The organism is Solibacillus sp. FSL W7-1436, from assembly GCF_038007305.1.
GTDB lineage: Bacteria > Bacillota > Bacilli > Bacillales_A > Planococcaceae > Solibacillus.
Genome location: NZ_JBBOWV010000001.1, coordinates 2,813,600 through 3,044,285, shown reverse-complemented (window position 1 = coordinate 3,044,285; position 230,686 = coordinate 2,813,600). Strand labels below are relative to the sequence as shown.

The following is a 230,686-nucleotide window of genomic DNA, read 5'->3' as shown; positions in this document are numbered from 1 at the left end:
ATCCATATTTCGTGTGTAAGGCAATCCATACAATTTTTGATCCTGTGTTAAATGTCGATTGTAATTGATGACAGAAGGCGCAATTTTGTCTCCTTCCGCCCAATTTTCAAAATAAGAATCGAGTGGTACCAATGCTTCTCGGTATGTATATTCCGGTAACCAGCTCGTATAAATACTTCCTACATCCGGCAATGACTGCATCGCGAGTGCCGAATTGAATTTCGCTTTCGCAATATTCTTCACAAAGCCTTTGTATTCAATATGAATATGTGGATATTCCTCTTCAAAAGCGGCAATCATTTCTTCCCAAATAGCATTTCGCAACGGACCGGCATCATCAAACCAAAAAGTTAATGTCACCTCTTTTGGCGTGGCATCCACTTTTTTTGTTTCCTCACTCGAACAACCCGACAGCAATAACAGTAAACAAACGGGGAAGACATAAAACAAATAGGTTTTTCTTAAGCTGCTCAATGTGATTCCCCCTTAACGCCAGCTAGCTTATAACATTCGTCATTTGGACGAGTAATTCATCCTTTGCCGTTTCTTTGGAACGACAATGTTCCATTATGATATTTTTACTGTTCATTATTTCAAATGCCGGCCCATCCTGTTGTTGGACCGTCACATGCTCAAACAACACATCTTCTGCATGGGAACAGAAAAAACCACGTTGTTTCATCGGTTCCAGATCCATCATCATTGCCGGCAGATCCGGTTCTGCACCTGACTTCATCGCAACACGGATATGGCTGAATGTAATATCCTCAACCGGCATTTCAGGTAAACCGTATATGAAACCCGCAGCTGCCGTTACGTTTGTGGCAGTTATATTTGAAAAATGAATATGCCTGAACCTCGGTGTCAGCGCTGTCACAGGCTGTGTACTTTTATCCGAAACATAAGGATCCAAACCTCGTGGACCGTGATAATAGTATAAGTTTAGTATAAACGGACAAATGACATTATTCATCACAATATTGCTTACACGGATATTTTCAATCGTACCGCCCCGCCCGCGCCGTGATTTAAAGCGAATGCCCCGATCTGTTCCTTCAAAAATACAGTTCGATACGACAACATTGCGGATGTCACCGCTCATCTCGCTGCCAAAGACAACCCCGCCATGACCGTGCAGCATCGTACAGTTCGTAATCGTAATATTTTCACAGGGAATTGCGCATTCCGCATCCTCTGTACCCGCCTTTATCGCAATACAGTCATCCCCGACATCTATCGAACAATCGGAAATTTTCACATTGCGGCATGATTCAGGATTAATGCCGTCCGTATTCGGGGAATTTGCCGGATTAATAATCGTTACTGCCGAAATCGTCACATTATCACAATCATTCGGATGGACGGTCCAGCTCGGAGAATCAATCATTTTCACCTGCTCGATATGCACACGCTCACAATGGTCAAAGCTCACTAAATTAGGGCGTGGATAGGCTAGAGAATCATCCTTAAACAACTTCCACCAGTAGGCACCCTGTCCATTTAATGTGCCAAAACCGGTAATTGAGATATTTTCCGCATGACAGGCATAAATACAGGACATATAAACATCACGGCTCGCCCCTTCCCAACGTGAAGAAATGACTGGATAATCCGCCCGATCATTTGAAAACAAAAGCTCGGAACCCGCATCCAAATACAGATGCATATTACTTTTCAATTCAATCGCACCGGTAACAAACACTCCGGCCGGCACATAAATCGTTCCGCCCCCGTTTTGTGAACAAGCCTCTATCGCACGCTTAACCGCCGATGTATTATTGGCCCAGCCATCACCAACCGCTCCAAACTGTTCAATATTATAAACCGCCGTACTGTGCTGCTGCATCGTATCCCATCCTTTGTATTCAAATCTTATTGTAATTAGCATATTAAATCTAACGAATTGAAGTCTAGCTGTAGATAGGAAATGCTAAAAAAAGTACAGGGAAGATAGTAAAATATTATAGGTTTTTGAATGCTTCGGTAGGACCAATTAATAATTTTGATTTTTGGAAGAATTAAATATAACTTTTATACCATCATATAATCATTCGGCAATTATATTAGTGCACAATAATATAACAGGAGGTAATAAAATGAAAAAATTCACTGTATTAATGTTTAGTTTACTTTTCATATTGAGCGCATGCGGAGATTCTAAACAGACAATTTCTCAATCGGCAGATAAAGAAAGTAAAACTGATAAAACTGAAGAAAGTGCAAATACTGAAGAAAAGGAAAACGCTAAATTAGAAATTGAAGACTCCGGATCTACTGTATGGAGCGACTCGATTGACTCGATTTGGATCAATACGGCGGCCATTTATAAAAACACAGGCGATGTGCCGGTTGATATCGGGGAAACACAAATGAACTACAAAGGAAAAGACGGAAGTATTTTAGGGACTTCAACTATGATTTATGCTGTTCCAGCAATTGTTCAGCCCGGAGAATCGGCATTTATCGTAGAAGGCACAACATTAAATGAAGAAACATCACTAGACAATTATTCTGAAACAACATTTAATTTTAATTTTGAAGCAACGGAAGAAGATTCAAACGTATTGGAAGTCAGTACAGTAAAAGGGATTTCAAGTGACTACGGATATAGTGTTACAGGTATTGTGAAAAACCCGACTGATGTTGAACAGGAAGATGTACGTCTCGCGGCCATTTTATATGATGCAAACGGTAAAATTTTAGGCGGATTATCAGGCAGTGTTGATGTTGGATTAGCTGCTGGCGGTGAAGCGGGTTTTGAACTTAGCTACCCACCGTTGCCAGATAATATCGGTTCAAAGGTAAATAAAATCGAAGTAAAAAGCTACGGCTTCACTTGGTAAACGAAGGGGTATATAGAATGAAAAAATCACTGTTTATTATAAGTACCGCGCTCTTATTTTTAACGGCTTGTGGCGCAGAAGAAGATAAGAAGCAATCGGATAATCAAAAGGAACAAAGTATCGAGGTAGACAAAGGCTTGCTTGATGTTGAATTAACATTGCCTGCAGACTTTTTTGAAGATCAAACACCAGAAGAAATCGAGGCAGCTGCTAAAGAAAAAGGTGTTAAAGAAGTTAAGGTGAATGAAGATGGTACTGTTTATTATAAAATGAGTAAATCTGCGCATAAAAAAATGATGAAGGAAATGGAACAAGGTGTCATTAGTACGGTTGATGATCTGGTCAACGGCGAGGACTATGAGTCGTTTAAAGAAATTTCGTATAACAAGGACTTTACGGAATTTGATGTGACAGTGAATGCGGATACTTTTGAGAATAGTTTCGATTCATTTGGATTATTCGGATTAGCCTATGTTTCCATGATTTACAGTGCCTTTGACGGCAAATCCGGTGATGATCTTAAAACAACCGTCAATATCATCGACGAAAAGACGGGAGAAAAAACGGATACAATTGTATTCCCTGATGATATTGAAGACGATACTGAAAATAGTGATGCAGCGACTGAAGAATAAGGTTTCGTTTTAATAAAATGTAGCTCAGTAAACGATTTATAATTAAATCTTACTGAGCCATTTTTATCACCAAGCTTAGAAACCAAGTTATTATTTCAAGATAGAATTCTCACTAAATTCTTAGCAAATTTTACTCAGATTTTCTCCTTATCTCCACGGTCAAATAATTTCTATCCAACGGCCGGTTTTAGTTCCTTCTGGAACGAACCACTAAAGTCCCCTCCACATGAATCTGCAAAAGTCCCCTCAAAAAGATCTTATATCTTTTAAATAATTTAAAAATATATATATTGTTGCGTTAACACGCAACGAGGTGGATTTTACCTTAATGGCTTTTAATAATCTTTTTCTTGCGAAAAATTATTTCCAATTACTTTGTCCCTTTTTTTATCTTTGGATGACATATATAGGGCAAGACAGTATTCAAGAATTGGAGGCTAAAGCATGGAATTATTAGTGGACGGTAGACAGTTATTTTTATCACAGGATTTGGCGATACGCATCGGAATTGAGGAAGCGCTATTCATTCAGCAGCTGTATTATCGATTAGAAACCCAAGGTGTGGAGAAAGAAGGACACATCTGGTATCGCCAAACTTATCAGGGTTGGGCTAAGCAATGCCCACAATGGAATATTAGAAAAATAAAAAGACTCGTAATGAAATTGGAACGCTATCAAATTATTATTTCTTCCAATAAATTTAACAGTTTCAAGACAGACCGTTCAAAATGGTACCGAATTGATTATAGAAAAATTGATCAGATCGTTCAGTCAGAAGTTTTTACACAGGAGGAGCTGTTCCCTGAAGAAGAAAACTTATCTGAGAAGAATGCGAAATCGTATACAGACCACAGTAATGAGATTATAACCATTATTCATTACTTAAATGAAAAAGCCAAGAAGAACTTTAACGACCGATCACATTATTCCGACCAGGGAATTTCGAAAGCTATTTAAACGATGCACTTACAAGACAGCCGGAAAATGACCTCAATTTCGAACCAGTCGTACTCGATTTTGATGAAGGTGAATGCTATTGGAAAAAGCAATAAACGTCATAATCTATTACAGGAGATAATGACGTTTATTATAATTTTATTAAGATCACTTTCGTAAAAGCGAAAGGTTATAACATTCACTCATACATATATTAATACCCTGTTTTATTTAACGATTTATTCTCTTCTCTTGATGCATGACTGGAACTATCACTTTTTTTATAAAAATGAATCCCTTCCCGCTCTTCAATCTCGACCATACCTTGATCAACCAGGTAGTCAAACTGGCCTAATGTTTCCGATAGTGTCAGCCCTAATTGCTGCTGGTAAATGCGTTCGAATAATTGAGTGGTCATTTCAAAGTTCGTTTGCGGTGTTTCAAGCAAACCGTATACTTTTAATGCACGTTGTCTTTGCTTTTCCAACCGTTCGTCAATGAGCGCTTCAATATCTGTCAGTTCTCCGCCATGACCTGTGTACACTTTTGAGATTTCCAGATTTTTAAGACGTTTAAGTGATTCATTATATTGCAGCAATGATTTAGGTCGTTCCATCGATAAATCAAGCGGTGGCTCGACTAGCGGATTCGATGATGTGCGTTCCAGCAGTAGATCGCCGCCGATGCATTCACGGGTGTTCTCTTCTACAAAAATCAGATGGCTTTGCGCATGTCCGAGTGTTTCATACACTTTCATACCCGGGTGACCCGGCACTTCATCACCCTCTTTTAAATAGCCAGTCAACGGAATCGTACCGAATAGTTCGATTTCCCCTTTAACATGTAAAATCCGGTTCACATATTTTTCCGGTACACCTTGTTCGATAAAGAGCTTTTTGAAAAATCGCTCATAATACTGCAGAAAATCCGGCTCTTTCTTCATCCAGTAATCAACATATGGATGCCCTAAAATTTCCGCCGAGGGAAATGCATCGATCCAACCGGCATGGTCCGGATGATGATGTGTCAGCACGACTTGTTCCACGTCTTTCATATCATAACCTGCAGCGCGCAATCCCCATTTGATCGCTTCATACGCTTCTTCTGTTTTCGGTCCAGCATCAAATAAAGTCAGTGCATCTCCCTTTACTAAAAAAGCATTTACATCCCCCACTGCATATGGTGTAGGTATAACAATTTTATGTACTTCCATAGTTTAATCCCCTTTGAATAGCTCGTAATGAATGACTATTCATTTATTTTAACTCTTTTTCCTTCATTCGTCACGCCAAAGGTTGACAGTTTTTCAATACAGCACTATAATTTTGGATAATTCAAAATTTACAGGCAATGAAAAAGCCAAGTAGATTATTTCAAGGTTTTAGAGAGTGCCGTCTTTGCTGAAATCGGCATAACCCGCTGAAATAATTGAACCTCCTTTTGAGCCGTTATGACAACATAACCGTACCCTTTGCGATAAAAAGGCTGAAGCTGCACACTTTATGTGTGAATAAAGGTGGTACCGCGGAAATCAAAGCATTTTCGTCCTTACTAATAGTAGGGATGGAAATGCTTTTTTACGTTCCATTTAGGAAACGGATATAAAAATCGGAGGGAAACAATATGCAAAAAATTATTTTTATCGGCGCAGGATCAATGGCAGAAGCGCTTATTCACGGTTGGATCAAAAAGAATGTTATCAAACCACATGCCCTGTTCATATCCAATCGGTCCAATAAAGAAAGACTTAAAGATTTGGTCGAAAGCTATAATGTCAACCTGTTGGAAGACCATACTCAATTGCAGGAAGCCGATCTCGTCATTTTGGCCATGAAACCGAAAGATGCCCGCGCTGCAATGGAAATTATCGCACCACATCTAGGGGCCAATACGGCTATTATATCGGTGCTCGCTGGTGTGACGATTGATACAATTGAACAATATCTCGGCAGCCGTTCGATCGCTCGTGTGATGCCAAACACTTCCGCAACGATCGGCATGTCTGCATCCGGCATTGCGTTCAATCCGCATGTTACAGACGCGCAGCGTGCACTTTATATTCAAATGCTTGAAGCGATCGGCATCGTCATTGAAGTCGAAGAAGAAAAGCTGCATGCCGTTACTGCGCTTGCCGGTAGCGGTCCTGCCTATTTATACTATTTGGTTGAAGCATTTGAACAGGCCGGTGCTGAGTTTGGGCTATCAAAGGAAGTTGTGCGAGAACTGATGGTACAGACAATCGCCGGTTCTGCGGAAATGCTGAAATCCGGAAACGTGGAGCCTTCAATATTGCGCAGAAAAGTGACGAGTCCAGGTGGAACAACAGAAGCCGGAATTAAGGCTCTTGAATCGATGTCCTTTAACGAAGCGATTGTGAGCTGTGTCCGAAGTGCAGAAAACCGCTCAAGAGAACTTGCACGCGGGGAATAAACATACTCATTGAACTTATTAGTAGGAAATAACTTTAGATACTACAGGGCTCCTGATGAACTTAATTTTCAGCAGCCCAACCTCCAAAAAAGCTTGTGTCTCAAAAAGAATCAAGCTTTTTCTCTTTGTAATCATTTACTTTTCCTGGGAAATACCATGATTACCCCACCTTGAAACTTCGATATTATAAAGATACCCAAGGTTCACATCTTAACCGCTAAAGTAAAATCACAATGTATCCTAAATTATTCTTTATCTTTCTTCTCTTTATCTTTTTCTTTCCTCTCTTTATCTTTCTCTTTTCTCTCTTTGTCTTTGTCTTTATCTTTCTCTTTTCTCTCTTTATCCTTCTCTTTTCTCTCTTTATCTTTCTCTTTTCTCTCTTTATCTTTCTCTTTTCTCTCTTTATCCTTCTCCTTTTTCTCTTTATTCTTCACTTTCATCTCTTTCATTTCTTGCTTCTTCTGCTCTTTCTCTTTCTTTTCCTGTTCTTTTAGCTGTTTGGCCAGTAGAGGAAGGGCAAATTCTTTTTGGTTAAACTCTGTAATCGATTCAGTCAAAATTTCGTTGAAAACCTTTGTGGCAGTCATTCCGCCAGTTCCTGATAAATAATGATTTTCATCTGTCTGATCATAGCCCATCCACACTGCCCCGACTATTTCCGGGGTATATCCAACGAACCAGTGATCCTTTGCACCACCGGAATTCACAAAAGGAAGCTCTGATGTGCCTGTTTTGCCGGCTACTTCCCATCCTTCGACTCGAGCATTTTTTGCCGAGCCTTCTTCGACAACACCTTTAAGCATATACGTTATTCCTTGAGCGACTAGGGGCTTCGTAACGTTCGTCTCATTATGCTCCCACTTAGCAACGATCTTACCATCTGCATCTTCAATTTTTTGTATGGCATGTGCTTCTACCATGACACCATCATTGGGAAATGTGGAAAACGCCTGAGCCATTTGTAAAGGAGATACCCCTTCATTCAAACCACCAAGTGCTAAACTTAAATTATGATCCTCTTCTTTTAGTTTAATGCCAAAACGTTCAACAGCATTTATACCGTATTTCAATCCCATTTCATTTAATAACGATACCGGTGGGATGTTGTATGAATTCACCAATGCTTCATACATTGTCACTTCTCCATGGAAACGTTTGTCGTAGTTCATTGGCTGATACCCGTCAATATTAATAGGAGAATCTTGTAACGTATCATAGATTTCGTATCCTTGCTCCAGAGCAGGAGTATATGCCGCCAATGGTTTCAGAGTTGATGCTGGTTGACGTTTTAATTGAGTAGCTCGATTAAACCCTCTAAAAGTATGATCTCCCCTTCCTCCAACAAGTGCACTGATTCCCCCGGTTGAAGGATCAATAAAGATTGCTCCACTTTGGATTAACTGATCAGATTGCTCTTCAGGAAACATTGCATTATCCTTATATACCTGTTCGACTGCATTTTGTATTGCAGGATTCAGTTCTGTATAAATATGAAAGCCGCCCGATAGAACTTCATTTTCTGTAAGCCCGTATTGTTTGATTGCTTCGTCAATAATATGGTCGACATAATAAGGATATTTCCCCTTGTATTCATCAATCCTTCTGCCCTCTACTACGATCGGTTGTGCTTTTGCTTTTTTTACTTCGCTTTGAGTAATGTACCCTTCCTTTTCCATTAATGATAGAACAAGGTCTCTCCGTTGAACTGATTTATCCATATCTTTTATAGGTGATAAAATCGAAGGCGCTTTAATCAAACCTGCAAGCATAGCCGACTCACCTAATGTTAATTTGCTGACGTCTTTGCCGAAATATGTTTGGGAAGCACGCTGCACGCCCCATGCTCCCTCACCAAAATAAATCTGATTAAGGTAGCGTTCCATAATTTCATCTTTATCGTATGTTCGTTCAATTTTTTTCGTCAAAACCAGTTCTTTTAACTTCCTCGTATAGGTACGTTCTTGTGTCAGAAAGACATTTTTAGCCAACTGCTGTGTAATCGTACTTCCTCCCGCTACAATTTCTCCGCTCATCGTGTTTTGAGTCATTGCACGTATAATTCCTATCACATTTATCCCGCTATGCTTGTAAAACTTCTGGTCTTCCGTTGCAATTACAGCATGAATAAGATGTTCCGGTATCTGTTCTATTTTGACGCCATCTATTTTGGAACCCGTCACTTTACTGGCTATCTCACCATGTTGATCAAAAATAATAGTTGGCTGCGGCGTAGGCTCTTCCAGTTTACTGACATCACTTTTCCAAATAAAAATATTGAATATGAGGAAAAAGCATAATAAAAATATGGAAGCTCCTACTATGACTTTCATGATTATTTTTTTATCTTTAACCTTACGCCATATCCGCCCAGTTAATTTTTGCTGCTGTCTTCTTTCCACTCTTTTCACGTTTTGTTCCACCTTTTGTCTTACGATTCAGTTTCTGCATAAAGGTTATTGTTAGTTAGGAAATATGCATAGTCAATAGGTTTTTGGCAAACCGCTACTTTATTCTCTACTAAAACCCATGCATTCATATCATATCTCCTATATAATGGGGCTCCACAATAATAAAAGGGCGCTAATTCTTATTTAAGAATCACGCCCCTTTATTAAAATGCTTATAAAAATAAGCAACCATCAAGTTCCTAAATCAACCTTTTTTCGTTTTGGGGCAATTCTACCGATTATATACCCCATAATGATTCCCATTAAAAACATGAACAGCCTTTCCCCTGAAAAGTCATCCGTAAAATATGTAGATAGGTATTTTTTAACTTCTGATGATAAAGGTTCACTTACAGAAGAACATGTTGCTGATTTATATCAGGTTCTCCATGCAGTACGTTTTATAGCTAAGGATATCAATGACCTTACTGGATATGATATGCAAGCTTTATATAAAGCGATGAACGATGAAGAACATGAAATCGTTCAACGCATTAAGTATCGTCTCTCTATAGAATATTAATGAAAAACGCTCAGATTTCTGAGCGTTTTACTTTATCTATATAATAAGTTTGGAAATTAAATATTATTAATTAAAAGTTTTCAAGAAATCCTTAATTACCGGATTATATGGTGGACTGATTACGGGTAAATTTGTTAAATCGAAAAATCGTATATCAGTTGCTTCTGATTCATCGAATTTAATCGAACAAAGCTATCAATAGTGTTAAATATAACAAAATTCCCCTCCTTGTTATGCGAATAAACTTTTAGTGTTTATTCCAGAATCACTCCGTATACTACCATAAAAAACCAATTCATTGAATACTGCTTTTCACTTGAAGTATGCTCTATATGCATTGATGAACGCTTCAGGTGAAGTTTTCACGATATACGTATAGACCCCTTGAAGCGTATGTAAATACAGAATCCCCCCTTGATTGGCAATTTTCCGGTAAGAAAAATCCATCACAATCTTAATCGGAAATTCTCGATTCTGCGTAATCACTTTGTCATTGTATAAGTAAATGATTCGGTCATGCTCTATTTCAAACTGTTCAGTACCTGTAACAGTTCTTTCTACTTTAAAATAAGGATGCTGCGCGATCAAATTCATGTAAACCTCCTGATATAAAGACTTAGGAGTATATTAACACAATCTGATTATTTATTTGGTGAAACGGAAACACGCTCTTAATCAGCCCTATTTTTACGATGTAACTCTGAAAGATCCTTAAAATAATATAATGAATAGTCATCACTAATATCGACTTCGTAAAAGTAAACGTTTTCCGTAACGGTATCTTTCACTTTTATTTCAAACAACCCCATTCCTCTTTGGTAATTATTTTCCACTAAAATGATATTTTCCCGATCAATCCCATAGTTCGTTTCCATATAGTCTTGCACATAATTGAATACAACCGCGCTTCGAGATTTACTATTAAAATAATTGAAAGCAACAAAAACCACTACTATACAAAATAATAGGTTAAAGAGAATTATTTTTTTCAAATGCCTTCCCTCCAAAGTCTAGAAATACAATTTATAAAATATAAGTGAAAAGAAAAAATAGTAAAGCCATGATTGGAAGGATAATAATTGTGATTAAGGCTTTCTTTTTAGTATTTTGAATGGCACGTTCAGTTATTTCAGGTTCTTCTTTGTATATTCCTCTTCGTCCCCATAACAAGCTTTCTTTAGGGTTTACATAAGTCCAAATGGTCACCCCGTAAAGTAAAGCCCATGACAATATAATAAGTACCACTTTTCATCACCGTCCCAACTTGTATAATTAATAACTAATATACGATTGAAATTATCATTAGTTTCAAAATTTTTACAATACCTCAGGAATAATCTCTCTAATTCATCAAAAAAACACTCAGTTAAAAAATAACTGAGTGCTTCAGCATGTGATTAATTTATTTTTCCCCTTAAGTGAATCGGAATCTTTACAATAATCCATTCTTTATCCGCTTCACAATACTGAACGTCGTATAAAGCGAGATCGGACCTAATACTGCGGCAATGATCAGCCACATCGTTAAGCCATCTGTCGCCTTCAGCATTTCCAAGTTTGTTCGTATGTACACAACGACCCCAAATAACAGAATATAGCTCATGACATTTGGAAAAATAACTAGCAATCGTAATACTTTCGGTGAAATTGTCGGTTGCTGCATCATTCATCCCCCTTTTCTCCATTATAGCGGAATATTTCTGCAATTGAACAAAATTCTCTTAAAAAATGAAGAGGCATATAGTAAACATTCCCCCCGTTTACTATACATCTCGGTTTAATTCATCTATTCAATTTCCAGCAATTCGTTTTTCCGCAACTCATACTGGCTGAAATCATTCGCTAAATAGCTGTTTTCGAAGATCGCTTTCGCTTCTTCCAAAAACGGAATGAGATCATGCTTCAAAAACCGGGCGCTTATATGATTCAACAGCAAATGTCTCGCCTGGGCCTCTTTCGCGATTTTGGCCGCTTCTGTATTCGTCGCATGTCCATACTTGCCCGCCAGCTCAATTGTGGAATGGTCAAAGGTTGCTTCATGTACAACAACATCCGCATTTTGTGCTAAACGGATACTGTTTTCGCAATACTTTGTATCGCCTAAAATTGCAACAGTGAACCCTTGCTGTGGCGGTGACGTCACATCACTGCTTTCTACAACAGTGCCATCTTCCAGCTGTACTGAATGACCTGCTTTTAATTGACCTAATAACGGACCTTTTGGTACACCTAACGTCAAAGCCTTATCGATCAGCAGCTCGCCCTGCATCGGCTTTTGTTCAATCCGGTAACCGAAACACGGGATCACATGCTGCAACGGCAGTGCACGTACCGTAAACTGCTCATCTTCAAACACGATGCCATCTTTTACTTCGACAAATTCTATCGGATATGTTAAATGGGTTTTTGATATTTGCAATGTTTGTTCAATCCATTGCTGTAACCCGGCCGGCCCGAAAATTGTGAGCCTGTCCTCCCCGCCTAAAAAAGACCGGGAGCTTAAAAAGCCGGGCAGTCCGAAAATATGGTCGCCATGTAAATGCGTAATAAAAATTTTATTAATTTTGCGCGGTTTAACCGTTGTATGCAAAATTTGATGCTGGGTCGCTTCCCCACAGTCAAACAGCCAAATCGAGCCGCATTCTTCCAGCAATTTGAATGCGATCGAACTCGTATTGCGCTCTTTTGAAGGCATCCCTGCACCGGTACCTAAAAATTGGATCTGCATGTCATTTCCTCCTAACACGAGATTAGTTTGCCTCATGTAGAAGCTATTTACTATCGTTGTCTTTATTATAGTTCGCAAACAAGTTTATGCAAAGCAAAAATGGCCCGTGCTTCTTCCTTTGAAATCATTTTATCCGGATAACAAATTTCGAAATCGTCCTCATGTAATGTCACATTTTCCACAAAGCCCGTATCCGTCACCGTAACGAATAGTCCAACACCTTGCACTAATAATCCATACTCTGGCTCAATGCGTCTAAACTCGACTAAATAGCATCCTCATCACGTTCCACTGACTGTAACTGCAAACGATCTTGCCCAAACCTTTTTTTAGTACGTTCAGCTATTTCAATCACTTGCTCCTTCGTCACATTATCAAGTTCGCCTTGCCCATTAAACGTCCCTGAACAAAACTGTCCGTCGTGATGATACACCTCTGCTAGCAGTTGTCCTTGTGCATCATAATAATACAGCATATCTTCCTCTGCTCGCTTTGAGGCAATTTCCCCTGTAATAAATGGTTCTATGTATTGATGCATACTTAATCCTCCTTGCTTTTCATTCACATATCGCCTCTTCTACTAACTTTCGTACATGGTTTTCTTGCTGTAAGTCTACTCGATTTGTCACAATAGTAAAACCGTACGCATCATGTTCAGATAAAAGTATTAGTTCACTTTCTTGTAGCTCTATATAAGGGAAACCGTCCCTATACGTGATTGAATCAGTTTGCCGAATTGCCCAAAATAGATTATCGAAAGCGTAACGGAACCACTCACTAAATGCTTCATTAAATCATTTTCATTACGTATTTCTACTGTAAACGCAGGCACTTCTGCTTGAAAGCATTTACGTCCGATTTGCGTGGGTACGGTTCTTCCCGAAGGCTTATACATAATTGGTATATTCGTATCGGCTAAAAACTCATCAATGGCATCGTAATAGCTTTCAAAATATAAATAAAATGGATACGTAAACTGCTGCTTCGCAAAGTGGCACAGTCGTATAATCGTTTCCTCCACATAATCGTGCGCCTCACCCGACACAGCATAAGCGACTAGCCAATTGTGCACTTCCCCCCAATGAGGCGCTCTGTTTCAACGAGCGTTGTTGCAATAAGTTTCATCATTAATCTTCCCAAAAAAATATGGCATCCCACACTAAATATTGCCCTCGTGATCGTGACAATGTGCGGATTTTTTCATCAAATGGTAACGGCTTGTCCACGTCTTGTAATTGTAAAATCGTAAAATGGTATTTCATCAGCAAACGTGTTAAATCATTCGCTAATTGCCTGTACTTGTCGTCAATAAGTAGCTCCGGGAAATCAACCATCGTGCCGCCAACGCCATGATCCTCGCCTTTGTCATTAAAGCGTCGCCATTGCCACGCATCATTGACAATGGCAACGACAGGCGCAAGTCGGCTAATGAGCACGAATAAGCCACGTCGGTCCTCCTCGTGTTCGCCGTTTTCCTCTGTCACTGTGACAAAATCATCGGTGTAGCACATGAGAAGGATATACGACGCATAGCCGCTGCCAAAATGATTCGCCTCCATCGTGTAGCGGATTTTGGCACGCGTCATATCATCAAGTAGTGGCTTTATGAAATCTACTAGCACATCATCATCCTGCTCTGAATATGGATATTGCGCACTAATCGTTTCACGCCGAATCACCTTTTTTAGTTGGTCATCTGTAAACATCTTTACACCCCCGCTAATCGCTCCCTTAACAAACATGCTTTCTAAACGTGCTTGCCAGATTTTTCAATGGCAAACACGAGTCCACACCACGTACCATATGCGTCCGTTACGCTGTTTTCATAATATACTTCAAGATCCACCGATAGCTCAAATGTCGCATCAAAATACTCGTTATCTGCTTGCCAATTTACATTTTGAATGGCCATTTCGACTTCTCTAGCATCAGTTAACGGTATTTCGACTTTTTCCTCATTAAAAAAATTGAAACTTGACCCACCTTCAAAATAACGGAATCCTCATCTTTATTTCCAGCAAATGCTCCACCTGCTTTCCTATTCGTCACGTTTATAAATACGTACCAGCTCATCAAAAATCGTACCAGCGTAAAAATGTGTGCGTTCCAATTGAAGCTGCTCACACACCGTATATAAAAACCAAAGCCACTGGTCGTCGTTTTCTTTCATCGCCTGCTTGCCACCTGCCTCGATAAACGGCACGACGATGTGCTTGTGTAACGTTTTAAAATATTCAACCGCCTCACGTGCCCCGGGCCAATTCATATCTTGAAACAGCTCGACCATTTTCGGGAAAGCTGCGATATTGTACGGATAACCAATTGCCTCCACAACCTTCATGCAATTTTGCCAATGTGGCTTATTCGCTAATTCAAAAAGCTTACCTAAATCGTTTAATGGGGCATGGTCGATTAAATAGTCGATTGCCTCTTGCTGCGTTTCTTTCGGTAAATGCCAATGCAGCTCGTGTATGTATGTATTTAGCGTTCGATCATTCATTTCAGCAGCTCCTCCTATTTAGAATATCCAAACTATTAACAGCTTCCCTTACTTAAACAGGCTTAATTGCTCACCAGGTCCTGCAACGATTAATATTTGATCATCCTCTGCTTTGGCTTTTAGCTGCCAGCTTTCAAATGGACCGTTATCTCCAATTACTTTTAACTTCAAACCTGAACCAAATGTTAACAATAAATTATTCGGCTCAACTAACTGAACTGACGAAATTTTCCGACGAGCTAAAGTTATTAAATAGACGATCTTCTCACTCGTCTCAGGTGTTACATAGGTCGTCTCCTCATTTTGAACTAGCTCAAACGCGCCTTCAACCGTTAGCCTCACCTCTTCATAAAAACTGTTATCGCACGACAGCTCATATGCAGGTCCCCAAAAATGCAAGCTATCAATCGTTTGATGCAAGCAACAGACTTCAAGTAGCTGTTGTATATATTTTTGCTCCGTCATCTATTACCCCTCCATTTCTTTAAAAGAATATTATATACTAAAAATGGTAATATGTAGGTATTTAAATACAAACCTATCCTATATCAAGCTCTTTACAGTTTTATTAATGGGAAGTTATATGTTAATTATATACATTTTCTTGGGTGTAGTAACTTACTTTGTTATTAAAAAGAAACTTTCAAAAGGAACCAAAACTTGGAAATGGATGCTTAATGCAACAAACATTTCAAAAATCGTTCCCAAACATGAACTGCAGTTCATGTTTGGGAACACATTCAATAGGCACGAACGTTGTTAAATCAACGTTTTGTGCCCTTTTATATAAACATTTGTTATGAGGAATTTTACTTACTCAACAATATTTGCCGATTATTGAAATAAAAGACGAAACCCTGTTGGATTCCGTCTTGAACAGTCATAATATGACATTATATTCTGTTGTTACAATCTTCAATTAAAACGTACGCTCATACCAAGCCTTCGCTTTTTGTACTTCATTCATCGTCAGCTGGTGACCGTTCGATTCCCATTCCAATGTCACGTTCGCTCCTGCATCCGTTAAGTAACGCTCCAGATCAATCGCTTCTTGCTGAGGGCAAATCGGGTCATTCACTCCTGCTGCGATAAATACTTGTGTGCCGTCTTGTTTCGCAACAGTTGCTTCGTGATTCGGAACCATTGGATGATGAAGAACCGCACCTTTTAATGCATTTTCATATTCAAATAACAGATTTGCTGCGATATTGGCACCGTTTGAATAACCGATCGCAATAATGTTTCGACGGTCAAAACCGTATTCACTTGCTTTCTCGCCGATAAATTCATACAGTTCTTTCGTACGGAAAGCCAAATCTTCCATATCAAATACGCCTTCAGCTAAACGTCGGAAAAACCGTGGCATCCCGTGTTCTAAAATATTACCGCGTACACTTAAAACCGATGCTTCCGGATCAATGATTTCTGACAGTGCAAGCAGGCTGTTCTCATCTCCGCCTGTACCGTGCAACAGTAAAAATACCGGCTTGTCTTCTTTACCTTTATTAAAAATATAGTTCATCGGACATTCTCCATTCTCGTTTTGATAGTCGTATTATTCGTATTCTTTTTCGATAGTTTTTGTTGAGCGTACTGTATCAATCGGACGCACAACACTTTCAATATAGTCGCGTTTGCTCTCAAGGAATGGCGGCAATGAAAGGATTTCCCCTACTGTTTCATATGGCTCATCACCCATGAATCCTGGACCATCTGTTGCCCATTCAAATAAAATCCCCGGCGCTACACGTGCATAAAGCGATTCAAAGAAGAAACGGTCTACATAGCCTGACGTACCGAACCCGAAGCTTTCAAGACGCCCGATCCATTCACGCAACACGGCTGTATCTTCTACACGGAATGCTGCATGGTGAACTGTACCGAAACCTTGACGGCCTGGCTGTAATACCGTATTGTGCTCGACAATAACAGATGCCCCGTTTCCGCCTTCTCCTACTTCAAATAAGTGCAGTGAATCTTCTTCGCCTGTTTGACGCATCACTAAGACTTTTTCAAGAACTTCCTTGAAATAATCAAAGTTCGAAACGCGCACATGAATCGGACCTAATCCTGTAATCGCAAACTCTAATGGAATCGGACCTTTTTGCCAAGGTGTACCTGAAGCGATCCCTTCATTGTTTTCATCTGAAATGAGCATATATTGCTGATCATCGAAATCGACGAACGATAATGTTTGCTTACCGAATAATGGTTTAATGCCTTCATGCTGTACTTTCAGACGGTCAAAACGTTTCACCCAATATTCCAGTGCTGCATCATTTGGTACACGGAAAGCTGTTTTGTAAATTTCGTCCGTACCGTGACGACCTTTCGGAATTCCCGGGAAATCAAAGAATGTCATATCTGTTCCTGCAGATCCTTTATCATCCGCAAAAAACAGGTGGTATGTTTGAATATCATCCTGGTTAACTGTTTTTTTCACTAGTCGCATTCCTAATACATATGTGAAAAATTCATAGTTTTTTTCTGCACTGCTCGTAATAGCTGTTACGTGGTGGATTCCTTTAATATGGTTCATCTGTATTGCCTCCATTTTCTCGATATCGAGATATTAGTTTAAGAAAAATGCACCGAGCCCGATGCTTGTAGTCACTTTAGTGTTTGTCCGCATGGTGTCCCACACGCTTTAAATAGTCTGTTAAGTTTTGCAGTTCTTCATCCGATAACACATCAAAAATCGATGCAATCTTTTCTTCATGCGATGGGAAAATCGATTCAATCATCTGTTTTCCTTCATCCGTTAACGAAACAAACGTAACACGACGATCTGTCGGACAGGCAACACGTGCAACGAGATTTTTTTTCTCCAGTTTATCGACGACATACGTAATACTGCTGCTTGCGATTAATACTTTTTTACCGATGATTTGAATAGGCTGATCTCCTTTATGATAAAGCAATTCCATCACGGCAAATTCCGTTAAATTCAGATCATGCTGCTGGATATCTTTTTTCGTCGCTTCTTGAACGGAAGTTTGAGCCCGATGCAAAACAGTAAATGCTTTTAATTGTTTGTCATATTTACTCATAAAGTACCCTCCTCCCTGTTATCACGAATTCATTTATCTTTAATTCGAGATAAATATACCATGTATAAAATGCAGTGTCAAACAAAAAACGTTCCAATCCAGTTCTACACTGAATTGAAACGTTTCTTCTATTCACATATTAAAACTTGGCGTTCGAATTTCCCTTTTTTCAATACGGCTCTATCAATAATTGTTAAACCGGCTTCATGAATTTTATCGTCCATCGACTCGATTGTCACAATGATAACCCGTTTTGCGATCCGACGGGCATTTGTAATGATGCTTTGCTGCAGCTCACCTGTGATATGCGTAAATAAATTGTACGGCATATCAATAATTGCCACATCATAGCCTTCACTTGCCTCTTCAATTGGACCGATCTCCACATTCGGTTCATAGCCGAAGTGACGAAGATTAATCCGGGAACCCCACACAACACGTTTATTTATGTCGCGCCCTTCAATTGCAATGCCCATACTCATTGCTTCCACAAGCACCGTACCAATACCGCAGCAAGGGTCGATCACCTTCAAGCCGTCCGGAAACGGTACCGCGATATTGACAATCGCACGGGCATCCCGTGTACTCAGTGCCGTAGAGTACATTTCAGGCTTTTGCATATGCTTCAGCCACACCGCTTCTCCGTATGTAAGCTCGCCTAAATAGTAGCGCTCCTCGTAAATAACTAGACCCAATACTACGTCCGGATTTACAAGTTCCGGTTCGGCATTGATAGCCGAGCTGAGGCGCATCATATAGTCGTTCCGGATCGCTCGGTTAAGTTTCGGCGTAATCGCATCAGCACTATTATTTAAACAGTGAATTTTGAACGTCTTTTGTCCAAGCTCCAGCTGTGCCGCCATTTCTAGCAGTTGCTCTATTGAATTCGCTTCATGGAAAACAGCTAACCTTGAACGCATATAAGGACTACGGCTCGGCTCTATTTTTTCTTGGCTAATTAGAACATTTCCTTCCACGTGAAAGTTAAAAAATGTGCGCATTTCCAAACGTGAAAGTTCATATTCATCTCTTTGCCAAGTAAAACTATATAAGTATTTTTGCGTCATCTATTTCTCGACTGTCGATAATAATTGCGCAACTAATTGGTAAATCATTTCACATACTTCTGTAATCGTCATCTTCTCATGGAAGCCTTCAATGCAGTCAACCGCAATGTTCAGTTCCCAAAGCCCTTCTTGACCGGAGAACGCTGCACTGCTGCTTCCTAATGCAGATTTCACGTTGTCTTTCAAATATTGACGAATTACTTCACCATGTTTCTTCTGCAGTTTCAAGCCGAATAATGCCGTATACAGATTAAATGCATCATCAAATTCAAGCGCTACCGCATCGATGCGAATATCGTTGAATTGTGCACATTCCACGTAAATAAATTCACCTTGGTTGTCCTTTAAATAGTGGATCGGTGTAGATGCAAATTCGTTACTTTCCGCTGTAATTGTATCTTCAGTTTCTTTACTGCAACGTTCTAATACTTCTAAATGTAATTGTACCATGATTATAATTCCTTTCGATTCCATATTCGCCCATTAAAAAATCACCTAGTCCAGTATACATGACTATTGTTTAAAGCGCATTAGAAAGAAATTTCTTTCAAGACTGTAAACCTTGTATTTATGAATGATTCATTTTTTCTTTATGCTGAACTTTCACGAATGCCGCACCCGATTTCATAAATGAATAAAGAACTACGATACAGAAACTAAACAATAATGTTCCTGTAAATACAAAGCCTGATGTTCCTACCAGATCAAGTGCACCTAATAGTGAAGACCCTGCGACTACTCCAATGGAGAAAAACGCATAAAAATAGCCGTATGCTTTCCCGCGAGTCTGTTCAGTCGTTGCTTCAATTAATATGGCATTAATAGAAGGGAATAAAAATGCAAACCCGATGCCATACAGTGCAAGTATTGCATACAGCCATGACATTTCCGTTGTCAGACCGATGCCGATTTGAGCAAGTCCGAGTAATAGCACTCCGACAAACAATGTCACTTGCGGATTCAAATAATCGAAAATCTTGTTCGTCGGTAATATAAAGATCAGGACAGCAACAATTCCGAATACACTTAGTAATGTACCGGATACTCGCGAGCCATACCCTAAATCCTGTACGTAAATCGGTAATAAATACGCGAGAACACCTTGTGAAAACATAAGGAAAAATGCGCCGCCATATGCTTTTAAAATACCGCTGTTCCAATTGAACTTTTCGGTTGCCTGCAGTTTTCTCCGTTTTGGTAACGGTGATTTGCGTAAAAACACGAACAGGCCGACCAATAAGACAATGCCATATAGTGCAACGATTGCTAGCACATTCGGCACTGAAATTTTGCTTGCTAGAATACCGCTTGAAGCAGGACCTACAATCGCCGCAATGCCGACAAACGAACCTGTAACCGCGCTTCCGCTTCCCTGTTCGTTCGATGCACGCATATTCGCAAGCAATGTAAAGGCTGCTGGGGTAATAAACCCGCTACTGAACCCGTGTATGCAGCGGACGATTAAAAGAGCCGTCGCATTATCGACAAGCTGGTAGCATAATAGCGAAATCGCAGACGTCAACAAACCGAATACTAATATACGGAATGCCCCAATTTTATCGGTGAAAATACCGGAGAAGATATTGCCGAATGTATTCATAAATGAATAAAGACCAACGACAATCCCCGCGATAAATGTTGTCGCGCCGACCGATAATGCATATGTACTCATAATCGGCAGCTGGACGAACAGATCGAAAAACGAGAAGAAAATGATGGCATAGACGAGCCAATGTTTCGGAAATGGCTTTGTATGTAATAATGGCTGCATTTTCTTCAGTTGATAGTCGAATAGAAAATTGCCAAATGGAATAAATGCGACCAGCACACTTAGCAATGACCAGCCGATATGCCATTGAATGCGCAGTTGCACGATGACGATTGTGAGAAAATAAACCATAAAAATACCGCCGTGTACGCTGCCGTTTACCGTCACAAATTGCGGTAAATCTGCGAAATACTTAAGCGGCATGGAAATAAGTAATAGCGTAATGAGCGAAATCCCATCGAGTAAGCCCATTATTCGTAAAAACCGGATCGGATGTATACGCATAGTGTCCTCCTGAAGCATAATATCAACCCTATTATAGCATGGGTCTTTAGCAGTTACCTAACTAAATGAAAATTATTCTCATAACACTATGTACGAGTTTGGGAGAATTTAAACATTGCTTTATGGAATATATAAAGAGAAGGGAAATCTGCTTTAAGCAATTGATTTCCGTTGCGGGGACGCTTTTCAGGGTGCACGAGGCCAACACGAAGTTGGTCACAAAAGCGTTGCCACAGGATGTGGGGTTCTTAGCTTTTGTTCCATATCTCTCCCACGTGCTTGTCCCCCAGGAGTCGCCCCTCCACTCCAATCAATTATAATATTCTTCTTCCATTAACTTTGTCCAAAAAGTTCATTTTGTATGATCTTCCAGAAAGTCCTTGCTGAAGCTTGTTTTTGAAGCGTAGCTTTTTGATTTCACCCGGACACCGCGTTTAATGGCTCCTTTTCCGAACTTCTTCTCAATCGTATCGACCAGTTCCAAAATCGGCTCGTCTTTTATATGCTGTTCAAAATTAAACAGACTGAGCTGCTGGGTCAGTTCAGACTGATCGACAACATTGGAAACGGTAATACCAACCAGTCGGACAGGCGTTTCATCCCAGTTTTCAGTAAACAGCTTCCACGCGATTTCAAATATTTCATCTGCTTGATTGACAGCGTTCCGCAATGTCTTACTGCGCGAAGCATTTTGCCAGTCAAAATTGCGTATTTGAATCGTCACCGTTGTCCCCGCCAAATATTTTACTTTCAGACGTTCGGATACACTTCTGCTCAGCTTTTCGAACGTTTCTTTCAAAATATAATATTCGGTTTCATCCCTTGGAAGTGTCGTCGAATTCCCGACGCTTTTCGTATCAAATATAGCGTTCGGGTCAACCGGCCGCGAATCAATGCCGTTTGCACGTTTGATAAGTCGAGCCCCATTTTTCCCTAAATTCCGTATTAACAGCCGTTCATCCGCTTGCGCCAAATCACCGATTGTAAAAATATTGAACGTATTTAACTTCTTCGCTGTTTTCTCCCCTACCCCATGCATTGTCACGACTTCCTGGGGCCATAAAAGCTCCGGCAGTTCGCGAATTCTCAAGATCGTAATTCCGAGCGGTTTTTTCATGTCAGAAGCTGTTTTGGCGAGGAACTTATTAGGGGCAATACCAATCGAGCACGGCAAATCAAGTTCATGTAAAATACGCTGCTGAATTTCCTCTGCTAGCTGGAGCGGATGCTGTGATTTCGAGCGTTCCGTTACATCCAGATACCCTTCATCGATCGAGACAGGTTCCACTAGATCCGTATAGCTTCGTAATATGGAGAAGATTGCCGCACTAGCTGCCCGGTATTTTGGGAAATCTGGAGGCAGTAACAGCAGTTCGGGACATTTTCGCTTTGCTTCCCCGACATTCATCGTCGTATAAATCCCTTTTGCACGTGCTTCATAAGAGCTAGTTACGATAATGCCGCGCCGCTCTTTAGCATTCCCTGCAACAGCTATCGGTTTCCCTTTCAAACTCGGATCATGCGCCTGTTCGACAGATGCATAGAAACTGTTCATATCTAAATGAAAAATAATTCTTGCCGCCATTTTCCCCACCTCCTTTACCGAACAGATTGTTATGAATACTATTTTACTACATTATTCATATAATGGGGTAAACGCTGAATTCATAAAATAAATGGAATTTTTTCGTTAACCAAAATAAAAATTCCCCATTACCTAAATCTTTACGGATTAAGGAATGAGGAATTTCATCAACTATATTTTTTTGCTATATTGAATAATTTTAAAAATTTTTACTCAGTCACATCACGCTTCATAAAGTAAACGAACGTAATCGCCAGGAAGATAATCGCATATACGATATTGACAATTAGCGAGAACGTAAATGTTAATCCTTCAATCATCGGCATATTTCCAGGTGCATAAAACGATAAATCATTTGCAAACCAGACGTATTTCGCAAAATCATATTGAGCGATAAACATTGTCGCTGTCGAACCCATCAATAAGATGAACAGCGATAAACTTACCGCCAACGTACTTGAGCCGAAAATCGTACCGATCATGAACGCAAATATAATCGTCATAATTGTAGAACCGAGTGAATAAAGCGTTGTTTTAACAAACGTATTTTCCACCGTTTCCTGTACAACCTGCCCATCAACAACCGATAACGCAATTGCGCTGTCCGTACCGAATAATGCCATACCGACAATCAATGCGACAACGATTCCAGCGGCAAATAGTACAACTCCATAAAGTATAGACGCAACAAGTTTCGAAAGTAGAATTTTCCATCTTGCAACAGGACGAGTCAGCAGCATTTTAATCGTACCCGTACCAAATTCAGATGAAACGATACCTGCCGCAATTACGACAGTGAAGATGCTTGTTACCATGATTGTCAATGTTAACGATAAGTCCATATGTTCCGTAAATGTCATTGCATTTGATGGGGGTAAATCATTGGCGATACGGTATTCAATCATCGCAACTTCATCATTGAAATACTGCTCATCTTCCGGCATCAATTCTCCTGAGGCAAGCATTTCTTTCGGATGTGCCAATAATTCTTCATTTGCTGCCAAGCGCGCTTCTTCTGTACTTGAATCCACATCATAATATTTGTTCATCCCTGCAACAAATACGATTAATACAATTAATAGTCCGCACATGATCCATGCATTTTTTTGCGACCACATTTTGATCCATTCATTTTTAACGAATTGCATCGATTGCACCTCCACCTGTCATCTCGATAAATTGATCTTCAAGACGTTTTTGAATCGGCTGGATCGTATAAAGATCAATGCCCGATTCAACGAGTTTACGAATAAGTGCAGGCACTTCTTCTTTTGTCAGATTGATTACATAGCCGCCATTCTCTTTTGTTAACGGCTCTTCAAACATCGCCTGAAGCTGATCCGGTTGACCGACTTCAATGTAATATTGTGATGCCGCGACATGCTGCAGTTCACGAATATCAATCAGCTCACCATTTTGAATAATCGCGATCCGGTCTACCATTAACTCGATTTCGGATAAAAGGTGACTCGATACAACGATTGCGACATTGTCCTCTGCCGCTATTTTGCGTAGATACATACGGAATTCACGGATACCCGCCGGATCCAGACCATTTGTCGGCTCATCCAAAATCAGAAACTTCGGACGGTGCAGCATCGCCTGTGCCAGTCCGAGGCGTTGTCGCATCCCTAACGAATACGTTTTCACTTTTTCATGTATACGATTTTGCAGTCCGACTTGTGCTACAACTTCATCAATACGCTGTTTTGTTACGCCTTTATGCATACGGGCAAAGTGCTGCAGGTTTTTATACCCTGACATATATTTATACATTTCCGGGTTTTCAACAATAACACCGATATTACTGATCGCTTCTTCATAATTTGTCGACAGTTGTTTTCCATCGATGATTACTTCTCCTTTTGAAGGATACATTAACCCCGTCATCATACGGATCGTTGTAGTTTTCCCCGCCCCGTTTGGACCCAAGAAGCCTGTGATTTGACCCGGATAAAAGTCCAGATTCAAGTCTTTAATAATGTGTTTGCCTTTAATCGTTTTGTTCAAATTTTTAATTTCCACAATTGGCTGTGACAATTGCCCACACCTGCTTTCTGCTAATTCTTCTATTACAAGCATTTACTTACGTATATGGACGCAATATGTTATAGCTTGAATGACTTCACTATGTAATAGATTCTAATTACTATACTGGATGAGTATGGAAAAAGTTTCATTAAATTATAATTCGGGCGAATCGAGTAGGAGGCTAGCCATTAATTGGCTAGCCGACCTCTCACACCACCGTACGTACGGTTCCGTATACGGCGGTTCAATCTTTTGAGTATCTTCGCTCGTAAAGTTGGGACAGGTCTTTCAGTCCCCACTTTACGAGCCTTTTATTTGGAATGGCTTGGTGTAAGACCTCACTTCGTGATATTCGCCAGTACCCTTTTCTTGAATGCGCTGTTTTCATCGCTTCATCATGTCGAATTCCGTATTGGCGTAATTTCGCGTATTTTGTTCGAGGTAACTTCCACCGTTTCCATATTAATTGACGTAAGCGATGGTTTAACCATCCTTGAATTTCTTTGATGAACGTTTTCATATTGGAAACTCCGTAGTAGTTAATCCAACCAACCGTTGTTTGATTGATTCTTTTCACAATCTCACTAAATGTCCCTGTTCGTTTACGACTCGTCAGTGTTCTTAGCTTATCTTTTAGCCGTTCCTTGGCGGACTTGATTGGTCGGTATCCAACTTTCCCCACAGATTTTGTAGATGAAATCCTAAGAATGTAGCTGCTGTTGCGCCACATACTTTACTTTTCTTCTCATTGATTGTGAGACCCAGTTCATCTTCGATAAATTTCTTCACACTTGTCATGACCCGTTCACCTGCTCTTGGCGACTTCACATAAATCACGAAATCATCCGCATAGCGAATGAATCGATGTCCTCGTTTTTCTAATTCTCTATCTAGCTTGTTTAAGTACACATTTGCTAGAATAGGAGAGAGTGGACCACCTTGAGGTGTACCTTCTGTCGTTTCAATGAGGATATCCTTGTCCAATATGCCTGAGCGTAAGAATTTCCATATTAGCTTAAGTACTATTTTATCTGTTATGAATTCTTCCAAATAAGCTCGTAGTCGCTGGTGATGAATCGTATCGAAGTAACTTTTCAAGTCACAGTCCACCACTGTTCGATAACCTTCCTCGTAATATTTCTTAGCGAGGGCAATTGCCTGGTGTTGGTTTCGACCTTTTCGAAAGCCAAAACTTTTGTCTGAAAAGTGTGGATCAATAATTGGATGGATTACTTGTAAAATGGCTTGTTGCACAACTCGGTCTAATACACATGGTATACCTAGATATCGTTTGGAGCCATCCGCTTTTGGGATAGCTACCCGCTTCACTGGTTGTGGCTGATAGGAACCATCTTTTAATTTCCTTTTCAATGGTTCTTCATATTTTATTAAATGCGCTTTCAGTCCATCAACTGTGATACCATCGATTCCAGGTGCTCCACCATTCCCTTTTACTTTCTTGTATGCGTTCCATAGGTTTCTATGAGACGTTACTCTGTCAATTAAATTGATACTTTCTTGTTTCTTCATTTCCATGTTTACATCCCTACACACTCTTATGTACTCTTTCGCTTCCAGCTTATCCCTCTATAAGTAGCCATCTGTTCGGTCTATACCTTGATGTTTTCTGTGTTTTGGCGGGATGTCTCCACCTCCTTGTTTCTTTCAAGATTAAAAGATTGTTCGGCCCTTCATCTTCGGTCGAAGACTACTATGGCTTCTGCTGACTTCTCTTGATTCATCTATTTATCACTAAACAAATTGTTAATTGAATAACCCTCAAGAGACCTCCCCGGGTAAGCACAACCGCCTTCCTCTCATGTAACTGCCAGATTTACTGTATGGGATTTGGGCAGTATTGGACTTCGCTTTGTTTAGCAAGCTCATCCGTCCCAAGTCAGCCTTTTATCTGATTTCTGTTCGTCAGTTCGAGAGTTTGCGTCCGACTTCCTTCAGATTCCACGTCACCATGGACACCCTTGTCTTTCGCTAACAGTTCCTACTGCCAAGCCTGTAGTGGACTTTCACCACCAAGCTGTTGTGCATGCCGGGCACACTAAAAAAACCTCATCAGGTACTCTGATGAGGCGAAACCAGTTATTAATATTCTCCAACCCATTCGTCTTTTAAAAGACCATAGACCGCATGATCCACATAGTGGTCGTACAGCCATTCCGCCTGACGGATTGTTCCTTCGTGCATAAAACCAAGGCGCTCCGCAATATGACGACTTTTCGTATTGTTCACAGCAGCATGAATTTCGACTTTCCCCAGCTTATATTCGTTGAAGGCGATATCAATGATGCCTTTCACAGCGCGTGTCATGATGCCTTCTCCTTGATATTCTTCATCTAAAAAATAGCCGATCTCGCATTTTTTCAGAGACCAGTTAATCGTGTTAATCGATACTTTCCCGACAAATTGCCCTTTATAAAAAATCGCTGTATCCAGACCTTCACGCTTCGCAAATTTCCCTAAATTCATCGCGGCAAAATCGCGTGTATCCTCAACAGTTTTTGTATTGTCAACCCAACCAAGCCATTCACGTAAATAATCGCGTGAACGGTCAATGAAAGCAAAGATTTCTTCTGCATCATTTTGTGTAATTAATTTTAATTGTATTTCATTATCCACTTCATAAAAGAACATTACTATCTCTCCAATCTAAGCTTCCATTTATAACGATAAACCTTTTTTTATTTTCTTATCATATAGAGCTATTCTGAAATATGCAATTAAAATATGTAAACCTTTAATAATTTGTGTAAGTTTACCAGTTTCGTAACGGTAATTATGCATTTTTAAAAGAAAATTCGCAATATTCCCTGTTAGCATTTTGGTAAACTAACTATGAGGTGTTTATATGGAAAACAATGAACTAGCTTGGGGAAAGCTCTTAAAATATTATCGTCAAAAAAAGAAGCAAAAACAGGATGACGTTGCTTTTGGTATCTGTACTTCTTCGTATTTAAGCCGGATTGAAAATGGAATCGTTGTCGCAGAACATTCAATGTATAAGCAACTGTTTGAAAACTTGGGCATCGACTTCAATATGCTCGAACAACAACTGAAAAGCCAAACCACTTTTTTGGAACAGCTTTACGAAAAATTATTGTCGAATACCGATTTTACTGCAGATGAAATCGAACAATTAACCGCTATGCAAAACGATGAGCAGCCATTTGAACAGCAGCTGATGGCAAAGCTTGTATATGCTCGCTTCCTTTATTCGTTAAAAGAAGATGAGCAGGCGAGAACCATACTGAATGAAATCGAACCTTTTGTCAGCTGGAAAAAGGACCGGATCACTCAACTATTTGTAGCGATTACCGCTTTCGGTCATCTTTCTTTCCAGGAATTTGAGCAGTTATCCATTAAAGAAGAGAACAATCAATTGGCGCAGTTTCTATCAAATGCCCACCCATTTGAACTGGCCAACTACCATTATCATATCGCTTTTGCGAATCATCGAAGCTACAAGTTACAAAAAGCGCTTGAACATATTGAACTGGCGCAGCAGTTTTTCACCCACCAGTATAAACCGCTGTTTCAGTTGAAGCTTTACTCCATGAAGGGTGTGATTTTCAATGATTCACACAGGTACCAGGAAGCGCTAAAGGAGTTTGAGGCAGGGCTTAATTTGCTTGCGAATGTCCATTCAATCCAAACTCCGATGCAATGGAGTTCACTGCATAACAATATCGCGTATTGTTACGAATGCCAGGAAAACTTTACAGAAGCGTCCAAACATTATGAAACGGCAAATAACTACGATGAAGACCTGCATTCAGCAATCAACTGGATGCGCACATGTTTTGCAAAGAAGGATTTCAAACAGTTGGATGTACTGTTGAAGCGCTATGAGGAATATCAATTTACTGTACCCCATCATATTTATCAGCGCAGACTACTGGAGTATGCGGTTGAAAATGAACTTACGATCCGCGGATTGAAATTGCTGGAAGATGAAGCTTTTCCACATTTCAGCGAACAGCAGTATTATTCACTGATTCTGTTCTATGCTCCATTATGGGCACAGTTTTATGAACAGCTTCATGCCTATAAACAGGCGAGCCACTGCTTCAGGCAGGCACTATTTGCAAGTGAAAAAATAAGGCAGCGAATGAGCAGCTAGGGGATGATGATTTGGAGTTAAAAAAAGAGTATTTTTATTTGTGGTTCGGATTTGGCGCTTCCAAACTGGGCAGTTGGATTTATTTGATCGCGCTCAATCTTTTGGTCTGGCATCTGTCCGAGTCACCGGCAGCTGTTGCGGGCATCTATATTATCGGTCCGATCGCCCGTATTTTGTGCAGTTTTTTTGCAGGCTCCATCGTAGATAGAACGAATAAAAGGATTATTTTGATTGTTTGTGATGCTTTCCGCGCCGGGATCGTCTGTTTGATGCCGCTGCTTACGGAAATTTGGCTCATTTACTGTTTGATCTTTTTGGCCAATATCGCGGTCTGTTTTGCAAATCCGAGCAGCACATTTATGATAACAAAAATCGTACTGCCAAATGATCGTCTGCGTTTTAATGCGATCAACAGCATGCTCGGTTCAGGGAGCTTTATGATTGGCCCGGCTTTGAGCGGTGCCATTATCGCCATGAGCAGTACCGCTACGGCGATGTGGGTGAATGGGTTTATGCTGTTGTTCAGCGCATTTATGATGTATTTACTGCCAAATCAGGAGATCAAGTCGTCCACCCAATCAACTGTACTCACACTGGCTGTTATCCGAAATGATTTTAGGACTGTGTGGAAGTTTATCTCGCAACGGAAATCGCTGCTGAAATTTTTCGTTTTGTATTCAACAGCACTGATGATTTGCTTTTCACTCGATTCACAGGAAATGTCATTTTTAAAAGACTTTCATGAAGTGACAGATTCGGTATACGGCATCATTGTAGGGATTACAGGAATCGGGGCCATTGTCGGCGGCTATTTGGCTGCCCGCTTCGTAAAGAAGCTGTCACTCGTTACATACATCGGCCTCGGCTTTACATGTACATTACTTTCCTACTTTATATTTTACTTTTCGTCTAATCTAATGATAGCGGTCGCTGCGTTTATATTGCTCGGACTGTTTATGGCTTTCAGCAATGCGGGCTACGCGACATTTTACCAGCAGACTGTCCCGACTGAATTGATGGGGCGGTTCGGCAGTTCACTTGGACTGATCGAAAGTGTGATGCAGATTTCTTTAACATTAATCATCGGATTTTTGGCGGAAATCTACACGATTCAGCTCACAACAAGCATCTTCGCTTTAATCGGAGTTGTCATCGCATGTATCGTCTATTTCCATCTGTTAAACAACAAAACTTTATTTACAAAGGAGGAGCTCACTTGATTACGTACGAAGCCATTTGCTACTGGCTGTAAAAAAACGTTCTTATTATTCGGCAAGATTGCACCGGGTTGAACTTTTGTGCAGCGGGGAGGGGCCGCCGGATTTTCTAATATATCCACAGAAGTTCTAATATAATTTTATTTGTTCTAATATATTGCCGATCTTCTAATATAAGTGCGGTTTGTTCTAATATGTTTACCGGATGTTCGAATAAAGTATGTACTTCTTCTAATATCCTGCCTCGATTTTCTAATAACCCGCTCAAATGTTCTAATAAAATCCAGACACGGCCCCTTCTCATCTATTTTACTGGCAATAAAGATTCTCCAGCACCTCAAATTTACGGATTTTCTAATATCTACCCCAGTTCTTCTAATATCACTTAAATTTCTTCTAATAAACCAATCTATTGTTCTAATAAAATCCCCGCACACTTCCTTCCAGCCCTTTTCACCCGGAATAGAAGCTCTCCCCCGCCTCAAATTCAAGGTTTTACTAATATCACGCCCGTGCTCCCCGGAATGGAAATCAATTTTATTTAATGAAAAAAGCATTTTCCTAAGAAAATGCTTTTTTGGTGAATATGCCGTCTATATTTATTTTTTCCGTACTTTATATAGAACAAACAGCACTATAAACCATAACGGTGTTAACAGCAGTGAAGTTCTCGTAGACTCGGAAATTGCCATCACAACTAGTAAAAACAAGAAGAATGCCAAAATTACATAGTTGATGAATGGTGTTAAAGGTGCTTTGAAAATTGAAGTTTTATGTAAATCCGGATGACGCTTTTTATAAATAATATGCGAAATCAGAATAATGCTCCAAACCCAAATAAAACAAATCGCACTAATTGTTGTCACGATACTGAATGCATCGTCCGGCATGAAATAACTCAGCAATGCACCAATCGATACTACGACAGCAGAAAATAACAGACCATTTTGCGGCACCGCATTTTTATTTAATTTACCGTAAGCTTTCGGGCCCTGTTTATTATTACTTAAACTGAACAGCATGCGGCTTGTTGAGAACATTCCGCTATTTCCTGCAGAAGCAGCTGATGTCAGCACAACGAAGTTAATTAAACCTGCTGCAATCGGAATCCCTACCAATGCGAATACCTGAACAAATGGTGAGCTTGCTGCGCTTAATGTATCCCAAGGGTTGATTGTTAAAATGACGAATAATGCTCCTACATAAAACAGCAGTATACGAACCGGAATTTTATTGATGGCAGATGGGATATTTTTTTGCGGGTTTGCCGTTTCAGCAGCAGCTACCCCTACTAATTCAACTCCGACGAATGCAAAGACAACCATTTGGAAAGCCATTAAAAAGCCAAATGCACCGTTCGGGAATAATCCCCCATGCTCCCATAAATTCGATACAGCAACCTTGCCTGTATCTGTTTCAAAACCGATGATCAGCAACACGATACCAATTGCGATCAGCGCAACAATTGTGATGATTTTAATTAACGCAAACCAGAATTCCAGCTCTCCGAACAGTTTGACCGTCAGTAAATTCAAAATAAGTAAAACTACTAAACATGCGATAGCCGGTACCCATTGCGGGATATCGAACCAGTACTGTGTGTACATACCGACAGCGATAATATCTGCCATTGCCGTCATAATCCAACAGAACCAGTATGTCCAGCCGGTAATATAGCCTGCCCAATCCCCCAAGTATTCAGTGGCGAACTCGGTAAATGATGCATAGCCGCCTTTTGATAAAAGCAATTCGCCAAGTGCACGCATGACGAAAAATAGTGCGGTTCCAACGATTAAGTATGCAAAGATAATAGAAGGTCCTGCAAGTGAGATCGCTTTACCTGACCCTAAAAACAACCCCGTTCCGATTGTTCCTCCAATCGCTATTAACTGAACGTGCCGATTTTTCAGGTCGCGCTTTAATTCTTGTTGTTCCAAAACGATTCCTCCAAAGGATAAGTATTTTGTCTGTTTACACAGCGCAAAATAATAAGTACATCATCGCGGTCCATCAAGTAAATTTTTCTGGAATAAAAACAGGGACTGATAATATGCCAGTCCCTGTGTGTAAGAATAATCGATTTCACCTCTGTAAAATCGCGTCATGATTTTAAAAAATCTGTGACATCTATCGAGTACCTTTCAAACAATGGATTTCTACATCCATTACTAAAGTAAAGTGACTCTCATTACTCTTCTGTCCTTTTGCCTGAGATTGTGAACCCTTCGGCGACGCGGATTTTCGCGCTCTCTCCAGAAACTGCTCCCGCCAGTAGTTTTATCCACGACGATCAACGCTTGATATGTATGCAATTAGTTGCCTATAGGTCCCTGGCATCTTCCAGTTCCCTATAGTTCGCGTTCAATACTATTATTGTACGATAATTCATACTACCAATTTTTTGCCCGTCTTACAATGGACAACCGGAGCCGTTTATGATGAAAAAAAGCAATTTAATCTTATTCCCAACATAATGTTTTCTTCTTGCAGAAAATTCATGACCAAAAAAATATTACACCGAAAATTCGATATTTTCAGTGTAATATTCATATAGAGGAATTGGTAGCCCCTCGTATTACTGTATTCATTAACTGCAGTTTTTCCTGAACTGTTGAATCTTCTTCATATATTGTTCGATTGATATCGATCAGCTTACCCTTTGTTGTACCGGTTTTTTTCATTTTGACAACGTACGTATTGTCCAGAGCAATTTCTGTGCACTCGATGTCTTCCTCGCTGCGAAGATCTTCCGGATAGTTTAACGCAATGACTAAAGTATCCCCGTCTTTTTCGATTTTTTCAATTTCTCTTCCACAGCCGTCCGAATACCCTGTAACAAACAGTACTTCCTCTGTTTCAAAATCGACAGGTGGAACCGATTCAAAACCAAAAATATCGGCCCAAGTCGTATACAGCTTTTCATCCTGCACGATTGATATACTCGTACCAACCTCAGGAGGTATCGAATCTAAATGAAACAGTAATTCATAGTCCACTTTATTTTCGTCATTTTCCTCTTTTACCGGTTCAGTTGAATCGGAGGATGTTTCATTTTCTTTCGTACTACATGCCGCAAGAAGCAAGATCATACCCAAGACCAACATGTAACTTAACCATTTCTTCATTGTCATTCACCCCATTTCTTTCCTAATTAGTCGTTTAAAAAATCAAAAAGTTACGAAATTCCCTCATTATATTTGTTAATATTGGTTAATTTAAACTTACATGAGAACGTTGAATAAACTAATAATTCAGCAAGTAAGCTTTTATCATAATATGGCGTATAATGTAGTTGTTTATGCAACTATTACACCATTCTCTTGGAGGGTTTGTACAAATGAGTACACGTATTGAAAAAGACTTTTTAGGCACTTTAGAAATTCCAAAGGACGTTTATTATGGCGTTCAAACAACTCGTGCATTAGAAAATTTCCCGATTACTAAAATGACAATGCACCCTGAATTAATTCGTGCATTTGCTATCGTGAAGAAAAGTTCGGCACTTGCAAATGCTGCTATCGGCAAATTGGATCCAGTAATTGCTAATGCAATTGCCCAGGCATCAGATGATATTATTTCAGGACGATTACACGACCAGTTCGTTGTAGATCCAATTCAGGGCGGAGCAGGCACTTCAATGAATATGAATGCCAATGAAGTAATTGCAAACCGTGCACTGGAAATTTTAGGGGAAGAAAAAGGTACTTATTCAATCATTAGTCCTAACAGCCATGTCAATATGGCGCAATCAACAAATGATGCATTCCCGTCTGCAATCCACATCGCTACAGTTTCTACGTTAAATAATTTAATTTTGGCGATGGAAATGATGCGCGATAGCTTTATCAGAAAATCAGTAGAATTCGATTCAATCGTTAAAATGGGTCGTACGCATTTACAGGATGCCGTACCTGTTCGTTTAGGCCAGGAATTCGGTGCATACGCTGCCGTTGTTTCCCGTGATATTGCCCGAATCAAAAAAGCGCAGCAAACAATGCTGCAAATCAATATCGGAGCAACTGCAATCGGGACAGGCCTGAATGCGGACCCTGAATATATGAAATTGGCAGTAGATAACATCGCGACTTACAGTGGATTCCCGTTCATAAAAGTAGACAATTTAATCGATGGTACACAAAACACCGATACGTATGCTGAAGTGTCATCAATGCTGAAAATCGCCATGATGAATATGTCGAAAATCTGTAATGACTTACGTTTAATGGCATCAGGTCCAAAAGCAGGATTTGCAGAAATTCGCTTACCGGAACGTCAACCAGGTTCTTCAATTATGCCGGGTAAAGTAAACCCGGTTATGCCGGAAGTCATCAACCAAATTGCTTTCCAAGTAATCGGTAACGATGTAACAATTTCACTCGCTTCAGAAGCAGGACAATTTGAGCTGAATGTAATGGAACCAGTTCTAGTATTTAATCTGCTTCAGTCGATTGAAATTATGACAAATGGCTTTACAGTATTTACAAAATACTGTCTGGATCATATTGAAGCAAATGAAGCGCGTCTGCATGATTTTGTAGAGCGTTCAATCGGTGTTATTACAGCACTTGCGCCACACCTAGGCTATGAACGTTCAAGCCAAATTGCACGTGAAGCACTGCATAGCGGTAAATCCGTACGCGAACTTTGCTTAATGTACAACTATTTCACGCTTGAGCAGCTGGATATTATTTTAAATCCATTCGAATTAACGCAACCAGGTATTGCTGGCGAACGTGCATTTGAAAAACAACAATAAAATTTAAAACGAAAGCTCCGCCGAGATATTCCCGGCGGAGCTTTTTCATTATATATAGAGCACTTCTTTTGCGAGTGAAATCGCTCGCTTGCTGACTTCCAGCTTGTCGCCGTCCGCATTCAGCTTCACGACATCATTCGGTTCATCAAAAATGGATTTCAGCTGTGCTTTCGGTTTGACCCCAACCATTATCGGTCCTCTTTCGGCCTCATTAGTCTGCAGCTTTTCCTGCTCTCGTGCGACACTTTGACCTTCACCGATTTTCGGGAAGGCTGTAGTTTGCTGCTGTAAATTTCGGGGACGTGTCTGGTTGTTTAAACTGGAACTCCCTGTACCAACAGAACGAATCATAAAAATCCCCTTTCATCTATCTTTTCTTACTTTTTCGTATATCAATATCCGCGTATATTTCCGTTTCCTGAAGCGCCTGATTAGCAAGCTGATCCGCTTCACCGTTTAGTTTGCGGTCAATATATTGATACTCCGGTCGAATCCCGAGTTTCTGGAGTTTTGCATCGATTTTATCCGCCCAAGTTGTTAGAACACTATCGGTTACTGCCCATTCGCCGTTCATTTCATTAATGACGACTTGGGAATCGCCGTAAATCTTTATTTTCTGGTGATGAACACCCATTTCCTCCAGCTGTTCGACCGCAAGATTTAATGCCGCATATTCCGCTTCATTGTTTGATGTTAAATACTCCGCCAGCCGGTTCGTCCGCAAGCGATAGTTTTTTCCGTTCTGTTTATAATAGACGACTATCCCTAAACCGGCCAGCTTTTCTTCTCTATTAAAACCGCCATCAAAATAGACTTCTACTTCGGTAGGTTCTGTTTCGAGAGATTTCAAATATTTTTTCAGCTCTTTTAATGTCCAGGTACTGTCATGTTCATCCGTCATCACAATATTTTTTGTACGTCCTGTATTTTCCATATCCAGTACGAGTGTATAGGCATGTGCTGCAGGAATTGCCTCACTTCGCCATGTGATTTCCTGCTTTGCCTTTGTCATGTATTGCCATTCAATCGTCAATTCCAATCGGCTCTCCCCTTCCATTTGTCGTCTGCTGCAAATTTTCTTTATAAAACCAGTTAATACACAGTGTACTAACCATTATGCCAACTATAAACGGTGGTGATACAAAAAATAAAAAATCCGCGCTGCCGACCGGTGCTTTCATAAAGTATCCGAATACGATTGGCTGCAGAATGCAAAAAACAAAGCTTGTTAAGTAAAGTGCCCGTTTGCTGTAATTTTTACGCATAATGTACAACACATAATACCATGGAATCACGACAAAAAAATAAATCGGCAAAACATAAATAATAAGGGCAGCAGCAGTTCCAAGTGTGATCATTTGATTCAAAGTAGGCAATGAAAGCGCGATAAAGACAATGACCGCCATGACATAAGGTAAAAAACCCGTTAAAATGATTTGCCAACTTTTCATCACATACCCCCTATTTTTCATTATTATACCAAACACCAATTGCCTATACAAAATTTGCTTTTACGGGTATAGTACAGGGGGTGATAAAATGAAGATAAAATTTTATGAAAATAATGAAAAACGCGTACTGGGCATAACTTTGAAAGATCCATCATTTGCCGAGGACAATAATATGGCACTCCATGTTTGCAAAAACAAAGCTGATATTATCGAAAACCGCGAACAGCTGGCCACACTGCTGCAAACAGATCTATCTAAGTTTGTATGCGCGAATCAGACACATAGCGCAAACTTCTTCCGTGTGGAAAAATCCGAAATCGGCAAAGGAGCTACCGACAACGCAACTGCTGTTTCTGACACCGATGCACTGTATACGTACGAACCGAATGTCGTGATTTCCAGCTTTACCGCAGACTGTGTACCTGTCTTATTTTACAATGAAAAAACAAATGTCATCGGCGCTGTTCATTCCGGATGGCAAGGGACGATTAAAGAAATTACATTGAAGCTGCTGCAGCATTTACAACAAGAGGAAAATTGTAATTTGAGTGATTTGAAAGTAATGATCGGGCCTGCAATCAGCCAGGAAAAATTCGAAGTGGATGCCGATGTTCAGGTAAAATTCAAAGCACTCGGCTATGCGGATGAATTTATGTATTGGAATGAAGAAACAGGCAAATTCCATATCAACAACCAGCTAACCGTGAAAAAACAGTGCATGCTAGCAGGAGTGCCTGAAGAAAATATTACGATTGACTATATGTGCACATATATTGACAAGGATGGATTCTCCCACCGCCAGGACCGCTCAACAGGCAGACATTTGAGCTTTATTATGCGGAAGGAATAGATTCTTTAGTGTAGAATATGCGATAACGGAACACCTGTAATTTAGCAGGCATTCCGTTTTTTGTTTTAAAGAGGTTAAAACATCAAAGCAGGAAAGGTTATGGTGCAACCAATTCAACCTTAATTCTATCTGGATCTTCAAAAAATACCGCGTAATAATCTTCCCCTCCTGCATAGGGATGTTTATCCGTATAAAGGATTTTGACACCTTTCCTTTCCAACATTTTTGTCATATCATCTACTTCTTGACGGGAGCTTGCATGGAAGGCCAAATGGTTTAGACCAACCCGACTTCTATGGTAAGGGACATCCATAAACCGTTCTTCTGCTTGCACAAAAACGATATAGGTCTCTCCCATTTTCCAACTCTGTCCGCTTTCCCACGATTGAAAAGATTCATATCCCAATTCTTCTAAAAACCAACCCCAAAAATTGATGGAACTTTTTAAATCTGAAACATACAGTTCAATATGATGAATAAGCCCTTTTGACAAAATACAACTTCCTTTCTTTAACCAATTAATCCGTAATCGATGAATGGGAATCATTCATCTTATCCTTTTTTAAGCTCTAACTGATATGTAATTTTAAACTACTGTTATGTTTCGTCAACCATTTTAATAGCTAGAATTCCCTTTTACCTTAAACCACTTACATATGATTTCATTTAATACATTGTATTACGATGTACATTGGATTAATATGTATATAAAGGAGGTGATTGTAAATAGTGGAAAAGGAAATGATGAAAGGAAGTATCGATATTTTACTGCTATCCCTACTGGCAGAACAGGATCGATACGGCTATGAAATGACAAAGCAGCTTCGTGTATTGAGCGATGAAGCCTACTCAATGAATGAAGGTACGTTATATCCGGCGTTAAAGCGTTTAGAACAGCAGCGTTTTGTGACGAGTTATTGGCAAGACGAAACTTCCGGGAAACGCCGGAAATACTATGCAATTACAGATGTAGGTCGTGAACAATTAAAGCAAAAATTATCGAGTTGGGAGCAGTTGACCCGTTTAATAAAACGAACGGCAGGTGGATTGTATGGAAGTCGTTAAACAATATGTTGAAAAAATTGCAGGAAATTTGCCAATCAATGATGATGAACGTGCATTGATGAAAGAAGAAATTGAACATCATATTTTGGAGCATATCGATGAATTACGAATGGTTGGTTATTCCGAACAGCAAGCCATTCAACATGCTTTGCAGTCGTTTGGTGAAGCGCATCACATTGAAAAAGAAATGAAAAACGTATTGTTTCCGCATTATAAATGGATACGCTTTTGTGCAGCGATCGTATTTACAATTTCTACACTATGTATTAGCGCCAACTTTATTTCAAAATGGCTGGAGCCCCGTAATGCTTCACCTATTTCCATCGGTGTGATAGTCATGCTGCTTTTCATTTGCACATTCGTATTCGGTGCATGGGAATTATTATATAACGAAGCTAAAAAGGCTTATAAAACAAAATGGCTTAATGTGACAACCATTTTTATCGTACCGACGTTATTGTATGAATTAATCGTATATTTTCAATTCCAGCCGGATACTTTAGAAGATTGGTTACTTCACGACGAACTGTTGATTCCATTATATGTAATCTTTTACGTTGTAGGGCGTCAATTATATACGTATAGTATAGATGAAAAAAATTAGGGGTTGAAAACATTGGGAGTCGCATTATTAGTTATCATTGTTGTCGTAGCGATTGGCCGGGCATTATCGAAAGGTCAATCATTAAGAAGAAAGCGGATTGTATGGGGGATCTTAATCATGATTGGATTAAACCCGTTCGTTTCCTGGCTAGTTGGAATTTGTTTCGCTATTTTTGCCCGAGAAGGCTTTGCGGGAATGGGTGTAATGGTCATACTATTTATTTCAATGTTTTTCATTGGTGCTATTATTTTGATAAGTGGCCTGTTAACTAAGGTTGAAATCAAACAAGCGTCTCCAAAATAGGAGACGCCTAGTAAATGCCTTATTAAAGGTTATCAATTTTTTCTACATCCGCTGCAGTCAGTTCGAAATCGAAAAGGTCCAGATTCGCTGCCTGATTTTCACGGTTGTGTGATTTCGGAATAACGACCACGCCGCGCCCTATTTGGTATTTCAATAACACTTGAGCACCGGATTTCCCATATGCCTTACCGATTTCATCCAGTACTTTATCTTGATGTTCTTCCGTTTTCATCGGTCCCCACGCTACGGGTGTAATGCCCTCTTCCTTCAAAACATCCAGGAGTTCTTTATTTTTTTCTGTTAAATTAATTTGTATTTGATTAACGGCTGGCTTCACTTTCGCGAATTCATTCAATTCATCCAAATGATTTTTCTTGAAGTTTGAAACGCCGATTGCTTTCAGTTTGCCCGCCTCATAATATTCTTCAAAAACTTCCCAAGTGTTTTTAAGCTGCTCTTTGTCTTCGATCGGAGCATGAATCAGAAGCAGGTCCAGATAGTCTGTTTTGAAGTTTTTTAGACTATTATCAATGGCTGCACGCGTCGATTCCTTTGAGGAAACATATTCTTCCCTCGCAGGAACTTTTGTCGTAATGAACAGCTCTTCCCGAGGCACTGAGCTTTCTGCTAAAATCCCCCCGACAAGCGCTTCGTTTCGATAACTGATCGCTGCATCTATTGAACGGTATCCCAGTTCAAGTGCTGATTCAAGTTCAGGAATTTCATTTTTTAATTCACCATTATAGTCTTTATTTACTTTACCGTACGTATTAGTACCGGTACCAACAATCGGCATTTTTACTTCATTATTAAGTGTAATATATTCCATAGTTTAGGCACTCCCCTTGTATCTATCATTATTTTCCTGCTCACTCTATCATAACGAAAAATGGAATTTTCAGAAAGTAATAGGTAAAGGTCTTCGCAAAATAATAGATTTTGATACATCAAACAAATTTGTAACATCGGAAGAAAATAAAAATACCACTTCCCCGTAAGGAAATGGTATTTATCAATATATGGCTAATTCCCTTTAAAAAGATCCGTACTGTGCGGTACATGTTTTTTTGCTGTCGGATCAATATACAGCCGCGCTGCACTGATGGCAACCGGCGCTTCACCGAATCCCGTTGCAATCAACTTCACTTTTCCATCGTATGTTGTGACGTCCCCAACCGCATAGATTCCTTCGATATTGGTTTCCATTTTTGGGTTGACGATAATGGAATTTCTCTCGATTTCCAAACCCCACTCTTTAATCGGTCCTAAAGAGGATTTAAATCCATAATTTACGATGATATCGTCGACTTCAAGTGTTTCCTTTTCGCCTTCTGCATTTCGGATGATAATCTGTCTAATACCATTTTCATCGCCAACCAATTCATCAGGCATATAAGGCGTTTTTATTTCAACACCGGAATTGAACAGATTTTCAACGCTGTGTTCATGCGCCCGGAACTGATCTCGTCTATGCACAAGTGTAACTTTCTTAGCAATCGGTTCAAGCATAAGCGACCAGTCAATAGCAGAATCCCCGCCACCGAAAATGACAACATTTTTCCCTTTGAATTCACTTATATTGTGGATGAAGTAATGAAGGTTTTTGCCTTCGTAATAATCGGCTCCTTCAACTTCCAGCTGTCTTGGCTGGAATGCACCAAGACCTGCTGTAATGATGATGGTTTTTGTATAATGTATTTCTTTATCGGTTGTCAGCTTAAATGTTCCGTCCTCCAACTTTTCAATGGCTTCAACACTTTGACCAGTTACGATCGACTGCTCAAAGGCTGACATTTGTTCTTTCAGATTATTGACAAGTTCCTGTGCACGGATTTTTGGAAATCCTGCGATATCATAAATATATTTTTCCGGATAAAGTGCTGCAAGCTGCCCGCCTAATTGCGGCAGACTTTCAATCAATTTCACTTCAAGCTGGCGCATGCCTCCATAGAATGCCGTAAACATCCCTGCAGGACCTCCACCGATAATCGTGACATCATATACCTTTGAATCTTCATTCATATTATTGGCCCCAATCATTATAAGAAATTAGAGTGCTAGTATGTTCAAACGCATTTAACACTTCATTGTACGTTTCCACAACAAACTTTTTTAAAACAAATGCTGTATTTCTATGTTGGAATATTCTTATCGAATTTAAACTTCAATATTGATTGTCAGCTTCCTTCAATCCCATCCGCATTCTTTATCCAGGATACCGGATATTTTACAATTTCACACGCTGCAGCCTTAAAGCATTCAATACAACCGAAACGGAACTGAATGCCATCGCTGCACCTGCTACCCATGGAGCAAGGAAACCGAGCGCGGCAATCGGAATACCGATGACATTATAGGCAAATGCCCAAAACAGGTTTTGTTTAATATTCGTCATCGTTTTACGGCTCATTAAAATCGCATCGGCAATACTGTTCAGATCCCCGCGAATTAATGTAATGTCCGCCGCTTCCATCGCTACATCCGTACCCGTACCGATCGCCATCCCGATATCAGCTACCGCAAGTGCCGGTGCGTCGTTGATCCCGTCCCCGACCATTGCAACATTCCGACCTTGCTGTTTCAATTTTTCGATTTGCTGTGCCTTTTGTTCCGGCAGCACTTCTGCAATTACTTCATCAATACCCACTTCAGCAGCAATCGCTTTTGCAGTACGCTCATTATCTCCTGTAAGCATAATGACGTTCAGGCCAAGCGCATGCAGACGTTTTACCGCTTCGGCAGATGTTTCTTTTACCGTATCTGCAACCGCAATAATTGCTGCAAATTGTTTGTTAATCGCAACAAGCATCGCCGTCTTCCCATGCTGTTCCAATGAAATCAGCTGCTGTTCAACCGCTTCATCGATACTGATTTGTTGATCTTGCATCAGTTTTCTCGTACCAACGGCAACTTCTGTATTATCCGCTTGTGCTTCAATGCCGAGCCCGGGAAGTGCCTGGAATCCAGAAACAGCCGAAAGCGTAATCCCGCGCTCTAACACTCCTTCAACAATCGCTTCTGCCAATGGATGTTCGGATTGTTTTTCTGCTGATGCAACAATGCGAAGTACATCATTTTCGGCAAAATCATTGAACAGCACAACTTCTGTCAGCACCGGTTTCCCATTTGTTACAGTCCCTGTTTTATCAACTACAATCGTATCGACAAAACCTGTCTGTTCAAGATGTTCTCCGCCTTTAAACAATATGCCGAGCTGTGCGGCACGTCCTGAGCCCGCCATAATCGAGGTCGGCGTTGCCAAGCCGAGCGCACATGGACATGCGATAACAAGAACGGCAATCGTCGCTTCAAATGCCTGGACAAATTCTCCGCCGATCAGCCACCATAAAATAAATGTTAGAGCGGCAATCCCTACAACAATCGGTACAAAAATATTGGAAATCTTATCGGCAAGACGCTGAATCGGTGCTTTGGAACCTTGAGCGGACTCGACAATTTTAATGATTTGGGATAATGCTGTTTCACTCCCAACTTTTAATGCCTTCATTTCCAGTGCACCATTTTTATTCAATGTAGCACCATAAACAAAATCTCCGATGTTTTTTTCCACCGGTAAACTTTCACCTGTCAGCATCGATTCGTCCACTGCTGAAGTTCCCGAAACGACTTCCCCATCAACAGGAATTTTTTCACCCGGCTTCACGCGGACAATATCATGGATGCGTACTTCTTCAAGCGGTACAGACTGTTCGACGCCATTACGGATCACCAGTGCTGTTTTCGCCTGCATCCCCATCAACTGCTTGATTGCCTGTGATGATTTGCCTTTTGCACGCGCTTCAAACAGTTTTCCTAATAAAATCAATGTAATCAACACCGCGCTCGTTTCAAAATACAGGTGCGGCATATGACCGTTCGGATGTGCGAGCATTTGGTAAATACTATAGAAATAGGCCGCACTTGTTCCCATCACAACGAGCACATCCATATTTGCAGCACCACTGCGCAATGATTTATATGCTCCCACGTAGAATTGCCAGCCAATAATAAATTGAACAGGTGTTGCTAATGCCAGCTGTACCCAAGGATTCATAATGATGTCAGGCACATATAAAAAGCTCGTAAATGAAAAATGGGCAACCATCGTCCATAACAGCGGCAATGATAAAATCGCCGCCGAGATAAATTTAACCGTTTGCCGCTGAATTGCTTTCTCCCGATGATCAACCGGATTGCCTTCAACAACTGGCTGTGCGCCATAACCGATCTTTTCAATACGCGTAATAATATCGGACACTGAAACTTGTGACGGGTTGAATTCTATTGTCGCCTTTTCCAATGCCAGGTTCACATTTGCCGAAGCAATCCCGTCCATTTTCCCGAGCACTTTTTCGATTCTTGCCGAACATGCCGCACATGTCATTCCGTCGATTGTGAAATCCGCTTTTTCTTTGACGACATCATAGCCGAGCGCCTGAATCTTCTGCTCAATATCCTGTGCTTTAATAACCGTTTCATCATATTGAATTGCTGCTTTTTCAACTGCCAGGTTGACGTTCGCCGATTCGACTCCATCCATACGGTTCAACCCTTTTTCAATCCTTGCCGAACAAGCAGCACACGTCATACCTGTTACTTGCAATGTCAGTTCTTTCGTCATATTTTCACCTCTTTATACCTTTAGGGGGTATAAAATTTTGTAAAAAGAGAGGTTCTCTATACTAGAGAACCTGAATCATTTGTAAATTTTCATTATTAAACAACGTCATAACCTTGCTCATCAATCGTTTCTTTGATCTGCTCAACAGTAACGGCATCTTCGTTGTACGCAACCGATACCTTTTTCTCGGCAAGGTCCACTTTTACTTCCTGTACACCAGCTAATGCGCCAACACTAGTTTCTACAGATTTTACACAATGGCCGCAAGACATACCATTAACATTTAACGTTACATTTACCATACTTGAACACTCCTTATTTTTTCATCATTTTTTGAATCGTTACGACAAGTTCGTCCAGTACTTCTGTATCGCCTTCATTCAGACGATCCACGACACAGCCCTTTAAATGACCTTCAAGCAAAATTTTTGCGACACTGTTTAATGCCGATTGTGTTGCCGATAATTGTGTAATAATATCATCACAATAAACGTCTTTATCGATCATGCCTTTAATGCCGCGGATTTGCCCTTCGATTCGATTCAATCTCGTTGTTAAATCTTTTTTTATCGGTTCAGGATGATGACTTTTACGACAGCTTTCATCATGTGTTTCCAATAGACTATCGTTTTCATGAATCATTCAATCAATCCCCCTTACATATTTTCACATTACCATACCTGTAAGGGGTATGTAAAGCATTTAGAAAAAACGTTGAAGTTCTCAAAAGAACCCAACGTTTTATTTTTCGTACACACCATAATGAAACTTGGACGTTAACCTGACATCACGCTGAAACTGGTATTTTTCAAACCAGTCCGATTTAAAATGTGCCTTTAACACGACGCGCTTTTTCGCTACCCGTTTTGCTTCAGCCACCCATTCATCCGTCAATGTCAGGTGCTTCCCGGCATAGCGCAGTGCTTCAAAATTCGTTGATTCTTCAATGACTTCTTCGAACATCGGATCCATGTAGACGACATCAAAACTTTCATCTTCCTGCTTCTTTAAATATTCCACTGCTGTTGAATGAATCACTTCAATATTCCGCATGCACGCAGTTAATGGAAGTTCGGTCGTATCATAGTTTCGCATCCCTGTTTTTACAATAAATGCGACGTTATGATCAGCCTCTACACCAATCACTTTACCTTTTTCACCAACAACATAAGCTGCCAATAAACTGTCCGCACCAATCCCGAGTGTGCAATCCAAAAATTTATCCCCTTTTTCCAGTGCACAGGCAGTCAGCAACGGCTCGTCTTCACCTCGAGCGACACGTTTTAAACGGAATGCGGCAGAATTGGGATGAAAAAAGAAAGGCGCCTCGGCACCTTTCGCATAGTATTCATAACGATTTTTCCCCGCGACAATGACATTGGCATCGTACACTTCTGAAAGCTTACGTACCGAACGTTTTTGGCGCGGAACAATTGTTGCCTGCAGCTCCTTACTTGCAAATTCAGCTAACTGAAGCGATTGCTCGTCCGGTCTGCCAGCCGTTGTGACAATCGTTACTCGGCACATACTTGTTTTAACACATCGGATAAATGATCACGGATTTGTTCCATTGGATGTCCTTCGATCTGATCACGTGGTATGAAATAAGCTAATTGACCATCTTTTAAAATTGCCATTGATGGTGAGCTTGGCGGTACTTCATCAAAGTATCCGCGCATCGCTGCAGTCGCTTCCGGATCTTGACCTGCAAATACCGTTACAAGCTGATCAGGTTTCACATCTGCCACTGCTTCGCGAGCAGCCGGACGTGCCAGACCTGCCGCACAACCACAAACTGAATTGATGACAACTAAAGCTGTCCCTTTTGTTTCAGCCATAAATTCGTGTACGCTATCTGCCGTAGTTAATTGTGTAAAACCTGCACTCTCAAGTTCCGTACGCATTGGCTGAGTTACTTGACGCATATATTCATCATAAGCATTTGTCATTTTTCATAACCTCTTTCTGTTTATATGTATTCACATCGCTCATTATATCAATGATGGTACCAGTTGTACAAAAATTGGATTTCAAAGGTTTCTATAAACCCACTCCTGTCTGACAAAATGCATACCTTTCAAATATAGTCAAACATAACGTTCCCTATTTATGTATATAAATTTTATATTTTACAAATTATTGAATTATGCTTTTTTAGCATGTTTCGACATATTTCTTGTCCGAAATAAGATAGGATGAAACAGTTGTCATTTTATATTAACAAAAGTTTTAAACCTACCAACTACTACTGAAGGGAAATTTTTCTATGAAATTTTTACTGTTTAAAAAGTTACTGAAACTAAGAATTGAGACAAAAAGAAAACTGATGTACAAAAAAGCACATGCTTTAGGATTCACTCATCCGGAAGTCGTGAATTGCAGTCAGGAACTGGATGAATTACTTAATAAGTATTCGGATATTGCCGCTTAATTAAAATGAACGATTACATATTGTTTCGCTTCTAATTGAATTTGAGTAAATACCGATTTATTAAATGCACATAGTTCATGAATTACGGATGAACTATGTGTTTTTTTGTGTAATCCCTATCTAACACTACAATTTTCCCTTATTTATTTTTCTTAGCTGCTGATTTTTTATACTCTATGAAGTCTTATCTATGTATTTGGATATCTCTTGGTTACTGGAGTATAGGAGGATTATTGTTAATCGGCTTAGACGGATTGCGCTTGCTTCAGATAATGCTTTATGGTTAGACATCTGTCAAAAAAATAACCCTCCACAATCAAAAGTGGAGGGTTTTATTTATTTTGTTTTAACATATTCCGAAATTTCCCTTCTAATTAAATACATACGTTTTAATTTTTTTAATCTAGGATTACTCTTCACAATATTTTCAAAAAAGTTAGTTGCCCCCATTCTTTTTAAAGCTTGCATCATTTATTCACCTCCCCTTACTGTAATATAACACAAATAGTCAGAAAATTCCACAAAATTATTAAATTAATGATAATAATTTTTTCTATTCGATAATATTATATATATTCTAAGCTTCTAATCCTTTTGCATTTTTGCTTACAGGATGTACAGCCAAAATATTATCTACAATAAAATTTCGTTTTGCATGACGGGTAAAACAATACGCCTGCACATGGTCTCCGGAAATTTTAATTAGTTTGATTCGACGCTTTGTTATTGACTGACTTTTGGCGATGTACACAATATCCAAAATTTGATTGAGTTGCATCGCTTTTCTTAATTGTTCCCTCATTATTCCACTCCCTCTCCTTCATTATAGAACAAGTGTTCTGTATTTTCAATTATCAAAATTACCCATTTCTCGCGCCTTTTTAAGGTCGATCTATGGATTACACAATGAATTTTAAAGATTTATTTGCTCCAAATTAGGCGAACCTTTCAAAGCAGTCAATGTAATATCATAATGCGTTCTATTATGCTAAAATAATAAAATTCGAACATACGAAGGCAGGTACATTGATGAATATTTACCCTTATGAAACGAAATATGCTGTGCAAATTGCGGCATTGCTCAACAATTTTTTACCATTTGAACCAGAAACCGCTGATACAGTCGATCAGGCTGGCGGCATCCGTTTTGTAGCCGTTAATGAGCTTGATGAAGTTGTCGGTTATATTGCAGGTTATGAAATATTGGATTTCAACAAGGAGTTCCCTTACTTTCACGAAGAGCTGCAGTCATTAAAGGAACTGGTCGCAACAGGCATCAGTTATTATACAAGTCATTTTGTCGTCCATCCAAAAGAGCGGAAAAAAGGAATTGGAACTATGCTTGTACGTGCTTATCTTGAAGCCGCACAGCCGATTGCAAAAACGATCGTTACGGTTGGCTGGGTACAGTCCGATACAAACCGCTGGGCTGCAGAGCGACAATTTGCATCACAGGGCTTTGAACCATTTATTTACATGCCGCGCTATTTCGAGCCCTATCAAGTCGATTGCCCAAGCTGCAAAGGTCTTTGTTATTGCGATGCACATATTTTTGTGAAATAAGCATAAGCGTTGTCTCAAAATATTGTACCAATAGAAAAAGCAGAACCGTCGTTTTAACAACGTTCCTGCTTTTTTTCGTGTATTCCCAACTTTTATTTTAAGGAGCTTATTTTATTTATTCTTCAATTAAGTTAAAAGATCCTTTATCTTGGCAGAATTCTCGTTAGCATAAGTACAATACTTCACATTCTTTCATCACGCGGGAGGAATGACACGATTAACTAGCAGTATAAAGAAAAGCAATCCTATGCCAAAGAAAACAAGGGAAGCGAAAAACGCAGGTCCTCTTTTAAAAACAAAGTTCTCTCTTTCTTGAATAATTCCTGTTATGCCTGCATTTCTCGCTGTAAAGAAGTCCGAAAAAGGTCCTCCTCCACTTGTTAATAAAAAAAGCAACCCGCTAAATACTGCACCTAAAATTCCCATTATCTCAATAAATCGAACCGAGAACGTAATTGCAACAATAAAGGTAATTACTGACTCGATACATAAGGTTAGGAAAAATAGCAAACTATTCTTTTTGTTCATAATTCTTCAACTTCCCTTGTTAATATTTTCAATTATGAAGTAAATTCGATTTACATAAATATTCCTAATTAATATAATTTTACCATAACAATCAAAAATTAGCGCGTTTGTGTTTAATGGTTTGTTTTGGATACGTTATTCGTTCTTGTTTAAATTAAGAATTCTTATAGCTTGTTATGTTAAATTGGAATATTTCAGTTTCAAAATTATATTTTTTAATAACATCAGTTGCAAACTGTTTTACTTCTTTTTTGGTATTTTCATCAAACTTATCGTGTGGTAATACTAATGTTATTACAACGTTTTTGTCTGAAAATACGTCCCCGTGTACGGCAACATCATAACCTAATTCATTTAAACTTAGCATGATGTCACCCATTAAATCATTATAACTTAGCCTTTGTGAAACATGATTTCCTTCTTTTTCTGAACTATAAAAACTTGTTATGTTATATTGAAATAATTCTGAATCAAAATCATTTTGTTTAATAACGTCAGTTGCTAATTGTTGTAAATCTTCTTTCATCTTTTTATCAATTTTCTTACTTCCTAATTTCACAATTACTTCAATGTTTCCGTTAGGTAAAACAGCATGGTCTAAAACAAACCCATAATTTTCGCCATGTAAGTTACTTCTTATCTGCCACATCAAACTCGTTAATTCAAGCCTTTCTTCTTCGGATAAATAAGAACCACTTTCTTTTTCTTTACCAGAAACCTGTATATATAAAAATAAGGACACTACTACCAATAATATTGAGACAAAACTGATTACACTAATTTTCCCTTTTTTTATAACAACACCCCCCTTTTTAAGGTATGCCATTGTTTTTTTAAAAGAATTAAAAGTTCTTACCTAAACTACCTTGCGACGTTTGGTAACCAAATTAAAGTAAAAAGCAGCCAAGACTGTAGGTAAGTCTTAGCTGCCGATCATTGGGGAACGAAAATACTAACGCACTAAAGCACCCGTAATTGTAGAAAAAAATTAAAAGAACATATTTCCGCATCAATAGAGCAAAATAATTTTGAGGTGCTTCTATGTTAACTTCCAAAAGAATTATTTTATTTATTATTTGTGTAGTGATTTTTAATATAAGTATTGCTCCACTTTATTATGCAGAAGAACCAGATGAAACTAAACGATTAGAGAAAAAAATTGAAGAACTTAAAATACAATTAAAAGAAGTGGAAAATCGGCTTCAGAAACTTGAACCTTCCAAACCCGAAATTATTTCTGACCCTCCTTGGAAAGAGCAACCTTTCCCATCAAATATGGTCCAAATTTCAGAAGTGATTAAAAATGGAACTAAAATTTCATTTGATGTAATAGTAAATAAACCAGAATATAAAAGACCTGCTTATGAGGAACACTGGTATAGCACGACCGGAAGATGGAGTTATATTCCTAGTAGAATTCATTATGCCCTACACCGATTATTTACTAATTATGATATTGGACTCTCTGGTTGGTATGATTTCGAACACAACATGGGATTATCTATTCCAATGTTTCAAAATGAAAATGATCTGGATCTATATATCGTCGCATTTCAGACCGAAATTACAGATGTTTATACACTAGGAAATCAGGTCGTTGTTGTCGGTCACCCAAAAAGAACTGGTGTTCAGGCAATTACAATTAAAACAAGGGCAATAAATCCATCTAATAAAGAAGAACCTTTGTTAGTTCAATTAACAACTCAATCAGGCGATGAAATTGATTATTCATTAATTTCTTATATGCCTCCTGATTTTTGGTCAAAGAAAAAAGAAATATTAAATGAGCGTAAGCCTTAAAAAAGACAAAAGACACTTCAAGTCTTTTGTCTTTTTAACGTTAGTCAGAAATACAGCTAGATTTAGGGTCATTTATAGAGATACCCCCCAAACTGAATCGGCAATGACAATTAATATACATAAAAATGAAAATAGTATGTAAGCAACACTGATACTAATTAAAAAAGTATGTTTTTTCACAGATTGTTCTGGATGATGGATTATAATTTTTAGCAAATTGATAATATTGACACAAAGCACGATTGAGAAAAGTGGAATACCTATTAAAGATAAAGGAACTAATGTTTCCATTAAACGCTAACCTCCCCCCTTTATTTGTGGGATATATTTTATTATACGTTAAGTTCCAAACAACCCAAACTCGGATGTTAAGTTTGATTAAATCCGAACACGAATAGAGAGACACCATCATTGTGTCTCTCAAAATATGGAATGCTCTTTTATTTATACGTTAACCGGACCTTTGTTAATGTTCGTTAATGACTCATTCACTGCAAAAATTTTGCTGTTGATTGCAGTTATCCCGAAGCCATTTAGACGCTTTGAATGCATTTCCAAGTAAGCTTCTGCAGTTTCCTTTGTTTCAAATAAGTAAATACCGCCCGCTTCGCCTGCTTCCGCATCCTCTGTCCAAATTTTCCAAAGCACGCCTTCTTCTTCGTTAATACTCTCTGCCAACCCTTTAAAACCGGCAGCCATTTCTTCGCCGAATGGACCATCCATTTTAAAATCCACCTGTAAAATATATGCCATTAAATGAGCCTCCTTTTCTATACACTTTAGTCATACTTCTTTATTATTCTGCAAAATCCTTCTTTCAATCGTTTTCAGTTACTTCACAATGCATCGCGTCTTTTGCTTCATGCCAGGCCACACTGTAGCCCTTCCCTTTTGCACAAAATATGCTGGAAGATGTATATTCCGGGTCGGCGTTTTTATTGTAGCCAATTTGTTCTATGATTTCATTGCTGTTATGACAGAGATCATAGCCATCAAATTGCAGTGATAATGCCCCTTTTCCGTTTGTGTAAGCGGCAAATTGAGTGGAATAATCCATAAAGGTTGCTACAGGAGCACGTCCGTGTAATGTCACGGTATCTTCTGTTAAAATCGGTGCTTCAAATGTCCCGCTTGCCTGTTGAATATCCGACATCATCCGGCCAATATGGTCGTTTGACGCTTTCATCTTAAATCGATAATAAGGCTCCAACAGTACATTTTCTACTTGTTCAAGCCCTTGTCGCAATGCTCTAAACGATGCTTCACGGAAATCTCCGCCTTCTGTGTGCTTAATATGTGCACGTCCAGTTAGTAGCGTAAAATGAATATCCGTTATCGGAAAACCTGTAAGTAATCCGTGATGATCCCGCTCAAATAGATGCTTTTCTATTAATCGCTGATGCCCGATGGATAAGTCATCGGCATGACACTGGTTCGAGAATGTGTTGCCTGCTCCGCGCGTGTTTGGTTCCATTTTCAGATGCACTTCTGCATAATGCTTTAACGGTTCAAAATGGCCATAGCCGACTGTAGGCGCAGCAATCGTTTCTTTATATAGAATTTGCGGCTTGCCGAAGTGCACGTCAATTTCAAAGCGGTCCTTCACCAGTTCGGTTAATACTTCAAGCTGAATCGTCCCCATAACATGAACCGAGATTTCCTGGAATTTCTCATTCCATACGACACGTAAACTTGGCTCCTCCGCTTCAATTTCACGAAAAATCCGGTGAAGTTCTTTAATATGTAGCGAACCTTCATACATCACTTTCGCCTGCAATGCCGGAATCATTTCAAATTGTGCAGGATTTGCTTCGGTAACTCCAATCATATCTCCAATAATCGGCGTCGCCAGTCCCTTCACCGCAAAAATATCGCCCGCCTGCACTTGTTGAACCGTCGTAAAACTGCTGCCATTGTATAGCCGGATTTCCGTTACTTTTTCTGTCGTATCACCGAATGTAAATTCATCGCGCACTTTCAAAACACCCGATAATGCTTTCATAAATGTGAGACGCTGCTGATTGTCATGGCGAATTTTATAGACCTTACCTTCAAATGGACCGTTCACATCGAATGTTGTTTCTGTCAGTTGCACAATCGTTTCGAAAAAATCCAGTACCCCCTCATCTTTTAAAGCAGATCCCGACATACAAATAAATGCCTGTTCCTTCTGAATCATCTGCTTCAGCTTTGCCGTACCATCGTTCTCCGTTAATTCGTCTGCGAAGTATTTTTCCATCAGCTGCTCGTCATGATCCGCTAGCCACTCTTTTACGAAAGTATCAATGCCATTATTGAACAACAAGGCATTTGGGGTTAAGTCTTTTTTAATGGCAGCCATTACCGCATCAACATCTGCTCCTTCACGGTCTACTTTATTTATGAAGATAAATGTCGGAACATGGTGCTCCCTCAGCAGATGCCAAACCGTTTCCGTATGCCCTTCGATTCCATCAACCGCACTGACAATGACGATGGCCGCATCCATTATATGAACCGCACGCTCCATTTCCGGTGCGAAATCGATATGTCCCGGTGTATCGATCAGTGTATACACATGCCCGTTGTAGTCAATACGGCCCTGCTCCGCGAAAATCGTAATCCCGCGCTGCCGTTCAATGGCATGATTATCTAAATAAGCATCTTGGTGATCCACCCGCCCGCGCTTTTTAATCGCATTTGTATGATAAAGCAATTGTTCACAAAATGTCGTTTTGCCAGAATCGACATGAGCGACTATCCCGATTGTTGTATGCAATAGTATTCCTCTTTCCTTTTCATAAATTTTGAATTACTATCCGGTCATTCTTGTGAAAGAAAATAATTTCTCATTTCCTCTGGCAGTTCTTCTATATTAATAATTTCCAATTTTGTAGTACCAGGAGTTGTTTGAATCAAGAAACTTTTCTCATCAAACTCCAGTATTGTAAACTGCTGCACCATATTCGGACTAAATTCTTTCTTTATGTATTCAACAATCTCGGCATCGAAATTTTCTTCATCCAAAAACAGCGATTCCGGTTTTTCAGTATTCCTTAAAGTTTGCATCAGTTCCATTGAATTGGAGGGGTTTGTTAACAGCCATTCAAATAATGGGATTGATACAAGGATTAATACGGCAATGACTGCAACTACTTTTTTCATATAATAACCTCCAGTATAGATAAAGCTCGCAAGTACTTACATTTTAACAGAAGATGGATGATTATGATTCACTCATAGAAAAAAGCCATTCTCCCCTCACTGCCAGTAAAGGAGAATGGCTTGTCTATCGTTTATTTATTAAAAATGGAAATCATCTTCGCAAATAACCAGCTCTTTCGGATCATACGGTTCAATATGGACAAGTGTTGTCGCATATGGATTCAACCGCTTCACTTCATTTTCAATCTGCTCTGTGATGGCATGTGAGTCCCGTACATTCAGATGAGGATTGACACTGACCGTAATATCGACAAGGATTAGGCTGCCGTGCTGTCTGCCGCGTACATCGGTAACATCACGGACACGCGGAATTTTCGAAACACGCTCTTCAATCGAACTGATCAATTCCGTATCAAATCCGTCCGTTAAGGAGAATACCGCTTCTTTAAAGATTTCGATTGCTGTTTTAATAATGATTAAACCGATAATGAAGGCCGTTATCGTATCGACGATCGGGAAACCTAATATTGCTGCGGTAATACCGATAGCTGTCCCAATACTGACATAGGCATCAGAGCGGTTATCATAGGCCGCTGCTTTCACAGCAGAACTGTTAATTTTATTTGAGAGGTTCAAATTATATTTATATACGGCAAACATAACGGCTGCACTGAACACGGCTACAATTATCGTTAAAATGGAAGGATCCTGATCGATCGGATTGGCGATTTTTTCACCTGCCGATATAAGTACTTCGATCCCGACATAAATCATAATAAATGATGCAACAAGTGATGCGATCGTTTCTGCACGAAAATGTCCGTATCGATGGTCATCATCAGGCGGGCGCTGGGAAATTCTGAGTCCGATCAACACGGCTACTGAAGCAATAATATCCGTTGTATTGTTTAATCCGTCAGCCTTTAATGCTTCCGAATCCCCTAAGTACCCTGCTGCTAACTTAAGCGCGCTTAAAAATATGTACGCAATAATCGATAAATATGCACCTTTTTCGCCCGCTCGTAAATTTGTATATTGCTCCAAAATGTTTCCTCCCTGAAAAACTTCTTTAAACACGAAAGAGGTCACCCCGCACAAAATCGAACGGGATAACCTCTTTTACATATCGTTAATAGTAGTATACCAAATAATCAGGGGAAAACATACATTCAAGAAAAATATTATATAATTATAATTTTATACTCCTTCTAAATGGCACCAGTCAGTTATTATAATGTTCGGTTTTGTCCGATGTAACAGCATACATGTGAATGATTTGGCCCTCTTCCGACAAAACGATGCCATTCAATTGACCTGTAAAATAACAACCGCCGTCTATTCCAATATATTTTTGGTCTTTACTAATCCAAATATCATTGCAATCATGGATATGTTGTAATGGTGTATGACCAAAAACATTAATATAGGGTGTTTTATTTTCATTTTTATAATGTTGGCGGATCCATATGAAATTTTCATCCTGCGTTTCATCGACTGTCGCAAAAGTCGAATCAAATCCTGCATGCGTCAATAAAAGATTTCCTGCAATTTCATATAATTTGCCGTTATTTAAAAAATCCAATTCCTCCGCAAATTCCTCTTTTACGACTTTCGCTTGTTCAATCGGCTCAAGTTCACTTACTTCAGCGGGTAAATACTTTAAAAATGAGGCCATTGTTTCCCGGCCGCCATATTTGTAATAGAAGGCATACTTTTGCCCAGGGTTTTCGAGAAAATCCAACAGCATCGCTTCATGGTTCCCTTTACAAAATATAACCTGTTCCCCGTATTGTTTCTTTAAGTCCATTACTTTTTGCACAACCTCAAATGACTGAGGACCCCGGTCAATCAAATCCCCGAGTAAAACAAGGCTATCTTTTTGATTCCAATACTTTAATAACTTTTCAAAAGCTTTATACTGGCCATGGATATCACTAATAATAAAGTAATTTTTCATATTGCACCTGCTTTTCTACAACCTATTTTACGCTGCTTATTGCCAAATTCGATTTACAACTGCTTGTTCATTGCTAAACGCTATTTCAAAGACATCCGGATTCGACAATTGTCTCCATTCGTCGAATCCAAAATCCGGTCGATAATGGTTGAGTAGTAATGACATGATATTGCCGTGTGTAACGATTGCCGCTGACATATGAGAACACTGTTTTAATTCTTCTACTAATTCAGTAATGCGTTGTGCCGCTTCGTTACTTGATTCCCCGCCCGTAAATTTTAAATCCCGATCTACATAAGTTTGTTTCAATTTCCCCAGCCAATCCGGAAGATTTTCGCCACTTAATAACCGCTCACTTAACCGATGATCAATTTTGAATGGAATATTGTTTTTCCGGACAAATGGTTCTATTGTATGTAATGCTCTTGTAAACGGGCTTGATATCACAAGTTCAATCGGATACTGTTTCAAAAAGTTTGCCAGCTGCTCACTTTTCTCATTGCCAGCTGCTGTTAACTTGGCCTTCGGATCTTGTCCTTCTGCTTCAGCATGTCGTATAATATATAATTTCATTCTGTAAAAGCTCCTTGTTCTTTTGTGCTAATTTTTTATGATCCTAAGCAGCTGCTTCATTGCTTTCTTTGCTTCCGGAATCGGAAATACCGGAAAAACATGATTCATTCTTGGGTATTCGAAGTAGTGGACTGTTACACCTTGTTCTTTTGCTCTGTCAAGCTGCATGTTTGCATCGACAAGCAGCAGTTCACCCGTCCCGACAAAAACAGTAAGTTGACCGATGTCTTTCAGTTCTCCATGTACAGGACTTATTTTAGGGTCGGTTAACTCCAATCCGTCTGCCCATAACCTGCCAAGCTCCTGTGCCCCTGCCACTCCCAGCATCGGGTCCAGTTTTTCAAGTTCTTTGTAGCGCGGATCTTCACCCCGTACATCGAGCCATGCGGAATGCAGAACAATATGCTGCGGCTGCTTTTTGGAACATCGCTTTACATCCTGCGCCAAAGCCAATGCCAGTCCGCCGCCTGCTGAATCCCCCATGAAAATAAACGGTGCATCATATTTTAAGACGAGATGATCATATAAATCATGAATGGCATTAAAGCACGCTTTATGTGTATGTTTGGGCAGCTTCGGATAAATCGGCACGATGATCGTGAAATTTGTCTCCTGTGCAAGCTTCACTAAATAGCGCCAATGAAAAATCAGTGGATCATTAATATAGGCGCCGCCGTGGAAATAGTAGATGACCTTTTCCGGTGTCTGCTGTTCATTGATCGTATAATAGGACATACCATTCAGTTCGTCTTTTTGGATTTGGTGCTGCTCTTGGAATTTAGCATCCAGTTCATATGGTCTCTCGTTATGTTTCATTGCAATAAAATCATCGAGCAGCCGTAAATCCATAAATTTCTTCTTCGTTCCGCGCAGTACTAAAAATTTCTCAAACATCACACTTTGCACGCTTCGCATACAATACCTCCCTTTATCTCACATACAATTTTTACAATTTTCCATTTTTATCAATTCGACTAAAGTTGATTGATCCCCTTCTAAATGAAAAATAGCACTTCTTATTCATATGCTGATGGAATCACTGTTAGAAAAGCGCAGCAGGTTATTTTCACCTATTACTATTTCAAAAAAACAAAAATGTCATAATTCTGAAACTTTTTTCCAACCTATTCGTAAATTAGGTAACAGATTTAGAGGGGGAATAATCATGCTTACCGGATTTTACAGTGCTCTTATCATTTTCACTTTGTTATTTATCATTGCTGCTTTCTTTTTTATCCGGCAGTTCGTTAATAAGCAAGTATCTCCCTCTAATTTGAATACAATTATGCTTGGCGTGCTAACATTGTTTATGCTGATTGTTTCAGGTATTTACAGCTATGATTTTTTTCATCTGCAAACAGGTGATCAAAGAACTGCTGGAGGGATTTGCGAAATTACCTTTGTAAACGGACATGGTAGAAGTATTGATACGACCGAAGTTATGATTGAAGATAAAGTTTACAATATCAAGTCCAGTACGTACAAAGACTTCCCTGATGGGCGTTATCATTGTGAATTAACATATTTACCGATTTCAAAAATTGTTACTGATATTGAAATTCTAACTAAAGGAGAGAAAGGAGACTAATATGGTTGATTTTGATTTTTTAATTGATTATACATTCATATTAATTGTAGTTTTAATTACGACACTCGTTTTATCTATGTATTACAGGAAAAAACCCAAAGTGGATAAAGGGTTTAAGTTTGCCTACCATGGCCTATCATACCGCCGTAAATTTTTACGCACGATTTATTCCATACCGTTATGTATTTTTCCGTTAGCAATCATTTATTATTTTGAGGGGTTTACCGCTAACTTTATATTTGTTACGCTGCTGCTCGTGATTGTATTTGTATTTCAAACATCATACAACTATGTAAAGTGGAAAAAAGAAGATTAAAAAGCCTGAGTTCATCCAGAACCAGGCTTTTTCCATTATTTCACTCCGCTCGAACCAAATCCCTTATCACCGCGCTCCGTATCCGATAGCTCGTCCGTTTCTTCAATGAACACTTGCGGGACATATTGAACGACTAACTGAGCAATACGCATCCCCTTTTCAATCGTAAACGGTTCTTTCCCGTGATTGATTAAAATAACCCCAATTTCACCGCGGTAGCCTGCATCGATCGTACCTGGACTATTTAACACCGTAATCCCGTGTTTCAAAGCTAATCCGCTACGTGGACGTACTTGTGCTTCTGTTCCTTCCGGCAATTCGATTTGAAGTCCGGTTTTAATTAACCCGTATTCCCCAGGCAGTAAAACTTGTTCTTCAACTGCGCTCAAATCCATCCCTGCATCCCCTTCACGTGCCTGTTTCGGTATTCCTGCGTCAGGGTGGGTTTTCTTAATTTTTAATTGTATCGGCATATTCAACCAACTTTCTTTTTGTATTATCTAATTACATGCAGTTATAACAAAACCATATTTTTTCTTTATTTTCAATAGGGAGTTTTCTAGGATATTGGTTGGATTTATGGAATCTCTCATTAGGCCCTTTACTTTTATGTTATTAACGCTTATACTCAATTCAACTATATATTGTGTTTTTTTAGCAAGGTACTACTAAATGTAGTTTAAAAGGGAAGTTTGGTGAGAAACCAACGCTGTCCCCGCAACTGTAAATGCTGACTGAAGGCGAATAGACCACTGTGCTACTAGCATGGGAAGGTACGTCTGACGGATGAAGCAAAGCCAGGAGACCTGCCTTGTTAAAACTACGTACATTTCTTCGGGGAATAGGAAATGGAGGCGCGCTCTCTTTCCGTTTCCATTTCAAGCTATCCTGTTTTCCGGGATAGCTTTTTTGTTTTTCCCCCGCAATATATGTACGGCACAATCATTAGTAATACTTATATAGCGAGGGATTCTATGATGAAACTTTATACGAAAACAATTTGCCCAAAATGCCTCTGGGTAAAATCCGAACTTGATGCAGCCAACTTGGAAGTAGAGGTCATTAATATTGACCAGGACGAAACAGCAAAACAAAAAATAATCGATGCAGGTTTTCTTTCTGTACCGTTATTTGAAATAAACGGTGAATTTATTGCGGAGCCGACTTCTATTATCGATCGCATTTCTGAAATGACAGCGTGATCATTTATGCTTCACGAACTGGCAATGTACGATACATCATGCAAAAACTCGGCTTACCCGCTAAGGATCTGACCGAAGTGGTGAAAATCGATGAACCGTATCTTTTATTTACGTATACGGATGGATTAGGCTCTGTCCCCCCTATCGTCGACCAGTTCATGACTGCGAACTTTGAATTATGCAAAGGAATCATCGTAAGCGGAAACCGTAATTTCGGTCATGATTTTTTCGGCCGTGCTGGCGACCTTTTAGCTGCAAAATACGGAATTCCGTTAATTGAAAAAGTGGAAATGCGAGGAACTCCGGCTAATTACGAAGCGATTACAGATTACTATTACTCCATTTGGAAAGAGGCATCGATATGAAACAGTATTTAAAATTAAATAACGATATATTAAACCGTTACCGTGCTACCGGTGAACTGGATTTGGCGAAAGACAAAGAAGCAACACGCCGCTATTTTCTGGAAGACGTCAATGTCCGTTTGCGCTACTTTATAGATATAGAGGAAAAAGTACGTTATTTAGTTGATGAAGGCTATTACGAAAAAGAGTTTTTAGACTTGTACTCGATGAACTTTATTAAACGTATGTACAAAAAAGCCTATTCCTACAAGTTCCGGTTCCCTTCCTTCATGAGTGCTTCGAAGTTTTATGAAAGCTATGCGATGAAAAGCCGTGACGGAAAAGAGATTCTGGAAAAGTACGAGGATCGGATCGTCATCATCGCCCTTTATTTAGCACAAGGTGATGAGACGTTGGCGGAAAAAGCCATTGAAGCGGTTATGACTGCCTACCAGCCGGCAACCCCAACTGCTTTAAACAGCGGGAAAAGTGCGCGCGGTGAGCTTGTCTCATGCTTTAAACTGACGATGGATGACACGATGAATTCGATCGCCGAGAACATCGGTTACTGTCTGGAGCTTTCCCGCTTAGGAGGCGGTGTCGGAGTAAACTTGACCGATCTTCGGCCATTAGGTGATCCGATTAAAGGGATCTTAAATCGTGCGAGCGGGGTTATGCCCGTTGCGAAACTGCTGGAGAATTCGTTCTCGTATTCGAATCAATTGGGTTAATAATTGGCCCAATTAAAACGCGGTCAATTGCGGGAACATCTGAGTATATCAAGGTAGGATTCTACAGAGTAATCTAGTAGCGAACCCTAAAAATCCAAGATTGCAGAAAATCCGCAGCCAAGCAACCCAGTAAGGTTGAAGGTTCAACGACTAAGAGATTATTTTAGTAATATTTTAATCCGAACCGCGCCTTTGCCAATATAGTTGATGTTTCACAATTGTTAACTTTTTTGGCAAAGTGAAGATATAGTCTGATCTCTATGGCGACATAGAGAGCTAGGCAGAAATGACCTAGCCCCACTTCATTAAAGTGGAGTAACAAAATGCAACGTAACGGCTCCGGCGTCGTATTTTTAAATATTTTTCATGGTGATATCGAAAGCTTTATTTCAAGTAAGAAACCAAATTCCGACGATAAAATCCGTTTAGCTACACTATCTACAGGCATTATTCTTCCGGATATTTTCTTTGAATTGATGCGCCGCGATAAAGATATCGTTTTGTTCAGTTCTTATGATATTTATAAAGAGTACGGGAAACGCATGTCGGAAATTTCGATTACGGAAATGTACTATGAGCTATTGGATAATCCGAACATCCGTAAACTGAAACGATTAAATGCACGGAAATTATATACGGAAATCAAAAAAGCGCAATTTGAATCGGGTTATCCGTTCGAGATATTTGATGATAATGTTAATAACGCTCATCCATTAAAGGAAATCGGTCGTGTGAAGATGTCCAATCTCTGTACCGAAATTCTTCAGTACCAACAAACAAGTGTAGTTACCGATCAAAATGAGCCGAATGAATATGGCCTCGATGTTTCATGTAACCTAGGTTCGATCGACATTCATGAAGCAACGAAAGTTCAGGATTTCGGTCAACTTGTCGATACAGCAATGCGTCTTTTGACGAATGTTTCAACTATGACAGATATCGTCAACGTTCCTTCTGTATCTAAAGCGAACAAAGTAATGCACTCTGTTGGATTAGGTGTTATGAACTTGCATGGACACCTCGTACAAAGCGGAATCCGTTATGGTTCAAAAGAGTCCATCGAATTTATCGATGCATTTATGGAAGCATTGAACTATTACTCGTTAAAAGCATCAATGGAAATTGCCAAGGAAAAGAACGAAACATTTTACCGATTTGAGGAAAGTGATTATGCGAGCGGTGTTTACTTTGAAAGCTATATAAACAAAGAAGAAATAGAACTTACACCTGAAGTGATAAAAGCACTTGGGGCTACACCAATTATTACTCAAAATATGTGGCACCAGTTGAAGTCTGACATATTGGAGCATGGGTTATTCCACTCCTACAGATTGGCGATTGCTCCGACAGGCAGTATCTCCTACATTCGCAGTTGCACGGCTTCCATCTCCCCTGTTACGGAACGTGTGGAAGTACGTGACTATGCGGACAGCCGTACAATTTATCCGATGCCATTTTTAACAAATGACAATGAGGAACTTTATACCGAAGCCTATGATGTAAATCCGTATGAACTGATCGACCTTTACGCAGCCGTGCAAAAGCATGTCGACCAGGGGATTTCCATGACACTATACGTGACGGACCAGTGGAACACAGAACAATTGGCAAAAGCCTATATTTACGCGTGGACAAAAGGCATTAAGACCGTTTATTACGTACGCCAACGTTTACTAACAATTGAGGAGTGTGTCGCATGTCAAATTTAACGTATAAAGCGGTCAACTGGAATACCCCTACAAGTGAGCTCGCTCGCATTTTTTGGGACCAGCAATGGAAACAAATATGGTTCCCCGAAGAAATTGCAGTCAGTAAAGACGTCAAACAATGGAAGGAATTCGAACATCAGGATACATACAAAAAAGTGTTCGGCGGCCTGACATTGCTTGATACGGTACAAACGAACATCGGCATGAATGAAATCGCCAAGTACACGCCCGATTTCCAGGAGAAAGCGGTGTTAACCGTCTTCGGATCGTTTGAAGCAATCCATGCAAAATCTTATTCTTATATTTTTACAACATTATGCACAAACACGGAAATTGACGAAGTTTTCGAATGGGTGCAAAAAAATGAGTTTCTTCAATATAAAGCAAATCGCATTGGCGAAGTATACACCGATATAAAAGAAGATGACCCGGAAAGCTTATGGAAGGCAATGTTCGCTTCAGTTATGCTGGAAAGCTTCTTATTCTATTCCGGCTTCTTCTACCCTCTTTATTTAGGAGGACAAGGTGTACTGCGAAACAGTGCGGAAGTGATTAGCTTAATCTTGCGTTAATATCGTGGCGCAAGTAAAACTCTTTGAATTCAGGGGATATCCTAACGTTAAGTCGAGGACAATCCTGAGCCAAGATTGATAGTTAAGAGATTGAAAACTATCAATAAGGTGCAACGGTCATCGAAAGCACATGTTTTTTACATGGAAGCGAGTAGAGTAGGATACAAGTCAATTATGGTATCCGAAGCGGAGAGATATAGCAAAAGCTATATATGATATGATCTGATCTTATAAGAAATTATAAGCTGCAAATCGCAGAAGTAAGAATGACGAACTTACTTGAACAACATGGACGAATCAATTCACGGAGTAGCGGTCGGCTTTTTCGCGCAGAACATTTTCAAAACGTTTTCAGCGGAAAAACAGCAGGAGCTAACTTTGTGGGGCTATGAATATTTACTCGATTTATATCAAAATGAAATGAAGTATACCGATGATTTATATGCAGAAACGGGTCTTTCCCCTGAAGTGAAAAAATACGTGCGCTACAATGCGAATAAAGCACTTATGAACTTGGGGCTCGACACGATGTTCCCTGACGAGGAAGTGAACCCTATTGTGATGAACGGAATTTCCAATACTGGGTCAACCTATGATTTCTTCAGCCAAAAAGGAGCAACTTATGCGGTGGCTAAAGTGGCCCCTATTACGGACGATACATTTAAATTCTAAAAAAGAAACGCTATACCAAATATCCGGTATAGCGTTTCTTCCTATTTAATATGCTTCTTTCACCCATTCTTTAAAAATCGGGTCATGTGTTGAAACTATCGGTTGGTAATTGGCCCCTTCGTGTATATATTGAAAGGCAGCATTAACTGCCTGAATACTGCGGAGCGTTTAAGCCAGCAGTGCGGAACTTTATACCAGTGAATGCGGAGTTTTGAGCCACCGAGTGCGGACGATTAAGCCACTCGTTAAAAATAAGAGGGAAACAACCACTACTAGTAGTGATTTGTTTCCCTCTTTCATGCTATGGAGGACTAGCGCTTGATGGGCTTTAGTCCATGACGTTCGCGCATCGATACTTCGCCATCAATTAAAATGTGGTAGGAATCATGGACGATGCGGTCTAAAATGGCATCTGCGATTTGGGCATGGCCAAGTTTGTCGTACCAGCCTTCCGGCGCAAATTGAGAACAGAAGATCGTAGAAGCTCGTTTTAGACGGGCTTCTACGATTTCAAAGACATTTAAAACTTGTTCTTCTGTGAGTTCTGTTAAGAGCCATTCATCAATGATTAATAAATCGATTTTTTTATAGTGTTGAATGAGCTTTCGATAGCTGCCATCTGCTTCATATTTAGCTACAGCTAATTCATCAAGTAGCTCAGGTAGGCGAATATATTTTACTTTATGGAATTGACGGCAGGCATGAATGCCGAATGCATTCGCTATATAGCTTTTTCCGTTGCCTGAAGCGCCCATTAAAATGATATTGTGGTGATTTTGAATATAGTTTCCTGTGGCTAGTTCTAAGATGAGTTTTTTATCTAAATGGCGATCTGAGTGGTATTCAATATCTTCAATGGCAGCCGATGGCTCATTGAATGTTGCTTGTTTAATTAAACGAGCAAGTTTGTTGGATTTGCGGCGATCGTATTCGGTATCCGTTAAGAGACTGAAAAGTTCATCAAAGTCCATCTCACGATAAGACTGATTTCGACTCATTTCTTGATAAAGTTCGGCCATTGCGCTTAAGCCCATTTCTGAAAGCTTACGTAACGTTTCTTGTTTACTCATTTTTTCTCCCTCCCAAAGTAAGCAGCTCCACGTGTAAAACCATGATTTTCGGTTGAAGCTGTAGTTGATTTTTTGGGTTTATTTTTGGCTTTAGACGTTTGTTTGGTTCTTTCTAATAGTCCCTTTAAAACCGTATTGGATGGGTTAGATGAGATTTCAAGCAACGTAGTAATCGCTTGTTCAAGTTCTTCAACTGCGTATTTTTTCGTGAGATTTTGTAGCGTATTTAAAATTTGAAGTGCCTTTTTCTCTACATGATTTTCTAAAATATACGCGACATACTTTTCTGTACATGGACCGATGGTTGCTGCCCATTTTGAGCTGTTTTCTGGATTATGCTCCACATATGAACGATGATGGTCAGGCATATGGTCGATGTTTGTGGAATATTGTCCAACGTTGCCTTTTAATCGTTTATGGGATGCAATTCTAGTTTCTTTAAAGTACACTTCAATTAGATCTGTTGTTAAGCGAATATCTACCGATTCACGGGCGTATTCGTAAGGGACGGAATAATACATGCGTTCAACTTGGATGTGGTAGTTCAGTTGAACCTTGGCGGTTTTCCATTCCGTCATCTTAAAGCGTGTTGGAGGAAGTTGTTGGAGAGTGCTTTTCTCTTCTTCCTCAAATACGCTTTTTCGTGTTCCAGGACGTTTTTGAAAATCGGTGGTGTTGATTTCTTCAAGTTTTTCAACGATATGTTGATTCAGTTCATTGATGTGAAAACACTGTATGTTGCGTAAAGCAGCGATAATTTGCCGTGAGGCATGTCCCACACTACCTTCGGCACTTGGTTTATCTTTTGGCTTTTGTACGCGACTTGGCACAATGACCGTGCGATAATGATCAGCCAGCTCACGATAAGCTTCATTTAGAACTGATTCTTCGCGCTTTGCTTTAATCACACCTGTTTTTAAATTATCTGGCACAAGTGTCTCTGTAACCCCTCCAAAGTAATCAAAGGCGTGGATATGTGCTGTCAACCAGTTGGCGGATGTCATATCTAGAAACGCTTCTACATACATCATTTGGCTGTAAGGTAAGGCAGCCACAAAAACATAGGCAGTTAAGTCCTCTCCTGTTGCACGATCTTGAATTGAAAGCGTTGCGCCTGCCCAATCTACTTCCAAAATTTCACCTGGTTTGCGTTTTAAAGGCATGGTTAATTTAAATTTTCGCGCATAATGACCGTACTTTTCAGCGAATGTACGATAAGCATAAGGGATTTTTTTAGCCTCCTTTGCGGCTATTGCGTACTCATGATGTAACAATTTAAGCGTGACGTGCTTTTTCTGCAGCTCCTTGTGTACATACTCCCAATCCACTGGACAGTAACCTTTTTCAATTGGCTGTTTCTCTGGGTAGAGATACTCTTCAAGCCACACATTTGTCATCGTATCGTTCAATGAGGTGACGTTTAGCTTTGCGGCACGTTGGATGACATCGGATACGGTATTGCGAGCGTGTCCGGTACTAGCGCTAATTGTACGTTGGCTAATTTGGTCGAAGGAAAGAGCTAATATCTTTCGGTAATCAATCATAAAAAATCCTCCTGTTCTGAAGTGTCATACCTGTTGGTATGCTCCTTCATTATACAGGAGGTTTAAGGGAATATATGTAAGTGGCTCAAAGTTTCCGCATTCGGTGGCTCAATTGTCCGCATTGAGTGGCTTAAAGTTCCGCACTGGTGGTCTTTTTGCTCCGCAATAATCAACTACCTGCATGGCATCATGTGTTGCACCTTGTATAAGTTTCAGTTTACCTTGCTCATAGCGGGCATCCCCTGCTACAAAATATCCGCAAAACTCGTTAAACCATTATCTCTTTGCTTTATGCGCCCTTTAAAATCAATCGTACGTTTCTTTGAACCAATATGGCAAAAGACAGCCACATAAGCCCGGTCATTAAAATCTGCGAAATCATAAACCGGAATGTTATTGTTGGCAAGTCCATCCATTAAAATAGACTGTAAATTCAGCTCTTGGTCGGTATATAATGTAACCGCATTTCCATAACCCATCAACTGAATTGCCCAATCCGCTGCCATCGGTGTATGTCCGATTACTGCAATTGGTCCATCATATTGTTTGAAAGCTGGCGGGTCATACTGTATTTTTTCCGAGATGTGCGCATGTTCGATTCTTTTTACTTCACTAAATCCATTGCCGGTTGCCGCAATGACAGTTTTAGCTAGAATCGTTTGCTTAGATGTCGTTACATAAAACAATTCGTCAATCTTTTCAATTTCCTCAACAATTTCTCCAAGGAACACATTAGCTTTACTTACTTTTAATTGTTCAATCAGCGCTTTTTTATAATTCTGTGCCAAAATCCCAAACTGACCGGGAATATCGTAAATCTCATAGTTTAAAAATAAATTCAGTCTTCCCCCCAGTTCATGATTGCCTTCAATTAATACCGTGTTCAACCTTCTAGATGCACTATAAAATGTACTGAACATTCCGGCGGGACCACCGCCGATTACACAAACATCGTAGATCATCGTTCTCCCCCATTATTACTGTACGAAAATATCTTTATGTACTTGTTCGCTATTCCCTTCTATCGAAAAACAAGCAGCACCATTCAACAAATAACTCCATAGCTTGTCGTATGGCTGTTTATGGAGCGCGGACATCAAACAGGCAATGGCAACACCGTGAGAAACGACAGCGATTCTTTCATACGGTAACTGTAATAAATACTGGTGAAATGCGATCATTCGGTTCGTTACGTCTTGAAAAGATTCCTGTGTCGTATTGATAAATATTTCAGGTGAATTCATGTAGCAACAATACTGTTCATCCTGTTGAAGTTCCTTAATGTAGCTGCCTTGCCAATGCCCTAAGTTGATTTCACGCAAATTTTTATTTTTATGAATGATATGGTCAGGAAACATGAGATGTGCTGTTTTTACTGCCCGAGTGAGATCACTGGAAAATACGATTTCCGGATTCCATGAAACGGACATTGCCTGTTCCATTCCTTTTGCCGTTAATTCCGAGTCGAGCCATCCTTGCAGCCGCCCTTCTTTATTCCAGACAGTTTCTCCATGACGGTAGTAGTTAATGATTTTTGACATAATTCGTTAGTTCATCCTTGCACTTTGTCCAGATTTCTTCACTTTTGACAGCGATTCGAAACCATTTACCGTCAAGACCGGCATAGTTTCTTGTATGGCGCAAAACGATTCCCCGCTCCAATAAATATTTAAACATTTCATCCGGATTATATTGTTCCTGAAATTGAAACAGCAAAAAATTTGCTGCACTGTCTGATACTTTACAACCAAGTAATTGTAAGTCCGCCACCATCTGACTGCGTAATTTGCTGCTTGTTTTACGGGATTCCATTACAAAATCCTTGTCGTGTAAACAGAGACAGCCGATTTCATTTGCGATGGCGCTTACATTCCAGTGGGGCAAGTAATTTCGTAGTTTTTCCGCGTTTTGTCCGATGACATAACCAAGACGAATGCCAGCCAGCGCGTACATTTTCGTCATGGAACGTACGACAAATAAATTAGGATAAGTGTTCACTAATGAAACGACACTCTCCGATTCATCGGTCCAGTCCATGAACGCTTCATCGACAACAAAATTACAATGCGGAAATTTTTTTATCAACTGTTCAATCCAATGTTTTTTCAGTAATACGCCTGTAGGATTATTCGGATTGCAAATATAACAAGCATGGACCTGTTTCAGCTGTTTTTCCAGCAATTCATTGTTAAACCGATAGTGACAAAAATCCTCTGCCAAAATAGAATGAATGACACAATCCTGCTGTTTTAATGTTCTTGCATACTCCGAAAATGTTGGCTGTAACAGAGCAATGTCCTTTCCTTTGAAATACTGCGCCAAAGCCATTAAACATTCTGCTGCACCGTTTGTCACAACAACGTGTTGGACTGCCACTTTGTGAAATTCTGCCGCTTTAGAACGAAATGGTTCGGCTTGTTCATTCGGATATCCGGCAATTTTTACAAAAAGGTTCGGCCACTCTTCCTCTACTTGCTTCGGTACCCCCAGATAATTGACATTTTCACTAACATCGATTACCTGCTCCGGCATTTTTACATTCATCGCTTTATACAACGCAGCTGCATTAGCTCCATGCGCAGGCAATTGCATACATTATTCCCCCTGTTATCACAACACACCATGTACATACATACATGTGCTGGATCGCTTTTTTAATATGTATTCTTTGCATCGTTTCATATGGTTCACCCATATAAGCTCTAAATGATTCCACCCCGCCATAACGGTTATACCCGCCTAAACGGATTCCTAACTGAACGGCAGTAGCAGCTTCCAAATATCCGCTGTTCGGGCTTGGATGTTTTTTTGCATCTTTTAGCCAGTTTTTAAAGCGGTGTTTTAGCGGCTGTTTCATTTCACACTTCGTAAATAGAAGTAGGAACCACCCGGAAATTCTGCTGGGCAAATAATTCGCAACATCATCCAATTTAGCAGCAGCATATCCAAACTCCCCATAGCGTTCATTTTTATACCCGATCATCGAATCCAGCGTATTAATCGCTTTATAGCACCATGCACCGGTTGCCCCGAAACATAACGCGTACATGAGCGGTGCAGTCACGCCGTCACTCGTATTTTCCGAAACTGTTTCGATGACACCTCGTACAATTTCGGGTTCATCCAAATGTTTCGTATCACGGCCCACAATCCAGCTTAAATAGTTCCTTGCGTCGGGTAAATCGTTCGCTTCCAAGGAATCGTAAACGAGTATCGCTGCTTCTTTTAACGACTTCTGTGCCAGGGCTAAACTAATCAAAAAGATTTCGACCGCCAGCCAAAGCATAAAATGAACTTTCATTGCGAGAATAACAACTAAAAACACTGTTCCCGTTGTAATACTTACCGTGAGAAAAACTGTCAGCAAGCCTTTTATCCGTCGTTTACCGCCATGATTCCATTTCCTTTCGAAAAAAGTAATCATGTTGCCGATATAAATGACGGGGTGCGTCCATTTTTTCGGATCCCCAACAATGCAATCGATGAGCACTGCGGTTACACAAATAATAAAATACATCGTGTCCCTCGCTCCTTTATTCAATTAATATAAAATGAAAATTCCAGAGCATAATTGATGCTCTGGATAAATTGTAGCATTTCATTAATGATGGTGGTGTTCATATCCATGTTCTTCTGCATATTTGCGGAAATTCTCTAAATCGGTCATACCTGTAGAAGTACCGTCCAGTGCCTGTTCCATGCGCTCCAACAATACTTTCTTCAAATTCGGATGGTAGCCGAAATAATTTGCAAGTAAAAAATCGACATCTTCATATTGCTCTGTAAACTGCTGGACCATTTTAGCCATTCGTTCCATCAACACCCCTGTAAACAAGAAGTATGGAAGCATCACAATTTTTTTGGCACCGAGTCTGATACAGCGTTCAACCCCTTGTTCTACTGATGGAGTCGTTACGCCCATAAATGCACTTTCTACTATAGGAACGTCTAGTTTTTCCCACAATAAACGGGTAATTTTATAGAAATCGCCATTTGCATATGGATCACTGCCGCCGCGAGCAATAAGTAAAATAGCTGTGTCGTCATGTTTTTCATCAGGATTGAAGCCTACTTCTGTTAATCGCGACTTAAGAATTTCGAAAATTTCTTCATGAATCCCAATTGTTTGACCATATGTAAAGCGAACATCCGGAAAATGCTCTCTTGCATGTTCGATTTCGGCCGGGATGTGCATTTTTGAGTGTCCTGCGTGTAATAAGATGATGGGAATTACATGGACTTCATCCGCGCCTCTTTCAACACATAGCTGAATCCCATCTTCTATATTCGGTGAAGCAAATTCCAGAAAACAAGTTTCAACTAGTAGCGCTGGATCAATATACGTTTTCGTCTGCTCGACAAACTGACGTACTTCCTCATTTCCAGCCTCTAATCTACTACCATGCCCGACAAATAATACTGCTTTTTTCAATGGTCCTCTTCCTTTTTTATATTTATCGATTCCTTTAATCCGATTTTCATGACGGATTCTTTCCCCGTGTTCCACCGAATAAATAATGGATGATTCTTCAGCGGTATCCTGCACAATGGCCCGTGAGGTTTCCTCGTTTTGAACGGAATACCATGTTCCTTTCGGATAATCGATGACAACGCATTTATCTTTACACCGCCCATTACATCGGGTACGCGACGTATGAATCATTTCATCCAGGCGATTTTTGCGAATTTCATCCCGGATTTGCTTTGTTACTTCTTCCGCACCGGCACTCATGCAAGTCGCCCCATTACAAATTAACAGATGGCGCTGCATTTGGTTTAAATTCCAAGTTGTCATAGAGTCCTCCTTTTTGTAGTTGATCAAAGTAAGTTTTATTTTTGTCCACGAATGCGGCAAACTTATCTATTGATGACGAATTGTACTTCTCTAATATATTTTTCACAACATCAATCACTATGTTTTCCGGTACTTTTTTTAACAATAGTTGCCCGGAACTGGCACGTCTCCCCATTGGAATCGCGCCCCCGTAAACGTCCACTTTGCCATTATGAAAAATGAGTGCCAGGTCATCCTGGACCGCATTATAGCATGCTTTTGTACATGCATTAAAACCGATGCGAACTCTGTTTTTTAACGGCATTTGTTCAACTTGTTCCAGCAAGTCCTTTGCAAGTGGTAAACCGTCTAACAAATCCCCATCACAAAAGTCACAACATTTAAATAATGCACTTGGTGTTTGGGATGCCACATACAAATTCACTTCCGTTAATTTTTCCATCGCCTGCTCCACATTTGAACGATGAACAGTAACGATAAAACTATGGCCGGCAGAATATTTTACAGCGCCTGATTCTTCAAGATTCGCTAATACAATCAGCTGATCACTTGATAAGTGTTTGTTTATTAACCCGGGCCGTACAATTAATGCGATATAGTCATCCATTGCTTTTAACTTTGCATAAGTCTTGTTCGGCATCGGCAGCTGCAACGCCTTCTCGAAATTTTTCTTAGCATATTCCTGCATATATAAACCGCCCCCATTCATCAATTACACTTATTGTGACTAGTTAATACCCTTTGATTGTGAAAGGTCAGAATGAATCCGGGTAAAGACCTTTAGCAATAATTTCAAGCGCTTCTGCCACTCGAACACCTTCTGATGCAGCCGATAATGGCAGAACAACAAAATGCTCATTTTGTACTGCCGGTGTTTGGCTCAGTGCAGAATCATTTTTCAGGAAATTAATTTTTTCCTCTGCTGTTGTAGAACCGTAATCGATGACAATGATAGATTCCGGATTACGCTCAACCGCATCTTCTTTTGAAACCGTTGCCCAGTTTTTCTCGATATCCCCAAAAATATTATTTGCTCCGGCCATTTTAATTAAAGTGTTCATAAAGTTCTGTGTTGCTGTAAATACATCTTTATCCCCACTATCAAATACTAGGACATCGATTGGCTTGTCCATTGCAGGAATTTTTTCTGTAATCTTTTCAATATCTGCGTTCATATCTTCTATCAATGTTTCACCGCGCTCTTCAACACGGAAGATTTTTGCGATATTACGAATATCCGTATAAATATCCTCTAGCTCCGGCGCGACTTTTACAGAGGAAGACTGCAGGTAACTGCCAATTCCCAATTGTTCCATTTCTTCACGTGACATGACGTTTTTCTCATTGAAGGCACTTGCCCATCCACCATAAATGAAATCGGCTTCTGACGAGATGATCTGTTCTTTCGAAGGATATTGTTCAGCCATTACCGGAACTTGGTCATATGCTTCCTGTAATGGAGGATAAATCTGGTCATCCAAGTAAGCTGTTCCTACCATTGAATCTTCCAAACCAAGTGCAAGCATCACTTCCGTTACATGCTGGTTAATGGAAATCGCTTTTTTTGGTGCATCATCATATGTAATGGATAAGCCTTCATTTTCAATTGTTACTGACTGGACCGTTTCCTCGGTATCCGCTTTTGCCTGTTCTACAGTTGGCTCATCGTTTGAACATGCCCCTAAAATTAATGCGGATGCCAAAGCAAACGGTGCCCAAATTTTTTTACGTAGTTTCATTGTGTTTCTCCTTTTGTATCTATCTTTGGATTCGTATAAAAAAACAAATGCATTTTCTTTGTAAACGGATTTTTGGAAATCCCTGCATCAATTTTAAATACTTCTTTTAACATCGTTGTCGTCAATACATTTTCCGGTGTACCTTGAATATGTAATGTTCCACCGTTCATAACAATCAACTCATCACAATAAGCAGCAGCTAAATTTAAATCATGTAACGCCGCAATAATCGTAATCGGTAAATCTTTGACTAAATCCATTAAATGAAGCTGGTGTTCAATATCCAAATGGTTTGTCGGTTCATCCAGGACAAGAATGCTTGCCTGCTGTGCCAATGCACGTGCAAGCATGACCCGCTTTTTCTCCCCTCCCGATAAATTGCTAAGTGTACGGTTCGCCAAATGGGCAACATTGGCTAATTCCATACTTCTGTCCGCAATCAACACATCTTCAGAGTTATCCGCGCTAAGCCACCCTTTATATGGGGTACGTCCCATCATCACCAAATCTCTTACAGTAAAGTCAAATAATACAGTTGACTCCTGACTAACGACCGCCATTTGTCTCGCCAGTTTTTTCGGGGAAATATCCCAAACTTCCTGCTCATGTAAAGTTACTTTGCCGGATGATTGTTTCAGGTGACGGTACAAAATCTTAAGCATCGTTGATTTTCCGCTGCCGTTCGGACCAATAATCCCTATAAATTTTCCTTCGATGATTTCAAAAGAAATGCTTTTCAAAATGTCCTTTTCATCCACCGAATATTGAACTTTATGTAGCTGGATCATTTTATTCTCCTTCCCCAAATGCATAGCGCTGACGACGAAGCATCCAAATAAAGAATGGGCTTCCGCATAATGCTGTAATAATCCCAATCGGCATTTCTTCCGGTGCAATGGCTATACGTGCCCCCATATCCGCCCATATGATAATAATGGCCCCAGCCAGCGCACTCAGCGGTAAAACGACTTTATAATTGGACCCGACAATCATGCGCACAATATGCGGGACAATGAGACCGACAAATCCGATACTCCCGCTAACCGCAACAACAACGCCCGTAAGTAATGACACGATAATAATAATGAACAGCCTGAACCGTTCAATATTGATCCCTAACGTCGAGGCTGTTTCTTCACCAAGCAACAGTGCGTTCAGTTGACGGTAGCTCAGTAGCAATAACGGAAATACAATACAAAAAGTAATAAAAGGTATTCCGATATTGGACCACTTTGCCCCCCCTAAACTGCCAAGCATCCAAAACATGACAGCCTGAACACCGCCTTGTTCTTTTGAAATCATTAACATGAAGTTTGTCATGGCGCCCAACACCATGGAAACCGCTATACCCGATAACAGCAATCGAATCATTGAAGTTTTCCCGCTTACGCGGGCAAGTAAAAAGACAATCATTACGGCGAAAATGGCACCTAGAAATGCGGCAAACGATAAGGCAAATATACCGAAAAAACTGAAGGCCCCGAATAAAATGACCGAAGTCGCCCCGACGGAAGCACCCGAGGATACACCTAATATGTATGGATCTGCAATCGAATTCTTTACTAAAGCCTGGATTGCTGCGCCCGATATTGCTAGGGAAGCCCCTACTAAAAGTGCCAATAACACGCGCGGTACACGAATTTCCCAAATGATGACTTGTTGGGCATTTGATGCATTTGTTTCACTCAACATTCCTGTTTTATAAAGTAATACTTCAATAATTAACTGGGGTGTGATTCCTACAGAACCTACCATAATCGCTCCTATAATGGATGCTAAGAGCACAACGACTAGAATAGGCATCCATAGCCAAAATTTATTTTTGTTCATTTTACTTTACCGGCTCCCAACTAATAATCGCCGCATAAAATTTATGACGGTATACAATTCTGTCTTCCTCTTCTGTAACATACCGGGCAAGCGCTTCTTTTACATGCTGCCAATCAAATGAATCCGTTAAGATTTTTTTACTTTGTGCCGCATACAATGCATCATAACTTTCATAGGAATACATGCGTTCCAATGCCAACATTTCGCAATCTGCATAAATCCCTAACTGATACAGCATATTTAAAATTTCAATATAATCTCTTCTCGGATATTTAATCTCATAATGATATTCTTTCGCTAACACATCATAATGTGGCTGGATCGGTCCTGTCGTTAACCCGATGATCGCTCGTTTCTTTGCCCGGTCATTCATTTTCAGCAGTGCCTTATTCATTTCATATATCCGGTAATAGCAATTGACACCGATGACTATATCATGCTGTTCGACATCGGCTTCTTCCCACTTTGCATGAACAAAATTTACCGCATCGTCTTCTATGAAATACTGCTGCAAGTAGTCCAAAACACTCCTTGAGCCATCAACTAATGTCAGTTTTCCGACATCTTCTCTTAGAGGAAATGTATAATTCCCCCAACCGGGGCCCATTTCCAGACAGCTTGCACCCTTAGGTATGTACTGACGAATCTTCTCATAAATTGGAACGGCATGTGCATCCGTTTGCTTATAGGATTTTTTTTGCATTGATTGGGCCCAAAAGGCTTCTTCCAACGCATCATTTTTCATCCGTTCCGGCATATTCCCATGCCAGTCGAGCATCCCTTCCTTCCAGAGCTGCTCAAAATCTATTGCGAGCGGCCCATGTAAAACAGCCATCAACCTCACCTCTTTTCAACTGTAGTTTCCGAAATAAACGAATAAATCTTCTCCATATCCAGATGCTCCCGCACATGGCGGTCCAGCATTTCATACGCTTGTTCGCGCCGTTCAAAATCGGATAAGACATCTCCTGAAATGGGTTCGATCCCTTTTTGCATACGGATTGCATTAAAATAATCACGTGTGAATGAGCGATTTTGGAAAATCCCGTGTACATATGTACCAAATACTTGCTCCGTATAGACACCATCTGTCCGACCGTCATAAAATTGGATGAAAGGCTTCAACGGTTTCGTTGCTACACTGCGACCTAAATGGATTTCATAACCTTCAATCTCATGACCTGTACAGCTTCTTCCGGAAACTTGAAGTGTTTGCTTACGATCGATAAATGTTGTTTCAATCGGCAGCAGACCTAAAGTCAAGTACGTTCCGCCAGTGCTTTCAACCGCCTGCTCATCAAAAATCATTTCACCGAGCATCTGGTAACCTCCACATATACCGATAATACGGACATGTTGATGCGCTAACTGTAAAATTCCTTGCATCAACCCGGTTTGCTGCAGCCATAAAAAATCTTCCACCGTATTTTTAGTTCCCGGTAAAATTATGACATCCGGATTTTTTAAATCGCTTAGGTTGGTAACAAAGCGCACACCTACCCCCGGTTCTTCAAACAAAGGATCTATATCGGTAAAATTGGAGATGCGTGGAAACCGGATGACAGCGACATCAATCGCAAATTCATGCTGCTGTGGCTTTTTCAAGCGCAGGCTGGATAGCGCCATAGAATCTTCAGCCTCAATTTGAACATCAAAATAAGGAATAACGCCAAGTACAGGAATCCCTGTATACTCTTCCAGCCACTCGATTCCATTTGTCAGCAGTTCTTTCATGCCACGAAACTTATTGATAATGATTCCTTTGACACGTGCTCTTTCCACATCGTCCAATAACATCAGCGTTCCGACAAGTGATGCAAAAACACCGCCCCGTTCAATGTCGGCAACTAAAATAACAGACGCATCGGTTTCATGAGCCATTCGCATATTGGCAATATCACGGCTTTTCAAATTAATTTCCGCGGGACTTCCCGCACCTTCCAAAACAAGAACATCATAGTTCTCCGATAAACGTTCAAGTGATGTACGAACTTCAGGCATGACCTCTTCTACAAATTGTTCACGATAACTGACCGCATTCATATTTGCAAAATGTTTACCATGCAGAATCACTTCTGATACCATATCCCCTTTTGGCTTCAGTAAAATCGGATTCATATCCGTTGTTGCGTCAATTTTTGCAGCTTCCGCCTGAACCCCTTGTGCACGTCCAATCTCTCCACCGTCTTTCGTAATATACGAATTAAGTGCCATATTTTGAGATTTAAACGGCGCAACCCGGTAACCGTCATTAACTAAAATGCGACATAGTGCTGTACATAGTACACTTTTCCCCACATCGGATGAGGTGCCCTGAATCATGATTGCCTGCACTAAAACTCCAGCCCCTTCATCGCTGTGACGTCCTGCTCGCTGTAATAATGTTTTGTCGCATCAACGGTTGATACCAGATCAGCCATTGCAATCAAATCCGGATGTGCTGATCGTCCTGTAACGACTAAATGCATTGTGGCCGGTCGATTACGGATTACTTCAATTACTTCTTCTAAAGGTAAAACATCATCAATCGGGAATTTTGAAATCGCCAATGCATTATTTAACTCATCTAAAACTAGTAAATCAGTCGTTTCATCCTGCAACTCTTTTTTTACAATTTGCCAAGCCTTTTTTAACGCTTCTCTATGTTCTTCCGGTGTTTTTGTCCATGTAAAACCAATGCCGAGCTGAACGGTTTCGACACCTAATTTACGAAGTGCAATTTGTTCTCCATATGTACGTTGCGGCGATTTAATAAACTGAAAATATTTCACATTCATACCACGCCCGATTGCACGCAACGTCACACCTAATGAAGCGGTTGTTTTGCCTTTTCCTTCACCCGTATATACGAGCAGCATTCCTTTTCTCGCCATGAAATTGCCCCCTTATACCCAAGTTGTTTTTTCAACAAATGGTGTCCGTTTTTTCTCCGTAGATACCGGTTCTTCCGGATAACCGATACATAACGTACCGACAAGGTGTTCGGCATCCGATGCCCCGATAAATTCATGCAAAGCCGTGTCATGTACAAGACCGACGCCGCGTGTCCGCCACACCATGCCTAAACCGAGCGCTTCAGCCATTAGCCACATCGACATAATCGCACTGCTGACAGCGAATTTATTGTCCAGTGTCGCACCATCATCTCCGTCTACTACAGCAGAAGTGACGACAATGATGAGCGGTGTCTTTGTAACCGCCTGCATCGAGCTTTCCACCAAGTTTGGTTTTGTCGGGAAGCGCTGCTGTAAATAATCGAGTGCTACTTGTTCAAAACGCTTTAAACTGTCTCCCTGCAATATGTAAAATCGCCAAGGTTCGCGCATGCGGTCATTCGGTGCATACGTAGCTGCTTCCAATAATTGTTCAATTTTTTCCCGCTCTACTTCCATTGGTAAAAATTGACGAACCGCACGTCGTTTTTTTAATGCTTCTAACATGTTGTCTCAATCCTTTCATTAAACCATGCAATTTCTTCACGCATTCCTACGACATCCCCGACTAAAATCATCGAAGGGTTAAGCATTTTTTGCTGCTGAATCTGTTCGGAAATCGTCTCTAATTGACCTGTAATTGTACGCTGATTGCTTGTTGTTCCCCATTCAATCACTGCAACAGGTGTTGTCGGTTTCTTTCCGTGTGTAATAAGGCTTTTTGTAATATGTTCGATATTGCCAATACTCATATAAAATGCAATCGTATCGATTTGTGCGAGACTTGCCCAGCTTAAAAAATCCTGCCCCTTTTCCTCACGGCCATGCCCGGTTACAATCGCAAAGCTTGTCGCATAATCGCGATGTGTAACAGGTATGCCTGCATATGCCGGTGCCGCGATTCCTGCAGTAATGCCCGGGACAATTTCAAAATCTATTTTCTCGTACCGAAGAATAGCTGCTTCTTCTGCGCCTCGTCCAAAGACGAATGGATCGCCGCCTTTTAGACGGACAACCTGCTTGTTCTGCTGTGCTTTTTCTACCAGCACACGATGAATTTCGTCCTGGATCAGGCCATGCTTTCCCGGTTCTTTGCCACAATAAATTAATTCACAGTGGGGTGTTGCGTGTTTTAAAATTTCGGGGTTCACTAATCTGTCATATAAAATGACATCCGCTACCTGAATGCACTCTAAAGCACGGATTGTCAGTAATTTCGGATCACCCGGTCCAGCACCCACTATATAAACAAATCCACTCAATTGACTTCTCCCGCTTCAATCTGACGTAAAAACTGCGCACATTTTTCCTCATTCTTTTGCTCAATCCAATCCAGTATTTCAGGTTCAAGTAATTGAGCAAGCGCTGCTTTTTTGGCATCGCCTTCATAATTTTTAAGAATGAGTAGACGCGCTTCCTTTAAAAATGCAACATACTGTGCATAACTTTCATCGTATTGTCCCTCTAAGTCCCTTTTTACTTTTCTGGTAAGTGCCGGACTTGCACCGGTTGTCGAAACCGTGACAACAAAATCTCCTCTGCGGACAACGGCAGGGTTCATAAAGTCCATACGTCCTAAAGCATCTGCACGATTTAATAACTGCCAATGCTGTGTCGCTTCTTCCACGGCATCGTTTACCGATTCGTCATTAGTTGCCGCAAAAATGAGAGCTGCATCGTCTAAATCAGCCGGTTCAAAACGTTTTTGTTTCCAGACTGCTCTGCCTTCAGTTATATAATTCTTTAACCTATCCGTTACTGTCGGACTGACGATGGTAATGTGGGCATTCGTAGGTAATAATGCTTCCACTTTTTGACGGGCTACATTGCCTCCACCGACAATTACCACTTTCTTATAATCGATATTAATCATTAACGGAAAATAACTCATACGCTTACCTCCAAACAAGCTGCCAACCAATTTTTCACGAGTTGCGGATTGGATGCGAAATGAAAATGTGTATATCCAGCGACTAGATTTCCATGTGAGTACCCTTCCTGTTTCGCCCCAAAGCGTCCTTTTGTGAAATACGCAGGTGTTTCGTGATTTCCTTCATAAACGGAATAATGGAATTCGTGCCCTTTTGCAAACTCCTGTTCACCGATTAAAAAGTTCCCCTCCACACCGGTAATTTCTCTGTAGCCTAATGCCGCCAGCTTATTTTGCATACGAACGATCCCCGGAATGACACCAAGCATTTTGTAGCCATTTCCTTCACGGTTGAAAATTTCTTCCGTTAAATACATGAAGCCGCCGCACTCAGCAAGTGTCGGTATTCCTTTTTCAATCGCTAATTTGATCGAATTTTTTGCCTGTTCATTCTGTGCAAGCTTGTCTGCAAATTCTTCGGGGAACCCTCCGCCAATATATAAACCTTGTGCCTGTTCAGGAACCGGTTCATTGTCAAGCGGCGAAAAGAAATGCAGTTTTGCACCGTTAGCCTTTAGTAATTCAAAATTTTCTTCGTAATAAAAATTGAATGCTGCATCTTTTGCAACCGCTAAATGAATTTCTTGCATGTTATCTTGTGATTCAAAAATCTTTGAAGTCTGGTCCAATTCGGCCGCTTTTGTGACTTGTAACAATAAGTCCAGATCGACCGTTGCTTCGATAGCTTCTGCAAGCTCATCGAAATATGGATCGAGCTCTCCTCGTTCAATTGCCGGAACTAAACCTAAATGGCGGCTCGGCAATGCCGGCACCGCACCTTTTTGCAAATAGCCGAGAACTGGGACATTGCATTCATGCTCGATCGCTGTTTTAATAATTTCATAGTGGCCTTTACTTCCCAACTGATTGGCAATAACCCCAACGATCTGAGCATTCTCATCCAACTGCTGGAATCCTTTTACAACAGCAGCGACACTTCGGGCCATACTCGCTGCGTTGAGAACTAAAATCACCGGACTGTTTGTAATTTCACTAATATGTGCCGCCGATCCTTCATTCGATAATGGCGACTTCCCATCGTAAAATCCCATTACCCCTTCAATAATTGAAACATCTGAATCCATACTGTTTCTCGAGACAATTGTGCGTACAACATCCTCTGACATCATATAACTGTCAATATTGCGTGAAACCCGCTTCGTTACAGCTGTATGATACGTAGGATCGATATAATCCGGACCACATTTAAAACCTTGAACAGTTAAGCCGCGCTTCATCAGTGCACGCATAATCCCAATTGTAAATGTCGTTTTTCCTACGCCACTTCCAGTTCCAGCTAATACGAATCGATTCATTCCGTTACCTCCTCCTCATCAAAAGTAATTCGTGCAACGGAGATGGTTGCATTGCCGCATTTCTTTTTTTCCAGAAGCCAATCTGTCGCATTGGCACACCGTAATGCTGCAGGTTCACTGACTCCGTATGCCCCTGTAAATTTAAAGACCGTTTCAGATGGATTTTGCAGCGGCATTTCATTCAGCTCTGCCGGTGTATACGTAATAAACTGCCAGTTGTTCCTTGCCGTTACTTGCAGGAAACCGGGCTCATCCTTTTTTAAATCGATTGTCGCGATTGCCTTGACGCTTTTTTTGCTCAGCTTCAGTTCTGATAGCGTTTCATCAATTAATTGTTCAATTTCTTCGGCAGATGTCCCTCGATTACAACCCATACCTAATACAATGGATTTTGGGCGGTAAATGACACCGTTTTCAAGTAATACTTCTTCCTCTTTTTCGATAATGCGATCGGTAATAAGCAGTGTCGCATGTGGTTTTGCCGCTATCGCTTCTTCTGTCGTGCTGTAAATCTTCAGCGTATCGGGCATCGGTGTCTCATGCAGCCACCAATTTTTTTCACCGGTTTCCTGCACAATTGCAACCTGTTCCTCATTCACTACCGAAGCACTGACGGGCGTTAATTTCTCTTCACTATCCCAAACCCATCCGTACCGTGCACCAAATAAATCGACCGCGATTGTTTTTTGCACATCTGATGCTGTTGTTACAATCGGAGTCGCATCGATCGCTTGTGCAAACTCATTTGTCAGGGCATTCGCACCACCGATATGTCCGGAAAGAACACTCACGACATATTGTCCTTTGTCGTCCACAACGAGAACACCCGGATCTTTCTTTTTGTCTACTAGAATCGGGGCAATCATACGGACTACTGCACCAAGGGAAATAATCAGTATCATCGACTTATATGCTTTAAATAATGCAGGGAGCAGCAGGCGCACCGTCCCGTCAAATAGCTGAATATTTTTTTCGTCCTCATCGCCCTGTTCGAATTTCTTCATATAATATACATCGACATACGGAAACTTCTCCGCATACTTTCGCGCATTCGCAACACCGTGCTTAGTAATGGCTACAAGTGCATAAGGTTTTGTGACGCGAACTTCCGGTATTTCCCCTTCACGTAAGTTAATCATCGACTTTCACACCTTTACGGAAACCATGTGTAAATGTAGCATCATATAATTTTGAACGGTAATCTTTCTCATGGATAGTCGGATCAAGTGCCCAGCCGGCTAAAATCATCGCATGTTTGCGAATTCCATTTGCGCGCATCGCTTCATCCAGTTCGGCAATTGTCGTACGAACAATTTTTTGGTCCGGCCATGAAGCACGTTGAATAACAGCAACCGGCGTATCATCCGACCAGCCCGCAGCCTGCAGCTCTTTTGTAATCTTTTTCGTCAATGTGGCACTTAAAAACATCGCAATCGTGCAATGATGGCTTGCCAAAGCTTGCAGTTTTTCACGCTCGGGTACCGGTGTACGTCCTTCTGCTCGTGTTAAGATCAAAGTTTGCGTTAAGTCAGGTACCGTCAATTCGGCTCCTACGGCTGCGGCTGCAGCAAAGACGGAACTCACCCCTGGAACTACGTCATAGCCGATATTATGGTTTTTTAACAATGCAACTTGCTCCATTGTTGCTCCGTACATTGCCGGGTCACCTGTATGTAAACGCACTACCGTTTTCCCCGCATTGACGCGTTCGACGATGCAATCGACCATCTCCTGTAAATGCATGCCTGCAGTACGGATCACTTCTGCATCCGCTCGGGCTTCGGCAACTAGAGTTTCACTAACTAATGAATCTGTATACATGACAACATCGGCCTGTTGAAGCAATTTAAGGCCTTTCACGGTAATTAATTCCGGATCGCCGGGACCTGCACCTATAATCCAAATTTTCTTCATTATTTTCGCACCACCATACATGATAAGTAATTGAGCTCCGCGCCACGCAATTCATTCGTATTCCAAATTATTTCTTCATCTGATGTTACTTTTGTCACGACATGCGTTTTTTCAAGTAAGTTCATCTCTTTAAGTAAATCGAGCATGTCATCCAGTACTTTCGCTACCTTAATGAACACAATCCCGTCATGTGTCTCGATAACACGGCGCATCTCTGCCATATCCGAAGTTGCCGGAATCATTGCTACATGGTCATCGCCGTCTGCCAATGGAATGCTTAAGCGATTGGCCGTTCCATTAAACGAAGAAATTCCAGCAATCGACTTCATCGGGACGTCGGGATGCATTTCCTTCATCAATTTCATCAAGTGTATATATGTACTAAAAAGCATCGGATCTCCTTCTGTTACAAAAGCGACATCCCGACCTTCTTTTAAATGTGCATAGATTTTATCTGCGGATTTAGACCATGCTTCCTGCAATGTATCCTCGTCTTTTGTCATCGGGAATACAAGCCCAAGCATTTCCTTTTCCGCCGGATTGACGTACACATCGATTATTCGCTGTGCATACGATTTACTGCCGCGCAATTTTTGCGGATAGGCAATGACCGGGCATTCTTTCAGCATTCGAAAAGCTTTTACTGTAATAAGTTCCGGATCTCCTGGTCCAACACCTAATCCGATTAATGTACCGATTGTCATAATTCCATTCCTTTCTGTGCTGTTACGATAAAAATTGGATTTAACGGCTCAAAACGCGTTAAATTTAAAATGGGCTTACTTTTTGATATTTGTGCCTGCAGTACAGATACATTACAGTTGAACTTTTTAAAATGACCCATAGCTTCTGCCAAATTTTCAATCGTCGCGATGTTCATCACAATGCGGCCATTCGGCTTCAATCGATCGACACATAATTGCAGTAACTGCTCCATATTGCCGCCGTTTCCACCGATGAAAATGGCGTCCGGATCAGGAAATTCCTCTAACCTTTCCGGTGCTTTTCCTAAAATAGCTGTAAAATCCGTACGATGAATATGCTGATTTTGAAGACAGTTTTCCAAATCGGCTTCATTTTTTTCGATCGCATATACTTGACCTTCACGGGCAATTTTCGCCATTTCAATGGCAACGGAGCCTGTGCATGTCCCAATGTCCCACGCGATACTTGTTTCTTTTAATTGCAGCGCTTGTAGACAAAGTACACGGATCTCCTTTTTCGTGATGAGCCCTTTATCCGGTTTTCGCTGAATAAATTGGTCATCTTCAATACCGATTGACGCGCGCTCAACAGCTTCACGCTGCTTTAAAATAACGACATTCAATGGTGAAAATACGGTATTCTCCATTTCATCCAAAGAAAGATGACGACACCGTTCTGATGGACCTTCCAAGTTTTCAGCCACAAACGCATCGTATTCGGTCATGCCGAATGCTTTTAAATAGCGGGCAATTGCATTCGGTGAATTTTCTTCATCTGTCAATATCGCTATTTTTTTTCGGCCATCGATTTTTTGGGCAAGCCCTTTCAATGACCTCCCGTGAACACTCGTTAAATAGGCATCCTGCCAGCTTTCCTGCATTTTTGTAAATGCTAATTGAACAGAGCTTGCATACGGGTAAATTTCTAATGGGAGCTTCTTCGCCAGAACTCCGCCTAATCCGTAAAACAGCGGGTCGCCTGATACTAAAATGACGACGTTTCTCGTTTCTGCCTGCAGCTTTTCCACGAGTCGTGACAGTCCACCTTTTATCATGATCTTCTCGCCGGTGTAATCCGGAAAAAAGTCAAGATGACGTTGACCGCCAACGAGTACTTCACTTGAGTGGATCCAAGCGATATATTGTGGGAGTAAACTTGCTGGTCCGTTATCCCCGATACCAATCGTTTTCATCCAATTGTTCAATATTCTCAGCCTTTCCTAGCATATCTCCGTTCATTGCGTACAGTGTTGTGGAGACACGTAATTTCGCTTTCATATGATCTAGAGCAAAGTAGCAGCAGTTTTTACATAGCGCTTCAAAAAACTGGTCATTGCCCTGCATGATTTCCCCTACTTGCGATGCGGTATTCGCCTCTAATATTTGCTCGATGATTCCCTTATCGGCTCCTGCTTTTGTCGCGATTTCCGCCAAAAACGGGAAGCTGATCGGCGCACTTTTCGAATGCACCATCATGACCCCCTGTGCAACTTTCGAAAATTTCCCCATCATTCCGACAAGCGATACTTGGGCAATCTCTTTACGGGCGATGTGTTTTAATGTAAAACCGACGAAATCCCCCATCTCGATAAATGCTTCTTCCGGCAAATGAGGATATTGCTTCATCGCAAATTTTTCACTGCGTCCGCCAGTTGTAATGACAAGGTGATCACAGCCTGCTTCTTTTGCAACACTGATTGCCTGCACGATACTTGCCATATAGGCAGAACTTGAAAAGGGCACGACCGTACCGCGCGTACCTAAAATAGAAATGCCGCCCAGAATACCAAGCCTTGCATTTAACGTCTTCTTCGCAATTTCCTCACCGTCCGGAACGGAAATAATTACTTCGATCCCTTTGTCAATCTGGAATAGTTGAATCGCTTCTTCGACGACACCATGAAGCATTTTTCGTGGAACAGGATTAATTGCCGCTTCACCGACAGGGACGGGCAGTCCTGCTTTTGTCACACGACCGACACCGATTCCACCGTCCAGATGGACACCGCTTTTTTCTACAAAGCGAACCGTACTTTGAATGCGTGCTTTATGTGTTGCATCCGGATCGTCCCCGGCATCCTTAATCGTTTCACACATCACTTCATTGTCTTTTACTGCAAAGGATGCCACCGTAAATGTGGCATCCTTCCCGACAGGTAAATGAATCGTTACATGTTCAGGAACTTCTCCGGTCACAAGTGCGTACAAGGCAGCCTTTGTCATCGCAGTTGCACAAGCTCCTGTTGTATAGCCGTGACGCATTTCTGACGGGTCTTTTTTATTTCGCTTCTTTTGCTCGTTCATCTGCCATGATTGAGATGGCATTTAATGCTGCGACGGTTACAGTACTGCCACCTTTTCTTCCTACATTCGTTATAAACGGAATACCTTCTAAAATCGCTAATTCCGCTTTGGATTCTGCTGCCGATACGAACCCAACCGGCATTCCGATAATTAAATCCGGCTTTGCAAGGCCTTCTTTAATCAGGCGAATCAGTTCAAGTAAAGCTGTCGGGGCATTACCGATTGCATAAATACCGCCTTCCTGCAGTTGCGTCGCTTTTTGCATCGAAATAATGGCACGCGTTGTTCCAAGTTTTTTTGCTTCGATTGATACGTCTTCATCCGCAATATAACAATGTAAATCCCCGCCATGTTTTTGGAATCGTTTGCGCCCTGAACCACTTTCGATCATCTGGACATCTGCTACAACATGACGTCCAGCTAAAATTGACTGAATGCCCGCTTCTATCGCATCATCCGTAAAAATCATGCTGCGCCCCAATTCGAAGTCTGCCGAAGCATGAATAACGCGGCGAACGACAAGCCATTGTTCATCTGTAAATGAATGTTCACCCATTTCTTCTTTGATGATTGCAAAACTGTAGTCATATATTTTGTCCGGGTCTACTGTAAGTGGTACGAATTCTGTATTAAAGTTCATATTTGCCATTGTTATTTGCCTCCTAATTTTTCAAACACTTTCTCGAATGAAGTGCATACATTTTCATATTGGATTTTTGGTCTTTTAATTAAAATAACGGGAATCCCAAGCTCTAAAGCCGCCTCCATCTTCTCGTCGACCGATCCGACTTTTCCGCTTTCCTTTGTAATAATGAGCGTTGTGCTGAATTGCTCGTAAAGCGCTTTATTCAATGCTTTAGAAAACGGTCCTTGAATTGCGATAATATCGCGCTGTTTCACACCAAGTGCATCGCATTTATCCATATTCTCTTTATTTGGCAGCATCCGGCATACGAGACGAATATTTTCGTTCTGTAATAATTGCTCTGTAAAAACGGCAAGCGTTTTACTGCCTGTCGTCAACATAACTGTTCCTGAATGTGCGGATGCAACAATTGCCGCTTCTTTATATGTTTCCACTTCCGTCACGAGCGGATTTACATAGCTCTGCTGAGGACGTTCATATCGGATATAGGGAATACCCGTTAAATCTGCAGCAGCCATCGCTGTTTTTGAAGCCTCTTCTGCATACGGATGACTTGCATCCACAACCGTTGTTACGTGTCGTTCTTCGATCAGTTCCTTCATTTGCTGCTCATTTAAACGGCCGACATGATACGGAACTTTCGCTTCCTGTAGACTTGCAGCAGCAGAATCCGTAACAACAGTCGCTACCAAATCATAGCCAGCTTTCATTAACTGAACCGCCAGCTCTCTTGCATCACTTGTTCCTGCTAGAAATAAAATCATCAGTTCACCTAATCTCCACAAGGGGCTTCTTCCACTTTAATTTTGCATGACATGTCGACATAATTGAAATTCAGTATTTTCTTCACACGTTTGAAATATTTGAAGAAACGTTCATTCGGATGCGCATGTTCTTTATAGTCCGCAACAATGTCTGTTAGTAAAGGAATCAGTTTTTCCGGATCGATTCCTTCTAAAACAGGTTGTGCGGCATGAGCTGTTCGTCCTACTGGCTTGGAACCGATAAACAAATCGAACTTTTTCTTGCGGTATACAATACCGATATCATCAAAAACCGCGCGATAACATGCCATACCACATCCATTAAAACCGACGTGCAGCTCTTTCGGCATTTTAATGCCACCGAGCGTTTCCATGATCTGTTCGGCATATGGAATGGATTCCGCTTTTTCCCCGTAACAGAAATCACACGCCTTGACGATTACTACGTCACCGACCGGTTGAACGAGTAAACCTGTTTGTTCCACTGTTTTGACCAGTTTTTCAGGCGAATCGGTCGGTACCTTCAGTACAAGACGGTGGTCAGGCGTATACTCCATCGTACCTCTTTCTCCGACAACCTCTGCCAATGTAATCATTTGATGGGGTGTAATCATTTTATTGGCAACACCCGGTGATACAGCAAACTCAAAGATGGATTCCACCTGTTGCTGCACTAAAAAAGGGTTTTCTTCAACTTTTACAGCAGATGTTTCTTTATGTACGAGCGTTAGTGCTTCATTTGCCAGCTGTAATGCATTTGCTTTAATATCCGCTGCTGGTTCAACTGTTTTTTTCTCGATTGCTACAATTTTTTCATACCCGGTCTTCGATTCACCCGTTTCCTGATCCAATGCCCATGGTTCCGCTTCTTTTTTCAATCGCTGGTGCGGTTTTAACAGCTGTTTTTCATCACCTAATGTATATTTTCGCTGATAGCCGCGCGGTGTAATGATTTTATTGTCATAGTAAAATGTTGAAGAGTTCCCCACGACGACCGTTGTCAGCATTCCGATATCATGTTCCAGCATCTCTGCCAATGTTGTTAACACAATATCCTGTGTATCCCGGTAAGCAGCTTTTACTAGTCCAACAGGTGTATCAGGAGAACGATACTTCAGCAAAATACGCTGTGCTTCAACAATTTGTCTTGTGCGTCTGCCGGATTTCGGATTGTAGAACGCAACGACAAAGTCTGCCATTGCAGCTGCCTCAATCCGTTTTTCGATGACCGTCCACGGTGTTAAGTGGTCACTTAAACTAATTGTGCAAGAATCATGCATAACAGGAGCGCCTAGTAAACTTGCACAGGAGTTAATCGCAGATATTCCCGGAACTACTTCCACTTCAATGCCTTCTTTTGCAGTCCAGCCCTTTTCGATTAATACTTCGTATACGAGCCCTGCCATTCCGTATACACCCGCATCCCCACTGGAAATAACAGCAACTATATGACCGGCTTCAGCCTGTTTTACAGCTTCCTGGGCACGTGATACTTCCTCTGTCATTCCTGTACTGACAATGGTTTTCGCCGTCACTAAATGCTCGATCAGTTCCACATACGTCTTATAGCCCATAATATGGTCACTTTGCTGTAGAGCATCGACTGCGCGTTTTGTTATATGCTCCCGATCTCCAGGACCAAACCCTACAACAAAGATTTTTCCTTTTTGCATGTTAACACCCTCCATTTAAAAAATAAAAAATGCCCGTACCTCTCGTCAGAAAGAGGTACGGGCATGTGAAATTAATACTTAAGAAAGTATAGAAAAACACAAAAACAATTACTTGTTTCGCCTATACTTCTCCCTCCGAAAAGTAAGTATCGTTCGAATAAGCAGGTTTCCTGGCTTAAGCTTCCTTTTACTTTCACATCTTCCCATCATTACGACAGTGATTCATTGTGATTTCATCAGCTATTACAGTAGCGGGGGCTGCATTAGTCTTTCACTAATTTCCCTTTTACCTTACAAAAATCTGTAAGCACTTATTCAAATTGCAAATTATTAAATTATTATAAAATTAAAAATAACATAGTCAAATAAAAAATGATAGGGTAATTATTACCTCATTAATCTTTTTCAGCATAAATGAAGCGGTTATAATTTGTGAATTAAGTGGTTCGTACATAAATTTACTAGTTAACTAATCAAAGTTTGTCGATTATTAATTATTCATTTTTTATCCAATTACACTATCTCAATTAGCAATTTTTCAGTTGATAGGAATAGTCTCTTGTTCCCCCATCTAGTAATTCTTTATACGTTGAACCATTCAAAAGGATTATACAATATTCCAGAAATATCCACACACAAGCGAGAATTAATTTATCTACAATGTTTACATCCAAAACCGAATAGACGAAGTATTCAAAAAAATATCGTGACAATCCAAAAAACAAGTGATAATATTTCCAACATGGTGACAATTGAATGATTTTTGGTGCTTTTTAAGCTTAATAGGGAAACCGGTGCGATTCCGGTACTGTCCCGCAACTGTAACTCGGAGTATTGCATAACACGCCACTGCATTTTTTGTGGGAAGGCTTGTAATACATTGAAGAGGAGTCAGGATACCTGCCAAAAATGACTGATTCAGACCTACGAGGATAGGTGCGTGAAAATAAGCGCTTGACGCTTGTTTTTTGTAATGCACTTTTACTCTGAAAAGTGTATTTTTTTGTGCACTTTTTTCATCAAAAAGAAAAAGGAGTAAAAAACATGAAACAATTATTACCAAAACTTGCTTACTTCGGTATCGTTCTGTTATTTATACCGAAACAAGCATACGCCATGCACATTATGGAAGGATTTTTACCAATCGGATGGGCACTATTCTGGTTTGCTCTATGTTTACCGTTCCTGGTAAAGGGCCTACAAGTAATTCGTCTAGTCGTAAAAGAAAATCCGGAAAGCAAGCTACTACTCGCGCTTTCAGGTGCTTTTACATTCGTATTGTCTGCTTTAAAAATTCCATCGGTTACAGGCAGCTGTTCTCATCCCACAGGTGTTGGTTTAGGTTCAATTTTATTCGGACCGTTTGTGATGAGCGTCTTAGGTTCAATCGTCCTATTATTCCAATCCGTTCTACTTGCACATGGTGGACTTACAACATTAGGTGCGAATATTTTCTCAATGGCCATTGTGGGTCCTTTTATTGCTGTTGGTGTTTTCAAACTCGCGACAAAATGGGGGTTATCCTTTAGTGTAGCTGTATTTTTAGCGGCAATGCTTGGTGATTTAGGTACATATGTAATGACATCTGTTCAGTTGGCATTAGCCTTCCCTTCTGAAGCAGGCGGTATTTTAGGATCATTCCAGAAATTTGCGGGCATCTTTGCACTAACACAAATTCCGCTCGCAATTAGTGAAGGGTTATTAACGGTTATGATTATGAACTTCCTGCAAAAATATAATATGAGAGAATTAGTTCAACTACGGATTTTAAAGGCAAAGGAGAGCTAACATGTTTAAGAAAAATTTACTTTTACTCACAGGTGTGATTGTTTTAGCAATATTACCATTACTATTTTTACAGGATGCAGAATTTGGCGGTGCCGATGGGGAGGCAGAAGTAGCCATTACCGAGATCGCAACAGATTATGAACCTTGGTTTAGCGCTATTTGGGAGCCACCAAGCGGAGAAATCGAAAGTCTATTATTTGTTCTACAAGGTGTGATAGGTGCGTTAATTATCGGTTACTTTATTGGCTACATGCGCGGGAAACATACAAAAGACCATGCTAAACATTGATTTTATTGCCAGTCATAATGCATTATTAAAGGTTGCAGCCAGCCAAAAAATGACGTTTGGCTTAATTACTTTATTACTTGTCACATTTTTACGAAATAACAGTTTTTCCATTTGGACACTGCTCTTCATGAGCGGTGTCATTATATTTTACGCAAAAATCCCAATGAAAATATATATTACATTACTATTTGCACCAATCGGCTTTGTTTTAGCAGGTATGCTCGCCATTGTCTTATCCATCACTTTTACACAGCCGATTCCAGCTGCGGCATTATGGCAAAGTTCACTTTTTACGTTGCAGTTCTTTATTTTACCGAGCGATATACTACGGGCCATCACTATCTTTTGTACTGCCGTCAGTGCAACAAGCTGCTTGTATTTCTTAATTTTAACTACACCAATATTTGAAATCAGTCCGGTACTTGCACGATTAAAAGTGCCTACTATTGTGATCGAATTAATCGAACTGATGTATCGCTTTATTTTTTTATTTTTGCAGACTGTTATGCAGCTTTATACTGCACAGCATGCTCGTTTAGGCTATCGTTCATATAAAAAAAGTTTTCAATCATTAAGCCTACTGATTAGTGCACTATTTCGGACAATTTTTTTCCGCTATCAAGCCTTGTCAGATGCAATGGTTGCACGGAATATTGAGCAATTTATTCTCCCACAGCATTTCACAACGACAAAAACCTGGGACTTAAAATTTACAGGCATGGCACTGATTTTTACTTTGATGAGTTTCGCCATACTTGTACTATAAGGAGTTTATTATGATAGAAAGCTATTTTACTTTTGATCATGTATCTTTTCGATACAGCGATGGTACCGAAGCATTAAAAGACATTTCATTATCGATTCCAAAGGGGAAAAAAGTCGCGATACTAGGTGAAAACGGTTCGGGTAAATCAACCTTTTTTAAATTACTTATTGGACTTGAAAAGCCTACTAGTGGTGAGATTCGCTTTTTAAATGAGCCTTTAAATTATAGAAAAAAACAACTAATCCACCTGCGTGAGCAAGTCGGCTTTATTTTTCAAGAAGCAGATAATCAGTTATTTGCATCTACGGTAAAACAAGACATTTTATATGGTCCCATTAACTTAAAATGGCCATATGAAAAGATTGAGCGTCATGTGTCAAACGCGATTGAATTAACGGAACTGTATGATCTAACTGAACGTCCGATTCACTTCTTAAGCGGTGGGCAAAAAAAACGTGTAACGATCGCTGGTGTTTATGCAATGGATCCTAACATTTATATTTTAGACGAGCCTACAAGTAGTTTAGATTTCTATTTTTCTAATCAACTCACAAAATATTTAAATGAACTACAAAATGAAGAGCGCACGTTTTTGTATTCGACACACCAAGTCAATTTAATCTATGAATGGGCCGAATACTTTATCGTATTTCATAAAGGACAGATTTTGTATTCGGGGCACAGAGATGCACTTTTTATGGATACAAAACTGCTGGAAACTGCACATATTGAAAAGCCTTGGCTCGTTCAATGCTATGAAAATATGTTGAGAGAAGGACTTATTCAAGTACAGACAACACTCCCCCGCTCTATGAAAGAATTGATGAGTCTTTTAAAAAAAATTCTTACTATTGAGGAGGTTTTAGATGAATAATGATTTAAAGCAATCGGCTGAACCACAGGAAAACATGCTTCTATTAGAGGATAACTTCGACGATGATCCAGAAACTTGCTTTATACAATTTATAACAAATATTGAAAATGATAATTTAAAAATGACGAAATTGTAATTAAGATAAAACAAGCTGACGTCGGTGAGTAACCGGAGCCAGCTTTTTCAATATACCATTAATTTTCAATAAGACTGGGTAATCTTTTCAATCGGAACCCAAAACTCAGTATATAAACAAATTTCATTCACAATAAATAAAGCTGAAGTTAAGAAACTGAGTCTAAATTATTTCAGTACAAAAAAAGTCGTAGTTTATTCATCCAAATAAACTACGACTTTCCTTTATTTTTTTCTACGAGATAATACTGCGACTACTACGATTAAAATGAGCGCAATAAATCCAACAACAGCCCAATTCATAGAAGATGATTCTTTCGTTTCTTTTTCTTGAATTGTTTCTTGGGAACCTACTTGTTCTTCATTTGACACTGTTTCTTCTACAACTTCAGTTTCATCTGTCTGAGACGATTCCTCTTCGTCTACAGGTACTTCATCAATATTCACTGTAAAAGTATAATTACCTGTTAAAGGGTGGCCATCTGAACTGATAATCGCCCAATCAACCTTGTATTCATCATTCGGGAGTGGATTAGCAAGCGTACCGATCAATTGTTTCTCGCCAACTACAATTTCCGATATTTCAATTAAATCACCATTTGAAGCATAAATCTTCATAAGACTACCTTGTTCAATAGCATCTTCAAAATTTAGCACTACCTCTGTCAAAGCTTCTGTTACTACTTCACTATCTGCAGGAGTTGTTTCACCAATATGTGAATGGGCAAATGCATATGTACTTAGACTAAATGTAAATAAAATAGCTGTTATGGCCGTTATGAATTTTTTCATTAAAACTTATCCTCCCTATTAAAAATTTAATATTTTATTACCGTCTAAATTATATAAAGGCGTGTCGCTTCTATCAATCATTCTATCCTAACTTCAATTCAATAATAATATTAAATGTTAACAACCTGTGAATATTTACTTTGCTATTAGAATAAATGTACTTATTGATTCAAATTTCCACATAAATAATTTATTCAGCCCCATTGCAAAATAAGGTGGAATTTTATAAAGTATTTCTTTCCTATTATGCACTAAAAAAGTGTTTAGAAATATTTTTCCTAAACACTAAAGAACCATAATCTAATTATGTGAATTTTGACTTTCTAATGCAGAGCTATCATAAGCAATTAAAGTTATATTAAATTTTTCCTCTAGCTGTTTTATTTCTTTGAGCTGCTCATCATTTAGTTCAGCGAATTTTGTTTCTCCCAAAATAATCACATCCTTTTCACTAGTACTAATTTAAGTGTAGGAAATTATTTATGATTTATACTTTAATATTTCGAATAGAACTTACAGTATTAACGCTATTATCCATATTATTCAAATGCTAATATTCTATCAGGGAAGACACTCGCTTATTAAATGGTAGAGGCATGATTTAATACCGGCATTATCATGACAGTTCACTTTATGTAAATGACTAATAATCTTGCCCTCTATTCACAGCTTTAATTTTAAAAAAGAGCAAAGCAACAATGGGTTCAGATCATATACCTACAACGCTTTCCGCTAAATCTTAAAATCTTCCCGTATCCCCCAAGTAAATTAAAAAAACGCAATCCGACTTTTCAGCACATGCGAGCACCGGTTAGTCGTTATTAATTCTCATGATTTCCTTTACAGCATTATCAATAGATGCCACCGCAATAATGTTAATATTAAGCTGCTCAACTTTTTTTACTTTCTTCGCTTCTTCTTCATTTTCCACAGGTAGAAAAATATGAGAGAAACCGCTTTGTTCGGCAATCAAAGTCTTTGCTTTTATCGAACCTATTTCCTTCACATTTCCTTTGCTATCAATCGCTCCTGTTACGGCAATCGGAACTTTATTGTTGACTTCACCTTTTTCAATAAGGGCGCTTAACACAGTGGCAAGTCCTGCGCTATCACCTTCTATATCTTCTCTTTCTAAAAATCGATTTATGGCAGAAGAGCTCTTCGATAAATAGGTAATGACATTTTCCTTCATCGTCTCAAAATGTTTCTCGGCGGGACGTACATAACTTAGTAATTCTTCATTTTTTGAACGGTACCGGGTTTTATTCGTGACAATTTCCGCATCCAAAACTTCTTTATTCGTTGAAAATTCCACAGTATGAATTAAGTAGCCCAAATCTGTTATATATGGTGTTTCAATAACTTCTACTGCCAATACATTGATACCTGAACCTTCCACAATTTCAAAAGGCTCATTATATGAAATAAGAAAATAAGTATATTTTTCATAATCAATCAGACGGCTTTCAAATATAGTTAATAAAGCCAGTATATAAAATATCGCTAAAAAAGCAGCTTTCAACTTCTTGTCATTCCGGTAAAGAAAAAAACCGAAAATTGAAATACCTAAGCCGACTATAATAAAAATAATAAATTGATAACCGTTAATCTTACCGAAATAATACGCGAGTAAGCCTGTTATGTATAAAACGAATGGCAGTATCACTAAAGAAATGCGTTTCAATTTTTCAGCTCCTTGCTAAACTACAATTGGTCTTTCAAAACAATCCATTTGGCTGTTTGTGTACATTTGGTTGATCTTAATAAATGTCTTAATAATGCTTTCTCAAATTGCTTCACATTCCACTCAGAACGGTATTTCTTATGCCAATCTTCTACTTCTATGTAATGCAATTCTTTTAACCACGTTAATAGTTGCTCATCCGTCAGTCCCTTTTCCAGTAATGCATCAATGACCGGTAACATGCGTTCATCTTCCTCATCGATTAAAGCGTATTCAGTATGAAGGCAGCTTTTTAAACTTTGTAATGCTCTGTATACTAATTGGGAATCCATCATTAATGGATGTCTAATCGCTTCTGCTAATAAGTCACTTCCATGTGCAACCGCATGAGCCCAGCCCTTCGTATTGTCGAATCCCCGGTAATCCTTCTCAAGTAATAAATATTGAATACTCCGGTGAATAGCCTCAACAATGAGTTCTTCAGGCAAACTTCTATTTTCACGATCTTTCTCTAAAATAAGGGTGATAACAAGTGCCGAAAACGATCTCGTAAATAAATCATCAGAAGGATCATTGTCTGTAATATTTAAATAAAGATGCGCGTCATCCAAACATGTTTTTAATATGGTAATTAATTGTTCTTCAGTAAATTGCTCATTCAGAATTAATTCGCAAAATCCCCGATAAATTAAGTTGTCACGTAAATAGCCATCCGGATTTCCAATATTTTTTAGCATGAACTGGATTAATTCGTTAAAATCAATTAAATCCAGATTAATCGACTTTTTTACAATTCCTTCCAATTGTTCTTTCATCATATTTATTGCTCCATTTCAAAAAGCTTCTTTAATGGATCAGGAATTTTCGCAATTCTTTTCTTTTCTAAATTGAAAAAGCATCCTGATTGTTTTCCGATGCAATGGATATGCTTTTCCGTTGTAATTTCGAGCTCCATTTCCCAACTTGATTGCCCGATTTTTACCATCCAGCAACGTCCGACCGGTTTATCGAAAATTGTTAAAGGGGCTTTATATTCAATCTCTGTTTTCATCAAGATCGGGGAGATTTGCACTGCCATCATTTCCGCCAATGAGTAATGCTCATTTAAAAAAGCCATCCGTAAATCCTCAAACCATCTTACATATACAATATTACTTACAATGCCCATTGCATCGATATCATAGGCGTTTATTTGAATCGGTTGTTCTGCTAATAATGTTCTCACAATTTGTCTCCCCCTTATTTCCCCTCTTCATAACGAACCATAGTCCAAAAACCGATATCCTCAAATCCAATCCGTTTATAAATGCGTCCGGCAGCCGGATTATCATAGAACAGGCAAATTGATTTTCCTTCATCGAGCAGGTCTTGGCAAAGTTTTAACATGCAATGTGTCGCATATCCCTTTTTCCCGTAACCTGGTCTCGTACCGACGCCTACAATCATTGCAGACTGAGAATTTTCCGCTGTTGTTGATGCTGAAGAGACCATCACACCTTGTTCATCACGAATAATATAAGTACGCCCTGTTTTAAATTTTTCCGCGCGCTCTCTTCCTTCAACACTAAATGTACCCGTTGAAAATTCGGGAATCGATTGGAGCATTTCAATATTTTCTGCGTACTCACCTGGCTGTAAATACGTCACATTTGAAAAATCCAATTCAGCAGTCGGAACCGTCAATTTTGTACATTTTGCATAATACGTTTCACTGTCCCGTCGAATACCGCGGTCAATCCATTTTTTTAATGGAGCGACTAAATGCTGTAGTCCCGATATTTCGATCCGACCTCGGTTTTCGTTGATTATTTTTGCAACCCTTCGACATCATAATTCCCTTCACTATACGGGATATAGTTCTGATCATAGCGCAGTAATATCGCTTTTAGCTGATTACCTTCAAATTGCCCCCATAAATCCTGGATATCAGATTCCATCCCATATGCCTCAATATCACCGATGATAAATAAATTTTCCGCCGGCTTTTTATTTACAAGTGTCATTGTAATTTCAAGGTCCTCATTTGTTAACTTTCGGATCATTTTTCTTGCCTCCTATAAAATACGTTTTCGAGCCTTCACGATAAAGGTCGTTGGAAAGTGACTTGCTTTATGAAGAGAATAATACTTTTCGGAATACGGAATTTCTTCACCTTTTGAATGTACCGGAATATCACTTTCAATAATTTCTACAAGTTCAAAGTCTACTTTTAAAAGTGCGTTTATAAATGTCGTCATTTTATATTTCGGTATTTGCATTGGCGCATCTTCCCCTTTAAATGACGTTGTTTCAATATAACCTTCACGCTGGTAGGAATCCGTTAAAATAAACTGATGGTCACGGCATTTAATTTGATAATAGAAAGGGTGTTCCCAGCTGAAAATGAACTCGCCGCCTTCTTTTAAGTAGCTGTGAATTAACTTAAACGTTGCCGGAAGATCACTTGACCAGCCAATCGCATAAATGGAATACACTAAGTCAAAATAATTTTTCGGCAGACCGATTTCTTCTTCCATTGGAGCCGTAAATAAGATTGCCTCGATGCCGTTTAACGTTTTCTCCGCCAGATCCTTTTGGGCACTCGAAAAATCAACACCCCAAAGCTCCTTTGCTCCATTGTTGTTCATATATAAAAGAGAATGGCCGCTTCCAAATCCAACTTCCAGCACTGTTTTCCCGGCAACATCTCCGATTAAATTCAATTCATCTTCTGTTTGTGCTAAAGGTCCATAGCTTGGCAACGCATCTCCTCCAGCAAAATGCTTCGCTACAATATCCCAGCTTTTTTTATTGTTTTCGATAATTGAATTCAATACTGTCATTCCTTTCGGCAACGATTATGTACGATGACAAATCAATACTAGATGTCCCAATTAAACCACTTTATTCCATATGTTACAATCCGACAATTTTTCTAATTTGCTTTAGGTACGGTGCTTTCTATCCTGTGTGATCTATTGTTTATCGATGATAATCGTAATTACAAAAACTTCACCATTTTATAAAAACGTTACCAATTGAACTGTAAATTACCTATTCCTGATATGGTATGAAACTTTCTTCCCTGTGCATTCTAATGTCATAAGGAGGCGATAACAATGGCAAACAACAACAGCTCAAACAAATTACGTGTACCTGGTGCACAACAAGCAGTTGACCAAATGAAGTACGAAATTGCACAAGAGTTTGGTGTTCAATTAGGACCAGACGCTTCAGCACGTGCTAACGGCTCTGTAGGTGGCGAAATTACGAAACGCCTAGTACAGATGGCGGAGCAGCAATTACGCGGAAATTCAAACAATCAACAATAATTAACGAGAAGGAAGCGCTACAAATTTGTAGCGTTTTCTTTTCATTTTGGCTTTTAAAGAAGTTTGCATACATAATTGACTATTTTAAATGAAACTTTTACAGCTTCCTACGACAGTATATAAATTCAGCCACAAAAAAACTGCATCCCATATTTGGGATGCAGTTTATCGTTGCAGCTTTAAAATTAAAGTTTTACGATGTTTGTAGCTTGTGGGCCACGTTGACCGTCTTCGATTTCAAATTCAACTTTTTGACCTTCGTCTAAAGATTTGAAACCGTCGCCTTGGATTGCTGAGAAGTGAGCGAATACGTCGTTTCCGCCTTCAACTTCGATAAATCCAAAACCTTTTTCTGCGTTAAACCATTTTACTGTACCTTGTGTCATTTAAATGACCTCCATTTAATTAAATTTAATAAGATCACAATTCCTCATAAAGAAAAAAATTCACATATTACAAAAAGTACTAAATAAAACACGAATACATTTTGTAATAGGTGAATTTATTGTTGTGCTTGTAACATTTCTTATTAACCTTAGTATATACCATATTAATTCATTTGTCTACACATATTAACCAATTCAATTTTGTGCAAATATAATTATGATGCAATCTATTATTGGAAGTAGATTTATTTAGTATGAAAATTAGCCATCAGTAGACATTATTCTCAAAACTACAGTATCATTAAAGACATCAACTACTTAAAGAGGTGTTCTCTATTATGGCAGCTAAAAAAGTATTAACAAACGAACAGCAAGAACAACTTCTTTCAACATTGAAAGCACGCTTTTTACAGCATATGGAACGTCATCCGAATATTGATTGGGAAAATGTGCAGACAAAGCTTGAAGCAAATCCGGTAAAACTGTGGTCTCTTAATGAAATGGAACGTACAGAAGGTGAACCTGATGTCGTAGCATATAACCATGAAACGGATACCTACACATTTATGGACTGCTCAGCTGAAAGCCCTAAAGGACGCAGAAGTATTTGTTATGACCAGGAAGCGTTGGATGCGCGCAAGAAAAACAAACCGGAAGACAGTGCGATGAATATGGCCGCGACAATGGGAATTGATATTTTAACGGAAGTCGAATACCGCTCTTTGCAGCAACTCGGGAAATTTGATTTAAAAACATCGAGCTGGGTTTTGACACCTCCGGATATTCGTAGACTTGGCGGAGCGATTTTCTGCGACCGACGATACGAAACAATTTTCATGTACCATAACGGTGCGGACTCATACTACGGTGCACGCGGATTTAGAGGATCCCTTACTGTTTAGTTTAACGTTACCAACTAGAAACAAGCCGTTGTCATACTTTCTGACAACGGCTTGTTTCTATTATAGATTATAAAAATCACGATACAATTTCTCCAAATTCTGGTTGATCGGATTCACCGAATGGATTTGCACACCGTTTTTCAGTAACCATTGAAGATAAGTTTCAATCGCAAACGCCCCATCTGTAATGAGCAGATTCTCCTTAACTTCATAAGGAAGATGACTTTTTTTCATTACTTGAGGAAAATCACCAGGATATGAATACTTGATTTCGTATTGTACTTCCTTACTTGAATGCAAAGGGTCTGTATAAAGCTTTCCTTCTTTAATGAACCAGATCGTATCCGTCAAATCCTCCAGTAAATCCAGGTTATGTGTTGAAATGACGATGCTGACCCCTTTTGCATGCAGCACTTGAATCAATTGTTTTAATTCAATAATGCTCGTCGGATCCAGTCCATTAAAAGGCTCATCCATTAAAATAATGAGCGGCTCCGTCAATATACTTAACGCGATAAGCAAGTGTTGACGCATTCCGTAAGAATAAGATTTGACGGACTGATGCACATATGAGCGGATGCCGATCAACTCTATGACGTCTTCTATTTCTTGTTGCGGTATATGATAAATGTTCGCCACAAACGATAGATGATCATAACCGGTTAATTGCATATACAAGTAATTATCACTTGGCAAAAAGGAAATATATCTAAAGAATTCAGGGTTGGCGTTGGAAATATTGTTTATATGAACAGTTCCCTTATCAATCTTTTCCAATCCTAATACCGAGCGCATTAATGAGGATTTCCCTGCTCCATTCGGCCCAACGATTCCGATTATTTCACCGGTACCAATTGAAAACGTAATATTCTCCAGTACCCGTTTACTTTTGTATTTCATTTCAAGTTCATTTACTTGCAAAACCATTATGAAGTCACCTTCCTTTTAACTAAAAGACCTACAAAGAACAATAGGCTGCCGCTGATCAGTAAAATGACTGTACCCGTCAGGAAGTTCACTTTTCCATTGTTTGCCTCAATCGATTTCCAGCCATCTACAATATTCCATGTATCAAAATATACAAATGGATTATACATACTACTTGATAATTCTATATAATGGTTCCCTGCAAAGTACCCGGCAATGACAAGTAAAGATGTAACGATAATCGCAGCATAATGGTTTTTCATCAATTTCCCGACAAAGCTGAACAAGCTATTTAAAAAGAATAGCTGCATGAATACTAGCACTCCGCTTTTGAGAAGCAATGAGGTCAAGCTTTCAAAATAGAAATAGGCATTGTTCGCATTTGAAAAGAAAAAATGCTCCTCCATCTGTTCTGTTGCATAAATCAATACCGGATAATCTCCGTCACCTACACCACCAATAAAGGTAGCGATCAAAAAAACAACAGTACCCGTAATGAGCAACAAGCTACAGGAAATCGTTAAATTATAAATCCACTTCATTATATATATAGAAGAAAATCGAATCGGTTTAGTTGCTAAAAAGTTCATCGACGGGTTTGGCCTATATTCGTCGGCCATCGTTGTCCATAACAAAAATATAAAGAAAAACAGGACAATCAGCATTATGTTCCATTCTACTAATCTGTACATAGCAAACGTGCTGCTGTCTCCGTATTTTGTATTTTGTTCCTGGTACAGTTTTAACCGTTCGTAATGTTCCTGATCTAAAGCCTGACTTGGATCATCAAAATTAGATACCCATTTATGTCCAATTGGCCACGGGTCTATCCTTTTGTCATCCAGGAGTATTTCCTGCTCTTCCGATGCCATGTCGGTCAATGTCCAAAGTGTATTATCACTTTCTTTATAAGAACCTGGCTCAAATGAGCTCATCACATCCCGAAATGTCTCGGCAAATGTCGGAGATTGAATGTCCCCCTTCAGATGTTCCAGCGCCACAAACCGCATTTCTAATTGTATGATCATTGACTGATAGGGATTTTGATCAAGCAGTTCCAGCTCTTCACCCGTTTCCTCTGCCATTTGTCTATGCAATTCCTGCTCCATTTCAAATTCATCTGAGACCATTTTCCAATGGACATGATCTTGGATAATCGTATTTTGCGCACTTTCGATTACCTTCAGTGCTTTGTCAGGATATGTTCGGTACTGCTCATTCACTGCAATGACCGTACCCCCGATTATTCCAAACAGCAGAAGAACGGTCATAAGAATATGGCCTTTCCGCCTCTTTTTCAAATACTCAAATTGTAATAATTTAAATTTCCTGTTAGGTTGATACTGTTTTTTGGAAGCTGTATAATCAGGCAAGCCAAAACTAATATTTTGCAAATTTATAACCGTATAAGTAAGCCCTGTACATACCACAGCCAGCAATAACATGATGATCAGATAAAGAACAAAACGATTCGAATTCAGTAAGAGCTGTTCATATGAAACTATCAAGTGAATCGGATTATATCTCTGAAACCCGGTCTTCAAAGAAATCATATAGCTGATTAAAACCGGTACACTGATCAGTGCGAACAGAAAACCTAATCTCGTTTGCTGTTTAATCAGGCAAGTAAACAGCAGCAATAATAGCGCACTGAAAATCCCCCAGCCAATCGGGATAAACACCAGCCATTTCCATATCGGGACTAAAATGATTTCGGAATTCATTGCCACTTCAACAGGATAGTAAATTGTGTTGAGATTCCCTGTTAATAACGGCGGCAGTATCGACACAGCGCATGCAAGGGCGATGTAGCAAAGGACGACCATCAACAAAGGAATCAAGTATCCAAAATAAATGGCTGTACTGGACAATGAATTGATCTTAAAGAAATCGAATGTCCTATTTTCCCTGTCAAACATATATTGATAGCAAAAAGCCAGTAATAGAAGAAAGGCCGTAATGGGACTGAATAGAATATGGAATAATTGTTTTGTAAATAAGGCCGTTTTAAAGGGCGTATTTTGTTCGGTATAGCCCAACTGATGATCAAAAAGCGCTTCCGCTTTCTCCCGTTCTACTTCCACTGTATGTTCCCCAAGATAAGGGATTGCTTTGAATGCTATGTAGTTTTCATATTCATTTAAATAGGCAAGCTGCTGGTCGACTATCTGTAAATCATTCTCGGCTAATTTCTTTAAAATATCGTTTATATATTGCTCTTTCAATAGAAGACTTTGCAGTGATTGCTGTTCTTCCGGTGTAAGACCTATAACACGTTCTTTAGTTAATGTACTCGTAATCAATAAATGCACGGTATCTTTTCGGTTGTTGAACATTTCCTGCAGTTCCTGCTTGGTAGCACCCGATTGCATACTATTCATTACGAACATCGTCCCGACAAGTACAGTAATTGCAACAGGTAATATAAAAATATATTTGCTTTTTAACCAGCCTTTCAGGAGAAAACGAATTACTTCATTCACTATCCACCCTCCTTCACTTGTTGATTTTGAAAATACAGGTTCCTCTTTGAACAGTTTGCCTAAAATGCGTAAGGCTCTTCCTGTTCAAAAAGGAGATGAAACGATCAGATTCGGAATTTACCGATTACTCGTTGTATATGAATCCTCTAATTGCGTAACTCATCCTCCACCGGTCCCAATAATCCACAGTTCAAAAGTTGTGATTAATAAATCTACCATTCCGTCCCCTCCTTTGTATTATTTTTACAAACTATCCGGCGAAAAGTGTATAATATGCCTAAAAGAATAATTTAGGTGATGGAATGAAAAATTACGGGCAAGCTATAAAAGATATCCGGGTCGGTAAAGGCTATTCACAACAATACGTCAGCGAAAAAATATGCTCACAAGGCAATTACTCAAAGTTTGAAAAAGGAGATAACAGAGAAATTAAATTTTCGATCTTGAAGGAATTTTTGGGGCGGCTTGAAATGTCCTATGAGGAGTTTGAATACATAAGCAACAATTATGAAATGCATGACCGTCAAAGGATCATGAAGAAGTTCTACAATCAGACCTATAATTCCGAAAATGCACTGCTCCAAATGATTGAAGAATGCGCTGCCTATTTAAGGCAAAATCCGAATGACAATCTGATCATGAATATTAAAATAGTAATGGAGGGCATGCTCGTTTTGGCTAGGTCGAGTGATTTTGTACTCGCCTCTGAAACTTTATCTCCCATATGGAAGGATCTCTCGCAACGTAATACATTGTATTTAGCTGATATTTATTTGCTGAATGCCATTTTATTTGTATTTCCGATTTCTACTGCAACCGAAATAAAAGAGTTTGCTTTTCGTCATATCGACAAGTACAACGGATTCCAAAATATTAATAAGTTAAAAATAAACTTTCTGATCAATCTGTCGCTGATCAATATAAAAGGAAAAGACTTTGATTCCGCACTCCATCTGTTGCATGATGCAATCGGTAGATGTAAATCGGAGCAGCTTTTTATCAACCTGTCGATCTGTTATGTGAGAAAAGGCGTCTGCCTGAATAACTTAAACGGTGCGGATGAAGGTTTTATAGAAAAAGGGTTAACAATACTTCAGCATTTAGAACAAGCAGAACTAGTAAAAATGTTGGAGAAGGAGATTAAAAATAATTTAATTGTTAAATAGTAGCAAATGTAAAAGGGCAGCCTTTAAATACGGCTGCCCTTTGAATTTATTTTTTATTAGGTAAGTTCATTTTACGTTCCAATAATTTGATGCGGTATTTATAAATCGCATAAATTACTGCCAGAATAATAATGATGATGACAAACGGCTGCAAGTACTGTTTAAACAGATCCCCTGCCTGCTCCCAGTTTTCCCCCAGCTTAATACCTAAATAAACATAAAGCGCGGTAATCGGAAACATTGCCAAAAAAGTATAGATTGTAAATTTCCATACATTCATTTTAGTCATTCCGCAAGGTACAGAAATTGCGGTACGGACAATTGGCATGAAGCGTCCGAAAAATGCGACACCTGCACCATATTTCGCGAAAAACTTGTCCGATGCATTCACTTGCTTTTCATTGATCAAGAAGAACTTCCCGTATTTCAGGACGATTGGACGACCACCATAACGTCCCACAGCATATAAAGTCAACGGTCCGATTGTTCCGCCTACCGTTCCGGCAAGCACCATTAACCAATAGCTGTATTCCCCTTGAGCAATCCAAAAACCGGCCATCGGTAATATGACTTCTGCTGGAATAAACTCAAAGCAAAGTGCCAGTAACACACCGAAATAGCCAAACCCTTTAAAAAACTCAATCATTGATAGAATGATTGTATCTAACAACAAAAACAACTCCAATCATTTGCAATATCCAAAGTTAAAACCGGCAAATCCCGATTTCAACTCCGAAGTCCACTTCTACATTCACTTAGCATACAAAATCTTTAACCGATTCACAATAGAAATTGTGAAAACATGCCATTAATATGTATTCTTCTTTAAAATAGAACGTCTTCTCCTCACAAATGTTGCCTTATCCGCAAAACTTTCAATTTTATAGCATTGTATGTGCAGACAAAAAGCGATATGTCAATGCATGCAGGTCCAACCAAGTCTTGATTTATTTCCCGAAATCTATTATGCTGGCAGTAATACATGAGAAGGAGGGATTTTTCTATGTTTTTTATTCGTTTACGCTAAGCTGGCAATAAAAAAGCAAACCCATTAGTATTGGGCCTTTTTGTCATGCTTGTAAACGAAGAAATCATAGGGATTCCTCTTTAAACGGGAGATTTCTATATTTTTTCGCAGCAGGCATACATATGTCTGCTTTTTTATTGCGTTTTAGACTCACTTTACCAAATGGAGGGCTAAAACTATGCAGATGCTACTATTCTTTTAATACGGGCGGATTACACAAACCGCTCGTATCGATAAGCTATCGGTACGAAATTTTATATTTCGGAGGTAGCAATAATGGAAAACTTAAGCTTTGAACTGAAAAATATACACGTACAATTTTTAGATAAGGATATACTTACAATCCCGCAGCTGGCCATTTATCAATTCGACCGTATCGGGATTGTCGGTAAAAACGGTGCCGGTAAAAGTACTCTATTAAAATTATTGACCGGCCAGCTCATTCCTCATCAAGGGAATGTAAACACACATGTTGATTATTATTATTTTGAACAAACATCCCCTGCCATTACACAAGACAATATTGATATCGCGCTTGCCCATAAATTGAAAGCAGTCGATCCACATAGTGGTGGCGAACAAACGCGTTTGAAGTTATCACAGGCATTCAGCCATTACTACGAGGCAATGCTTTTCGATGAACCGACAACACATTTAGATCAGGACGGCATCCGGTTTTTGCAGGAACAGCTCCGCTATTATTACGGAGCAGTCGTCATAGTCAGTCATGATCGAAACTTGCTGGATAGCATCGTTACGACAATCTGGGAAGTGAGTGATGGGCATGTTTCGGTCTATAGCGGAAATTATTCCGATTATGCAGCGCAAAAAGAACGGGAAAAACAGGAGCAAGCTGCCGCCCATGAAAAATATGTTCGCGAAAAGGCCCACCTGGAGAAGGCTGTTGCTGAAAAAATGAAAAAAGCCGAAAAAATTACCGAGGCAAAAAAGATGTCGAAGAAAGAAACGAAAGCCAAAGCAAATCGTATGTTTGAAACAAAATCGAAAGGTACGAGCCAAAAATCGGTTTACCGCTCGGCTAAAGCAATGGAAAAAAGGATTGAACAGCTCCCTGTGGTCGAGAAAGTAAAAGAAGACGCGCCACTTCACTTCCAACAATCGAAAGCACTGGAACTTCATAATAAAGTGCCGATTATGATGCAGGATCTTACCTTAGCAATCGGAGAAAAGATACTGTTGGATCAATGCCAGCTTCAAGTTCGCCTGCAGGAAAAGATCGCTATAACAGGACCAAACGGCAGCGGGAAATCGACCTTGCTGCAAGCGATTATCGAAAAGCATCCAAACATTGATCTTTCACCGAAAGTAAAAATCGGTCACTTCTCACAGCTTGCTTATCAAAACTTACCGGATGAGACTGTCTGGGATTTTATAAAAACTAGAAGTGAATACAGCGATGCATTTATTCGCACTGTTTTGCATCAAATGCAGTTTGAACTGAATGATTTACAAAAGCGGATCACTGTTTTAAGCGGCGGTGAACGGATTCGGTTGCTATTAAGCGAGCTTTTTTTAGGACAATATAATATTCTCCTGCTTGATGAGCCGACGAACTTCCTTGATATGGCGACAAAAGAGGCATTGGCAAAGTTTATTATGGCCTATGACGGTACCGTTCTTTTTGTCTCACATGATGACTATTTTGTGAAACAGGTAGCTACAAGAATTATAGAAATAAAAGATAACACATTAAATGAAGTGTGATTTCACAGTTCTTTCGAGACGACAATTCTTTCATTTCCAACCGATGTACACTAAAATAATTCATATGGTAATGATAGTAAGAAAAGGAAACGAACCATTTATTATTTGGAGGTCATCACATGGAAATAGGTATTTCAACATTTGCAGAAACGACACCGGACGTTTTAACAGGCGAAACAGTAAGTCATGCCGAGCGACTGCGGCAAATCGTCGAAGAAATTAAGCTCGCGGATGCGGTAGGACTGGATGTGTATGGTGTCGGAGAACATCACCGCGAGGATTATGCAGCATCTGTTCCTTCTGTTGTACTTGCTGCAGCTGCAATGCAGACAAAACAGATTCGGCTCACGAGCGCTGTAACCGTGCTGTCATCGGATGATCCGGTACGTGTTTTCCAGCAATTTGCGACACTTGACGGACTGTCGAATGGCCGCGCCGAAATTATGGCCGGCCGCGGTTCTTTCATTGAATCGTTCCCACTGTTCGGCAACGACTTGAACGATTATGATGCGCTTTTTGAAGAAAAACTCGATCTCTTATTAAACCTTCAGGAAAATGAAATAGTGTCATCTACCGGCCATTTCCGTCCGTCTATTCCAGGACGCGGCATCTATCCGCGTCCTGTACAGGAAAAATTGCCGATTTGGATTGCAAGCGGCGGTACACCACAATCTGCAATCCGTGCCGCTACATTAGGCTTACCGTTAACATTGGCGATTATCGGAGGAAGTCCGCTGTATTTTGCACGTATCGTTCAGCTGTATTATGATGTGGCGAAAAAAGCAGGTCATGATATTTCAAAGCTGCGTGTCGCTTCCCATTCCCATGGGTTTATTGCAGATACGACAGAACTTGCAGCAGAGCAATTTTTCCCGTCAACAGCAGCGGCAATGACGAAGCTCGGACGTGAGCGTGGATGGGCTCCGTACACACGCGAAGCATTTGATGATGCCCGCAGCTTGGAAGGCGCTCTTTATGTAGGGGATGTGGATACGGTTGCGAAGAAAATTATTTATCTATATGAACATGTCGGCATTTCAAGATTTTTCCTGCACGTTCCGGTAGGTTCCATGCCGCATGACCAAGTGCTGCATGCCATTGAATTGTTGGGTACGAAAGTTGCACCAATTGTACGCGAGGAAGTAGCAAAAATAAATAATAGATAAGAATGTTAGTTAATGGGCTGTGCAGTATTTTACTGCACAGCCCATTTTTTGTGACGTTTGCTTTTCCCTATTTACCCAAAACTTTTCGACTATATTCACTAGAATAATAACGAAATTGCTTAAAATTCTGAAAATTATTGCAATTATAAATTCAATAAATTACAATAACATGTATTCAATAGAAAGCTGAGGTTACATCATCATGGGAGTTTTACAGAAGGTAGGAAAGTTTGCAGGTAATACATTTGCGATTTGGGTACTCGTTGCAGCCGGTTTAGCGATTTGGATGCCTGAATATTTCACATGGATTGGCAGTTACATCACCATATTATTAGGGATCGTCATGTTTGGTATGGGGATGACATTGAAATTAGATGATTTTAAATTAATTCTTCAACATCCTAAAGGTGTTATTATCGGGATCGTTTCACAATTTGTCATTATGCCGCTACTGGCATTTGCGTTAGCGAAAGTTTTCAATTTACCACCTGAAATTGCGGTTGGAGTTATATTGGTAGGTTGTTGTCCAGGAGGTACGTCATCTAACGTTATGACATTCCTGGCGAAAGGCAATACAGCATTATCTGTTACAATTACTTCATTCACAACATTGTTGGCACCATTTGCAACACCCGCCCTTATTTACTTACTGGCAAGCGAATGGTTACCGGTTTCATTTATGGCCATGTTCATGTCGGTAATCAAAGTTGTATTAATTCCGATTATTTTAGGAATCGTTGCACAATTCATATTCAGACCAATCGTAGAAAAAAGTGTTGATATTCTTCCAACTGTATCGGTAGTGGCAATCGTGATGATCGTCGCTGCGGTAGTAAGCGGAAGCCGTGATAAAATCTTGGAAACAGGATTAGTTATCTTTGCCATTGTCATTTTACATAATGGGTTAGGCTACTTGATCGGATTCTTGGTAGCGAAACTATTTAAACTGAAATACGATGATCAAAAAGCAGTATCGATTGAAGTAGGAATGCAGAATTCAGGTTTAGGAGCGCAATTGGCGATGGCCCACTTTGATCCGGTATCAGCCGTTCCGAGTGCGATCTTCAGCTTCTGGCACAATATTTCAGGGCCAATACTTGCTACCTATTGGGGTTCAAAAGCAAATAAGAAGGAAAATAATAAATAATCATTACATAAAAAGGTACGAATTCATCGTGATTCGTACCTTTTTTTTTCGTTCGTATGTAGTATTCAGATTAATTTATCTAGTTATTCTGTGAGTTGTTTACATCCTGTACATGGTTTCATTTTGTAAAAAGGACCTGTCTATTCTTTCAAAAATAACTTATATTGCACTAAATTAACTTGTTTACCTATGTATGAATCAGTTCCTATACGGCTTACTTCTGTAAATCCTACCTTCTTCATCATTTTTCTGGAGCGATGATTTGTTTCATGTGTCTCTCCGAAAAATGTGGTAATTCCGAAATGTTCATTTGCGTAATTCATTAATTTTTTTATCATTTGTGTACCGATTCCGGCATTCCAAAGAGTACTGTCTCCAATGGCAATACCAATTTCAGCACTATTATTTTTAATTTCTGCCAAATCGGCATAACCGATCAGTCTATTTTTATATTCAATTCCTAGACGGATCATATCTTTTTGTTGATTGGCTACACAGCGTTCCCACCATTTGAATACTTCCATATGATCTCTATTTTTCTGCCATCCGTTCGCTTCACAAAAATGCACATCCCTGCTCCAATCAACTACAGCATTGAAATCTTCTAATTTCAGCTTTCTATAGAAAATTTCATTTCGATTTATATCCATGTTCCACCTCCACCATTATGATTTCCGCAATGTACGAGTCCTCGTAGCTCCACTTTTCACTTCATAAAATATGAAAACCCTTGCCGTTAAATGGCAAGGGTTTTCTCATTTAAACTAAACCCGCTATTAATAGTTAGCAATTTGATATTCGTTCATTTTATGAGCTAAACGAATTGTCACTTGAGCTAATTGTGCATACGTGACTTCACTAGTTGGCTTCAGCTGGTTATTTTCAGCTTCAAGTAATCCCATTGCATATGCTAATGCCACATGACCACGTAAATCCTTATCCACTAGTGCGGCATCACTGTATTTCAATTCATATATATCACTCAGTTGAGCAGGTTTATTTAGTTTCAGTGTTCCAATTACCCATTTTGCCAGTTCCTGATTTGTAAGAGCTGTCTTAGGATTGAATGTTTTAGCAGATGTATCGAGCATTCCCATTTTTAATGCACGTGTGACAAATGCATAAGAGGGATCGTCTGGTGTTATATCAGTAAATGATTCATCCGCCGTTTCAAACTCATTGTATCTTGAACTGTAATACATGTATGTTACCGATTTCAGTAAAATTTTCAACGCTTCATCTTTAGTGACAGGTGCATCCGGGTTAAATTTTTCATCTACTTCTAAAATACCGGCATGAATTAAATAATTTAATTCCTCGGCAGCTTTTGGATGTTCGATTTTCGGCTTGTCCGCATTGGCCATTCCATATGCATCAAACCATTCACCCGTTTTGGCATCAATGCCCGCAGATGCTCCTTCTTTGAAGACTGGTTGGTATGCTAAACTGTAATGTTCCTCATTCCCCACTTTAGGATGATTCACATATTGCAGCTTCAGTTCCAACTCATCTTTCAGCATTTTTGTTGCTTCCTGTTCCGATAAAATATCGGTTGCTGCCGGCCACTCCAAATCACCATAATCGCTCATATATACATTCACTAAATCACCTGTTTTGGCATCGACACCTACCGAGATATTGTCTCCTACTACCGATAGGCCGTTCACGATCCGCGGGAATGTAAAGTTATAGCTGTTATTGTAAGTTTCATGGTAGCCATCATCTACAGGCAATGCATACTTGTGAGCAGATGAAGGTATCCATTCTTTCACAAGAGCGATCGCTTTATCCAATGCCTGTTTTTGTGTTAATTTCACTTCCGGCTCACTGTCATCAGTGTCTACTTCAAGATTGCTTTTAATGTCACTGTAATGAATGAATTCTCCTGTTGCTTTATCAATTGTCAGCACAGTTCCTGTTCCACCATTGCGATAGTTGTACATATATTGAATGTTGAATACTTCTTTACCAGTCTCAGATGTTGTTTCTTCAACTGCTCCAATCTCCAGTTGAACACCTTTTATATCAGTTGCAAGCAATTTCTCGGCAAATACCCGTGCCTGGTCTGCTGTCATGTTCGGCTGTTTTGCCGCTAATGGCGAATCTACAATTGGTTTAATAGATTTAGCAGATAATGTTGAAGAGAGCCCATCGGAAGTTAACCATTCCCCTGTTTGCGCATGGACACCTGCCATAACCTGGCTATTTGGTTCATAAACAAGCTTAACTTTAGGATTCCCTGTTGAATAATCCGGTACAATTGTATAGGACAACTGTGCTTTTAATGCATCTTGCAGACGGTTAGCAATGGAAGATTCATCTAGTTTTTTGGACGGATCATCATACGTGAAATTATTTTTTGGAGAGGTTGTTCTATAAAATGATGATACAGTGCCATCTCCTAACACGCGGATATTAATAGTCTGATCTGAAATAGGAATACCTGCATTTTTCTTCTCATAAATAAATGAGTATTCAACAGGCTGCGTTAAAATGGATGGTGAGTAATAATCGTATGCGTTTGGTACAATCTTGTACCCCTCGCCCTTATTGAATCTTTCCATGAATTTATCCGCTGCCTTTTGCGCTTCTTCTTTAGAATATTTTGCCGGGAACAATACTTCCTTTGTATTAATTGGCTGATAGTAGAATTGTTCTAACTCTAACGTATCTCCCACAAAAATAAAGTTTCCATGTTCATATTGATCACCAATATTCTTTGAGAAATAAAGCTCATACCGCACTGTAGAATCTGTAGGATGTGAGTATCCTGTTCCAGTACGAAAATCTTTTTCAGATACATTTAGAAACTCATTTGGAAATAACTCTCGGAAACGTTTCATTAAATCATCTTTTGTTACCGTTGTATTTGTTTGCGCGACTTGAATCGGCAATGTCTCCATTCGTTCATTTCCGATTGTTGAAGCACTAGCAATTGGTGCTAATAACCCAACAGACAACGCTGTTGCAGTTAACATGGCACCCGCCTTTTTAAAAGTTACCACTCTTCATCCCCCTAACCCTTTTTCGTAAAACATATGTTTACAATTACATATTACGTATGACAGTTACATTAAGTTTCATAAAATGTAATAATTTACCTAATAACTATAAATCTCCAATGCCGATCAGCCATATGTCTAACCGTTTGATCAATAACATTTAAATCAAGTCCTTCCTTCACCTCTTTTTAAAAACATTACCAGTTATTTTGGCGTTTATTTCAAATTATTCCTAAAAGAATAAAAAGAGGCCGGGACCTAAGTAGAATGACCGTTAAATAAGAGGAAAGACATTAATAAATAACCGATATTTACAAAATTGATTGGAATGCAGGGCGAGTGTTCGTGCTGACGGTTTCCCCTTTCGCACTGTTAAATCACTAGCTGTCGGCTACAAGATTTTCTCTGTGACGAAAGCGTAAGAGACAGTCACAAGCAAAGCTTCCTGCGGGAATTGCGAAATTTATTTTGCGACGAAAGCGAAGCGGCAGGAGCACTGACGCCTGAGACGTTCGTGTAAGGCCACGCCAGCGGAAAGCGTCCCGGAATGGAAATCAATTTTAACGTTCAGCAAAAAAAACGCAATTTTTCTGAGAGAAAAATTGCGTTTTTGAGTTATGTCCCGGCCTCTTTAAAACTTTCTATTATTTTAAGCAGCAACTCTTAATTTTTTTCGTTTCGTCGGATCAAGTCGTTTCTCGAGCCATAACAGTAAAACATCTGCCAAAATTGCCATTATAGCGGTTGGAAGTGCGCCCGCCAAAATAATTGCTGTTCCGCTCGTAGCATTTGTTCCTCGGATGATAATGTCACCAAGTCCGCCTGCCCCGATAAACGCACCGATTGCGACAATACCGATCGCCACGACAAGGGCAATACGAATACCTGTTATAATAACGGAAAGGCTCAGAGGCAGCTCGACCATATACAGGATTTGAATTTTTGTCATCCCCATCCCACGCCCTGCATCAGTTAAGCTTCGATCAATATTCCTTATACCAACAAACGTATTTTTAACTATCGGCAAAAGAGAATAAAAGAACACAGTCACAATAACCGTCGTTTTTCCGAGACCTAACACGAGCATAATGATCGCCATTAATGCAAGCGCTGGAATCGTTTGAATAATATTAGCAAGAGTAATGACCGGTCCTGAAGCCTTCGGAAATTTCGAAATCCAAATCCCTATTGGAATACCTATTATGGATGCAAGCAATACACCATACACAGACAACTGAAAATGTGCGAGAAATTGTGAAAATACATAAGAACCATTTTCTCTCATATAAAAGAAAAATTGTTCAACTACCGATAGCTGTGTCATATCTGTCATGGTGTATCATCTCCTGAAAAATAATCGTGTTCCTTTAGGAATTCCTCAGCAACAACTGCCGGTTCAATTAAATTATTGTCAGCGAGGAAGTTCAGCCTTTGCATTTCTTCTGTGGAAATTTTTCCGACCAGTCGCTGCAGAGCCTTTCTTACTTCAGGCTTTTCCTCCAGTAAATCTGTGTCTGCAAATGGGGACGCATCATATGGAGGGAAAAATTGCAGATCATCTTCTAAAACAACTAAATCATAAGAAGCGATACGTCCATCGGTAGTGTAACCTAGCACGACATCTACTTCGTTTTGCGAAACAGCATTATAAACAAGCCCGATCTGCATCGGGAAAACACGTCCGAAGTCAAAGCCGTAAGTTTCTACAAAGCCTTCATAACCATCACCTTCACGGTTCATCCATGATGTATCAACGCCGACTTGTAATTCAGAAGCTATGTCCTTCAAATCACTGATCTTTTCTAATCCGTATTGTTTGGCTGTTTCCTGTGTCACCATAAAAGCATACGTATTATTAAAACCGTATGAATCGAAAAACGTCATTTGAAACTCATCCTGAAATAATCGTTGAACAGCTGCCAAAGCCTTTTGCGGATCGCTTATCGGCTCTTGTTTCAGCGTCCCTGTTAAATCCGTCCCTGTATAGCGCACAGCTGAAATATTCGCATCGCCATTCAGCATCGCCTGATGAAGGACAACGGATGACCCTAAATTATTTATTAGTTCCACTTCTTCATCGGTGTAATATTCAAGCATTCCTTTCACAATATAAGCGATAATCTGACTTTCGGTTGTTACAACTGAACCAATTCGGATTTTGTCATTTGCTTCATTGCTGCAGGCGCTTAGTAAAATTGTGACCAGGAATATTACTATCAATTTTTTCATGATGTTCGACCTCCTTGCATACGAAGCCCTTTTGGAATCATGAACCGTTCAAAACGACTTAACAGGAAGTCTACGAGCAGGGCTAAAGCAGTTACCAACAATGCCCCTCCTACTATGAGCTCTGTTTTATATAAATTCAGTCCATTAAAAATAAAATCCCCCAGTCCGCCAGCACCAATATATGATGCTAGTGTCGCCCAGGAAATAACGTATACTGCGGATAAGCGGATGCCTGACATAATAATCGGCATCGCAAGAGGTAATTCTACCATTCGCATCGATTGCATCGGTGTCATGCCCATTGCTGTACCCGCCGCTTTAATATTTTGATTAACAGATTGCATCCCAATAAACGTATTATTCAATATCGGCAGTAAAGAATAGATACATAAAGCAAAGATTGCCGGCACTTTACCTACACCTAAAAAAGGAATCATAATTGCTAAAAGAGCAAGTGACGGTACCGTTTGCAGGACACTTGTAACTGTTAGAACGATTTTTGCAATTTTTTTCGTTTTCGATAACAATATGCCGAGAGGAACGGCAATGACCACTCCTAATAATAGAGCGCTAAAAGATATGTAGAAGTGCTCCCATGTTTTGAGTAAAATATCGGCACTGTTTTCCGTAAAAAAGCCTATCATGCATCCATCAGCTCCTGTTCCTCTTCTCCCCAAATCGAGTCGTATACAATATCTACGATGTTCGCACGGGTAATAAGGCCAATAAGATGCTGCTGATCGTCAACAACCGGAATATTGTTCAAATTGAGATTTAAAATACGGCGAACTGTATCCTGTAGTTTGGAACCCGTCTTCATGAAAATAACATCCCGATTATATACTTCCGATACACTTTTTTTCGTGCGCGCATTTCCTGTTAAACTTTCGACTGTTAAAAAACCGAGTAATCGATTTTGGCCATCTGTAACAAACAGCGTATCGACGCGAGATTTGACCATTAAGCGTATCGCCTCGTCCAAACTGCGTTCAACCGTAATTGAAACCGGCTTAATCATCACTTCATCTACCGTTTTCACATTCGGCTTTTGCTGTATTAAACGATGGGAACCTATGAATTCTTTTACAAAGTCATTGGCCGGATCCGCTATTATATTATCAGGAGTATCAAATTGCACCAGCTTTCCATCATGCATAATAGCAATGCGATCCGCAAGTTTAATCGCCTCATCCATATCATGCGTAACAAAGATTATTGTTTTATCCAGTGTTTTTTGGAGCTCTTTAATTAAGTCCTGTAATGTATCGCGTGTAATCGGATCAAGTGCACCGAACGGCTCGTCCATCAAAATGATGTCCTGCTCAGCGGCAAGGGCACGAATTACACCAATCCGCTGCTGCTGCCCGCCCGAAAGCTGGGATGGATAATAGTCCAAATATGTTTCAGGTAAATTGACCAACGATATGAGATACTTTGCCGTTTCATCACGCTTCTCTTTTGACCACTGAAGCAGCCGTGGTACAAGCGTAATATTTTCACGAATCGTCATATGCGGCATTAAACCAATCTGCTGAATGACGTAGCCGATACTTCTCCTAAGAGTGACCGGATTCATCTTCGTAATCTCTTTTCCGTTTATTGAAATCGTCCCGCTAGTAGGCTCTACCATGCGATTCAGCATACGGAGAGCCGTCGTTTTACCACTACCGCTCGTACCAATAAATGCAATAAATTCCCCTTTTTTAATATCAAGAGTCAAGTTATCAACGGCCACTTTCCCGCCACGGTATACTTTGCGTAAGTTTTCGATATGTAGCATAGTGCTCATTCCTTTTCCCATGAATTATCGTATTTCCCTATTTTGATAAAATACTTTATTTATATACCCCATTTTTTCAAAAACGTAACAACCGAGACATATAGCCGGCAGTTTTGTAATAAAAGTATTCACCCCGTAATTTTGAATAAATTTATGTAATATTTAACGGATTCTATCTGATTCTTTATATGCAAATAACTTTTCTAGTTAAATCTTGAATTGACAAAAATAATGATTTAGTTAATAATCTATCAAGTAAGTAAGTAACAACTCTAAAAATAACATAAGTTGTTTCTTTATAAAAGAGAAAAGGGAGCGTACTATGCATTTTAAAAAATTGGGTATATTTTCAGTTGCAGTAACTGGCCTGCTTTTAGCTGGTTGTAATAATCAGGACGATAGCAGTGCTACAATAGAAGAAAAATTAAATTACACGATCAATGGCATTGAACCGGGAAGCGGGACAATGGAATTGGCAAACAAAGCTTTACAAGATTATGAAAATCTAAATGACTGGAACCTTACAGAAAGTTCAACAGCCGGTATGTTGGGTGAATTGGATAAAGCATTTAAAAATGAAGAACCGATTATTATCACAGGCTGGAATCCTCACTGGATGTTTGCGAAATATGATTTAAAATATTTGGAGGATCCTAAAAAATCTTTAGGCGAAATCGAAAATATCAATACAATTGTCCGTAAAGGTTTTAAGGAAGATTTCCCGAACGCCTATACAATAGTAGACCGTTTTTATTGGGAACCTGAAGATATGGAAACTGTTATGACAGAAGCGCAAAATTCGAATTTTAAAGAAGCTGCGAGCAAGTGGGTGGAAGAAAATTCGGAAACGATCGAAGAATGGACTTCAGGGGTTGAGGAAGGTAACGGCGAAGAAATAAGTATTATTTCTACTCCTTGGGACACCGAAGATGCATCATCACATGTCATCGAAGCCATCTTGGAACAGCATGGTTTTGAAGCTGAGATTACTCCAGTTGACCCGGCAATAATGTTCCAAGCAATTTCTACAGGAAATGGTGATATTTCATTAGCTCCTTGGCTGCCGATTACACATGAATCATTTTATGAAAAGCATAAAGATGACTTCATTGATTTAGGCGAAAACTTAAAAGGTGCGCGAATCGGATTTGTTGTCCCGACATATATGGATATTGATTCAATTGAAGATTTAGCGGCAAAAGAGTAATATTTTATTGGCTAGGGCATCGGGAAATTTATTCTCGATGCTTTTTTTATTGAAGGAATGCTTCACTGCAACCTACCGATACCATTGAATTAAAGTCAGATAATTCAAAAATTTCCCGCGCAATAATTCCGGAAATAGTTACTTACTTGTGGATAACTTTTAATTATTTGCGCAATAAACTCGGTACGGTTCCACATTTTCTAATAAATTCTGAAATCTGCTAATATATTTTTATTTGTTCTAATAAAATTCCGAAGTTCTAATAAATTTTATGTTTCTTCTAATAAGAGGACCAACTCTTCTAATATCTTCCTCGAATCTTCAAATAACCAGCACACTTCTTCTAATATATCCCCCAACTGTTCTAATAAAATTCAGTCATTGTTCCTCAAAAAGAAAAAAGCTGCCCAAGTTCCTGATACTTGGACAGCTTTCAAATTAAAGCGGCATTCCCATAATTGCTTTTGGCTCAAGAAATTCCTCGATACCATAATCGCCCCATTCACGGCCAATACCGGAGTGTTTAAATCCGCCAAATGGTGCAGAACGATCTGTTTCACTATTGTTAATACGGATTTGCCCAGCGCGGATTGATAGAGCAACTTTCTTCAGTTCTTCTTTATCATTTCCGAATACATAACCGGCAAGTCCATAAATCGTATCATTGGCAATATCAATAGCTTCGTCTAAATCCTTATATTTGATGACCGACATAACCGGACCAAAAATTTCCTCTTGAGCAATTGTCATATCGTTTTTCACATCCGTGAATACCGTTATCTTGGAGAAGAATCCTTTATCGATTCCATCCGGTCTGCCACGGCCGCCGATCACAATGGTTGCACCTTCTTCTTCACCTTTTTTAATGTAGGACTGAACGATCTCCCATTGGTCTTTTGAAACTTGGGGGCCCATAAATGTATTTTCGTCCAGTGGATCACCTACCGGAAATTCCGTGACCAATTCTTTCATTGCTTCTATAAATTCATCATGCAGTTCTTCCGGTACAATCATGCGTGTTGGAGCTGAACATACTTGCCCTGTATTCATAGCGATTTGACCTAATGCAGTTTTCGCTGCTTCTTTTACATCTGCATCTTTTAAAATAACGAAAGGTGATTTGCCGCCAAGTTCCAATGAAATATTTTTAATATCTTCTGCAGCATTCTTCATTAATCCGCTGCCGACTTCACCTGATCCGGTAAAGGAGACAATGTCCACATCCGGATGAGTACTGATGGCTTCACCTACTGTTGAACCCGAACCGTTGACAAGATTAAATACGCCTTTCGGAACACCCGCTTTATCCAGAATTTCCGCCAGAATGACTGCAGCAAATGGTGTTTGGGAAGCCGGTTTTACTACCATTGTACAACCGGCTGCCAATGCACTTGCAAGCTTTGTGGAAATCTGATTTGTCGGGAAGTTCCACGGTGTAATGAGTCCTGCTACACCAATCGGTTCTTTTTGAATATATGATTTTTCTCTTTCTTCGGTAAACTTAAACGTTTTCAACTGTTCAGCCGCCTCTTTAAAGTGCGTTAGCCCCATCTTATAATGGATTTCCTCCGATTTCGTAATAGGTGCACCTAATTCAGCTGTCATTATTTTCACTAGATCGTCTTTACGATTTTCATATTCTTCAGCTATAGCTTCTAAAAGCTTGATTCGCTCATCCACTGACAGTTTTGAAAAGGAAGGGAATGCCTCCTTCGCCGCCTGGACTGCTCGATTCACATCTTCTTTCGTTCCGCTGCTAATCTTACCTACTACTTCCTCTGTCGCAGGGTTAATCACTTCAATCGTATCTGCTCCAGTAGAGTCAACCCATTCCCCATTGATGTATTGTTTTGTATGATTTAGCATAATCAAACTCCTTTATAACTTGACTTATAGAAAATATTCCCTCTGTACTTGTCAGTAAACATTTGAATAGACGCCCTACAAGCGCAAAAAAATTCGAAGCCTCTACTAGCACTTCGAATTTTCAAACAGCGTAGCCTATTCATTTATCGCAAGCAATTGCTTAGCGATTTCCTTCACATCCGGATCTTTTGCTTCCTTTGCATAACGCCCAACCAACTGTCCGATTTCCGTACCTTGCCAATTCGCCCGATCGAACGAATGCAATGTCTGAATCGCTAAATACTGCAAATGGCCGTCAGCAGTTTTTAATGCTTGCCCTATGAATTCCAGACCAATCCCATTATATTCTTCCAATTCTTCAATAAGAGATATAACCACAACTTTCTGATCTTGCGTCAGTTCATTAAAATCTCCAAAAGAACGCGTGATCCCTATTAGCCGTTCGATAATTTGCGGATCCTTTGCGGCAAATAATGCATAATAATATTGAACGTCGTCAGGATGATTCTTTAACTTTTCGAATACGATGTCCGCAATATCTGCTTCATAAAATATGGCTACTGCTAACGCCTTCTCCCCATTCTCCTGGTCGTTTTGCAGTATTTCCATTGCTTCCTGCAGCCATAATGGATTTTGTGCAATCTCTTTGATGTTTTCTTCTACTGTACGCTTTTCATGCGGTTTCCAGTTAGAAGAAAAGCGATCTTCCCATGTTTCTTCATCGTATTGCAAGTACTCATGAATTTGGGTCAAAATGAAAAATTGGCTGAATGTCTGGCAATGTGTTTTTGCATGATGAGTATAGCGCATCAGTACTTGACCTGCATATTCATATTCATCCATTGTTTGATAAGCTCCTTCGTATAAAAGAGCTAATATAATTGACCCTGCACTGTCAAATATTTTCCCGGAAATAATTTTTTCATGCAGTTCAATATCAAGCTTTCCTTTTTCCGCACACATTAAAGCAGATGCATTACCTGGCACGGTATTTTTCAGCCCCTCTTGCAATATCCACTGCCGGATATTTTCATTTGAGGCATCAAGGAAATTCAATGCTTCCAGTTTCCCCCAGCCCGAAACATTTTGCGTAATATGCCACACCGTCTCGTTACTGTTTGTTGTGCCATTTGTTATCGCAAATAAGGCTACTCCAGTGAATTCTTCATGCAACGCAATCACTTTCAATCGTTCCTTATATTCTTCACATCTAACTGTCCCTAATACGAGAAGCGCAAATTTCACCACTTCACGATGTGCCGCATGTTCAAGCAGCCAAATCGCCTCATTTTTCACTCGGTTTTCATCTTTTTCAGTTTCGGTAAACAGCTCAAGAAATTCATGGAAATAGCTGATAACCTTCTCATCTTTAATTTTTTCGTACGTTGCTTTCCGTGTGTTATCATTCGGATTAGCGGCCTGTTCTAAAAATAACTTGATCAGTTTTTTCGTATAAAATGCCATAACTGCCTCCTGATGAAGCTGATCTGCAAAACCCGGCTCGTATTTCGGATGATGTTCATCATATAAAAACTCGTCATCCGGCAAATCTTTTGTTATAAGCTTCTGATTATGGTGGAATTGTTCTTCAAGAAATGGAATGATATACTCCTTGTTTGCCCAAGGTAAAAATTGCAGTTTCATCGCCTCATGGTGCAGCTGTTTTCCATCCACTTTCACCGTTATATTCAATTTAACAAAGCCGCCAATTTTCACATACACTTTATGTGTCTTACCGCTATTTGACTGGAAAGTTCCTTTCATTGTTGAAAATGGTATAATATGCGACCATATTGATTTCCGCACATTTTGTGCAATCATTTGGCCATCTACCTTTAAAACTTCTTCCATCATGCCATTCATGACTTCTATTTGATGGCCTTCAAAATCCAGGACCCAATGCTTTTCTACTTCTTTTGCAATATCGTTTTTGGCATTGCGTATTTCCCGCTTCATTTCCTCTTTAAATCCCATTTACTTGCTACCTATCCCTCTCGTTTCTATACAACCATCATAACAATTTTTGTTAACTATTTGTTAAATAGTTGCAAATAAACAAAATAATATCACGAGTAGTTACTTTATTTATGAGAATTGTCAGATAAAAAAGGACTAGCAACAAAGATACTAGTCCCTAAATGTATTATTGAGTTTTTACAACTACTTTCCCGTTATGGTCCCCATTGATCACTGCATCAAATGCCTTACCAGCCTGTTCTAATGGATAACTGTAACCTACAACAGGCTTTAGCTGTTCTGTTTCCAGCAGCTTTGCCACACCATAGATCAGATCCTGGTGTTCTTCTGCAGACACATTAAACAGTACCATTCCACGTACATCACATTCTTTTTGCATTACAAGTCTAGGATTAATTTCAATTTCCCCGCGGTTTCCGACGATCACGATGACACCGTGCTTGGCTAGCATATGCAAATCGGTTTGCAGATTTTCATTTGCAAGAAATTCGATAATGACATCCGGACCTTTGCCATCATTGGCATCAAGGACAGTTTCAATTGTCTCTTCTTTAATATGATCAAGCACAACATCCGCGCCCGCTTCTTTTACTAATTGTTTCCCGGAATCACGGCTTGCCGTACCAATAACTTTTACCCCTAAAGCTTTTGCAATTTGAACAGCCTGTAAACCTACTGCACCACTTGCTCCGTGAATGAAAACCGTTTGTCCTGATTTCACTTTTGCTCTTCCTACCAATGCTCTGTACGCTGTCAGTGCCGGGATTCCTAACGCGGCTCCCTGCTCAAACGAAATATGTTCCGGAATCGGGTGAACGAAGCGGCTTTCACAAACAATCTGTTGTGCTAATGTTCCAGTCGACTTACCACTCGGCAAACTCGCGATAAATACTCGGTCTCCGGCTTTAACGTTTGTCACTTGTTCTCCAACTTGTTCAACAATCCCCGCCCCGTCCAGGCCTGGCGTATATGGCAGGTTCGGTTTAATCGCATATGTACCTGTAGAAGTATAAACATCGCTAGGATTCACACCCGCTGCATAAAGGTTTACCAGTACTTCATTTTCAGCTGGTGTAGCTATCTGAGCTTGCTCCACTACTAAATTTTCAGTTGTTCCAAATTGATTGATACGTATTGCTTTCAATAACTTCACCCCATCATCTATATTATATTAAGAATATTAGAAAAATTATGTTTTGTATAGAGATAGCTTCGCTCAATTACATATTTAAATGCTTTAATAATGTAATATTTTAGTTGTTTCATATGTATGGATGATATAGAGGAGGCGAGGAAATAAAAAAATAATTTTATTGTTAACAGTACTGGTGCTATGTTGCGTACCTGCTGCTTCTGCAAAAGAAAGCATAGCTGTACCATCAGGAATTGCTTATGCCGAGTTAAAGGAATATTTGGATGAATATGCTTCTAAATACATTGGGATGACTACAGCGGGAGCCAATGTACTAATTGTAAAGGACGGAGAAATTTTCCTGAATACGACGTATGGCTTTGCTGATGTTGAAAATCAGGTGAAGATCACAACGGATACTGTATTTGAATGGGGCTCCATCACAAAGCTTCTCGTCTGGACCAGTGTGATGCAGCTAGTGGAACAAGGAAAATTAAAATTAGATGAAGACATTCGCACGTATTTGCCGGAAGGATTTCTGACAAAAATACAATATGATTCCCCTATTACTATGTTGAACCTGATGCACCATAATGCTGGGTGGGAAGAAAAATTTACAGATTTATTTTATATGTCACCAAATGAAATAAAGCCTTTAGATGAAATGCTTCACATTACTGAGCCTTTCCAGGTGCACGAACCTGGAAGTGTCGTTGCCTATTCAAACTATGGTGTAGCACTCGCCGGTTTTATTGTGGAACAGCTCGCAGCACAGCCTTTTTATGAATACGTGAATGAACATATTTTTTCAGTATTAGATATGAAGAACACAACGATTCATCCGACACAGGAAGATAACACGAATGTTGCAACAAAAAGAGATGAAATTTACGGTTATATTGTTAATAATGATGGTGAGTTTACTATTTCGAAAAATGAACGGATTTATATCGGTTTATATCCAGCCGGAAGTGCAATCGGTACAATAACAGATGCTGCTAAATTCATGATGGCACTTATGCCGGCAGACGGAACAAATAGTCCTTTGTTTCAAAACAATCGAATATTAAATGAAATGCTGACGACTAGTGACTTTTATGACGACGGCTTTCCACGAAATGCACATGGTTTTTGGAGAGGATTATATACAGTTGATGTATTGGAACATGCGGGAAATACAGATAGTTTTTCAAGCAATTTTTCTTTCTCCAAAGATGAAAATATGGGCGTAATTGTATTCACGAATCAGGCAGGTGAAGCCGGATTAAGTTATGGTTTGCCTACTCTTCTATTCGGTGAGTATCCTGCTCAAGAAGACATTCAGACATTGCCGAATGCGCAGGAACTTGAAGGAAGTTACTATATGGCAAGGCTGCCTTATAAAGGTTTCACCAAGATGTATAGCGCACTTAGTATTGGTCGTTTTGAAGCGACAGACTCAAACAGTATAGATGCTTTTGGAATGAAACTTGAACAAATTGCTCCGTATTTATATAAATCTTTAGATGATTATCGAGTATATTTTCATGTTACGTTGAATGATGGCAATGTGAAAAAGATTTCAATGCCGACAAGTGATATTCTACCCGTCACTCAAAAAATGAGGATGATGAATCTGTTCAGTAGCTTAGCGGTAGCTTTTAGTGGTCTGAATACACTGATAGTTTTACTAATTTTGTTCATCAAAAAGATAAAAAAACGGAAAAATCCAGTCCGATCTTCTGTTGCAGAAAAATGGGAACTACTACTGCTTTTTGCGAATAGTTTACCTTTTATCAACATAACTGTTTTAGCTTACAGAACATTAAATTATGCTTCTTATTCTACCTTGAAAATTCATTTTTGAATCAATTATGCATATATCGGATTCGTAGCTATTTGTCTGGTGATGATATTTTCAGGTTGGAAAAAAATAACGACAACCCGCAGTCAGAAAATACGCTTTGCATTTTCTAGTATTTCGGCATTGCTTCTTGTCGCTTTAATCATTGGATGGGAGCTTTATTATTAAAGTGTACTAGGTCTTCAAAGTACAAAAGCAGATGTACGAAGTTACTTCGTCATCTGCTTTTATTTTAGTTACTTTAATTTTTTTCCTCAAGGCATTGGTAGACAGCCATCATCTCTTTTTTATTTAATTCACGAATTCGATTAAAAATTGGAATTTCTGCAACAGCTTTTGTATACAGACTGTTATCAATAATTTCACTTACTGTTCCGGCTAACCAAATTTTCACTTGTATCCCTTCGACCAGTTCCTTCAAACCTTCATTATTGATGCCACTTGCATTACAGCTTACACATGGAATTGTTAACTTTGAGACCCCATCGTGCAGTCCATCTTCAGACAGTGCTTTCTTCCCTTTACAGAAAGGGCAAGGATTGCTTTTCCTGATTTTGTTTATTTGCGTAACAAGTTTTTTGTAACCGAATGCTTCATAAACATATGTTAGTTTTTTGTACTTTCCATTCGTAAAGTACTTGTCAATGATCGTTTCTCTCGTTTCATTGATATTGTCAAAATCACAAATGGTAACGCGGTTATTTCTACCGATAACATCAATATGACCTTTAATGCTATCCCAAAATGGCAGGGCATTTTGCAGAACTACTTCATATTGCGCAAAACTTGCCACTTCGATTTCAAACAACTTCAGTGCCACTTGGGTTTCCCGGGGCAGTAAAGAGACATCTTCAGTTAAAACCATATCTCCGCCAACAATTGATTTTAATTTGTCCAGTATCGGTAACGGACCTAAAGTATTTATTACTTCATCAAGCGGCTGCTTTATAATCTCACGAATATCTGTATCACCATACTTAAGCTGTTTGTGATGATTCAGCACAGTGCCTTTACAAACCGGACATGTAATCATTTCTTTCGACTGTTTCATAAGCTCTTTAATAGGTGATTTTGAAATAAACATATACATCCCGATAATTTGGTTAAAACCTTGCCATGTTCTTCGTGCCTTATCCGCTTTATCATAGAAAGAGTTTTCCCAATACCCGTATAAAAAAGTGTCCCTTTCAGCTTCTGTCATGTCGTTATAACTTTTACTTATATCCTGACCAAGTTCGTTCTTGATTTCTTCAAAAAGGAATTCCAATTTCGAGTATTTATAATACTTCAATACTTCCATGACGTCCGGATGTAATAAGCCCTCCCAAAATGGAACCGTCTTGTCCTGAACAACAACATCAAAATTAAATTTTTCAATAACACGGCGGCCAGAGCAGCTTGGACAATGGTTGTCTTGATGATAGAAATCGAAGCTTCTCGTATCTTTATTTGTTGGATGCGCGGCTACAATATGATTGATCACTCCACCCATTTCATATAGAAAACTATATTGACTATATAATTGACGTTCAAGATCAATCGCAATGACCGGAGCTATTGTAGAAGACTCGTATTCACCATAAATTAAACGGGCCATTGATGATAAACTTTTTAGAATTCCGCCTTTGTAAATATTTTCTGCATTTTTGAAATAGGCAATATGATTTTCTTTTAAATAATGAACACCATTTTGTTGGTTGACAGCTGAAGGGATTTGATCCGGGATGCTATTCGCGCTGTTTTGCCCGCGATAATAATCATCATGACTCATTACATCTAGATGTTTGACTGGTTCAATTTTTCTTTTTCCAAAATCAACGATAAAATCGGAGTTTTTCAGCATATATGAATTGTGTTCAATCATTATGATCGAAACAGATTCATCTTGAAGTATGGCTCTTATACTATCAATGAATTGATTTAAAATATTTTGCGACAAACCTTTTGAAGGCTCATCAAAAATAAATAATGTATGTGGATTTTTAGAATTAGCAAATAGCTCGGAAACTAAATGGACACATTGGAATTCGCCATTCGATAAAGACTGGGTTTTTCTTTCCAATGTCAAATAACCAAGACCAAGTTTGATTAACAGGCTCAAGCGTTTATGAGTAATGTCTCCTTCAGGCAATTCCTCAATAATATCTTCGATCGAGCGCTGAAAAATATCCTCAATTTCTTCACTATACCTCGTTATTTTTCTTTTAATATCCAGAAAAGTGGCTACAGTTGATCGGCTTGTAATCGATTGGTTCCGGTTTTGTCCGACCATTACAATTTTATCTTTTGGATATCTTTTCAGAAAATCCTTAGCTATACACTCATTGACTAGTGTAGATTTACCACATCCGGATTCTCCCGTAAAAGTAACAATTCTATTTTTAGGAATCTGAATTTCAGCCATTTGAATATTGCGGCTATATAACTCCTTAAAATGATAGTATTCTGTTGGTATTGCCTTATTCAGTTCATAATTAATTGGTTTAGGACGAGGTGATTCTTCTAAAATTTTTCCGCCGTATTTTCCGCTGCCTGGCCCGAAAAATACCTGCTCTCCCGTAACATTGAGCACTGTGTCTGAATGATCAATGAGCCAATTTTGATTTTTGTAACCTAGTTGTTTTATTTGCTCTAAAATTTTCAGTAATGTTTGATGATCAAGACCTACAGAGATTTCATCGATGATAATAACGGTATTTTCACTTGTAGCCATAAATTCAGCCAAGTAAAGTCGCGTTAATTCTCCCCCTGATAATGTGCCCATTATACGATTTAACGTTAAGTAACCAATGTTCATATTGATAAGATTTTTAAGAATATGTTGTTTCTCTTCAATAATATGTAACACTTCTTTTAATGCAAAAATGGATTCAATACTTAAGTCGTTAATATCGGCTATATTATGTGGTTGATTTAATAAGTCGATTCTTTTTTGAAGAACCTCCGGATTATAGCGTTTTCCTTCACACTTTTTACATTCAATGTTCTTAGTCGTACCGCGTCCTTTACACGAAGAACACCACCCTAGTTCATTGTTAAACGAAAACACTTCGGGAGAGAGGTCAAAGTTTTTAGCGAAAACATCGCGAATCTCTTTAAACACGCCAGTATGTGTACCAATAGTTGAACGCGGGTTGGAGGATATGGACGACTTCCCGAGAAAAAGTACTAACGGCATTTCTTCCATTTTAATAGCACTAAAATTCGTTTCCATTATATTAGGGAATAAATATTGATATTCGGACTTTGGCAATAATGAAACTAGCCGTTTCTTGGACTCTTCCCCGATCGTTTGACAAAAAGTTGTTTTACCAGATCCGGAAAGACCAGCAATTCCTAACGATTGATCGACTGGCACTACTGTATCTAATTTATAAATGTTGTTTGCAATTAGTTGATTTATCTTCATTTTGTTATATCGCACCCATTCTTTTATTTAATATTCCAGCAGTCAAAGATTTCAAAAAACTACCGCTGTTTATTTCTCATAACTCCCCTTCTATTACTCAGATGTTACTATACTTATCCGCAAAATTAAAAGCCCAATTTCCCCCTCATTGTGAAGGAGAAATCGGACTATCCCGCCACACCATTATAGAATGCGGCAATTGGGAATTTCTAAACAACCTTTTAATCAAAAAATTACAGGAAAAGTAAATATAACGAAAGCTGCCCATAATCCGTATACCGGCAGAAACTTTGTAACGGAGTTTTGGATAGCATTTGGACCGGATTTGATTTGCAGATAACGCATATAGGAAATCATAATCCATATCAGATTGGCACAGATCAGTATATTTACCCCTAAAACAGCAAGACGATTTGGTGTAATACCATAGGAAGTTAGTCTGAACATAATCGCCGATAATGCAACACTGTCAATGATGAGTGCAACAACGATTAAAGCGAAATTGATATAGTCGAAGATGCTCTTTTTATCGTCCGGGTCTTTCTCGGTGATAGAGAATATTGTAACAGCCAGTACGCCAAGAAGTATGCCGTTGAAAGCGATCAGGAAATCGCGGTCCACAAATGGATTTTTTCCGACCGTTAGGAGTGTTACGAGATAGACAAGCAATGTAATTAAAACTAACGGACTGAAAATTTTTGCTATAAACGGGGTTACATTTTTGGCAAGCTTCAAATTCATTGATACGAGATGTACACCTACAACTGCAAGTGCCGCTGCTCCAAATAAAACGATATTGCTAAAATAGAAGTCCTCAATGTTCAAGCCGATGAAGCTGAATAACTGCAACGTTAACAATGCAAGAAACATCCCGCTAACTGCCATGCTGGCATACAGAATCCCATATTCCAAATTAAATTTAATATAAGCTAGTCTTGCACGGCTATTCAAATAATCATTTCCTGTATATGCGAGACCTAACAGGACCCATAAGAAAATCGGAAAATGTAAATACGCTAAAATAATGCTGTCGTCGTTGAAATTTAATGGCAGCATATTCAAATAAATTCCTGAAACGAGGAACATTGCCACTAACGAATAAATGACACTTCTTTTAGGAGAATGCTTGTAAACAAAGTAGGCAGCAATAAAAGGAATAACGCCAAATGCCAGATTAATCGGAGCAATAGCTTCCTGTTCGACAAAATGGAATATAATTCTTGTACATACCCCTGCCATGATCGCTAATATACCCATGAAGAAAAATCCATTTTGAAATGACTCAGACTTTTTAGTATTTTCCTTTTCGCTGAAATTCAATCTTTCATTCCAAACATGCAAAATTGGAGAATCAGAGTTTAGTTCCCATGCCTGTTTGAATGACTTGGCAAAAGCTTTCGGGTCTTTTCTATACATTCGCTCAAGTACATCGGGCCTATTAATATTTTCAATAACCAAATTATTACTCTCCATTGCTTTCCCTCCCTTAATTTTTGTCATAAAAATTTCCGCTGTAATCGTTAATACTCTTCATCACTTTTGTATTCTAAAATATCTCCAGGCTGACAATCCAGCGCCTTACATATGGCTTCTAATGTTGTTAACCGGATTGCCTTTGCTTTTCCGTTCTTCAATATAGAAAGGTTAGCCATCGTGATCCCAACCTTTTCCGAAAGTTCTGTTACGCTCATTTTTCTTTTTGCCAACATTACATCAATATTAATTATAATTGCCATTGTTATTCACCTCAGACCGTTAAATCATTTTCAGATTTAATATTGATTGCTTCTTGTAAAAGTTTTTGAAGAACAGCGGCAAAAACTGCAATTACCAATGAAGCAAAGGGAACAATTAATCCGACAAAGATAACTCCCGGCGCGTCATCCAATTCTGCAAACACATAAAACAGCGGCAAAACTAATACATGTAAAACACTGATTACTATGGCGCAATATTTTATTTTCTTTAAAGGTTTCACAGCTAAATTTGAGAACGCTTTATTACTGTCGATGTAGCGTAAAAGCAGGAAAGCCTGGTACAAAGCAAAGAAGTACGGAATTGCCGAAACATCTAAAACGATGTAAACAAAATATTTTACGAAAGCAAAATCCGGAAGCAATTTTGATGCTACATTCGCCAGCTCAGGTACTAAAAAGATACATAGCGCCAAAACAGGAATCCCTAAAAAAACAACAGCAACCTTTAAAAACAACGTAGTTACTTTTTCCATAAATCGCACCTCATTTATTTATTTTCAATATTGATCTTAATACATTATTTATCGTAATTCAATAAATATATATCAATATTCATGATTTATTTATTGCATACCAGTGATTTTATTCACTACAGATTCGATTCTCCATAATAAAAAGCTTGGAAAAACCTCATATTTCAAGGCTTTCCAAGCTTTCACTCATTGTTATTTGATTATTTTCACATTGCCCTTCTTATTTTAGGAAGCTTAAAAAGTTAGAGAATGATGCGACAAGGTCTTGATAGTAACCAACCACTTTATCTTTTAATGCGATTTTTTCATTTTGGCTTTGTTCAGGCTCAGGATCAACACTAATTTCTTCCGGCTCAGTTTGTACAGATTCTTGCACCGGTTCTGAAACAGCATGCTCTTCAGTATTTACATCTACTGCAGATTCCAGGCTTTCATCAGTTTCAGCTGGTAAAGCTGTATTTTCAACCGGGATATCTTGAGCTGTACCTTCCTCTACAGTTGCTTGTACTGTTTCAATATTATCAGAAGAAATATCAGTTGCTTCATCAATCACCGGAACATTTTCAGTTTGTTCATTAGAAGGAAGCTCTCCAGTTTCTCCATCTGCCGGTGTTTCCAGATTTTCATCAGTTTCAGCTGGCAGCGCTGTATTTTCAACCGGGATATCTTGAACTGTATCTTCTGCAGTTACTGGTACTGTTTCAACATTTTCTAAAGAAACATCAGTTGCTTCATCAATCACTGGAACATGTTCAGTTTGTTCATTAGTTTGATCATAATCGAAATTACTTAAATATTGTTCAATATGTGTTTGGTAGTAGGTAATTAAGCTTTGGTAACTATTATCAATAAATTGATAAGATTCTTCTACCCATGTAGTAAAGTCATCTTCTGTTGCTTCTTCCGTTTGATCATCTTCAGTAACAGGTGCTGCCGGTTCTTCCGTTACATCTTCTGTCGGTTCTTCTGCTGCAGGTGTTTCTGAGTCTTCCGGTTCACCTGCTTCCGTCTGATCATCTTCAGTTACAGGTACTGCCGGTTCTTCCGTTACATCTTCAGCTGGTTCTTCAGCTACAGGTGTTTCTGTTTCTTCCGGTTCACCTGCTTCCGTCTGATCATCTTCAGTCACAGGTTCTGCCGGTTTTTCCGTTACATCTTCAGCTGGTTCTTCAGCTGCAGGTATCTCTAACTCTTCCGTTTCACCTTCTTCCGCCTGATCATCTTCAGTCACAGGTACTACCGGTTCTTCCGTTAAATCTTCACCTGGTTCTTCTGCTGCAGGTGTTTCTGAGTCTTCCGGTTCACCTTCTTTTGCCTGATCATCTTCAGTTACAGGTACTGCCGGTTCTTCTGTTACATCTTCAGCTAGATCGTCTCCAGCTGCCGGTGTTTCAACTGTTACATCCTCTTCAGTTACAGGTGTCTCCGGCTCTTCTGCAACACCATCATCTGTTGCATCATCTATCTGTTTATCTTCTAATTCATCCGTAGTTTCGTTTTTTTGCTGGGCAACTTGGCTGACTAGTTTCCCTTTTTCAGGAGAACCTGGCAGGCTCTTTGCAAATTCAGACACTTTCTGCCCATGATTTTTTGCGTGTTCAATCAATTCCGTATTAACATCTTTTGTATCCAATTCCGCTGCAGAAATCGGTGCACCCGCTGCTAAAAATGATGCAGCTATAAATGATGTTGACATCACTAGCGGCGCTACTTTCTTAGAAAAATTTTTATTCGCTGTTTTAGAGTCCATTTGTTTTTTATTCATTACTTGATCGCTCCTAATTCGTATTTTGTACTGATAGGATGGATTTTTCATTGACCCCGGTCTTAGTCGTTTCATCACTGATTAACCGAGTAAAATGATTCCTCAATTTATTTGGCAGCACCATCTTCTGCCTGCCTTTAATATACCAATTCAATATTACGGCCTTGTTTAAGTTTGATTAAAGAAAACGAGGCTTCGATTGGGAACTTTTTGTATTTTGCAATAAATGCAATATAAAATTTGGCTTGAATCACTCTAATCCTGAAAAATGATCGCGCTTACAAGTGGTGTATCCCAAAATTTAATAGATTTGAGCCATTGATTTTTACGGGTTATCCTTGTTTTACAAATATAACTCGTGAGTCAAAAAAGTCTTAATTATATAACATTTAATTTATAAATATACTTGCCAATCAATTAACACTAAATAAATGAAGGATTATAAATAAACTTATCGAAATTATATTGTGAAATAGAAAGGAGAATGGCATTGAATAAACTAGCAGTAAAGCAAATACCTCACACGTTTCAATTACATGGAGATGTTCGCCATGATGAATATTATTGGCTAAAAGATAAATCGAATCCGGAAGTCATTGCATACTTGGAAAAAGAAAACAGCTATTATGAAGAAGTCATGAAGCCGCTCAAAAATTTAACAACTGAACTATACGAAGCAATGGTGGCACGTATCCCTGCTTCAGAAACTCAGATCCCTATTCAGAGAGGGCCATATTTTTATTACTCTCGTTTAGAAAAAGAAAAACAATACCCTATTTATGCAAGAAAACGTGCAGCAAACCGATTGCAATTAGAATCTGCTGCTGAAGAAATCACTTTAGATGAAAATGTACTTGCGAATGGCGATGACTATTTAAGCGTTACCGTACAGCGGTATTCAGAGGATCACCATCATCTTGCGTACTTGGAAAATCGGGATGGTACAGACAGCTATACGCTATTTGTGAAGGATTTGCAAAGTGGTGAGTTGCTGAAAGATACCATTCCAAACGTTTATATATACAGCAGTGTTGAGTGGAGTAACTGCGGACAATTTATCTTTTATGTAAAACTAAATGAATTGCAGCGGCCATACCAGGTTTGGCGTCATGAAATGGGTACTGACTACACATCAGACGAACTTTTATATGAAGAAACAGACGTAACGTTCAATTTATATATTAATAAATCAAGAAGTGCACGCTTTATTTTCATCGTTTCTCAATCTACGACGACATCAGAGGTGCAAATTATCGATGCGGATGAGCCAGCAGCAGCTCCAAAGTTATTTGAAGCGCGTCGTGAAGGAATCGAATACGATGTAGAGCATTGGGAAAATGACCTTTTACTATTAACGAATGAAAATGCATTGAACTTCACATTGCTTCGCTGTTCGCTCGAAAACTTTAATGAGCGTACGGCCATTATTTCATACGATGAAAATCGGTTTATCGAAAATATTTATCCTTTTAAACGCCATATCTATGTAACAGGACGAGAAAATGGCCTGGAACAAGTCTGGCGAATCGAAGGAGATACACTTGTTCAGCTCAAATGGGATGAAGCTATTTATTCGGTTTCACTCGTTTCAGGTCAAGACTATGAAGCTTCGGAAGTTTTAGTGCAATATGAATCCTTTTTAACGCCGAAAACGATAATTCGTATTGATATTGAATCTGGTGAAAAGGAAATATTGCAGGAGGCAGCTGTTACCGGAGAATACGACCGAGGGCAATACGTACAGCGGCAAGTTTGGGCAACAGCAGCTGACGGTGTCAAAGTTCCTGTATTGCTCCACTACCAAAAGAATGCGCTCGACAATGGGCCGGCACCACTTATCTTGAATGCGTATGGCTCCTATGGTTATAGCAGCGACCCATTCTTTAGCGCGTATCGATTGCCCATCCTTGATAAAGGAGTAATCATGGCAGTTGCACAAGTGCGAGGAGGTTCAGAGCTGGGACGTACTTGGTATTTCGACGGGAAAATGCAGAAAAAACGCAATAGCTTTACCGACTTTATTGATGCGGCGAACTATCTGATCGATCAAGGCATTACAACTACTGAACTTATCGCAGCCCGTGGCGGTAGTGCTGGTGGTTTGCTGGTAGGGGCTGTAGCTAATATGGCAGGAGATCGTTTTAAAGTGATTGTTCCGGAAGTGCCGTTTGTAGATATTGTCACGACGATGCTGGATGATACAATTCCATTAACGACTTTAGAATGGGATGAATGGGGTAACCCGCAAAAAGATGCCGATTATTTCTATATGAAATCGTATAGCCCTTATGACAATGTAGAGGCCAAGCCGTACCCCCATATGTATATAACGACAGGGTTGAATGACCCGCGCGTCGGTTATTGGGAGCCGGCGAAATGGGTAGCTCGACTGCGCGAACTAAAAACAGATGACAATACGCTTGTATTAAAAACAAATATGGGTGCAGGCCACTTCGGTGCATCCGGCCGATTCAACCAGCTGCGTGAACTCGCTGAAGGTTACTCGTTTATATTAAGTAAATTCGGTTATTAATTTTACTGCAACTATAAGACAAAACGCCTCTTACCAAATAAAGAGGCGTTTTGTTAACTTTAGTTCATAGTAGTTCCACATGTTCCGAATATGAATCTTTCAATTTCTTCTCTTTGTACATTGCCCGATCCGACTCTTTAATCATGTCGTCTAAATTTGCATATGCAACTTCCGTTGTGTAATACCATCCAATACTTGCCGAAACATTAATAATATGCTGATCCAGAATCATCGGTTTCTCCAGCACAGATTTTATCCGTTCCTTAATCTTTTCCAAGATAGAATCATTAACATTAGCCGTTAAAATGACGAATTCATCTCCCCCTAACCGGCAAAGTAAATCCGTCTCCCTCAATACGCCATCTATCCGTAATACAATTATCCGTAATAATTGATCGCCAATTTCATGTCCGTAAGTATCATTTATTTTTTTGAAGCCGTTCATATCAAGGAACAATAAAGCTATTGAGTCGACATTCTCATGCTTCATTACATCAAACTTTTCCCTGAGCAATACACGGTTTGCGGCTCCTGTTAAAGAATCGTGGTAAGCCAGGTCCTGTAACTTGTCGTTGGCCTCCCTTACTTTAAGGATGAAAACAATGAGAAAAATGGTGATAAATATACCAAACAGTATTAAATAAATAAAATCTTCCTTGATGACATTCGGAAAAATTTCATCATGAAGATAAAAAAATGAATAGAATGTAAGAAACAGCGAAGCGGCCCCTGCCACCAAAACGGCCTTTATATGCTGATAAATGGCACTTAGCGGTAGGGCGAGCCACATAAAGAAATAATTTACTAAATACGGAGAATTATTAAGTAGATAATAAAAATAAAAATACATACTGCCGATCATTACATACATTGTAAATTTGGCATTCACTTTCCTATGAATCAGTAAAATCATGATGAGCCCAAATAGTCCAAAAAAGATTGCTGCAGGAAAAATACTCGCTATTCCTTCAATGAATATATTAATTATTATGTGTGTAAAGTAAAAAATACTTATCAATAGAAGTAATAATGAATTTCTATGATGCATTTCAATCATAATTCACCTTCCTCAAAAATCCGTATTGGGCATAATTATCTAAATTGTAATCATTTCCTTTATTATAGCTTATAGAAGATTTCAATGCAGTTGAATAATAATTAACTGAAAAAAGATCTTTCGACAGTTCCTTGAAACTGATGAAAGACCTTCTCTAAAAGCTATATTCGAATTTTAAATACTTTATTCGTAATCGGGGCAAGGAATTTAACCCCTTTTTTCGTCATCATATCACCTAAAATATGAGATAAATAAGCCATAGTCGAGATAATCGCTAAATTGTCAGCACCTGTACTTACTTCCAGCAGATGGGACATATATGCCCAAAAGATTACTGACCAAATTGTATGGGTAAACCCTCGATGCGGGAACCAGCCGGCTGCCCCAATGTATACAGCAAACAAAACGAGCCACCAAAGTTCATCGGTAACCGCATAATAAAGAAGGAATAAACTTAGAATAGTCATTAAAATATTTTTAAGCGTTTCCTGACTTCTCATGGACATTGCAATAATAATTGCGCCTAATGCTAAAAACAGCAGTTTATTTTGTTGGGTAAACCAGTCACCATCCAAAAAAGGCAAAAGATTTACGTAGGCTGCCAAGGAAAGAATCATGATGATTCCGCCGACAAATTGACCGCCTTTTTTTATTTGCCTCGCCGTTTTCGTTACATGTTTATTCAACAGATTGTTTCCGTCCAGATCCGGAGCAAGCGAAGCCACCGCGGATACTGCTAAAACGACCGGGATCATCTCCGGTGCCTGACTGACAGATGCCACGGTCCCGATTCCTAAACCAATTGTTAAATGTGTTCGACCTTTCATGTTGTCACCTCTTTGTTGTAAAGTCTTGAAGCGGAATTTACCGCGCATTTCCTATGTATTCAAAGTGTTCATTGTATATAACGAAATTCCATTTATCAAGTTTTTTTATTAAAGTAGCCTGCTTCACTTTATGTGCAGCCCTTTTGTTTTATACTTACCGATCGTTCCTCTATCACATCAGCCTTTGAGCTCGGTTGTATATAAAAATACTGCAAAGCATGATTAATGAAATAATCGCAAACATATAATCTATATAAACCGTCAACAGCCAGCCCCCGATAATCGGTCCGATAAATCCTCCGATATTTTTAAACTGCGACGCACCAAGATATGTCCCCTTCTGATCCTCAGGTGCAATCTCCTCAATAACTGCATTCATCATCGGAAAGCTGAAAATCTCACCGACCGAAAACACAATCATACCCGCAATGAACATCCAGGAACTGTCGGAAACACCAAACAGAAATAATCCGACTGCAAAAATGACGACGCCGATTTTCAGCGAACTGTAAATTGAAATTTTTTCACTTAAAACAGTTAATGGCAGCTGAAAAGCCAGTACTGTAATGGAATTCGCGACAATCACATAGGAAAAGAGCTTCACCCCATCCTCCACATTCATATTAATGAATTGCGGAAGTGTCGAATTGAACTGGGAATATCCGACCGTAACCAAAATACCTCCCGCAATAAACAGCAACAGCTTCTGATCTTGGAAAACCGCTTGTAATAATGTTTTGATTTGCTGGTTTGAACTAAGTCTTTTTTGCTTCATTTCATAACGGTTTAACACAACGATTAAAAATAAACCATACAACGCATACATAATACCGGTAATCATAAACGGTGTTGCCGGACTTGATAAGCTTGCGACCCATACACCGAGTAATGGTCCCATAACAGCCGCAATATTAATGGCCGTGTAACGCACGGAAAATAAACGTCTTTTCTTTGCATCTTCCGTAAAATCAATCATCAGTGCTTGAGTACCCGGTTCAAAAAATGAGCGGCATAGCCCATTCACCGCATTCAATACGACAAAGTAAACAGCAGAAGGAGCTAACGCAAACCCGACAAATGTAAGACACCATATAAAAACCGTAATAATGATAACCGTTTTTCGTCCAAAACGATCGGTTAAATAACCGCCGATTAATCCGCCGAATGTTGAAAACAGAGGGGCAATCCCAATTGTAATTCCGATTAGTAAAGGCGAGGCCTGAAGTTCATTATGTAAATATAAAGCTAAAAACGGGATTGCCATAAAACTCGCAGTCCGTACAAAAATCGTACCACTTAATATGATCCATACAAGTGGATGAAAATAGTTGAAAATCCTTGCCATAGCCCGCCTCCTGAAAAATTTAGAGATAACTTCCATTATACAGAGTTTGCGTAAAGAATATTTCTTTAATATGAAATTTCTGTATGGTTTTACTTATCAATTTCAAGATAATGGTATAATGACTGAAAATAGTAGGTTGGGAGGTTTTATGTTAGTGAAACTGACAAAAGAAGAAAAGTCCTGGATTTTATACGACTGCGGAAATTCGGCTTATTCCATTGCGATCACTACCGCCCTTTTCCCCATTGTCTTCGGGATGTTCCAAGGTGTGAACAACATGGATTTAGGCTATTTCAATTCACTTGCCAGTATAATTGTCGCTGTTCTAAGTCCTATTTTAGGAGCCTTTGCTGACTATAAGGACAAGAAAAAACGTTTCTTCATCTTTTTTGCGTTAGTCGGAATTATTTCAACTCTTTCCTTTACATTTATTTCACCGGATAGCGGACAATGGCAGCTTTTGATCGTCATGTACATTCTTTCATGTATCGGTTTTGCCGGCACCAATATTTTCTATGATTCTTTCCTGGTCGATGTAACGACAGATGAGAAGATGGATAAAGTATCATCAGCCGGCTTTGCTTTCGGCTACATTTCAAGTGTCATTCCATTTGGGATTAGTTTAGTCGTCATCTTAATTATGGGGATGGATGCAGCGATCGGTTATCAAATCGGATTTTGCATTACCGCGCTATGGTGGGGATTACTGACGATTCCGATGATTAAAGATGTCAAACAGCGCCACTATATAGAACCCGAACCGAATCCGATCGGCAATAGTTTCAAACGCTTAGGTCAAACCTTCTTAAATATTAAAGACTATAAAATAGTATTCATGTTTTTAATCGCCTATTTCTGCTATATCGATGGTGTCGATACAATTATAAAAATGGTTGTTCCGTACGCGACAAGCGTTTTAGGCTCCGACGGGCTGAATACGTTTATGCTATTGGCCATTCTGCTTGTTATTCAGATTGTAGCGTTTCCTTTTGCACTGCTCTATGGATCGCTTGCAAAAAAATATTCGACACGGGCATTAATTATTGTCGGGATTACGACGTATATGATTGCCTGTATCGCAGCATTTTTCATTTCGGAACTGTGGCATATCTTTATTTTAGGGATTATGATTGGATCTGCACAAGGCGGGATTCAGGCGCTCAGCCGTTCCTATTACGGGAAAATTATTCCGAAAGAACGCTCCAATGAATTTTTCGGTTTCTATAATATTTTCGGGAAGTTTGCTGCGATTATCGGTCCTTTTTTAATGGCACTGACAACAACGATGACCGGTGATGCCAGATACAGTATTTTATCAATTATCCCTCTATTCATCATCGGGCTTATTGTCTTTTTAATGCTCCCGAAAGATGCGCACGAACAAACTAAGTTAGCAGGGTGATCTAATGCAGAAAATAAGTAATCATGTAATTGTCATTTCATATGATGCCTTTTCCAAAGATAATTGGGAAAGTGCTGCATCAAAACCGAATTTAGCAAAACTGATCGAACGAGGGGCATCCACAAATTTACTGAAAAGTGTTTACCCTACCCTCACCTATGTCATCCACAGTTCTTATGTGACGGGTGTTTATCCGGACCGGCACGGGGTTTTCCATAATAATCCGTTCCAGCCGTTCGTGCCTGAAAACGATCAAAACTGGCACTGGTTCCGCAGTGATATCCAAGTTCCAACCGTTTATGAAGCAGCACGAAAAAAAGGACTCACAACAGCCGGTCTTTTGTGGCCGGTATCGGGAAAAGCGGATATTAAATATAATATCCCTGAAATAAAAGCGGTCAAAAATGAAAACCAGGCATTAAAAATACTGAAAAGCGGCAGTAAGTTGTTTACGATGCAAATGGAGCTGAAGTATGGAAAAGTTCGGCAAGGGATTCAGCAGCCTTATTTGGATGACTTCACAACGTTATGTGCAGCAGATACGATTAAAAAGAAAAAGCCGAACCTGCTTTTAATGCACTTAATTGACCTCGATGATTCGAAGCATTTACATGGAACAAAAGGACCTCATATTGAAGAAGTTATTGAACGGATGGACCGGCGGATCGGAGAACTCGTCCAGGCGACAAAAGATGCGGGGATTTATGAAGAAACATCTTTTATAATCGTCGGGGATCATAGTCAGCTCGATGTTCAGTACAAAGTGTATTTGAACCGGATTTTATACGATGAAGGCCTCATTTATGAAGAAAATGGCAAATGGCATTGGCGCGCATATGTTCAAGGTGCAGGTGGTTCCGCTTATTTACATGTACAGCCAGATGATACGGAAGCAGAACAAATTGCCCTTAAAATTTTGCGGGATGCTGCAAGGAAAGAATCTTACGGAATCGAAGCCATTTTAAGTACGGAGGAATTGAAGAAATTTCATGTAGCCAGTACATTCCGCTATATGATTGAAGCAAAAGAAGGCTATGCTTTTGAAGATGACCATTTACAGGAAGCTGTTGTGGACTTACATACACTCGGCAAAAAGTATGCGACACACGGCTTTTCCCCAAACAAGCCCGATTATACGAGCAACCTGATTATTTCGGGCAACGGTGTTATCGCCGGTTCAGACATTGGCGAAGCCTGTGTCATTGATATCGGTCCGACCATTGCGCATATTCTGGATTTGGACTTTGGAAATACCGATGGCAAAGCATTGACTGAAATTTTTAAGCGATAATAGAGCCAGGAAATCTTCTTCAAAAAAATTGTATTGAAAATCCCTTTTGAATGATCAGGCTCAAAAGGGATTTTTTTTTGCAGAATTTTTTAATGATAACCCCACCTAAAAACCTATGGAATTATCAATAGGTGTATCTTGGCCATTTATTTTTACATTAATTGTGTCAAATTGTGCGTCACCACGTGTAATTTTATAAACGTATTGTATTAACTCGCTATTTCCTCCGTTTTCGGTATCCAATTTTATATCTAATATGTCTTCTCTCTCTTCCAGTTCAGCTGTTACTGTTCCTGCAGATTGAAAAATAATGTACTTCACATCAGTTTTACTGTCATTAACTATCTGCAATGTATAATCGGTATCAATAGAATCAATACTCTCCTGTACTTTTGGAGGAATCTTATGCACTTCAGTAATACTCAATTCTGATGAGCTACAAGCTGCTAATACTATTGCTAAAACAAACATTAATGAGAATAGTTTTCTCAAGCTAACTCCCCTTCCTTGATTCACCAATAACGAACAACGAAAACTAGCCATTTTGTCTTTTGTTCACTTCAATCGCAATGAACTCCGGCAAATAGCTTGGCGTACATCCTTTTGCTACTTTGTCATCTTTGTAAAGACCTATATTTTTACCGAGTTCAATACAACGTGCACGATACTTTTCATCATATACACCGATCCAGCCCGCAGTGAGATTCATAGCCCATTGGACTTCCGGTTCTTCTTTTTTAATTTTTGCTTCTATTTTTGAAAGTAAGTCTGCTGTGTTATCTGGCGGTGTTTGTCCAGTCCATCTCAGTCTCGTCTGATAATACCAGAAAGTCCGCCTTTGCAGAACAGAACTGCTATTTTCCCATGACTCCATCAAGTCAATTGTTTTCTTGCCTTTCATAAGCTGATTTGCCATTAACCAATCCATTAAATTATTTCGCTCATCAAAAGGGTGTGTCTGCATATCCTGATCAAGTATAGTTAGCACCTCTTGTGATAGAAGTATTTTGTCCATAATTAAAATTGCCAATAATCTAGGTAAATACGCTCCAGTTGACCACAGTTCCATTGCTAATTCATGATCCTTTTTTATATCCTTGGCGATTTTGCGTAAGTCGCCTAGCTTAGTTTTACTATTGATCTGAAGTAGAATGCTATCTGCTTTTGAATAGCGATTATTTTCATTCATTTTATACAGCTCCTATACTAAAGAATGGTTTCTTATTAAAAAGAACCAAGCATATTGGTTATATTCAATAGGTTTGGTTCAAAAAATTTCGTCTATGATTTCTTTTTCGGAAATAGTGTATACGATAATGTAATGACAAAATCAATGGCAAGAATAATTAGCCATACCTGACTGAATTTATTGATCCCTTCATTGTCAAATGGGAAATTTCCGCTCTCGTCATCAAACCACATTCCGAAAAAATCACTCAGTGGTATTTGCTGTAAACTGTCTGAAAAGCCAACTCCAATAGCAAATCCTATATGAACAATGATAAAAACGACGAAATGTAACGCAAATTGCTTCCATTCTTGTATTGCATAGGCCTTCCCATACAGTTTAACAGGTTGGAGTGATTTATCGATCGGTTCCCCACGTTTATTAGCCACCCACCTTTTAATAAAGGCATCGAGCTTTTTAAAGTCGGATTTCCCGAATGTCATCGCGTACACAATAACGATGACGATGATAATTTGATAAATCGAAAATTCACCTGTTCGCTGATAATCGAAATAAGCCAAAAGTGCAATCCATAAATCATTCAGGATAAAAATAATAAAGACGAGTAAGCTCAGCTTGTTCAGTTGAAACCAGTAGCGCAACAGCAAAAAAGCAATCGCACATACCCAGAAAACAACTTCGGCAGTAATAAGGAAAAACCACTTATAATCCAAAATAAAGTCCATTGCTTCCTCCTTTAAAATTGGTTACTTAAACACTATCCTTTATTATAATACTTAATAATGTAAGAGATTAACATTTATTCCGCAAATTCATTCACTTTAAATTCTGACTGATCACAGAAGAAATATTAAGGTATGATGAATGAGTACAATATATTTTTATATTTTGATAGAGGAGCTGAATGTATTGAAGAAAAATCCGATTTATGTGGAAACCGTAATAGACAGCTCGATTGAAGAAGTATGGCATTATACACAGCAGCCCGACCTTCATGAACAATGGGATTTACGTTTCACATCCATCACCTACAATGAAAAACAGCATGAGGACGCGCCTCAAACTTTTACATATACAACTAAAATAATGCCGGGCCTGTCAGTAGCGGGTTGGGGTGAAAGTAAAGGTACACATGAAAAGGCAAGTGGTATAAAAACCTCCTCACTCCATTTCGGGACACCGCAACTCATTTCCCCGATCAAGGAAGGACGCGGCTACTGGCAATATATCCCGAATGGGGACCGTGTAACCTTTCTGACCCAGTATGACTATGACGTCCGGTTCGGTCGATTCGGGCAATTATTTGATTTGCTGTTCCGCCCTGTTATCGGCTGGGCAACTGCATTAAGTTTCAATGTCCTGGCGAGATGGATTGAAACCGGCGAAAAACCGGCAACCCAATATCGAAGATTTTTCAGCTATTATTTACTGTGCTTCCTATTCAGTTTCATTTGGCTCTATCAAGGTCTCATTCCGAAAGTGCTGATGAAGCATCCGCTTGAAATTGATATGCTGATGGAACTGTCACCGCTAACGTTTGGTCAAGCATCAACGGCTATTATTTGGGTAGGTATTTTGGAAATGATGATCGGATTACTCTTTTTAGTCCCGAAATTGCAACCACTGCTGCTAAAAGCACAAATTTTATTATTCCCATTGCTTACATTAAGCGCAATTATAGCTGCGCCTTCAGTTGCAACCGCACCATTTAATGTTGTTACCTTCAACATTGGCTTATGGATTGCTTCAATAGTCGCATTACTGCTGGCAAAAGAATTACCGACAGCAAAATTCTGCAAACGAAAAAGAGGTGCTTAATATGATCTACGAAACATTGCTGGCAGAAAACTTTAACAGACTGCACCCAAAACTGCAGGAAAGGTATCGCCTCCCATTAGGACAGCCTTTTCATGCACAAGGAACAATGCAAGTTATTCATTCAGGACCATGTTTTTTACGACCGATGTATCATTTGTTTACGAAAACAAACTTCCTTTTTCCCGAGTACGGCGAGGAAATACCTTTTACAATAACGAATACCGCAAGAATGAACAATGAAAAGGAAGCCGAAGTCTATTGGGAGCGTACTTTCCATTTCCCACAGGCAACACGTAAGTTCAATGCAACGATGACTGTCGATCTGGAACGGCAAATCGTAAAGGATTATTTAGGGGATCCGGCATTGTTCTACTCGGATTTACAAATGGATGTTACAAAGGACGGTTTCTTAATGATCCGCTCTTCAGAACAGCGTGTCGTTATCGGTCGGAAAGAAGTTGGCTTGCCAAAGAAACTGACAGGCCGAGTTGTTGTAACGGAAGGGTATGACGATACGAAGGATATGTATACGATACATGTCTCCATCTATAATGACCTCATTGGAAGGATGATGATGTATGCTGGTCAATTTACGCCATGTGCTCAGTAGGCCATTAACAATCATTGGCATTGTCTGTATGATCTGGCTTCTGTTATTTAACGAACAGACATCTATGTATTATTATTTGACGCTGGCTCAACTTCTCTTTGTACCCGTCATGGTGGAACAGCTGGTTTCACTGAGAAACTGGCAAAGACTTATTATAGCAACCGGACAGCTTGCAGTTACTGTACTGTATTTCACGCAAAATGATTTCCTCATTCTGCTTTGTGTACTTACCTACTTACTAAGTACGCTTATCGTTGCCTCCCATGGGGTCAACCGGTTTTTGCGAAGAGGCTTTGTCAATACAGCTGAAATAATGATCGATATCGGTCTAGTTTATATTGTGATGGGTGCACTGTGGTTTTTGGCATTCCATCTTCAGTTCGATACAGGATTCAGTCCGATTATTACATGGCTGACCGCTATTCATTTTCATTATTCCGCCTTTCTGCTATGCATTACAGTCGGATTGATTGGACGTCTTCATATGACCCGCTATTACAAGTTTTGCTGCGCGGTTATCGCTGCAGGACCAATGTTAGTAGCTGTCGGAATCACCTTCTCAAGAATCGTTGAAATCATTTCGGTTAGCTTATATGTACTCGCCATTTTCAGCATTAGCTTTTTTGTTATGAAATGGCCATTGCCGCGTGTGCAGCGTCTGTTCATTCGCCTGGCATTTCTGACATTATGCTTTACAATAATTTGGTCGTTTTTATACGCATACAGCAATTTAACAGGAACGAATCTTGTAGACATTCCGGATATGCTGAACTTCCACGGGCTTTTAAATTGTTTAGGATTTGGAATCTCTGTAGTGATCGCTTGGAGCTTATTGCTGCCGTCGTCAAAGCACCTCGACTATACATTCCCGATAAGCGGAATCCGCGGGCGATTTTCACCAACAAACAAACCGTCACAAGGACTGGTAGATGATATGTCATCATATATCAATAAAGAAGCAATTCCTGAACTTGTTAGTGCGTTTTATGAACGTACTACACAATTTGAATTAAAAGCGTCTGTTCAATGGGCTACATGGTTTAAACCTTTTGCTTTTGTGTATCAGTTCATTAGCAGGAAATTGGGACAGCTGAATTTACCGTTTTCTTCAAAAACGATTGTGATGGACGGAGAAATCTGGCAAGTTGATCCGCAACAAGATGGCCGGGAAAAACCGCGCGTCTGGCAAAGATCAATCAATGGTGACCCGGTATTCAATGCCATCTACTCAAAGCATCATGATGCATCCAATACCTATATGAATATCGCTTTGCCTCTGCCCTTCTCTTCGATGCACGGTATACTGCAGCTTTCCGTAAAAGACCGCGCACTGTACTTAACAAGTGATGGACAAGGCGATGCCGGTACATATTTGGCGATCGGATTCTATGTATTCAAACTTCCGTTACATGAGTATTTTGTGATTATGGAACAAAAAGGAACCCTTACCGCAACCCATCAGATGACACTATTTGGTATAACGTTTTTACATATTGATTATCAAATACGGAAAAAATAAAAACACCCGGCTCTTCCAAGTATATAAAGGAGCCGGGTTAAATTTATTCAACCATTTTTACGTTAACATAAACCAACTCAAGCAAAATGATTCCTATTGCTACAAACATAATCGTTTCTGCTTGTTGTATGCCTGCAAATCCGCTTATAGCGATTCCTATACCTAGTAAAGCAAATGTGCCACCGACAAGGAGAGCCAATTTATTTTTATCTTTTACTCGCTTTTCATTATAACCTGCTAATAGCCAAGTAAATTTTTTAACACCGACTAAATAACCCAGCACTACAAATACCAAGCCGACTATAACCAAATTCATCTCCATTTCCCATCCCCCTAATAGTTTTTTATAACAGCCGGAATAATATAGAATGGAATGCAAAGTGTAACTACCAAATACACCAAAATCCATTCAATATTTATCGCCCACTCCAAATCCCCTTTGCTGCCAATAACCAAGATTATTATAAGCAGGGTATTTAAAACGAACATGCTTCGTAATGACCATTTGGAAATATTTGCGTTTACGCGATCATCAAATTCGAATTCTTCGCCCGTTAATTTACTTCTTTTATATTTCGCAAATATCATTAAACAACCGATTACTACTAGCAAAATCCACTTCAATAACGAACTTTCAATAAATAAAATTACAATAATACTGCAAAGAACCGGGATATAGGTGAATATCTTTTTCATAATTCTTCCTCCATCCAAAACAATTTTTCAATTGAAGTATCCAGTGCATTTGCAATCAACAAGCATACTTTAATTGTAGGATTATACTTTTGCGCTTCGATTAAATTCATCGTTTGCCTTGTGACACCAACTTGCTTTGCTAAATCACTTTGTGTTAAATTGCCCAATTCCGTTCTTCGTAATTTCACACTGTTATTTATTTGAACATCTTTCATATGAAAAGGCCTCCTTCCTGAAAATTTGGATGTCACGATGCTGAATTTGCTGGCAAAATTCAATTAGGATAAAAATACCTTATAATAATGGTGTAACATATATATTAACTTAGTCAATTATATGTGACATATCATACGATTTAAAACTGCAATAGCCAAAAAAGCCACCATTTTCAAAAAGAGAAAATGGTAGCTACTTTATAATGCCTTATTTATTCATCAAATTATCTTGCTTCTTGTTTCTTAATAATAAATGGCGCTGCCACTAAAGCAAGAATGAGGATTATGCCCAGATAACCGATTAGAGGATAAAAATAACTAACCAGACCAGTAAAGCCTACAAAACTAGCCAAATAACCTACAATCATTGTAATTGTAAAGAATGTTTTAAATTTCTGTGTTCCTGATTCCGCAAAACGTGCTGAGAAAGAAAAGAACATTCCGACCGCTGTATTATAAATCATACCGAAAATAACTAATGACATGATAATACCCAATGTTGGTGATAAATTACTCACAATTCCCAGCATTGGCATATCCAACGTACCAACCTCTTCGATTTTCGAGAAAATAGCTAAATGCATCAATAGAATGAGAACCCCTAAAATAAGACCTCCAACCAAACCGCCGATCGCTGCTGTTTTTGGACTTTTTTCAGCTCCGCCCATCACAATGGACATCGAAGCTCCAACTGCGATATTAAATGACACGTAATTAATACTGGAAATGAACCAGTTTGGTAGAGTAGTCGGTGTTGCTTGCGCTATATCGTTTAACGATGCAAAAGTTCCGCTCATCGTTAGAAAACTGTAAATCGAAATAAATATAACAAAAATAATGAGAACCGGTGTAATACTTCCTATAATTGCAACAACCCGATTTACTTTCAAAAACCCTGTTAGTAATACGAGTATTGTCATAAGAGTCGTACCTACAAAAACCGGTAACCCAAACTGTTGATTTAAATTCGAACCGGCTCCAGCTAACATCACGACACCTACGCCAAACAACGTAAAAATAAGTATAAAATCGATGACCGTTCCAAGATATCGCCCGCTAATTCTGTAAATCACGTCTTTATGGGAGGTCGTTTTTGTATAACTGCCAAGCCATACTAACAGCATACCAATACCCGAAAACAGTACCGTTGATAAAATAGCTCCGAATATCCCGAGTATTCCAAAGCTTGTAAAGTATTGCAGTATTTCTTGTCCTGAAGCGAATCCTGCGCCTACGATCACGCCAATAAAAGCGCTTGCAATTTTCAATATATTTTTCACACGTCTAACTCCCCTTTTAATCCATCGATCAATATGTATTTTATTAAAATAATTACTTAGGCTATATTCCCCATTTTGAATTTTTCGATTATTATAGCCTTTTTGATTTTTCCCTGGAGTTCCCCCTTCGCTATAAATCAACTACAATTTTTATATTATAACATACTGTTATTACAATTTTTTATTATTCCAAATATTCATTTTTTAGAAAGCAGGTAGGAAAATAGGGATATACATTGAAACTTAGCTACAAAAAAAGCATTTTTCCCCTAATGAGAAAAATGCTTTTCTGTGTTGTTATGCGGTCACGATTGTGTGAGGTTGATTTTCTAATAAAGTGCTCCGTTATTCTAATATCCCGAAAAATATTCCAATAAAAATGAGATGTTCTAATAAAAAGACTACTTTTTCTAATAAGCGCTTCTACTATTCAAATAAAGCACGCGAATGTTCGAATATCCTGTTCAATTCTTCTAATAAAAGCTTGGACTTTTCTAATAAAATCACTTCTCAACAATGTACAACATTAAAGAATCAACCCGTTGCATCTGTTCGGTCAAAGTGGCGGCCTTTTTTCAATGCTTCCACAAAATCCGAAATACCTGCTACGACACCCGGCGCATGAGCATAGTCTTTATCCAAAATTTCAGCTGAAGCATACCCTAATGCTTTATAGTGGTTGAAAATCTCATCGGCAAATCGTTGTACTTTTCGTTTAGGAACGACACTATCGAAAGTTGCGGCAACAATTAGACCATCATAAAGTACAGGATCGGCCGTTGCCAGCGTATGATCAATTTCACGCTCACCGATTCTTCCTTGCTTATCGCTGATCAGCTCAACTGTAACACCTTCGTTTTCCAAAGGCATGACCAGTTCTTCCAAATTGCTGTTTGTATCGACAATGATACCGACTTTTTTCGATTTCAAGAATGGTACCTGATTTTTTAAGATACTCACAGCATCTGATGGCTGTTGATCTTCAACTTGCTGGATTGATTCATCTGGTGGTGTAACACCGATATTTTGTGCAATTTGCTCAACCATTGCACGGTCGACGCGAGCAAACATATCGACTGCAGCTTTACGGATTTCAATTGTTTCTACTTTACCCAGCTCAAAACTGAAAGCATTAATAATATGCTGCTTTTCCACATCTGTCTGGCTTAACCAGAATTGACGCGCCTGGCTATAATGATCTTCAAACGATAAGCTTCGGGCACGCACTTTGCGCCCTTCGATTTTTTCCTGGTAATGAGCATAGCCGCCTTCTTTTTGCGTCACAACATGCGGTGTATTGTTTTGCAGACTGTTTTTTCCGTATGCAACGCGTCCCTTATTGATCGTCATACGTCCATACCCGTCACGCTGATTATTATGGAATGGGCAGACTGGACGATTGATCGGCAACTCATGGAAGTTTGGTCCGCCTAATCGAATCAGTTGTGTGTCTGTGTAGGAGAATAAGCGTCCTTGTAATAAAGGATCGTTCGAAAAATCGATTCCCGGTACGACATGTCCCACATGGAATGCAATCTGTTCCGTTTCTGCAAAAAAGTTATCCGTATTTCGATTCAATGTCATTTTTCCGAGTTTGCGAAGCGGAATCAGTTCTTCCGGCCAAATTTTTGTCGGGTCCAAAATATCGAAATCAAATTTGAACTCATCATCTTGTGGAATAAGCTGCACAGCAAGTTCATATTCCGGATAATTTCCGGCTTCAATATTATCGAAAAGGTCGCGGCGATTAAAGTCCGGATCTTTCCCTGCGATTTTTTGAGCTTCATCCCATACTAAAGAATGAGCACCAAATACAGGTTTCCAATGGAATTTAACGAAGTGGGCTTCCCCTTTGGCGTTGACAAAACGGAAAGTATTTACACCAAACCCTTCCATCGTACGGAAACTTCTTGGAATCGATCGGTCAGACATTTTCCACATTGTCATATGTGCGGTTTCTTCATTGCTTACGACAAAATCCCAAAATGTATCATGGGCACTTTGCGCTTGAGGAATTTCATTATGTGGCTCCGGTTTAACTGCATGGATTAAATCCGGGAATTTAATTGCATCTTGAATGAAGAAAATCGGGATATTGTTTCCAACTAAATCGTAGTTCCCTTCTTCTGTATAAAATTTTGTTGCAAATCCACGTACATCACGCACTGTTTCTGCTGAGCCTCGTGATCCTGCTACTGTTGAAAATCGAACAAAGACAGGTGTTTGGCGGCCTTTCTCTCCTAAAAAATGAGCCATCGTTATATCTGATGCATCGCCATAACTTTCAAATATCCCATGAGCCCCTGAACCTCGTGCATGTACAACTCGTTCCGGAATACGTTCATGGTCGAAATGGGTCATTTTTTCACGGAAATGAAAATCCTCCATTATTGTTGGACCACGTTCACCTATCGTTAATGAATGCTCGTCATTCGTCAACTTTAATCCATGGTTCGTTGTCAGCGGCTGACCTTCATCTTTCGTAGTAAACTGCTGCAATTGTTCGACTTTTTTATTGTTGTTCTTCAATTTACATCCTCCTCATTCCAAAAATAGCAAGTTTCACAAGATTAGTTATACTCAACCATCTCTGTTACTTTTCTACCCTATTTTCCGAAAAGTAGTCCTGAGAAATATAATCGTAATATTTAAATCTTTAAGGCTAGTACCTTATCACTGTAATAATTACAAAATCGGCATGTCTTCCTTTAAATAGAACATACTACTTTGAAAAGGATGGAATAATTCATTCTTTATGAAAGAACATAAAAGAAGCGAGGGAAACTATGTACTACTACAAAGAAGAACTGATCAATATTATTAAACCGGACAAACCAGATCCGGCGGCTGCCCGCGTTTTACAGGAAATTTTAGGCGGACATTACGGGGAAATGCGGACAATGATGCAATTTTTCTTCCAAAGCTCCAATTTCCGAGGTAAAGATACTCAATTCAGGGATTTGCTGCGCGGTATCTTCTTGGAAGAGATTGCCCACGTCGAGCTTGTTCAAAATACGATCAATCAACTATTGAATGATTCCGGAGAGTCATCTGCTCCCGGTAATAATGGGATGGATCAATCTCCATTGGATGAAGCGGTCCTCCATGCAAATCCCCACCATTTTATTATGGGCGCACAAGCATCATTGCCGGTAGACGCAGCAGGAAATCCATGGAACGGCTCATGGGTTTACTCACATGGCAACCTCATCGCCGACTTACTGAATAATCTTGTATTGGAATCTACAGGTGTACTGCAAAAAACTCGGATTTATGAAATGAGCTCAAACCAGACATTCCGTGAAACGCTCGCATTTTTAATCGTGCGTGATAATGCCCATCAAAACGCTTTTGCTAAAGCACTCGAAACATTAGGGGTAAATTGGGGCAAACTATTCCCTGTACCGAATTACGATATTAACAAATATCCCGAATGCCGAAAATTTGTCGATATGGGTTACCATAACTGTCAATTCAACTTCCGTCTGGACCCTACAAGAATCGGTGAAATTTTGCAGGGACAATCTCCAAGCCGAAATGGCGGACAATATCAAGTAACACCTCCACCAGTAGGATTCCCGGTACCGTTAATGCCGGACATGCCAAATGAGCATAGCCCCGGGTTATATGATTTGAATAATTAGTTCTGCTTAAGTACTTTAATCAGACCCGCTCTACCTATACACTTCAAAAATCATCCGTTTGCTCATGAACCGAGTAAACGGATGATTTTTTTACTTACCTATTTCTTATTCTTTGGCAATGCTATCTGATCAAAATCATCGACAAGTTTACGCAGCCCCTCGCTTAGCTCCGCCCCACTCATCGGTACTCCATGACCGGTAACCGCCACAGAAGGATTTAATGCTGCCAGTTTTTTTACCGAATCAAACGCGGCAGTCCAGTCCGGAGTCAAATACTTCGGTGGACCGTTCACTTCTTTTTCCTGAGTAAATACTTTATATAAAGATTCCTGTTTGACCGTAACAAAAGCATCTCCTGCAATAAGTGCTCTGTCGCGCTCTCTAAATAACGAAACATGTCCAGGTGTATGACCCGGAGTATGAATCCACTTAAATCCGTCCATGAAAGGTACAGTTCCATCTGATGGAAGCTCCTGGACAGATTCCCCCAAGTCAATCGCTTCATTCGGGAACATCGGAGACATTTTAGCGACTAATCCGCTATCAACAGGAGGGTCGGGCTCCGGATAATTTTCCAGGCCAGTTAAATACGGCAGTTCCAGCTTGTGAGCGAAAACCGGTACTTGCCAATGTTCAACAAGTTCAATGATCGCCCCGACATGATCAAAATGCCCATGTGTCAAAATAATTGCATTCGGTTTTGCATTTTTTCCGTATCTTTTTTCTGCCGCATCAATAATTTCTTGTGCGCTTTTCGGCATCCCGGCGTCTATTAAAACAAAGTCGTTATAATCAGGGCTGCCATAAAAAACAATATTGGCAATTTGAATCGTGTGAACATATAGGTCGGGCAATAACTCCTCACTTACACCACTTTGAACAGAAGTAGCAGGTATAAATTTATAGTCATCACCGTAATTCATTTTTTTATCCAAAACGGACACCCTTTCACAAAAAATTAACTGAATTTAATTCTCTACAGTTACTCCAATATACCCGTTTTAACGATTTCTACATCTACTTTTGGGGAAATATCCAAAGTTGAAAAGTGCTCATTCCAATCTTCTTTAAACCATTTCGGGTGAAATGCTCTTACATGTCGTCCGATTCCGATTGCATCACACTTTGCTTCCTGTAATTTTTTGATTACTTCCTTCATATCTTTTTCAATTTCATCTTCCAAAAATTTTTCAAGCTCTATTCTCTTGTTTGTTTCATCTAAATTATCGTCCGGAAATTCAGAAAGAATGAACTCCAGTTTTAAGGGGATTTCAATTTTATTTTCTGAAATATCAAACTTACGTTTTGATTCATTGATCCTTACTGTTACTGGACTTTCCTCATATAAATATGAGATACGAGTAGCAAATCCAAGGGAATCATTTAAGATATTTAATAAAACCGCTTCATCTATTGACAATTTTTTACCAGTGAAAGAGCGCCCGGAAAAGAGTACGAGTCCCTCTGCTTTGGGATGTTGCTCTTCTCCCATTATTAAATAAGGCAAAGCCAGGTCTTGGGCATTTTCAAAAAGGACAGAAGATGCTGTTTGCAACGTGTAAGGGATGACCATTGAATTCTCTTCCAAGCTTGTAATAAAGCGATCATAAAAATCCCCTGCCGTACTTTGCTTATCTTCACTTACTTCAAAAAATGGCTTCAAATCTCCTTGAACAATGGCTAGTTTAGAAGTGACAGGACTATTCGCATCACGAAAATAACCATCCAAAAATTTATAAATATCATGTTCTGCAGTCTTTTCAGAAATCAAAATCGTTGATAAAACGGATAAATCCAATGTTTGTTCGACTTTCAGTTCTGCATCCTGACGTACGTCACGTGGTGAAACACCCTCACCTGTAATAATAATGGTTTTCATTTCATTAGTTGTCGCTTCCGGATAAGCATAATAGGCAGTTAACTTTCCTATTTCCCCTTCAAAACCTGTTAGCGATACGACGGAGGAATTTTTATAAAGCCTCTCATCCCAACATCCTGCCAGTATTAGAGGAACAACAATTACTAAGATGGTTTTGCCGAATCGGATACGGTCCGCCCCCTTATCTTGTTGATAAGTATGATGAGAATTGGCAATAAAAAAGTAAATGCGATATTTCCATAAACTAAATTATGTTTAAAAAATTCCAGCACTGAAAAGCGTATGAGGAAATCTGCTGTCACGCCCGTAACTGCGAAAAAAATAAGCAGTTTTACTTTCGGATATTTAATTTTGTTTTCAAAATACACAACTCTTATAACAAGCACGTAATTGACGATTGCAACTAAAGACCATGAAAGCCAAATGTAAACAAAAAATAGATCGAGCCTTTTTATAAATGTCACTTCTGTCGAGTGTAATATATACAAAATTGGTTCAGGAATAAGTTTTATTTCATCCAAAGAAAAAAACATCAATGTAAACGTAATGGAAAGTAAGTAAAAACTTGTTAATATTGAAAAATATATAGCCAGTGCCTTTTTCGACACTTTTACACCTTTAGCTAAATATTTACGAAGAACAATATACATTTCTGCGCCGCCAAATGCATACGTACTGAAAACAAATCCCATATACCATGTATCGGAAAGATTGTAAAAAAATGGCAGCAAATTCGTCACTTGTAAACTGGGCAAAGTTAAAAACATAAAAAATAAAAACAGTAAGAACATTGGAATTAAAACGACGCCAATATTGATTGCTGTTTCAGGCCTGCTAATACTTGCGTATAGGCAAACGGATAAATATATTGCTATCAGCACAATTTCCGGTGTATTTGGAAAAACCCAAGTCGTTAGTACATACGTAATGTAGACGACAAACACAACAATATAGCTTGTCCAGTAAATGAGATACAATGCTTTTGTAAATCTGTTCAAGAAAAAATATTGATGCATACGTTCAAAAAACAATACCTGCAGGAAAAAGATGAACGCAACAATAAGAAACTGAAACGTAGCATCACGTTTGCTATGTTCGATAACCATATTTTGGAAGGATGTATAGACAAATCCGGTTTGCATTACAAACATTAACAGAAATAATTGCATCTTTGTTAACTGGATTGTCATTCTCTATCATTCCTTTTCGATTTAAAGCTTCGAGCCTGTCTGTTAGCTCCATAATATGGACCGCGGAAAAAAACCTTTCGCATTCCTACTGGATCAAATGGAATAACCGGTGAAAAATAAGGGCGTTTTAAAGAACTTAAATTTAATAAGTGAATAACCAATAAAAATGTACCGATTACAATTCCGAAAAATCCAAATAGAGATGCTAAAAACATAAACGGGAAACGAAGCGTCCGTATCGTCGTATTAAGTTCTATTGAGGGCACTACGAAACTCGATATAGCTGTAAACGCTACAACAATTACCATCAAATTTGATACTAGCCCCGCGCTGACAATGGCATCGCCAATTACAAGACCTCCAACGATACCAATTGTCTGCCCGATTGACTTGGGCAAGCGGACACTGGCTTCACGGATCAATTCAATCGTTATTTCCATAATCATCGCTTCAATAAGTGGTCTGTATGGAATCTGGTTAATATCCGATTTCACCTTATTTGCAAGTTCTAGCGGGAGCACTTCAAAATGAAAACTTACAATCGCAATATAAAAAGCAGGCAAAAATATAGCGGATACAAAACCGAATAATCGTGTCAATCTGTAAAATGTACCGACAATTACACGGGAGTTGAAATCATCCGGTGTTTGATAGAACGAAAAAAATGTAACCGGCCCAATGATTGCATTGTTAGACAAATCACTCATTACCGCTATTTTACCTTCCAAAATATTGGCAACTACACGGTCTGGCCGTTCTGTAAGCAGAAGTTGAGGAAACGGTGACCATACTTGATCATCTAAATATTCCTCTAACTGACCCGTGCTATATAACATATCCAAATCGATTGCATTCAACCGATTTTCAACTATTTTAAGTGCCTCACTATCCACTACATTTTCTACATAAAAGTAATAAACTGTTGTCCTCGTTTCATTTCCAAGTTGTATCGTTTTAACGACAAGTTTATTGTTCTTAATTCGTTTTCGGATCAGCTGAATATTAACATCTAAATTTTCAACCAATCCTTCATGCGAACCCCTCAATATTTGTTCGTTTTCGGGTTCTTCCGGCGATTTATGGGCAAATTCCGCATTTTGTAATCGAATCATCTGTTTGGACTGTAATAGAATAATTAAGGTCTCACCGTTACATAAATAATCAACAAGCTTTTGCTCATCATATTTTTCTGTAGTAATCGTAATCGTTTCTTCATTAATTAACTGTTGTTTTTGGGCTGCAGAAGTTTGATTTTTATCACTATTTTCTACTGAGTCATCCAGTAGCGATTGATCAGCCATTTGACTTGAATTCAGGTCTTTCTGAGTTGAAGATTCACTCAGCTTTTTCAGATTTAAAAGGTTCTGTTCAACATCCGTTTTGTTTACAAGTGATGAATAATAGCATAAAATGACGTTTTGCTCCTGGCCGAGCTGAATTTCTTTTGCAACAAAATCCGATGAATGGAGGAATTGCTTGTTAAGTCGTTTAATTTCCTGCTTTATTTCCATTGTTTGTGTCAATACGATTCCCCCTCCCTTTTTGTCACAGTATAGGAAATTTATAAAAGAGTTATTCACTTTAGTTAAATTCGGGAAAACTGGGTAATATATAGAGAAGCGCTTTTGTATTTGTATACATTTTATAGCTGGACCCATTTACAAATATCTACTTCGAACAAGGTCCACCCTATTTCTGAACTACTATTTCATTAAAAATGTTTATTTTTTTCAAACTGGGTAATACATTTATATGTCACTGAACGGAGGTTATAAAATGAAAAAAGTAGGCATCGTTTTTTGGAGCTCATTTACACTAGTAATGCTGGCAGTACTAGTTGGTGTACTCGCTCCACAAACATTAGAAAATGTCACCAAAAACATTCAAAATTTACTTACTTATAATTTTGGCTGGTATTATTTATTAGTTGTTGCAATCATTATTGCGTTTTGTATTTTCCTCATATTGAGTCCTGTTGGAGCGATACGTCTCGGTAAGCCGACTGACCGTCCGGACTACAGCAATGCATCGTGGTTTGCGATGCTGTTTAGTGCTGGAATGGGGATTGGTTTAGTTTTCTGGGGAGCAGCGGAACCATTATCACATTTTGCTATTAGTTCCCCGCAGGCTCCCGAAGGTTCCCAGCAAGCATTGAAAGATTCTTTTCGATATACGTTCTTCCATTGGGGAATTTCCGCTTGGGCTATTTATGGTGTAGTTGCATTAGCACTCGCCTACTCTAATTTCCGTAAAGGTGCACCCGGTTTGATAAGTTCCACACTTTTTCCTCTTTTCGGTGAAAAAACAAAGGGTCCTATTGGATATACAATTGATATTATCGCGGTCTTCGCTACAGTAATCGGTGTTGCAACAACACTCGGTTTAGGTGCACAGCAAATAAATGGCGGTCTATCCTATTTATTTGACCTTCCAATTAACTTTACTGTTCAATTAATCATTATTGTTATCGTTACGGTATTGTTTATCATTTCCGCTTCAACCGGTCTTGATAAAGGTATTCAACTGTTAAGTAATTGGAACCTCTACTTAGCGGCTGCATTATTGTTATTAACTTTATTTATTGGTCCTACTGTTTCCATCATGAATGATTTTACATCAGGACTCGGCAGTTATTTACAAAACTTTGTGCAAATGAGTTTACGTATGGAGCCGGGTGATGCCGGCAGCCGTGATTGGATTAACGGATGGACAATTTTCTATTGGGCATGGTGGATGTCATGGTCTCCATTTGTCGGTATTTTTATTGCACGTATTTCAAAAGGTCGAACAATCCGTGAATTTTTAATGGGAGTTATTTTAGCACCGACACTTGTTAGTATTTTCTGGTTTGCAACGTTTGGAACGACGGCGATTGAAACATATTTGACAAAAGATGAAGGGCTTGTTGATTTACCGACAGAACAGCTTTTATTCGGTGTATTTGACCAAATGCCACTCGGCTTTATTTTATCGATTATCGCCCTCTTGCTTGTCGCGGTATTCTTTATCACTTCGGCCGATTCAGCTACATTTGTGCTTGGTATGCAAACAACATTCGGATCGATGAACCCATCATTTAAAATAAAATTGATTTGGGGAATTTTACAGGCTGCCATTGCTGCAAGTCTTCTGTTTTCCGGTGGTCTGACCGCCTTGCAGAATGCCGCGATTATTGTCGCCTTCCCATTCTCATTTATCATTTTGCTGATGATTCTTTCGCTCTACAAATCATTAATGGCCGAGCGGAAAAAGTTAGGTCTATATATTCGACCGAAAAAACAGCATCCCTCAGATGGTCAGAAAAAAAACTAGCCGGTAATCATATGAAAACTGTGCAAGTAACGACTGGAAAGAGTTAATGATTAATTCGGGCATGATAAGCAGGAATTTCAACACACCAAAATATGTAAGAGGCCGGGACATAACCCAAAAACACTATTTTTCTCTCAGAGAAAAATAGTGTTTTTGCTGAACGTTAAAATTGATTTCCATTCCGGGACGCTTTCCGCGGGCGTGGCCTGAGCCTGTAGTCTCAGGCGTCACGCTATTCCCGCAGGAGTCGCCCTGCATTCCAATCAATTTTTCGAATATCCGTTTTTTAATAATGTCTTTCCTCTTATTTAACGGTTATTCTACTTATGTCCCGGCCCCCTTCTTACGATTAATCAAGTGTATTCTTCAACTTTTGTAGCTATTTTAGATTTAAGTGTAGGGGCATAGTTTCTCTCTTTATTTTACACTTATATTTTTATATGCCAAAAAGACCTAACGATTTTTATTTTTTTCGAGAGGTCTGTATGATATAGTGGAGTTACGTTTTATTACGATTTCTGAGCTGGTAGTGCGGACTCATAATCGTAAAGGATGCCTCGTGTTAATAACTGAAATGTCACTTTCAGAAACTTATTAACACAGGCGATGATCGCAACCTTATGAGGCTTTCTCTGAGGTTGCGTTTTTAATTTATAATAGTAATCCGCAAAATGATTTGGTTTCTCTTTTAACATAAGCATCCCTTGCATCATGAAATATAAAATTTTCCGCAAATGTTTATTCCCACGCTTATTGATACGATCCCGATATTGTGTGTTCCCGGATTGATAGCGCATGATATCGATCCCTGCGTAGGCGTTTAATTGTTTTGCATTTCGGAAGCGGCGAATATCACCGATTTCACCAATCAAGCGACAAGCTGTTGATTCACCCACACCAGGGATGGAGCGTAATACAAGATATTCTTGACGTTCTTTTGATAGCTCCGTCATCTGTTGGACAAGCGCCTCTTTCTTTTCCTTCAGTTCTGCAATACGAGTTGCGTAATCCTTTACTTGATCACACCTTACATCTGTCGGCTTAATGGCCGGATAACTATTTTGAGCTGCTTCCATCAGTTCAACGGCTTTTTTCTCTGCACGAGTAAGGGAAAGGTTCTTTTTCGTATTCGCCTTCAACCGATTTTTTATGACGGTTTTTGAATGAGACAAAACAAAGGTAGGGTGTGGGTAAAGCTGTACGATATTTAAAAATAATGCGGAACTTGGCGTAATGAGTTTTTCAAGCTCTGGAAAACTCATCTGTAAAATCGCATGCATCCGACTCTTTAGTAAAATCATTTCCTCATCGATTTCATCATAATAGCGTGTAAGTGCACGCATCTGTTCATAATAATCATCTTGAACGTAAGTCGCTTCACGTTCCAATCTAAAATGCGTTTTGGCTAGTTCATGTGCGTCACTTACATCCGTTTTATGGCGTCGCATTTTCGCCATCTGTAAATTCGCTTCAAGTGGATTCATCCGACTATATGTATAGCCATGATTTTTGAAAAACGCTTCTACTGATTTGGAATAGACGCCTGTTGCTTCAAATACAATTTCAGGAGCTTGTCCATCTAGTTTCTTCATTTCTTCGATACGCTCGTGTAATCGCTCAAAGTCAATTCGTGTGTGATTTAATTCGCCTTCAAACTCACATTTTCGATACCGATCATAAATAACGACCGAACTTTTGCCTTTACTAACATCTAACGCAATGACATGTTTCATGATTTCATTCTCCTTTTTAGCCAGTCATAGAAGCCTTCACAATACCTTATCGATTCCACTTTCTTATACACGATCTCTTTGGACCCAACATACTAAACTGATTCATATAAGGGCGTGAAGTTAGCCGGTTTTTTTAAACGGACTCACAAATGGTCCCAGGGGCTGGTCGGCTTTTCTTCACTTCTACTATAAAAAAATAGTAGCACAAACCATGGCCTTGGTTTGTACTACTAATGTTAGTATGTTTTTGATATTATAAAAAAAATGGGCATTTCTTTTTAGCCGAATTTTAAAGCTAACTGACCTAATAATTGAATAGTGGCCTGAACGACTGCGTCAATTTGAACTTCTGTTTGTCTTACAGTAATTCCATCCGAGTCAATAATAGCAACTCTTTGTGATTCAGATTGTGTGACTTCTAAGCTTTGAGCTATTCTTTGAAGATTTTGCACATCAGCATTTTCGTTTGACCCTAATACTATAATGGCAGCTTCAATAGCAGCTTGCAGGGCAGCTTGAACTAGCAAAAGTCCTTGAACTTCCGTTTGTGTTACATCAACAGTATGGGAATTACGAATAAATAACCCCTGATCCTGAAATTGATTTACTTCGACATTATTGGCAGCATTTGCATTACTTCTGTTTGACATAAAGTAAACACCTCCTTTTTTTATTTTGTGTTACCTCCCTAACTTATGCTTTAGTTGGAAATGACTATAGACTAATATCTAATGTATAACTAGGAATTATTTTCGGGAAATTAGCCTGTTTTCTAACATTAGATAACTACATGAAATAATCTGGGCATATATTTTTAAGAGTTTATGAATTATAGATTAAATATAAGCAGCCTATATTACATTTTGGCAAAATATTAATTTCCAAAAAAATGCACATCACTAAAATTTTCATTTAGTGGTGTGCATTTTATTTAATGTGTAATATTTTCATTCACTCACAGTAACCCGTTTCTTGCTGTTGTACTCCTCGGCAAAATTTTTGCTTGGCTTTGCCGATTTGTACCATTGCCAGCAGAAAATTATAATGAGGGCGACCTCTATCCAATCCCCTGCATAGTACATGACCATACTTCCCATTTCCGCCTCTTGCTGTGAAACTCCCGCTGGCGGATTCGCATACATATACTTCGACAAAATATCATGACCGGCAATTGCAAGAATTAAAACTGCTGCCCGGAACCGGTAGGAATATTGATGGTAGACCGGATCGAAATAAATAATTGATATCGTAAAAACATAGCCTGCAATGAAAAAATGCAAATGTATAAATAAGGCGACAAACGGATTGTCATGCATGTAAACAAACAAATCTGTTGTATACAGCAGCCAAAGTCCGCCCACATTCAATACAGCGGCTGTAATCGGATGCGAAACGAATTTTAGCAGGCGGCTTTTTAAAATGGACGTCAGCTTACGTGCTAATGTTGTGTTTACTGTTCTGAGCAGCAAAGTGATCGGCCTGGCAATTGCCATAAAAATTGGTGCGACCATACTTAAAAATAAGTGGCTCACCATATGTGCCGTAAAGTTAGTATGAGCACTGTTGCCCAACGGTCCGACAACTGCAGCAAGTGCAATCCCCATTCCTATTGTCCAGCAAATCGTACGGGAAACGGGCCATTTCTTATAGCGCCGATTTGTTATGAGTGCTGCTGTCAAATATGCAACTAATAAAAATATGAAAATGACCCCGAGCAAAAATTGAAGGTTAATAGCAGGTACTGAATGATTCACAGCACTATGTCCATGACTATGCAGTAAGTAAAGGCTATTCATTTGCAGTCTTCTCTTTTAAAGTACTGTTTTTTGATGTACGGAATAATAGATAAATACCGATTAGTAAAATAATCAGAGCACCGACATTCCACACAATATCGTATACAATGACATTGTCCACGTATCGGATTTGGTGAATTCGCATCCATTTATGCTGAATGATGCCGTCATACAGTTGGAATACTCCAACCCCTAATAATACGCCGCCAAGCCATCGTTGAAAGAACAGACCATTTCTCCGGCGCAGATCTGCAAATAAAAATAACCCGGCTATCGTAGCAAACCAGCTGAAGGCATGAAAAATACCATCGGAAATTAATCCGATATCCGTTGTCGATTTATCGTAAAAGTGATGCCATCTTAACAACTGGTGAAAAACGGTTTCATCAATAAAGGCAATCAAACCTACGCCAAACAAGATTCCTGACCACATGTTCCGGCGTGAAACTTCTATGTCGCTGTTATTTCTCATGTCATTTCAGAGCCCCTTTACGTGTAATTACTTACATCTAATCTCTCCAAATACATCACAACATATTCGATAATAGAAGTTCCCCTCTTACCTTATTGAATAAACCTAATTTCCTGCATTTAATCCTAGTTCTTCGAAAGTTTGTATCAATTCGTTTATATAATCGTTCATCTCTTGCTCAGTCGGAATATTTTCAAGCAGCTCGGGAATCGTATACAGGTTTCCGTCCTTTACTATCCGATCGATTTTCATTGTATTTTCTATATTGCTAAGAGGATTTTCATTCAAAATTAATAGATCCGCAGTAAACCCTTCTTTTATATCTCCTAAATCCGCCGTGTTCAATGCTTTCGCTGCATTAATTGTAGCTTGCTGAAGAGCCTCTAATGGTGTGAATCCGGCATCAACAAACAGCTGAAGCTCACGGTGCAATGCAAAGCCCGGATATGTATAGATTCCTGCAGGAGTATCTGTACCAGTCACGACAGTACCACCCATCTTATAATACGTATAGGCAATTTTTTGAATCGTTTTTGTTTGAATACCTATCGTATCCTGGCCTTGTTTTGCCTGTGCTGCTTGTGGCCAGTGGTTAAATAAGAAGTCACTGTTTTCCATATGATCAACTACTTCATGATTCGTTGTCCAATATTGATCTGCTAACCGCATCTGATCATATAAAACAATTGTTGGACAAAGCTTAATATTCTTTTCCATTAATTTTCTGCATACGTTTTCTATCAGTTGTTCATCCGGCTGCTCCCACGGAATTGATTCCCAGACATCTTTCGGCGCATCCATTGTCCACTGTGGATACATTGCTTGAATAATACCAGAGCAATGTTCCAGCCAATCAATCCCTATATGTGCCGCAAGCAGGGCATCCACTTTTTTGGAATAAATTAAATCACTGCTTACTTCCAGATTGTGTTTACGTGCTTCTTCAACAACTGTTTCCATATATTCAGGATCAAGCCAGCCGTAAACTTTGATAAAATGTGCCCCAAGCTCTACTTGCCGCGCCACTTCCTGTCTTGCAAGATCTGCATTGTCGACATTGAGATTATAGGCCGTATCGTCTCCCCACAAACCTGGTGGACCGTCGATCATACGGTCTGCAGAAATTACGCGCGGTTCCATTTCACTTCCATTCGCATCGATAAATGGTTTCAGTTCAATAATGCTCCCTGCAGTATTGCGAACCGTTGTAATGCCTGCTGCTGTGAAGTAATTGGCAAAGTGTTTTTTTATATGGACATGCATATCAATCAATCCCGGTATTAGCCATTTATTCGTAAAATCCAATACTTCAATATTATCAATTTGAAGATGAGGCGCAACTTTTACTATTTTATTATTTTCAATATAAACATCCTGTCTGTTAAACTCGCCTGTTTCCATGTCTACTACAAACCCGTTTTTTAATAGTTTCATTTTCAGACCCCTTTAAAGTTTATCGCGATATTAATTTCAGTTTAATTTATATATTCTGGAAATGATATAATTTTATTACAATAAGAAGGAGGTGAATGCGATGAACACAATCCGCGTAAAAAGTATAATCAGAAAAGCGAACGAAGGTGATACATCACAAATTCTTGAAGTGATGAAAGATGCGGAACAGTCCGGATTTATGCTCTTTGCACCCGATGAAAGAACCTTGGCACCAGCTTCTTTAAGCAAATTAATCAGTTCCATAAATCAGACACCAACATCGGGTTTCTTTATTGCAGAACACGAGAATGAGATTTTAGGTTATCTTCTTTTAAAGGCTGAATCGTTATCCCGTACTTCTCACAGGGCACAGATTGCTGTCGGTGTACATAGTAAAAGTCGCGGTAAAGGCATTGGTACCGCTTTGTTCGACTATATGATTCAATGGGCAAAGAAGTCGCAGCTACACCGACTGGAATTAACCGTTATTGAATATAATGAACAAGCTATCCATCTTTATAAGAAAATGGGGTTTGAAGTTGAAGGCGTGAAAAGAAATTCTTTACTGATTGACGGACAATATGTAAATGAACTCTACATGGCTAAATTCCTTTAACATATAAAAGGGGCTACTCAAGTAAAACTGAGTAACCCCCTGTTCTTATCACACTACTATTCTAACTCTCTAACTTTAATCGGGAACAGCGAACTTTCCAATCTGTCTCGATAGTCTTCATATTGTACAGGCAACTTAAGCTGCTCGCCCATTGTTTCCGGTGTTTCATCATGCGCAAATCCGGGTGGGTCTGTCGCGATTTCGAATAAAATTTCACCCGATTCACGGAAATAGATGGCATTGAAGTAATTACGGTCTTTTATGTCCGTTACATGCTGTCCTTTATCCATTGCGTATTGCTGCCACTCTTTATGATCTTGATCATCGTTTGCACGCCATGCAATATGATGTACGGTACCGACACCCATTGTCCCACGATCGCCGACTGTCATTTTTACGTCCACGATATTTCCGATTGGTGCTGTTGCTTTTAACCTTACAAAGTCTCCTTCACGGCCAACCTCAACAAGTCCCATCACGTCAACTAGAGTATTGACTGTTTCTTCCGGCTTTGATGAATATAAAATTGCACCGCCAAAACCTTTGATTGCTACATCCGCAGAAATTCCACCAAACGTCCAGCCGTTTAAAGATCCACCATCACGTTCAACAATTTCCAGGTGCAGACCATGTGGATCATCAAATTGTAAATAGTTCTCCCCAAATCGTATAGCTTCATTATATAGTATCTTGAATTTTGTTAAGCGTTCTTTCCAGAATTCCATTGCTCCCACCGGTACAACATATGTTGTCACGCCAACTTGACCATCGCCGATTCTGCCTTGATATGCTGCAGGCCATGGAAAGAATGTAATAATTGTCCCTGGTTCTCCGCCTTCATTTCCGAAATATAGATGATATGTTCCAGGATCGTCAAAATTGACTGTTTTCTTTACAAGTCGTAATCCGAGAACACCTGCATAGAAATCGACATTTTCCTGAGGATGACCGACGATTGCTGTAATGTGATGAATACCCGTTGTATGTTTTTTCATATTTATTTCCTCCATTCCTAAAAACTGAACACAACATTTTATTTAATAAAACACTCTGTCCAATTTTTATATTATAAATCCGGCACATGCCTTAACATGTGCCAGACCGATAACGTCAATTAACGAATTGTTTTTAAAGCTTTTGACCATGGAATTACTTGGTCCAGCATTTGGTTTACAGAATCCGCCTGTACATCTTTCGGTTTGAAAGTTGTACCGTTTTCGAAATCTGTGAATAATGATAAAGCTGGGTGTACACGTACATCTGCTACAAGTAATTCACCTAAAATACCGCGTAAATGTTCCGCAGCACGTGCTCCTCCGACAGAACCGTAAGATACGATACCTGCTGCTTTATTGTTCCACTCATCACGTAAGTAGTCTAATGCATTTTTAAGTGCACCTGTAATCGAATGGTTATATTCTTGAACAATGAATACAAATCCGTCTTGTTTTGCGACTGCTTCAGACCAGCCTGCAGCACCTGATGCATCCCCACCTGGTTCGCCTAGTAATGGCAATTTGAAATCCGCAATATCAATGATTGTATAATTTGCATCGCCGCGTTTATCTGCGATTTCTTTTACCCATGCACCAACTTGAGGGCTTACACGACCTTCACGAGTTGATCCTAAAATAATACCGATGTTTAATTTTTCCACTTTATTTTCCTCCACTTTCTTATTTCCGAATAGTTTACTGATGAATCCCATTTCTTACACTCCTTCAATTATCTTGAATTCAAGATATCAATTAAAACTTGAGGATTTTATAGATTGATATAGGCATGCATATAAATAATTGAAGTTTCTCCCTCAAGTTTTAATTTTGTACTTTTATGCATTCTAATCAGCAACGTAAATCATTATTGCCGTTTTACTGACAATTTATCCTTACAAGTTCATTCATTATTATTAAGCAGCAGGGTTTAATTCTAACTCTACTTTAATTTTAATATCTTTTCCTACCAGTACTCCGCCTGTTTCTAAAGCAGCATTCCATGTTAAACCGAAATCTTCACGGTTGAGTTTTGTTTCTGCTTCAAAACCATATACTTCAACGCCCCATGGGTTCGTACCTTTACCACCATATTCAACATCAAAAGTTACCGATTTAGTTACGTCTTTAATTGTTAAGTCTCCCGTTACTTTGTAGTCATCGCCGTCTTTTTCAATGTTTGTTGCTGTAAAGCTGATTTTGCCAAACTCTTCTGTGTTGAAGAAGTCTGCTGATTTTAAGTGGTTATCGCGGTCTTCATTGTTTGTATTGATGCTTGCTACTTCCAGTTCAAAGTTGATTGATGCAGTAGTTAAATCCGTTAAGTCTGCCGCTTCAACGTTTGCCGTATAGTTATTGAATTGGCCTTTCACTTTTGATACCATCATATGTTTTACTTCAAATCCGATTGCTGAGTGTGTTTGATCGACTGTAAATGTTGTCATTTTAAATTCTCCTCCAATTTATCTCGATTTCAAGATATATACTCAAAATAAAATTTCGAAATTGAATATCTCGAACTTGAGATAAATATATCATGGATATGAATAATGGTCAACAATAAATTATTAAATTATTTCGCATGTACCAAAAATAAAAGCGAGGTGAAATATTGATTACTTCACCTCGCTCAAATTCAGTTTAAATTTCGTACTCAATTACAACTTCTTTACTATTGCTGATATTCGGTGATGGCTGCGAGTTATAGACACGTGAATATGGCGGAACCGAATATGTCAGCCAAATATTACTGCCAAGCACCGTGTCATGGCCAATTGTCGTTTTCCCGCCTAAAATTGTAGCACCTGCGTAGATGACAACATTATCCTCAATATTCGGATGACGTTTTACACCTTTAATCGGGTTTCCGTTTTCATCAAGCGGGAAACTTAAAGCGCCTAGCGTCACACCTTGATAGATTTTAACATTGTTGCCGATTGTGCACGTTTCTCCAACTACGACACCTGTACCATGGTCAATGAAAAACGAATGTCCGATTTTCGCACCTGGATGAATATCGATACCTGTTAACTGGTGTGCATATTCTGACATGATACGCGGAACGATTGTTACATCCATTTTATATAGTTCATGTGCGATACGGTGGATAAATACAGCACGGATCGACGGGTAGCTTAGCATGATTTCTTCTGTTGATGTAGCAGCCGGATCTCCGTTATAAGCAGCCTGGATATCTGTTTGAATCGTTTCACGGATTTCCGGGAAACGGTCCATTAACTTCATCACCACATGATCCGCTTTTTCCCGGCATTGGCCATCACAATTATCAAAGTTTTGATAGACTAATACTTTTTCGATAATATCACGCAAATCCAATGCTGATTGACGAAGGTTATTGTTCAATTTCATCAGGGTACGTGTTTCATCGACAACACCTTGATTATAAATCGTCGGGAAGAAAATCTCATAAAAACTATCTAATATATGATGGATTTGATCACGACCAGTGAATCCAATCGATTTTTCAACTTCAATATGTTTTTTGTTATAGTCGATTAACTTATTTGCGATTGTTGATGTTTCTTTATTTAACCAGTCCTCGATTTTCATGCTAAAACTCCTTTTCTATTTATAATATATAGTAATGAAAATTATACTACAAAAATCACGCAGTTTGGTCCTTCTTTTCAAAATTGTAAAGGAGCCTAGGAGCAATAGCCAGTAAAGAGCTTATTCTCTATTATCTCTCAGGACAAATTGTGGAATAATGCGAATATACATAAGTTCCCCTATGATCTCAACAATTGTCTGGGTTACTATGACAGCTACAACAAGTGAACGGATTTGCTCTGGCATTGCCAGTGCAAACGGTAAGACAACAAGTGAATTACGTGTCGATCCGCTAAAAATCAGTGCACGTCCTGTCCGGATATCGAGCTTCAGCCATTTCCCTACCACTTTTGAGATAAAAGGCATAATAATCATAAATGCTATGTACACAGGTATTACTCTTAATATCCATTCTAACGAACCCGCCAATTTGCCAATTTGTGAAGCAACGATTACAAAAAGAGTTAAAGCCATGAATGGTACCGGAAGCCAGGAAGACGCCTCATAAACACGACTGCCTTCTTTTAAAAGAAACTGTACGATCAGCGCAATAAATAAAGGCAATACAATAAATGTAACAAATGCTTCAACAAATGGAGCGACTTCTACTAAATTTGCAGCCTGTTCACCGATAAAAAGCCATAAATAAAATGGCAGTAACAGCATTTGTGCAATAAACAAAAAAGGGGTTGCACTGAGCATCGCCTTTTCATTCCCCTTGCCAAGCGCTGTAAATACAATGACGTAATCAATGCATGGGGTAAGTAAAACTAGACAAACACCTAATACTAGTGGCGGATAATCTGGCATAAAAAACATAAGCCCCCATACAACAATCGGTACTGCTATAAAATTGACTATACAAAGTGCGAAAAAGAAGCGCCGGTTTGATAAAGATTCTTTTAAAGCAGCAAAAGGAATTAGAACAAACATGCTGTACATTAAGATTCCCAGCATTATCGGGATTAAATTTTCCAGATTACTTTGAAACTGTGAAAAATTCAATCCTGTAAATCCTGCCAATAGTAAAGTTATGATATATATCTTTATTTGGTTCTTTTCCAGCTGATCTTTTGTAATCATACTAAAACTCCTTTATCCAATCGATTTTCATAAAGTCATGTTATCCTTTTATTTCTTCATTTACAAACTGTGCCTGAACAGAATTTAATATTAAGTAATTTATTTTTCAAAAAAAGAATGAATGACAAGCAATCTATAATATAATTGATTCATTAGTCAAAATAATCTGAAGTTAAAGGGAGAATTATTCATGTCTCAAGCGAAAAGTGTTAACTATTATAAAGAATTGATTGATTTGAAAGATGTCGAAGGAATTGAAGCCAGGTTTCACCGGTTATATAATATTTCAATTGAATCCATAACTGATCTGGAGCATTGGATTGAAGAAGAAAAGAAGTTACGCTTTGAAATTGAAGAAGCGCTGACAGGTCACCTCGTCGACTTCTACCGAAATACCGAAGATCCGGAAATTAAATCAACTTACCTTCACGATCAGCAAGTCATTCAGCCACTGTTAATGAAATACGATGCAAAGCTAAATGAAAAATGCTGTGAATCACCTTATTTCAATGAATTGGATGAAAAGCGTTACGGATTAATGAGACGTTTCAGGGAATCCAAAGTGAAACTCTATAGAGAAGAGAATATTCCGCTATTTGTTAAAGAGCAAGAACTATGCACAAAGTACAGTGAAATTATGGGTGGACTGACAGTTGAATGGGACGGAGAGGAAAAGCCTTTCCCGTTTATCGAATCCCAGCTGGATAATTTGGACAGAAGCGTTCGGGAAAAAGCCTATCATTTAATTCGAGCAGCCTACCTTCAAATAAAACCTGAGACGGACGAACTCATGGATGAACTCGTTCAGCTCCGCCATCAAATTGCAGTGAATGCGGGCTTTAATAATTACCGTGATTATATGTTTGTCGCAAAAAACAGAGAGTACAGTATCGACGATTGTTATGACTTCCATGAGAATGTTGAAAAGCATATTATTCCGGCTTGGAACAGGCTCGCAGAAGTTTTCAAAACCAAGCTTGGCGTCGACACATATCGCCCATGGGATAACAGCGCAAAACTGCTGAAAAATCCCCCTTACACTGAGACATCCGCACTTTTGGACGGTGTTGCCGAGATGCTGGGAAAAACAGACCCGTATTTTTCAGACCGTTTGAAGTACATGAGAGCAAATGGATTGCTTGATCTTGGAGACCGTAAAGGGAAAAGTCCTGGTGGCTTCTGTGTCCCTTTACCTGTATCCGGGGATACGTTCGTTTTTGCAAATTTTAGTCCTTCCTTCTTCTCGCTTATTGCCCTGATTCATGAAATGGGCCATGCGGTAAATGGTTACCTTCAAGCTTCAGAACAAGGCCCTATTGAAGAATTCCAGTGGCGGGCGGAAGTCGCTGAACTGTATTCTCACGGAATGGAATTGTTGTTATTGGATAAATTCAATATATTTTATCCGGAAGAAGAGGAATTCAAAAGCGCGCAACGTGAAGAACTGAGACGGGCATTTACAATGTTATTCGGCCCATTGTCCGGAGACCTTTTCCAGCACTGGATGTATACAAATCCTCAGCATACAGCACAGGAACGTGACGAAAAGTTCTATGAAATTTCAAAACGTTATGGCTTGAACCCGGTCGATACTACCGGATTTGAAAAGGAAATTGGCATGAGCTGGATCGGTACACTGCACTTTATTCAATACCCTTTCTATGATATTGAATACTCAATGTCAATGCTTGGTGCACTGCAGTTACTTGAGAAATATCAAGAAGATCCGCAGCAGGCTGTCGAATATTATAAAAAAGGTGCAAGTGCCGATTACACTCAATCCATTGCAGCGATTTATAAAGAAACCGGCGTTGATTTTGACTTTTCAGAGTCTACTGTAAAACGAATGGGTGAATTTTTGGAAAAAGTAATTCAGGATATTAATTCATAACTAAAGAACAACCAGAAAAGGGGCCGGGACATAAGTAGAATAACCGTTAAATAAGAGGAAAGACATTATTAAAAAACGGATATTTGAAAAATTGATTGGAATGCAGGGCGACTCCTGCGGGAATAGCGTGACGCCTGAGACTACAGGCTCAGGCCACGCCCGCGGAAAGCGTCCCGGAATGGAAATCAATTTTAACGTTCAGCAAAAACACTATTTTTCTCTGAGAGAAAAATAGTGTTTTTGGGTTATGCCCCGGCCTCTTCTTTTAATTAAAACCATTTACGTTACCTAGTTCCTGCCTTTAACAATGTTCTTCACGCCGACATATGTTGCATAGAAATACCCGCCATAGATGATGACAAGGATCAATGCACTGATCAGTACGCTTTCATAGTTGAAATGGAACATTCCGCTGACTGCCTTGATTCCGACAAGAGAATGGATGACAGCCAGACCTAAAGGGAGTAAAAAATAAATGAGACATTGTTTTAATATAGCCCCGTTTATCATTTTATCCGTGACACCGATTTTTTTCAGTGACTTATAGCGTTCCAAGCTGTCACTTGCATCTGATAACTGCTGCAATGCCATAACAGCCGCGCTCGATATAATGAAGATGAGCCCTAAAAACAAGCCAAGAAATATAAATAACGCCGCTGAACCATTTTCACGCTCTTTAATTTGATCAATTGTACTTCCGATGACCAATCCCGGATGAATTTCTCTATATTTATTTTCTGCAAGGTTGTTAAATAGGGTTGAAAATTTCTCTTCTGATTTGTTATAGTACCGATCTTCATATAATACGTTGAAACTTGAGAACTCTAATTGAAGATTTCCTGTAAAATCATCTGGAATGATAAGATAAAAGAAGCTGCTGCCCTTATTGATTCTTATATTTTCTTCAATAGGCACTTCATTTTTTATTGCATATGCTTTATTTTCAATTGTAATATGATCTTCATTTTTCATATACTCAGGCAAAGCTTGAAGTATCGTGCCATAGCTTGATACAACAAGTACCTCATCATCCTTTAGATCAACATTCTCATGCCCCTTCAGTTTGAGAATTGCATTATAATCCGAAATTTTCAGGGCGGATACCGGACCATACAGATAATTTTCCTGTATAGTAATCTGTTCCTCTTCGCTTAAATACTTTGATAACAGATCCTCGATCGTTAAATCAAGAAGGTATTCATCAAAAAAGGCATGTTTTTCATATGATTCAAACGTAAAGTCAATATTGTTTAAATAGGCTTCAATATCATTCACTGCAAGATCCTCTTTTTGATCGGCAACAAGAAATGCCGAAGCATCAAAAGGATAGGTATTTGCTGAATTTTTATCAATCGTTCCTTTTAAATCAAACGCTGTAAAGATGAGTGAAATCGTTAAAAAAAGCATGAGACAGATAATTGTCATCGAAAGAAAGTTCGTGTTGACCTTATTGTTTATTTGTCTTAAGACAAATATATTTATATTTTTAAAATAGTAGCTTTTATTTTTTTGCGCAAATTGTAAAAAGAAGCTCGAAAGGCTGAAAAAGAACAGAAGCGTTCCGAAGACGCCCATTAAAACCGTAATTATCAGCTCCGTATCTTCAGCATTTAAACCTAACTTCAGGATTCTCATATATGCGAAAATCAGAAATGCTAATGATAAAATAAAAGTTAGCACTGATACGAAAGAATTTTTCAGCTTTACTTCTTCATTACGCTTTGAAGCATTCAACAGATCGATCAGTTTATATTTGGAAATTGTAAACTGGTTGAAAATCATGACAAGCAGATAGATGATGCCAAAATAGACAATTGATTTCATCATAGCGCCAAGCGAAAAAACAAACTTATATTTTTCAAGATCCATAGACAGAATGTTTGCAGTCAGTACCGAAAGACCCTGTGATACAATAATCCCGAGCCCAATTCCCGCAATTAAAGAGATTACACCGATCAGGAGTGTTTCGACGATCAAAATTCTCGATATTTTCGCTTTTGACATGCCTAATGTCATGTATAATCCAAGTTCTCTTTTCCTTTTTTTGATTAAAAAATTATTGGCGTATACAATTAAACCTCCCAGCACAACTGACACAAACACCGATGTTCCGGACATGAGCAATTCCAATGATTCACGGAAAACACTATTTTTGTTCATTTCCTGGATAGCCTGCTGTGAATCAAGAGAGTTGAAACTGTAAAATATACAAACACCTAAAGTCAATGTGAGAAAATAGATCGAATAATCCTTAAAGCTTCTTTTCACATTATTGATTGCGATTTTAGAGAACATTGCCGACATCGCCTCCAAGTAAAGTCACCACTTCAATGATTTTATTGAAGAATTCCTTTCTCGTATCATTTCCGCGCACGAGCTCATTAAAGATCCGACCGTCTTTTATAAACAGTATTCTATTGGCATAACTTGCAGTAAATGAGTCATGGGTAACCATCAGAATTGTTGACTGGTATTCTTTATTCAATTTTTCAAAGGAATTTAACAGTAATCGTGATGATTTCGAATCAAGCGCACCAGTAGGTTCATCAGCTAAAATGAGAGAAGGTTCCGTTACGATCGCTCTTGCACAAGCGACCCTTTGTTTTTGCCCTCCCGATAATTGAAACGGGAACTTGTTAAGGATTCCGGAAATATCAAGCTTTTCCGCAACGCCTTTAATGAGCCGATCGATTTCCATTGCCCCTCTGTTTTGAATGGTCAGTGCCAAAGCAATGTTTTCATAAGCTGTCAGTGTATCCAGCAGGTTGAAATCCTGAAAGATAAAACCTAACTCGTCACGTCTGAAAGCTTCAAGCCCTTTCTTCTTCAATTTCGTAATATCCTGGTCATTGATAATAATTTTACCGGTTGTCACATGATCGATTGTGGAAATACAATTCAGCAGTGTTGTCTTGCCGCTGCCTGAAGGACCCATGATCCCTAGAAATTCACCTTCATTTACGTTAAAGCTTATATTATCGATCGCTTTTGTAATATTTCCTTTGTTTCCATAATATTTTTCAATTTTTTCTACGCTTAATATCGGTTGCATACTTTTCCCCCAAGGTAAATCTATTTTTTTACATCAAAATCGGCATGTGTTTCCATAATCTTTTTTCCTTTTACATAAATTGTGACACCGTAATGGCCTTCTTCAAGACCTTCCGGAACAGTTAGCTCGGCAGTGAAGTACTTCGCATCATTTACAGTTACTTCTTCCTCCACTAAAAATCGGTTCGCTGTTTTTATTTCTCCTTTATACCAAACAACTTCCGCTTCATTGATCCAGAAACGATTTCTCTTTGCGGCAAAATATATTTTCTCACCTGGTGTAAACGTATTTGTTATATCAGAAGGGTTGCCCTTTTCATCAATCGTTTTTGCCATGACGCCCTCTACGATTTTTGGCTCTGATACATATTCATACACTAGGAAAATCCCAAGACCTAACAGAAAGATTCCTAATACTATTGAAATTGCTTTTTTCATATTTTATTCCCCCTACTTGATTTCTAACTGTATCTTATCAATAGCTAGTGGGAAGACATATTGGTTTATATTTTATTAAAGTGACATTTTTGCAAGATTATAATCAAAAGCGCTAATGCGGCCGATCCATGCGATAATCATTCCCTAATAATTGAAAAACGGATCTATAGCTATTGTAATGTACAATTTCTATAAATCCGCAATTTAAATGCTGGATTACTGTATGAAGTTCTCACTACCTAAAGGGAAAATAATACTCACCTTTGTTCCTTCACCCATTTTTGATGTGATGGTAAGTCCCAGGCCAAGCTGATCCGCGAGTTTTTTACATAAATAAAGCCCGATACCGGTTGACCTTCCGAATTTTCGTCCATTTTCACCGGTAAAGCCCTTTTCAAAAACCCGATATATATCCTTTTCTGAAATCCCTATCCCGTTATCCTCAATCGTAAGTACGATATTGTTTTCATTTCTGACAGTATGGATAATTACCTTTCCATCACGTTCCCGGATATATTTAATTGCATTTCCGATCAGCTGATTTAAAATAAATTCCAGCCATTTTGCATCACTGAAAACGGTCCCTTCAACTTTTTCAAGATCAATTGAGATTCCTTTACTAATAAAGTCCCTTGAATTTCTCTTTATCACACCTCTTACAAGGTCAACTAAAGACACCTCTTTTATAAGGTAATCCTTGCTTACGTTGTTGCTTCTTGAATAATAGAGAACCTGCTCGATATATTCTTCAATCTTTTTTACTTCCTCCTGAATATTTCGGGTAACGCCAGTTTGATTATTTTCAATGATCAGCCGTGTTGAGGCAATGGGAGTTTTAATTTCATGAATCCACGTTTCAATATATTCCCTGTACTCATTTTCCCGATCCCGGTAACCTTTTACATGCTCATGCATATCTTTGTTTGCCTGACGCAATACCTCATACAATACCTGACCTTCCATAGTTTCAGGTTCTGTCATAACTTCCGGCAGCAAATATTTCTGATCTAAATTGTCCATAATGCCCGTTAATTCGTTATAAAAAGTTTTCTGCTTAAAATATTCGATCAGTATATATGAGATGAGCGGAAAAAACCAAATACAGAAAATAAGAAAAACAGCTTGGTCATTCATCCTGACAAGTATCATAATACCGCCGATAATGATAAATAGGATGCAATTGATGAGCAGGAAAACTGCCCTGTCTTTAACATATTCTTTAAATGTCATGGAAGTATATATCCTAACCCTCGTCTCGTTTCAATATTTTTCTCCATACCTAACGCTTCGAGTTTTTTTCTTAACCTTGTGACATTGACCGATAAATTATTATCATCTACAAAGACATCTGCGTTCCACATAAAATCCATGAGATCTTCCCTGGATACGATTTTCCCTTTGTTTTTATAAAGGCAGGACAGTATTTTGATTTCGTTTTTAGTGAGCTCTGCCTTTTCACCTTTATAAGTAACAGAACCGTTGGATAAATTGAGCTTCAAGTCATTATAAACAACAGTATCCCGCATACTCGACCCCTGTACTCTTCTTAAAATGGTTTCAATTCTCGCCAAAAGAATTTGAGTATTATAAGGCTTTGTAATAAAATCATCTGCACCTAAATTCATACTCATCAGTTCATCCATTTCGTTATCCCTGCTCGTCACGACAATAATCGGCACATCCGATTGTTTCCTTATTTCTCTGCAAATATAGTAACCATCAAAAATGGGTAAGTTGATGTCCAGCAAAATGAGGTCCGGTGCTTCGTTAAGCGTTTCCTGAATAATATTTTCAAAGTTTACCGGTGCAATTGCATCAAACCCATATGTGATTAAAAAGGTTTTCAATTCTTCTCTTATCGTTTCCGTATCTTCAATAATGACGATTTTTGACATGCGTTCACTTCCTTATAACGTTTGGATTCCCACACTAAAATTCATTTACACTTATACCATGCTTAATCATTTATCACAAACATATGTACAGGAGTCCTACGTAATTATTTTCAATTTAAAGACATTTCCACCCTTTTTTACCCAAATAAAAAAGAATGAAATCCGATACGGAAATCATTCTTAATGAATTTATTTTACTTCTTCCACTTGATCAGCATTTGCTTTCACGCGGTCAAAGCCTACTTTAATCGCATTCACATATTCTTTAATTACTTTCCGGGCAAGTTCGGACTGAGGGTTCAGTGATTCAAAACCATGGTATGCGCCAGGGTATAAATGGAATTCCACATCAACACCTGCCTGTGCCAGTTTAGACACATACGTAATTGTTTCATCACGAAAAGGATCCAATTGACCTACACATGTATACGTGTATGGAAGGTTGCGATAATCCTCAGCTCTTGCCGGTGCAGCATAAATCGGTACTTCATCATTCCCATGCAATTCGCCTAAATAGCATTTCCAGCCGAAATCGTTTGTTTTTTGATTCCAAACCATACCTTCCGTAATTTCGTTCGCAGAAGGTGTATCGTTGCTATCATTAATCATCGGGTAAAGCGGCATTTGGAAGCAGATTGATGGATACTCGCGGTCACGCGCCAGCAATGTCAAACCGGCTGTCAAACCACCACCAGCACTTGCCCCGGCTACACCAATGCGGTTCTTGTCCACTTGCAGTTCTGCTGCATTGTCCGCAATCCATGTAAGCGCACTGTAGCAATCTTCAAGCGGTGCAGGGTATGGATATTCCGGAGCCAAACGGTAATCAACGGAAACGACGACACAGTTGGCTGTTTCTACAACTTGTACACAAAGATGATCATTATCTTCAATGCTGCCTAGTACATACCCCCCGCCATGAATCCACAGTAATACCGGTAATTCCTGATCTTGATGGGCTGGTTTATAAATACGAACGCGAATTTCATTATCATCGATGCCAGTAATTGTTTTATTAAGAATATCCACTGTTTCAGTGCTCGTTAAAGGCTGTACCGCTTGGGCCATACCTTCACGCAACGCTTCCAATTGTTCAACCTTGAAATCAAAACCCGGAAATGACTCTAAACCTGCTAAAAATTCTGGATTTACTCGTTTGATCATCTTCATTCCTCCATGTCTTAAAAATTAAACTCACCCTACTACTCTATTCGTTCGATCGTATGAGTAGAACTTAATCCAAAATAATTCTTAAAACTCCAACATGGACCTAATAACACAAACACGGATAATCTCCATGATTATCCGTGTCCTTGTATTACTTCATTATTTCCTCATATGCATCGATAATGAACTGGATTTCTCTTGTGACTTTCAAATCTTTCACACCATCCATTGCATATAGAATATCGCGCTTTGCGTTTTCTTTCTCCCCTAATTTGAAATAGCATAATGCACGTACAGCAAATGCCATGTACATCATCGACAAATCAAGCGGATGCTGATTGTATTCCATTATTTCAATGTCTTTCAAGGTTTGCAACGCTTCTTCATACCGCTCAAGCATGTAGTAGGCATACCCATATTGTCCATTAAAGAAAATGTCCGCGCTGTATGAAAAGCCTTCTAAAACAAAATTATTTTCAAATCGGATTGCTACTGTTTTCTCGTAATCTTTTTCGATCTGATTTGTATAGAGAAGTGTTACAAGCTGCTCCATTAGTGTTTCATTCGGGTCTTCCATGATTTCAGCGAATGCGCGGATTTTCTTTAAATAATAGGACGCCTTTTCCCCTTCTTCATTTGAACAGTGAATGAAGAACAAGAAGCGGTAAAAATCATTTAGCCGATAGACGATTTTCTTTTCTTTTGCTAATTTTAATGCTCTTTCCAAGTAATTCTCCATCTGCAGTTCATCATTCAGTGCGGCATAGGAAACCGTAATGTTATAGTATAAATCGAGTTTTTCTAGGTCATCTATTAAATCCCCATATTTCTCGATATATTTTTCCCCTTCAAGTAAGTAGCAAAGACCTTCCGCATAATCATTTTCCATAAACTTAATATTCCCCATGCGGGAGAAAATCTTCAATATTTTTGAATAGCCATGTACTTGTTCATACATTCTGATTAGCTTGGCGAATGGTTTTTCCGATAAATCCATTTTCGCAAAGTAGCGCATCGTTAAATACACTTCGTAAATACGTACTTCCTCGAACGTTGCCCCTTTAAGGCTGCCATTTTCATAAAAGGGATGGATTAGATGATACAGTTCAAGAACTTTTTCATTTATTTTCTTGTCATCATGCTCTTTATTTAGAGCTAAACGTTTTATTTCAACATCCCGGTATAACTCTTTCATTTGCTGATGATTTTCGGTTTGCATGAGCTCGGACACATCGATATCGAGCTGTTTTGCAATATGCTGAAGACTTTCCATAGATGGCTGTGCCTTCCCATTTTCAATCAGACTGAGCATCCCCTTTGTAATTCGGTCTCCCGCTACTTGGGCAAGCGTCATTTTACGCTCTTTTCTTAGTTCCTTTATTTTGGCACCAATATTCAACACGTCGTCACCTCATTAAATACAGTTTACCAAAAAACAAATAAAAGGCGAATATTTTAACCAAATTAAACATTTTATTTGATTCGATAAATAATTCTTAAAATTAATTTAATTAAATTAAACTTTTGTATTGCATTACAATGAATCCCGCCATATAATAAGTTTAATTAAATTAAACAAAGGGGTTTTTGTTTATGAATGAACAGCAGAAATTAAAAAGAGCAACATATCATTTATATACATTTCTAATAAGCAAAATGATTGGTGCGCTCGGGTCACATGTTTACAGTTTTGGAATCAGTATGTATATCTTATCGATGACAGGTTCTTCGCTTAGTTTTGCGACAAATATTATTTTAAGCTACTTGCCGCGCACGATTATGTCACCGATTGCAGGTCTCTTAGGGGATCGCTTACCAAGAAAATGGCTTGTGCTCAGCGGGCAAGCCGGCGTTATACTGACAGTGGGCGGATTATTGCTTTACACGCATGAATTTGGATTATCTTTAATCGCGATATATACCGCAACAGTGTTTAATAGTATTTTCAGCACATTTTCAGGAGTGGCATTTTCCGCTTCGATTGCCAACCTTGTCGATGAAGCCCGACTTCAGAAAGCAATGAGCTTTAATCAGTTGTCCTATTCTATTTCAGGTATTGGCGGACCGATCTTCGGCGGAATGTTATTCGGTTTTGTATCAATGGAAATGTTCCTCATTATCTTTATCGGTGCTGCTGTTATAACACTTTTGTTGGAATCTACAATGAATTTTGTACTTTATAAGAAAGAAACAATAAATGACAATGCGGAGAAAGAATCGATGTTTGAAAGTTTTAAAGCCGGCTTCCGATATGTCAATTCAAAGCCTATAATTAAAGCGATTTTGTGGACTGCTCTATGGATCAACTTATTTTTCACAGCAATCAATGTTGGCGGTGATTATATTTTATTGACGATTTTGAAGCTAGATCCAAAATACATCGGTTTTACAGAGGCTGGCGGTGCGATCGGAGTATTAATTGCATCTATTTATTTTGCATCAAGAGCAAACGTCAAATTTCCTTTACTTACAGTTAAACGATCCGTGTTCGGCTCTTCTGTCGTGGTCATTTTATCGGCACTGCCGCTCATGATAACATTTTCTTCGATGATGAATTTTGTCTATTATTTAATCATCATGTTTTTATTCGGCGTATTGGGTGTTATTACAAATACCCCACTTGGCGTGTTGATGCAGACTTCCATTGAAGAAGAATACCGTGGTCGTGTTTTCGGGATAATCGAAATGATGGCGATGAGTGCTATGCCTGTCGGGACATTAGTTTTTGGAATCTTATATGAATTCATTCCGGCACAATATATTTTAATTGTCAGCGGATTGATCTTAATCGGTATTGTTCTATTATTACTTCGCCCTTCAATATTAGAAATGGCTCATCCTGAACTGAAAAATGTGAATTTAGAAACAAAACCAGTAACTGAATAATCAGTTTCATCTCGAATTAGAGCTAATTTTCTACGTTAGCTCTTTTTTCTTTCCATAATAACCGATATAAGTTTGATATACTATCAAAGTTTCTGTACAATTTATATTGTAATAATTTTCATATTAGAGAGGCTGATATTTCAATGAATTTCAACAACTATTATTTGGTTCAAGAAGATAAATATTCAGAATTTCAGCAGCTCCTGACAAACAACCCTTTTCTGGACGTCCAATTGGAAGATTATAATGAAGGTTGTAATTTTTATTATCAATTTGTCTTTAATCTGTATACATATTTAACTACGGATGATTACGAATTAATAACGGATGATAACATACGTTTTCACTATCCTTTTCAGTCTTATCTTCATGAAATAATCATTAAGCAATACGGGATACAAAGATTTAAAACGAGAAAAAGCAGTGATCCATTAATTTGTTTACTATTTTCTGTACTTCTAAAAAGTAAATTAAAACAGACAATACAAAGCGTTGTCGAGGAAACCGGTTTCGAATCGGAATTGCCGTTGGAGCTAATAAACTTTTACGACAACAATCTCATTACCTCCCCATCCGGTCAGACCATCAATCATATTCATGTTCAGTTTCTTCAAAGATTAAAAGAAAAAACTTTTGTCGGTACTTACTTCAGTCAATTGATAACAGATACCGTTGATCGCACAAACAGGTATTATTTAATACATCAAAAGGAGTTTTAACATGCATACTTGTTCCGATACATCGCTACAACATAGTTTGAACAACGAATTGCGATTGATCGAACGCTCATTAACTCTGAGCATAAAGCAATTTAAAAGCTTTTATGCCAATAAACAGTTTGATGAAGCATTTGAGCAGCTTCAATTTATTTTGGCAATCATAGAAAGATCCAACAACCCGGAACATGTGACAGAAGCGCTCGTTTGCTGTGTTAATTTTGCTTCCATCGTTTCTTCCATTCCACAAAGCGATATGCTGATCAACTCAATCATTCATACGATTGATACAGATTCTTTCCCTCAAAATTTATCTATGTGCCACTACTTATTAAGCATCCATGCACTTGAAAACAATAATACCTCGGAAGCGGTTCAATATGCGAAAAGTGCATACTTTTATGCTTTGGAAATGAAAGAGGATCGGTTATTTTACGAATGTAATGCTCAGCTGCAGCTCGTTACCGCCCTCTTGGAAACCGAAAGTTTTGAAGAAGCCAAGAAATATATTGACCAGTTCAACTGGTATGTTGAAAATTGTAAAAATGATGCGGAAGTTGTTTTTGTCCATTCCATTCAGGCAAGCACAAATTTCTTAAAGCAAAATTACGAAATGGCAGTTTTTGCAATCTCCTCGTTATTAAAGAGATTTAATGAATCGAACGAAATTATGTATACTTCATTTTTAGCACGGCATTTTTATCGGATTATCAAAAAACATCCTGAGGCGAATATGCTCTACAACGATTTACTGACATTTTGCGAACAAATAATTGAACGTCATAAGTCATATATCCCCGCTGAACTGAATACTTCTCAAAGTGTTTTGATATATAACTCGAGGCAGTTTTATCAGCTTGCCCACAATTTTTTCGAAGGGCATCATAAAGATAATAACCTTATTTCAATGTATAAATTAGAGCTCAAAAGTCATATGAATTTCAGGAAATTGTTTAATCTGATCGACAGTGAATCAGCCAACAATGAGCTTATTGTATACCCCTACAGTGAACAAAAGTTTTTGCTGATCACAACAGAAAAATACAAAAACGTACTGATGAATAATAAGCAATTTAAAAATAGTGTGATTTATATCGGCTCTGCAGAAAATACCGGACAAAAAAGTTTTTACGAATTATATAGTGAACTGAATTTATCAATCGTCAGTCATAAGTAAACCCAATTAAAACGCTGTCCAGCAATAACCGGACAGCGTTTTTTACATTACATATAAATCATTTATTCCATTAGCGTGATTCTTTCGGTGGCTGGCACACTTCGCATTTTTGCTGTTTGTTTTCTTTGAACTTTTTCCAAGGTTTTTGGAATGTATTCCCGCAAGCACACTGGAAATCTAATTTTTGCGAAAAACCTTTAAACTCTGTTGATAATAATTTTGTATCTGTATTCTTTTCTACATATTCGCGAATCGAATGGATTGTCCATTTTTTTGACATTAACTACACCTCCACAAGCTATTAATTATAGCACGAAAGTTTATTATTTCCTTAATTAAATAACCAATCTACGACAAAACCGAAACCTTTAAACGCAAAATAAAGCAATAAAAGTCCAATAACAATAAACCCTATGCAGCCAAATAATCCGGAAAACATAAACAGCTTAAAATTCGGTCCTTTCCGATTGCCCCATTCTTCTTTTTTCTCACTCGTGACGGAGTTGATTGTATGGCAATGCGGACATTCCTTAATATATGTCCTTTTCTGTTGTTTTTTCCCGTTAAATATTTGAATTTGCGTTGAAAAACGGTCTGTAGAATAATCGATCGTCATTCGTTCATGACAGTTTCTACATTCCATTTCTACTTTTTTGCCCTCCATAATTAACCAACTCCTTTTTTACGTATGTAAAGGCATTAAAACATGTAATGAAAACATTTCCAGCATATATACATAAAGTAAGGGATCTGCCTTAGAATAGGAGGAATATATTTGAAAAATGAAATGGATGCTACACCCTCTTTGGAAATAATTGCCGCTAGACTTGCCTACGCAGGTGCGGCTGTTACAACAATCGGCGATGTATTGTCTATGATTTCTGCCGGTATTGCGTTAAAGCTGCTTGAGGAACAAAACGGACAGCAAGCGTCCACGAGCAACGATAGTGAATCTGATTTTAAAAATATGCAAAATGAAATTGATAAATTAATTCGGGAACTTCGTCAAATAAGAAAAATGATGGGTGCACCCTAATCACGATTAAATAAATATTTTCTTGAATCTGCTTCAATCCGTCGTTCACAATTGTCACAACTTATACTGGCTTGACGATTCACTTTAAATTGCTGATATTTTTTAGTACCTTCCAGCAACTTGAATGGTTTGCGGCAATAACGGCAAGGTGTCTCATAAAAAAACATTTCTCATTTCCTTCCTTCCGTAAAATCTCTTTTTATTATAACTTAAATGAAAAAACCTATTGCGGGAAATTAATAATTTCACCGCAATAGGCTTTGTTTTATGATTTTAAAATTTTTACCGTTACTGTTTTACGACCCCAATTTTTGGCTGTCGATTTTTTACTAATAAAGACGTCGATTTTTTTTCCTTTAATGGCACCGCCAATATCACCGGCTACTGCAATTCCGTAACCTTCCACCCATACTTTCGAACCAAGCGGAATGATTTTCGGATCGACTGCAATTACCTTTAAACTAGGATTTTTACGTAAGTTCAAACCTGTTTTCGTAATTCCCGAACAGCCTTTACAACTAGCAGTGTAAGCTGTTGCAGACATTTTAATTGTCTTTTTTACATTAGATGGATGTGTTGCAGATTTTTTTGTTGTTGTTTTCTTTACCGCCGATTTCTTTACAGCAGGTTTATTTTTAATATGGCTCGGTAATTTAAGGACTTGTTTGATTTGTACTTTTGTTGTCTTTAAATCATTCAATGCCATGAGCTCTTTTACTGATGTATCGTATTTCTTCGCAAGCATTGTTAAATTCTCGCCTTTTTTAATTGTATGTGAAGCTGCCTCTGACGTTCCTACAAAAATAAATGTGCTTGCGACCATAACCGCAACAAATGCTACTATTTTCTTGATCATACTTGAATATTTCCCTCCAGAAAAAGTGTCGTGAAAAATCTTTTTGATTCAACATGAACAAGCATAACCTTTCAATATTTCATTAAGATGACAACTACATACCACATATATTACAATTCGATAACAAAAAGTCGAATTATGTCGAGAACATATTACAAATATCTGAATTAACTTAATAATCCAACTAAACATGGCCTATTTTTTTACAAATTTCTCATGACTTTTTACCTTTTTTAAACGTATGAGTAAAAAACTATCCTAGAGTAACAATTTATGCTAATATATTTTTTGTTTTGATTTAAACTATAGAAAGAGTGAACTGATTGAAAAAAGGCACGAAAGAATTAAGTTTATTTAAGTTAACATGGCCATTATTTTTAGAGTTGTTCCTATTTATGCTGATGGGATTAGCGGATACTTTTATGTTAAGTGCTGTGTCGGATGATGCAGTAGCAGGAGTAGGAACAGCCAATCAATATATACAAATCGCAATATTATTATTGGGGGTAATCGGTACAGGTGCTTCCATAGTTGTTTCTCAATATTTAGGATCTCGCCTTATTGCAGAAGCATCCCAAATTGCTGCTTTATCGGTAACTCTCAATTTGCTCGTCGGTTTAGTCATCAGCGGGTTATTTTTATTGTTTTCCGATGTTTTAATGAAGATGATGAATCTGCAAGGAGCTGTATTGGAAGCAGCTCAAAGCTATTTAGTCATTGTCGGAGGATTCATATTCGTTCAGGCTTTAATCACTTCCATGTCTTCAATTATCCGTGTACAGGGCTGGACGAAACAAACAATGTATGTGTCGCTTGCGATGAATATTGTGCACGTTGTTTTAAACTATATATTAATCTTCGGTAAATTTGGTATGCCGGAACTTGGTGTTGAAGGTGCAGCGATATCTTCAGTTATTAGTCGTGTGCTTGCTGCATCTGTATTTTTCTGGCTTTTATACCAGGCATTAGAAGTTCGTATTGAGTGGGCGGATTACTATAGATTATCCAAAAACTATATATCTAAAATCTTAAAAATCGGGGTACCGTCTGCGCTTGAGCAGGTGCTCTACCAGACAAATCAAATCGTCCTTCTCTATTATGTAACATTTATTGGAGCCGAGGCATTGTCTGCCCGTCAGTATGCCGTTAATATTTCGATGTTTACTTATCTTTTTGCATTGGCCATCGGGATGGCGACAGCTATTTTGGTCGGCCGTTATGTGGGAGCTGGTGATAAGGAGCTGGCCTATACTAAAGTATGGTTTGGCGTAAAATCGGCGCTGATTTTTACATTGTCAATGGTTGCAATTATTACCCTCCTCAGAGAACCGCTGATGGGTCTCTTTACTGACAATGAAGAAATCATTAAAATCGGGGCTAGTGTTTTACTATTAAGTATTTTACTGGAGACAGGAAGAACAATTAACATTACAATCATTAATTCACTGCGTGCTTCCGGGGATGCCGCATACCCTGTGCGAATCGGATTTGTTTCAATGATTGTCGTCGGGCTATCGCTAGGTTATTTATTCGTCTTCGTACTTGATTTAGGCCTTGTCGGTGTATGGCTGGCTATTGCCTGTGACGAATGGATCCGTGCCGTGCTCGTTATTTTCCGCTGGCGCAGCCGAAAATGGGAACGCTATGCGATTGTCAGTTCAGATAAATAAGAAAGTAGAAACATCCATTTCCCCAAAAAGGAGCTGGATGTTTTTATATCTTTGCTGCCGGAACCCCCTATGTACTGTATACGAAAAAACGCCTTCCGCAAATTTTTGCGAAGGCGTTTTACAATATTATTTAGATGATTCTTCAGTTGAAGTTTCTTCTGTTACGGCTTCCTCTGTTACAGCTTCTTCAAGTTCGGCATTTTCCTCTGCCAGCAATGCTTCTTCAGCTGCACGAAGTTTTGCTTCTTCAGCTGCTTTTTTTGCCGCTTCTTCAAGTGGTTTGTTGACAACACCTAAGCACCAGATAAATTCTTCCCATGCCATGTTCCACCCTTTGAAAACTTCTTCAGAGTCGTCCCATTTTACTGAAAAAGCGATTCCGTCTTCAGTTTTTACAATAGAAAGTGATAAATCCGCTCCAGCACGGTCACTTAACAATTTAATTTTTCCCTCTTCATCGAAGCGTTCATCGATATTATCCTTTTCTGTGAATGAACGGCTTTGCGCAATTTCAAAAAGAACATTACTATGAATTCGGTATTTATTTTTTTGCATTCTTTTCCCAACTTCCATTATTGATTCGTTACTTGTACTATCTTACAACGTTTCAAAAAAATTATCGCGATTTTTTTCAGTTTAGCACTTTAAATTATTTTATCACAAGTCGGTACAGTTAAACCACTAACTATTACGTAAAAGAGAACGTATATTCCTTATTTTTCGAAAAAATTTTTAAAAAAACCCGTGAAGTCTTTAAAAACTTCACGAGTTTAAAATTTTTATAGGGCTTAGTAGTAATATGAACCGCTATTTCTTTTTTCTGCAATTTCATATGCAAGTTCGATAATGGATTTAGCCAGCTGTGCATACGTTACTTCTCTTTTCGGCAGGAACATCGATTGATCTGTACCTTGTAGTCCTAGCACATGTGAAATCGCCACATATCCGATTTTTTCCGGATCCACATCAGCCGCATCTTTAATCGTTAACTGATAAATCTCAGGGTGCTTCGCTGCTTGTTCAAGACCAAGAGTACGGATGTACCAAACAGCTAATTGCTCATTTGTTACTTTTTGGTCGATATTCAATTCATCTTCTAGCGGATTTAAAATCCCTAAACGTGTTGCTGTTTCCACTACATTATAATATGGATGATCCGGATTGATATGTTCGAATGAAACAGGTGGCTGCTCCTGGCGATATGCATAATAATCTTCATAGAAATATGTGATGGATTTTATTATTGTTTGCAGTGCCTGACCTTGTGTAATGGCTGTATCTGCATTGAAAGTATTCGGGTCTTTCACTTCAATCGCCCCTGCCTGGATTAGATAGTTCAGTTCCTTCTCGGCAGTCGGGTGAGTGACTTTCGCTTTTTTCGCCTGTGCATATGGGCTGACAATTTCACCGCTGTTGGCATCGACCTGGTAGTACTCTTGTCCATTCACTGTCGGCACATAAACGAGCTCATATTTGCCGTCTTCGTTTTGCAGCCTGTGGTAAACAAGCTTAACATCCAGTGCATCCGCAAACAGTTTTTTTGCCTCTTCGCTTGAAACAGTAGCATCAGCATCCGGCCATTCCTCGATTTCTAAAGGATAGCGGTAGAATGATTTCAGTTTCCCTTCATCATCAATTGTTACTGACAGACTGTCTCCATTTACAATCAGTCCATTTTTAATTCTCGGGAAGTTCACATAGTGCACTTTCGAATCTTTATCATAAACAGGTTCTGTATTTAGCTTTGCATATTCATGTACGGATGTCGGAGCAAGTTCCTTCACATATTTCTCAGCTGCTGCCAGGACCTTATCTTTATCCATTCTTGGTACTGCGTTTTCCGTTTCATCATCTTCAAACGGTATTGGACTATAATAGTCTGAGTAAGAGATAAGTTCCCCTGTATTTTTATTGAATTCGATCGATGAACCGAAAGATCCGTTTCGGTAACGGTAAGAATACGACACACTGATTACTGCCTGTTCATTCATTTGATATTCATAAGCATGATCAATCGTGAATTTGGTTGTATTCCCCTGGCTTTCTACTAACTGTTTTGCAATTTCTTTCGCATCGTCAATTGTGATTGGCGACGATTCTTTTAACTGTTTAGGAGCAAGCGGTTGTAATGCCGCCTTGCTGTTTAAAGAATCTGTCTTGCCTGTTGTTGTTGCCCATTTATTCGATGTTGCATGTAAACCAATGACATTAGGTGCTGGCAAGTATACAAGTTTTACTGAAGGTTTAGAAGAATTCGACAAATAATCAATCGAGTATTGCAAGGTTAAATTTAATTGATCCTTCATCTTTTCTAAAGCGGCTTCTTTTGAAACTATATTTGTCGCCTCTTCAAATGACATGCGTTTTTGGTCCGGGCTCATTTGAGTGAAATACTGGATTTTGCCATCGCCAAGCACACTTACTACAATTGACTGATCCTGTATCGGAATATTCTTTTCAGTGGAATTGAAGGTGTAGTTGTACGTAATTGGCTCCGTAATTAGGCCGCTGAAATAACTTGGTGTTTCGGTAGATAATACGTAATTGGATGATGAAACAACCTTTTTAACGAAATCTTCCGCGATTTTACGCCCTTGTTCTTCCGTTATTTTTCCTGGGAATAAAGCATCCTTCAAATTTGCAGGATTAAAATACAGATGCTCTATTTCAAGATTGTCCGATCTGAATGAGACACTGCCGCCTTCCGTTTGTTTATTAACTTTTTTCTGGAATGTCAACTCGTAACGCGTCGTCAAATCATCGGCATAATGGTAACTCATTGATGTCATTTGGAAATCACTGTTAGAGTATGTAGCGAACATCTCCGGTAATTTCGTTTTTAAAATTTGTATCAACTGTTCTTTAGTAACACTTTCATCCGTCATTGCCACATAGATGGGTACTCTTTCTTCTTTCGGGTTAACAGATGCTTCTGCAAGAGCAGGACTTGCAAGCAATCCTAGAGAAACAATCGACATGCCTAGAGCACTTGTCCATTTTTTCATACTAATTCCTCCTTTGTGTTCTATCTATTATACGCCTAATTATTGGCAATAGTTTCAATATATTTCATATTTAATTAAATTATTCCTTTTTATCTGAGAATCTATGGATAGATTGTGTTCGAAAGTGAGTCATGATAGAATCTTTCAGAGGTGAAGTTCGTGAATATTGTAACTGCAGGAATGCTTGTATCATTTTCCGGCATTATAGTCGTTTGTCTAGGTTTGTTTGGCATCCTGCCTAACACTAACCAAACATTGAATTATGTATTTATCGGCATCGGATGGATATTTATCCTAATTGGCATCGTCATCCGTATTATCGGTATGAAACTTGAACGGAAAAATAAATAGGTAATCCCGAGTACCAATTCAAGTACTCGGGATTTTTCCGTTTGCATATTCATTACTTAAATAAGCTCCTCTTCAAGCAAATAATATTTTGCCCCGTATATATCCACTTCATAGGTAATAATTCCAGCTGTACTTATATGAATGTTTGTAATTTCCCCTACTTTATCGATAATATGGGCTTCATAAAATTTGCGGTAATGATAGGTTTCACTATCCAATTGTTCATCGATTAAGATTACCTTCACGGTATCCATCAATTGAAATTTCGGCTGATGCTGTTCAAACTCCAGATCAAATAAATTTAGCTGACGCAAAAAGAAATTCACCTGCCAATATGTATTTAATAATTACATTCGACAAGTGAATTCAATTTCCTTTTTAGGCAAACAGATAAATAATTAATGCAAATTAATTACTTAACCCTGCATTTTCGGTAATGGCAAAATCGTTTCATTCTTTTTCTGCTCTGGTTTTAAATAAATGACAAGCTCCTGCTGGTATGTACCATTTTCCAGTAAATAATGATCCAATGTGTGACTGTCATACTGATAGCTGCCAAACGGGAACGAAACACTATCGCCCTTCACAGCAGCGAGCAGTCCTGCCACATCATTACTGACCATTTGCAATACTTCTTCAGCCGTTTCTGTTAATACAAATACAACATTCATCTTTTTATTCTCCTATACCCCTATAAATAGTGTTGCCTGTGCAATGGCAATATAAAACGCCGGATCCTGTACCGGTGCCTCATCCCAGACTACTAGTTTAACCGAAAACGTATCCGATTGTTCATTATAAACAGCAAGCCATCTTGCGATAACCTCGTCGTTAATAATAAAGTTGGACCAGTCTTCCATCTCTTTATCAATTTTCATTTTAAATTTGTCGTTTGAAATAAATAATTCAGGAACGCCAATACGCCAGTTTTCATAAGTAATGATATATTTTTCGTTTAGAACAGGATCTTTCCCTTCAAACCAGACTTTTCCGCGTCTGAAAATTTTCTTCACTTCAAATAATGATTGTCCATCATTACGAAGCACCGCGTATTTCAAAAAATAGCGGTGATCGAAATAGCCGTCCAGCAGCTTTTTCAGCCCATTATCATAAATGCGCTGAACTTTCAGGATTTGCTCCCCCGCTTCATTGTAAACAGGCTGCTGTTCCGTGGATTTTATATCTCCTAATACTTCGTACGTATAAGTCTGCATTGATTTCCCCTTAATAAATTATCTTGATTTTGTTGAGTATCCGCCCGATGAAATTTTGTTTTTCATCAAATTTCTCCCGTTTTGAAAGTGCTTCATCCGGATGGTCAGTAATGACACCATTTACATTTTTCTCATAGAATTTCTGCATATCCGACTCATCATTTATCGTCCAGACAAACAGCTCCATCCCGCGTTCTTCAACCTGCTTTCGAATATTTTTCGTCGCAAAAGACTGCTCTACTGAAATAAAATCGGCGTTTGATTCCGGTAACTTACCGTATGCGATTGAGTATATATGACCGGTATGAATCCGGGGTTCCAGTTCTTCCAGCATTTCCATTGACGGTAAATCAGGTGACTGAACATAATGATAATCCAAGGCATCATATTCATCAAGCAGATCGACAAAGCGCTGTAAAAAGTCTTCTGTTTCAAAACCATGTGTTTTCAGCTCAATAAGTAATTTAATATTTAAATCACGGCTCATTTCCAGCACTTCCTCAAAAGAAGCGATCGTGTCACTGAATCCATCCGCCAACACAGTTGTTGTAACTAATTCATTTAGGGTTAAATCATAGACAAGATCATCTTCGCCCGCTAATCGGGTTAAATTTTTATCATGATGGACAACAAACCTCCCGTCCTTCGTTTGCTGAATATCGATTTCCACCATATCTGCTTCTGCTTCTTTTGCCGCCTCAATCGCATTTAATGTATTTTCAACTCCGCCATCCATAAAACCTCGATGGGATATGATATTTGTATCAGGTTCATAAATCGTTTTTTCCAAACTGATTAGATTAATACCGCTCACAAGGAAAAAAGCAAATACAACAATTATAAAGGTCCACTGACGGATTGTTTGTCTAAAAGGTTCTTCCTGAACGATTAACGGTTTATGGCGTGTTAACTGAAATGCCACCATAACGATTAACTGTGTAAAGAACACTTGCAATATGGTGAAAAATAGAATGATGACACCCTGTGCAAGTGTCAATGTAAAGCTTGCAGTAACAAGCCCCCAGCTCGGTTTAAAACTTTCAATAATAAATAGTGGTGTCATTATTATGAATAATGCAAACAATAGTAGCGTTAAATTGACGATAACAATCAGCCCGATCATCCCGACCGTTTCAAGTAGTTTTCTTTTCGAAAACTGCCAACTCATTTTTAATGCTTTAAATATTGTTACCTCTTGGTAAACCGTAAAAAACGGCCATGTGAAAATAAAGCGTAAGCCTATAAAACTCAATAGTATTATTAGCACAACATATAAAATCGTGCCATTCCGAGTGTTCAAAAGTTCATCTATAATAAAGCTTGGGATATTGATATTTTGAATCAATGAAACTGGCAATAATGATGAAATAAGTGGAATTAATAACAGTAGGTATACGACAATCAGCAATGTCTGCAAACTGATAAAATAGACAACCTTCTGATTTAATCGTTTTAGGAGCTCTTTCCATGTATATGGAATGGCGCGCTGCTGATAGTATGCCAGCAGTATTAAAAATCCTAATTCATAATAGATGAAAATTATTCCGATAAATAGTATGATTCCTATTCCTAATATCGCAATTGGATGTGTCAGTAAATAAAAGATACTATCTTGGGTAATTGCCTGCACCCCTGTCATATCCATGACAAGTGCTGTAATCAGCCAGATGAGCGGCAATAGAACAAATGCCTGCACAATCCGTAATATCGCAAAGGTCCGTATATAATCAACTCGATAATAATACAGGTTTCTGAAAATCAATTTTATAACTCGTTTTATTCTGTCCACAAGACTTCCTCCGACTAGTAATTTCTATTTCTATTTTTGGTTCTTCTTCATATACTCTTTTGTTTGAAGCAATGTATTTATAAAAACTTTCATTGGCTCCACTCCTCTGATTCCGTAATGGTCTTCAAAGACAAAAAACGGGACACTTGATATTTGCAGCTGCTGGGCCTCATACCGATCCAGCATTAATTCTTCATTGAATTTTTCTTCCTTTATTATTTTTTGTGCCATGTTCCGGTCGATGCCTATCTGTTCGCAAATATCCAACAGTGCCTCTGTGTCATTTAAATTAAGACCTTCTGAAAAGAAATGTTCCATCACAATATCTGCAAACTCCAGTTCTTTTTCATAAAGTTTTGCGAGTTTAGATAAACGATGGGCATTTTTTGTATTGGCGAGCACAATCTTATCAAGGTTGAATCTGACTCCTGTATCCTTAGCATGCATTTCCAATGCCTCCATAAATTCTTCCGTTTTACGGAGGTCATTGTTTTTCTTTTTAAGTATCGTGTCAACATAAGATATTGTTTCCGACTTTGAAGCTGCAGGATTGAGTTCGAACGCCCTGTAAACCACTTCCGTTTCCTCACCTAAATTTAATTGATTTATCGCTTGGAATAATTTCGTTTTCGCGATATAACAAAACGGACAAGCAAAATCGGAAAAAATTTCTATTTTCATATTGTCTCCCCCTTATATTTATGTATTTATCCCTCTATTCTATGGGTTTTTTATTACAATACCCAAAATTCCAAAGAAAAAAGCCGAACCCGACATGGATTCGACTAAATATTATCTAAAACGAAGTAATTGTTGCGAAAAACTCTTCATAAAGTCCCTTTAAAATTTGATCTTCATATTTCGAAAGAACACCAAATACAAGACTAACTTCCGAAGAACCTTGATTAATCATTTCAATATTCGCACCTGTTGCGGAAATCGCAGTCGCAGCACGTGCTGCCAGGCCAGTATTATGTCGCATGCCTTCCCCGACAATGACAATCATTGAAAAATTATGACTGAATTGAACATCATCTGCGCATAATTCTTCCTTAACACGTTTTACAATACGCTGTTCAATTTCAGGTGTCAGCTGGCATGAACGCATAATAACTGAAATATCGTCTAAGCCAGATGGCGTATGCTCATAGGAAATGTTTTCTTCTTCTATAATTTGAAGAAGCTTGCGGCCAAAGCCTACTTCCCGATTCATTAAATATTTTGATACATATAGTATTGAAAAACCACTATCCGCTGAAATCCCTGTAACCGGGCGATTCGTTGCCGGACGAGTCGGTAATATTAATGTTCCGGACGCAGACGGGTTATTTGTATTTTTAATATTGACCGGAATACCCTGTTTATAGACCGGCATCAATGCCTCATCATGGAATACGGAAAAACCTGCGTACGATAATTCACGCATTTCGCGATAAGTAATTTCTTTTATATCGACTGGATCATTTACGACTTTTGGATTTGCCGCGAACACACAGTCGACATCCGTAAAGTTTTCATATAATTTTGCCCCGACGGCAGATGCCAGAATGGAACCTGTAATATCAGATCCGCCACGGTCAAATGTGCGTAAAATGCCTGCCTTTGTATAACCGAAGAATCCAGGGAAAATAATGATCTCTTCTGTATTTTTCAATACACTTAAATTTTCATATGCTTCCGGCAGCGCATACGTACGTTCCGGGAAGTCATTTAATATTAACTTATCTTTAGGGCTTACATATTTTGCCGGCATGCCAATTGCATTAAAATAACAAGCGATCAGCTTTGCGTTGTTATCTTCGCCGCTAGCTTTTATATTATCTAAGAATAAGTCTTTGTCTGACCAATTTTCTGTCACACGCCCGCGTATATCCTGTTCAATAATATCTGAAATTGTATTGTCTAAACCAAGATCTTCAGCGATATTACTGTAACGGTTAACTACAGCCTTAATTTTAGCTTCAACATCACCTTTATTAATAACGGTGTTTGCTAAATCTATCAATAAATCCGTCACTTTAATATCATCACTTGAACGCTTACCAGGCGCAGAAACAGCGACAATCTTTCTTTCAGGATTAGACTTCACAATGCTTGCTACTTTTTTGATTTGTTCTGCACTCGCGACAGATGTGCCGCCAAATTTACATACTATCATCTCATCATATCCTTACTCTCAAAATTGATATTTGTACTCACCGAAAAAACATTTGACTTTACACAGTGTACAAATTTATCCCATTTCAGTCAAGACTATTCAGTAAATTCATTAATCTATTTAGTCAAAATACGAATAATTCGTCATTTTGTCAATATATTATATGAGATTTTTATAAAAAATGATATTTATTTGTTCAAATTTATAACATTTTTACAATAAAAAAATAATTGTCCACTGTTAGGCAAATGAAGTGACCAAATAGGGAAACCACCTATCTGTTAATCCATAGCTATGAAAAATGTTTGTTCCCCCATTCTGCTGTAAATTACTCTATAATTATTACATTAGGAGTTGTAATTATTATTAGTAGGAGACGGATATATGAAAATAGTAATTGCAGAAAAACCAGATCAGGCAGCAAAATTGGCTGCCCCATTTTCATTTACTAAAAAGGCTGGTTATTTTGAAGTGAAGCCTAACACATACTTTCCGGAAGGAGCCCTCATTACATGGGCGATCGGTCACCTTTGTGAATTGAAGGCCCCGGAAGAATACAACGCTTCCTGGAAAAAATGGACGTTGGAAACATTGCCGATTATTCCGGACCGTTTCGAATATAAAGTAACAAAATCAAAATATAAGCAGTTCAATATTATAAAAACACTTGTGAAAAGACCGGATATTCGGGAAGTTATCATTGGCGGGGATGCAGGGCGCGAAGGCGAACTCATTATACGTACCATTTTAAAAGTATGCGCTGTGAATAAACCGATGAAGCGATTATGGATATCTTCCTTAACGGAAAATGCGGTAAAAAACGGATTTGCGAATTTATTGCCGGAAGAAAAAACGCGCAATATTTATTTCGAAGCATTAAGCCGCTCCTGTGCCGACTGGCTGATTGGCATTAATACTTCCAGATTATACACGGTGCTCCTTAAACGTAATGGGGTAAAAGATGTTTTCTCCATTGGAAGAGTACAGACACCGACATTGGCACTTATCGTAAAACGGGAGCATGAGATTGCGAACTTCAAACCTCAGCCGTTTTGGGAAGTCGAAGCGGAATTTAATTTTAACGGCAAGATCCTGAAAGCGAAATGGCATAAAAACAGTGTGACAAGGCTTCTGGAGGAACGTCAGGCAATTGCTGCAGCCAATTTCTGCATTAATAAAAATGTGGAAATTACAAATATCAAAAATGAAAAAAAGGAATATGCACCACCCCTCCTGTTCAATCTGTCTGCGCTGCAGGCAACAGCCAATAAAGCGTTTAAATTTTCCCCGCAAATGACGCTTGATATTTTACAGAAGCTTTATTTGAAAGGTGTCGTTTCCTATCCAAGATCGGATTCTCAATTTTTGACGAACGAGGAAGCAAAAACATTACCGGGGATTCTTGGGCAGTTAAGCAAACTGGATCAATATAAAAATCTGCTGCCCCCGCCGACAACTTCCCTTCTGAACAACAGAAGGTTTGTAAATGAAAAAAAGGTAACCGATCACCATGCCATTATTATTACAGAACAAGTTCCGGATATGGCAAAACTCAGTACCGAGGAAGCGAAAATTTATGATTTAGTCGCAAGGCAAGTGATTGCGGCCCATTATCATAATGCCGTATTCTCCTATACAACCATTCACTCGCTTGTCGATCAGCGCGCGGAGTTCATTTCCAAAGGGAAAGTGCTGCTGGAGGAAGGTTGGCGCAAAGTGATTCATCATTCAAAAGATAGTGCCGACAAAGATGAACTGCTCCCCCTTCTACAGGAAAATGAGCAAGGAACAGTTGTAAAAGCGAATGTAAAGAAAGGTGAAACTCAGCCGCCAAACCGCTATTCGGAAGGTAATCTCATTACAGTCATGAAAACAGCAGGCAAACATTTGGAAGATGCGGAACTAGAGAAGGTTTTATCGAAAACAGAAGGATTAGGGACGGAAGCTACACGCGCCGGAATTATCGGTACACTGAAAGACCGGAACTATATCGAAGTGAGGAAAAACCAGGTATTTGCAACGACGAAAGGAATGCTGCTCATTGAGGCACTAGGTGAAAGCATTTTGACTTCCGCATCCATGACAGCGAAATGGGAGCAACGCCTTAATGAAATCGGGGAAGGAAACGCCTCTCCTCAAGTATTTATGGAACAGGTAAAAAAACTGGCCGATAAATTGATCGCAGATGCCGGCGAACGGGAAAAAGTTTGGGCATTCAATCAAAACGATGTGGAGAAAATCTCCGAAAACAACCCCTATACGAAAAAGTATAAGAAGGAAAAAACAGTTGTCGGGAAATGCATGCTTTGCGATGGATCCATTGTTGACCACGGTACTTTTTACGGCTGTTCGAATTATAAAAAAGCCAGCTGTAAATTCTCGGTTTCCAAGAAAATACTCGGAAAAACAATAACGCAAACGAATCTGAAGAAATTATTAGCTGCCGGTGAAACAGACCTGATCAAAGGATTTAAAAAAGGCGGAAAAGTCTTCAACGCCCACCTCGTTTGGGATGAGAAGGAGCGAAAGACAAGCTTCAAGTTTACGAATACAAAGTAATCAACTTCATATAAAAGATAGCACCCCGAAAGTTAGGTCGGTTGTTAACTTTCGGGGTGAATTTCTATGCCAATATTAAAAAATTCATTTATTAATCTATTATTTTAAAGGTAACTGGATTGTCTCCGATTGATTGTTCCACTTGATTTTTGCTTTAAGTTCAGACCCTTCCGTTGCATTCGAACAGCCATATGGCAGAAAAAACATGCCATTTTCATCTAAAGAGACGGAAGCTCCTTCTGTATTATCCACACTAAACTCCAACTGCTCCGGCATCGGATCATTACCCAGGTATTTTATATAGCCTTTAGTTGAATTGCAGCCACTATCATCTGTCACTGTATATTGGACTCTCCAATTTTCACTTTCACCAAAAAACGTATAGTCTTTTTGTATGCAGGCAGATAATAGAATAATACTGAACAAAATTAAAATTCCTATTTTCGAACTAACCCGTTTCAATACAACACCTCTTTCATATTATTAAAAATGTGATGGTTAATCCTATTGGAATCATTAGCCAAAGCAAAATATTGCTTATTATAATTTTCAAATAGGAAGTGTTTTTTACTTTCTTTATAGAAACAGCACGACACATAATAAATACACTAAAAATCCATAACGGTATTATAAAAAAGAATTCAGGAGTTATTGAATCCGCTTCTCCCAATGCGCCTCCTGCAAAGAACCTGGAAATCAATAAAACAACAATTCCACTCACAATTACGTTACCTATAACAAGAGTTTTCTTCATTTAACTCTCCAGCCTTTCATTGATAACTTTAAACCAGACTTAATCGTTTATATTCTATAATGGTCGTATTAATCCTCTTTAGTTCATCAATAGTAATTGAGAGGAACAGCTTTGCCATTTCGAGATAATTATTATCCCAATGTAGAAAATATTAACATTCCAATGGTATACTAATAATATAAAAAGGGGGATTAATTTAATGGAGAAAAGAAAGAGGACGATATTTTGGATTATACCAATCGGGGTAATTGGTGTATTTTTCTACTTTTTCGGTCCACAAAAAGCCGTAACAGATAATGACTACATTACATATATTCATGCCACACCCGTTATGGAAAATAGTGATATGACAATTGAAAAAGCCCTCAAAAACTATTGTGAAGAAAGCCGCTGGGAATATTTCCAGACAAAAATGATGGAACATGTTGTGGAATTTAAAGGTGAATGTAAAATTGACAACAAAGTACAGCCCGTTAATTTGCAGTATGTTGTTGAAAAAGGACAAGCAGATTACCGTATTGGGGCAATGCTTGTTAATGGTGAACAGCAATCCGAAGAGCAGCGTACAGAGTTTTTGAAGACAATTCAATAAAATATTAAAGTGGAAACTTCATAAGCTTCCACTTTTTTTATCCCCAAAATATCTATATTAACAAACCCCTTATCTTAGACAATAATCGCTGACGTCTTTTCTTGATTGTTTCATAACTCAGCTTATACTTGTCGGCAATTTCCTTTAAAGAAAGCTCTTTTTCATATAAAGCGATGAGCAGAAATTGCTCATCTTCATTTAATTCCTCAAACCATTCGGGCCACTCCAGACTTGATGTAACCAAATTGTATTGTGGCGTATTAACGGTAATTATATCATCTTCTACCGCCAGTTCATGTACAGATACGTCATTCGCTTTAGTAAGTGCCCGAATAATAGCATATTTTATATTCATATAAGCAAACATTGCAAAGTCCCCTTTCGTATCATCGAATTTCAGTAATGCCTGCCATAAAGCAATCCTCCCTACTTGCATATATTCATCAAGATCCCGATATATTTTCAGTTTATAGATGACTTTTTTAATTAATGTTTCATTTTCAATAATAAGTTGTTCTACATCCTGCATATTCCCAAATCCTTTAAGCTGTGCACAACTGATTATTCCTAGGTACTGCAAATTTAGAAAATATTTGAAAATGAAACAAAGTACGGATTTGTCATAAAAAATTACTTTTGCATAAAAAACAGTCGCAAAATTCACATTTTTATGCATTAAATCGGTCCAAAAAGGAGAATTTCGCATAGTTTTCAAATAAATCAGACTTAATGATATTGACAAAAAATGCGCTATCATGCATGCTATTAGAAAATATAAAGGCATATTGAAGACGAGTACGCAGCAATTGGCTAAACAAGAGAGCACATTCCACAGGCTGAAAGAATGGCATAGTAAAACCTGCCGAACCTGCTTCAACAGCTCCTACAAAAATAGGCGCGGACTCAGCGTTATGAGATAAAGTGGAATGCAAGTATTGGCATTCAATTTAGGTGGTACCACGGAAACAGCACATTTCGTCCTAATCGATAGGATTGAAATGTGCTTTTTTATGTATTAAAGTCTCTAAATATTTTTTATATTATTTTTATCGAGGAGGATTTCGGGTGGAAAGAAAACGTGTTGTAATAAAAATCGGAAGCAGTTCTTTAACGAATAATAAAGGTGAGCTTGATCATGAAAAATTTCATGATCATGTTGCTGCCATTGCTACATTGAAACAAGCAGGTCATGAAGTTATTTTAGTATCTTCTGGCGCAGTAGCAGCAGGTTTCCGAAAGCTCGGCTATCCTTCTCGACCGATTACGCTAAAAGGAAAACAAGCGGCCGCTGCAGTTGGTCAAAGTATATTAATACAAGCGTATGCAGATGAATTTGCCAAATATAATGAGACGTCCGCCCAAATATTACTGACTCGCTCTGATTTCAACGATAAACAACGCTACAGAAATGCATACGAAACATTAACAGAGCTATTGGAGCGTTCAATCATCCCGATTATCAATGAAAATGACACTGTATCTGTCGCTGAATTAACTTTTGGAGACAATGACATGCTGTCCGCATTAGTTAGTGGTCTTGTTCATGCAGACCAGTTAATCATTTTAACAGATGTCAACGGGCTATATACGGCAAACCCATTAACAAATGCAGATGCCGTCCGAATTGACCGCATAGAAAAAATTACAGAAGAAATGCTTTTATTTGCTACAGGATCAGGTTCAAAAGTCGGAACCGGAGGCATGCAGTCAAAGCTGGCTGCATCCAATTATGCGATCAATACAGGGGTGGAAGTATTTATCGGCACAGGATCCGGTCATACAAAATTAACCGAAATCCTTGAAAACAAAGGTGACGGAACGTATTTTGAACGCAATGAAAAGTACGTACCTACAAATAAACAGTGGGTCCAGCTTTCAAAATCTTCCGGAAAGATTTTTATTGATGAGGGTGCGGTCCAAGCATTGCAGTATGGCGGAAAAAGTTTACTGCCAGCCGGTGTCTATGCCTATGAAGGACATTTTGAAAAAGGTGATGTTGTGGAAGTCTTTGACCGACATACATGCATCGGTCGTGGAGAAATTCTTTACTCTTCCGCTGAACTGGAGCATGCGATGGGAAAACGGACAACAGAGCTCATGCATTATCCGATTGAAGTCATACACAGAAATCAATGGGTCAAAATTTAAAGGGGGTTATTTTAATGACAAAAACAATTGCAAATGAAGTGATTGAAAAAGGTAAACGTGCAAAAAAAGCAAGTTATTTAACGAATATCAAAACGACAGCTGAAAAAAATGAAGCTTTAAAAAGTATAGCGCAGCAACTTCTTGCTGATATGGACATATTGCTGATGGAAAATAATAAAGATATCACTGACGGAAAAACTAATGGACTCGACCAAGCGACATTGGACCGCATTTTACTGAATGAAAATCGTATTCAAGCGATGAGCGATGCCATTATGCAGCTGATCGAATTAGAGGATCCTGTCGGTGAAGTAATCGAAGAAATTACGAAAGAAAATGGTCTTCTAATTACTAAAAAGCGAGTACCATTGGGTGTAATCGGCATGATCTATGAAGCACGTCCGAATGTAACGATTGATGCAGCAACACTTTCCATTAAAACCGGTAATGCGGTTCTTTTACGAGGCAGCTCATCTGCAAAATACTCAAATACAGCACTCGTTGCATCGATTCACCGCGCATTGGACGCTGTCGACTACCCGAAAGATTCCGTTTTGCTTATCGAAGATACGAGCCGTGAAACAGCGAAATCTTTATTTACGTTGACGGAATATTTGGATGTGCTAATTCCGCGCGGAGGGAAAAAACTGATTGATTTAGTCGTACGGGAATCGACGGTTCCCGTACTTGAAACCGGTGCCGGGAATTGCCATATTTATTTGGACGAATCCGCTAATTTTGAGATGACAAAATCCATTGTAAAAAATGCGAAAACACAGCGTTTATCCGTATGCAATGCTGCGGAGAGTTTATTAATTCATCAGGAATTTTTCCAAAGTCATGGTGCAGAACTTTTGCATTACTTACAGAATGAACTTGGAATAAAAATCTATGGAGACGAAAATGTGTGTGCTGTATTGCCAGAAGCATTTGAGGCAACAGAAGAGCATTACGCTGAAGAATTTTTGGCTCTGACATTAAGCATAAAAGTAGTTGAAGATGTATTGGAAGCGGTGCATCACATTAATCAGTTCGGGACAAATCATTCGGAAGCTATAATTACCGACAATCTGCAAAACGCTGAAATCTTTTTAAATTCGGTTGATGCGGCAGCTGTGTATCACAATGCATCGACACGCTTTACGGATGGCTTTGAATTCGGATATGGTGCTGAAATCGGTATTTCAACTCAAAAGCTTCATGCTCGCGGACCGATGGGTTTACCAGCACTAACATCAACGAAATACTATATTTACGGCAGCGGTCAAATTCGTGAATAATACCCACTTTCTCTAAAGTGAAACGAATCGGGCTTTTACGGATAGTTAATCTCCCGCCTATCCTTTACGCCCTGCTTCAATCTGAATGCGGGAGTTTTGCCTCTGCCGCTTTGCATTCAAGGCAGAAAAATTACTACCCGTTACTGCGGGATAAAGAAAGCAGGTTCACCAAATGAATGCACGCTCAATGCTTAAACTTACTCTTTCCATGGCTATTTTCGGCTCTATCGGTTTCTTTACTACGCAAACCGGCTTGCCTGCAGTAGAGCTCGTTTTTGTTCGCTGTATTTGTGCGACACTCTTTTTAGGCGGATTATGGTTTATTACAGGCGGTCATAAAACTGAAGTTTGGAATAAAAGCGAAGTGATGAAAACAGTTGTATGCGGTGTATTTCTTGTATTAAACTGGGTGTTTTTATTTAAAGCGTTCGAAGTTATGTCGATTTCTATCGCCATTTCAATTTACAATTTGGCCCCGATTTTTGTATTAATTTTAGGTTCGGTATTTTTAGCGGAGAAAATGGGGATAGGAGCTATTTGTGCAACCATTATTTGCTTTTTCGGCAGTATTCTTATTATCGGTATTGAGAGCTTTACAAGCGTCTCCCAATTTATGAATTCAGGATTTATATGGGCGCTTCTTTCTGCTATCTGCTATGCACTGACAATGTTTACGAGTAAAACGATTCACGGTATGTCATCCTATGCTCTTACGTTTATCCAAACAATAGTAGGTATCTTAATGTTGCTCCCATTTTGCGATTTTGCAGCATTTGAAGGTTTAACAAATACAAACTGGCTATACATACTTGGTACAGGCTTAATTCATACCGGATTTGTCTACTATTTATTTTTTGACAGTGTCCGAGATCTTCCTACTGTCATCGTTTCGGTACTCGTATTTGTCGATCCTGTAGTAGCGATATTATTGGATGCTGTATTGCTTTCATTCCGACCAAGTTTATTGCAAGTGTTCGGAATCGTCCTGATTTTCGGAAGTATTTTGTACACCGTTTTCGCTCCTGAACAAAATGCCAAAAAGCTAAAAACAAGTAGTACACAATAAACTGTATAAAATGAAATAAACTCTAAATAGGAGCGATATGAATCCGCACTATTTAGAGTTTATTTTTTCTATTTAAACTGAGCCAGTTGTTTTGGTATCAGTATTTTATCTGCGAACCATATTTGCTGAAGTTTCGTTTTATCGCCCATATAGATGACGACAATTTCAATCTTTTTCAGCTTTTTGTAATGCGTAACGGCTGATATCCAATCTTCTTCATTAGGAAAATCGTCAAATAGTAATTCATTGCAGATTAAATAGATTTTACCGCTATTGCTATGAGATAATTCTAACTTTAACATCGTAAAGGCATAATTGATAACGCCTTTATAATTAATCGGTTCCGTTTTGAGTCCGAATGATTTATCGAGCTCGAAGTAATGATTAAAATCTATTGTCTCTTTATGTGTAATCATTTCCTGATCGATTGCTTTTATGAATGATAAAAAAACAAAATTGTGTTCATGTTTTTGTGAAAATTCTGAAAAGGCCAATGCCAATCCATTTTGTAAAGTAAGGCTACGTTTCATCGATATATCTTTTTGAACACAAAATACATATGTACTGTTCGGATCGAGTCCAACTTTTAAAAATTGTTCTGTCTGAAATTTGGATTTCCAAAACAAAACTTCGGAAAAGTGCCTTGATTCAATATAACTCATAAATTTTCTTAAATTATCATTGCTGATTGTTTCCCATATCTTGTCACCGAAAAGCAGCTCTACCGCTTTCGTTTCTTCCAGTACTTCTTCCAAAATTCTGTCATAAATGGAATTTAATATAAATAAATTCATATACCAATAGCTCTGAACTTTTAAATGAATTTCATGATAAATATCCCGAGTATCTTGACTATCTGCAAGATCCTTTTCATATTCAGCTTTTAGTTTTTCAATCTTCAACGCTTTACGCATATCATAAAAATAATCTTTTTTAATTTTTTTCCATATGTATAGTGCTATAAAAAATTTTTTTACAGAGGAATTCGTTAAGTACTCAAAGTGCAATTTTTCTAAATTTCGGGCTGAGAAAAATTCCAAAATGAAAATTCGCCATTCTTTCAGCCTAATATCTTCTTTTACAATTTCGCTTTCGTACTCTTCCCCAATTTCAAAAAGTGACCAAATATCATGAAAAATTAAATAAAAATCATCACTTTTTAATAGTATGGAGTCATTACAATGTTCGGAGTAAAGTAAATCTAAAAGTGCTTCTATACGCTCATCACTTAATGAGCTAGGATTTTTCAACAATAGCTCCTCCATTATGGACCCACCTTTCTTTAGTATATTTTTAAATATATACCATTTTCTCAAATTATACCATTCGCTAAAAAAATAATGTAATAATGTTTACTAAAATAAAAAAACTGCTAACGATTATTTTCGTTAGCAGCTTAAAATTTAAGCTTTACGGCTTTCTGTCATTTGTTTCCACACAGAACCTTTTGCCTCTTCCCCGCCTTCAATACGGGCAAGTGCCATTTTTGCTTGCAGCTTTACTTCAAATTCCTTATCTTCGCTTGCTGATTTTAATGCATCAATCGCCTGCTCTGTACCTGCTTCATACAAGTACATTGCCGCACGCCAGCGGACAAGTTTATTTTTGTCACCTAATGCAGCGATCATCGCAGGCTCAAATTCCGGTAGCCCCAAATCACTCATACAGTCGCCCGCTGTACGGCGAACCGCTGCACTTTTATCATTCAATGCTTTCGTTAAAGCCGGTACAACCGCGACATCTTCAATCATTCCTAAGTAAACCGTTGCAAGGCGTCGTATAGACATCTGCTCGTCTTCCAGCGCTTTTTCGAACAATGGAATATCCTTTACTTCCGGATCCGGTAATTGATCTAACAACTGAAAGCGTTGTTGCCAATCTTCAACCTGCTCATATTGTTCCAACGTCACTTCTTTACGCTCTTGTGCTGCTGTAACTACTTGTTCGTTTGCCGACTGAACAATTGTTTCAACACGATCTTGCGGATATAATGCATCCACCTCTTTCAGCACTTCTTGTACAACTTGTTCTTTATCACCATATCGGACACCGAAATCGACCCATTTCCGTTCGAAAATGTAGTTTTCGTCTGTTACACTGAATTGCAGACGTTTAAAAGCTGTTGTGAAACGGTCTCCCGCGCTTATTCGCACTTCCCCTTCACCATCGAATGCTTTAATCTGCAATGGAATTGCTTTGTACATTTGAACATGCACATTTACTTCCCCATAATGCTCGTTCATTTCATATTCCGTGCTTTCAGTCGCCTCTCCGCCAATTGCGCGGCGAATATCCGCTAAAATATTTTCCCATGCAAATTTTGCATTGCGTTCAATAGCCAGGAAATTCGATACATGATAAATGCCTTTAACACCGTCTACTGCAAAGATAGCCTGCAGCTCAGGTGATGCTTGACCAATATTGTCTTTCGTATAATTAAAACTTTTACCAAATGGTAAATCCTGATCGATAATTACTTTCATTGAATTTGGACTTGGTGTTGGTTCAATTGATAAAATTTTCATTGTTATGCTCCTATCCATTTGCAATTTCGTCTAAATAGCTCCAACGCTCGATTAATTGTTCGTATTCCTGATTCAGCTTTTCTAAATCGGACGTCAATTGCTGAAGCTTTGTAAAATCCGACCCTGCGGTTGAAATTTCGTCCTCAGTCGTCATAATTTTTTCTTCAACTTGAGCAATTGTATCAGCAATAGTTTCCCATTCTTTCTGCTCTTTAAATGACAGCTTTTTCTTTTCTGACTTCTGCTTTTCGACTTTCGGCTTTTCCTGCTTCAATTCTTTTGCTTCCTGCTGCAGTTCCGACTCGCGTTTTGCTAAATAATCGGTATAGACATCCAAGCTTTCCGATACGCCGCCTTTTCCATCCAAAATCCACAGCTTTTTCGCAATACGGTCCAGGAAGAAACGATCGTGACTGATTGTAATAACAACACCTGGGAAGTTTTCGATAAAATCTTCAAGAACACCCAATGTTTCGATATCCAAATCATTCGTCGGCTCATCCAAAAGCAAAACGTTTGGCTGTTCCATTAATAGACGAAGCAAGTGAAGTCTTTTGCGTTCCCCGCCCGATAACTTGCTGATCGGTGTACCGTGTGTATTAAGCGGGAATAAAAAACGTTCAAGCATTTGTGACGCAGAGTAACGAACACCATCAGAATCGGTAATATCATTTGAGGCCTCACGAATATAATCGATCATTCGTGCATTTTCATTCATTGCTGGCAGTGCCTGCTTGAAATGAAGACGTTTTACAGTTGAACCTACAATAACCTCGCCTTTATCCGGTTCAATTTCACCTGCGAGCATGTTAAGGAGGGTCGACTTTCCGTAACCATTTGCGCCAATTATACCAATGCGGTCCCCGTGCTGAAGTAAAAATTCAAAATCCTTAATAATGACACGTTCTCCGTATGCTTTTGAAATCCCATCTGATTCCAGTACTTTTTTTCCTAAACGTGTTGTTGCCAGTCCCAATTCAAGATCCGACTGGTCATTCGAACGGTCGATTGATTCATCTAATGCATCGAAACGCTGAATACGTGCTTTTTGTTTTGTTGTACGCGCTTTTGCCCCGCGACGAATCCATTTTAGTTCTGAACGATAGCGATTTCGTAATTTTGCCTGTGATGCTGCATTCATTTCTTCGCGAATTGCCCGTGCTTCAAGAAAATCTCCATATGATCCTGTATGGCGGTACAACGTTTTATCTGCCAATTCATAAATATGTGTTGCTGTTTCATCAAGGAAATAACGGTCATGGGTAATAAAGATAACCGCTCCTTTTAGGCGTGAAACCATTTCCTGCAGCCATTCTGTCGAAGTGACATCCAAATGGTTCGTTGGCTCGTCCAGTAAATATAAATCTGCCGGTTCAATTAATACTTTTGCCAACGCAACACGTTTTTGCTGTCCACCCGAAAGACTTGTTACTTGCTGGTCAAACATATCAATCCCAAGCTTCGTTAATGCTTGTTTTGCCAATGCATTGACATCCCATGCATTTTCAGCATCCATCTGCTGTTGTAAGCGGAATAGTTCATTTTGCAGCTTTTCAGATTGCGGAGTTAAAGACAATGCCGCTACCGCCTCTTCATAGGCACGGTTTAACTGCAATATCGGTGAATCTCCACTAAATACAGCTTGTAAAACCGTTAAATCTTGCGGAAATTGCGGATCTTGTTCCAGATAAGCGATACGGTACTTGTTCGGATGGTCAAATTCCACTGTATCCGCATCCTGTTTTTTTGCGATAATCGATAATAAAGTTGACTTTCCTGTTCCGTTTATCCCGATTAGGCCTGCACGTTCGCCTTCATAAATAGTAAATTCAATATTTTGAAATAGCGTTTTATCGCCAACTGTTTTTGTTAAATTTGATACGATTAAATGACTCATGAAATCCCGTCTCTTTCTTTTTTTAACTGCTCTAAAAATTGTACCATAAAGGCATGACGTTCTTCAGCCATTTCGCGCCCTTTTGCAGTTACCATTAAATCTTTCAGCAATAGAAGCTTCTCATAAAAGTGTGTCACAGACGCTGTGGATTGACTGCGATATTGTTCTTTTGTCATATTTACGCGCACTTCTTCTGCATCATCATACAACTTGCGCCCTTTCGCACCACCGTAAGCGAATGTACGCGCGATTCCCACTGCACCAATTGCATCCAGCCGGTCTGCATCCCGCACGATTTTCGATTCAACTGTTGTAATGTCCCGTTCATTGCCTCCATTAAATGATACCTCTGCAATCACTGTTCGGATATGCTGTTTTTCCTCTTCCGTAACATCAAGTTCATCCAAAATCCGTTGCTCCTGCTCTTTATCCGCAGCATATTTTTCGTCACTGACATCATGCAGCAGCACAGCTAAACTTACGATTTTTTCATTTGCTAAAGGTTCGGACTTAAGTATTGTCATTGCGTTTTGGTAGACACGTTCAATATGTTGAAAATCATGGCTTGCATCCATCGTTTCATAAATTTCTTTTACTAATTGTTCACATCTTATGATTATTTCGGACATGCTTCATTCACCATTTTCTTTTTAAAGTTTACATAATCATATTACCACGATAACCCGGAAGACTTCAGTTATTTAACATGATTATTGCTAAAAGATCCTGTCCTTTAAACCTTTACGGCAACCCCCTGCATATAGCAACTTTCATTCAAAAAATCAAGTATCATTAATTATTCAGAGATAATTTTTGTCTAAAATGTGAACTAAATGCTTGTATTTTACAAATTCACATCATATAATAGCAATAAGAAAACATAAAACAGAAAAAGGAGTGTTATTTATGCAAAGAATGATGCAAGCTGTAGCACCAAATATGAACGATAGCCAACGAAAAGGTCTAATTGTTATTTCACCAATCTTAATTGGATCGGTTGCATACGGACTAAGTGCAACTTTTATGATTGCTACTAACCTTCTACAAATCATGTTTTAACGAACGAACGACAATTTCAACAAAGTTTCCACTGCAAATAAAAGAAACGTATTCGAATGAATTATCAAACGAATACGTTTCTTTTACTTTTTATCATCGCTCCGGCATTATTTTATCCTCAGACAAAATTATTGTCGGTCGCTATAGACTGGTGTTATTAAAATAATCCGAGTGCACTACCATCTTCGGCCACATCCATATTCAGTGCTGCAGGCTGTTTCGGCAAGCCTGGCATCGTCATAATATCCCCTGTTAAGCATACGAGGAATCCTGCACCTAACTTCGGAAGAATTTCACGAATTGTTACAACGAAATCCGTTGGTCTGCCTACTAAGTTTGGTTGATCGGACAATGAATATTGTGTCTTCGCCATACAAATCGGTAAAGTGTCCCAACCATTTTTTTCGATCACTGCCAGCTGTTTTTTAGCAGCATCCGTTAATTGTACACCTGCACCACCATAAACCTGCTGTACAATCTTCGTTAACTTTTGTTCAACTGTTTCTTCCAGATCATATAAATGGTGGAAAGTATTTGGCTGTTCAATTACTTCGAGAACTTTTTCGGCAAGCTCAATACCGCCTTTGCCGCCCTCTTCCCATACATTCGTACGGGCAATCCGAACCTCATTCGCTTCCGCCCATTGTAAAACAGCTTTCAGTTCCTGTTCCGTATCCGTAATAAATCGGTTCAGAGCAATTACCGGCTCCAGTCCAAAGTTGCGGACATTCGCTACATGCTGTGCTAAATTGGAAATCCCTTGTTTTAAGGCTTCAACATTTTCTTCCACCAAGTTAGCTTTTGCTACACCGCCATGCATTTTCAATGCGCGAATTGTCGCAACAATAACGACAGCGCTCGGTTTAAATCCTGCTTCACGTGCTTTAATGTTTAAAAACTTCTCCGCACCTAAATCTGAACCGAATCCTGCTTCTGTCACAACGATATCTGCAAGTTTACGTGCTGTTTGAGTTGCAGTAATCGAGTTGCATCCATGGGCAATGTTGGCAAACGGTCCACCATGAATCAATGCGGGTGTACCTTCAATTGTTTGAACCAGGTTAGGATTCATCGCTTCCTTTAAAATAAGAGCGAGTGCTCCTTCTACTTGTAATTCACCAACTGTTACCGGATTCCGATCGTACGTATAACCAATTACAATACGTGCCAAACGCTGTTTCAAATCTTTCATGCCTGTTGCTAAACAGAAAATGGCCATAATTTCTGAAGCTACTGTAATATCGAATCCGTCTTCGCGAGGCACACCTTGCATCGGGCCGCCTAAACCAACTGTTACATGACGCAGTGCACGGTCATTTAGGTCAAGCACACGTTTCCAGACAATACGTCTTGGATCAATATTCAAAGCGTTTCCTTGGTGTATATGATTGTCAATCAGTGCAGATAATGCATTGTTTGCAGTCGTGATCGCATGGAAATCACCATTGAAATGCAAATTGATTTGCTCCATCGGCAATACTTGTGAATATCCGCCACCAGTAGCGCCGCCTTTCACACCCATTACCGGTCCTAATGAAGGTTCCCGTAAAGCAACCATTACCTGCTTATCCAATTGGTGCAGTGCATCTGCCAAGCCGATTGTTACCGTTGACTTACCTTCTCCAGCCGGTGTAGGGCTAATCGCTGTTACTAGCACAACATTTGCCGTTGCTTCACCACTAATTTTGCTTATATCGATTTTTGCTTTATAGCGACCGTATTGTTCAACAGCATCTAAAGGAATGCTTGCATTCTCGGCAATTTCCAAAATCGGCTTCATTGTCGCCTGATTAGCTATTTCAATATCGGTTAATGGTTTTTTCGTAATAGTTGTCATGCTTCGCCCTGCTTTCTTATATGTAATTACTTTATTATAGTCTGTTTTATCTGAATTAATAAATAGAAAAAGTGAGTTAAATCGACAAATTATTGACAGTTGTCATATGTATAGTATATAGTTTATTCGTAATATTCTGGAATCTTTATGTTTCATCAATTGATTTTGACAGTATCGGAGGAGAAAGCGGATGCACCAAGGCACTGTAAAATGGTTTGATAATGAAAAAGGTTATGGATTTATAGAATCTACGAATGGTGAAGATGTTTTTGTACACTTTACTGGCATACAAGAGGAAGGATTTCGTTCACTGGATGAAGGACAAGTGGTTGAATTCGAGTTGGTCGATGGCATCCGGGGTCCGCAGGCAGCGAATGTTACAAAAAAACAGACAAAGCTGTAAACGAAAAGTTTTAATCGTTTACAGCCTTTTTTATTTCTTATTTATTTCGTATTGTGCGCCATCAATTGTAAACTGCTTTGGCTCCGTCACTCCTGAAAGAACGACCTTTTTTATGCCGTAGCCATTTTCGAGCATATAATTCCAAGCGGTTCCTTCACCGACCGGCTTTGCAAAAATCAGCTTCACTTCACCGAGCAGAATAATCGAATGCTGCACGTTTTCTTCCTGATATTCCTTTTTTAAAACGGGCGCACCAGTTATTTGGGCAATTTGCTCCACGGCATCGAAATTCGGTACAATAAAATGAACAGCTTGAAGCGTTAGGTCTCCTAACGGATGTTTTGCTATAATACCACGGTCCTTCAGTTCCTTTCGCCGGATTGTATCTGCTTCATCCCACTGAATGAAAAAAGGGAAATCAATTTTCGATTTCGGGTGACCGATATAAAGCAGTTGCCAGCTTACTTCAGAGCCATCTTCCCGTTTTCTGGAAAATCGCTCCGGTCCAACTACTTCCAAACCGGCTTTAGCGAATAACTTCGCATCTTCCTCGATTGTCGTTGTACGAACAGCAAAACGAGTCAATCCGTCACGTCGGCGATTTTCTTTATAGCTTGCATGTAGTGAATACTTCTTTTTTGCTGCTTCCTGAAACTTTGCCTCATTTTCAATACCGATCAATTCAATATAAGCCAAATCAAAATAGCTTAGTGTATTATATGTACCCCATGCTTCATGACTTCCTCCCGGGACCACATGGAGACCCTCTTCTTGGAGTTTTAACAATGTCTGTTCCGGAAATGGGACAAAATGGACAAGATGATCGAACTGGTACATGCTACAACCTCTTTTCAATATTGAATAGATTAAATATTCTAAATTATAACATATATAGACGATTGAAAATGAGCAAACTTTACTTAAGAGATGACATTGATCAATGCAGTTGCAGCTGCCATTTTTCCGTCGACTTTAACTGTCTCCCCGAATTTACGGATAATATAATGGGGCTCCATTGCACCGTACAGAGATTTGGAACTGTTTGCGACCATATAATCCGCTTTCGCAGTTTCCATTCTCGCAGCAGCTCTTTCCAATAAAAATGATTCATCTTCTGTCGCTTCCAGTTTAAAGCCGATTAATGTCGTTTTAGGCGACCAGTTTTTAATTTGTGCCAATATTTTCGGCGCTTTTTTAAAATGGATAATCGGAGGTTCATCCGATGGCATTTTCCCTTTTTCGGTCAGTTCATTACCTTGCTGATCGAATACTTTGTCGATAAGCCAGTCCGAGCCGGCCACAGCCATAATGACATAATCGATATGCTCGGACTCAAGAATTGTTTTTAGCCTTTCGCCTAAATCCTCGATTCCTTCAAATTTAATGAGCTGCATCTCTTCTTGATGTTCAGGAAGCTGTGTAAATACACCGTGCATATAAATGACGTCTGCACCTTTTTCAAGTGCTGCTTCTGCCAAATAGCACCCCATTGTTCCTTTAGATAAATTCGTATGGCCGCGGACATTATCCCATTTTTCGAATGTTCCGCCACTCGTTATTAAAACTTTTTTTCCTGTTAGCATAATTGGTTCCCCTTTTACTGTTCTTCGTTTTCCAGCCATTTCTTTAATATTTCCACAAATTTTTGCGATGCCGGTGACAGCTTCTGCTTTGTAGACAGTCCGAGAATTCGGTAGCTTTCCTGTACTAGAGGCAGGGCTTTGACAGTATCCGGCAGCATCGAAATCGCCATTTCAGGCAGTATGCTAATGCCCAGATTATGTTCCACCATTGATACGATGGCCTTTTCATCATAAAGTTCAAAACGTATATTCGGAAATACACCATATTTTTCAAATGTTGTCATCACATCATTTGTTCCTTTATAAGAAGGCATTATAATCGGCGTTTCTTCAATTTCAAATAAATCAATCTCTGTTCTATCATATAGCGGACTATGCGACGACACAATACATAACAGCGGATCCCGTTTCAGCGGCATAAAATCGAACTGTTTGGAGCTCGTCCGGTTTAAAAATCCGCAGTCGACTTCACCTTGTAATAGCCACTGTTCAATTTCATAGTAATCCCCTTCACGCAATTCAATACGAATGCCCGGATACTCTGAATCCATAATATGAATGATATTCGGCATCCAATGTGTAGAGATCGTCGATATTAGCCCAATTCTCACCGTCCCTTGGCTCACCCCTAAAATATTCGATGCGGTCTGCTGGAGATGCTCCTCCGCCAATAATACTTTGCGCATTTCATAAAGCATTTTCGTACCGTCTTCAGTCAAAGTCACCCCTGTACGGTTCCGGTGAATTAAATTAAACCCAAATTCCTTTTCCAAACTTGAAACCGCATGACTTACAGCTGACTGTGTAAGACCTAAAACCGAGGCCGCTTTTGTAAAGCTATGTACTTCCGCCACTTTATTTAAAATTTCATACTTGACTAAACTCATGATAATTCACTCCACCAATCCATTTTAAACATGAATTTTTTTCATATCATTCATTATAAACATTCGTTTTACTAATCACAACTTCCTGTTTATACTGTTTTATAACAGATCGGATTTGTAGATGGTACGATATATTAAATCTATTAATCTTATAGTTAAATTTGTCGTACAATACATATTTTTACTGATTATTTGAAACTTACTTTTTAGAAATGTGGTGACATCTTTGAGTTTACAAGGTAAAGCAAATATTTTAATGGTGATTGTTACAATGTTTTGGGGGCTATCCTATACGTTTATGGTTATGGGACTGGATAGTTTGGAAGCTTTTAATGTTGTAGCACTTCGATGCTTAATCGCATTTATCATTGCAGGGCTGATCTTTTTACCGAAGATGTTGCGTGTGAACATGAAAACGATTTTATATGCATCAATACAAGGCTTTTTATTGTTCACGATTTTCGCCTTATCACTGCTCGGTCTAAAAACGACTTCTGCAGGCAATGCAGGCTTTATACTAAGTTTAACAGTAGTATTAGTACCGATCATGACGAGCTTCATTGATAAGCGGCTCCCTTCACGGGCAGTGAGCTTTGCCATTGTTGCAACAATGATTGGAATTACCGTTTTGACAATGAACGAATCAATGGCATTCCAGACCGGGGATATATTAGTTGCAATCGCAGCAGTTTGCTACTCGATCTATTTAATATTAAATAGCAGATTCACCAAAAATGTTGAATCCATTTCATATGGTGTTTATCAACTAGGTATTGCCGGCTTGTTCGGAGCAGTATTTACAGTAATGTTCGAAACTCCAATGTTCCCGTCCAATTCTTCGAGTTGGGTTGCTGTACTTGGATTAGGCATAATTTGTACCGCTTTTTGCTTTATTGCCCAAGCTGTTGTACAACAATATACTTCACCTACACATACAGGTCTGATTTTTTCACTTGAACCTATTTTTGCAGCCATATTCGCCATGATTTTCCTGGGACAGGGATTGACTGCACAGCTTGTAGTTGGTGGTGCATTTATTTTGATTGGGAATACCGTTGCTCAGCTTGAACAATTTATAGCAATGAAAAAAATCCCATCACCTACTCGCTCTGAAACTACGTTATAATAGGAAGGGACATCGCATCGAGCGTGCAATGTCTCTTTTTTTATAGATTATTGATAGAATTAACTCTATTATTGTTCTATTTTTATGTAATGTTTAATATAATATAAAATGCAACAATTTTTCTGATAGTTCTAAAAACATAATCAGTTTTCATAATAACAATCTGACGTTATTATTATTAGTAGCAATACTGCGACATTAGTATTTAAAAGTTGTATTAAAGGAAGTGTTACAATGATTGGACGTAATGACCCATGTCTATGCGGTAGTGGAAAAAAATATAAAAAATGTTGTGAAGGAAAAAATCAAGTAACTTCACAAAACGTTTTCCAGGAAGAAATTGAAAACGTATTACAGACTTTCTATAGTAATTACCCAGAACGAAAAGATATCCGTGAATTTATGGAATTGGTTCGAAAATGGGCACCGAAACTAGAAAAGAAATTACACAAGGAATTAGTGGAAGCCGTTGCATTGGACGAATATTTCTTCCATCAACGACCTGATATTTGGCAGAACTTCTTAGCAAAAACTGCTAAAAAGGCGCTTCGCCCATCTATGATTGAATTATTGAAATCATGGGAACAGCCGATATTCTTCATCGGAACTGTCGAAGACGTGCAAGATGATTACTTTACAGCCATCTCTGCATTAACTGGCACAACATATCATATTCAGCGTGAAAGCCACAAATCTATTCCTCTAGGAATGCGTGTGTTCGCCTTTTTATTACCGGATGGTTCAAACAAGGAAAACCGCGTATTAGCTGTCTCTACACTAATCTTCTTCCATAAAGAACATGCGATTTCTTTTGAACAGTTTACAGAGGCATATAAAGCAAGCAGTGTACCTGTTGAACAATTCACAAAAGAAAACCATTTATTATTATGGGAAGGCCTAGTTGAAAACGGCTATGAGGGAGAAGAGTTTACACCTTTCGAGCAGGAAGTCGTGGAACAGTTAAAAGCATTTATGGCGGAAAAAGCGATCAATAACGAGAGCTTCGTAGCAATGGTTGAAGATTACTTAGTCGAAAAACAGCCTACAGCACGTAAAGCAGGCGCTATTGCTGCCGGTGCAGTTAGATTTGGTCAGGATAATGATTTATTCGATCAAAAATTCACGGTTAAAGAAATCGGCGAAAGCTTCAGTGTTTCCCCATCTTCTTTAAATAAATATTATCAGGAACTTAATGCATTCTATAATGAAAAGCAATTAGTTACTAATTAACAAAACAAAAAAGCTACTTTCGAGACGTCGAAAGTAGCTTTTTCATTTACGCTGGTTTAAATAAATCCATAAAAAAACAACTTGTAATATAGCAGTTATGCGCTGCATATTACAAGTTGTCTCTCCCTTTTCAGCTATGAAAAGGACTTAAAAATAAAGAAACTTTTCAACGGTAACCACTCCGCTGAAGTCATTTACCTATAGAAAATAAATCTGTACCAGAGATTTATACTAGATAATTTAGAAATACTTAATTATTATATCAAAAAAACATTATTTTCCAATAGTATGATTAATGTTTTAAAATTGTTATTTTTCGGAAACTTTCATTATTTCCTTACCAAGAAACTGAAGCTGTTCCCCTACTGTACAAGATTCAATGCAGAAACGGTGTGCACCATGTTTGCCGCGTTCTTTGCGAAGGTCCTGAATAACTAGACAATCAGCGCAGTATATATCCATTAATTCATCAATATCTTTCATAACATCTACTTTATTCAAGCCATGTACCTCCCGATAATTTGTTTTACTATTGTACGCTATTTTTTTATTTTCTCCAACTCACATGTATTTGTTATACTTAAACGACCAGAACATTAAAGGAGCGAAAGTATGTTAGAAGTCTATATAGATGGTGCCAGTGCCGGCAATCCCGGTCCTAGCGGGATTGGAATCTTTATAAAAGGCGAAGGGCAGCATATAAAAATCAGTGAACCTATCGGCGTTACAGACAATCATCAAGCCGAATTTACTGCGCTCTTGCGCGGTTTGGAAGAAGCTTTGAAAATCGGTTCATCGTTTGTTTCCATGCGCTCCGATTCAAAAATTGTCGTAAGCTCGATCGACAAAGCATATGTGAAAAATGAGGAATTCAAACCCTATTTAGAGCAGGCACTCGCTTTAATCGAACAATTTGACCTGTTTTTCATAAAGTGGGTTCCCGATAAAGAAAATAAGGCAGCGGATGTTCTTGCACGTGAAGCGATTTTAAAGAATAATTAAGCGCCTAATCCGAAAAATTTATCGCTGTCATTTTTCCCTTAAAAAAACTAATTCTAACAGGGGCAAAAAACGATTCATCTATCCCCCTAAAGGAACGATGAATCGTTTTTCTTATTGTTCTGTTTTATATTTTTGACGATTAAGCAACAGCATATACAATGCAAACACGACAACAATTATAAATGCCGCAATGTAATATACAAATTCATACCCAAAACTCACCGCGACCATCCCCAGTAAATACGATCCAATAGCAATCCCTATGTCAAACAGCGTAAAATAAGTGGCCGTTGCATAGCCGCTGCGCTGGATTGTCGTTGCTTGAATACATAGTGACTGGAAACTCGTTGTTAACGTACCGTATCCTGCACCGATAAAGATTGCCGATAATAAGAACGGAATTTCCTGATTAGCATTACCAAGAATAATCAGCCCTAATGAAAAAATAAAGAACGATGGAATAATAACAAATTTTGCGCCCATTGTATCATAGACTTTCCCTGTGAATGGACGAACCGAAATCATCGCAACAGCAAATACTGCAAAGAAATAGCTGGCAACGCTCAATAAATCCTTCTGTTCCGCATAAAGCGATAGGAATGACAAAACACTTGCATAAGAAAACGCAACTAAGCTGGCAAGTGCGGCAAGCGGCAAGGCACTTCGTTCAAATAAATCATCAAATGAAAATTTAAAGCTGCGGTCTACTACGACTGGTTTTGGCAAATCATTTGTCTGAATAGTCAATGCCAATACACTTCCTATTGCCACAAATACAGATAAAGCGATAAATAACGTATCAAAGCTAGAATATTGGATGATAAGCAACCCGATAAAAGGACCGAATACAACAGCTAAGTTTGTGGACATTGCAAAATAGCCCAATCCTGCCCCTTTACGTCGTTTCGGTACAATATCGGCCGCTAAAGAGCCCGATGCTGTCGTTGCAATACTAAACCATATCCCCTGAAAAAAACGAAGCGCCAGTAAAAGCAGAAATGGTTTAAAGAATAAATATAATACCGTACATGCAAAGTAAAGTATAAGACTGATAATCAGCAAACGCTTCTTCCCAAAAAGATCCAGCAGTTTTCCGCTGAACGGTCGGACGATAATTGCCGATATTAAAAATACGGTAACAAGCAGTCCTGAATCGTCATCGGATTTCCCTAATTCACCGATTGCATATAACGGCAATGTTGTAATCAATCCGTAAAACACAAGAAATATCGACATATTCGTAAAGAATAGGCTTATAAATCGTTTAGTAAAAATTTTATTTGTTTGTTCTTGAAACTCCATTTATTCTAACCTTCCATCTTTTTTAGTAATTGAATAAGGAGCGCCTGTTCTTCCTCTGATAAATTCTCAGTCATTTTACGCTCGAACGATACGACGGATGCTTCAATTTGAGGAAACTGTTCCATTGCTTTGGCCGTTAAATCAATCATTTTTTCGCGCTTATCTGTTCCTTGCACTCTTTCCACCCAGCCGAGTGTCTCCAGACGAGTGACAGTTCGCGTAACAGTCGGTGCTTCCACATCCAGGTACTTCCATATTTCTGTAAGTGTCATTTGTCCTTTTTGATGCAATAAAAAAAGAACCGTCCATTGTGAGCTGAATAGTCCATGCTGTTTTAAAGTATCATTCAACTGTTTTACTAAATAGCGGTTTTGCTGAAATAGTATATGAAATAACGGATTCATCGCAATCACTCCTTATTTACCTAACTAAATAATTTACTTTCCCTATTTTACGCTCCTAAAAAATTGATGTAAAGTATTTGAGATAAAAACGGCAAAAAAGAAGCATTTAAACTATGTTGTTAGCCTAAATGCTGTCCTTTAATTTCTGCTGTGCTCACGAATATTTAACAATGCACCAATCGCACCTGAATATCCGCAATCCTTTAAGAAAACGGGTTTATGTTTTTTTAATATAGTATAATGTTCAATCACCTTTACAAGCTGTTCATTGTCGATCAGCGTTGAGCCGATATACACGATATGCTCCGTCTCATACTGGACGGCAAGCTGGATACTTAATGTGGAAATCACTTCCCCGATCAATCCCTGTGTTGTTGCAAGTACGTTATTTTGTTCAAATTCCCGTTGATCGGTAATGCCGACCTTTCCAAAATTACTTGCAGTTAAATTGCCGTCAATCGGCGTATCCATTCCTTGATAAATATCCTTTACGAGTAAATCAATGCCTTCCCGCTTCCCTTTGAAAGCGTTTGCTTTAATTTCTTCAAAATCAGAAATTCCGGTCATGATTGCCGACAGTCCGATCAAGGTACCTCCGCCTACACCTGTCCCTCCTACCCTGGCATGTGTATAGCCATCCATATAGTGAATCGATGTGCCTGTACCGATATTCGTAATGATACTCTGATTAATCGTGTGGCCTTCTTTCTCCAGCAAATAGCGCACACCTTTTAAAGTTGCTTCAAATTCAACAATATATTCAATCGACTTCATTGTCTTTAAAACGTCCAGCAATTGCTCTGTACGTCCTCCAGTCAAGCCGATTTCTTCAACTTGAGGATGATTTTCCAACCATTCTTTTACTAAATGCATTTCGTTAGATGGAAAGACCGTTAATTTAAGCTCCTGCTGCTCATCTAAATAAGCAAGCTTTGTTAACGTACCCCCTGTATCAATTCCAATCCATGCTGACATAAATTAATCTCCTTTATTATCCCACGAGTGATTCGTACCCCCCTATCATAACGTAATAGGAGTCGGCATTAAAGAAAAAATTCTCCTAAAACTGGAGAATTTATTATACTTGTATTATATTTTTTTCGATTAATGCCCGTTTATAAAACTCAGCTACAAACATATGCTCATACTTAACAAGCAAATGCAGAACCCTTGCCTCGTATGTATTGGTTGGTTCATCTTCCAAATTAAATCTTGCAATAATCTCTTCTTTTTTTAATAAATTTACTAATGTCATGACTTCTGTTTTAGGCAAAGTTACTTGATGTAATTTCAATATTTTCGACATTGATCGTAATGCCGTACGTGAAATTAAAATTTTGCCGTTCATATTTTCGGAAATTTGCTGCAAGAACTGTTTCGCCTGTGCATTCGGTTTAATCGAAATTTTTTCCGTTGTCGTTTTTTCCCCATCTTCCCCTACACGTTCCACCATTTGTACCGTAAAGGGAAGTTCATCCCGGAAAGTATTCATTGATTCAACCGTTATGGCATTATCCTCAACTTTGCAATTTGTAACAGAAATAACGAGTTCATACGTCGTTTCCAGCATTCTGAAATTAGTCAGCAATAAAATAAAATCATTCGTTTGCTGCTGTTCAATAAGCTGATCCCCATCAACTTTAACGAAGATTGAGAGCAGACTTGCCGCATCGGCTAATGCACGGTGCTGGGTTTCGTTTTCCAATCCAAGCTGTGCCATTAACCCTCCTAATGAAGGCTGCTCCTTTAATCCATTAGCAATCATATATTTTTGCTGAAAATCGATCATCGGATATAAGCAATCATTTTTTATGTAGTTGCGCGACAGCTCTTCTTCAAGCACTTTCCGATCGAATTCACCAAATGTCAAAAATACATAATCCTGTTTACACCAGCGTTTAAATTTATTAAAAGCTTCTTTGAAAGAAGGGGCATCAACCAGCTGTTCTGTAGTGATACCTGTCAGCTTTTGAATGTGCGCATTCAGCTTTTTGAATTTATACGGCTGAATTAGCTGAGTAAATGTTTCAGTCGTACCATCCGGAAGCCATTTAACCGCACCTATTTCAATAATATACTGCTTACCGCGTATAAGGGCGGCTTCTATATCTATACTTATATATGTTTTCGTTCGTCCCAAATTTTTCACCTACACCGAATCTATCTAAATTTAACAGGATAAGATATTCCCATTAAAGATTAACCTCTCTCATTGTATATGAAAATACGGGATATGACACGATAATGTTCGTTTATTCCACACAATTCGTGTTAAAAGGCTTGAAAAATTGTGATTTTCTTATAAATTCATATCAACGCTATTAATTCACCCGCAAATTTTCAATAATTCAATAAACGATCCATGAACATTGTTTTCAGTTTTTCCCAATCTTCCAAAATGACACTGTACATAACGGTATGGCGGATGATTCCTTCTTTTCGGATCATATGATTGCGTAAAACCCCTTCTTTCACTGCACCAATCCGTTCAATGGCTTTTTGTGAACGGTAGTTTTCGTGCCCTGTCTTAATTTGAATACGATTTAATTTAAGTACTTCAAAACAATACTGGAACAACAGAAATTTGCAATTAGTATTGATTGCAGAACGCCACACAGTCGGATTATACCAAGTCGCCCCAATCTCCAGCCGTTTATGAGGAAATGAAATATCAAGAAAAGATGTACAGCCTACAATGGTATCCGTTTTTTTATCGATAACCGCAAACATATACGAAATCCCCTTATCCCGCTCCTTTACCGCATTTCCAATATAATTTTGTACCGCTTCTCTTGAAAGCAGCGTTACCGACATATGTTCCCAAATCCGTTCATCATCCGCGGCATTAGTGATTGCTTCAATATCACTTAACTGGACTGGTCTTAACTTGATGATGTCATTTTCTAATAGTATTTCTTCCATATATTTCTCCTTTTTCACTTTATCCAATCGAACATTTTCTTTATCGCAGGGAATGAACTTGAGATAGATTCTGCACAAATTCCGAGAACTTTTCTTCTTCCTCGATAAACGGGTTGTGATTACTTTCCGCAAAGGTCGTCAATGTCGCATTCGCCAACAAATCCGCTGCTTCCACTGAAAATTCATACGGACATTGCGCATCGTGTAAACCGCCATATATATAGGCTTTCGTTTTCACTGTCGGTAATTGCGGTCGTAAATCGAAGTTTGGCAGCTCTTTATAAGAAAAATAATCCAGTCTTTTCGAAACGGTTTTCCCGCTGCTTGGACGGCTTATCATATTTTCATAGCTCTGTTCTTTATACAATGACATAAGAGCCCATTCTTTAGAGCCTGCTCTTCTTTGCTCGATTGTTGATGACGAATCGCCAAGCATCGCTAAAATTTCAAGTATTCTTTTATTGTTCGGATTTTCCCTGCAGTAAATGCTCGCCGGATGATGCATATATTCCGCAGAAGCACACAGACCGCCAGCTACGATAAACTCCACGCTTTCCGGATGTAAAATAGCGTAATTTAATGCTAGCATCCCTCCTGTTGAATGCCCCGCAAAACCCCAAGTATCATACCCCGATGCTGTGCGGATGGCCTCCAGGTCCGCTACGCTGTCCTGCAGGCCATAGTTAAAGACTGATAAATCATCTGTTGATTTCCCGCAGCCACGTAAATTTACTATATGCACCTTATAATACGGTACAAACATTTCCGCAAACCGGTTGCCAGTTTCATTATATTCGCTGTATAAATGCGTCACACAGAGCGGTTTCCCCTCGCCTTTTGTAAAAACTTCGAATATTCCTCGCGTTGTTTCCATCAGCTGCTGTTCCCACATAGTACCACTCCTTATTTTTCCAATATTCCAATAAATTTTCGCATAGAATAGGAGGGGATACAATGAGTATTTTTATGGAGCTCCTAAACGTTGGATAGCTTTTATTAGAACAAACAATATGTTTATTAGAAAATACCGGTGACATATTAGAACAACTGGACGGTTTATTAGAACATCTCGACCACTTATTTGAACAACTGGCAACTATATTAGAAGATAAGGATTTTATTAGAACTTTTTAAAATATATTAGAACAATCTACGAATTTATTAGACAATCCACCCACCATACCCGAACGGCGCACGCATAAAAAAACTACCGAGATCATCATTTCAGTAGTTTTAGTTCAGTAAGCCTTTAGCAGCGGCATAACTTGTAATTATTCATTTCCCTTAGTTTCAGGGATGTTGGAGAAAAATTTGCGTCCAATATAGGTTTGGACAATTAAGAATAACCCTCCGACTGCCCAGTACAGCGGGAGTGCAGCCATCGAAGACAATGAAATAATGACAATCATAATCGGTGATACATAAATCATCAGTTTCATTTGATTCTTCTGAGCTTCTGGTACGGTTTGAAGCGATACTTTCGCTTGTACGAAATAAACGACACCTGCAATTGCAGTCATCCAAATATCAGTAGAGCCAAGGTCAAACCATAGGAATGAATGTGTTTTAATTTCAGCCGAGTATAAAATCGCATAGTATAAGCCCATAATAATCGGCATTTGTATAAGCGCTGGCAGGCAGCCCATATTTAGCGGATTAATATTATGTTCTTTGTAGAGCGACATCATTTCCTGCTGAATCGTGCTTCTTTCTTCCGGAGTTTTTGCTGCTTTTAAACGTGCCTGGATATCCTCCATTTGAGGACGAACAAAATCCATTTTCACTTTCATTGAAGCTTGACTGCGGTAAGTTTTAAGCATAAACGGCATTAGTACGAGACGAATAATTAAAATAATAGCAATAATAGCCAAACCATAACTGCCGTTAAATAATTCACCAAATGTGTTTAACGTCCAATCCATCGGACGTACAAATGTTGAATAAAAGAAGCCTTCTTTGTTTTCCACACTTTCACAGCCTGCCAGTAAAAGTGGAATGGTAAGAAGGAAAACACTAAGTTTTAAGTTTTTCATAGTTCACCTGCTCAACAATCTTGTAATTCGTTTATATCTTAAAATATTTTTCAACAAAAGAACAGTAATTACTCTTGTAAATGTTAAGTTTTTTTAATATGAACGCAATAAAATTTAACATTAAGTACGAAATTTACTCCTGCCTGTCGCATTGACAGTAGGAAACTGTTATAGTTTCTCGACTTTTCCAGTTGAATTTACAAAGAATTTATTCATCTGATTCTTTGTAAATTATTGTTCAACCGATTATAAAAAGGCATCACCGATTTGAAATAATCAAATCAGATGATGCCTGAAAAAATATATTTATATTCAAACTGTTCTACTTACTCTTTGATGCTTCCGTCTTTGGAATGGAAGCGCAGTAAATCCCCATTTACAACTTTATCGGAATAGTGAAGTTTTTCTTCTACCATCGCTTTTAATTTATCTGCTGTTTCCACTTTTGACTCATCAAGCTCTTCGCCTGTTTTCGGATCATAGTATTTGCCGTCCAATGAATAAATCGTCGGGCTGACAAAATTACCGTTTCTGAACGGAACAATTTCGCTATGCTCCTCAGAAAGCAGGTCTGTCCCAAAATGGATATTATTTTTTGTTTCCACACCAAGTAAATGCAATACCGTCGGAAGAAGGTCTATTTGGCCACCATACGTATGGTTAACGCCGCCTTCCATCCCAGGTACATGAATAAATAGCGGCACACGCTGTAAATCTGCATTTACAACAGGTGTAACTTCTTCACCAATAATTTGTTCCATCGCTTTATTATGGTTATCGGAAATGCCGTAATGGTCTCCGTACATCACAATCATCGTATTCTCATAAAGACCGGATTCTTTTAAATATGCAAAGAACTGTTCAATTGCTTCGTCGGCATATCGAGCTGTCTGGAAATAATTATCGACACTCGCATCGCCTGTTGTCGCCTTACCGATCGTCGCTAAATCCTGGTCAATCTTATATGGGAAGTGATGGGCAACCGTAATGAATTTAGTATAGAAGGGCTGCGGCAATGTATCCAGCAAACTTTCAGACTGCTCGAAAAATGGTTTGTCCATTAAGCCGTATTCCGCCATATTTTTCGAATTTGAAGTATCATACGAGCTTTCATCAAAGAATTCGTCATAGCCAAACTGATTGTAAATAATATTTCGGTTCCAGAAGCTGCCGTTATTTCCATGGAACACTGCTGATGTATAGCCATAGTCTTTTAATAGCGATGGTGCGGCTTCAAAGGTATTTTGACCTTTCGTAATAAAGGCCGAACCTTGAGGCAATCCGAATAATGAATTCTCTAACATAAATTCAGCATCCGAAGTTTTACCTTGCGCTGTTTGATGATAAAAGTTATCGAAATACATGGTGTTTTCATTTTTAACTAATGAATTTAAAAACGGTGTTACTTGTTCGCCTTCAAGTTCATAATCGATTAAAAATGACTGCATCGATTCCAGATGCAAATAAATCACATTCATATCTTTTGCTTTACCAAAGTACTTCTCGTTTGGCTGGGCTGAAAATGAATTTGTAAAGTTAATAATTTCAGCAATATCACTGCTGTCTGCTGAAGCACGTTCTGAAGATGCTTCAAACGTTTTGACAGAATCATAAATTGTATAATTGTACATTCCTAAATATTTGACGATATAACTGCGGTCAAAGCCACGGCTCAATAAATCCGGGCGGTCAGCTTCCGCTAATTGCAAGTTGACAATAGATAATACAATTGCAGCTGCTATAACAGCTGCCGGCATTTTGAATCCGACTTTGCCGGATTGGAAATTGATTTTCTTTGAAAAACGAATAAATATCAATACAAAAATATCCACAAAAAATAATAAATCAGTCGGTTTTAATAATGTTAAAACACTGCCGCCCAAATCTCCGAAATTTTGTGTTTGGGAAATCGTTGGAAGCGTAATAAAATCGCTGAAGAAACGATAATATACAGAATTCGCAAATAATAAAAATGTCATCAATGTATAAATGATGATCAATGCAGTCAGTCTTCTTTTTCTTTTAAACAGAAAAGCAACTGCTAAAAATAGTACCGCAGAACCTAATGGGTTGATTAATAAAAGAAATTGTTGAAGTGGTCCTTCCACACCCAACTTAAACTGCGTCACTTGTGTAATATAGGTTTTCGCCCATAGCATTAAAACAGCAAGAACGAAAATCCCCTGAAAATTGTTTATCAAGTTTTTATTTTTTACTAAGTTTTTCACTTTGTAATCACTCTTTCTATTCAAGAAGTTTTTCTTTTTTTATTTAGAAAAACAAGAATCAATATATCAAAAAAACATTAACCTATGCAACTATTATGTAACGTTTTTCGATAGCAAATGTTGCCATGAAGTGCTGATATTGAACAAAAATAGTGAAAAAATGAAGGATTGCGTAAGCAAATTCCTCCATTTTGTATAAGTCTAGCTATTCCATTACAGTTTTCTAATCTTTATTTAGGAAAAACTTTTTTAAAGCGGTCACAAACTGTCAGCATATCTTCGGTAAAATCCAGACCGTTTTTGGAAAGTTCGCTGCTAAAAAACGCGACATGCGCTTCCTTCCACTCCTCATAAGTACCTTCTCCTTCTGCCAATGCAAAATCGACCGGCACTTCTTTGAATGGATAAATCTCTATGGAATAGGATTTGATGATCGCAACGGGTTCATCAAGACTGTTCAATACAATCTGGTAGTCCCCAACTTCCGGCAAACTTTCTCCTTCGAGTTCATACAACGGAAAGCTTGAACAAGTTGCTTCTTTAACGCCATCCGCTACAAGTCCCGCTAGCCAATCTGCTTTTTCACCAAATTGAAATGCTTCCTTATAATGAATATTTTGTCTACCTTCCGAATCACGGAAATGCTGCCAATATGCTTCGATTTGATTCATTTGCATAACTCCCTTTGTTTTGACTGTGCCCATTCAAATGGACCTTCATGAACGGTAAGCTGCTGATTTTCCAGCCATGCCGTTCTCGTAAATAGCTTTTGCAGAAAATAGCGGTCATGGCTAATTGCGAGAATAGTTCCTTCAAAGTTCTCCAATGCTTCTTCAAGCGCTTCTCTCGATTCAATATCAAGATGGTTCGTCGGTTCATCCAACACGAGAACATTGCAATTTTGAACCATTAATTGGGCTAGACGAAGCCTCATTTTTTCCCCGCCGCTTAATTGATCCACTTTTTTAAAAACATCATGACCGTAAAACAAAAATTTGGCGAGCATATGCCGCGCATCGTATTCCGTCAATGATGCCTGCTCCCGGAAAGCATCAATAAGACGCTGCCTGCCGTTAAATTGATCAAACTGCTGTGCAAGGTAACCAATCTTTAAATTGCTGCCCTGCTTAGCCTCCCCGTCTACCGGCGCTATTTCCCCTAATAGAATTTTTAATAATGTGGATTTTCCCGTTCCGTTATTCCCGACAATCGCTATCCGATCTTGAAAATGTACCGACAACTGAACATCCATAAATAAAAAGTCATGTTCAAATCCGTGGGAAATTTTTTTCAGTATAAATACTTCTTTTCCTGTCCGGTCTTCAGCCTTCAACTGTAAATTCATCTGGCGCTCGGTTTTCGGCTTTTTGACCATTTCCATTCGGGCCAGCATCTTCTCCATTACTTTCGCTTTGCGGTATAGATCGGGATTCGGAGGAGATGCCTCATTCGCCCATTGTCGCAATCGGCGAATTGCCTCTTTCATCTTCTGAATCTTTTTTTGCTGTTCTTCATATGCCGCAAACTGCCGCGCTATTTTCGCCTCCTTATTTTTAATGTACTGATCATAGTTCCCCTTGCTCATCCAAATCTGTCCGTCTTCAATTTCTGCCACATACTGAACGATCTTATTTAAAAACATCCGGTCATGGGAAATTACAACAACGGTCCCTTTAAAGTATTGCAAATAGTCTTCAAGCCATTGTGTTGCAGCAAGATCCAAATGATTTGTCGGTTCATCCAACAGCAAGACATCCGGCTGCTGCAGTAATATTTGAGCAAGCATTACCTTTGTTTTTTCCCCGCCGCTGAGGGCATGAAAAGGTTGTTCCAATAGTTTAGTAATCGAAAGTCCATTTGCGATCGATGCAATTTTCGCTTCAATTTCGTAGCCGCCCTTTGCTAAGTATTGCTCTTGCAGCTCACCATATTGATCTAAAATCTTTTCGGATAATTCTGTTGCCATCCTCATTTCCAACTGAGAAAGACGATCTTTAATATCATGTAATTCTGCAAATGCTTTTGACAACACATCAAATACGGATATATCCGTGTATTGGGGAATTTGATGCAAGTAGCCGATTGTTTGACCTTTCGATTTTATGATCCGCCCCTCATCCGGCTGTTCAATACTTGCCAGCACTTTAAATAACGTTGTTTTCCCGCTGCCGTTCCGACCGACTATTGCGATACGTTCACCGGCATTCACTTCAAAAGTAAGTTCTTTAAAAATGATGTTGCCACCGATAATTTTCGTTATATTTTCCGCTTTCAACTGCATATACCTACGCCTCCGCTGGCGCAGCTAAAAAACAAAAAGACTGCTCATTAACGAGAGCAGCCTTTTCAGTATTGGTGAAAAGAATGAAGTTAATTAGCTACGCATTATTTTTAAATTGTCTAAAAAAGGACATACCTATCCCGTTAGACTCAAATTTAAAAGTAATGACACGTGCAAAATACATAGCTGTATCCACTTTTACACCTGTCTCGACCGCTAACTTCTTCATTCCATTCACCTCCGTCCATTTGAATTGTTATAATATTACCATATTTCAATTAAATTGTATATACTGGAAATGCGAACGTTTTTTGGAGAGTGCGGTTCTACTTTCGGATTGTGATGTTCTACTACGCCGCTATCACTACTTCCCATTCCCTCTCCTCGAATCTTCAAAAGCCGGAACTTTTATTTTCCCTTTTTACGAATTTGCGTTACGATAAGAGATGGATGCAATTTAGAATGGAGGAAGTTTTCCTTATGTCGAATAAAGCTTTACAAAAAGATGCGATGCGCGTTTTAAAAGAGACGAGCCGTACATTTTATATCCCCATTACTTTTTTAGATAAAGAATTAAAATTAACGGTTGCCGCTGCCTATTTGGCGATGCGGGCAATTGATGAAATTGAAGATCATGAAGATGTTTCCAATGAAATGAAAAATGAGACATTATTAAAAGTGGCGGAATTACTGAAAGCCCCTGCTTTTGACAACGAGGCTTACCTTGATGCACTGGCTCCTGTAAAGGAAAAAATGCCTGAAGTGACATTGCGTCTCGCTGATTGGCTTGAAGTTTGTCCTCAAGAGGCATTCCCGATTGTCACTTCTGCAACGAGCGAAATGGCGGAAGGTATGGCAAAATGGGCACTCGCAAACTGGCAGGTGCATACGAAAGAAGACTTGGACGACTATACATACTACGTGGCTGGTTTGGTCGGGGTTATGCTTTCGGAGCTTTGGGAATGGAGCGCTGGTACGAAAACTGACCGTGAGCTGGCAATCGGCTATGGCCGCGGCTTACAGGCAGTAAATATTTTACGAAATGAGCAGGAAGATTTGGATGAGCGCGGTGTCAGCTTCGTTCCGGATGGCTGGACGCGGGCTGAACTATTTGCTTATGCCGAAGAAAATTTGGCAAAAGCCGACCTTTACATGAAGGATTTAGATAAACGTTCAATCAAACTGTTCTGCAGACTGCCTTTAGCATTGGCACACAAAACATTGCAGGCGATGAGAGATGGGCGGGAAAAAATGTCCCGATCAGAAGTTGAAGCAACAGTAGAAGAAATCCAGGTCGACTAAAAAGAAGTGTGTTGAGGATTCCCCCAACACACTTCTTTCTTACATTATAACGGCAATTGCAAGACTGCAAATTGCACAAAGCACTACATACGTAAACGAAATGATATGACGGCGCTTTTCTTTTCTAAACCAAAACTCCAATAGCCCTCGAACTAGGAACAAAACCATGATAAACGCGAACAATACAGAATATAATGTTTTTTGCTCAAATACATTAATTGTTACAAACGATAAGAACATGAAGCATAGGTAAATCTCCAGGGCGAAATGCCATATACCCACATACTGATCCATAAATTTTTCGTTTTTTGGGATGTTATATTTTTTACGTAAGTTTAAATCGAGTAAACCTGCTCCAAATATTGCGATGATGACTACTACAATTAACACAAGCGACTTCCCTTCTATATCTCTGATTGTAAATACTGCTGTCGTAACTCTTCAGGCACTAAATCGCCACCTGTTGACCAAATAATATGTGTGGCGTTTTCCATTTTATCTTGTAGCCCATGGTTTTGAATGTATGAAGTCCCCTGCATCATTAATTCAATCGGACCATACACACCAGCATGTGCTGAAGGTTCCATAAAAATGTTTTCCGTCTCAAACATAGCTTTTAAACTTCTGAATAAAAAGCTGTCATCCACAGTATAGCATCCGCTTATTACGGATTCCATCAATGTTCCGACAAATCGTGATGGACGTCCTACCGCCAATCCGTCAGCTTCTGTCTTGTTGGACAAACCAATATCATTCACACTGATTTTGTCATGCATGCCTGTCATCAAACCAAGAAGCATACATGGAGATGCAAATGGTTCTGCAAAGAAAATATGAATATGTTCACCGTAAATTTGTTTTAAAGAGTAGGCAATACCTCCGGGTGCACCCCCAACCCCGCAAGGCAGATAAACAAATAACGGATGATTTGCATCGACTTTAATTTTCGCTTGCTGAAGCTGGTCTTTCAGGCGAGATCCCGCTACAGAATACCCTAAAAACAGATCGATTGAATTTTCATCATCAACGAAGTGGCAAGCAGGATCTTGTTCCGCTACTTTGCGGCCGTTTTCCACGGCAGATGTATAATCGGATTCGTATTCGATTACTTCCACACCTTTTTCACGCAGCAGTTCTTTTTTCCACGCTTTTGCCTCGATCGACATATGCACAGTCACCTGGAAACCAAGCTGTGCGCTAATAATACCGATACTAAGGCCCAAATTGCCCGTTGACCCGACTGCTATTTTATATTGGCTAAAAAACTTACGGAATTCTTCACTATGGAATTTTGCGTAATCTTCCTGTTCTGTTATCATACCGGCATCGATTGCCAGCTTTTCGGCATGGCTCAACACTTCGTATATACCGCCACGCGCTTTAATCGAACCGGCGATCGGTAATGCATGATCACATTTAAGCATTAGTTTGCCGGGAATATTAAAACCGCGTCGTCCTTCAATCAGTTTTTTCATCGCGGCAATTTCTTTTAGATCCGATTCGATAATACCGTCCGAAAATTTAGTAATTGGAAATGCGACTTTTATATAAGAAGAAAAACGCTTCAATCTACTTTCTGCGTCCTGAATCATTTCGGGTGTTACATGCTCGGATATTTGCTTTTCTTTCGCTACATTTTCATTTTCCCAAAACACATATTGTTCTGATTGCAGTTTTTCAATTAACGGAAAGCGTTCTTTTAATGTGTCTAAATTTAAGATTTGTTGATTCATTTATGATTCCTCCTTCTCAAAAATCGCACGTTCACAAATTTGTCGAAATTTCGTTTCAAAAGCTAAATTATTTTCTTCCGTGCGCTTTTTCGGACCTTTCGTACGTCCCCCTGCACGTCTTATTTTCGCACTTTCAAATCGAAAAGCCAACAGTTGATCTATATTGTCAGACGTCAGTTCTTTCCCATTGTGATTTACGACAATCCCACCTTTTGCTATACACATCGCGGCAAGACCATAATCCCCTGTTATGACAATATCTCCTCGCTTTAAGACACTCAGTAGCTTAAAATCAACTGAATCTGGTCCCTTGTCGACAATAATTGTTTTTGCTCCATCTCGTTCGATTCGATGTGATGTATCGCAGAATAAGATTGGTCTTATCTCATAACGAGATGAAATAAACAGCGCTAAATCAACAACTGGGCATGCATCTGCATCAATTAATAGTTGTAAAATAGTTCATCATCCTTTCCAAAAGCAACTTCAAATTATTATATTTGTATAATGTTTGTAAACGTTTTCTCTTTTATAACATCGATTTCACACAGTGATGTTATATAAAATATAATTGAATTGTTAGATAATTCATACTAATGTATACGTATCAATCCATTTGGGGGTATTAACATGACGACAATGACAACAACGAGTAACGCACAGCAATATGTTGATGGAGTGTTTGAAAAATTAAAAACTAAGAACGCACATCAGTTAGAATTCTTACAAGCAGCGGAAGAAATTTTTCTTTCTTTAGTTCCTGTATTCGAACAACATCCTGAATATATTCAACATAATATTTTAGAACGTATCGTTGAGCCGGACAGAATCATTTCTTTCCGTGTCGCTTGGCAAGATGATCAAAACCAAGTACAAGTAAACCGCGGTTACCGTGTTCAATACAATAACGTTATCGGGCCATATAAAGGTGGTTTACGCTTCCATCCAACTGTAAACGAATCAATCATGAAATTTTTAGCCTTTGAACAAATTTTCAAAAATGCTTTAACAGGTCAACCAATCGGCGGCGGTAAAGGCGGTTCCGACTTTAACCCAAAAGGTAAATCAAATGCAGAAATTATGCGCTTCTGCCAAGCATTCATGACAGAATTATACCGTTATGTCGGTCCGGATGTCGATGTTCCGGCTGGAGATATTGGTGTAGGTTCACGTGAAGTCGGCTTTTTATGGGGTCAATATAAGCGCATCCGCGGTGCATATGAAGCAGGTGTATTAACAGGTAAAAAACCTGGCTACGGCGGTTCATTAGCGCGTACAGAAGCAACTGGATACGGTTTAGTATACTTTGTTGAAGAGATGCTACGTGACGCAAAACTTTCAATTAACGATAAAACGGTTGTCGTTTCAGGTTCTGGTAATGTAGCGATTTATGCTATTGAAAAAGCTCAGCACTTTGGAGCGAAAGTAGTTGCCTGCTCCGACTCTGCAGGTTACATTTACGATCCGGAAGGCATTAATCTAAAAATTGTTAAACAGTTAAAAGAAGTTGAAGGGAAGCGTATTAAAGAATATGTAAATTATCGTCCTAATGCTCTTTATACAGAAGGCTGTGACGGGATCTGGACAATTCCATGT

At 38.9% G+C, this 230,686-nt stretch carries 237 protein-coding genes, 2 pseudogenes, 4 riboswitches and 1 other annotated feature (2 of these 244 cut by a window edge); of the genes and pseudogenes, 64 read left to right on the top strand and 175 right to left on the bottom strand.

From position 1 onward, the window contains the following. Both MKX73_RS14995 and MKX73_RS14990 read right to left on the bottom strand, forming a co-directional pair. Positions 1–474, bottom strand: partial view of an ABC transporter substrate-binding protein gene (locus MKX73_RS14995; protein ID WP_340718144.1) — the beginning only. It extends 864 nt beyond the left edge of the window; the window shows 474 of its 1,338 coding nt (coding positions 1–474); the start codon lies at positions 472–474; its stop codon lies off the left edge, out of view. A 22-nt stretch (positions 475–496) separates the two neighbouring features. After that, positions 497–1,846 carry a glycoside hydrolase family 28 protein gene (locus MKX73_RS14990; RefSeq protein WP_340718143.1) on the bottom strand — a complete coding sequence of 450 codons (1,350 nt, stop codon included), beginning with the start codon at positions 1,844–1,846 and terminating at the stop codon, positions 497–499. 250 nt (positions 1,847–2,096) lie between these two features. Between MKX73_RS14990 and MKX73_RS14985 the strand changes: the two genes are divergently transcribed. From MKX73_RS14985 to MKX73_RS14975, 3 genes are all read left to right on the top strand, one after another. Beyond that, positions 2,097–2,843 carry an FxLYD domain-containing protein gene (locus MKX73_RS14985; protein WP_340718142.1) on the top strand — a complete coding sequence of 249 codons (747 nt, stop codon included), beginning with the start codon at positions 2,097–2,099 and terminating at the stop codon, positions 2,841–2,843. Positions 2,844–2,860: 17 nt separating this feature from the next. Next, positions 2,861–3,478, top strand: coding sequence for a hypothetical protein (locus MKX73_RS14980; protein ID WP_340718141.1), 618 nt, complete (start codon positions 2,861–2,863; stop codon positions 3,476–3,478). Positions 3,479–3,922: 444 nt separating this feature from the next. Further along, positions 3,923–4,435, top strand: coding sequence for a hypothetical protein (locus tag MKX73_RS14975; protein WP_340718140.1), 513 nt, complete (start codon positions 3,923–3,925; stop codon positions 4,433–4,435). Between the two features lie 193 nt (positions 4,436–4,628). Here MKX73_RS14975 and MKX73_RS14970 read toward each other — a convergent pair whose 3' ends face one another. Next, on the bottom strand, positions 4,629–5,627 hold the full coding sequence (locus MKX73_RS14970; protein WP_340718139.1) for an MBL fold metallo-hydrolase: 999 nt from the start codon (positions 5,625–5,627) through the stop codon (positions 4,629–4,631). Positions 5,628–5,755: 128 nt separating this feature from the next. Next, positions 5,756–5,967: a binding site (T-box leader), on the top strand. A 70-nt stretch (positions 5,968–6,037) separates the two neighbouring features. On the opposite strand from MKX73_RS14970, the gene proC reads away from it, so the two are divergent. Beyond that, positions 6,038–6,844, top strand: a complete 807-nt coding sequence (proC, locus tag MKX73_RS14965) for a pyrroline-5-carboxylate reductase (protein ID WP_340718138.1) — start codon at positions 6,038–6,040, stop codon at positions 6,842–6,844. A gap of 245 nt (positions 6,845–7,089) precedes the next feature. On the opposite strand, the gene MKX73_RS14960 is transcribed toward proC, so the two are convergent. After that, the gene (locus tag MKX73_RS14960; RefSeq protein ID WP_340718137.1) at positions 7,090–9,255 is read right to left on the bottom strand and encodes a transglycosylase domain-containing protein; all 2,166 of its coding nucleotides are present in this window, start codon (positions 9,253–9,255) and stop codon (positions 7,090–7,092) included. Positions 9,256–9,547: 292 nt separating this feature from the next. Between MKX73_RS14960 and MKX73_RS14955 the strand changes: the two genes are divergently transcribed. Beyond that, on the top strand, positions 9,548–9,817 hold the full coding sequence (locus MKX73_RS14955; RefSeq protein ID WP_340718136.1) for a hypothetical protein: 270 nt from the start codon (positions 9,548–9,550) through the stop codon (positions 9,815–9,817). Between the two features lie 312 nt (positions 9,818–10,129). On the opposite strand, the gene MKX73_RS14950 is transcribed toward MKX73_RS14955, so the two are convergent. From MKX73_RS14950 to MKX73_RS14835, 24 genes are all read right to left on the bottom strand, one after another. Then, a complete protein-coding gene (locus MKX73_RS14950; RefSeq protein WP_340718135.1) occupies positions 10,130–10,411 on the bottom strand; it encodes a hypothetical protein in 282 nt (93 codons plus the stop codon). Positions 10,412–10,488: 77 nt separating this feature from the next. Continuing rightward, a complete protein-coding gene (locus MKX73_RS14945) occupies positions 10,489–10,809 on the bottom strand; it encodes a histidine kinase (protein ID WP_340718134.1) in 321 nt (106 codons plus the stop codon). A gap of 31 nt (positions 10,810–10,840) precedes the next feature. Then, complete coding sequence (locus MKX73_RS14940) at positions 10,841–11,047, bottom strand: hypothetical protein (RefSeq protein ID WP_340718133.1); 207 nt, start codon at positions 11,045–11,047, stop codon at positions 10,841–10,843. A 202-nt stretch (positions 11,048–11,249) separates the two neighbouring features. Beyond that, positions 11,250–11,483 carry an acyl-phosphate glycerol 3-phosphate acyltransferase gene (locus MKX73_RS14935; protein WP_340718132.1) on the bottom strand — a complete coding sequence of 78 codons (234 nt, stop codon included), beginning with the start codon at positions 11,481–11,483 and terminating at the stop codon, positions 11,250–11,252. A gap of 120 nt (positions 11,484–11,603) precedes the next feature. After that, complete coding sequence (gene rnz, locus MKX73_RS14930) at positions 11,604–12,545, bottom strand: ribonuclease Z (RefSeq protein ID WP_340718131.1); 942 nt, start codon at positions 12,543–12,545, stop codon at positions 11,604–11,606. A gap of 65 nt (positions 12,546–12,610) precedes the next feature. Continuing rightward, positions 12,611–12,772, bottom strand: coding sequence for a hypothetical protein (locus MKX73_RS14925; protein WP_340718130.1), 162 nt, complete (start codon positions 12,770–12,772; stop codon positions 12,611–12,613). Positions 12,773–12,810: 38 nt separating this feature from the next. Further along, a complete protein-coding gene (locus MKX73_RS14920) occupies positions 12,811–13,083 on the bottom strand; it encodes a hypothetical protein (protein WP_340718129.1) in 273 nt (90 codons plus the stop codon). Between the two features lie 150 nt (positions 13,084–13,233). Beyond that, entirely contained in the window at positions 13,234–13,617 is a 384-nt protein-coding gene (locus MKX73_RS14915; RefSeq protein ID WP_340718128.1) for a hypothetical protein, read from the bottom strand. A gap of 55 nt (positions 13,618–13,672) precedes the next feature. Further along, the gene (locus tag MKX73_RS14910; protein WP_340718127.1) at positions 13,673–14,251 is read right to left on the bottom strand and encodes a hypothetical protein; all 579 of its coding nucleotides are present in this window, start codon (positions 14,249–14,251) and stop codon (positions 13,673–13,675) included. A gap of 41 nt (positions 14,252–14,292) precedes the next feature. Continuing rightward, positions 14,293–14,457: a hypothetical protein gene (locus MKX73_RS14905; RefSeq protein ID WP_340718126.1), complete on the bottom strand. Its 165-nt coding sequence runs from the start codon at positions 14,455–14,457 to the stop codon at positions 14,293–14,295. Positions 14,458–14,583: 126 nt separating this feature from the next. Further along, on the bottom strand, positions 14,584–15,045 hold the full coding sequence (locus MKX73_RS14900; RefSeq protein ID WP_340718125.1) for a DUF5071 domain-containing protein: 462 nt from the start codon (positions 15,043–15,045) through the stop codon (positions 14,584–14,586). A gap of 48 nt (positions 15,046–15,093) precedes the next feature. Next, positions 15,094–15,510, bottom strand: coding sequence for a DUF6188 family protein (locus MKX73_RS14895; protein ID WP_340718124.1), 417 nt, complete (start codon positions 15,508–15,510; stop codon positions 15,094–15,096). Positions 15,511–15,964: 454 nt separating this feature from the next. After that, on the bottom strand, positions 15,965–16,567 hold the full coding sequence (locus MKX73_RS14890; protein WP_340718123.1) for an alpha/beta hydrolase: 603 nt from the start codon (positions 16,565–16,567) through the stop codon (positions 15,965–15,967). Between the two features lie 33 nt (positions 16,568–16,600). Continuing rightward, a complete protein-coding gene (locus tag MKX73_RS14885; protein ID WP_340718122.1) occupies positions 16,601–17,584 on the bottom strand; it encodes a ring-cleaving dioxygenase in 984 nt (327 codons plus the stop codon). Positions 17,585–17,660: 76 nt separating this feature from the next. Further along, complete coding sequence (locus MKX73_RS14880) at positions 17,661–18,095, bottom strand: MarR family winged helix-turn-helix transcriptional regulator (protein ID WP_340718121.1); 435 nt, start codon at positions 18,093–18,095, stop codon at positions 17,661–17,663. A 128-nt stretch (positions 18,096–18,223) separates the two neighbouring features. Continuing rightward, a complete protein-coding gene (locus tag MKX73_RS14875) occupies positions 18,224–19,015 on the bottom strand; it encodes a TRM11 family SAM-dependent methyltransferase (RefSeq protein ID WP_340718120.1) in 792 nt (263 codons plus the stop codon). Between the two features lie 147 nt (positions 19,016–19,162). Continuing rightward, positions 19,163–19,612 (bottom strand): protoporphyrinogen oxidase, encoded by a 450-nt coding sequence (locus tag MKX73_RS14870; protein ID WP_340718119.1) that lies wholly within the window; start codon positions 19,610–19,612, stop codon positions 19,163–19,165. Between the two features lie 118 nt (positions 19,613–19,730). Further along, on the bottom strand, positions 19,731–21,215 hold the full coding sequence (locus MKX73_RS14865; RefSeq protein WP_340718118.1) for an MFS transporter: 1,485 nt from the start codon (positions 21,213–21,215) through the stop codon (positions 19,731–19,733). A gap of 352 nt (positions 21,216–21,567) precedes the next feature. After that, on the bottom strand, positions 21,568–22,800 hold the full coding sequence (locus MKX73_RS14860) for a DNA polymerase IV (RefSeq protein ID WP_340718117.1): 1,233 nt from the start codon (positions 22,798–22,800) through the stop codon (positions 21,568–21,570). A 209-nt stretch (positions 22,801–23,009) separates the two neighbouring features. Then, positions 23,010–23,948 (bottom strand): ABC transporter permease, encoded by a 939-nt coding sequence (locus tag MKX73_RS14855; RefSeq protein WP_340718116.1) that lies wholly within the window; start codon positions 23,946–23,948, stop codon positions 23,010–23,012. Then, positions 23,935–24,840: an ABC transporter ATP-binding protein gene (locus tag MKX73_RS14850; RefSeq protein WP_340718115.1), complete on the bottom strand. Its 906-nt coding sequence runs from the start codon at positions 24,838–24,840 to the stop codon at positions 23,935–23,937. The genes MKX73_RS14855 and MKX73_RS14850 overlap by 14 nt, the downstream gene beginning before the upstream one ends. Positions 24,841–25,075: 235 nt before the next feature. Next, the gene (locus tag MKX73_RS14845; RefSeq protein ID WP_340718114.1) at positions 25,076–25,561 is read right to left on the bottom strand and encodes a group II intron maturase-specific domain-containing protein; all 486 of its coding nucleotides are present in this window, start codon (positions 25,559–25,561) and stop codon (positions 25,076–25,078) included. After that, positions 25,465–26,361 (bottom strand): group II intron reverse transcriptase/maturase, encoded by an 897-nt coding sequence (gene ltrA / locus MKX73_RS14840; protein ID WP_340718113.1) that lies wholly within the window; start codon positions 26,359–26,361, stop codon positions 25,465–25,467. Before ltrA ends, MKX73_RS14845 begins: the two co-directional genes overlap by 97 nt. 570 nt (positions 26,362–26,931) lie before the next feature. Further along, positions 26,932–27,480 carry a GNAT family N-acetyltransferase gene (locus MKX73_RS14835; protein WP_340718112.1) on the bottom strand — a complete coding sequence of 183 codons (549 nt, stop codon included), beginning with the start codon at positions 27,478–27,480 and terminating at the stop codon, positions 26,932–26,934. 214 nt (positions 27,481–27,694) lie between these two features. Here MKX73_RS14835 and MKX73_RS14830 point away from each other — a divergent pair, with 214 nt between their 5' ends. Then, the gene (locus MKX73_RS14830) at positions 27,695–28,966 is read left to right on the top strand and encodes a sugar-phosphatase (protein ID WP_340718111.1); all 1,272 of its coding nucleotides are present in this window, start codon (positions 27,695–27,697) and stop codon (positions 28,964–28,966) included. Between the two features lie 11 nt (positions 28,967–28,977). Beyond that, positions 28,978–30,186: an MFS transporter gene (locus MKX73_RS14825; protein ID WP_340718110.1), complete on the top strand. Its 1,209-nt coding sequence runs from the start codon at positions 28,978–28,980 to the stop codon at positions 30,184–30,186. A gap of 596 nt (positions 30,187–30,782) precedes the next feature. Here the strand turns inward: MKX73_RS14825 and MKX73_RS14820 are convergent. Both MKX73_RS14820 and MKX73_RS14815 read right to left on the bottom strand, forming a co-directional pair. Continuing rightward, positions 30,783–32,120, bottom strand: coding sequence for an amino acid permease (locus MKX73_RS14820; RefSeq protein WP_340718109.1), 1,338 nt, complete (start codon positions 32,118–32,120; stop codon positions 30,783–30,785). 249 nt (positions 32,121–32,369) lie between these two features. Next, positions 32,370–32,449, bottom strand: a riboswitch (glycine riboswitch). A gap of 280 nt (positions 32,450–32,729) precedes the next feature. Further along, complete coding sequence (locus MKX73_RS14815) at positions 32,730–33,308, bottom strand: dehydrogenase (RefSeq protein WP_340718108.1); 579 nt, start codon at positions 33,306–33,308, stop codon at positions 32,730–32,732. Positions 33,309–33,520: 212 nt separating this feature from the next. On the opposite strand from MKX73_RS14815, the gene aspA reads away from it, so the two are divergent. Next, positions 33,521–34,939, top strand: coding sequence for an aspartate ammonia-lyase (gene aspA, locus MKX73_RS14810; RefSeq protein WP_340718107.1), 1,419 nt, complete (start codon positions 33,521–33,523; stop codon positions 34,937–34,939). A 48-nt stretch (positions 34,940–34,987) separates the two neighbouring features. Here the strand turns inward: aspA and MKX73_RS14805 are convergent, their stop codons facing one another. The 3 genes from MKX73_RS14805 to MKX73_RS14795 are packed head-to-tail and all read right to left on the bottom strand — an operon-like array spanning position 34,988 to position 36,390. Further along, positions 34,988–35,290: a DNA primase gene (locus MKX73_RS14805; RefSeq protein ID WP_340718106.1), complete on the bottom strand. Its 303-nt coding sequence runs from the start codon at positions 35,288–35,290 to the stop codon at positions 34,988–34,990. Positions 35,291–35,306: 16 nt separating this feature from the next. Then, a complete protein-coding gene (locus MKX73_RS14800) occupies positions 35,307–35,978 on the bottom strand; it encodes a DUF771 domain-containing protein (protein ID WP_340718105.1) in 672 nt (223 codons plus the stop codon). Beyond that, a complete protein-coding gene (locus MKX73_RS14795) occupies positions 35,962–36,390 on the bottom strand; it encodes an ATPase (RefSeq protein WP_340718104.1) in 429 nt (142 codons plus the stop codon). The genes MKX73_RS14800 and MKX73_RS14795 overlap by 17 nt, the downstream gene beginning before the upstream one ends. A gap of 88 nt (positions 36,391–36,478) precedes the next feature. Here MKX73_RS14795 and pgeF point away from each other — a divergent pair, with 88 nt between their 5' ends. After that, complete coding sequence (pgeF, locus tag MKX73_RS14790) at positions 36,479–37,240, top strand: peptidoglycan editing factor PgeF (RefSeq protein ID WP_340718103.1); 762 nt, start codon at positions 36,479–36,481, stop codon at positions 37,238–37,240. A 97-nt stretch (positions 37,241–37,337) separates the two neighbouring features. On the opposite strand, the gene MKX73_RS14785 is transcribed toward pgeF, so the two are convergent. Then, a complete protein-coding gene (locus MKX73_RS14785; protein WP_340718102.1) occupies positions 37,338–37,733 on the bottom strand; it encodes a VOC family protein in 396 nt (131 codons plus the stop codon). Positions 37,734–37,969: 236 nt separating this feature from the next. Here MKX73_RS14785 and MKX73_RS14780 point away from each other — a divergent pair, with 236 nt between their 5' ends. From MKX73_RS14780 to MKX73_RS14770, 3 genes are read left to right on the top strand one after another with little or no spacing between them, the layout of a single operon-like run. Then, positions 37,970–38,305, top strand: a complete 336-nt coding sequence (locus tag MKX73_RS14780; protein WP_340718101.1) for a PadR family transcriptional regulator — start codon at positions 37,970–37,972, stop codon at positions 38,303–38,305. Continuing rightward, positions 38,292–38,909, top strand: a complete 618-nt coding sequence (locus MKX73_RS14775) for a permease prefix domain 1-containing protein (RefSeq protein WP_340718100.1) — start codon at positions 38,292–38,294, stop codon at positions 38,907–38,909. Before MKX73_RS14780 ends, MKX73_RS14775 begins: the two co-directional genes overlap by 14 nt. A gap of 12 nt (positions 38,910–38,921) precedes the next feature. Next, positions 38,922–39,212, top strand: a complete 291-nt coding sequence (locus MKX73_RS14770; protein ID WP_340718099.1) for a hypothetical protein — start codon at positions 38,922–38,924, stop codon at positions 39,210–39,212. Positions 39,213–39,234: 22 nt separating this feature from the next. On the opposite strand, the gene MKX73_RS14765 is transcribed toward MKX73_RS14770, so the two are convergent. The 7 genes from MKX73_RS14765 to MKX73_RS14735 all read right to left on the bottom strand — a co-directional run bounded on the left by MKX73_RS14765 (position 39,235) and on the right by MKX73_RS14735 (position 45,782). Further along, complete coding sequence (locus MKX73_RS14765; RefSeq protein WP_340718098.1) at positions 39,235–40,041, bottom strand: aldo/keto reductase; 807 nt, start codon at positions 40,039–40,041, stop codon at positions 39,235–39,237. Positions 40,042–40,235: 194 nt separating this feature from the next. Continuing rightward, a complete protein-coding gene (locus tag MKX73_RS14760; protein ID WP_340718097.1) occupies positions 40,236–41,234 on the bottom strand; it encodes an NAD(P)/FAD-dependent oxidoreductase in 999 nt (332 codons plus the stop codon). Positions 41,235–41,439: 205 nt separating this feature from the next. Then, positions 41,440–43,833 carry a heavy metal translocating P-type ATPase gene (locus MKX73_RS14755; protein WP_340718096.1) on the bottom strand — a complete coding sequence of 798 codons (2,394 nt, stop codon included), beginning with the start codon at positions 43,831–43,833 and terminating at the stop codon, positions 41,440–41,442. 95 nt (positions 43,834–43,928) lie between these two features. After that, positions 43,929–44,135: a copper chaperone CopZ gene (copZ, locus tag MKX73_RS14750; protein ID WP_251688345.1), complete on the bottom strand. Its 207-nt coding sequence runs from the start codon at positions 44,133–44,135 to the stop codon at positions 43,929–43,931. Between the two features lie 13 nt (positions 44,136–44,148). Beyond that, entirely contained in the window at positions 44,149–44,475 is a 327-nt protein-coding gene (locus tag MKX73_RS14745; RefSeq protein ID WP_340718095.1) for a metal-sensitive transcriptional regulator, read from the bottom strand. Between the two features lie 99 nt (positions 44,476–44,574). Beyond that, positions 44,575–45,360 (bottom strand): class I SAM-dependent methyltransferase, encoded by a 786-nt coding sequence (locus MKX73_RS14740; RefSeq protein WP_340718094.1) that lies wholly within the window; start codon positions 45,358–45,360, stop codon positions 44,575–44,577. Then, positions 45,348–45,782 carry a BrxA/BrxB family bacilliredoxin gene (locus MKX73_RS14735; protein ID WP_079526359.1) on the bottom strand — a complete coding sequence of 145 codons (435 nt, stop codon included), beginning with the start codon at positions 45,780–45,782 and terminating at the stop codon, positions 45,348–45,350. Before MKX73_RS14735 ends, MKX73_RS14740 begins: the two co-directional genes overlap by 13 nt. A gap of 317 nt (positions 45,783–46,099) precedes the next feature. Here MKX73_RS14735 and MKX73_RS14730 point away from each other — a divergent pair, with 317 nt between their 5' ends. Beyond that, positions 46,100–46,264 (top strand): aspartyl-phosphate phosphatase Spo0E family protein, encoded by a 165-nt coding sequence (locus MKX73_RS14730; RefSeq protein ID WP_340718093.1) that lies wholly within the window; start codon positions 46,100–46,102, stop codon positions 46,262–46,264. Between the two features lie 336 nt (positions 46,265–46,600). On the opposite strand, the gene MKX73_RS14725 is transcribed toward MKX73_RS14730, so the two are convergent. Together MKX73_RS14725 and MKX73_RS14720 are read right to left on the bottom strand one after the other, a co-directional pair. After that, the gene (locus MKX73_RS14725; RefSeq protein ID WP_340718092.1) at positions 46,601–46,735 is read right to left on the bottom strand and encodes a hypothetical protein; all 135 of its coding nucleotides are present in this window, start codon (positions 46,733–46,735) and stop codon (positions 46,601–46,603) included. A 106-nt stretch (positions 46,736–46,841) separates the two neighbouring features. Next, positions 46,842–47,066 (bottom strand): transcriptional regulator, encoded by a 225-nt coding sequence (locus MKX73_RS14720; protein WP_340718091.1) that lies wholly within the window; start codon positions 47,064–47,066, stop codon positions 46,842–46,844. Between the two features lie 227 nt (positions 47,067–47,293). Here MKX73_RS14720 and MKX73_RS14715 point away from each other — a divergent pair, with 227 nt between their 5' ends. Further along, positions 47,294–47,827, top strand: coding sequence for a GNAT family N-acetyltransferase (locus MKX73_RS14715; RefSeq protein ID WP_340718090.1), 534 nt, complete (start codon positions 47,294–47,296; stop codon positions 47,825–47,827). 195 nt (positions 47,828–48,022) lie between these two features. Here the strand turns inward: MKX73_RS14715 and MKX73_RS14710 are convergent, their stop codons facing one another. Beyond that, positions 48,023–48,355: a hypothetical protein gene (locus MKX73_RS14710; RefSeq protein ID WP_340718089.1), complete on the bottom strand. Its 333-nt coding sequence runs from the start codon at positions 48,353–48,355 to the stop codon at positions 48,023–48,025. Positions 48,356–48,509: 154 nt separating this feature from the next. Beyond that, entirely contained in the window at positions 48,510–49,181 is a 672-nt protein-coding gene (locus MKX73_RS14705) for a hypothetical protein (RefSeq protein ID WP_340718088.1), read from the bottom strand. A gap of 215 nt (positions 49,182–49,396) precedes the next feature. Here MKX73_RS14705 and MKX73_RS14700 point away from each other — a divergent pair, with 215 nt between their 5' ends. Beyond that, positions 49,397–50,155 carry a hypothetical protein gene (locus MKX73_RS14700; RefSeq protein ID WP_340718087.1) on the top strand — a complete coding sequence of 253 codons (759 nt, stop codon included), beginning with the start codon at positions 49,397–49,399 and terminating at the stop codon, positions 50,153–50,155. A 72-nt stretch (positions 50,156–50,227) separates the two neighbouring features. On the opposite strand, the gene MKX73_RS14695 is transcribed toward MKX73_RS14700, so the two are convergent. The 8 genes from MKX73_RS14695 to MKX73_RS14660 all read right to left on the bottom strand — a co-directional run bounded on the left by MKX73_RS14695 (position 50,228) and on the right by MKX73_RS14660 (position 56,744). After that, complete coding sequence (locus MKX73_RS14695; protein WP_340718086.1) at positions 50,228–50,446, bottom strand: hypothetical protein; 219 nt, start codon at positions 50,444–50,446, stop codon at positions 50,228–50,230. 153 nt (positions 50,447–50,599) lie between these two features. Next, a complete protein-coding gene (locus MKX73_RS14690) occupies positions 50,600–50,908 on the bottom strand; it encodes a monooxygenase (RefSeq protein ID WP_340718085.1) in 309 nt (102 codons plus the stop codon). Positions 50,909–50,972: 64 nt separating this feature from the next. Continuing rightward, positions 50,973–52,913 (bottom strand): translation factor GTPase family protein, encoded by a 1,941-nt coding sequence (locus MKX73_RS14685; RefSeq protein ID WP_340718084.1) that lies wholly within the window; start codon positions 52,911–52,913, stop codon positions 50,973–50,975. 44 nt (positions 52,914–52,957) lie between these two features. Further along, positions 52,958–53,299 carry a hypothetical protein gene (locus MKX73_RS14680; RefSeq protein WP_340718083.1) on the bottom strand — a complete coding sequence of 114 codons (342 nt, stop codon included), beginning with the start codon at positions 53,297–53,299 and terminating at the stop codon, positions 52,958–52,960. A gap of 138 nt (positions 53,300–53,437) precedes the next feature. Continuing rightward, positions 53,438–54,343 (bottom strand): cation diffusion facilitator family transporter, encoded by a 906-nt coding sequence (locus MKX73_RS14675; RefSeq protein WP_340718082.1) that lies wholly within the window; start codon positions 54,341–54,343, stop codon positions 53,438–53,440. Between the two features lie 178 nt (positions 54,344–54,521). Further along, on the bottom strand, positions 54,522–55,256 hold the full coding sequence (locus tag MKX73_RS14670; protein WP_340718081.1) for a metallophosphoesterase family protein: 735 nt from the start codon (positions 55,254–55,256) through the stop codon (positions 54,522–54,524). Between the two features lie 36 nt (positions 55,257–55,292). Beyond that, complete coding sequence (locus MKX73_RS14665) at positions 55,293–55,829, bottom strand: histidine phosphatase family protein (protein ID WP_340718080.1); 537 nt, start codon at positions 55,827–55,829, stop codon at positions 55,293–55,295. 27 nt (positions 55,830–55,856) lie between these two features. Further along, a complete protein-coding gene (locus tag MKX73_RS14660) occupies positions 55,857–56,744 on the bottom strand; it encodes an alpha/beta hydrolase (protein ID WP_340718079.1) in 888 nt (295 codons plus the stop codon). 250 nt (positions 56,745–56,994) lie between these two features. Between MKX73_RS14660 and MKX73_RS14655 the strand changes: the two genes are divergently transcribed. Further along, positions 56,995–57,417: a cobalamin biosynthesis protein CobN gene (locus MKX73_RS14655; protein WP_340718078.1), complete on the top strand. Its 423-nt coding sequence runs from the start codon at positions 56,995–56,997 to the stop codon at positions 57,415–57,417. 1 nt (position 57,418) lies between these two features. Continuing rightward, on the top strand, positions 57,419–57,733 hold the full coding sequence (locus MKX73_RS14650; protein ID WP_340718077.1) for an ATPase: 315 nt from the start codon (positions 57,419–57,421) through the stop codon (positions 57,731–57,733). Between the two features lie 35 nt (positions 57,734–57,768). Here MKX73_RS14650 and dut read toward each other — a convergent pair whose 3' ends face one another. Beyond that, positions 57,769–58,206, bottom strand: coding sequence for a dUTP diphosphatase (dut, locus tag MKX73_RS14645; RefSeq protein WP_340718076.1), 438 nt, complete (start codon positions 58,204–58,206; stop codon positions 57,769–57,771). 170 nt (positions 58,207–58,376) lie between these two features. Continuing rightward, positions 58,377–58,561: riboswitch (cobalamin riboswitch) on the top strand. A 146-nt stretch (positions 58,562–58,707) separates the two neighbouring features. Here dut and MKX73_RS14640 point away from each other — a divergent pair. The 6 genes and pseudogenes from MKX73_RS14640 to MKX73_RS14615 all read left to right on the top strand — a co-directional run bounded on the left by MKX73_RS14640 (position 58,708) and on the right by MKX73_RS14615 (position 62,963). Next, on the top strand, positions 58,708–58,935 hold the full coding sequence (locus MKX73_RS14640) for a glutaredoxin family protein (protein WP_340718075.1): 228 nt from the start codon (positions 58,708–58,710) through the stop codon (positions 58,933–58,935). Positions 58,936–58,973: 38 nt separating this feature from the next. Continuing rightward, entirely contained in the window at positions 58,974–59,300 is a 327-nt protein-coding gene (locus MKX73_RS14635; protein WP_340718074.1) for a ribonucleotide reductase stimulatory protein, read from the top strand. Then, positions 59,297–60,007: pseudogene (locus MKX73_RS14630) on the top strand (ribonucleotide reductase N-terminal alpha domain-containing protein); the annotation flags it as partial. The gene MKX73_RS14635 and the pseudogene MKX73_RS14630, both read left to right, overlap by 4 nt. 326 nt (positions 60,008–60,333) lie before the next feature. Continuing rightward, complete coding sequence (locus tag MKX73_RS14625) at positions 60,334–61,719, top strand: ribonucleoside-diphosphate reductase subunit alpha (RefSeq protein ID WP_340718073.1); 1,386 nt, start codon at positions 60,334–60,336, stop codon at positions 61,717–61,719. Further along, positions 61,707–62,288 (top strand): annotated as a pseudogene (locus tag MKX73_RS14620) (ribonucleotide-diphosphate reductase subunit beta); the annotation flags it as partial. The gene MKX73_RS14625 and the pseudogene MKX73_RS14620, both read left to right, overlap by 13 nt. Before the next feature lie 291 nt (positions 62,289–62,579). Further along, the gene (locus MKX73_RS14615; protein WP_254865327.1) at positions 62,580–62,963 is read left to right on the top strand and encodes a ribonucleotide-diphosphate reductase subunit beta; all 384 of its coding nucleotides are present in this window, start codon (positions 62,580–62,582) and stop codon (positions 62,961–62,963) included. A 311-nt stretch (positions 62,964–63,274) separates the two neighbouring features. Here the strand turns inward: MKX73_RS14615 and istB are convergent, their stop codons facing one another. The 26 genes from istB to cobJ form a co-directional block, all read right to left on the bottom strand. Continuing rightward, on the bottom strand, positions 63,275–64,033 hold the full coding sequence (gene istB, locus MKX73_RS14610; RefSeq protein ID WP_340717333.1) for an IS21-like element helper ATPase IstB: 759 nt from the start codon (positions 64,031–64,033) through the stop codon (positions 63,275–63,277). After that, entirely contained in the window at positions 64,030–65,577 is a 1,548-nt protein-coding gene (gene istA, locus MKX73_RS14605) for an IS21 family transposase (protein ID WP_340717332.1), read from the bottom strand. The genes istB and istA overlap by 4 nt, the downstream gene beginning before the upstream one ends. Before the next feature lie 245 nt (positions 65,578–65,822). After that, positions 65,823–66,539 carry an NAD(P)/FAD-dependent oxidoreductase gene (locus MKX73_RS14600; RefSeq protein ID WP_340718072.1) on the bottom strand — a complete coding sequence of 239 codons (717 nt, stop codon included), beginning with the start codon at positions 66,537–66,539 and terminating at the stop codon, positions 65,823–65,825. 15 nt (positions 66,540–66,554) lie between these two features. Then, the gene (locus MKX73_RS14595; RefSeq protein ID WP_340718071.1) at positions 66,555–67,118 is read right to left on the bottom strand and encodes a histidine phosphatase family protein; all 564 of its coding nucleotides are present in this window, start codon (positions 67,116–67,118) and stop codon (positions 66,555–66,557) included. Next, the gene (locus MKX73_RS14590; RefSeq protein ID WP_340718070.1) at positions 67,102–68,169 is read right to left on the bottom strand and encodes a pyridoxal phosphate-dependent aminotransferase; all 1,068 of its coding nucleotides are present in this window, start codon (positions 68,167–68,169) and stop codon (positions 67,102–67,104) included. Before MKX73_RS14590 ends, MKX73_RS14595 begins: the two co-directional genes overlap by 17 nt. Continuing rightward, a complete protein-coding gene (gene cbiB, locus MKX73_RS14585; RefSeq protein ID WP_340718069.1) occupies positions 68,144–69,094 on the bottom strand; it encodes an adenosylcobinamide-phosphate synthase CbiB in 951 nt (316 codons plus the stop codon). Before cbiB ends, MKX73_RS14590 begins: the two co-directional genes overlap by 26 nt. A gap of 84 nt (positions 69,095–69,178) precedes the next feature. Next, entirely contained in the window at positions 69,179–70,372 is a 1,194-nt protein-coding gene (locus tag MKX73_RS14580; protein ID WP_340718068.1) for a CbiX/SirB N-terminal domain-containing protein, read from the bottom strand. Beyond that, on the bottom strand, positions 70,323–71,060 hold the full coding sequence (locus MKX73_RS14575; protein ID WP_340718067.1) for a sulfite reductase: 738 nt from the start codon (positions 71,058–71,060) through the stop codon (positions 70,323–70,325). The genes MKX73_RS14580 and MKX73_RS14575 overlap by 50 nt, the downstream gene beginning before the upstream one ends. Positions 71,061–71,127: 67 nt before the next feature. Beyond that, positions 71,128–72,111, bottom strand: coding sequence for an ABC transporter substrate-binding protein (locus MKX73_RS14570; RefSeq protein ID WP_340718066.1), 984 nt, complete (start codon positions 72,109–72,111; stop codon positions 71,128–71,130). Then, positions 72,108–72,899, bottom strand: coding sequence for an ABC transporter ATP-binding protein (locus MKX73_RS14565; RefSeq protein ID WP_340718065.1), 792 nt, complete (start codon positions 72,897–72,899; stop codon positions 72,108–72,110). Before MKX73_RS14565 ends, MKX73_RS14570 begins: the two co-directional genes overlap by 4 nt. A 1-nt stretch (position 72,900) precedes the next feature. Continuing rightward, positions 72,901–73,941, bottom strand: coding sequence for a FecCD family ABC transporter permease (locus tag MKX73_RS14560; protein WP_340718064.1), 1,041 nt, complete (start codon positions 73,939–73,941; stop codon positions 72,901–72,903). 1 nt (position 73,942) lies between these two features. After that, entirely contained in the window at positions 73,943–74,776 is an 834-nt protein-coding gene (locus MKX73_RS14555; protein ID WP_340718063.1) for a class I SAM-dependent methyltransferase, read from the bottom strand. A 5-nt stretch (positions 74,777–74,781) separates the two neighbouring features. After that, positions 74,782–76,275 (bottom strand): cobyric acid synthase, encoded by a 1,494-nt coding sequence (locus MKX73_RS14550; RefSeq protein ID WP_340718062.1) that lies wholly within the window; start codon positions 76,273–76,275, stop codon positions 74,782–74,784. Then, on the bottom strand, positions 76,275–76,814 hold the full coding sequence (locus MKX73_RS14545; RefSeq protein ID WP_079526286.1) for a cob(I)yrinic acid a,c-diamide adenosyltransferase: 540 nt from the start codon (positions 76,812–76,814) through the stop codon (positions 76,275–76,277). Before MKX73_RS14545 ends, MKX73_RS14550 begins: the two co-directional genes overlap by 1 nt. A 12-nt stretch (positions 76,815–76,826) precedes the next feature. Continuing rightward, a complete protein-coding gene (locus tag MKX73_RS14540) occupies positions 76,827–77,381 on the bottom strand; it encodes a nitroreductase family protein (RefSeq protein WP_079526284.1) in 555 nt (184 codons plus the stop codon). Further along, positions 77,375–78,136 carry a uroporphyrinogen-III C-methyltransferase gene (gene cobA, locus MKX73_RS14535; protein WP_339176151.1) on the bottom strand — a complete coding sequence of 254 codons (762 nt, stop codon included), beginning with the start codon at positions 78,134–78,136 and terminating at the stop codon, positions 77,375–77,377. The genes MKX73_RS14540 and cobA overlap by 7 nt, the downstream gene beginning before the upstream one ends. After that, entirely contained in the window at positions 78,133–78,765 is a 633-nt protein-coding gene (locus MKX73_RS14530; RefSeq protein WP_340718061.1) for a precorrin-2 dehydrogenase/sirohydrochlorin ferrochelatase family protein, read from the bottom strand. Before MKX73_RS14530 ends, cobA begins: the two co-directional genes overlap by 4 nt. Further along, positions 78,762–80,120, bottom strand: coding sequence for a cobyrinate a,c-diamide synthase (locus MKX73_RS14525; RefSeq protein ID WP_340718060.1), 1,359 nt, complete (start codon positions 80,118–80,120; stop codon positions 78,762–78,764). The genes MKX73_RS14530 and MKX73_RS14525 overlap by 4 nt, the downstream gene beginning before the upstream one ends. Beyond that, positions 80,117–81,259 (bottom strand): cobalt-precorrin 5A hydrolase, encoded by a 1,143-nt coding sequence (locus MKX73_RS14520; protein WP_340718059.1) that lies wholly within the window; start codon positions 81,257–81,259, stop codon positions 80,117–80,119. The genes MKX73_RS14525 and MKX73_RS14520 overlap by 4 nt, the downstream gene beginning before the upstream one ends. Then, the gene (gene cobM, locus MKX73_RS14515; protein WP_340718058.1) at positions 81,252–82,034 is read right to left on the bottom strand and encodes a precorrin-4 C(11)-methyltransferase; all 783 of its coding nucleotides are present in this window, start codon (positions 82,032–82,034) and stop codon (positions 81,252–81,254) included. Before cobM ends, MKX73_RS14520 begins: the two co-directional genes overlap by 8 nt. Beyond that, positions 82,034–82,738 carry a precorrin-2 C(20)-methyltransferase gene (cobI, locus tag MKX73_RS14510; RefSeq protein ID WP_339176145.1) on the bottom strand — a complete coding sequence of 235 codons (705 nt, stop codon included), beginning with the start codon at positions 82,736–82,738 and terminating at the stop codon, positions 82,034–82,036. The genes cobM and cobI overlap by 1 nt, the downstream gene beginning before the upstream one ends. Then, complete coding sequence (gene cbiE, locus MKX73_RS14505) at positions 82,735–83,931, bottom strand: precorrin-6y C5,15-methyltransferase (decarboxylating) subunit CbiE (RefSeq protein WP_340718913.1); 1,197 nt, start codon at positions 83,929–83,931, stop codon at positions 82,735–82,737. The genes cobI and cbiE overlap by 4 nt, the downstream gene beginning before the upstream one ends. Next, entirely contained in the window at positions 83,906–85,042 is a 1,137-nt protein-coding gene (locus tag MKX73_RS14500; protein WP_340718912.1) for a cobalt-precorrin-5B (C(1))-methyltransferase, read from the bottom strand. Before MKX73_RS14500 ends, cbiE begins: the two co-directional genes overlap by 26 nt. Further along, on the bottom strand, positions 85,017–85,691 hold the full coding sequence (locus MKX73_RS14495) for a precorrin-8X methylmutase (protein WP_079526266.1): 675 nt from the start codon (positions 85,689–85,691) through the stop codon (positions 85,017–85,019). Before MKX73_RS14495 ends, MKX73_RS14500 begins: the two co-directional genes overlap by 26 nt. A 2-nt stretch (positions 85,692–85,693) precedes the next feature. Further along, positions 85,694–86,452: a precorrin-6A reductase gene (gene cobK, locus MKX73_RS14490; RefSeq protein ID WP_340718911.1), complete on the bottom strand. Its 759-nt coding sequence runs from the start codon at positions 86,450–86,452 to the stop codon at positions 85,694–85,696. An 8-nt stretch (positions 86,453–86,460) separates the two neighbouring features. Beyond that, a complete protein-coding gene (gene cobJ, locus MKX73_RS14485; protein WP_340718057.1) occupies positions 86,461–88,125 on the bottom strand; it encodes a precorrin-3B C(17)-methyltransferase in 1,665 nt (554 codons plus the stop codon). Positions 88,126–88,268: 143 nt separating this feature from the next. After that, positions 88,269–88,455, bottom strand: a riboswitch (cobalamin riboswitch). Positions 88,456–88,872: 417 nt separating this feature from the next. Then, positions 88,873–89,047, top strand: a riboswitch (cobalamin riboswitch). A gap of 122 nt (positions 89,048–89,169) precedes the next feature. On the opposite strand from cobJ, the gene MKX73_RS14480 reads away from it, so the two are divergent. The 5 genes from MKX73_RS14480 to MKX73_RS14460 are packed head-to-tail and all read left to right on the top strand — an operon-like array spanning position 89,170 to position 91,978. Then, entirely contained in the window at positions 89,170–89,913 is a 744-nt protein-coding gene (locus MKX73_RS14480; protein ID WP_340718056.1) for an energy-coupling factor ABC transporter permease, read from the top strand. A gap of 1 nt (position 89,914) precedes the next feature. Further along, positions 89,915–90,202 (top strand): energy-coupling factor ABC transporter substrate-binding protein, encoded by a 288-nt coding sequence (locus tag MKX73_RS14475; protein ID WP_340718055.1) that lies wholly within the window; start codon positions 89,915–89,917, stop codon positions 90,200–90,202. Next, on the top strand, positions 90,189–90,968 hold the full coding sequence (gene cbiQ / locus MKX73_RS14470; protein ID WP_340718054.1) for a cobalt ECF transporter T component CbiQ: 780 nt from the start codon (positions 90,189–90,191) through the stop codon (positions 90,966–90,968). The genes MKX73_RS14475 and cbiQ overlap by 14 nt, the downstream gene beginning before the upstream one ends. 10 nt (positions 90,969–90,978) lie before the next feature. After that, positions 90,979–91,842: an energy-coupling factor ABC transporter ATP-binding protein gene (locus MKX73_RS14465; protein WP_340718053.1), complete on the top strand. Its 864-nt coding sequence runs from the start codon at positions 90,979–90,981 to the stop codon at positions 91,840–91,842. Then, complete coding sequence (locus MKX73_RS14460; RefSeq protein WP_340718052.1) at positions 91,835–91,978, top strand: hypothetical protein; 144 nt, start codon at positions 91,835–91,837, stop codon at positions 91,976–91,978. Before MKX73_RS14465 ends, MKX73_RS14460 begins: the two co-directional genes overlap by 8 nt. A gap of 224 nt (positions 91,979–92,202) precedes the next feature. Here MKX73_RS14460 and MKX73_RS14455 read toward each other — a convergent pair whose 3' ends face one another. The 8 genes from MKX73_RS14455 to MKX73_RS14420 all read right to left on the bottom strand — a co-directional run bounded on the left by MKX73_RS14455 (position 92,203) and on the right by MKX73_RS14420 (position 97,275). Next, positions 92,203–92,769 (bottom strand): copper resistance CopC family protein, encoded by a 567-nt coding sequence (locus MKX73_RS14455; protein ID WP_340718051.1) that lies wholly within the window; start codon positions 92,767–92,769, stop codon positions 92,203–92,205. Between the two features lie 300 nt (positions 92,770–93,069). Further along, positions 93,070–93,201 carry a hypothetical protein gene (locus MKX73_RS14450; RefSeq protein WP_340718947.1) on the bottom strand — a complete coding sequence of 44 codons (132 nt, stop codon included), beginning with the start codon at positions 93,199–93,201 and terminating at the stop codon, positions 93,070–93,072. A 379-nt stretch (positions 93,202–93,580) separates the two neighbouring features. Continuing rightward, entirely contained in the window at positions 93,581–94,453 is an 873-nt protein-coding gene (locus MKX73_RS14445) for a S16 family serine protease (RefSeq protein WP_340718050.1), read from the bottom strand. A 20-nt stretch (positions 94,454–94,473) separates the two neighbouring features. Continuing rightward, positions 94,474–95,271, bottom strand: coding sequence for a DUF2785 domain-containing protein (locus MKX73_RS14440; protein ID WP_340718049.1), 798 nt, complete (start codon positions 95,269–95,271; stop codon positions 94,474–94,476). 2 nt (positions 95,272–95,273) lie between these two features. Next, a complete protein-coding gene (locus MKX73_RS14435) occupies positions 95,274–95,678 on the bottom strand; it encodes an acyl-CoA thioesterase (protein ID WP_340718048.1) in 405 nt (134 codons plus the stop codon). A 14-nt stretch (positions 95,679–95,692) separates the two neighbouring features. Continuing rightward, positions 95,693–96,136 carry a GNAT family N-acetyltransferase gene (locus MKX73_RS14430; RefSeq protein ID WP_340718047.1) on the bottom strand — a complete coding sequence of 148 codons (444 nt, stop codon included), beginning with the start codon at positions 96,134–96,136 and terminating at the stop codon, positions 95,693–95,695. Positions 96,137–96,258: 122 nt separating this feature from the next. Continuing rightward, positions 96,259–96,495, bottom strand: coding sequence for a hypothetical protein (locus MKX73_RS14425; RefSeq protein ID WP_340718046.1), 237 nt, complete (start codon positions 96,493–96,495; stop codon positions 96,259–96,261). Between the two features lie 12 nt (positions 96,496–96,507). Continuing rightward, positions 96,508–97,275, bottom strand: a complete 768-nt coding sequence (locus MKX73_RS14420; protein ID WP_340718045.1) for a class I SAM-dependent methyltransferase — start codon at positions 97,273–97,275, stop codon at positions 96,508–96,510. A 276-nt stretch (positions 97,276–97,551) separates the two neighbouring features. On the opposite strand from MKX73_RS14420, the gene MKX73_RS14415 reads away from it, so the two are divergent. Next, positions 97,552–97,764 carry an alpha/beta-type small acid-soluble spore protein gene (locus MKX73_RS14415; protein WP_008406565.1) on the top strand — a complete coding sequence of 71 codons (213 nt, stop codon included), beginning with the start codon at positions 97,552–97,554 and terminating at the stop codon, positions 97,762–97,764. A 185-nt stretch (positions 97,765–97,949) separates the two neighbouring features. Here the strand turns inward: MKX73_RS14415 and MKX73_RS14410 are convergent, their stop codons facing one another. Next, positions 97,950–98,150, bottom strand: coding sequence for a cold-shock protein (locus MKX73_RS14410; protein WP_191701229.1), 201 nt, complete (start codon positions 98,148–98,150; stop codon positions 97,950–97,952). Between the two features lie 338 nt (positions 98,151–98,488). Between MKX73_RS14410 and MKX73_RS14405 the strand changes: the two genes are divergently transcribed. Further along, a complete protein-coding gene (locus tag MKX73_RS14405; RefSeq protein ID WP_340718044.1) occupies positions 98,489–99,052 on the top strand; it encodes a DUF4256 domain-containing protein in 564 nt (187 codons plus the stop codon). Between the two features lie 60 nt (positions 99,053–99,112). On the opposite strand, the gene MKX73_RS14400 is transcribed toward MKX73_RS14405, so the two are convergent. Together MKX73_RS14400 and MKX73_RS14395 are read right to left on the bottom strand one after the other, a co-directional pair. Beyond that, a complete protein-coding gene (locus tag MKX73_RS14400) occupies positions 99,113–99,979 on the bottom strand; it encodes an ABC transporter ATP-binding protein (RefSeq protein WP_340718043.1) in 867 nt (288 codons plus the stop codon). Continuing rightward, on the bottom strand, positions 99,979–102,462 hold the full coding sequence (locus MKX73_RS14395) for a hypothetical protein (RefSeq protein ID WP_340718042.1): 2,484 nt from the start codon (positions 102,460–102,462) through the stop codon (positions 99,979–99,981). Before MKX73_RS14395 ends, MKX73_RS14400 begins: the two co-directional genes overlap by 1 nt. Before the next feature lie 302 nt (positions 102,463–102,764). On the opposite strand from MKX73_RS14395, the gene MKX73_RS14390 reads away from it, so the two are divergent. Further along, positions 102,765–103,628, top strand: coding sequence for a helix-turn-helix domain-containing protein (locus MKX73_RS14390; protein ID WP_340718041.1), 864 nt, complete (start codon positions 102,765–102,767; stop codon positions 103,626–103,628). 46 nt (positions 103,629–103,674) lie between these two features. Here the strand turns inward: MKX73_RS14390 and MKX73_RS14385 are convergent, their stop codons facing one another. After that, positions 103,675–104,274, bottom strand: a complete 600-nt coding sequence (locus MKX73_RS14385; protein ID WP_340718910.1) for a DedA family protein — start codon at positions 104,272–104,274, stop codon at positions 103,675–103,677. 657 nt (positions 104,275–104,931) lie between these two features. Between MKX73_RS14385 and abc-f (MKX73_RS14380) the strand changes: the two genes are divergently transcribed. From abc-f (MKX73_RS14380) to MKX73_RS14370, 3 genes are all read left to right on the top strand, one after another. After that, positions 104,932–106,380 (top strand): ribosomal protection-like ABC-F family protein, encoded by a 1,449-nt coding sequence (gene abc-f, locus MKX73_RS14380; RefSeq protein ID WP_340718040.1) that lies wholly within the window; start codon positions 104,932–104,934, stop codon positions 106,378–106,380. A 119-nt stretch (positions 106,381–106,499) separates the two neighbouring features. Further along, positions 106,500–107,546 carry an LLM class flavin-dependent oxidoreductase gene (locus MKX73_RS14375; RefSeq protein ID WP_340718039.1) on the top strand — a complete coding sequence of 349 codons (1,047 nt, stop codon included), beginning with the start codon at positions 106,500–106,502 and terminating at the stop codon, positions 107,544–107,546. 202 nt (positions 107,547–107,748) lie between these two features. Further along, the gene (locus MKX73_RS14370; RefSeq protein ID WP_340718038.1) at positions 107,749–108,693 is read left to right on the top strand and encodes a bile acid:sodium symporter family protein; all 945 of its coding nucleotides are present in this window, start codon (positions 107,749–107,751) and stop codon (positions 108,691–108,693) included. Positions 108,694–108,833: 140 nt separating this feature from the next. On the opposite strand, the gene MKX73_RS14365 is transcribed toward MKX73_RS14370, so the two are convergent. From MKX73_RS14365 to MKX73_RS14340, 6 genes are all read right to left on the bottom strand, one after another. Continuing rightward, positions 108,834–109,343, bottom strand: coding sequence for a GNAT family N-acetyltransferase (locus MKX73_RS14365; protein ID WP_340718037.1), 510 nt, complete (start codon positions 109,341–109,343; stop codon positions 108,834–108,836). Between the two features lie 126 nt (positions 109,344–109,469). Next, positions 109,470–111,698: a YcdB/YcdC domain-containing protein gene (locus MKX73_RS14360; RefSeq protein ID WP_340718036.1), complete on the bottom strand. Its 2,229-nt coding sequence runs from the start codon at positions 111,696–111,698 to the stop codon at positions 109,470–109,472. Between the two features lie 646 nt (positions 111,699–112,344). Further along, positions 112,345–113,028, bottom strand: a complete 684-nt coding sequence (locus MKX73_RS14355; protein WP_340718035.1) for an ABC transporter permease — start codon at positions 113,026–113,028, stop codon at positions 112,345–112,347. After that, the gene (locus MKX73_RS14350) at positions 113,025–113,924 is read right to left on the bottom strand and encodes an osmoprotectant ABC transporter substrate-binding protein (RefSeq protein WP_340718034.1); all 900 of its coding nucleotides are present in this window, start codon (positions 113,922–113,924) and stop codon (positions 113,025–113,027) included. Before MKX73_RS14350 ends, MKX73_RS14355 begins: the two co-directional genes overlap by 4 nt. Continuing rightward, positions 113,921–114,568: an ABC transporter permease gene (locus MKX73_RS14345; protein WP_340718033.1), complete on the bottom strand. Its 648-nt coding sequence runs from the start codon at positions 114,566–114,568 to the stop codon at positions 113,921–113,923. The genes MKX73_RS14350 and MKX73_RS14345 overlap by 4 nt, the downstream gene beginning before the upstream one ends. After that, complete coding sequence (locus MKX73_RS14340; RefSeq protein ID WP_340718909.1) at positions 114,565–115,704, bottom strand: betaine/proline/choline family ABC transporter ATP-binding protein; 1,140 nt, start codon at positions 115,702–115,704, stop codon at positions 114,565–114,567. Before MKX73_RS14340 ends, MKX73_RS14345 begins: the two co-directional genes overlap by 4 nt. 322 nt (positions 115,705–116,026) lie before the next feature. On the opposite strand from MKX73_RS14340, the gene MKX73_RS14335 reads away from it, so the two are divergent. Continuing rightward, complete coding sequence (locus MKX73_RS14335; RefSeq protein ID WP_340718032.1) at positions 116,027–116,911, top strand: glycine betaine ABC transporter substrate-binding protein; 885 nt, start codon at positions 116,027–116,029, stop codon at positions 116,909–116,911. 438 nt (positions 116,912–117,349) lie between these two features. On the opposite strand, the gene MKX73_RS14330 is transcribed toward MKX73_RS14335, so the two are convergent. From MKX73_RS14330 to MKX73_RS14320, 3 genes are all read right to left on the bottom strand, one after another. After that, a complete protein-coding gene (locus MKX73_RS14330) occupies positions 117,350–118,777 on the bottom strand; it encodes an aldehyde dehydrogenase family protein (RefSeq protein WP_340718031.1) in 1,428 nt (475 codons plus the stop codon). Between the two features lie 135 nt (positions 118,778–118,912). After that, positions 118,913–120,751, bottom strand: coding sequence for a hypothetical protein (locus MKX73_RS14325; RefSeq protein ID WP_340718030.1), 1,839 nt, complete (start codon positions 120,749–120,751; stop codon positions 118,913–118,915). 169 nt (positions 120,752–120,920) lie between these two features. Continuing rightward, positions 120,921–121,907 (bottom strand): NADPH:quinone reductase, encoded by a 987-nt coding sequence (locus tag MKX73_RS14320; RefSeq protein WP_340718029.1) that lies wholly within the window; start codon positions 121,905–121,907, stop codon positions 120,921–120,923. A gap of 160 nt (positions 121,908–122,067) precedes the next feature. Between MKX73_RS14320 and MKX73_RS14315 the strand changes: the two genes are divergently transcribed. Beyond that, complete coding sequence (locus MKX73_RS14315; protein WP_340718028.1) at positions 122,068–123,732, top strand: serine hydrolase domain-containing protein; 1,665 nt, start codon at positions 122,068–122,070, stop codon at positions 123,730–123,732. A gap of 238 nt (positions 123,733–123,970) precedes the next feature. Here MKX73_RS14315 and MKX73_RS14310 read toward each other — a convergent pair whose 3' ends face one another. From MKX73_RS14310 to MKX73_RS14290, 5 genes are all read right to left on the bottom strand, one after another. Beyond that, entirely contained in the window at positions 123,971–127,138 is a 3,168-nt protein-coding gene (locus MKX73_RS14310; protein ID WP_340718027.1) for an ATP-binding cassette domain-containing protein, read from the bottom strand. Between the two features lie 225 nt (positions 127,139–127,363). Continuing rightward, positions 127,364–128,611, bottom strand: a complete 1,248-nt coding sequence (locus MKX73_RS14305; RefSeq protein WP_340718026.1) for a DUF4153 domain-containing protein — start codon at positions 128,609–128,611, stop codon at positions 127,364–127,366. Between the two features lie 47 nt (positions 128,612–128,658). Continuing rightward, a complete protein-coding gene (locus MKX73_RS14300; protein ID WP_340718025.1) occupies positions 128,659–128,874 on the bottom strand; it encodes a helix-turn-helix domain-containing protein in 216 nt (71 codons plus the stop codon). A gap of 11 nt (positions 128,875–128,885) precedes the next feature. Then, positions 128,886–129,368, bottom strand: coding sequence for a DUF2975 domain-containing protein (locus MKX73_RS14295; RefSeq protein ID WP_340718024.1), 483 nt, complete (start codon positions 129,366–129,368; stop codon positions 128,886–128,888). A 220-nt stretch (positions 129,369–129,588) separates the two neighbouring features. Then, positions 129,589–131,133: a hypothetical protein gene (locus MKX73_RS14290; protein ID WP_340718023.1), complete on the bottom strand. Its 1,545-nt coding sequence runs from the start codon at positions 131,131–131,133 to the stop codon at positions 129,589–129,591. 490 nt (positions 131,134–131,623) lie between these two features. On the opposite strand from MKX73_RS14290, the gene MKX73_RS14285 reads away from it, so the two are divergent. Continuing rightward, positions 131,624–133,666: a S9 family peptidase gene (locus MKX73_RS14285; protein ID WP_340718022.1), complete on the top strand. Its 2,043-nt coding sequence runs from the start codon at positions 131,624–131,626 to the stop codon at positions 133,664–133,666. A gap of 64 nt (positions 133,667–133,730) precedes the next feature. Here MKX73_RS14285 and MKX73_RS14280 read toward each other — a convergent pair whose 3' ends face one another. The 3 genes from MKX73_RS14280 to MKX73_RS14270 form a co-directional block, all read right to left on the bottom strand. Further along, positions 133,731–134,723, bottom strand: coding sequence for a GGDEF domain-containing protein (locus MKX73_RS14280; protein WP_340718021.1), 993 nt, complete (start codon positions 134,721–134,723; stop codon positions 133,731–133,733). 161 nt (positions 134,724–134,884) lie between these two features. After that, positions 134,885–135,550, bottom strand: a complete 666-nt coding sequence (locus MKX73_RS14275) for a metal-dependent hydrolase (RefSeq protein ID WP_340718020.1) — start codon at positions 135,548–135,550, stop codon at positions 134,885–134,887. A 172-nt stretch (positions 135,551–135,722) separates the two neighbouring features. Continuing rightward, entirely contained in the window at positions 135,723–136,895 is a 1,173-nt protein-coding gene (locus MKX73_RS14270) for an MDR family MFS transporter (protein ID WP_340718019.1), read from the bottom strand. A 148-nt stretch (positions 136,896–137,043) separates the two neighbouring features. Between MKX73_RS14270 and MKX73_RS14265 the strand changes: the two genes are divergently transcribed. Next, entirely contained in the window at positions 137,044–138,297 is a 1,254-nt protein-coding gene (locus MKX73_RS14265) for an MFS transporter (RefSeq protein WP_340718018.1), read from the top strand. A gap of 4 nt (positions 138,298–138,301) precedes the next feature. Then, positions 138,302–139,588: an alkaline phosphatase family protein gene (locus tag MKX73_RS14260; RefSeq protein ID WP_340718017.1), complete on the top strand. Its 1,287-nt coding sequence runs from the start codon at positions 138,302–138,304 to the stop codon at positions 139,586–139,588. Positions 139,589–139,693: 105 nt separating this feature from the next. On the opposite strand, the gene MKX73_RS14255 is transcribed toward MKX73_RS14260, so the two are convergent. The 3 genes from MKX73_RS14255 to MKX73_RS14245 all read right to left on the bottom strand — a co-directional run bounded on the left by MKX73_RS14255 (position 139,694) and on the right by MKX73_RS14245 (position 141,502). Continuing rightward, positions 139,694–140,080: a peptidylprolyl isomerase gene (locus MKX73_RS14255; protein ID WP_340718016.1), complete on the bottom strand. Its 387-nt coding sequence runs from the start codon at positions 140,078–140,080 to the stop codon at positions 139,694–139,696. Between the two features lie 43 nt (positions 140,081–140,123). Further along, positions 140,124–140,777, bottom strand: a complete 654-nt coding sequence (locus MKX73_RS14250) for a DNA alkylation repair protein (protein WP_340718015.1) — start codon at positions 140,775–140,777, stop codon at positions 140,124–140,126. A 92-nt stretch (positions 140,778–140,869) separates the two neighbouring features. Beyond that, positions 140,870–141,502: a hypothetical protein gene (locus tag MKX73_RS14245; RefSeq protein ID WP_340718014.1), complete on the bottom strand. Its 633-nt coding sequence runs from the start codon at positions 141,500–141,502 to the stop codon at positions 140,870–140,872. A gap of 184 nt (positions 141,503–141,686) precedes the next feature. Between MKX73_RS14245 and MKX73_RS14240 the strand changes: the two genes are divergently transcribed. From MKX73_RS14240 to MKX73_RS14230, 3 genes are read left to right on the top strand one after another with little or no spacing between them, the layout of a single operon-like run. Further along, the gene (locus MKX73_RS14240) at positions 141,687–142,595 is read left to right on the top strand and encodes a DoxX-like family protein (protein ID WP_340718012.1); all 909 of its coding nucleotides are present in this window, start codon (positions 141,687–141,689) and stop codon (positions 142,593–142,595) included. Position 142,596: 1 nt separating this feature from the next. After that, on the top strand, positions 142,597–143,205 hold the full coding sequence (locus MKX73_RS14235) for a DUF4166 domain-containing protein (protein WP_340718011.1): 609 nt from the start codon (positions 142,597–142,599) through the stop codon (positions 143,203–143,205). Then, positions 143,174–144,724 carry a YndJ family protein gene (locus tag MKX73_RS14230; RefSeq protein WP_340718010.1) on the top strand — a complete coding sequence of 517 codons (1,551 nt, stop codon included), beginning with the start codon at positions 143,174–143,176 and terminating at the stop codon, positions 144,722–144,724. The genes MKX73_RS14235 and MKX73_RS14230 overlap by 32 nt, the downstream gene beginning before the upstream one ends. Before the next feature lie 43 nt (positions 144,725–144,767). Here MKX73_RS14230 and MKX73_RS14225 read toward each other — a convergent pair whose 3' ends face one another. The 5 genes from MKX73_RS14225 to MKX73_RS14205 form a co-directional block, all read right to left on the bottom strand. Next, the gene (locus MKX73_RS14225; protein WP_340718009.1) at positions 144,768–145,046 is read right to left on the bottom strand and encodes a DUF3784 domain-containing protein; all 279 of its coding nucleotides are present in this window, start codon (positions 145,044–145,046) and stop codon (positions 144,768–144,770) included. Positions 145,047–145,057: 11 nt separating this feature from the next. Next, the gene (locus MKX73_RS14220; protein WP_340718008.1) at positions 145,058–145,420 is read right to left on the bottom strand and encodes a hypothetical protein; all 363 of its coding nucleotides are present in this window, start codon (positions 145,418–145,420) and stop codon (positions 145,058–145,060) included. Beyond that, positions 145,417–145,635, bottom strand: coding sequence for a helix-turn-helix transcriptional regulator (locus tag MKX73_RS14215; RefSeq protein ID WP_340718007.1), 219 nt, complete (start codon positions 145,633–145,635; stop codon positions 145,417–145,419). The genes MKX73_RS14220 and MKX73_RS14215 overlap by 4 nt, the downstream gene beginning before the upstream one ends. A 224-nt stretch (positions 145,636–145,859) precedes the next feature. Continuing rightward, the gene (locus MKX73_RS14210) at positions 145,860–146,915 is read right to left on the bottom strand and encodes a YkvI family membrane protein (protein ID WP_340718006.1); all 1,056 of its coding nucleotides are present in this window, start codon (positions 146,913–146,915) and stop codon (positions 145,860–145,862) included. 534 nt (positions 146,916–147,449) lie between these two features. Continuing rightward, positions 147,450–149,444, bottom strand: coding sequence for a catalase (locus MKX73_RS14205; protein WP_340718005.1), 1,995 nt, complete (start codon positions 149,442–149,444; stop codon positions 147,450–147,452). Between the two features lie 257 nt (positions 149,445–149,701). Here MKX73_RS14205 and MKX73_RS14200 point away from each other — a divergent pair, with 257 nt between their 5' ends. Further along, entirely contained in the window at positions 149,702–150,559 is an 858-nt protein-coding gene (locus MKX73_RS14200; protein WP_340718004.1) for a manganese catalase family protein, read from the top strand. 98 nt (positions 150,560–150,657) lie between these two features. On the opposite strand, the gene MKX73_RS14195 is transcribed toward MKX73_RS14200, so the two are convergent. The 4 genes from MKX73_RS14195 to MKX73_RS14180 are packed head-to-tail and all read right to left on the bottom strand — an operon-like array spanning position 150,658 to position 155,151. Next, entirely contained in the window at positions 150,658–151,494 is an 837-nt protein-coding gene (locus MKX73_RS14195) for an MBL fold metallo-hydrolase (RefSeq protein ID WP_340718003.1), read from the bottom strand. A gap of 47 nt (positions 151,495–151,541) precedes the next feature. Next, positions 151,542–152,561, bottom strand: a complete 1,020-nt coding sequence (locus MKX73_RS14190; protein ID WP_340718908.1) for a Ger(x)C family spore germination protein — start codon at positions 152,559–152,561, stop codon at positions 151,542–151,544. A 20-nt stretch (positions 152,562–152,581) separates the two neighbouring features. Continuing rightward, positions 152,582–153,628, bottom strand: a complete 1,047-nt coding sequence (locus MKX73_RS14185) for a GerAB/ArcD/ProY family transporter (RefSeq protein WP_340718002.1) — start codon at positions 153,626–153,628, stop codon at positions 152,582–152,584. Beyond that, positions 153,625–155,151 carry a spore germination protein gene (locus tag MKX73_RS14180; protein WP_340718001.1) on the bottom strand — a complete coding sequence of 509 codons (1,527 nt, stop codon included), beginning with the start codon at positions 155,149–155,151 and terminating at the stop codon, positions 153,625–153,627. Before MKX73_RS14180 ends, MKX73_RS14185 begins: the two co-directional genes overlap by 4 nt. Positions 155,152–155,404: 253 nt before the next feature. Between MKX73_RS14180 and MKX73_RS14175 the strand changes: the two genes are divergently transcribed. Next, on the top strand, positions 155,405–156,940 hold the full coding sequence (locus MKX73_RS14175) for a glycine betaine uptake BCCT transporter (RefSeq protein ID WP_340718000.1): 1,536 nt from the start codon (positions 155,405–155,407) through the stop codon (positions 156,938–156,940). A gap of 509 nt (positions 156,941–157,449) precedes the next feature. Here MKX73_RS14175 and MKX73_RS14170 read toward each other — a convergent pair. The 5 genes from MKX73_RS14170 to MKX73_RS14150 form a co-directional block, all read right to left on the bottom strand. After that, on the bottom strand, positions 157,450–158,673 hold the full coding sequence (locus tag MKX73_RS14170; RefSeq protein WP_340715959.1) for an IS110 family transposase: 1,224 nt from the start codon (positions 158,671–158,673) through the stop codon (positions 157,450–157,452). A 278-nt stretch (positions 158,674–158,951) separates the two neighbouring features. Continuing rightward, positions 158,952–159,323: a spore coat protein gene (locus MKX73_RS14165; RefSeq protein WP_340717999.1), complete on the bottom strand. Its 372-nt coding sequence runs from the start codon at positions 159,321–159,323 to the stop codon at positions 158,952–158,954. Positions 159,324–159,620: 297 nt separating this feature from the next. Then, entirely contained in the window at positions 159,621–160,469 is an 849-nt protein-coding gene (locus MKX73_RS14160; RefSeq protein ID WP_340717998.1) for a cytochrome c oxidase assembly protein, read from the bottom strand. Beyond that, the gene (locus MKX73_RS14155; protein ID WP_340717997.1) at positions 160,462–160,941 is read right to left on the bottom strand and encodes a DUF2243 domain-containing protein; all 480 of its coding nucleotides are present in this window, start codon (positions 160,939–160,941) and stop codon (positions 160,462–160,464) included. The genes MKX73_RS14160 and MKX73_RS14155 overlap by 8 nt, the downstream gene beginning before the upstream one ends. Before the next feature lie 105 nt (positions 160,942–161,046). Continuing rightward, positions 161,047–162,375, bottom strand: coding sequence for an amidohydrolase family protein (locus MKX73_RS14150; RefSeq protein WP_340717996.1), 1,329 nt, complete (start codon positions 162,373–162,375; stop codon positions 161,047–161,049). 100 nt (positions 162,376–162,475) lie between these two features. On the opposite strand from MKX73_RS14150, the gene MKX73_RS14145 reads away from it, so the two are divergent. Then, a complete protein-coding gene (locus MKX73_RS14145) occupies positions 162,476–162,991 on the top strand; it encodes a GNAT family N-acetyltransferase (protein ID WP_340717995.1) in 516 nt (171 codons plus the stop codon). Positions 162,992–163,047: 56 nt separating this feature from the next. Here MKX73_RS14145 and MKX73_RS14140 read toward each other — a convergent pair whose 3' ends face one another. The 5 genes from MKX73_RS14140 to MKX73_RS14120 form a co-directional block, all read right to left on the bottom strand. Continuing rightward, the gene (locus MKX73_RS14140; RefSeq protein WP_340717994.1) at positions 163,048–163,986 is read right to left on the bottom strand and encodes a ring-cleaving dioxygenase; all 939 of its coding nucleotides are present in this window, start codon (positions 163,984–163,986) and stop codon (positions 163,048–163,050) included. A 119-nt stretch (positions 163,987–164,105) separates the two neighbouring features. Beyond that, a complete protein-coding gene (locus MKX73_RS14135) occupies positions 164,106–164,699 on the bottom strand; it encodes an NADPH-dependent FMN reductase (protein ID WP_340717993.1) in 594 nt (197 codons plus the stop codon). Positions 164,700–164,900: 201 nt separating this feature from the next. After that, positions 164,901–165,428, bottom strand: coding sequence for a YceI family protein (locus MKX73_RS14130; RefSeq protein ID WP_340717992.1), 528 nt, complete (start codon positions 165,426–165,428; stop codon positions 164,901–164,903). A gap of 196 nt (positions 165,429–165,624) precedes the next feature. Then, positions 165,625–166,554 carry a serine O-acetyltransferase EpsC gene (gene epsC, locus MKX73_RS14125; RefSeq protein WP_079526150.1) on the bottom strand — a complete coding sequence of 310 codons (930 nt, stop codon included), beginning with the start codon at positions 166,552–166,554 and terminating at the stop codon, positions 165,625–165,627. Between the two features lie 120 nt (positions 166,555–166,674). Further along, on the bottom strand, positions 166,675–167,637 hold the full coding sequence (locus MKX73_RS14120; protein WP_340717991.1) for an arsenic resistance protein: 963 nt from the start codon (positions 167,635–167,637) through the stop codon (positions 166,675–166,677). 190 nt (positions 167,638–167,827) lie between these two features. On the opposite strand from MKX73_RS14120, the gene MKX73_RS14115 reads away from it, so the two are divergent. Beyond that, on the top strand, positions 167,828–169,528 hold the full coding sequence (locus MKX73_RS14115) for a M3 family oligoendopeptidase (RefSeq protein ID WP_340717990.1): 1,701 nt from the start codon (positions 167,828–167,830) through the stop codon (positions 169,526–169,528). A gap of 288 nt (positions 169,529–169,816) precedes the next feature. Here the strand turns inward: MKX73_RS14115 and MKX73_RS14110 are convergent, their stop codons facing one another. The 7 genes from MKX73_RS14110 to MKX73_RS14080 form a co-directional block, all read right to left on the bottom strand. After that, entirely contained in the window at positions 169,817–171,823 is a 2,007-nt protein-coding gene (locus MKX73_RS14110) for an ABC transporter permease (RefSeq protein WP_340717989.1), read from the bottom strand. Next, positions 171,813–172,580 carry an ABC transporter ATP-binding protein gene (locus tag MKX73_RS14105; protein WP_340717988.1) on the bottom strand — a complete coding sequence of 256 codons (768 nt, stop codon included), beginning with the start codon at positions 172,578–172,580 and terminating at the stop codon, positions 171,813–171,815. Before MKX73_RS14105 ends, MKX73_RS14110 begins: the two co-directional genes overlap by 11 nt. Before the next feature lie 20 nt (positions 172,581–172,600). Next, on the bottom strand, positions 172,601–173,017 hold the full coding sequence (locus MKX73_RS14100) for a hypothetical protein (RefSeq protein ID WP_340717987.1): 417 nt from the start codon (positions 173,015–173,017) through the stop codon (positions 172,601–172,603). Positions 173,018–173,233: 216 nt separating this feature from the next. Further along, the gene (locus MKX73_RS14095; RefSeq protein WP_340717986.1) at positions 173,234–174,247 is read right to left on the bottom strand and encodes a sensor histidine kinase; all 1,014 of its coding nucleotides are present in this window, start codon (positions 174,245–174,247) and stop codon (positions 173,234–173,236) included. Then, complete coding sequence (locus MKX73_RS14090) at positions 174,244–174,912, bottom strand: response regulator transcription factor (protein WP_340717985.1); 669 nt, start codon at positions 174,910–174,912, stop codon at positions 174,244–174,246. The genes MKX73_RS14095 and MKX73_RS14090 overlap by 4 nt, the downstream gene beginning before the upstream one ends. A gap of 189 nt (positions 174,913–175,101) precedes the next feature. Next, positions 175,102–176,076 carry an alpha/beta hydrolase gene (locus MKX73_RS14085; RefSeq protein WP_340717984.1) on the bottom strand — a complete coding sequence of 325 codons (975 nt, stop codon included), beginning with the start codon at positions 176,074–176,076 and terminating at the stop codon, positions 175,102–175,104. 154 nt (positions 176,077–176,230) lie between these two features. Then, complete coding sequence (locus MKX73_RS14080; protein WP_340717983.1) at positions 176,231–177,481, bottom strand: helix-turn-helix transcriptional regulator; 1,251 nt, start codon at positions 177,479–177,481, stop codon at positions 176,231–176,233. A 191-nt stretch (positions 177,482–177,672) separates the two neighbouring features. Between MKX73_RS14080 and MKX73_RS14075 the strand changes: the two genes are divergently transcribed. The 3 genes from MKX73_RS14075 to MKX73_RS14065 all read left to right on the top strand — a co-directional run bounded on the left by MKX73_RS14075 (position 177,673) and on the right by MKX73_RS14065 (position 180,858). Then, positions 177,673–178,965: an MFS transporter gene (locus MKX73_RS14075; RefSeq protein WP_340717982.1), complete on the top strand. Its 1,293-nt coding sequence runs from the start codon at positions 177,673–177,675 to the stop codon at positions 178,963–178,965. Positions 178,966–179,108: 143 nt separating this feature from the next. Next, positions 179,109–179,684, top strand: a complete 576-nt coding sequence (locus tag MKX73_RS14070) for a hypothetical protein (RefSeq protein ID WP_340717981.1) — start codon at positions 179,109–179,111, stop codon at positions 179,682–179,684. 1 nt (position 179,685) lies between these two features. Then, positions 179,686–180,858, top strand: a complete 1,173-nt coding sequence (locus tag MKX73_RS14065; protein ID WP_340717980.1) for a hypothetical protein — start codon at positions 179,686–179,688, stop codon at positions 180,856–180,858. 70 nt (positions 180,859–180,928) lie between these two features. Here the strand turns inward: MKX73_RS14065 and MKX73_RS14060 are convergent, their stop codons facing one another. Together MKX73_RS14060 and MKX73_RS14055 are read right to left on the bottom strand one after the other, a co-directional pair. Continuing rightward, positions 180,929–181,138 (bottom strand): hypothetical protein, encoded by a 210-nt coding sequence (locus MKX73_RS14060; protein ID WP_241368462.1) that lies wholly within the window; start codon positions 181,136–181,138, stop codon positions 180,929–180,931. 51 nt (positions 181,139–181,189) lie between these two features. Further along, a complete protein-coding gene (locus tag MKX73_RS14055; protein WP_340717979.1) occupies positions 181,190–181,522 on the bottom strand; it encodes a redox protein in 333 nt (110 codons plus the stop codon). Between the two features lie 111 nt (positions 181,523–181,633). On the opposite strand from MKX73_RS14055, the gene MKX73_RS14050 reads away from it, so the two are divergent. Continuing rightward, on the top strand, positions 181,634–181,894 hold the full coding sequence (locus MKX73_RS14050) for a hypothetical protein (RefSeq protein ID WP_340717978.1): 261 nt from the start codon (positions 181,634–181,636) through the stop codon (positions 181,892–181,894). Positions 181,895–182,159: 265 nt separating this feature from the next. Here the strand turns inward: MKX73_RS14050 and MKX73_RS14045 are convergent, their stop codons facing one another. After that, the gene (locus MKX73_RS14045; protein ID WP_340717977.1) at positions 182,160–182,750 is read right to left on the bottom strand and encodes a 3D domain-containing protein; all 591 of its coding nucleotides are present in this window, start codon (positions 182,748–182,750) and stop codon (positions 182,160–182,162) included. A gap of 323 nt (positions 182,751–183,073) precedes the next feature. On the opposite strand from MKX73_RS14045, the gene MKX73_RS14040 reads away from it, so the two are divergent. After that, positions 183,074–184,420, top strand: coding sequence for an MATE family efflux transporter (locus tag MKX73_RS14040; RefSeq protein WP_340717976.1), 1,347 nt, complete (start codon positions 183,074–183,076; stop codon positions 184,418–184,420). A 126-nt stretch (positions 184,421–184,546) separates the two neighbouring features. Here MKX73_RS14040 and MKX73_RS14035 read toward each other — a convergent pair whose 3' ends face one another. Both MKX73_RS14035 and MKX73_RS14030 read right to left on the bottom strand, forming a co-directional pair. Next, positions 184,547–184,975, bottom strand: a complete 429-nt coding sequence (locus MKX73_RS14035) for a homoserine dehydrogenase (RefSeq protein WP_340717975.1) — start codon at positions 184,973–184,975, stop codon at positions 184,547–184,549. Between the two features lie 233 nt (positions 184,976–185,208). Further along, a complete protein-coding gene (locus MKX73_RS14030) occupies positions 185,209–187,425 on the bottom strand; it encodes a YcdB/YcdC domain-containing protein (protein WP_340717974.1) in 2,217 nt (738 codons plus the stop codon). A 159-nt stretch (positions 187,426–187,584) separates the two neighbouring features. Between MKX73_RS14030 and MKX73_RS14025 the strand changes: the two genes are divergently transcribed. Then, the gene (locus MKX73_RS14025) at positions 187,585–187,776 is read left to right on the top strand and encodes a hypothetical protein (RefSeq protein ID WP_340717973.1); all 192 of its coding nucleotides are present in this window, start codon (positions 187,585–187,587) and stop codon (positions 187,774–187,776) included. Positions 187,777–187,832: 56 nt separating this feature from the next. On the opposite strand, the gene MKX73_RS14020 is transcribed toward MKX73_RS14025, so the two are convergent. From MKX73_RS14020 to MKX73_RS13995, 6 genes are all read right to left on the bottom strand, one after another. Next, positions 187,833–188,090: a hypothetical protein gene (locus MKX73_RS14020; protein WP_340717972.1), complete on the bottom strand. Its 258-nt coding sequence runs from the start codon at positions 188,088–188,090 to the stop codon at positions 187,833–187,835. 102 nt (positions 188,091–188,192) lie between these two features. Then, positions 188,193–188,447, bottom strand: coding sequence for a thymidylate synthase (locus MKX73_RS14015; RefSeq protein WP_340717971.1), 255 nt, complete (start codon positions 188,445–188,447; stop codon positions 188,193–188,195). Between the two features lie 12 nt (positions 188,448–188,459). Beyond that, a complete protein-coding gene (locus MKX73_RS14010; RefSeq protein ID WP_340717970.1) occupies positions 188,460–188,990 on the bottom strand; it encodes a tubby C-terminal domain-like protein in 531 nt (176 codons plus the stop codon). Between the two features lie 10 nt (positions 188,991–189,000). Next, entirely contained in the window at positions 189,001–190,779 is a 1,779-nt protein-coding gene (locus MKX73_RS14005; RefSeq protein WP_340717969.1) for a glycerophosphoryl diester phosphodiesterase membrane domain-containing protein, read from the bottom strand. Positions 190,780–190,809: 30 nt separating this feature from the next. Then, positions 190,810–191,460, bottom strand: a complete 651-nt coding sequence (locus tag MKX73_RS14000) for a DsbA family oxidoreductase (RefSeq protein WP_340717968.1) — start codon at positions 191,458–191,460, stop codon at positions 190,810–190,812. Between the two features lie 115 nt (positions 191,461–191,575). Beyond that, a complete protein-coding gene (locus MKX73_RS13995; protein WP_340717967.1) occupies positions 191,576–192,937 on the bottom strand; it encodes an aspartate kinase in 1,362 nt (453 codons plus the stop codon). Positions 192,938–193,321: 384 nt separating this feature from the next. Between MKX73_RS13995 and MKX73_RS13990 the strand changes: the two genes are divergently transcribed. After that, entirely contained in the window at positions 193,322–195,496 is a 2,175-nt protein-coding gene (locus MKX73_RS13990; RefSeq protein WP_340717966.1) for a DNA topoisomerase III, read from the top strand. A gap of 99 nt (positions 195,497–195,595) precedes the next feature. Here MKX73_RS13990 and MKX73_RS13985 read toward each other — a convergent pair whose 3' ends face one another. Both MKX73_RS13985 and MKX73_RS13980 read right to left on the bottom strand, forming a co-directional pair. Next, on the bottom strand, positions 195,596–195,958 hold the full coding sequence (locus tag MKX73_RS13985; protein WP_340717965.1) for a hypothetical protein: 363 nt from the start codon (positions 195,956–195,958) through the stop codon (positions 195,596–195,598). A gap of 13 nt (positions 195,959–195,971) precedes the next feature. Beyond that, positions 195,972–196,250, bottom strand: a complete 279-nt coding sequence (locus tag MKX73_RS13980) for a hypothetical protein (RefSeq protein WP_340717964.1) — start codon at positions 196,248–196,250, stop codon at positions 195,972–195,974. A 199-nt stretch (positions 196,251–196,449) separates the two neighbouring features. On the opposite strand from MKX73_RS13980, the gene MKX73_RS13975 reads away from it, so the two are divergent. After that, positions 196,450–196,842 carry a glucosamine 6-phosphate synthetase gene (locus MKX73_RS13975; protein ID WP_340717963.1) on the top strand — a complete coding sequence of 131 codons (393 nt, stop codon included), beginning with the start codon at positions 196,450–196,452 and terminating at the stop codon, positions 196,840–196,842. Between the two features lie 52 nt (positions 196,843–196,894). Here MKX73_RS13975 and MKX73_RS13970 read toward each other — a convergent pair whose 3' ends face one another. Then, on the bottom strand, positions 196,895–197,371 hold the full coding sequence (locus MKX73_RS13970) for a sigma-70 family RNA polymerase sigma factor (protein WP_340717962.1): 477 nt from the start codon (positions 197,369–197,371) through the stop codon (positions 196,895–196,897). Positions 197,372–197,907: 536 nt separating this feature from the next. Between MKX73_RS13970 and proB the strand changes: the two genes are divergently transcribed. From proB to MKX73_RS13955, 3 genes are all read left to right on the top strand, one after another. Next, a complete protein-coding gene (proB, locus tag MKX73_RS13965) occupies positions 197,908–198,990 on the top strand; it encodes a glutamate 5-kinase (RefSeq protein WP_340717961.1) in 1,083 nt (360 codons plus the stop codon). A 14-nt stretch (positions 198,991–199,004) separates the two neighbouring features. Next, positions 199,005–200,270, top strand: coding sequence for a glutamate-5-semialdehyde dehydrogenase (locus MKX73_RS13960; RefSeq protein WP_340717960.1), 1,266 nt, complete (start codon positions 199,005–199,007; stop codon positions 200,268–200,270). Between the two features lie 172 nt (positions 200,271–200,442). Beyond that, complete coding sequence (locus MKX73_RS13955; RefSeq protein ID WP_340717959.1) at positions 200,443–201,336, top strand: DMT family transporter; 894 nt, start codon at positions 200,443–200,445, stop codon at positions 201,334–201,336. A 68-nt stretch (positions 201,337–201,404) separates the two neighbouring features. On the opposite strand, the gene MKX73_RS13950 is transcribed toward MKX73_RS13955, so the two are convergent. The 4 genes from MKX73_RS13950 to MKX73_RS13935 all read right to left on the bottom strand — a co-directional run bounded on the left by MKX73_RS13950 (position 201,405) and on the right by MKX73_RS13935 (position 206,387). After that, positions 201,405–202,601 carry an aldehyde dehydrogenase gene (locus tag MKX73_RS13950; RefSeq protein WP_340717958.1) on the bottom strand — a complete coding sequence of 399 codons (1,197 nt, stop codon included), beginning with the start codon at positions 202,599–202,601 and terminating at the stop codon, positions 201,405–201,407. Positions 202,602–202,739: 138 nt separating this feature from the next. After that, on the bottom strand, positions 202,740–203,861 hold the full coding sequence (locus MKX73_RS13945; RefSeq protein WP_340717957.1) for a virulence factor: 1,122 nt from the start codon (positions 203,859–203,861) through the stop codon (positions 202,740–202,742). A gap of 10 nt (positions 203,862–203,871) precedes the next feature. Further along, on the bottom strand, positions 203,872–205,758 hold the full coding sequence (gene abc-f / locus MKX73_RS13940) for a ribosomal protection-like ABC-F family protein (RefSeq protein WP_340717956.1): 1,887 nt from the start codon (positions 205,756–205,758) through the stop codon (positions 203,872–203,874). Continuing rightward, positions 205,755–206,387, bottom strand: a complete 633-nt coding sequence (locus MKX73_RS13935; RefSeq protein WP_340717955.1) for an HD domain-containing protein — start codon at positions 206,385–206,387, stop codon at positions 205,755–205,757. Before MKX73_RS13935 ends, abc-f (MKX73_RS13940) begins: the two co-directional genes overlap by 4 nt. A 277-nt stretch (positions 206,388–206,664) precedes the next feature. On the opposite strand from MKX73_RS13935, the gene MKX73_RS13930 reads away from it, so the two are divergent. Then, positions 206,665–206,817: a hypothetical protein gene (locus tag MKX73_RS13930; RefSeq protein ID WP_176142076.1), complete on the top strand. Its 153-nt coding sequence runs from the start codon at positions 206,665–206,667 to the stop codon at positions 206,815–206,817. Between the two features lie 157 nt (positions 206,818–206,974). On the opposite strand, the gene MKX73_RS13925 is transcribed toward MKX73_RS13930, so the two are convergent. Continuing rightward, positions 206,975–208,654, bottom strand: coding sequence for a formate--tetrahydrofolate ligase (locus tag MKX73_RS13925; RefSeq protein WP_340717954.1), 1,680 nt, complete (start codon positions 208,652–208,654; stop codon positions 206,975–206,977). 190 nt (positions 208,655–208,844) lie between these two features. On the opposite strand from MKX73_RS13925, the gene MKX73_RS13920 reads away from it, so the two are divergent. Beyond that, positions 208,845–209,057 carry a cold-shock protein gene (locus MKX73_RS13920; RefSeq protein WP_340717953.1) on the top strand — a complete coding sequence of 71 codons (213 nt, stop codon included), beginning with the start codon at positions 208,845–208,847 and terminating at the stop codon, positions 209,055–209,057. Positions 209,058–209,087: 30 nt separating this feature from the next. Here MKX73_RS13920 and MKX73_RS13915 read toward each other — a convergent pair whose 3' ends face one another. The 3 genes from MKX73_RS13915 to MKX73_RS13905 all read right to left on the bottom strand — a co-directional run bounded on the left by MKX73_RS13915 (position 209,088) and on the right by MKX73_RS13905 (position 211,527). Then, positions 209,088–209,894: a VOC family protein gene (locus MKX73_RS13915; protein WP_340717952.1), complete on the bottom strand. Its 807-nt coding sequence runs from the start codon at positions 209,892–209,894 to the stop codon at positions 209,088–209,090. 83 nt (positions 209,895–209,977) lie between these two features. After that, on the bottom strand, positions 209,978–210,640 hold the full coding sequence (locus MKX73_RS13910) for a phosphopantothenoylcysteine decarboxylase domain-containing protein (RefSeq protein ID WP_340717951.1): 663 nt from the start codon (positions 210,638–210,640) through the stop codon (positions 209,978–209,980). Between the two features lie 14 nt (positions 210,641–210,654). Then, a complete protein-coding gene (locus MKX73_RS13905; RefSeq protein WP_340717950.1) occupies positions 210,655–211,527 on the bottom strand; it encodes a LysR family transcriptional regulator in 873 nt (290 codons plus the stop codon). A 226-nt stretch (positions 211,528–211,753) separates the two neighbouring features. Between MKX73_RS13905 and MKX73_RS13900 the strand changes: the two genes are divergently transcribed. Further along, complete coding sequence (locus MKX73_RS13900) at positions 211,754–212,653, top strand: DMT family transporter (RefSeq protein ID WP_340717949.1); 900 nt, start codon at positions 211,754–211,756, stop codon at positions 212,651–212,653. A 234-nt stretch (positions 212,654–212,887) separates the two neighbouring features. Beyond that, positions 212,888–213,883 (top strand): SEC-C metal-binding domain-containing protein, encoded by a 996-nt coding sequence (locus MKX73_RS13895; RefSeq protein WP_340717948.1) that lies wholly within the window; start codon positions 212,888–212,890, stop codon positions 213,881–213,883. A 309-nt stretch (positions 213,884–214,192) separates the two neighbouring features. Here MKX73_RS13895 and MKX73_RS13890 read toward each other — a convergent pair whose 3' ends face one another. Beyond that, entirely contained in the window at positions 214,193–214,384 is a 192-nt protein-coding gene (locus tag MKX73_RS13890) for a zinc-finger domain-containing protein (protein ID WP_340717947.1), read from the bottom strand. A 111-nt stretch (positions 214,385–214,495) separates the two neighbouring features. Between MKX73_RS13890 and MKX73_RS13885 the strand changes: the two genes are divergently transcribed. Further along, positions 214,496–214,885 carry a reverse transcriptase-like protein gene (locus MKX73_RS13885; protein WP_340717946.1) on the top strand — a complete coding sequence of 130 codons (390 nt, stop codon included), beginning with the start codon at positions 214,496–214,498 and terminating at the stop codon, positions 214,883–214,885. A 111-nt stretch (positions 214,886–214,996) separates the two neighbouring features. Here MKX73_RS13885 and MKX73_RS13880 read toward each other — a convergent pair whose 3' ends face one another. From MKX73_RS13880 to MKX73_RS13830, 11 genes are all read right to left on the bottom strand, one after another. Further along, positions 214,997–216,187, bottom strand: coding sequence for an MFS transporter (locus MKX73_RS13880; RefSeq protein WP_340717945.1), 1,191 nt, complete (start codon positions 216,185–216,187; stop codon positions 214,997–214,999). A gap of 5 nt (positions 216,188–216,192) precedes the next feature. Beyond that, positions 216,193–216,591, bottom strand: a complete 399-nt coding sequence (locus tag MKX73_RS13875) for a MarR family winged helix-turn-helix transcriptional regulator (RefSeq protein WP_340717944.1) — start codon at positions 216,589–216,591, stop codon at positions 216,193–216,195. Between the two features lie 138 nt (positions 216,592–216,729). Then, entirely contained in the window at positions 216,730–217,566 is an 837-nt protein-coding gene (coaW, locus tag MKX73_RS13870; protein ID WP_340717943.1) for a type II pantothenate kinase, read from the bottom strand. A 103-nt stretch (positions 217,567–217,669) separates the two neighbouring features. Next, positions 217,670–218,740, bottom strand: a complete 1,071-nt coding sequence (locus MKX73_RS13865) for a 3'-5' exonuclease (protein WP_340717942.1) — start codon at positions 218,738–218,740, stop codon at positions 217,670–217,672. Positions 218,741–218,931: 191 nt separating this feature from the next. After that, positions 218,932–219,513, bottom strand: a complete 582-nt coding sequence (locus MKX73_RS13860) for a GNAT family N-acetyltransferase (protein WP_340717941.1) — start codon at positions 219,511–219,513, stop codon at positions 218,932–218,934. A 40-nt stretch (positions 219,514–219,553) separates the two neighbouring features. Continuing rightward, positions 219,554–220,405, bottom strand: a complete 852-nt coding sequence (locus tag MKX73_RS13855; RefSeq protein ID WP_340717940.1) for an alpha/beta fold hydrolase — start codon at positions 220,403–220,405, stop codon at positions 219,554–219,556. Between the two features lie 379 nt (positions 220,406–220,784). Continuing rightward, positions 220,785–221,546 carry a membrane protein insertase YidC gene (gene yidC / locus MKX73_RS13850; RefSeq protein ID WP_340717939.1) on the bottom strand — a complete coding sequence of 254 codons (762 nt, stop codon included), beginning with the start codon at positions 221,544–221,546 and terminating at the stop codon, positions 220,785–220,787. Positions 221,547–221,872: 326 nt separating this feature from the next. After that, positions 221,873–223,774, bottom strand: a complete 1,902-nt coding sequence (locus MKX73_RS13845; RefSeq protein WP_340717938.1) for an LTA synthase family protein — start codon at positions 223,772–223,774, stop codon at positions 221,873–221,875. A 230-nt stretch (positions 223,775–224,004) separates the two neighbouring features. Continuing rightward, entirely contained in the window at positions 224,005–224,445 is a 441-nt protein-coding gene (locus MKX73_RS13840) for an ASCH domain-containing protein (RefSeq protein ID WP_340717937.1), read from the bottom strand. Next, complete coding sequence (abc-f, locus tag MKX73_RS13835) at positions 224,442–226,055, bottom strand: ribosomal protection-like ABC-F family protein (protein WP_340717936.1); 1,614 nt, start codon at positions 226,053–226,055, stop codon at positions 224,442–224,444. Before abc-f (MKX73_RS13835) ends, MKX73_RS13840 begins: the two co-directional genes overlap by 4 nt. A 97-nt stretch (positions 226,056–226,152) precedes the next feature. After that, positions 226,153–226,284, bottom strand: a complete 132-nt coding sequence (locus MKX73_RS13830) for an RAxF-45 family protein (protein ID WP_340717935.1) — start codon at positions 226,282–226,284, stop codon at positions 226,153–226,155. A 251-nt stretch (positions 226,285–226,535) separates the two neighbouring features. On the opposite strand from MKX73_RS13830, the gene MKX73_RS13825 reads away from it, so the two are divergent. Next, positions 226,536–227,357, top strand: a complete 822-nt coding sequence (locus tag MKX73_RS13825) for a phytoene/squalene synthase family protein (protein WP_340717934.1) — start codon at positions 226,536–226,538, stop codon at positions 227,355–227,357. 39 nt (positions 227,358–227,396) lie between these two features. Here the strand turns inward: MKX73_RS13825 and MKX73_RS13820 are convergent, their stop codons facing one another. From MKX73_RS13820 to MKX73_RS13810, 3 genes are read right to left on the bottom strand one after another with little or no spacing between them, the layout of a single operon-like run. Then, entirely contained in the window at positions 227,397–227,747 is a 351-nt protein-coding gene (locus MKX73_RS13820; RefSeq protein WP_340717933.1) for a DUF4181 domain-containing protein, read from the bottom strand. Positions 227,748–227,761: 14 nt separating this feature from the next. Then, positions 227,762–229,090, bottom strand: a complete 1,329-nt coding sequence (locus MKX73_RS13815; RefSeq protein WP_340717932.1) for a D-serine ammonia-lyase — start codon at positions 229,088–229,090, stop codon at positions 227,762–227,764. Further along, positions 229,091–229,549 (bottom strand): YaiI/YqxD family protein, encoded by a 459-nt coding sequence (locus tag MKX73_RS13810; RefSeq protein WP_340718907.1) that lies wholly within the window; start codon positions 229,547–229,549, stop codon positions 229,091–229,093. Positions 229,550–229,720: 171 nt separating this feature from the next. Here MKX73_RS13810 and gdhA point away from each other — a divergent pair, with 171 nt between their 5' ends. Then, positions 229,721–230,686, top strand: partial view of an NADP-specific glutamate dehydrogenase gene (gdhA, locus tag MKX73_RS13805; protein ID WP_340717931.1) — the 5' portion only. Its footprint extends 402 nt past the window's final position; 966 of the gene's 1,368 nt are visible here — the first part of the coding sequence; its start codon is at positions 229,721–229,723; its stop codon lies beyond the right edge, outside the window.

What these genes read in the sequence shown, in the direction of transcription:
- MKX73_RS13830 (WP_340717935.1), bottom strand. Translation starts at nt 226,284, where the DNA reads ATGAAGAAGTTAGCGGTCGAGACAGGTGTAAAAGTGGATACAGCTATG.
- MKX73_RS13935 (WP_340717955.1), bottom strand. Translation starts at nt 206,387, where the DNA reads ATGTCCGAAATAATCATAAGATGTGAACAATTAGTAAAAGAAATTTAT.
- MKX73_RS14170 (WP_340715959.1), bottom strand. Translation starts at nt 158,673, where the DNA reads ATGAAACATGTCATTGCGTTAGATGTTAGTAAAGGCAAAAGTTCGGTC.
- MKX73_RS13930 (WP_176142076.1), top strand. Translation starts at nt 206,665, where the DNA reads ATGCAAAGAATGATGCAAGCTGTAGCACCAAATATGAACGATAGCCAA.
- MKX73_RS14200 (WP_340718004.1), top strand. Translation starts at nt 149,702, where the DNA reads ATGTACTACTACAAAGAAGAACTGATCAATATTATTAAACCGGACAAA.
- MKX73_RS13925 (WP_340717954.1), bottom strand. Translation starts at nt 208,654, where the DNA reads ATGACAACTATTACGAAAAAACCATTAACCGATATTGAAATAGCTAAT.
- cobK (WP_340718911.1), bottom strand. Translation starts at nt 86,452, where the DNA reads ATGATTTTATTTCTAGCAGGAACAAGTGATGCAAGAGAGCTGGCGGTT.
- MKX73_RS14910 (WP_340718127.1), bottom strand. Translation starts at nt 14,251, where the DNA reads ATGTTTACAGATGACCAACTAAAAAAGGTGATTCGGCGTGAAACGATT.
- MKX73_RS13880 (WP_340717945.1), bottom strand. Translation starts at nt 216,187, where the DNA reads ATGGAGTTTCAAGAACAAACAAATAAAATTTTTACTAAACGATTTATA.
- MKX73_RS14215 (WP_340718007.1), bottom strand. Translation starts at nt 145,635, where the DNA reads ATGAAAGATGTTCAAATAAATAACAGTGTGAAATTACGAAGAACGGAA.
- MKX73_RS14185 (WP_340718002.1), bottom strand. Translation starts at nt 153,628, where the DNA reads ATGACAATCCAGTTAACAAAGATGCAATTATTTCTGTTAATGTTTGTA.
- MKX73_RS14920 (WP_340718129.1), bottom strand. Translation starts at nt 13,083, where the DNA reads ATGCATCAATACATAGAACCATTTATTACAGGGGAAATTGCCTCAAAG.
- MKX73_RS14745 (WP_340718095.1), bottom strand. Translation starts at nt 44,475, where the DNA reads ATGATTCATGAAAACGATAGTCTATTGGAAACACATGATGAAAGCTGT.
- MKX73_RS14220 (WP_340718008.1), bottom strand. Translation starts at nt 145,420, where the DNA reads ATGAAAAAGATATTCACCTATATCCCGGTTCTTTGCAGTATTATTGTA.
- MKX73_RS14715 (WP_340718090.1), top strand. Translation starts at nt 47,294, where the DNA reads ATGAATATTTACCCTTATGAAACGAAATATGCTGTGCAAATTGCGGCA.
- MKX73_RS13915 (WP_340717952.1), bottom strand. Translation starts at nt 209,894, where the DNA reads ATGTACCAGTTCGATCATCTTGTCCATTTTGTCCCATTTCCGGAACAG.
- MKX73_RS14290 (WP_340718023.1), bottom strand. Translation starts at nt 131,133, where the DNA reads ATGAATAAAAAACAAATGGACTCTAAAACAGCGAATAAAAATTTTTCT.
- MKX73_RS14495 (WP_079526266.1), bottom strand. Translation starts at nt 85,691, where the DNA reads ATGGCAAATATGAACTTTAATACAGAATTCGTACCACTTACAGTAGAC.
- MKX73_RS14175 (WP_340718000.1), top strand. Translation starts at nt 155,405, where the DNA reads ATGAAAAAAGTAGGCATCGTTTTTTGGAGCTCATTTACACTAGTAATG.
- MKX73_RS14860 (WP_340718117.1), bottom strand. Translation starts at nt 22,800, where the DNA reads ATGGCGGCAAGAATTATTTTTCATTTAGATATGAACAGTTTCTATGCA.
- MKX73_RS14105 (WP_340717988.1), bottom strand. Translation starts at nt 172,580, where the DNA reads ATGCAACCGATATTAAGCGTAGAAAAAATTGAAAAATATTATGGAAAC.
- MKX73_RS14855 (WP_340718116.1), bottom strand. Translation starts at nt 23,948, where the DNA reads ATGCAATTCGTTAAAAATGAATGGATCAAAATGTGGTCGCAAAAAAAT.
- aspA (WP_340718107.1), top strand. Translation starts at nt 33,521, where the DNA reads ATGAGTACACGTATTGAAAAAGACTTTTTAGGCACTTTAGAAATTCCA.
- MKX73_RS14060 (WP_241368462.1), bottom strand. Translation starts at nt 181,138, where the DNA reads ATGTCAAAAAAATGGACAATCCATTCGATTCGCGAATATGTAGAAAAG.
- MKX73_RS14075 (WP_340717982.1), top strand. Translation starts at nt 177,673, where the DNA reads ATGAATGAACAGCAGAAATTAAAAAGAGCAACATATCATTTATATACA.
- MKX73_RS14250 (WP_340718015.1), bottom strand. Translation starts at nt 140,777, where the DNA reads ATGAATGAAAATAATCGCTATTCAAAAGCAGATAGCATTCTACTTCAG.
- cobM (WP_340718058.1), bottom strand. Translation starts at nt 82,034, where the DNA reads ATGAAGAAAATTTGGATTATAGGTGCAGGTCCCGGCGATCCGGAATTA.
- MKX73_RS14270 (WP_340718019.1), bottom strand. Translation starts at nt 136,895, where the DNA reads ATGGCAAGGATTTTCAACTATTTTCATCCACTTGTATGGATCATATTA.
- MKX73_RS14350 (WP_340718034.1), bottom strand. Translation starts at nt 113,924, where the DNA reads ATGAAAAAATTGATAGTAATATTCCTGGTCACAATTTTACTAAGCGCC.
- MKX73_RS14990 (WP_340718143.1), bottom strand. Translation starts at nt 1,846, where the DNA reads ATGCAGCAGCACAGTACGGCGGTTTATAATATTGAACAGTTTGGAGCG.
- MKX73_RS14795 (WP_340718104.1), bottom strand. Translation starts at nt 36,390, where the DNA reads ATGAAAAGTTGGCAAATCATTTTAACGGGTTTTTTACCTTATGTCATG.
- MKX73_RS14870 (WP_340718119.1), bottom strand. Translation starts at nt 19,612, where the DNA reads ATGGTACAATTACATTTAGAAGTATTAGAACGTTGCAGTAAAGAAACT.
- MKX73_RS13990 (WP_340717966.1), top strand. Translation starts at nt 193,322, where the DNA reads ATGAAAATAGTAATTGCAGAAAAACCAGATCAGGCAGCAAAATTGGCT.
- MKX73_RS14690 (WP_340718085.1), bottom strand. Translation starts at nt 50,908, where the DNA reads ATGGCATATATTTTACAGGTGGATTTTAAAATGGATGGTCCATTCGGC.
- MKX73_RS14230 (WP_340718010.1), top strand. Translation starts at nt 143,174, where the DNA reads ATGCTGGTCAATTTACGCCATGTGCTCAGTAGGCCATTAACAATCATT.
- MKX73_RS14035 (WP_340717975.1), bottom strand. Translation starts at nt 184,975, where the DNA reads ATGCAAAAAAATAAATACCGAATTCATAGTAATGTTCTTTTTGAAATT.
- MKX73_RS14765 (WP_340718098.1), bottom strand. Translation starts at nt 40,041, where the DNA reads ATGGAATATATTACACTTAATAATGAAGTAAAAATGCCGATTGTTGGT.
- MKX73_RS14000 (WP_340717968.1), bottom strand. Translation starts at nt 191,460, where the DNA reads ATGAAAATAGAAATTTTTTCCGATTTTGCTTGTCCGTTTTGTTATATC.
- MKX73_RS14615 (WP_254865327.1), top strand. Translation starts at nt 62,580, where the DNA reads ATGGACGAATCAATTCACGGAGTAGCGGTCGGCTTTTTCGCGCAGAAC.
- abc-f (WP_340717956.1), bottom strand. Translation starts at nt 205,758, where the DNA reads ATGAGTCATTTAATCGTATCAAATTTAACAAAAACAGTTGGCGATAAA.
- MKX73_RS14565 (WP_340718065.1), bottom strand. Translation starts at nt 72,899, where the DNA reads ATGATCCAGCTACATAAAGTTCAATATTCGGTGGATGAAAAGGACATT.
- MKX73_RS14165 (WP_340717999.1), bottom strand. Translation starts at nt 159,323, where the DNA reads ATGTCAAACAGAAGTAATGCAAATGCTGCCAATAATGTCGAAGTAAAT.
- MKX73_RS14055 (WP_340717979.1), bottom strand. Translation starts at nt 181,522, where the DNA reads ATGGAGGGCAAAAAAGTAGAAATGGAATGTAGAAACTGTCATGAACGA.
- pgeF (WP_340718103.1), top strand. Translation starts at nt 36,479, where the DNA reads ATGAAGATAAAATTTTATGAAAATAATGAAAAACGCGTACTGGGCATA.
- MKX73_RS13945 (WP_340717957.1), bottom strand. Translation starts at nt 203,861, where the DNA reads ATGAAAATTTTATCAATTGAACCAACACCAAGTCCAAATTCAATGAAA.
- MKX73_RS14085 (WP_340717984.1), bottom strand. Translation starts at nt 176,076, where the DNA reads ATGATCAAACGAGTAAATCCAGAATTTTTAGCAGGTTTAGAGTCATTT.
- MKX73_RS14090 (WP_340717985.1), bottom strand. Translation starts at nt 174,912, where the DNA reads ATGTCAAAAATCGTCATTATTGAAGATACGGAAACGATAAGAGAAGAA.
- MKX73_RS14880 (WP_340718121.1), bottom strand. Translation starts at nt 18,095, where the DNA reads ATGAGTAAATATGACAAACAATTAAAAGCATTTACTGTTTTGCATCGG.
- MKX73_RS14655 (WP_340718078.1), top strand. Translation starts at nt 56,995, where the DNA reads ATGCTTACCGGATTTTACAGTGCTCTTATCATTTTCACTTTGTTATTT.
- MKX73_RS14355 (WP_340718035.1), bottom strand. Translation starts at nt 113,028, where the DNA reads ATGACAGATATGACACAGCTATCGGTAGTTGAACAATTTTTCTTTTAT.
- MKX73_RS14310 (WP_340718027.1), bottom strand. Translation starts at nt 127,138, where the DNA reads ATGAAGATAAATCAACTAATTGCAAACAACATTTATAAATTAGATACA.
- MKX73_RS14335 (WP_340718032.1), top strand. Translation starts at nt 116,027, where the DNA reads ATGCATTTTAAAAAATTGGGTATATTTTCAGTTGCAGTAACTGGCCTG.
- abc-f (WP_340718040.1), top strand. Translation starts at nt 104,932, where the DNA reads ATGGAAAACTTAAGCTTTGAACTGAAAAATATACACGTACAATTTTTA.
- MKX73_RS14370 (WP_340718038.1), top strand. Translation starts at nt 107,749, where the DNA reads ATGGGAGTTTTACAGAAGGTAGGAAAGTTTGCAGGTAATACATTTGCG.
- MKX73_RS14275 (WP_340718020.1), bottom strand. Translation starts at nt 135,550, where the DNA reads ATGAAAGGTCGAACACATTTAACAATTGGTTTAGGAATCGGGACCGTG.
- MKX73_RS14265 (WP_340718018.1), top strand. Translation starts at nt 137,044, where the DNA reads ATGTTAGTGAAACTGACAAAAGAAGAAAAGTCCTGGATTTTATACGAC.
- MKX73_RS14540 (WP_079526284.1), bottom strand. Translation starts at nt 77,381, where the DNA reads ATGTTAGAAGCATTAAAAAAACGACGTGCGGTTCGTCAATTTTTACCA.
- MKX73_RS14365 (WP_340718037.1), bottom strand. Translation starts at nt 109,343, where the DNA reads ATGGATATAAATCGAAATGAAATTTTCTATAGAAAGCTGAAATTAGAA.
- MKX73_RS14635 (WP_340718074.1), top strand. Translation starts at nt 58,974, where the DNA reads ATGCAAAAACTCGGCTTACCCGCTAAGGATCTGACCGAAGTGGTGAAA.
- MKX73_RS13825 (WP_340717934.1), top strand. Translation starts at nt 226,536, where the DNA reads ATGTCGAATAAAGCTTTACAAAAAGATGCGATGCGCGTTTTAAAAGAG.
- istA (WP_340717332.1), bottom strand. Translation starts at nt 65,577, where the DNA reads ATGATTGATTACCGAAAGATATTAGCTCTTTCCTTCGACCAAATTAGC.
- MKX73_RS14660 (WP_340718079.1), bottom strand. Translation starts at nt 56,744, where the DNA reads ATGCGAAGCGTGCAAAGTGTGATGTTTGAGAAATTTTTAGTACTGCGC.
- copZ (WP_251688345.1), bottom strand. Translation starts at nt 44,135, where the DNA reads ATGGTAAATGTAACGTTAAATGTTAATGGTATGTCTTGCGGCCATTGT.
- MKX73_RS14465 (WP_340718053.1), top strand. Translation starts at nt 90,979, where the DNA reads ATGATAGAAAGCTATTTTACTTTTGATCATGTATCTTTTCGATACAGC.
- yidC (WP_340717939.1), bottom strand. Translation starts at nt 221,546, where the DNA reads ATGAAAAACTTAAAACTTAGTGTTTTCCTTCTTACCATTCCACTTTTA.
- MKX73_RS14950 (WP_340718135.1), bottom strand. Translation starts at nt 10,411, where the DNA reads ATGAATTTGATCGCGCAGCATCCTTATTTTAAAGTAGAAAGAACTGTT.
- MKX73_RS14985 (WP_340718142.1), top strand. Translation starts at nt 2,097, where the DNA reads ATGAAAAAATTCACTGTATTAATGTTTAGTTTACTTTTCATATTGAGC.
- MKX73_RS14955 (WP_340718136.1), top strand. Translation starts at nt 9,548, where the DNA reads ATGATTCCCATTAAAAACATGAACAGCCTTTCCCCTGAAAAGTCATCC.
- MKX73_RS14980 (WP_340718141.1), top strand. Translation starts at nt 2,861, where the DNA reads ATGAAAAAATCACTGTTTATTATAAGTACCGCGCTCTTATTTTTAACG.
- MKX73_RS14300 (WP_340718025.1), bottom strand. Translation starts at nt 128,874, where the DNA reads ATGGCAATTATAATTAATATTGATGTAATGTTGGCAAAAAGAAAAATG.
- MKX73_RS14065 (WP_340717980.1), top strand. Translation starts at nt 179,686, where the DNA reads ATGCATACTTGTTCCGATACATCGCTACAACATAGTTTGAACAACGAA.
- MKX73_RS14425 (WP_340718046.1), bottom strand. Translation starts at nt 96,495, where the DNA reads ATGATCCGAAAGTTAACAAATGAGGACCTTGAAATTACAATGACACTT.
- cobJ (WP_340718057.1), bottom strand. Translation starts at nt 88,125, where the DNA reads ATGCAAAAAGGAAAAATCTTTGTTGTAGGGTTTGGTCCTGGAGATCGG.
- cbiE (WP_340718913.1), bottom strand. Translation starts at nt 83,931, where the DNA reads ATGAAAACGATTGGTATCGGGGATAACGGACCAGCAAGTTTACTCCCA.
- MKX73_RS14120 (WP_340717991.1), bottom strand. Translation starts at nt 167,637, where the DNA reads ATGATTACAAAAGATCAGCTGGAAAAGAACCAAATAAAGATATATATC.
- MKX73_RS14835 (WP_340718112.1), bottom strand. Translation starts at nt 27,480, where the DNA reads ATGTTCTTTTATGAAGTGGATAATGAAATACAATTAAAATTAATTACA.
- MKX73_RS14330 (WP_340718031.1), bottom strand. Translation starts at nt 118,777, where the DNA reads ATGCTAAATCATACAAAACAATACATCAATGGGGAATGGGTTGACTCT.
- MKX73_RS14805 (WP_340718106.1), bottom strand. Translation starts at nt 35,290, where the DNA reads ATGATTCGTTCTGTTGGTACAGGGAGTTCCAGTTTAAACAACCAGACA.
- MKX73_RS14525 (WP_340718060.1), bottom strand. Translation starts at nt 80,120, where the DNA reads ATGAATCGATTCGTATTAGCTGGAACTGGAAGTGGCGTAGGAAAAACG.
- MKX73_RS14725 (WP_340718092.1), bottom strand. Translation starts at nt 46,735, where the DNA reads ATGATGCAAGCTTTAAAAAGAATGGGGGCAACTAACTTTTTTGAAAAT.
- MKX73_RS14095 (WP_340717986.1), bottom strand. Translation starts at nt 174,247, where the DNA reads ATGACATTTAAAGAATATGTTAAAGACAGGGCAGTTTTCCTGCTCATC.
- MKX73_RS14400 (WP_340718043.1), bottom strand. Translation starts at nt 99,979, where the DNA reads ATGGTTTTGCAAGTAAATGAACTTGAAATGAAATACAAAAGTAAACGG.
- MKX73_RS14530 (WP_340718061.1), bottom strand. Translation starts at nt 78,765, where the DNA reads ATGAGTTATTTTCCGTTAATGATTAATATCGATTATAAGAAAGTGGTA.
- MKX73_RS13995 (WP_340717967.1), bottom strand. Translation starts at nt 192,937, where the DNA reads ATGATAGTATGTAAATTTGGCGGCACATCTGTCGCGAGTGCAGAACAA.
- MKX73_RS14520 (WP_340718059.1), bottom strand. Translation starts at nt 81,259, where the DNA reads ATGATTAACTTACGTGAAGGGGAAATACCGGAAGTTCGCGTCACAAAA.
- MKX73_RS14975 (WP_340718140.1), top strand. Translation starts at nt 3,923, where the DNA reads ATGGAATTATTAGTGGACGGTAGACAGTTATTTTTATCACAGGATTTG.
- MKX73_RS14415 (WP_008406565.1), top strand. Translation starts at nt 97,552, where the DNA reads ATGGCAAACAACAACAGCTCAAACAAATTACGTGTACCTGGTGCACAA.
- MKX73_RS14010 (WP_340717970.1), bottom strand. Translation starts at nt 188,990, where the DNA reads ATGCAGACTTATACGTACGAAGTATTAGGAGATATAAAATCCACGGAA.
- MKX73_RS14375 (WP_340718039.1), top strand. Translation starts at nt 106,500, where the DNA reads ATGGAAATAGGTATTTCAACATTTGCAGAAACGACACCGGACGTTTTA.
- MKX73_RS14160 (WP_340717998.1), bottom strand. Translation starts at nt 160,469, where the DNA reads ATGAATAGCCTTTACTTACTGCATAGTCATGGACATAGTGCTGTGAAT.
- MKX73_RS13975 (WP_340717963.1), top strand. Translation starts at nt 196,450, where the DNA reads ATGGAGAAAAGAAAGAGGACGATATTTTGGATTATACCAATCGGGGTA.
- MKX73_RS14225 (WP_340718009.1), bottom strand. Translation starts at nt 145,046, where the DNA reads ATGGAGATGAATTTGGTTATAGTCGGCTTGGTATTTGTAGTGCTGGGT.
- MKX73_RS14070 (WP_340717981.1), top strand. Translation starts at nt 179,109, where the DNA reads ATGAATTTCAACAACTATTATTTGGTTCAAGAAGATAAATATTCAGAA.
- MKX73_RS14875 (WP_340718120.1), bottom strand. Translation starts at nt 19,015, where the DNA reads ATGCGTTCAAGGTTAGCTGTTTTCCATGAAGCGAATTCAATAGAGCAA.
- MKX73_RS14935 (WP_340718132.1), bottom strand. Translation starts at nt 11,483, where the DNA reads ATGATGCAGCAACCGACAATTTCACCGAAAGTATTACGATTGCTAGTT.
- MKX73_RS14385 (WP_340718910.1), bottom strand. Translation starts at nt 104,274, where the DNA reads ATGATTGAGTTTTTTAAAGGGTTTGGCTATTTCGGTGTGTTACTGGCA.
- MKX73_RS14110 (WP_340717989.1), bottom strand. Translation starts at nt 171,823, where the DNA reads ATGTTCTCTAAAATCGCAATCAATAATGTGAAAAGAAGCTTTAAGGAT.
- MKX73_RS13905 (WP_340717950.1), bottom strand. Translation starts at nt 211,527, where the DNA reads ATGAGTTTAGTCAAGTATGAAATTTTAAATAAAGTGGCGGAAGTACAT.
- MKX73_RS13920 (WP_340717953.1), top strand. Translation starts at nt 208,845, where the DNA reads ATGCACCAAGGCACTGTAAAATGGTTTGATAATGAAAAAGGTTATGGA.
- MKX73_RS14580 (WP_340718068.1), bottom strand. Translation starts at nt 70,372, where the DNA reads ATGACAACTTGGAATTTAAACCAAATGCAGCGCCATCTGTTAATTTGT.
- ltrA (WP_340718113.1), bottom strand. Translation starts at nt 26,361, where the DNA reads ATGAAGAAACAAGAAAGTATCAATTTAATTGACAGAGTAACGTCTCAT.
- MKX73_RS14420 (WP_340718045.1), bottom strand. Translation starts at nt 97,275, where the DNA reads ATGACAGTATTGAATTCAATTATCGAAAACAATAAAAAAAGCTGGGAT.
- MKX73_RS14560 (WP_340718064.1), bottom strand. Translation starts at nt 73,941, where the DNA reads ATGAACAAAAATAAATTTTGGCTATGGATGCCTATTCTAGTCGTTGTG.
- MKX73_RS14865 (WP_340718118.1), bottom strand. Translation starts at nt 21,215, where the DNA reads ATGCGTATACATCCGATCCGGTTTTTACGAATAATGGGCTTACTCGAT.
- MKX73_RS14775 (WP_340718100.1), top strand. Translation starts at nt 38,292, where the DNA reads ATGGAAGTCGTTAAACAATATGTTGAAAAAATTGCAGGAAATTTGCCA.
- MKX73_RS13855 (WP_340717940.1), bottom strand. Translation starts at nt 220,405, where the DNA reads ATGTGGGAACAGCAGCTGATGGAAACAACGCGAGGAATATTCGAAGTT.
- MKX73_RS14710 (WP_340718089.1), bottom strand. Translation starts at nt 48,355, where the DNA reads ATGAACAAAAAGAATAGTTTGCTATTTTTCCTAACCTTATGTATCGAG.
- MKX73_RS14570 (WP_340718066.1), bottom strand. Translation starts at nt 72,111, where the DNA reads ATGAAACTACGTAAAAAAATTTGGGCACCGTTTGCTTTGGCATCCGCA.
- MKX73_RS14460 (WP_340718052.1), top strand. Translation starts at nt 91,835, where the DNA reads ATGAATAATGATTTAAAGCAATCGGCTGAACCACAGGAAAACATGCTT.
- MKX73_RS14545 (WP_079526286.1), bottom strand. Translation starts at nt 76,814, where the DNA reads ATGGCGAGAAAAGGAATGCTGCTCGTATATACGGGTGAAGGAAAAGGC.
- MKX73_RS14845 (WP_340718114.1), bottom strand. Translation starts at nt 25,561, where the DNA reads ATGTGGCGCAACAGCAGCTACATTCTTAGGATTTCATCTACAAAATCT.
- MKX73_RS14345 (WP_340718033.1), bottom strand. Translation starts at nt 114,568, where the DNA reads ATGATAGGCTTTTTTACGGAAAACAGTGCCGATATTTTACTCAAAACA.
- MKX73_RS14705 (WP_340718088.1), bottom strand. Translation starts at nt 49,181, where the DNA reads ATGGCATACCTTAAAAAGGGGGGTGTTGTTATAAAAAAAGGGAAAATT.
- cobI (WP_339176145.1), bottom strand. Translation starts at nt 82,738, where the DNA reads ATGACAATCGGTACATTAATCGGATTAGGTGTTGGACCAGGAGATCCG.
- MKX73_RS14280 (WP_340718021.1), bottom strand. Translation starts at nt 134,723, where the DNA reads ATGATTGAAATGCATCATAGAAATTCATTATTACTTCTATTGATAAGT.
- MKX73_RS14030 (WP_340717974.1), bottom strand. Translation starts at nt 187,425, where the DNA reads ATGAAAAAATGGACAAGTGCTCTAGGCATGTCGATTGTTTCTCTAGGA.
- MKX73_RS14970 (WP_340718139.1), bottom strand. Translation starts at nt 5,627, where the DNA reads ATGGAAGTACATAAAATTGTTATACCTACACCATATGCAGTGGGGGAT.
- MKX73_RS14885 (WP_340718122.1), bottom strand. Translation starts at nt 17,584, where the DNA reads ATGAACCATATTAAAGGAATCCACCACGTAACAGCTATTACGAGCAGT.
- MKX73_RS14815 (WP_340718108.1), bottom strand. Translation starts at nt 33,308, where the DNA reads ATGAAGAAATGGTTAAGTTACATGTTGGTCTTGGGTATGATCTTGCTT.
- MKX73_RS14150 (WP_340717996.1), bottom strand. Translation starts at nt 162,375, where the DNA reads ATGAAACTATTAAAAAACGGGTTTGTAGTAGACATGGAAACAGGCGAG.
- MKX73_RS14455 (WP_340718051.1), bottom strand. Translation starts at nt 92,769, where the DNA reads ATGAAAAAATTCATAACGGCCATAACAGCTATTTTATTTACATTTAGT.
- MKX73_RS14720 (WP_340718091.1), bottom strand. Translation starts at nt 47,066, where the DNA reads ATGAGGGAACAATTAAGAAAAGCGATGCAACTCAATCAAATTTTGGAT.
- MKX73_RS14115 (WP_340717990.1), top strand. Translation starts at nt 167,828, where the DNA reads ATGTCTCAAGCGAAAAGTGTTAACTATTATAAAGAATTGATTGATTTG.
- MKX73_RS14680 (WP_340718083.1), bottom strand. Translation starts at nt 53,299, where the DNA reads ATGAAAAAAGTAGTTGCAGTCATTGCCGTATTAATCCTTGTATCAATC.
- MKX73_RS14665 (WP_340718080.1), bottom strand. Translation starts at nt 55,829, where the DNA reads ATGAAATTATATATTATACGACATGCTGAAGCAGAAGGACAAGATCCG.
- MKX73_RS14650 (WP_340718077.1), top strand. Translation starts at nt 57,419, where the DNA reads ATGGTTGATTTTGATTTTTTAATTGATTATACATTCATATTAATTGTA.
- MKX73_RS14600 (WP_340718072.1), bottom strand. Translation starts at nt 66,539, where the DNA reads ATGATCTACGATGTTTGTGTAATCGGCGGTGGTCCCGCCGGAATGTTC.
- MKX73_RS14405 (WP_340718044.1), top strand. Translation starts at nt 98,489, where the DNA reads ATGGCAGCTAAAAAAGTATTAACAAACGAACAGCAAGAACAACTTCTT.
- MKX73_RS14045 (WP_340717977.1), bottom strand. Translation starts at nt 182,750, where the DNA reads ATGATCAAGAAAATAGTAGCATTTGTTGCGGTTATGGTCGCAAGCACA.
- MKX73_RS14625 (WP_340718073.1), top strand. Translation starts at nt 60,334, where the DNA reads ATGCAACGTAACGGCTCCGGCGTCGTATTTTTAAATATTTTTCATGGT.
- MKX73_RS14905 (WP_340718126.1), bottom strand. Translation starts at nt 14,457, where the DNA reads ATGGCCATTCAAAATGTAAATTGGCAAGCAGATAACGAGTATTTTGAT.
- MKX73_RS14830 (WP_340718111.1), top strand. Translation starts at nt 27,695, where the DNA reads ATGGAAAACAATGAACTAGCTTGGGGAAAGCTCTTAAAATATTATCGT.
- MKX73_RS14130 (WP_340717992.1), bottom strand. Translation starts at nt 165,428, where the DNA reads ATGACAACATTTACAGTCGATCAAACACACTCAGCAATCGGATTTGAA.
- MKX73_RS14145 (WP_340717995.1), top strand. Translation starts at nt 162,476, where the DNA reads ATGAACACAATCCGCGTAAAAAGTATAATCAGAAAAGCGAACGAAGGT.
- MKX73_RS14730 (WP_340718093.1), top strand. Translation starts at nt 46,100, where the DNA reads ATGAAATTTTTACTGTTTAAAAAGTTACTGAAACTAAGAATTGAGACA.
- MKX73_RS13970 (WP_340717962.1), bottom strand. Translation starts at nt 197,371, where the DNA reads ATGCAGGATGTAGAACAACTTATTATTGAAAATGAAACATTAATTAAA.
- MKX73_RS14890 (WP_340718123.1), bottom strand. Translation starts at nt 16,567, where the DNA reads ATGAACTATATTTTTAATAAAGGTAAAGAAGACAAGCCGGTATTTTTA.
- MKX73_RS14140 (WP_340717994.1), bottom strand. Translation starts at nt 163,986, where the DNA reads ATGAAAAAACATACAACGGGTATTCATCACATTACAGCAATCGTCGGT.
- MKX73_RS13955 (WP_340717959.1), top strand. Translation starts at nt 200,443, where the DNA reads ATGAATGCACGCTCAATGCTTAAACTTACTCTTTCCATGGCTATTTTC.
- MKX73_RS13980 (WP_340717964.1), bottom strand. Translation starts at nt 196,250, where the DNA reads ATGAAGAAAACTCTTGTTATAGGTAACGTAATTGTGAGTGGAATTGTT.
- cbiQ (WP_340718054.1), top strand. Translation starts at nt 90,189, where the DNA reads ATGCTAAACATTGATTTTATTGCCAGTCATAATGCATTATTAAAGGTT.
- MKX73_RS14555 (WP_340718063.1), bottom strand. Translation starts at nt 74,776, where the DNA reads ATGGCTGTTTTACATGGGCCGCTCGCAATAGATTTTGAGCAGCTCTGG.
- MKX73_RS14590 (WP_340718070.1), bottom strand. Translation starts at nt 68,169, where the DNA reads ATGCAATTGCCTGCGCATGGAGCTAATGCAGCTGCGTTGTATAAAGCG.
- MKX73_RS14235 (WP_340718011.1), top strand. Translation starts at nt 142,597, where the DNA reads ATGATCTACGAAACATTGCTGGCAGAAAACTTTAACAGACTGCACCCA.
- MKX73_RS14575 (WP_340718067.1), bottom strand. Translation starts at nt 71,060, where the DNA reads ATGCAGGAATATGCTAAGAAAAATTTCGAGAAGGCGTTGCAGCTGCCG.
- MKX73_RS14735 (WP_079526359.1), bottom strand. Translation starts at nt 45,782, where the DNA reads ATGACAAATGCTTATGATGAATATATGCGTCAAGTAACTCAGCCAATG.
- MKX73_RS14325 (WP_340718030.1), bottom strand. Translation starts at nt 120,751, where the DNA reads ATGGGATTTAAAGAGGAAATGAAGCGGGAAATACGCAATGCCAAAAAC.
- MKX73_RS14670 (WP_340718081.1), bottom strand. Translation starts at nt 55,256, where the DNA reads ATGAAAAATTACTTTATTATTAGTGATATCCATGGCCAGTATAAAGCT.
- MKX73_RS14895 (WP_340718124.1), bottom strand. Translation starts at nt 15,510, where the DNA reads ATGACGGAGCAAAAATATATACAACAGCTACTTGAAGTCTGTTGCTTG.
- MKX73_RS14695 (WP_340718086.1), bottom strand. Translation starts at nt 50,446, where the DNA reads ATGGAAACATTAGTTCCTTTATCTTTAATAGGTATTCCACTTTTCTCA.
- MKX73_RS13910 (WP_340717951.1), bottom strand. Translation starts at nt 210,640, where the DNA reads ATGCTAACAGGAAAAAAAGTTTTAATAACGAGTGGCGGAACATTCGAA.
- proC (WP_340718138.1), top strand. Translation starts at nt 6,038, where the DNA reads ATGCAAAAAATTATTTTTATCGGCGCAGGATCAATGGCAGAAGCGCTT.
- MKX73_RS13885 (WP_340717946.1), top strand. Translation starts at nt 214,496, where the DNA reads ATGTTAGAAGTCTATATAGATGGTGCCAGTGCCGGCAATCCCGGTCCT.
- MKX73_RS14340 (WP_340718909.1), bottom strand. Translation starts at nt 115,704, where the DNA reads ATGCTACATATCGAAAACTTACGCAAAGTATACCGTGGCGGGAAAGTG.
- MKX73_RS14475 (WP_340718055.1), top strand. Translation starts at nt 89,915, where the DNA reads ATGTTTAAGAAAAATTTACTTTTACTCACAGGTGTGATTGTTTTAGCA.
- MKX73_RS14100 (WP_340717987.1), bottom strand. Translation starts at nt 173,017, where the DNA reads ATGAAAAAAGCAATTTCAATAGTATTAGGAATCTTTCTGTTAGGTCTT.
- cbiB (WP_340718069.1), bottom strand. Translation starts at nt 69,094, where the DNA reads ATGTATTTTATTATTTGTGTAACCGCAGTGCTCATCGATTGCATTGTT.
- MKX73_RS13815 (WP_340717932.1), bottom strand. Translation starts at nt 229,090, where the DNA reads ATGAATCAACAAATCTTAAATTTAGACACATTAAAAGAACGCTTTCCG.
- epsC (WP_079526150.1), bottom strand. Translation starts at nt 166,554, where the DNA reads ATGAAAATCGAGGACTGGTTAAATAAAGAAACATCAACAATCGCAAAT.
- MKX73_RS14135 (WP_340717993.1), bottom strand. Translation starts at nt 164,699, where the DNA reads ATGGGATTCATCAGTAAACTATTCGGAAATAAGAAAGTGGAGGAAAAT.
- MKX73_RS13875 (WP_340717944.1), bottom strand. Translation starts at nt 216,591, where the DNA reads ATGAATCCGTTATTTCATATACTATTTCAGCAAAACCGCTATTTAGTA.
- MKX73_RS13960 (WP_340717960.1), top strand. Translation starts at nt 199,005, where the DNA reads ATGACAAAAACAATTGCAAATGAAGTGATTGAAAAAGGTAAACGTGCA.
- MKX73_RS13895 (WP_340717948.1), top strand. Translation starts at nt 212,888, where the DNA reads ATGATTGGACGTAATGACCCATGTCTATGCGGTAGTGGAAAAAAATAT.
- MKX73_RS13840 (WP_340717937.1), bottom strand. Translation starts at nt 224,445, where the DNA reads ATGAATCAAATCGAAGCATATTGGCAGCATTTCCGTGATTCGGAAGGT.
- MKX73_RS14480 (WP_340718056.1), top strand. Translation starts at nt 89,170, where the DNA reads ATGAAACAATTATTACCAAAACTTGCTTACTTCGGTATCGTTCTGTTA.
- MKX73_RS14155 (WP_340717997.1), bottom strand. Translation starts at nt 160,941, where the DNA reads ATGAGAAATAACAGCGACATAGAAGTTTCACGCCGGAACATGTGGTCA.
- MKX73_RS13950 (WP_340717958.1), bottom strand. Translation starts at nt 202,601, where the DNA reads ATGGAGGAGCTATTGTTGAAAAATCCTAGCTCATTAAGTGATGAGCGT.
- MKX73_RS14410 (WP_191701229.1), bottom strand. Translation starts at nt 98,150, where the DNA reads ATGACACAAGGTACAGTAAAATGGTTTAACGCAGAAAAAGGTTTTGGA.
- MKX73_RS14700 (WP_340718087.1), top strand. Translation starts at nt 49,397, where the DNA reads ATGTTAACTTCCAAAAGAATTATTTTATTTATTATTTGTGTAGTGATT.
- MKX73_RS14295 (WP_340718024.1), bottom strand. Translation starts at nt 129,368, where the DNA reads ATGGAAAAAGTAACTACGTTGTTTTTAAAGGTTGCTGTTGTTTTTTTA.
- MKX73_RS14900 (WP_340718125.1), bottom strand. Translation starts at nt 15,045, where the DNA reads ATGAATGATCGAACGCTAAATACATACATACACGAGCTGCATTGGCAT.
- MKX73_RS13860 (WP_340717941.1), bottom strand. Translation starts at nt 219,513, where the DNA reads ATGGAAGAAATACTATTAGAAAATGACATCATCAAGTTAAGACCAGTC.
- MKX73_RS14305 (WP_340718026.1), bottom strand. Translation starts at nt 128,611, where the DNA reads ATGGAGAGTAATAATTTGGTTATTGAAAATATTAATAGGCCCGATGTA.
- MKX73_RS14500 (WP_340718912.1), bottom strand. Translation starts at nt 85,042, where the DNA reads ATGAACGAGCAAAAGAAGCGAAATAAAAAAGACCCGTCAGAAATGCGT.
- MKX73_RS14015 (WP_340717971.1), bottom strand. Translation starts at nt 188,447, where the DNA reads ATGAATGTTGTATTTGTATTAACAGAAACGGCTGAAGAAGTATTGCAA.
- MKX73_RS14755 (WP_340718096.1), bottom strand. Translation starts at nt 43,833, where the DNA reads ATGACGAAAGAACTGACATTGCAAGTAACAGGTATGACGTGTGCTGCT.
- coaW (WP_340717943.1), bottom strand. Translation starts at nt 217,566, where the DNA reads ATGTCAGCATGGATTGGAATTGATACAGGGGGTACGTTAACAAAGCTT.
- istB (WP_340717333.1), bottom strand. Translation starts at nt 64,033, where the DNA reads ATGAGTAAACAAGAAACGTTACGTAAGCTTTCAGAAATGGGCTTAAGC.
- abc-f (WP_340717936.1), bottom strand. Translation starts at nt 226,055, where the DNA reads ATGCAGTTGAAAGCGGAAAATATAACGAAAATTATCGGTGGCAACATC.
- dut (WP_340718076.1), bottom strand. Translation starts at nt 58,206, where the DNA reads ATGCCGATACAATTAAAAATTAAGAAAACCCACCCTGACGCAGGAATA.
- MKX73_RS14390 (WP_340718041.1), top strand. Translation starts at nt 102,765, where the DNA reads ATGAAAAATTACGGGCAAGCTATAAAAGATATCCGGGTCGGTAAAGGC.
- MKX73_RS14440 (WP_340718049.1), bottom strand. Translation starts at nt 95,271, where the DNA reads ATGATGAAAGAACAATTGGAAGGAATTGTAAAAAAGTCGATTAATCTG.
- MKX73_RS14245 (WP_340718014.1), bottom strand. Translation starts at nt 141,502, where the DNA reads ATGGACTTTATTTTGGATTATAAGTGGTTTTTCCTTATTACTGCCGAA.
- rnz (WP_340718131.1), bottom strand. Translation starts at nt 12,545, where the DNA reads ATGCAGATCCAATTTTTAGGTACCGGTGCAGGGATGCCTTCAAAAGAG.
- MKX73_RS14260 (WP_340718017.1), top strand. Translation starts at nt 138,302, where the DNA reads ATGCAGAAAATAAGTAATCATGTAATTGTCATTTCATATGATGCCTTT.
- MKX73_RS14760 (WP_340718097.1), bottom strand. Translation starts at nt 41,234, where the DNA reads ATGAATGAAGATTCAAAGGTATATGATGTCACGATTATCGGTGGAGGT.
- MKX73_RS14595 (WP_340718071.1), bottom strand. Translation starts at nt 67,118, where the DNA reads ATGTCAAAAATCATTAACTACTACCGTCATGGAGAAACTGTCTGGAAT.
- MKX73_RS14640 (WP_340718075.1), top strand. Translation starts at nt 58,708, where the DNA reads ATGATGAAACTTTATACGAAAACAATTTGCCCAAAATGCCTCTGGGTA.
- MKX73_RS14740 (WP_340718094.1), bottom strand. Translation starts at nt 45,360, where the DNA reads ATGTGCCGAGTAACGATTGTCACAACGGCTGGCAGACCGGACGAGCAA.